The 225,974-nt window shown below is 56.1% G+C and carries 215 protein-coding genes, 2 tRNA genes and 4 pseudogenes (2 of these 221 cut by a window edge); 126 read left to right on the plus strand and 95 right to left on the minus strand.

Annotated elements, in window-relative coordinates; all coding sequences use genetic code 11:
- From DUD43_RS19215 to DUD43_RS07225, 21 genes and pseudogenes are all read right to left on the minus strand, one after another.
- A protein-coding gene (locus DUD43_RS19215; RefSeq protein WP_228125928.1) for a tyrosine-type recombinase/integrase crosses the window boundary here: on the minus strand, positions 1 to 373 show its start. It extends 599 nt beyond the left edge of the window; 373 of the gene's 972 nt are visible here — the first part of the coding sequence; it begins with the start codon at positions 371 to 373; its stop codon lies off the left edge, out of view.
- A 53-nt stretch (positions 374 to 426) separates the two neighbouring features.
- Positions 427 to 534 (minus strand): annotated as a pseudogene (locus DUD43_RS19405) (helix-turn-helix domain-containing protein); the annotation flags it as partial.
- Positions 535 to 607: 73 nt separating this feature from the next.
- The gene (locus DUD43_RS07135; RefSeq protein WP_153229719.1) at positions 608 to 805 is read right to left on the minus strand and encodes a hypothetical protein; all 198 of its coding nucleotides are present in this window, start codon (positions 803 to 805) and stop codon (positions 608 to 610) included.
- Positions 802 to 1,086, minus strand: coding sequence for a hypothetical protein (locus DUD43_RS07140; protein WP_153229720.1), 285 nt, complete (start codon positions 1,084 to 1,086; stop codon positions 802 to 804). The genes DUD43_RS07135 and DUD43_RS07140 overlap by 4 nt, the downstream gene beginning before the upstream one ends.
- Positions 1,079 to 1,807 carry a hypothetical protein gene (locus tag DUD43_RS07145; RefSeq protein WP_153229721.1) on the minus strand — a complete coding sequence of 243 codons (729 nt, stop codon included), beginning with the start codon at positions 1,805 to 1,807 and terminating at the stop codon, positions 1,079 to 1,081. The genes DUD43_RS07140 and DUD43_RS07145 overlap by 8 nt, the downstream gene beginning before the upstream one ends.
- Positions 1,804 to 1,983, minus strand: coding sequence for a hypothetical protein (locus tag DUD43_RS07150; protein WP_153229722.1), 180 nt, complete (start codon positions 1,981 to 1,983; stop codon positions 1,804 to 1,806). Before DUD43_RS07150 ends, DUD43_RS07145 begins: the two co-directional genes overlap by 4 nt.
- Positions 1,958 to 2,263 (minus strand): hypothetical protein, encoded by a 306-nt coding sequence (locus DUD43_RS07155; protein ID WP_153229723.1) that lies wholly within the window; start codon positions 2,261 to 2,263, stop codon positions 1,958 to 1,960. Before DUD43_RS07155 ends, DUD43_RS07150 begins: the two co-directional genes overlap by 26 nt.
- Positions 2,245 to 2,478, minus strand: a complete 234-nt coding sequence (locus DUD43_RS07160) for a hypothetical protein (protein ID WP_153229724.1) — start codon at positions 2,476 to 2,478, stop codon at positions 2,245 to 2,247. Before DUD43_RS07160 ends, DUD43_RS07155 begins: the two co-directional genes overlap by 19 nt.
- Positions 2,465 to 3,577 carry an RNA-directed DNA polymerase gene (locus DUD43_RS07165; protein WP_153229725.1) on the minus strand — a complete coding sequence of 371 codons (1,113 nt, stop codon included), beginning with the start codon at positions 3,575 to 3,577 and terminating at the stop codon, positions 2,465 to 2,467. The genes DUD43_RS07160 and DUD43_RS07165 overlap by 14 nt, the downstream gene beginning before the upstream one ends.
- Positions 3,578 to 3,736: 159 nt before the next feature.
- A complete protein-coding gene (locus DUD43_RS07170) occupies positions 3,737 to 4,198 on the minus strand; it encodes a four helix bundle protein (protein WP_153229726.1) in 462 nt (153 codons plus the stop codon).
- Between the two features lie 32 nt (positions 4,199 to 4,230).
- Positions 4,231 to 4,656: a DUF1566 domain-containing protein gene (locus tag DUD43_RS07175; protein WP_153229727.1), complete on the minus strand. Its 426-nt coding sequence runs from the start codon at positions 4,654 to 4,656 to the stop codon at positions 4,231 to 4,233.
- A gap of 36 nt (positions 4,657 to 4,692) precedes the next feature.
- Positions 4,693 to 5,250 carry a DUF1566 domain-containing protein gene (locus DUD43_RS07180; RefSeq protein ID WP_153229728.1) on the minus strand — a complete coding sequence of 186 codons (558 nt, stop codon included), beginning with the start codon at positions 5,248 to 5,250 and terminating at the stop codon, positions 4,693 to 4,695.
- A gap of 91 nt (positions 5,251 to 5,341) precedes the next feature.
- Entirely contained in the window at positions 5,342 to 5,863 is a 522-nt protein-coding gene (gene ssb, locus DUD43_RS07185; RefSeq protein WP_153229729.1) for a single-stranded DNA-binding protein, read from the minus strand.
- Positions 5,864 to 6,499, minus strand: coding sequence for a lambda exonuclease family protein (locus DUD43_RS07190; protein WP_153229730.1), 636 nt, complete (start codon positions 6,497 to 6,499; stop codon positions 5,864 to 5,866).
- On the minus strand, positions 6,499 to 7,236 hold the full coding sequence (locus DUD43_RS07195; RefSeq protein WP_153229731.1) for an ERF family protein: 738 nt from the start codon (positions 7,234 to 7,236) through the stop codon (positions 6,499 to 6,501). The genes DUD43_RS07190 and DUD43_RS07195 overlap by 1 nt, the downstream gene beginning before the upstream one ends.
- A gap of 11 nt (positions 7,237 to 7,247) precedes the next feature.
- Positions 7,248 to 8,315, minus strand: coding sequence for a hypothetical protein (locus DUD43_RS07200; protein ID WP_153229732.1), 1,068 nt, complete (start codon positions 8,313 to 8,315; stop codon positions 7,248 to 7,250).
- Between the two features lie 179 nt (positions 8,316 to 8,494).
- Positions 8,495 to 8,743 carry a hypothetical protein gene (locus DUD43_RS07205; protein WP_153229733.1) on the minus strand — a complete coding sequence of 83 codons (249 nt, stop codon included), beginning with the start codon at positions 8,741 to 8,743 and terminating at the stop codon, positions 8,495 to 8,497.
- Between the two features lie 106 nt (positions 8,744 to 8,849).
- On the minus strand, positions 8,850 to 9,209 hold the full coding sequence (locus tag DUD43_RS07210) for a hypothetical protein (protein WP_153229734.1): 360 nt from the start codon (positions 9,207 to 9,209) through the stop codon (positions 8,850 to 8,852).
- A gap of 345 nt (positions 9,210 to 9,554) precedes the next feature.
- On the minus strand, positions 9,555 to 10,025 hold the full coding sequence (locus tag DUD43_RS07215) for a DUF1566 domain-containing protein (RefSeq protein WP_153229736.1): 471 nt from the start codon (positions 10,023 to 10,025) through the stop codon (positions 9,555 to 9,557).
- 497 nt (positions 10,026 to 10,522) lie between these two features.
- Entirely contained in the window at positions 10,523 to 11,008 is a 486-nt protein-coding gene (locus DUD43_RS07220; RefSeq protein ID WP_153229737.1) for a hypothetical protein, read from the minus strand.
- Positions 11,009 to 11,020: 12 nt separating this feature from the next.
- Positions 11,021 to 11,719, minus strand: coding sequence for a S24 family peptidase (locus DUD43_RS07225; protein WP_194273457.1), 699 nt, complete (start codon positions 11,717 to 11,719; stop codon positions 11,021 to 11,023).
- 55 nt (positions 11,720 to 11,774) lie between these two features.
- Between DUD43_RS07225 and DUD43_RS07230 the strand changes: the two genes are divergently transcribed.
- Positions 11,775 to 12,044 carry a YdaS family helix-turn-helix protein gene (locus tag DUD43_RS07230; protein WP_228125929.1) on the plus strand — a complete coding sequence of 90 codons (270 nt, stop codon included), beginning with the start codon at positions 11,775 to 11,777 and terminating at the stop codon, positions 12,042 to 12,044.
- A gap of 192 nt (positions 12,045 to 12,236) precedes the next feature.
- Here DUD43_RS07230 and DUD43_RS07235 read toward each other — a convergent pair whose 3' ends face one another.
- Positions 12,237 to 12,509, minus strand: a complete 273-nt coding sequence (locus DUD43_RS07235; RefSeq protein WP_153229740.1) for a hypothetical protein — start codon at positions 12,507 to 12,509, stop codon at positions 12,237 to 12,239.
- A gap of 263 nt (positions 12,510 to 12,772) precedes the next feature.
- Between DUD43_RS07235 and DUD43_RS07240 the strand changes: the two genes are divergently transcribed.
- The 28 genes from DUD43_RS07240 (at position 12,773) to DUD43_RS07375 (ending at position 35,064) form a co-directional block, all read left to right on the plus strand.
- A complete protein-coding gene (locus tag DUD43_RS07240) occupies positions 12,773 to 13,084 on the plus strand; it encodes a CII family transcriptional regulator (protein WP_153229741.1) in 312 nt (103 codons plus the stop codon).
- A gap of 1 nt (position 13,085) precedes the next feature.
- On the plus strand, positions 13,086 to 13,517 hold the full coding sequence (locus tag DUD43_RS07245; RefSeq protein ID WP_153229742.1) for a hypothetical protein: 432 nt from the start codon (positions 13,086 to 13,088) through the stop codon (positions 13,515 to 13,517).
- The gene (locus tag DUD43_RS07250; protein WP_228125930.1) at positions 13,514 to 13,894 is read left to right on the plus strand and encodes a nuclease domain-containing protein; all 381 of its coding nucleotides are present in this window, start codon (positions 13,514 to 13,516) and stop codon (positions 13,892 to 13,894) included. Before DUD43_RS07245 ends, DUD43_RS07250 begins: the two co-directional genes overlap by 4 nt.
- Positions 13,891 to 14,613: a helix-turn-helix domain-containing protein gene (locus DUD43_RS07255; protein ID WP_153229743.1), complete on the plus strand. Its 723-nt coding sequence runs from the start codon at positions 13,891 to 13,893 to the stop codon at positions 14,611 to 14,613. The genes DUD43_RS07250 and DUD43_RS07255 overlap by 4 nt, the downstream gene beginning before the upstream one ends.
- The gene (locus DUD43_RS07260; RefSeq protein WP_153229744.1) at positions 14,597 to 15,307 is read left to right on the plus strand and encodes a replication protein P; all 711 of its coding nucleotides are present in this window, start codon (positions 14,597 to 14,599) and stop codon (positions 15,305 to 15,307) included. The genes DUD43_RS07255 and DUD43_RS07260 overlap by 17 nt, the downstream gene beginning before the upstream one ends.
- Positions 15,304 to 15,648: an endodeoxyribonuclease RusA gene (locus DUD43_RS07265; RefSeq protein ID WP_153229745.1), complete on the plus strand. Its 345-nt coding sequence runs from the start codon at positions 15,304 to 15,306 to the stop codon at positions 15,646 to 15,648. Before DUD43_RS07260 ends, DUD43_RS07265 begins: the two co-directional genes overlap by 4 nt.
- Positions 15,648 to 16,004, plus strand: coding sequence for a hypothetical protein (locus tag DUD43_RS07270; RefSeq protein ID WP_153229746.1), 357 nt, complete (start codon positions 15,648 to 15,650; stop codon positions 16,002 to 16,004). Before DUD43_RS07265 ends, DUD43_RS07270 begins: the two co-directional genes overlap by 1 nt.
- Positions 16,001 to 16,267 carry a hypothetical protein gene (locus tag DUD43_RS07275; RefSeq protein ID WP_153229747.1) on the plus strand — a complete coding sequence of 89 codons (267 nt, stop codon included), beginning with the start codon at positions 16,001 to 16,003 and terminating at the stop codon, positions 16,265 to 16,267. Before DUD43_RS07270 ends, DUD43_RS07275 begins: the two co-directional genes overlap by 4 nt.
- 86 nt (positions 16,268 to 16,353) lie before the next feature.
- Complete coding sequence (locus tag DUD43_RS07280; RefSeq protein WP_153229748.1) at positions 16,354 to 16,788, plus strand: terminase small subunit; 435 nt, start codon at positions 16,354 to 16,356, stop codon at positions 16,786 to 16,788.
- Positions 16,748 to 18,187 carry a terminase large subunit domain-containing protein gene (locus DUD43_RS07285; RefSeq protein ID WP_153229749.1) on the plus strand — a complete coding sequence of 480 codons (1,440 nt, stop codon included), beginning with the start codon at positions 16,748 to 16,750 and terminating at the stop codon, positions 18,185 to 18,187. The genes DUD43_RS07280 and DUD43_RS07285 overlap by 41 nt, the downstream gene beginning before the upstream one ends.
- Complete coding sequence (locus tag DUD43_RS07290) at positions 18,172 to 20,037, plus strand: hypothetical protein (protein ID WP_153229750.1); 1,866 nt, start codon at positions 18,172 to 18,174, stop codon at positions 20,035 to 20,037. Before DUD43_RS07285 ends, DUD43_RS07290 begins: the two co-directional genes overlap by 16 nt.
- 1 nt (position 20,038) lies before the next feature.
- A complete protein-coding gene (locus tag DUD43_RS07295) occupies positions 20,039 to 20,473 on the plus strand; it encodes a hypothetical protein (RefSeq protein WP_153229751.1) in 435 nt (144 codons plus the stop codon).
- A gap of 7 nt (positions 20,474 to 20,480) precedes the next feature.
- Positions 20,481 to 21,260: a hypothetical protein gene (locus DUD43_RS07300; protein WP_153229752.1), complete on the plus strand. Its 780-nt coding sequence runs from the start codon at positions 20,481 to 20,483 to the stop codon at positions 21,258 to 21,260.
- A 118-nt stretch (positions 21,261 to 21,378) separates the two neighbouring features.
- On the plus strand, positions 21,379 to 22,143 hold the full coding sequence (locus tag DUD43_RS07305; protein WP_153229753.1) for a hypothetical protein: 765 nt from the start codon (positions 21,379 to 21,381) through the stop codon (positions 22,141 to 22,143).
- Between the two features lie 14 nt (positions 22,144 to 22,157).
- Positions 22,158 to 23,243 (plus strand): DUF4043 family protein, encoded by a 1,086-nt coding sequence (locus DUD43_RS07310; RefSeq protein ID WP_153229754.1) that lies wholly within the window; start codon positions 22,158 to 22,160, stop codon positions 23,241 to 23,243.
- A gap of 44 nt (positions 23,244 to 23,287) precedes the next feature.
- A complete protein-coding gene (locus DUD43_RS07315) occupies positions 23,288 to 23,617 on the plus strand; it encodes a hypothetical protein (protein ID WP_153229755.1) in 330 nt (109 codons plus the stop codon).
- A 156-nt stretch (positions 23,618 to 23,773) separates the two neighbouring features.
- Entirely contained in the window at positions 23,774 to 24,103 is a 330-nt protein-coding gene (locus DUD43_RS07320) for a hypothetical protein (RefSeq protein ID WP_153229756.1), read from the plus strand.
- A 1-nt stretch (position 24,104) separates the two neighbouring features.
- Complete coding sequence (locus DUD43_RS07325) at positions 24,105 to 25,547, plus strand: packaged DNA stabilization protein (protein WP_153229757.1); 1,443 nt, start codon at positions 24,105 to 24,107, stop codon at positions 25,545 to 25,547.
- A complete protein-coding gene (locus DUD43_RS07330) occupies positions 25,544 to 26,179 on the plus strand; it encodes a hypothetical protein (RefSeq protein WP_153229758.1) in 636 nt (211 codons plus the stop codon). The genes DUD43_RS07325 and DUD43_RS07330 overlap by 4 nt, the downstream gene beginning before the upstream one ends.
- A gap of 2 nt (positions 26,180 to 26,181) precedes the next feature.
- A complete protein-coding gene (locus tag DUD43_RS07335) occupies positions 26,182 to 26,523 on the plus strand; it encodes a hypothetical protein (protein WP_153229759.1) in 342 nt (113 codons plus the stop codon).
- Positions 26,507 to 27,241, plus strand: coding sequence for a hypothetical protein (locus tag DUD43_RS07340; RefSeq protein ID WP_153229760.1), 735 nt, complete (start codon positions 26,507 to 26,509; stop codon positions 27,239 to 27,241). Before DUD43_RS07335 ends, DUD43_RS07340 begins: the two co-directional genes overlap by 17 nt.
- A gap of 1 nt (position 27,242) precedes the next feature.
- Positions 27,243 to 28,340, plus strand: coding sequence for a hypothetical protein (locus tag DUD43_RS07345; RefSeq protein WP_153229761.1), 1,098 nt, complete (start codon positions 27,243 to 27,245; stop codon positions 28,338 to 28,340).
- Positions 28,340 to 29,611, plus strand: coding sequence for a hypothetical protein (locus DUD43_RS07350; RefSeq protein ID WP_153229762.1), 1,272 nt, complete (start codon positions 28,340 to 28,342; stop codon positions 29,609 to 29,611). Before DUD43_RS07345 ends, DUD43_RS07350 begins: the two co-directional genes overlap by 1 nt.
- A 1-nt stretch (position 29,612) precedes the next feature.
- Positions 29,613 to 32,429, plus strand: a complete 2,817-nt coding sequence (locus tag DUD43_RS07355; RefSeq protein WP_153229763.1) for a phage tail tip lysozyme — start codon at positions 29,613 to 29,615, stop codon at positions 32,427 to 32,429.
- Between the two features lie 152 nt (positions 32,430 to 32,581).
- Positions 32,582 to 33,892, plus strand: coding sequence for a hypothetical protein (locus DUD43_RS07360; protein WP_153229764.1), 1,311 nt, complete (start codon positions 32,582 to 32,584; stop codon positions 33,890 to 33,892).
- A 44-nt stretch (positions 33,893 to 33,936) separates the two neighbouring features.
- Positions 33,937 to 34,161 carry a hypothetical protein gene (locus DUD43_RS07365; RefSeq protein WP_153229765.1) on the plus strand — a complete coding sequence of 75 codons (225 nt, stop codon included), beginning with the start codon at positions 33,937 to 33,939 and terminating at the stop codon, positions 34,159 to 34,161.
- Positions 34,145 to 34,603 (plus strand): lysozyme, encoded by a 459-nt coding sequence (locus DUD43_RS07370; protein WP_153229766.1) that lies wholly within the window; start codon positions 34,145 to 34,147, stop codon positions 34,601 to 34,603. The genes DUD43_RS07365 and DUD43_RS07370 overlap by 17 nt, the downstream gene beginning before the upstream one ends.
- Entirely contained in the window at positions 34,582 to 35,064 is a 483-nt protein-coding gene (locus DUD43_RS07375; RefSeq protein WP_153229767.1) for a DUF2514 family protein, read from the plus strand. The genes DUD43_RS07370 and DUD43_RS07375 overlap by 22 nt, the downstream gene beginning before the upstream one ends.
- Here DUD43_RS07375 and DUD43_RS07380 read toward each other — a convergent pair.
- Together DUD43_RS07380 and DUD43_RS07385 are read right to left on the minus strand one after the other, a co-directional pair.
- Positions 35,044 to 35,310: a hypothetical protein gene (locus DUD43_RS07380; protein WP_153229768.1), complete on the minus strand. Its 267-nt coding sequence runs from the start codon at positions 35,308 to 35,310 to the stop codon at positions 35,044 to 35,046. The genes DUD43_RS07375 and DUD43_RS07380 overlap by 21 nt on opposite strands.
- Positions 35,311 to 35,505: 195 nt before the next feature.
- Positions 35,506 to 35,584: transfer RNA gene (locus tag DUD43_RS07385), tRNA-Ile, on the minus strand.
- Positions 35,585 to 36,371: 787 nt separating this feature from the next.
- Between DUD43_RS07385 and DUD43_RS07390 the strand changes: the two genes are divergently transcribed.
- Positions 36,372 to 36,638: a hypothetical protein gene (locus DUD43_RS07390; RefSeq protein WP_153229769.1), complete on the plus strand. Its 267-nt coding sequence runs from the start codon at positions 36,372 to 36,374 to the stop codon at positions 36,636 to 36,638.
- A gap of 36 nt (positions 36,639 to 36,674) precedes the next feature.
- Here DUD43_RS07390 and DUD43_RS07395 read toward each other — a convergent pair whose 3' ends face one another.
- Both DUD43_RS07395 and DUD43_RS07400 read right to left on the minus strand, forming a co-directional pair.
- Positions 36,675 to 37,364, minus strand: coding sequence for a LexA family protein (locus DUD43_RS07395; protein ID WP_088453217.1), 690 nt, complete (start codon positions 37,362 to 37,364; stop codon positions 36,675 to 36,677).
- On the minus strand, positions 37,318 to 37,887 hold the full coding sequence (locus DUD43_RS07400) for a hypothetical protein (protein WP_153229770.1): 570 nt from the start codon (positions 37,885 to 37,887) through the stop codon (positions 37,318 to 37,320). Before DUD43_RS07400 ends, DUD43_RS07395 begins: the two co-directional genes overlap by 47 nt.
- A gap of 16 nt (positions 37,888 to 37,903) precedes the next feature.
- Between DUD43_RS07400 and DUD43_RS07405 the strand changes: the two genes are divergently transcribed.
- From DUD43_RS07405 to DUD43_RS07490, 18 genes are all read left to right on the plus strand, one after another.
- Positions 37,904 to 38,701 (plus strand): hypothetical protein, encoded by a 798-nt coding sequence (locus DUD43_RS07405; protein ID WP_153229771.1) that lies wholly within the window; start codon positions 37,904 to 37,906, stop codon positions 38,699 to 38,701.
- The gene (locus tag DUD43_RS07410) at positions 38,685 to 39,392 is read left to right on the plus strand and encodes a replication protein P (protein ID WP_153229772.1); all 708 of its coding nucleotides are present in this window, start codon (positions 38,685 to 38,687) and stop codon (positions 39,390 to 39,392) included. The genes DUD43_RS07405 and DUD43_RS07410 overlap by 17 nt, the downstream gene beginning before the upstream one ends.
- A gap of 7 nt (positions 39,393 to 39,399) precedes the next feature.
- On the plus strand, positions 39,400 to 39,723 hold the full coding sequence (locus DUD43_RS07415; RefSeq protein WP_153229773.1) for a DUF1064 domain-containing protein: 324 nt from the start codon (positions 39,400 to 39,402) through the stop codon (positions 39,721 to 39,723).
- Positions 39,724 to 39,736: 13 nt separating this feature from the next.
- Complete coding sequence (locus DUD43_RS07420) at positions 39,737 to 40,117, plus strand: hypothetical protein (protein WP_153229774.1); 381 nt, start codon at positions 39,737 to 39,739, stop codon at positions 40,115 to 40,117.
- Positions 40,114 to 40,362: a hypothetical protein gene (locus DUD43_RS07425; RefSeq protein ID WP_009459904.1), complete on the plus strand. Its 249-nt coding sequence runs from the start codon at positions 40,114 to 40,116 to the stop codon at positions 40,360 to 40,362. Before DUD43_RS07420 ends, DUD43_RS07425 begins: the two co-directional genes overlap by 4 nt.
- A 173-nt stretch (positions 40,363 to 40,535) precedes the next feature.
- Entirely contained in the window at positions 40,536 to 40,955 is a 420-nt protein-coding gene (locus DUD43_RS07430; protein WP_153229775.1) for a phage tail terminator-like protein, read from the plus strand.
- Between the two features lie 69 nt (positions 40,956 to 41,024).
- A complete protein-coding gene (locus DUD43_RS07435; protein WP_153229776.1) occupies positions 41,025 to 41,945 on the plus strand; it encodes a phage tail tube protein in 921 nt (306 codons plus the stop codon).
- A gap of 11 nt (positions 41,946 to 41,956) precedes the next feature.
- Positions 41,957 to 42,430, plus strand: coding sequence for a hypothetical protein (locus DUD43_RS07440; RefSeq protein ID WP_153229777.1), 474 nt, complete (start codon positions 41,957 to 41,959; stop codon positions 42,428 to 42,430).
- Between the two features lie 400 nt (positions 42,431 to 42,830).
- On the plus strand, positions 42,831 to 46,037 hold the full coding sequence (locus DUD43_RS07445; protein WP_153229778.1) for a phage tail tape measure protein: 3,207 nt from the start codon (positions 42,831 to 42,833) through the stop codon (positions 46,035 to 46,037).
- 99 nt (positions 46,038 to 46,136) lie between these two features.
- On the plus strand, positions 46,137 to 46,493 hold the full coding sequence (locus tag DUD43_RS07450; RefSeq protein WP_228125931.1) for a hypothetical protein: 357 nt from the start codon (positions 46,137 to 46,139) through the stop codon (positions 46,491 to 46,493).
- Complete coding sequence (locus DUD43_RS07455; protein WP_153229779.1) at positions 46,490 to 46,966, plus strand: DUF1833 family protein; 477 nt, start codon at positions 46,490 to 46,492, stop codon at positions 46,964 to 46,966. The genes DUD43_RS07450 and DUD43_RS07455 overlap by 4 nt, the downstream gene beginning before the upstream one ends.
- Complete coding sequence (locus DUD43_RS07460) at positions 46,963 to 47,379, plus strand: hypothetical protein (RefSeq protein ID WP_153229780.1); 417 nt, start codon at positions 46,963 to 46,965, stop codon at positions 47,377 to 47,379. Before DUD43_RS07455 ends, DUD43_RS07460 begins: the two co-directional genes overlap by 4 nt.
- The gene (locus DUD43_RS07465) at positions 47,366 to 54,322 is read left to right on the plus strand and encodes a hypothetical protein (RefSeq protein ID WP_153229781.1); all 6,957 of its coding nucleotides are present in this window, start codon (positions 47,366 to 47,368) and stop codon (positions 54,320 to 54,322) included. Before DUD43_RS07460 ends, DUD43_RS07465 begins: the two co-directional genes overlap by 14 nt.
- 350 nt (positions 54,323 to 54,672) lie before the next feature.
- On the plus strand, positions 54,673 to 54,864 hold the full coding sequence (locus tag DUD43_RS07470; RefSeq protein ID WP_153229782.1) for a hypothetical protein: 192 nt from the start codon (positions 54,673 to 54,675) through the stop codon (positions 54,862 to 54,864).
- Between the two features lie 27 nt (positions 54,865 to 54,891).
- Entirely contained in the window at positions 54,892 to 55,209 is a 318-nt protein-coding gene (locus DUD43_RS07475) for a hypothetical protein (protein WP_153229783.1), read from the plus strand.
- A 146-nt stretch (positions 55,210 to 55,355) separates the two neighbouring features.
- Positions 55,356 to 55,580 (plus strand): twin-arginine translocase TatA/TatE family subunit, encoded by a 225-nt coding sequence (locus DUD43_RS07480; RefSeq protein ID WP_153229784.1) that lies wholly within the window; start codon positions 55,356 to 55,358, stop codon positions 55,578 to 55,580.
- Positions 55,564 to 56,022 (plus strand): lysozyme, encoded by a 459-nt coding sequence (locus tag DUD43_RS07485; RefSeq protein ID WP_153229785.1) that lies wholly within the window; start codon positions 55,564 to 55,566, stop codon positions 56,020 to 56,022. The genes DUD43_RS07480 and DUD43_RS07485 overlap by 17 nt, the downstream gene beginning before the upstream one ends.
- Positions 56,001 to 56,474: a DUF2514 family protein gene (locus tag DUD43_RS07490; RefSeq protein WP_194273458.1), complete on the plus strand. Its 474-nt coding sequence runs from the start codon at positions 56,001 to 56,003 to the stop codon at positions 56,472 to 56,474. The genes DUD43_RS07485 and DUD43_RS07490 overlap by 22 nt, the downstream gene beginning before the upstream one ends.
- Positions 56,475 to 56,493: 19 nt before the next feature.
- Here DUD43_RS07490 and DUD43_RS07495 read toward each other — a convergent pair whose 3' ends face one another.
- Positions 56,494 to 56,820, minus strand: a complete 327-nt coding sequence (locus tag DUD43_RS07495; protein WP_153229787.1) for a hypothetical protein — start codon at positions 56,818 to 56,820, stop codon at positions 56,494 to 56,496.
- Between the two features lie 524 nt (positions 56,821 to 57,344).
- On the opposite strand from DUD43_RS07495, the gene DUD43_RS07500 reads away from it, so the two are divergent.
- Positions 57,345 to 57,710: a YgiW/YdeI family stress tolerance OB fold protein gene (locus DUD43_RS07500; protein ID WP_153229788.1), complete on the plus strand. Its 366-nt coding sequence runs from the start codon at positions 57,345 to 57,347 to the stop codon at positions 57,708 to 57,710.
- Between the two features lie 116 nt (positions 57,711 to 57,826).
- On the plus strand, positions 57,827 to 58,171 hold the full coding sequence (locus DUD43_RS07505) for a DMT family protein (RefSeq protein ID WP_094196341.1): 345 nt from the start codon (positions 57,827 to 57,829) through the stop codon (positions 58,169 to 58,171).
- Positions 58,172 to 58,615: 444 nt separating this feature from the next.
- Here the strand turns inward: DUD43_RS07505 and DUD43_RS07510 are convergent, their stop codons facing one another.
- Together DUD43_RS07510 and DUD43_RS07515 are read right to left on the minus strand one after the other, a co-directional pair.
- On the minus strand, positions 58,616 to 59,431 hold the full coding sequence (locus tag DUD43_RS07510; protein ID WP_153229789.1) for an META and DUF4377 domain-containing protein: 816 nt from the start codon (positions 59,429 to 59,431) through the stop codon (positions 58,616 to 58,618).
- Between the two features lie 106 nt (positions 59,432 to 59,537).
- The gene (locus DUD43_RS07515; protein WP_153229790.1) at positions 59,538 to 60,245 is read right to left on the minus strand and encodes a tellurite resistance TerB family protein; all 708 of its coding nucleotides are present in this window, start codon (positions 60,243 to 60,245) and stop codon (positions 59,538 to 59,540) included.
- Between the two features lie 210 nt (positions 60,246 to 60,455).
- On the opposite strand from DUD43_RS07515, the gene DUD43_RS07520 reads away from it, so the two are divergent.
- Positions 60,456 to 61,607: an ABC transporter substrate-binding protein gene (locus DUD43_RS07520; RefSeq protein ID WP_153229791.1), complete on the plus strand. Its 1,152-nt coding sequence runs from the start codon at positions 60,456 to 60,458 to the stop codon at positions 61,605 to 61,607.
- A gap of 87 nt (positions 61,608 to 61,694) precedes the next feature.
- Here the strand turns inward: DUD43_RS07520 and DUD43_RS07525 are convergent, their stop codons facing one another.
- The 4 genes from DUD43_RS07525 to DUD43_RS07540 all read right to left on the minus strand — a co-directional run bounded on the left by DUD43_RS07525 (position 61,695) and on the right by DUD43_RS07540 (position 64,944).
- Positions 61,695 to 61,961, minus strand: a complete 267-nt coding sequence (locus DUD43_RS07525; protein ID WP_228125932.1) for a DUF3892 domain-containing protein — start codon at positions 61,959 to 61,961, stop codon at positions 61,695 to 61,697.
- 87 nt (positions 61,962 to 62,048) lie between these two features.
- Entirely contained in the window at positions 62,049 to 62,735 is a 687-nt protein-coding gene (locus DUD43_RS07530; RefSeq protein WP_228125933.1) for a 3'-5' exonuclease, read from the minus strand.
- Between the two features lie 313 nt (positions 62,736 to 63,048).
- Positions 63,049 to 64,497, minus strand: a complete 1,449-nt coding sequence (locus DUD43_RS07535; protein ID WP_153229793.1) for a GGDEF domain-containing protein — start codon at positions 64,495 to 64,497, stop codon at positions 63,049 to 63,051.
- Positions 64,498 to 64,677: 180 nt separating this feature from the next.
- Positions 64,678 to 64,944, minus strand: a complete 267-nt coding sequence (locus tag DUD43_RS07540; RefSeq protein WP_153229795.1) for a hypothetical protein — start codon at positions 64,942 to 64,944, stop codon at positions 64,678 to 64,680.
- 547 nt (positions 64,945 to 65,491) lie between these two features.
- On the opposite strand from DUD43_RS07540, the gene DUD43_RS07545 reads away from it, so the two are divergent.
- Complete coding sequence (locus DUD43_RS07545) at positions 65,492 to 66,361, plus strand: MOSC domain-containing protein (protein WP_153229797.1); 870 nt, start codon at positions 65,492 to 65,494, stop codon at positions 66,359 to 66,361.
- An 18-nt stretch (positions 66,362 to 66,379) separates the two neighbouring features.
- Here DUD43_RS07545 and DUD43_RS07550 read toward each other — a convergent pair whose 3' ends face one another.
- A complete protein-coding gene (locus tag DUD43_RS07550) occupies positions 66,380 to 66,841 on the minus strand; it encodes an Lrp/AsnC family transcriptional regulator (protein ID WP_009455584.1) in 462 nt (153 codons plus the stop codon).
- A 146-nt stretch (positions 66,842 to 66,987) separates the two neighbouring features.
- Between DUD43_RS07550 and metC the strand changes: the two genes are divergently transcribed.
- On the plus strand, positions 66,988 to 68,211 hold the full coding sequence (gene metC / locus DUD43_RS07555; RefSeq protein WP_153229798.1) for a cystathionine beta-lyase: 1,224 nt from the start codon (positions 66,988 to 66,990) through the stop codon (positions 68,209 to 68,211).
- On the opposite strand, the gene DUD43_RS07560 is transcribed toward metC, so the two are convergent.
- The 4 genes from DUD43_RS07560 to DUD43_RS07575 form a co-directional block, all read right to left on the minus strand.
- Positions 68,191 to 68,664 (minus strand): hypothetical protein, encoded by a 474-nt coding sequence (locus DUD43_RS07560; protein ID WP_153229799.1) that lies wholly within the window; start codon positions 68,662 to 68,664, stop codon positions 68,191 to 68,193. The two genes, metC and DUD43_RS07560, sit on opposite strands and share 21 nt — an antisense overlap.
- 158 nt (positions 68,665 to 68,822) lie before the next feature.
- The gene (locus DUD43_RS07565; protein ID WP_153229800.1) at positions 68,823 to 69,236 is read right to left on the minus strand and encodes an NUDIX hydrolase; all 414 of its coding nucleotides are present in this window, start codon (positions 69,234 to 69,236) and stop codon (positions 68,823 to 68,825) included.
- Positions 69,237 to 69,283: 47 nt separating this feature from the next.
- Complete coding sequence (locus tag DUD43_RS07570; protein ID WP_153229801.1) at positions 69,284 to 69,673, minus strand: YbaN family protein; 390 nt, start codon at positions 69,671 to 69,673, stop codon at positions 69,284 to 69,286.
- 2 nt (positions 69,674 to 69,675) lie between these two features.
- Positions 69,676 to 70,266: a peroxidase-related enzyme gene (locus DUD43_RS07575; RefSeq protein WP_086061050.1), complete on the minus strand. Its 591-nt coding sequence runs from the start codon at positions 70,264 to 70,266 to the stop codon at positions 69,676 to 69,678.
- Positions 70,267 to 70,443: 177 nt separating this feature from the next.
- Between DUD43_RS07575 and argG the strand changes: the two genes are divergently transcribed.
- From argG to DUD43_RS07615, 8 genes are all read left to right on the plus strand, one after another.
- Positions 70,444 to 71,778 (plus strand): argininosuccinate synthase, encoded by a 1,335-nt coding sequence (gene argG / locus DUD43_RS07580; RefSeq protein ID WP_153229802.1) that lies wholly within the window; start codon positions 70,444 to 70,446, stop codon positions 71,776 to 71,778.
- Positions 71,779 to 72,021: 243 nt separating this feature from the next.
- On the plus strand, positions 72,022 to 72,774 hold the full coding sequence (locus DUD43_RS07585; protein ID WP_153229803.1) for a type 1 glutamine amidotransferase: 753 nt from the start codon (positions 72,022 to 72,024) through the stop codon (positions 72,772 to 72,774).
- Positions 72,775 to 72,850: 76 nt separating this feature from the next.
- A complete protein-coding gene (gene kdpF, locus DUD43_RS07590) occupies positions 72,851 to 72,946 on the plus strand; it encodes a K(+)-transporting ATPase subunit F (RefSeq protein WP_022983188.1) in 96 nt (31 codons plus the stop codon).
- Positions 72,947 to 73,083: 137 nt separating this feature from the next.
- Positions 73,084 to 74,787 carry a potassium-transporting ATPase subunit KdpA gene (kdpA, locus tag DUD43_RS07595; protein ID WP_194273460.1) on the plus strand — a complete coding sequence of 568 codons (1,704 nt, stop codon included), beginning with the start codon at positions 73,084 to 73,086 and terminating at the stop codon, positions 74,785 to 74,787.
- A 12-nt stretch (positions 74,788 to 74,799) separates the two neighbouring features.
- Positions 74,800 to 75,474 (plus strand): potassium-transporting ATPase subunit KdpC, encoded by a 675-nt coding sequence (gene kdpC, locus DUD43_RS07600; protein ID WP_153229804.1) that lies wholly within the window; start codon positions 74,800 to 74,802, stop codon positions 75,472 to 75,474.
- A 14-nt stretch (positions 75,475 to 75,488) separates the two neighbouring features.
- Complete coding sequence (gene kdpB, locus DUD43_RS07605; protein ID WP_194273461.1) at positions 75,489 to 77,573, plus strand: potassium-transporting ATPase subunit KdpB; 2,085 nt, start codon at positions 75,489 to 75,491, stop codon at positions 77,571 to 77,573.
- A 45-nt stretch (positions 77,574 to 77,618) separates the two neighbouring features.
- Positions 77,619 to 80,279: a sensor histidine kinase gene (locus DUD43_RS07610; protein WP_153229805.1), complete on the plus strand. Its 2,661-nt coding sequence runs from the start codon at positions 77,619 to 77,621 to the stop codon at positions 80,277 to 80,279.
- 5 nt (positions 80,280 to 80,284) lie between these two features.
- Positions 80,285 to 80,992 (plus strand): response regulator, encoded by a 708-nt coding sequence (locus DUD43_RS07615; RefSeq protein ID WP_153229806.1) that lies wholly within the window; start codon positions 80,285 to 80,287, stop codon positions 80,990 to 80,992.
- A gap of 150 nt (positions 80,993 to 81,142) precedes the next feature.
- Here DUD43_RS07615 and argF read toward each other — a convergent pair whose 3' ends face one another.
- On the minus strand, positions 81,143 to 82,084 hold the full coding sequence (gene argF, locus DUD43_RS07620; protein WP_021446751.1) for an ornithine carbamoyltransferase: 942 nt from the start codon (positions 82,082 to 82,084) through the stop codon (positions 81,143 to 81,145).
- 252 nt (positions 82,085 to 82,336) lie between these two features.
- On the opposite strand from argF, the gene DUD43_RS07625 reads away from it, so the two are divergent.
- Positions 82,337 to 82,651, plus strand: coding sequence for a DUF3579 domain-containing protein (locus DUD43_RS07625; RefSeq protein ID WP_009455652.1), 315 nt, complete (start codon positions 82,337 to 82,339; stop codon positions 82,649 to 82,651).
- Positions 82,652 to 82,707: 56 nt separating this feature from the next.
- On the opposite strand, the gene DUD43_RS07630 is transcribed toward DUD43_RS07625, so the two are convergent.
- The 10 genes from DUD43_RS07630 to DUD43_RS07675 all read right to left on the minus strand — a co-directional run bounded on the left by DUD43_RS07630 (position 82,708) and on the right by DUD43_RS07675 (position 90,322).
- The gene (locus tag DUD43_RS07630) at positions 82,708 to 83,649 is read right to left on the minus strand and encodes a 2-hydroxyacid dehydrogenase (protein WP_153229807.1); all 942 of its coding nucleotides are present in this window, start codon (positions 83,647 to 83,649) and stop codon (positions 82,708 to 82,710) included.
- A 157-nt stretch (positions 83,650 to 83,806) separates the two neighbouring features.
- Positions 83,807 to 84,070 carry a 30S ribosomal protein S20 gene (rpsT, locus tag DUD43_RS07635; protein WP_094196369.1) on the minus strand — a complete coding sequence of 88 codons (264 nt, stop codon included), beginning with the start codon at positions 84,068 to 84,070 and terminating at the stop codon, positions 83,807 to 83,809.
- Positions 84,071 to 84,126: 56 nt separating this feature from the next.
- The gene (gene murJ / locus DUD43_RS07640; RefSeq protein WP_153229808.1) at positions 84,127 to 85,680 is read right to left on the minus strand and encodes a murein biosynthesis integral membrane protein MurJ; all 1,554 of its coding nucleotides are present in this window, start codon (positions 85,678 to 85,680) and stop codon (positions 84,127 to 84,129) included.
- 18 nt (positions 85,681 to 85,698) lie between these two features.
- Complete coding sequence (locus tag DUD43_RS07645; protein WP_153229809.1) at positions 85,699 to 86,463, minus strand: 3-hydroxyacyl-CoA dehydrogenase; 765 nt, start codon at positions 86,461 to 86,463, stop codon at positions 85,699 to 85,701.
- 63 nt (positions 86,464 to 86,526) lie between these two features.
- The gene (adk, locus tag DUD43_RS07650) at positions 86,527 to 87,183 is read right to left on the minus strand and encodes an adenylate kinase (RefSeq protein ID WP_026482905.1); all 657 of its coding nucleotides are present in this window, start codon (positions 87,181 to 87,183) and stop codon (positions 86,527 to 86,529) included.
- 102 nt (positions 87,184 to 87,285) lie between these two features.
- Entirely contained in the window at positions 87,286 to 88,050 is a 765-nt protein-coding gene (gene kdsB, locus DUD43_RS07655; protein WP_153229810.1) for a 3-deoxy-manno-octulosonate cytidylyltransferase, read from the minus strand.
- A gap of 1 nt (position 88,051) precedes the next feature.
- The gene (locus tag DUD43_RS07660; RefSeq protein WP_042487903.1) at positions 88,052 to 88,237 is read right to left on the minus strand and encodes a Trm112 family protein; all 186 of its coding nucleotides are present in this window, start codon (positions 88,235 to 88,237) and stop codon (positions 88,052 to 88,054) included.
- The gene (lpxK, locus tag DUD43_RS07665) at positions 88,237 to 89,316 is read right to left on the minus strand and encodes a tetraacyldisaccharide 4'-kinase (protein ID WP_153229812.1); all 1,080 of its coding nucleotides are present in this window, start codon (positions 89,314 to 89,316) and stop codon (positions 88,237 to 88,239) included. Before lpxK ends, DUD43_RS07660 begins: the two co-directional genes overlap by 1 nt.
- Complete coding sequence (locus DUD43_RS07670) at positions 89,313 to 89,717, minus strand: ExbD/TolR family protein (protein WP_153229813.1); 405 nt, start codon at positions 89,715 to 89,717, stop codon at positions 89,313 to 89,315. The genes lpxK and DUD43_RS07670 overlap by 4 nt, the downstream gene beginning before the upstream one ends.
- On the minus strand, positions 89,717 to 90,322 hold the full coding sequence (locus DUD43_RS07675) for a MotA/TolQ/ExbB proton channel family protein (RefSeq protein WP_153229814.1): 606 nt from the start codon (positions 90,320 to 90,322) through the stop codon (positions 89,717 to 89,719). Before DUD43_RS07675 ends, DUD43_RS07670 begins: the two co-directional genes overlap by 1 nt.
- 425 nt (positions 90,323 to 90,747) lie before the next feature.
- Here DUD43_RS07675 and xseA point away from each other — a divergent pair, with 425 nt between their 5' ends.
- Both xseA and sodB read left to right on the plus strand, forming a co-directional pair.
- Complete coding sequence (gene xseA / locus DUD43_RS07680) at positions 90,748 to 92,094, plus strand: exodeoxyribonuclease VII large subunit (protein ID WP_153229815.1); 1,347 nt, start codon at positions 90,748 to 90,750, stop codon at positions 92,092 to 92,094.
- Positions 92,095 to 92,148: 54 nt separating this feature from the next.
- Positions 92,149 to 92,727: a superoxide dismutase [Fe] gene (gene sodB / locus DUD43_RS07685; RefSeq protein WP_153229816.1), complete on the plus strand. Its 579-nt coding sequence runs from the start codon at positions 92,149 to 92,151 to the stop codon at positions 92,725 to 92,727.
- A gap of 140 nt (positions 92,728 to 92,867) precedes the next feature.
- On the opposite strand, the gene bfr is transcribed toward sodB, so the two are convergent.
- Positions 92,868 to 93,332: a bacterioferritin gene (bfr, locus tag DUD43_RS07690; RefSeq protein WP_153229817.1), complete on the minus strand. Its 465-nt coding sequence runs from the start codon at positions 93,330 to 93,332 to the stop codon at positions 92,868 to 92,870.
- A 330-nt stretch (positions 93,333 to 93,662) separates the two neighbouring features.
- Between bfr and pcaF the strand changes: the two genes are divergently transcribed.
- On the plus strand, positions 93,663 to 94,868 hold the full coding sequence (pcaF, locus tag DUD43_RS07695) for a 3-oxoadipyl-CoA thiolase (RefSeq protein WP_042487885.1): 1,206 nt from the start codon (positions 93,663 to 93,665) through the stop codon (positions 94,866 to 94,868).
- Here pcaF and DUD43_RS07700 read toward each other — a convergent pair whose 3' ends face one another.
- Positions 94,869 to 95,339: a DUF192 domain-containing protein gene (locus DUD43_RS07700; RefSeq protein WP_153229818.1), complete on the minus strand. Its 471-nt coding sequence runs from the start codon at positions 95,337 to 95,339 to the stop codon at positions 94,869 to 94,871.
- 46 nt (positions 95,340 to 95,385) lie between these two features.
- Positions 95,386 to 95,631: a cold-shock protein gene (locus tag DUD43_RS07705; protein WP_003801483.1), complete on the minus strand. Its 246-nt coding sequence runs from the start codon at positions 95,629 to 95,631 to the stop codon at positions 95,386 to 95,388.
- A 165-nt stretch (positions 95,632 to 95,796) separates the two neighbouring features.
- On the opposite strand from DUD43_RS07705, the gene clpS reads away from it, so the two are divergent.
- From clpS to DUD43_RS07765, 12 genes are all read left to right on the plus strand, one after another.
- Positions 95,797 to 96,120, plus strand: a complete 324-nt coding sequence (gene clpS / locus DUD43_RS07710) for an ATP-dependent Clp protease adapter ClpS (RefSeq protein WP_026482895.1) — start codon at positions 95,797 to 95,799, stop codon at positions 96,118 to 96,120.
- 93 nt (positions 96,121 to 96,213) lie between these two features.
- Positions 96,214 to 98,535: an ATP-dependent Clp protease ATP-binding subunit ClpA gene (gene clpA / locus DUD43_RS07715; RefSeq protein WP_063693134.1), complete on the plus strand. Its 2,322-nt coding sequence runs from the start codon at positions 96,214 to 96,216 to the stop codon at positions 98,533 to 98,535.
- Positions 98,536 to 98,538: 3 nt separating this feature from the next.
- On the plus strand, positions 98,539 to 99,828 hold the full coding sequence (locus DUD43_RS07720; RefSeq protein ID WP_228125934.1) for a paraquat-inducible protein A: 1,290 nt from the start codon (positions 98,539 to 98,541) through the stop codon (positions 99,826 to 99,828).
- 10 nt (positions 99,829 to 99,838) lie between these two features.
- On the plus strand, positions 99,839 to 101,491 hold the full coding sequence (locus tag DUD43_RS07725) for an intermembrane transport protein PqiB (protein ID WP_153229819.1): 1,653 nt from the start codon (positions 99,839 to 99,841) through the stop codon (positions 101,489 to 101,491).
- Positions 101,488 to 102,099, plus strand: coding sequence for a PqiC family protein (locus DUD43_RS07730; RefSeq protein WP_153229820.1), 612 nt, complete (start codon positions 101,488 to 101,490; stop codon positions 102,097 to 102,099). Before DUD43_RS07725 ends, DUD43_RS07730 begins: the two co-directional genes overlap by 4 nt.
- A 111-nt stretch (positions 102,100 to 102,210) precedes the next feature.
- Complete coding sequence (gene putA, locus DUD43_RS07735) at positions 102,211 to 105,984, plus strand: trifunctional transcriptional regulator/proline dehydrogenase/L-glutamate gamma-semialdehyde dehydrogenase (protein WP_153229821.1); 3,774 nt, start codon at positions 102,211 to 102,213, stop codon at positions 105,982 to 105,984.
- A 129-nt stretch (positions 105,985 to 106,113) separates the two neighbouring features.
- On the plus strand, positions 106,114 to 107,271 hold the full coding sequence (locus tag DUD43_RS07740; protein ID WP_153229822.1) for a branched-chain amino acid ABC transporter substrate-binding protein: 1,158 nt from the start codon (positions 106,114 to 106,116) through the stop codon (positions 107,269 to 107,271).
- Positions 107,272 to 107,399: 128 nt separating this feature from the next.
- Positions 107,400 to 108,332, plus strand: a complete 933-nt coding sequence (locus tag DUD43_RS07745; protein ID WP_094196387.1) for a branched-chain amino acid ABC transporter permease — start codon at positions 107,400 to 107,402, stop codon at positions 108,330 to 108,332.
- Complete coding sequence (locus DUD43_RS07750) at positions 108,329 to 109,435, plus strand: ABC transporter permease subunit (RefSeq protein ID WP_021446748.1); 1,107 nt, start codon at positions 108,329 to 108,331, stop codon at positions 109,433 to 109,435. The genes DUD43_RS07745 and DUD43_RS07750 overlap by 4 nt, the downstream gene beginning before the upstream one ends.
- Positions 109,432 to 110,268: an ABC transporter ATP-binding protein gene (locus tag DUD43_RS07755; RefSeq protein ID WP_194273462.1), complete on the plus strand. Its 837-nt coding sequence runs from the start codon at positions 109,432 to 109,434 to the stop codon at positions 110,266 to 110,268. The genes DUD43_RS07750 and DUD43_RS07755 overlap by 4 nt, the downstream gene beginning before the upstream one ends.
- Positions 110,265 to 111,002, plus strand: a complete 738-nt coding sequence (locus DUD43_RS07760; RefSeq protein WP_153229824.1) for an ABC transporter ATP-binding protein — start codon at positions 110,265 to 110,267, stop codon at positions 111,000 to 111,002. Before DUD43_RS07755 ends, DUD43_RS07760 begins: the two co-directional genes overlap by 4 nt.
- 419 nt (positions 111,003 to 111,421) lie before the next feature.
- The gene (locus DUD43_RS07765; RefSeq protein ID WP_153229825.1) at positions 111,422 to 113,125 is read left to right on the plus strand and encodes an AAA family ATPase; all 1,704 of its coding nucleotides are present in this window, start codon (positions 111,422 to 111,424) and stop codon (positions 113,123 to 113,125) included.
- Positions 113,126 to 114,302: 1,177 nt separating this feature from the next.
- On the opposite strand, the gene avs2 is transcribed toward DUD43_RS07765, so the two are convergent.
- On the minus strand, positions 114,303 to 118,880 hold the full coding sequence (gene avs2 / locus DUD43_RS07770; protein WP_194273463.1) for an AVAST type 2 anti-phage system protein Avs2: 4,578 nt from the start codon (positions 118,878 to 118,880) through the stop codon (positions 114,303 to 114,305).
- 621 nt (positions 118,881 to 119,501) lie between these two features.
- Here avs2 and DUD43_RS07775 point away from each other — a divergent pair.
- Positions 119,502 to 120,245 carry an SDR family oxidoreductase gene (locus tag DUD43_RS07775; protein WP_153229827.1) on the plus strand — a complete coding sequence of 248 codons (744 nt, stop codon included), beginning with the start codon at positions 119,502 to 119,504 and terminating at the stop codon, positions 120,243 to 120,245.
- Between the two features lie 32 nt (positions 120,246 to 120,277).
- Positions 120,278 to 120,922 carry a DJ-1/PfpI family protein gene (locus DUD43_RS07780; RefSeq protein ID WP_153229828.1) on the plus strand — a complete coding sequence of 215 codons (645 nt, stop codon included), beginning with the start codon at positions 120,278 to 120,280 and terminating at the stop codon, positions 120,920 to 120,922.
- Between the two features lie 118 nt (positions 120,923 to 121,040).
- Here DUD43_RS07780 and rlmF read toward each other — a convergent pair whose 3' ends face one another.
- From rlmF to DUD43_RS07810, 6 genes are all read right to left on the minus strand, one after another.
- Positions 121,041 to 122,036: a 23S rRNA (adenine(1618)-N(6))-methyltransferase RlmF gene (gene rlmF, locus DUD43_RS07785; protein WP_153229829.1), complete on the minus strand. Its 996-nt coding sequence runs from the start codon at positions 122,034 to 122,036 to the stop codon at positions 121,041 to 121,043.
- A 136-nt stretch (positions 122,037 to 122,172) separates the two neighbouring features.
- Positions 122,173 to 122,634 (minus strand): dUTP diphosphatase, encoded by a 462-nt coding sequence (dut, locus tag DUD43_RS07790; protein WP_042487854.1) that lies wholly within the window; start codon positions 122,632 to 122,634, stop codon positions 122,173 to 122,175.
- 74 nt (positions 122,635 to 122,708) lie between these two features.
- Positions 122,709 to 123,893, minus strand: a complete 1,185-nt coding sequence (gene coaBC, locus DUD43_RS07795) for a bifunctional phosphopantothenoylcysteine decarboxylase/phosphopantothenate--cysteine ligase CoaBC (protein WP_153229830.1) — start codon at positions 123,891 to 123,893, stop codon at positions 122,709 to 122,711.
- Positions 123,894 to 123,913: 20 nt separating this feature from the next.
- Positions 123,914 to 124,447 carry a signal peptidase II gene (gene lspA / locus DUD43_RS07800; protein WP_153231574.1) on the minus strand — a complete coding sequence of 178 codons (534 nt, stop codon included), beginning with the start codon at positions 124,445 to 124,447 and terminating at the stop codon, positions 123,914 to 123,916.
- Positions 124,440 to 127,280 carry an isoleucine--tRNA ligase gene (gene ileS / locus DUD43_RS07805; protein ID WP_153229831.1) on the minus strand — a complete coding sequence of 947 codons (2,841 nt, stop codon included), beginning with the start codon at positions 127,278 to 127,280 and terminating at the stop codon, positions 124,440 to 124,442. Before ileS ends, lspA begins: the two co-directional genes overlap by 8 nt.
- Positions 127,270 to 128,235 carry a bifunctional riboflavin kinase/FAD synthetase gene (locus DUD43_RS07810; RefSeq protein WP_042487846.1) on the minus strand — a complete coding sequence of 322 codons (966 nt, stop codon included), beginning with the start codon at positions 128,233 to 128,235 and terminating at the stop codon, positions 127,270 to 127,272. Before DUD43_RS07810 ends, ileS begins: the two co-directional genes overlap by 11 nt.
- 49 nt (positions 128,236 to 128,284) lie before the next feature.
- Between DUD43_RS07810 and purN the strand changes: the two genes are divergently transcribed.
- The 6 genes from purN (at position 128,285) to DUD43_RS07840 (ending at position 135,978) form a co-directional block, all read left to right on the plus strand.
- Positions 128,285 to 128,941 carry a phosphoribosylglycinamide formyltransferase gene (gene purN / locus DUD43_RS07815; protein ID WP_042487843.1) on the plus strand — a complete coding sequence of 219 codons (657 nt, stop codon included), beginning with the start codon at positions 128,285 to 128,287 and terminating at the stop codon, positions 128,939 to 128,941.
- A 173-nt stretch (positions 128,942 to 129,114) separates the two neighbouring features.
- The gene (locus DUD43_RS07820) at positions 129,115 to 130,380 is read left to right on the plus strand and encodes an RsmB/NOP family class I SAM-dependent RNA methyltransferase (RefSeq protein WP_228125961.1); all 1,266 of its coding nucleotides are present in this window, start codon (positions 129,115 to 129,117) and stop codon (positions 130,378 to 130,380) included.
- A gap of 101 nt (positions 130,381 to 130,481) precedes the next feature.
- Positions 130,482 to 131,708 (plus strand): fatty acid desaturase, encoded by a 1,227-nt coding sequence (locus DUD43_RS07825; RefSeq protein WP_153229833.1) that lies wholly within the window; start codon positions 130,482 to 130,484, stop codon positions 131,706 to 131,708.
- A complete protein-coding gene (locus DUD43_RS07830; protein WP_153229834.1) occupies positions 131,705 to 133,999 on the plus strand; it encodes a UvrD-helicase domain-containing protein in 2,295 nt (764 codons plus the stop codon). The genes DUD43_RS07825 and DUD43_RS07830 overlap by 4 nt, the downstream gene beginning before the upstream one ends.
- A gap of 392 nt (positions 134,000 to 134,391) precedes the next feature.
- Entirely contained in the window at positions 134,392 to 135,612 is a 1,221-nt protein-coding gene (locus DUD43_RS07835; RefSeq protein WP_194273464.1) for a sulfite oxidase, read from the plus strand.
- A gap of 54 nt (positions 135,613 to 135,666) precedes the next feature.
- A complete protein-coding gene (locus DUD43_RS07840) occupies positions 135,667 to 135,978 on the plus strand; it encodes a c-type cytochrome (protein WP_153229835.1) in 312 nt (103 codons plus the stop codon).
- A gap of 32 nt (positions 135,979 to 136,010) precedes the next feature.
- Here DUD43_RS07840 and DUD43_RS07845 read toward each other — a convergent pair whose 3' ends face one another.
- From DUD43_RS07845 to DUD43_RS07855, 3 genes are all read right to left on the minus strand, one after another.
- Positions 136,011 to 137,957, minus strand: a complete 1,947-nt coding sequence (locus DUD43_RS07845; protein WP_228125935.1) for an alkaline phosphatase D family protein — start codon at positions 137,955 to 137,957, stop codon at positions 136,011 to 136,013.
- A 113-nt stretch (positions 137,958 to 138,070) separates the two neighbouring features.
- The gene (locus DUD43_RS07850) at positions 138,071 to 138,448 is read right to left on the minus strand and encodes a hypothetical protein (protein WP_153229836.1); all 378 of its coding nucleotides are present in this window, start codon (positions 138,446 to 138,448) and stop codon (positions 138,071 to 138,073) included.
- 23 nt (positions 138,449 to 138,471) lie between these two features.
- Entirely contained in the window at positions 138,472 to 139,119 is a 648-nt protein-coding gene (locus DUD43_RS07855) for a TetR/AcrR family transcriptional regulator C-terminal domain-containing protein (protein WP_153229837.1), read from the minus strand.
- Between the two features lie 98 nt (positions 139,120 to 139,217).
- Here DUD43_RS07855 and DUD43_RS07860 point away from each other — a divergent pair, with 98 nt between their 5' ends.
- The 3 genes from DUD43_RS07860 to DUD43_RS07870 are packed head-to-tail and all read left to right on the plus strand — an operon-like array spanning position 139,218 to position 142,314.
- Positions 139,218 to 140,360, plus strand: coding sequence for an HlyD family secretion protein (locus DUD43_RS07860; protein WP_153229838.1), 1,143 nt, complete (start codon positions 139,218 to 139,220; stop codon positions 140,358 to 140,360).
- 2 nt (positions 140,361 to 140,362) lie between these two features.
- Positions 140,363 to 141,889 (plus strand): MFS transporter, encoded by a 1,527-nt coding sequence (locus tag DUD43_RS07865; RefSeq protein ID WP_153229839.1) that lies wholly within the window; start codon positions 140,363 to 140,365, stop codon positions 141,887 to 141,889.
- A gap of 41 nt (positions 141,890 to 141,930) precedes the next feature.
- The gene (locus DUD43_RS07870; RefSeq protein ID WP_153229840.1) at positions 141,931 to 142,314 is read left to right on the plus strand and encodes a DUF4148 domain-containing protein; all 384 of its coding nucleotides are present in this window, start codon (positions 141,931 to 141,933) and stop codon (positions 142,312 to 142,314) included.
- Positions 142,315 to 142,428: 114 nt separating this feature from the next.
- Here the strand turns inward: DUD43_RS07870 and DUD43_RS07875 are convergent, their stop codons facing one another.
- Positions 142,429 to 143,643: an arabinose transporter gene (locus DUD43_RS07875; protein WP_153229841.1), complete on the minus strand. Its 1,215-nt coding sequence runs from the start codon at positions 143,641 to 143,643 to the stop codon at positions 142,429 to 142,431.
- An 85-nt stretch (positions 143,644 to 143,728) separates the two neighbouring features.
- Between DUD43_RS07875 and DUD43_RS07880 the strand changes: the two genes are divergently transcribed.
- A complete protein-coding gene (locus tag DUD43_RS07880; RefSeq protein ID WP_153229842.1) occupies positions 143,729 to 144,364 on the plus strand; it encodes a TetR/AcrR family transcriptional regulator in 636 nt (211 codons plus the stop codon).
- A 347-nt stretch (positions 144,365 to 144,711) separates the two neighbouring features.
- Here the strand turns inward: DUD43_RS07880 and DUD43_RS07885 are convergent, their stop codons facing one another.
- From DUD43_RS07885 to DUD43_RS19410, 5 genes are all read right to left on the minus strand, one after another.
- Positions 144,712 to 146,637 (minus strand): ABC-F family ATP-binding cassette domain-containing protein, encoded by a 1,926-nt coding sequence (locus DUD43_RS07885; protein WP_153229843.1) that lies wholly within the window; start codon positions 146,635 to 146,637, stop codon positions 144,712 to 144,714.
- Positions 146,634 to 147,557 (minus strand): 50S ribosomal protein L3 N(5)-glutamine methyltransferase, encoded by a 924-nt coding sequence (gene prmB / locus DUD43_RS07890; RefSeq protein WP_153229844.1) that lies wholly within the window; start codon positions 147,555 to 147,557, stop codon positions 146,634 to 146,636. Before prmB ends, DUD43_RS07885 begins: the two co-directional genes overlap by 4 nt.
- Positions 147,551 to 148,687 (minus strand): succinyl-diaminopimelate desuccinylase, encoded by a 1,137-nt coding sequence (gene dapE / locus DUD43_RS07895; protein ID WP_153229845.1) that lies wholly within the window; start codon positions 148,685 to 148,687, stop codon positions 147,551 to 147,553. The genes prmB and dapE overlap by 7 nt, the downstream gene beginning before the upstream one ends.
- 2 nt (positions 148,688 to 148,689) lie before the next feature.
- Positions 148,690 to 149,508, minus strand: a complete 819-nt coding sequence (dapD, locus tag DUD43_RS07900) for a 2,3,4,5-tetrahydropyridine-2,6-dicarboxylate N-succinyltransferase (RefSeq protein ID WP_153229846.1) — start codon at positions 149,506 to 149,508, stop codon at positions 148,690 to 148,692.
- 400 nt (positions 149,509 to 149,908) lie between these two features.
- A complete protein-coding gene (locus DUD43_RS19410; RefSeq protein WP_153229847.1) occupies positions 149,909 to 150,067 on the minus strand; it encodes a baseplate wedge protein 53 in 159 nt (52 codons plus the stop codon).
- 315 nt (positions 150,068 to 150,382) lie between these two features.
- Between DUD43_RS19410 and DUD43_RS07910 the strand changes: the two genes are divergently transcribed.
- Positions 150,383 to 151,288, plus strand: coding sequence for a hypothetical protein (locus tag DUD43_RS07910; RefSeq protein ID WP_153229848.1), 906 nt, complete (start codon positions 150,383 to 150,385; stop codon positions 151,286 to 151,288).
- A gap of 121 nt (positions 151,289 to 151,409) precedes the next feature.
- Here the strand turns inward: DUD43_RS07910 and DUD43_RS07915 are convergent, their stop codons facing one another.
- The gene (locus DUD43_RS07915; RefSeq protein ID WP_153229849.1) at positions 151,410 to 152,177 is read right to left on the minus strand and encodes an AraC family transcriptional regulator; all 768 of its coding nucleotides are present in this window, start codon (positions 152,175 to 152,177) and stop codon (positions 151,410 to 151,412) included.
- 106 nt (positions 152,178 to 152,283) lie between these two features.
- On the opposite strand from DUD43_RS07915, the gene DUD43_RS07920 reads away from it, so the two are divergent.
- From DUD43_RS07920 to DUD43_RS07930, 3 genes and pseudogenes are all read left to right on the plus strand, one after another.
- Positions 152,284 to 153,090: a sulfite exporter TauE/SafE family protein gene (locus DUD43_RS07920; RefSeq protein WP_153229850.1), complete on the plus strand. Its 807-nt coding sequence runs from the start codon at positions 152,284 to 152,286 to the stop codon at positions 153,088 to 153,090.
- 157 nt (positions 153,091 to 153,247) lie between these two features.
- Positions 153,248 to 155,032 (plus strand): annotated as a pseudogene (locus tag DUD43_RS19415) (SLC13 family permease); the annotation flags it as partial.
- Between the two features lie 40 nt (positions 155,033 to 155,072).
- Positions 155,073 to 155,540, plus strand: a complete 468-nt coding sequence (locus DUD43_RS07930; RefSeq protein WP_153229852.1) for a PaaI family thioesterase — start codon at positions 155,073 to 155,075, stop codon at positions 155,538 to 155,540.
- Here the strand turns inward: DUD43_RS07930 and DUD43_RS07935 are convergent, their stop codons facing one another.
- Complete coding sequence (locus DUD43_RS07935; protein ID WP_228125936.1) at positions 155,541 to 155,879, minus strand: DUF202 domain-containing protein; 339 nt, start codon at positions 155,877 to 155,879, stop codon at positions 155,541 to 155,543.
- 350 nt (positions 155,880 to 156,229) lie between these two features.
- On the opposite strand from DUD43_RS07935, the gene DUD43_RS07940 reads away from it, so the two are divergent.
- Positions 156,230 to 156,628: a DUF1090 domain-containing protein gene (locus DUD43_RS07940; protein WP_153229854.1), complete on the plus strand. Its 399-nt coding sequence runs from the start codon at positions 156,230 to 156,232 to the stop codon at positions 156,626 to 156,628.
- A gap of 187 nt (positions 156,629 to 156,815) precedes the next feature.
- Entirely contained in the window at positions 156,816 to 157,739 is a 924-nt protein-coding gene (locus DUD43_RS07945; protein ID WP_409049745.1) for a DNA/RNA non-specific endonuclease, read from the plus strand.
- A 34-nt stretch (positions 157,740 to 157,773) separates the two neighbouring features.
- On the opposite strand, the gene DUD43_RS07950 is transcribed toward DUD43_RS07945, so the two are convergent.
- The gene (locus DUD43_RS07950; RefSeq protein WP_153229856.1) at positions 157,774 to 158,199 is read right to left on the minus strand and encodes a hypothetical protein; all 426 of its coding nucleotides are present in this window, start codon (positions 158,197 to 158,199) and stop codon (positions 157,774 to 157,776) included.
- A gap of 131 nt (positions 158,200 to 158,330) precedes the next feature.
- On the opposite strand from DUD43_RS07950, the gene DUD43_RS07955 reads away from it, so the two are divergent.
- From DUD43_RS07955 to DUD43_RS07965, 3 genes are all read left to right on the plus strand, one after another.
- Positions 158,331 to 158,573, plus strand: a complete 243-nt coding sequence (locus DUD43_RS07955; RefSeq protein WP_009455761.1) for a hypothetical protein — start codon at positions 158,331 to 158,333, stop codon at positions 158,571 to 158,573.
- Between the two features lie 103 nt (positions 158,574 to 158,676).
- A complete protein-coding gene (locus DUD43_RS07960; RefSeq protein ID WP_409049746.1) occupies positions 158,677 to 159,585 on the plus strand; it encodes an arsenic resistance protein in 909 nt (302 codons plus the stop codon).
- 380 nt (positions 159,586 to 159,965) lie between these two features.
- Positions 159,966 to 160,502, plus strand: a complete 537-nt coding sequence (locus DUD43_RS07965; RefSeq protein WP_153229857.1) for an AmiS/UreI family transporter — start codon at positions 159,966 to 159,968, stop codon at positions 160,500 to 160,502.
- 1,499 nt (positions 160,503 to 162,001) lie between these two features.
- Here DUD43_RS07965 and DUD43_RS07970 read toward each other — a convergent pair.
- Together DUD43_RS07970 and DUD43_RS07975 are read right to left on the minus strand one after the other, a co-directional pair.
- A tRNA-Leu gene (locus DUD43_RS07970) sits at positions 162,002 to 162,086 on the minus strand.
- Between the two features lie 123 nt (positions 162,087 to 162,209).
- Positions 162,210 to 163,421 (minus strand): CaiB/BaiF CoA transferase family protein, encoded by a 1,212-nt coding sequence (locus DUD43_RS07975; RefSeq protein ID WP_153229858.1) that lies wholly within the window; start codon positions 163,419 to 163,421, stop codon positions 162,210 to 162,212.
- Between the two features lie 173 nt (positions 163,422 to 163,594).
- Here DUD43_RS07975 and tig point away from each other — a divergent pair, with 173 nt between their 5' ends.
- From tig to lon, 4 genes are all read left to right on the plus strand, one after another.
- Positions 163,595 to 164,905, plus strand: a complete 1,311-nt coding sequence (gene tig, locus DUD43_RS07980; protein WP_153229859.1) for a trigger factor — start codon at positions 163,595 to 163,597, stop codon at positions 164,903 to 164,905.
- The gene (gene clpP, locus DUD43_RS07985) at positions 164,905 to 165,558 is read left to right on the plus strand and encodes an ATP-dependent Clp endopeptidase proteolytic subunit ClpP (protein ID WP_021446711.1); all 654 of its coding nucleotides are present in this window, start codon (positions 164,905 to 164,907) and stop codon (positions 165,556 to 165,558) included. Before tig ends, clpP begins: the two co-directional genes overlap by 1 nt.
- Before the next feature lie 101 nt (positions 165,559 to 165,659).
- Positions 165,660 to 166,961, plus strand: coding sequence for an ATP-dependent Clp protease ATP-binding subunit ClpX (gene clpX, locus DUD43_RS07990; RefSeq protein ID WP_153229860.1), 1,302 nt, complete (start codon positions 165,660 to 165,662; stop codon positions 166,959 to 166,961).
- A gap of 275 nt (positions 166,962 to 167,236) precedes the next feature.
- Positions 167,237 to 169,702, plus strand: a complete 2,466-nt coding sequence (gene lon / locus DUD43_RS07995) for an endopeptidase La (protein ID WP_153229861.1) — start codon at positions 167,237 to 167,239, stop codon at positions 169,700 to 169,702.
- Positions 169,703 to 170,263: 561 nt separating this feature from the next.
- Here the strand turns inward: lon and lexA are convergent.
- The 3 genes from lexA to DUD43_RS08010 form a co-directional block, all read right to left on the minus strand.
- The gene (gene lexA, locus DUD43_RS08000; RefSeq protein WP_153229862.1) at positions 170,264 to 170,923 is read right to left on the minus strand and encodes a transcriptional repressor LexA; all 660 of its coding nucleotides are present in this window, start codon (positions 170,921 to 170,923) and stop codon (positions 170,264 to 170,266) included.
- A gap of 106 nt (positions 170,924 to 171,029) precedes the next feature.
- The gene (locus DUD43_RS08005) at positions 171,030 to 171,590 is read right to left on the minus strand and encodes a GNAT family N-acetyltransferase (protein ID WP_153229863.1); all 561 of its coding nucleotides are present in this window, start codon (positions 171,588 to 171,590) and stop codon (positions 171,030 to 171,032) included.
- Between the two features lie 71 nt (positions 171,591 to 171,661).
- A complete protein-coding gene (locus tag DUD43_RS08010) occupies positions 171,662 to 172,864 on the minus strand; it encodes an amino acid aminotransferase (RefSeq protein ID WP_153229864.1) in 1,203 nt (400 codons plus the stop codon).
- A gap of 84 nt (positions 172,865 to 172,948) precedes the next feature.
- Here DUD43_RS08010 and uvrB point away from each other — a divergent pair, with 84 nt between their 5' ends.
- The 9 genes from uvrB (at position 172,949) to DUD43_RS08055 (ending at position 181,846) form a co-directional block, all read left to right on the plus strand.
- On the plus strand, positions 172,949 to 174,970 hold the full coding sequence (gene uvrB, locus DUD43_RS08015; RefSeq protein ID WP_153229865.1) for an excinuclease ABC subunit UvrB: 2,022 nt from the start codon (positions 172,949 to 172,951) through the stop codon (positions 174,968 to 174,970).
- 527 nt (positions 174,971 to 175,497) lie between these two features.
- Complete coding sequence (locus tag DUD43_RS08020; RefSeq protein WP_194273506.1) at positions 175,498 to 175,989, plus strand: low molecular weight protein-tyrosine-phosphatase; 492 nt, start codon at positions 175,498 to 175,500, stop codon at positions 175,987 to 175,989.
- A 141-nt stretch (positions 175,990 to 176,130) separates the two neighbouring features.
- Positions 176,131 to 176,607 (plus strand): Fe-S cluster assembly transcriptional regulator IscR, encoded by a 477-nt coding sequence (iscR, locus tag DUD43_RS08025; protein WP_021446710.1) that lies wholly within the window; start codon positions 176,131 to 176,133, stop codon positions 176,605 to 176,607.
- Positions 176,608 to 176,640: 33 nt separating this feature from the next.
- Positions 176,641 to 177,834 (plus strand): IscS subfamily cysteine desulfurase, encoded by a 1,194-nt coding sequence (locus DUD43_RS08030; RefSeq protein WP_153229867.1) that lies wholly within the window; start codon positions 176,641 to 176,643, stop codon positions 177,832 to 177,834.
- Positions 177,831 to 178,214 carry an iron-sulfur cluster assembly scaffold protein gene (locus DUD43_RS08035; protein WP_153229868.1) on the plus strand — a complete coding sequence of 128 codons (384 nt, stop codon included), beginning with the start codon at positions 177,831 to 177,833 and terminating at the stop codon, positions 178,212 to 178,214. The genes DUD43_RS08030 and DUD43_RS08035 overlap by 4 nt, the downstream gene beginning before the upstream one ends.
- Before the next feature lie 53 nt (positions 178,215 to 178,267).
- Entirely contained in the window at positions 178,268 to 178,591 is a 324-nt protein-coding gene (locus tag DUD43_RS08040; RefSeq protein WP_003801383.1) for a HesB/IscA family protein, read from the plus strand.
- Between the two features lie 6 nt (positions 178,592 to 178,597).
- Positions 178,598 to 179,476 carry a methylglyoxal synthase gene (locus tag DUD43_RS08045; RefSeq protein WP_153229869.1) on the plus strand — a complete coding sequence of 293 codons (879 nt, stop codon included), beginning with the start codon at positions 178,598 to 178,600 and terminating at the stop codon, positions 179,474 to 179,476.
- A gap of 474 nt (positions 179,477 to 179,950) precedes the next feature.
- Positions 179,951 to 180,742, plus strand: a complete 792-nt coding sequence (benD, locus tag DUD43_RS08050) for a benzoate diol dehydrogenase BenD (RefSeq protein ID WP_153229870.1) — start codon at positions 179,951 to 179,953, stop codon at positions 180,740 to 180,742.
- A gap of 48 nt (positions 180,743 to 180,790) precedes the next feature.
- Positions 180,791 to 181,846, plus strand: coding sequence for a 2-keto-3-deoxygluconate permease (locus DUD43_RS08055; protein ID WP_153229871.1), 1,056 nt, complete (start codon positions 180,791 to 180,793; stop codon positions 181,844 to 181,846).
- A 116-nt stretch (positions 181,847 to 181,962) separates the two neighbouring features.
- On the opposite strand, the gene lysS is transcribed toward DUD43_RS08055, so the two are convergent.
- The 5 genes from lysS to infA all read right to left on the minus strand — a co-directional run bounded on the left by lysS (position 181,963) and on the right by infA (position 187,545).
- Positions 181,963 to 183,486, minus strand: a complete 1,524-nt coding sequence (lysS, locus tag DUD43_RS08060; protein WP_153229872.1) for a lysine--tRNA ligase — start codon at positions 183,484 to 183,486, stop codon at positions 181,963 to 181,965.
- An 11-nt stretch (positions 183,487 to 183,497) separates the two neighbouring features.
- Entirely contained in the window at positions 183,498 to 184,235 is a 738-nt protein-coding gene (locus tag DUD43_RS08065; RefSeq protein WP_153229873.1) for an SDR family NAD(P)-dependent oxidoreductase, read from the minus strand.
- 1 nt (position 184,236) lies between these two features.
- Positions 184,237 to 185,341, minus strand: a protein-coding gene (prfB, locus tag DUD43_RS08070; RefSeq protein ID WP_153229874.1) for a peptide chain release factor 2 whose coding sequence is annotated in 2 segments (ribosomal slippage) — positions 184,237 to 185,259 and positions 185,261 to 185,341 — 1,104 coding nt in all. Because the reading frame shifts where the segments join, the coding sequence is not laid out codon by codon here.
- 110 nt (positions 185,342 to 185,451) lie between these two features.
- The gene (locus tag DUD43_RS08075) at positions 185,452 to 187,161 is read right to left on the minus strand and encodes a methyl-accepting chemotaxis protein (protein ID WP_153229875.1); all 1,710 of its coding nucleotides are present in this window, start codon (positions 187,159 to 187,161) and stop codon (positions 185,452 to 185,454) included.
- Between the two features lie 111 nt (positions 187,162 to 187,272).
- Positions 187,273 to 187,545 (minus strand): translation initiation factor IF-1, encoded by a 273-nt coding sequence (gene infA / locus DUD43_RS08080; RefSeq protein ID WP_009458008.1) that lies wholly within the window; start codon positions 187,543 to 187,545, stop codon positions 187,273 to 187,275.
- A 694-nt stretch (positions 187,546 to 188,239) separates the two neighbouring features.
- On the opposite strand from infA, the gene DUD43_RS08085 reads away from it, so the two are divergent.
- Positions 188,240 to 189,151 (plus strand): DMT family transporter, encoded by a 912-nt coding sequence (locus tag DUD43_RS08085; RefSeq protein ID WP_063692471.1) that lies wholly within the window; start codon positions 188,240 to 188,242, stop codon positions 189,149 to 189,151.
- A 113-nt stretch (positions 189,152 to 189,264) separates the two neighbouring features.
- On the opposite strand, the gene DUD43_RS08090 is transcribed toward DUD43_RS08085, so the two are convergent.
- Complete coding sequence (locus DUD43_RS08090) at positions 189,265 to 190,200, minus strand: bile acid:sodium symporter family protein (protein ID WP_153229876.1); 936 nt, start codon at positions 190,198 to 190,200, stop codon at positions 189,265 to 189,267.
- Between the two features lie 348 nt (positions 190,201 to 190,548).
- Between DUD43_RS08090 and DUD43_RS08095 the strand changes: the two genes are divergently transcribed.
- Positions 190,549 to 191,472: a DMT family transporter gene (locus DUD43_RS08095; RefSeq protein ID WP_153229877.1), complete on the plus strand. Its 924-nt coding sequence runs from the start codon at positions 190,549 to 190,551 to the stop codon at positions 191,470 to 191,472.
- Here the strand turns inward: DUD43_RS08095 and DUD43_RS08100 are convergent, their stop codons facing one another.
- From DUD43_RS08100 to DUD43_RS08110, 3 genes are all read right to left on the minus strand, one after another.
- The gene (locus tag DUD43_RS08100; RefSeq protein ID WP_153229878.1) at positions 191,473 to 192,681 is read right to left on the minus strand and encodes an MFS transporter; all 1,209 of its coding nucleotides are present in this window, start codon (positions 192,679 to 192,681) and stop codon (positions 191,473 to 191,475) included.
- Between the two features lie 162 nt (positions 192,682 to 192,843).
- Complete coding sequence (gene recJ / locus DUD43_RS08105; RefSeq protein ID WP_153229879.1) at positions 192,844 to 194,553, minus strand: single-stranded-DNA-specific exonuclease RecJ; 1,710 nt, start codon at positions 194,551 to 194,553, stop codon at positions 192,844 to 192,846.
- Positions 194,535 to 195,482 (minus strand): hypothetical protein, encoded by a 948-nt coding sequence (locus DUD43_RS08110; protein ID WP_153229880.1) that lies wholly within the window; start codon positions 195,480 to 195,482, stop codon positions 194,535 to 194,537. The genes recJ and DUD43_RS08110 overlap by 19 nt, the downstream gene beginning before the upstream one ends.
- A 42-nt stretch (positions 195,483 to 195,524) precedes the next feature.
- On the opposite strand from DUD43_RS08110, the gene DUD43_RS08115 reads away from it, so the two are divergent.
- The 10 genes from DUD43_RS08115 (at position 195,525) to DUD43_RS08160 (ending at position 210,364) form a co-directional block, all read left to right on the plus strand.
- Positions 195,525 to 196,799, plus strand: coding sequence for a lipoprotein-releasing ABC transporter permease subunit (locus tag DUD43_RS08115; protein WP_153229881.1), 1,275 nt, complete (start codon positions 195,525 to 195,527; stop codon positions 196,797 to 196,799).
- Complete coding sequence (locus tag DUD43_RS08120; RefSeq protein ID WP_153229882.1) at positions 196,792 to 197,505, plus strand: ABC transporter ATP-binding protein; 714 nt, start codon at positions 196,792 to 196,794, stop codon at positions 197,503 to 197,505. Before DUD43_RS08115 ends, DUD43_RS08120 begins: the two co-directional genes overlap by 8 nt.
- Before the next feature lie 73 nt (positions 197,506 to 197,578).
- The gene (locus DUD43_RS08125) at positions 197,579 to 198,412 is read left to right on the plus strand and encodes a TatD family hydrolase (protein ID WP_153229883.1); all 834 of its coding nucleotides are present in this window, start codon (positions 197,579 to 197,581) and stop codon (positions 198,410 to 198,412) included.
- A gap of 405 nt (positions 198,413 to 198,817) precedes the next feature.
- The gene (locus DUD43_RS08130; protein ID WP_153229884.1) at positions 198,818 to 201,286 is read left to right on the plus strand and encodes a DNA internalization-related competence protein ComEC/Rec2; all 2,469 of its coding nucleotides are present in this window, start codon (positions 198,818 to 198,820) and stop codon (positions 201,284 to 201,286) included.
- A gap of 121 nt (positions 201,287 to 201,407) precedes the next feature.
- The gene (locus DUD43_RS08135; protein ID WP_153231578.1) at positions 201,408 to 202,304 is read left to right on the plus strand and encodes an alpha/beta fold hydrolase; all 897 of its coding nucleotides are present in this window, start codon (positions 201,408 to 201,410) and stop codon (positions 202,302 to 202,304) included.
- 6 nt (positions 202,305 to 202,310) lie between these two features.
- The gene (locus DUD43_RS08140) at positions 202,311 to 203,159 is read left to right on the plus strand and encodes a 3',5'-nucleoside bisphosphate phosphatase (protein ID WP_153229885.1); all 849 of its coding nucleotides are present in this window, start codon (positions 202,311 to 202,313) and stop codon (positions 203,157 to 203,159) included.
- Positions 203,160 to 203,176: 17 nt separating this feature from the next.
- Positions 203,177 to 203,770, plus strand: a complete 594-nt coding sequence (gene greB / locus DUD43_RS08145; RefSeq protein WP_153229886.1) for a transcription elongation factor GreB — start codon at positions 203,177 to 203,179, stop codon at positions 203,768 to 203,770.
- Positions 203,771 to 204,002: 232 nt separating this feature from the next.
- Entirely contained in the window at positions 204,003 to 208,064 is a 4,062-nt protein-coding gene (gene purL / locus DUD43_RS08150; RefSeq protein WP_153229887.1) for a phosphoribosylformylglycinamidine synthase, read from the plus strand.
- A 43-nt stretch (positions 208,065 to 208,107) separates the two neighbouring features.
- Positions 208,108 to 209,568 carry an IMP dehydrogenase gene (guaB, locus tag DUD43_RS08155; RefSeq protein ID WP_009457979.1) on the plus strand — a complete coding sequence of 487 codons (1,461 nt, stop codon included), beginning with the start codon at positions 208,108 to 208,110 and terminating at the stop codon, positions 209,566 to 209,568.
- A gap of 562 nt (positions 209,569 to 210,130) precedes the next feature.
- The gene (locus tag DUD43_RS08160; protein WP_153229888.1) at positions 210,131 to 210,364 is read left to right on the plus strand and encodes a hypothetical protein; all 234 of its coding nucleotides are present in this window, start codon (positions 210,131 to 210,133) and stop codon (positions 210,362 to 210,364) included.
- Positions 210,365 to 210,719: 355 nt separating this feature from the next.
- On the opposite strand, the gene DUD43_RS08165 is transcribed toward DUD43_RS08160, so the two are convergent.
- On the minus strand, positions 210,720 to 211,625 hold the full coding sequence (locus DUD43_RS08165; RefSeq protein WP_042479854.1) for a DMT family transporter: 906 nt from the start codon (positions 211,623 to 211,625) through the stop codon (positions 210,720 to 210,722).
- Positions 211,626 to 211,764: 139 nt separating this feature from the next.
- On the opposite strand from DUD43_RS08165, the gene DUD43_RS19420 reads away from it, so the two are divergent.
- Positions 211,765 to 212,058 carry an AraC family ligand binding domain-containing protein gene (locus DUD43_RS19420; protein ID WP_416202947.1) on the plus strand — a complete coding sequence of 98 codons (294 nt, stop codon included), beginning with the start codon at positions 211,765 to 211,767 and terminating at the stop codon, positions 212,056 to 212,058.
- On the plus strand, positions 211,968 to 212,516 hold the full coding sequence (locus tag DUD43_RS08170; protein ID WP_416202942.1) for an AraC family transcriptional regulator: 549 nt from the start codon (positions 211,968 to 211,970) through the stop codon (positions 212,514 to 212,516). Before DUD43_RS19420 ends, DUD43_RS08170 begins: the two co-directional genes overlap by 91 nt.
- On the opposite strand, the gene DUD43_RS08175 is transcribed toward DUD43_RS08170, so the two are convergent.
- Positions 212,513 to 213,403: an alpha/beta fold hydrolase gene (locus DUD43_RS08175; protein ID WP_153229889.1), complete on the minus strand. Its 891-nt coding sequence runs from the start codon at positions 213,401 to 213,403 to the stop codon at positions 212,513 to 212,515. The genes DUD43_RS08170 and DUD43_RS08175 overlap by 4 nt on opposite strands.
- 161 nt (positions 213,404 to 213,564) lie before the next feature.
- On the opposite strand from DUD43_RS08175, the gene guaA reads away from it, so the two are divergent.
- The gene (gene guaA / locus DUD43_RS08180; RefSeq protein ID WP_153229890.1) at positions 213,565 to 215,151 is read left to right on the plus strand and encodes a glutamine-hydrolyzing GMP synthase; all 1,587 of its coding nucleotides are present in this window, start codon (positions 213,565 to 213,567) and stop codon (positions 215,149 to 215,151) included.
- A gap of 234 nt (positions 215,152 to 215,385) precedes the next feature.
- Here the strand turns inward: guaA and DUD43_RS08185 are convergent, their stop codons facing one another.
- The 8 genes and pseudogenes from DUD43_RS08185 to DUD43_RS08220 form a co-directional block, all read right to left on the minus strand.
- A complete protein-coding gene (locus DUD43_RS08185; protein WP_228125937.1) occupies positions 215,386 to 217,371 on the minus strand; it encodes a DUF2075 domain-containing protein in 1,986 nt (661 codons plus the stop codon).
- Between the two features lie 33 nt (positions 217,372 to 217,404).
- Positions 217,405 to 217,981: pseudogene (locus tag DUD43_RS08190) on the minus strand (PIN domain-containing protein).
- A pseudogene (locus tag DUD43_RS19370) lies at positions 217,978 to 218,100 on the minus strand (DNA-binding protein); the annotation flags it as partial. The pseudogenes DUD43_RS08190 and DUD43_RS19370, both read right to left, overlap by 4 nt.
- Before the next feature lie 70 nt (positions 218,101 to 218,170).
- The gene (locus DUD43_RS08200; protein WP_265588072.1) at positions 218,171 to 222,961 is read right to left on the minus strand and encodes a DUF3320 domain-containing protein; all 4,791 of its coding nucleotides are present in this window, start codon (positions 222,959 to 222,961) and stop codon (positions 218,171 to 218,173) included.
- Between the two features lie 529 nt (positions 222,962 to 223,490).
- Positions 223,491 to 224,255 (minus strand): 4-hydroxy-2-oxoheptanedioate aldolase, encoded by a 765-nt coding sequence (gene hpaI / locus DUD43_RS08205; protein WP_153229891.1) that lies wholly within the window; start codon positions 224,253 to 224,255, stop codon positions 223,491 to 223,493.
- Between the two features lie 24 nt (positions 224,256 to 224,279).
- Positions 224,280 to 225,083 carry a 2-oxo-hept-4-ene-1,7-dioate hydratase gene (gene hpaH / locus DUD43_RS08210; protein WP_153229892.1) on the minus strand — a complete coding sequence of 268 codons (804 nt, stop codon included), beginning with the start codon at positions 225,081 to 225,083 and terminating at the stop codon, positions 224,280 to 224,282.
- Positions 225,067 to 225,777, minus strand: a complete 711-nt coding sequence (locus DUD43_RS08215; RefSeq protein WP_153229893.1) for a flavin reductase family protein — start codon at positions 225,775 to 225,777, stop codon at positions 225,067 to 225,069. The genes hpaH and DUD43_RS08215 overlap by 17 nt, the downstream gene beginning before the upstream one ends.
- Before the next feature lie 24 nt (positions 225,778 to 225,801).
- A protein-coding gene (locus tag DUD43_RS08220) for a VOC family protein (protein ID WP_045931546.1) crosses the window boundary here: on the minus strand, positions 225,802 to 225,974 show its 3' end. The gene runs 280 nt beyond the window's last position; the window shows 173 of its 453 coding nt (coding positions 281-453); the start codon falls outside the window, past its right edge — the gene reads right to left on this strand; the stop codon is at positions 225,802 to 225,804.

The following is a 225,974-nucleotide window of genomic DNA, read 5'->3' on the forward strand; positions in this document are numbered from 1 at the left end:
CCAGCTTAGAGCCGTCTGACTTTCTTGCTTTCACTGTGTATTCCTTGCAAGCGTCCGCTAATGCGGACATAGGCTTTTCTTGGTAGGCCCAGTACATCTGAGCCAGTTCGCCAATAATATTCTCCCCAGACTTCAGGGAAGGAACTCTTTCTTTTAGGTAGATCGCGACGGCTTCCTCGATGAGGTATTGGCGCTGCTCGACACTAGTTGCAATGGCGTAGAGACGGTCTGACTCTTTGCGGTCGTAGGTGTCAGCTTGGGTTCGCGTCCACGTTTTCGGAAGTAGCTTTCGAGCCCGGACCCTTCGGCCTTCAATTTGTCGGTCGAACTCAAAAACGTAGCAACCTCGTGCTTTATCTTTGTAAATCGACATTGCTGTAGATACTCCGTTAAATCATCATCTGAAAAAACAATCCTGCGCCCGATTCGATGGCAGGGGATAGGCCCTGCAGGCGCGGCAAGATCGTATACGGTGCGCGCCGAAACACCTAGGCGCTTTGCAGCCTCTGTCACGGATAGCATTGCATCTCCCATCAAAAACCCGGCCTAAGGCCGGGCAGGTTCCATTCTTTAGCTGTGACTGCGATCATGGCCGTGATTGTTTCGGTCACTTGGCTGGCTCCTTTGCGATCAGCTTCACGCGCACCTTACGGCTCTTGGGCTTTGGTTTCCGCGCAAACCAGAGAGCCAACAAGTAGACGATGGCGACCCCCATCGTGAACCCGAGCCCTGGAAGGAAGCCATCAAGGAACTTGTTGAGCATCACCAGCCACTGAAACTCGTAGCCGAATGCAGTGAGCGTCATGCCTGCTCCTTACGGTCTGCGATGCGATAGACCCCTTGGCGTTTCGGTATGCGGGCGATCAGTCCGGCTTTGGCTAATTTGAATAATTCCATGCTCACAGCCTGCCGTTTCTTGACCTGGCCAGTTGATCGGTAAATGTCGATCATGATTTGATCGATGCTTGCGATCTCTCGCTGTCGTATGCTGGCAATGACTGGGTTTTCTGTCTTGGCAATTGCTTTCTTGCTGAGCTGAGCCAACAGCTCTGGCGGAAGCCCTTCAATATCTTTTTTCTTAAGCATTACTATGCTCCTTACGGGCTGTGTCGATTGATGCGGTGCTTGGATGCTCTACCCATGCCCAGTGAGTCCATGAGTCAATAAACTCAGGGCTTGATGCGACAGGGCCGTCGATGGTGTTCGTGTCTTGGCAATATAGCCAGATCAAATCATCGCTTTCTGTCAGCGTTGTCGTGCATTGCCAAACATCTGCCTTGTCGGCGTCCTGCTGAGCGAGTGCGGCACGGGCAGCGTCGATGCGAGACCTGATCACCGACACCACTTCGGCGCTGGACAAACTCTGATCTAGCGCCCGTCCGACGAGATAGCCTGCGTCAGCATGGAGGCTATCGAGCGGTACGCGCACCGCATCCGGCAACTCCCCGGCATCAGCACCGCTTACAGGTTGCTGCGCGGCAGGCCCCTTTAGGTGCTTGCGCCAAATGGTCGCTGCCGCGTACAGATCGCTTTGCATTTGTGAGCCGGGCGATGCTGTATCCGCTAAACCGTCTAAGCGATCTGCCAAGTTCCCGCCGCTTGCATACTGCTGCGCCTGGGCGGCAACGGGGGCGGCGTCCAACATTGCCTTGTACGCCTGCACAGCTACATCGCCCCATGATCCACCAGCCTGAACAGCAGCCGAGCCACCCATTATTCTCATGGTCACGGTCGGCTCTATCGGAACCAGCCTCCAGCCTTGCGGCACCGCGCTTACGGGTGCGCTGTTTTGTGTATCTGTGCTCATCGCTTTTTCTCCTGCAATTGCGGGTAATTTGGGTTGGGGGCGGCTTTGGAAGTCACCGGGATGAATGCGCGTGTTCCGTATACCTGTGCTGCGCGTTCTTGGTTGATGACCAACTGGCTGATCGCCTGGACTGGGTTGTGACGCATATCGTCAGGCATGCTGTGGTTCTGGCGCATTGGCGGCCTCCTTGTCAGCCTTGGCTTTCTTTCCGCAGAAAGGGCAGTACGAGACGATGATGCTAAGGTCCTTGCCCTTCTCGCTGCGGTAGCCGGGGGTGTCCGACTTAACTCCGAATGGGATGCTGATATACGTCCCAGGATTGGCACCGTCCAGGACGTAGGTGATGTTGCGGCAGCGCACTGATTCAATTGGCGCCTTCACCTGCGGCTGGTGGAGCTCTTTGATCTTTGCTTCGATTTCTTCAATGCAATTGCAGTTCATGTTTTTGCTTCCCATCCGCTCTCACCCCAGACCACACAAGAGCGTTCCAGCTCATGGCACAGGGATGCATATCCGTTATTGAAATGACCGTGGGTAGAGGTTTTGTGCAGGAGCACGCGCACCTCTTGGTCATGGCGAAGGGTAAAAAATTGCCCCGGTTCGATGTGTCGAAGGCGGGGCAGGGGTTTGCTGCCTTTGTGGCGTGTGTGCAGTTCTTCACTGAGGGCCATGTGGCGCTCCTGATTTTCGATATGCTTTGGTTGCATCCCAGGCGATGGCATGGCCGCGCTTTCTGGCTGCGGCGCTTACTTTTGCTCTGTCTCTGTACCCGTTGCTGTGCCGCATGAGCCCCAGATAGCTGTTGATTGTTTCCAGCGACTTGTCAGTCGGTACGGTTTCTATGCGGTTTAGTGCGGTGCGAACAGAGCGACGGCGCACCTGACGACGCCAGGGCTTGATAACGTGGCCAGCGAAGTCCACGCCTCTGTTGATGGGTTGAAGGATTGTCTTGGTAGGGTTGAGTTGTAGGCCCAAGGTCGGCAAATACTCATTGATGCTTGCCAGGGCTTCATTCAGCCACTGAGGCGAGTCATGCAAAAGAACGAAGTCATCGACATAACGCACGTAGTGTTTGCATCGAATACGGTGTTTGACATGCTGATCCAGCCCATCAAGCAGCACGTTTGCAAAGAATTGGCTGCTCAAGTTGCCAATGGGTAACCCATGGTGCCGTGGTGCAGTCATCAGGTGCTTGTGTGGTGGAACGAGCTGCAGCAGCGCCTGCTCCCCGCGTATCTCCACGTTGTTGCGTGGGTCGTGAAATAAGATCAGCTTAGCCAGCATGCGCCACCAGCGTTCCGGTATGTGCTTGGCGAGCATCGGCCAGACCACTCGTTTGTCGATGCTCACGAAAAAGTTGGCCAAGTCACATTTCAGATAGAACCCCGGCTTACTCCAGTTCTGCGTCTGGCTCCTGATCTTGGTTTCCAACCGCTTGGCGGCGTACAGGGTGCCACGACCAGGGATGCAAGCACTGGAGTCGGCAATAAAGCGCCGGTAAAACCGTTCCGAGATCTGGTTATAGAGCAGGTGGTGCACAATCCGATCACGGAAATCAGCCGCCCACACCTCTCGCGGCTTGGGTCTTGTAATAACAAAGCAGATGGACCGGCCTGGGCTGTAATCCCCGGTCACCAGATCATCATGTAGCTCCAGCAAGTTGCGCTCCAGATCTCGCTCAAACATAAGGGCGCTTGCTGTGTTGCGTTTCAAGCGTCGGCAGGTGAAATACGCCTGCACCAGCAACTCGAACGAATAGCCAGTATCCATAGAAGCTCTCGGTTCAGTTTGCGGAAAGGGCGGACACGGAACTCGTTGTTTCGGTTGTTGTTGTTCACGTTTCCGTTCTCGAAATCGACCGCCCAGGTTCATTCGAGCTATTCACATCGGCCCAGCGAGACTTTGGCTCATTGAGCGGACTGCGCAGGATCACCCCGACTGCTGCCGTCGATATCCTTGTTGCGCCTGGCGGTGGGCTTGTGGCCCAGCGGCTCGACCAGATTGATTGGCGCGTTGTCCGGTCTGCCTTGGCAAACCGGCATCAAGCGCACGTTCCGAGTGTTTCTGCCATCCGGTAGCTTGCTTGCCGACGCTATCCGTGAGGGCTATGGCTTGGGCATACTGCCCGCGTGAAATAAGGCGCAGGTCCACTGACAACCGCAATGACAGATTCACCGCCTCAACTTCTTGTCGCATTTTGCGCAGAATGTCGGTCCGATCGTCTGAGGTGTTTGCCTCATAAACCCGCATGACCAGATCCATGCAGCGGCGGCGCAGTTCCGCGCCGAAATCCGCTTTGTAGTTCCTGGGCATGTTGGAGACCAACTGCGTGACGAGCTGACACAGTGAATAAGTGGCTTTGTATATTGCGGTGTCGGTGTGAAGTGCCATGCCTTTACTGCGGGCTGACGCCCGCTAAATAGTTAAATGGATGAAGCGACAATGCTGCGGAAAGGGCGGACACGGAACTCGCCGTACCGGAGGCTGCTGAACACGCTCCCGGTCTCGACACCGACCGCCCAGGGATAGTCATGGTGCTCAGAGCGGGACCAGTAAATGCTGTCCCAGCCCTCGCGCACAAACTGCTCTGGTGCATTGATGTAGGCCAGCATCAGATCCTCTTGCTCCGGCGCTCGCCAGTCGGTATGGCCGTTAATATCACCAACGTTTGCTACTGCCTTGTCCACGTTCTTGAACTCGACCTTTTCAATGTCAGATTCAATGCCCGCAGCAATGATGATGTGGTGGGCCGCGCCATCGATCAGGCGTTTGCCAATGTAAACGCCGCCTTGCTCGGGCCATCTTTGTCCGAGGTCCGGGGCGCGGGAAATGGTTTCATTGGTGCTCATTGGGTGGCTCCTGTGCCGAAGTAAAGGGGTAAAGCGTTAAATGGCGAATCTGCGGAAAGGGCGGACACGGAACTCGCGGTATCGGAAGTCGCGGTACACGAGCCCGAGCTCGAAATCGACCGCCCAGGGATAAGAACCACGCAGGCTGCTGGTCCAGTACCAGCTCGATTTCTCGAACAGGTCTGGCACGTTTGCCAGGGCAATCATCATTTCGCGCCGGGATGGCAGATAGAAATCACAATGGCCGTCAGCTTCGTAGTCGCTGGCCAGCTTGGCGGCAGGGTATTTGTCGCGCAGGGTGTTGGTATTGCTCAAGCCGTCCCAGTCGGACAGATCAAGGCTGCCATCTGGGCCCCAGGCTGCGGTCCCGACGTCCTTGGGTTGCGGGATGATCAGGCCGTACAGCACGCCGTCACCGCCTTGGATGTCACCAGCGTAGATACCTCCCTGACCGGCGAGGTATTCACCGATCTTGTGGCGACCTGGGGCGGGTGCAGTTGTTTGTTTCAGGCTGCCGATCAATTTCTCAGCAACTGTATGGGTAGGTAGCGCGAGCATGGCTCCGCCACCCAAATCGAATTGGACTGTGTTCATTGCTTGGGATTCCTTGTCGGGAGATTGCCCCGAAGGGCTGTTGGTAGGCGGCACGGCACTGAATCAAATCAGCGCTCTAGGCCGTGTCGCCTCAATTAAAAGGTATGTCGTCGTCCATATCGGCAAGGTTGTCCGACATAGGAGCGTTATTACGTGGAGCCTGTTGTTGCTGCTGTTGCTGAGGCGCTGGGCGCTGAGCACGTTGTGGAGCTGGTGCACCACCACCGCGGCCACCGTATTCGCCACCACCCATGCTGCCGCCGCCCATATCACCACCGTCACGGCCACCCAGCATTTGCATTTGCTCGGCAATGATCTCGGTCGTGAAACGCTCCTGACCATCCTGGCCCGTCCATTTACGGGTACGCAGGCGACCTTCTACGTAGACGGGACGGCCTTTGCGCAGGTACTCACTCGCGATTTCAGCCAGACGGTTGTAGAACACGACTCGATGCCATTCCACTTCCTCGCGGCGCTCGCCCGAGGTACGGTCTTTCCACTGCGAAGTCGTGGCAATGGAAATATTGCAGATGGCCGAACCTTCCGCGCTGTAGCGTACTTCTGGGTCGCGGCCGAGGTTGCCCACCAAAATGACTTTGTTGACTGAGGCCATTTATGCGGCCTCCAGCAGGGCGTCCCGCAGTTCGTGCTGATACTTGGTGACTGTCCGCTCAAACTCCATCAGATCGGATTCAAGTAAGTCGATCTGGTTGTCGTCGCGCTCGATGCGAATGATCTTCATGCGGCCTAGGTCATGAACCCACAAGACCAGATCCACCCATTTACGGCCGAGCAACCACATTGCACCATTGCATTGGTCTACGTAGGCGGCAATATCGCCGTTCACAAACGCGGTGAACAGAGTGTCGCTGCTGACCATCGTCTTGATCTCAATGATTCCGTCCTGGCCAACTAGACCGTCCACGCTAACCCCAAACAGGCGGTCAGGCGTCGTGATGAAACCGGCCTCGTCAACAATGTGCCCGGTCTTGCGCTCATAGACAGCACGGGCGTAGGGTTCTTGCTCTGTGCCAAGGCGCATAGCGCCGTTCACAAAGACCTGCATAGGTTCGCCGCCTTCACGCTCTCGGGCCACATCCATGGCGTAGTCCAAGCACTTCTTAGAAGGGGCTCCGCTTTTCAGGCGGTCGCGGCAGTCTTTGAAACGGCTGCCAGTTATGACGCCCTTGCGGGCCTGGAGCCATTCCGGGGTGCCCTGTTCGGCGGTGTGAATGATTAAGCCTTCCATTATTGAGCCTCCGTGAGCATCTTTTTCTTGTCCGATACGGCCTTTTTGAAGGCGTTGTAATCAGCAAGGTTGTTGGTTGCGTAAATGACGTTGCCGCCTTCCTGCCAGATGGTTTCCAACCGCTCCAGCGTTTCGGCTTTGGCCACTTCGCTGATCCAAGATTCTTTCAGTGCAGGATCCGCCGGCGCTCGGCCATCGGTGTCGTCGTCCTGCTCGGACAAGCCGGTAATGGCCTTCAAGGTGTAGCGTTCCAAGTAGGTTTTGGTACTGGCGCGGGACTGAATGGCGTTGCGGCCTGGGCCAGTATCTGGCGGCCCGCCCATGCTTACACTTTCTTGGTGGCCGCCAACGTGCCGCAGGTAGCAGGTGACCTCCATCCAGTCTTTGTCATCCTTGGTCAGCTTCCAACTGGACGAAAGCCCGTGCTTGGATAGGGCAGGGGTGACTGCATTTACAACGTCATGCAGTTCGGCGTACTTCTGATTCTTAAGCGGGCCATCGGAACGGGCCTTGCCCTTGATGATTGTGACTGACTCGGCCTTGAATGCAGCGAACGCCTCGTCATAAGCTTTCTTGGCCTGTGTTGCGTTGTAGCGATCCTGCAGGTCCATCATTTGTCCGATTTGCTCAGGGCTCATTCCAGACTGTAGGGCGGCGATTGCCATGGCCATCGGTGACCCGGCTGGGGCGGGGGCTGCGGTAGCAGCCTGTGGGGCTTCAATGATTTCTGTGCTCATGATGTCCTCAATTAATACTGGATTCGGATAGCCGGGATCAGGCCCTTGGCGATCAGAATGACGGCTTGCTTGGCGCACTCGTCGGGCATGCCGTTTTCGATGAAGGCAGCCAGGGCGGCATTGTTGATGCTGGCCTTGTGTGCGATATCGGCCTCGCGTTTCTGCTGTGCAGCTTCTACTGCCGCCTTTTCGTCGGCCTGGCGCTTGATTTCCCCCTGGCGGGCGGCTTCGGCGGCATCCTTGGCGCGTTGCTCTGCGGCCAGCTTTTCAGCTTCGGCTCGGGCCTCAGCTTGTTTCTGGCGTTCGATGGCTTCGGCCCGTTCCCGCTCAGCCTGTTCTGCGGCCGCCCTGGCATCGGCTTCACGTTTTGCGGCGGCATCCCGTTCAGCCTGGGCTTTGGCTTCCGCGTCGGCTCGGGCCTTCTCAGTCGCTTGCCGGGCAATCTCGGCTTCGCGGTCTTTTTGCTCCTGCTCGGCCTGCTTGCGGCGTAACTCGGCCAGTTCCGCCTGTTCGGCTTCGTACTTCTGGCGTTCAGCCAGGGCTGAGTTCAGGATTTCCAGAGCCTTGGCTTTGACCCGGTGGGCCTCGGCTTCAAACTCTTCCCAAGCCTCGTCCATCACCACAGACTCAACCACTGCGATGCGCTGGCGCAGGGATTCAACATCAAGCCCACCGACTTCTCGGGCTTGATCAGCCATACCGTCCAGGTCGGCACGGTGTAGCGCTACCCGGCTGGCCTCTGCTTCTTCCCATTCCGTCAGCGGCTTGCGTACCTCGTCGGCCAGTGCGTCCAGCGTTTCCCGCATGCGCTTGCGTTCAGCGTCGATCAGCTTGGGGATTTCCTTTAGCCGGTCCACCTGCTCTTTGCCCAGGCCGTCCAAGGCGGTTTTGATCTTGCGCACCTTGAACGCTCGGCTTGCAATCGCGTCACGACCTTTCTTTGTTTTCAAGTCCGATTCGTGCCCAGTCACTTCCTGGCGGATGCGCTCAATGTACGGGTCCAGGCCGTTCGCTGTTTGGTAGATTTGCAGTGCTGTTTCTACTGGGGGGAGTTCCGTCAACTCTAAAACTTCGTTCATGTCATGCTCCAATCGCTCGGGCCGCCAGAGTCGGGCCGAAAAAAAGCAGTCCGCAGACTGCTATGGCAATGAGTAGGGTGAGGGGCCAGCCCCACGGAGGTGTGCTGCTATTTGGTGCGTAGCATCCCCGTCCGTCGAAAGGGTTACGGCGACGAGTGCGGGGGAAGCCGGGGTTTTGGCTATGAGGCATCAGGCTCTCCTTGGCTTCGTGCGCGTAACATGGCGTCGGCCATCCGATACGACCATTGAGCAACATCGTTAATCGGCGTGTCATTGGGATTCGGGTTTGCCTGCCAGCCCTGCATTGCCTTGGCCGCGAAGTAATCACGCAAGGTCATGCCGTCGCAAGGAGCCATTCCTTGCCAAGGCTCCCCTGGGTTAAGAGGAACAGGAAACGCTGGTCCACCATCTTTAATTGGCTCTGTCATGGCTGTCTCCAGATACTGATTACTTCTGAAATTAGGTAAGCAAAGCCCATGCAGCCAAAAACGATGGCGAGCACTGTGACTATGCCGAGAATGAAAGCAGCCAGGTCTAGCACGGCAGCGCCTCCAGTTCCTGCGTGGTCATGGCGTCATGACTGGCGTCGGCCCAGCTTTGAATGAGTGCTAGAAGATGCGCGTTCAGGCCGTCCCGATATACGGGGTCATGATTCAGAACACTCTTCACAAATGGCCCGATTGCATCGGATTTCTCATAAGCGATCATTTGGTCGTTCAGCACTTCCAGCAGATCGGCCCGTGATTTCAGGTTTGCTGGTGTGGGAAAGCCCCACGACATCAGCACTGAGGTGGTGTCGCCTTTGAGGCAGTTGCGGATCTGCTCCGCGATATAGGCGCGGCGGCGCTCCGCCAGCTCGTACGCGTCTATCTCACGCATAGCAAAAGCGTTCATGTTTAGCTCCGGGGATTGCGCCGAAACCCGGCGCTTGAAAATAGGAAGAGGGTTAGCTTGTGGCCACCACCTTCACGTCCGGTGCGCACCGGAGCGGTATTGGTGGAGTTCCAGAGTTCTATGCCCTCTGATAGCAGCCCTTGATCGGATAAAGCACCGTTGCTCGGACTTCACACGTATGGAGGGGTTGGGGTTTGCTGCCGTCGCTAACACGACAGCCAAGGACCGCTATCAGAAGGGATTGATGGTCCGGCATACCCTGCCGGATGGGGCCTGAGCCTGATTGCTCCAAAACCAGCTTTGCAGGCATTGAACTCTCCGGCTTCGCCGGAAAATACTGAATTGCTAAATGGACAATCTGCGGAAAGGGCGGACACGGAACTCGAGGAGACGGTTGCTGATGCTCACGCCACCGTGCTCGAAATCGACCGCCCAGGGGTAGCTGCCTCGCTCGGTGCTGGTCCAGTGATATTCCTGATCAAACAGGGCTTTGGCATGCACTAAAGCAACCATCGCCTCGTCTTTGGTCGGCAGGCGCCAGTCAAGAAAGCCACCGCCTTTGTAGCGGGATGCCTCCACCTTGGCCGTTTCCCATTCATGGCTGCCCAGGGATTCTTTGGCTGCAATCAGGTGCACCAGTTGTCCATCTTCAACCATGGGGCCAACGTAAATACCGCCTTGCAGCTCGGAGCCGATGGCGGCAGGTAGGCCTGCAGGCGCTGCAACCGGCTCTTCGTTTGCCAGCAAAGCCAGCAGCTTAAGCAGCGGTACAGCCAAGGTCTGGCCGGGGATCTGAATGTTCACGCTCTGTGTCATGCCTGTTCCTTTTCCTGTTTGTCATGCTTGCCCGGGAAATCGCTGGGCCAGCGCATTGGTTTGTCCTGCTGTTGCATGTCTATCTCCTATTTATCCGTCAGCACCCTGAGTCAAGATGCTGGTGGATAACCGCTGCGCTCCTGGCTACTCCCAGCCAAGCTGGCTCCAGGTAGCGCAACGTACTAAATCCCCACGTCACGGGTTGTCCGTCTCACTCTTTATCAGGGGGTGTGGGGATGCGCCCTGGGCCTAGCCGTGCACGTTCGCACCATTGGCCTGTTTATCGCTTTGCTGATTTTTAAAGAGCCTCCGCCTTAGCGGGCGCAGCCTTTGCTGCTGGCGCTCTCTCTAACTGCCTTGGTTGGGCTTTGGCCTAAACCGGCTGTTTGGTGAAGCGTTAGATGAATTACACCAAATGGTGAATTGATTGTCAACACCAAATGGTGAAATTGCGGGCAAAAAGAAACCCGCCGTAGCGGGTGTTGGTTTTATGTGGGCTATTCCCTTGAGTCTTTCCCTCTAGGGATGCTCAAAAAACCTCGGACGATCCATCCTACGATTGTTGATAGGGCATATATCGAAATCAAGAAAATCCCTATTATCTGTAGATTTTCTTTTCTAGCATCCCAAACGCCCTTCGATCTCAACTTCTCAATATCACTGCGCAGATGACCCATGAGGCGAGGGTCGGTTAAGGCCGCGACCCTTAAGTCTCTATTATTCGGCCCCAGAAGAACACCCACAAAACACCCTGTCAAAAATACGCCCTCCACTGGACTTTCACGTCCATAGACTGACTCGGAGACGCTATAAATAGGGCATTTCTCTACCAGTGCGGGCTTATATCCGCTCTCAAATTTAATGAATGCCGCGGATGAAACACCTGGGTAGATAGTGAACCAAGCACCAATAGCCGCAACCATCGCCATCGTAATAGTCACAATGCGACGCGCACCCTCAAATACATTGAATTTCGCTTTCATTATTACGGCCTTTTAACCCTCTCCAAATACCTTGAATTGCATAGGCAATGCTCTCAATACGCGCCCAACAATCCTGGTTTCATATGGTCTTTCTGACCAGACCCAGGGCGGGTATCTGTCATTATCAGACGTGACTATTATCTCTTTTCCTGGCCGAGATAAGCGTTTGCAAACCAGATCATGATCATGGACAAGTAGGTAGATCCCTTCTGATGTGTATTCATTGATAGATGTGTCTACAAACAACAGGTCATCTGGAAGGATAGTCGGTGTCATGGAGTCCTTGGTGGCCATGATGATCTTCACTGACTTGTTTTTGTTTGTTGTGCCAAGAAGCCTTTGGGCCACGCCAAGCGGCATAGCAATCGTCGAAAGAACGTCTGGCACATCTTCGTTTCTTATTCCTGGGCCACAAGCAGCCTTGATGTCCAGCCTTTCGAAAATGGCATCATCGCCATTGGTCGAGGGTGCGTTCGATACCCGTGCCATCGGCATATCTTTTAACGGTATGTCCAACCAGCCCGCATCCAAAGTCTCATCCCACTCTTTCTCCATTGCGCGGGCCACCTTTTCACCAAACGATTTACGACCAGCAATCATGTCGCTGATCTGAGTTGGTGATCTTTTTGTGCGCGCTGCAACAGTAGATGAGCCGAACTCTGCTGCTAGAGCGGCTAAGTTTTTCCTGCGGATTTCAACAGTGCTGTCCATCTCGTGATTACAGCACGCAGGCACCAATTGGTGAATTCCCCATTTGGTGTTGTTTATGTTCACCGAATGGTGTATTCTCGAATCCATGGAAAAGCTCAAAACATACCTCATGAATTTGCCGGTCATTGAACGCGAAGCTCTTGCGCTTCGCTGTGAGACTACTTGGCCGTTCTTGCGAAACATCGCATATGGGTACCGCAAAGCGGGTGAAAAGCTCAGCGCCATCTTGGAACTGGAGACTTGCGGCGCCGTAACCCGCCGCGACCTACGCCCAGACGACTGGCACCGAATCTGGCCCGAGCTGGCTGAGAAGGAGCATGTATGACCGATGAACAGCGACTAGCTGATATAGCAGCGCGGCAGCGGGCTGCATACGACCAGACACGCAAAGACATGGACCCATATCGAGATATGGGGACTAAAGCTCTTAGCCGACTCGGTGAACTGCTGCAGGAGGCTTGGCTTGAATCCCAGCGAACCGGGATCCCTTTGAAGACGGGCTTTGACCGTGAATGGGTTATTGCAGCCCTGATTCGGGCTTCGTCTTTGCGTCTATTGGAATTTGATACGTCCAAGGGGCTCCGGGTGCCGATGGCTGACGGACATGTTCTGTATCTAGCACTAGGGTACGAAGCCCCTGACCGTGAGTCGGGTGCTGAATTGTCTCCAGCATCAGCAGATAGCGGCCCTTCGACATGAGCAGGTCGTATATGCGTGGCGGTGTTCGTTCTCCATCCACGCGAATAGGCACCAGGATTTTCCCGATTGGCTTGTTTTCGTCTTCGCCCATGAAAGGCTCCTTTCTCAAGAAGTTGGTTTGTGAGATCTCCAATCATACGAGAAAGGAGCCGGGCTTCACTCAGTGCGTGACGCATGGCGACTCTGAGGCCTCAAACGCTCGGTTGTCCTGCTCATCACACAGACGCGCAAACAGTTGCATGACTGTCTGTTGCGTTGGTTCTTCAAAAGTACGCCGTGCGATGTCTTCGGCGGTAGTCAAGATTTTTTCAGTTTCGGTCATTTGGATGGCCTCGTTTTAATTGGATGTACTCGATGAACACAGAAACAGTATCGGGCGAGCGGCGCGAAAGCACACGCAAGAACGGTGCACGGATTCAAGCACTGATCATGAGCCGACTTGCAGAGGTAACGCAGGCCCGTGCATCGGCTTGCATTGGCGTGGACCCAAGCACGGTTAGCCGTTGGGTCAAGGACGACCTGGACTCAATCTGTCTTCTGTTGGCTGCTTTAGGTTTTCAGGTTTCTCGGACCACATCGATGGTGGTTGACCGCGACGAACTCAAGTTTATGAAGCGCGTTGTGGCCAAGTACTTCATTGCTGAGCTTGAGCGAGAAGAGGACTGATATGCAGATCGTAAATAGTGATGAGTCCTTGCAGCGCTTTTTTGGCGACGTGCGCAGTCAGTACCAGGCGCATCGCTACCTGCGAATTTCAATCAAGACCGGCAAGGCCCGTACACAGCCCCAGAACGACATTACTCATGTCTGGTATGGGCAGATAGCGCGTGAGCTGCCTGAGGATGATTCACTGGGCTGGCGCTGCTACTGCAAGCTGCATCACGGCGTACCGATTCTGCGGGCCGAAGACGCCGAGTTTCAAGGCATGTATGACTCGATCATCAAAGGCCGGAGCTACGAAGAGAAGCTGCTGATGATGAAGTATTTACCAGTGACATCGCTCATGAATCGAAAGCAACTGAGCGCATATGCCGAGGCTGTGCAGGCTGATTTCCGAGAGCGTGGTGTGTTTCTGGTGTTTCCGGAGGCTGGCAAATGAAGATGGCATGGAACAGCACGCTCAAAGCTCCCACAAAACCGATGGCCCGTAGCGCCTGGAAGAAATCCGCACCAAAGAAGCGCGTATGGCACGACAAGTCCTATCTGGATATGTGCCGTGGGCAGCCTTGCTACCTGCTGGTGCCAGGCGTGTGCTGGGGCGCTGGCGGTATCGACTCAGTAGTGCCTTGTCATTCCAACCAGGCCAAACACGGCAAAGGGATGGGCATCAAGGCAAACGACAAATTCACGGTGCCGGGCTGCATGCCCTGTCACCAATACATTGATCAATCTGGCGCGCCTAAAGCAGAGAAGTTTGCTCTTTGGGATTCCGCTTACGCCAGCTGGGCGCCTATTCGAGATGGAGTGAAGGCATGAGCACGATCATCATGTCCGAGTGCTGGCCATTGCAGGGTATGACACCTGCTCAGAAGGCCGTGCTTATATCCCTGGCAGACAACGCAAACGACCAGGGCGTGTGCTGGCCATCTGTTGAGAGCATCGCCGCGCGCACCTGCTTATCTGAGCGCTCTGTACAGAATGCCATCAAGTGGTTGATTGATGCTGGTGCATTGCAAGCCCAGCAGCGCCAAGGCCGTTCCACTGTGTACACCGTCACCCCCGCAGCATTTGCACCCCCGCAGGAAATGCGGGGCGCAAATAAAGACGAAACCCCCGCAAATAACGACAGAACCCCCGCAGCATTTGCACCCACCCCCGCAGCAGCTGCACCCAGAACCGTAAAGGAACCATCAAGGAACCGTAAGGAACCGCAAAAGAAGATAAGCGTGGAGGTGCCCGGCTGGCTGGATGCTGATGCATGGTCGATGTGGGATGAGTTCCGAAAACAGAAATCCGGTAAGGCCTGGACGGATGCTGCCAAACGCCTTTCTCTGCGGACCCTGGAGAAGCTGCACGCTGATGGCCACGACCCAGCGGCTGCTATCGAGCAGAGCATTGAACGCGGCTGGACTGGAATTTTTCCTGTGAAGGACTCAGTGCAGGCCGGGCATAGCAGCGGCGGATTCGACCCGCTGGCCTACGTGAACCGCAATCGAAAACGCCCAGGAGGAAACGACGATGTTATCGACGTGTGAAGCGCCAAACCAATGGCTGATGGCCCACGCCAAGCTGGAGGGTATCAGCCTGATGGATCACCTGTACAACCGCTTGAACGGCATTTACCCGAACAAGTTCCGCTCGAACTTCAAGGATATTCAGGCCATCCAAGACTGGAAAGAAGCCTGGGCAGAAGCGTTTGACGAAGAGGGCATTGCCCCGCAGGACGTAGCCTTGGGCATCAAGAATTGCCGCCGCATGTTCGACTGGCCGCCGAGCCTGCCAGAGTTTTTGCGTGCATGCCGGCCGCATTTGGAAGCGGATGTGGCGTTCTTTGAAGCGGTACGCGGTATGCAGGCCCGAGCAAAGGGAGAAGTAGGCGCATGGTCACACCCGGCGATCTTTCACGCTGCTATTGCGGTCGGGCAGTACGACATGATGAACCAGGCTTACCAGCAACTGGAGAACCGCTGGAACAAAGCACTGGCCAGCCAGCTTGCGTTGGGCGTTTGGGCTGACATACCAGCTCCGGCTCTTGCCTTGCCGTCGCCTGTGGACACAAAAGAAGTGCGCGCTGAGGGGCAGAAGAAAGTGCGGGAGCTGGCACACCAAGCATTCAACCAGAAGGGCAAGGATCAGAAAGGCTGGGCGCGGAAGATTCTGGACAACCAGAAAGGCCGATCCCCGACTGTTCTGGCCATGGCCCGCGCTGCGTTGTCGGAGGCTGCATGATCGAGATCCGGTTGCCATGGCCAAACAAAGGCCTAAGCCCAAATGCACGCCTGCACCACATGGCGCTGGCAAAGCTGAAAGCCGCATACCGGCAGCAATGTCGCCTGTTGGCCAGCCAGCATAAACAGCCGGTGCCGGATAGCCCGGCCTTGGTGCTGGAGTTCATGCCGCCAGATAAGCGTAGGAGGGACCGGGACAATCTGCTGGCATCGATGAAGTCGGGTATTGACGGCGTTTGTGATGCCCTGGGGGTGGATGACAGTGCGTTTGACCCGTTGGTAGTGAGCATGAAAGAGCCTGTGCTTGGTGGCGCTGTGATTCTGAGGATCCAGGAGGTCTGATGAGGCAATACGACGCTGATTCGATTTTGTGGAACTGGGCGCGGTGGTGTGGTCAGGGGCCTACTGTGGGGAACATGGCCCCGCACTACGCCGACGACGATAACGCCGAGAGGGTGGATGTGCGCCAGGCTGAGCAGGTGGACCAACTACACAAGACCCTGCCGCAGCCTGAGCAGATGATCGTTATTGCCGAGTACCCGCAGCGTAATGGCAGGTTTGAGGGGATGCATGCACAGCAGCGCAGAGAAGCAGCCCAGCGATGGATCAAGAGCGTTACAGGTGTATGGGTCAGGGAAGTGGAATACAGGCTGTACCTGGGCCTGTTCAGGGATTTGGTGTGGAGGGAGTTGGGATGAAGTATGCGAACGAGGTCATTTCTCTTATGGGGGCGCATCCCGGTCGCCAGTTTCGGATGGCTCAGATTGTCCGGCACGTCACAAAAGCCCAGGCGGTGCCACCCGCTACCCGACAAGCTATCAGGGTAGGAGTGCGTCGGGTACTTGAAAGCCTGATAGAAAATGGTCAGGTGATTCAGATCAAGGAATCTGAAACATCGTCTCTGTATTTCTGGCACGTAAAACTGATACATGGAGTTGGTGCAAACTGCTACGCCAACTGATACATTGGAGGTGGCCTTTTTGCGCCCGTAGGATTTGAAACTGACCCGCCATCGAAAGATCGGCGGGTTTTTTATTGGATACACACATGGCCCTGACTCCAAAGCAGGAGGCCTTTGCCCTTGCTTATGTAGAGACGGGCAACGCCTCCGAAGCCTACCGGCGCTCATACAACGCCGAAAAGATGAAGCCCGAAGTCATCGCTGTAAAGGCAAGCGAGCTGCTTGCTCACGGTAAGGTATCGGTAAGGGTAAAAGAATTACAAGCTGCCCACGCAAAGCGCCATCAACTTACGGTTGATGACCTGCTAAAGGAGCTAGAAGAAGCTCGCGTCACCGCTCTAACAGCCGAGACCGCACAGTCTTCCGCTGCAGTAGCTGCAACGATGGGCAAAGCCAAGCTGCTGGGCCTGGACAAACAGGTCATAGAGCACACGGGCAAGGACGGCGGGCCTATTCGATTCTCAGCAACGGATTTCTCAGATGACCAGCTCGCAGCTATCGCCGCAGGAGGCCGCCGCTGAGCTGTTGCGACGCCGTAGAGGTCGAGAAGGCCTTATCGCGTTCACTGAGTACACATTCCCAGGCTACCGTCCAGCACCTCACCATCATCTGATTGCAGAGGCGCTTGAGCGGGTTGAGCGGGGAGAGTGCAAGCGATTGATGATTTGCATGCCGCCACGGCATGGTAAGTCGGAGCTGGCGTCTCGTCGTTTTCCCTCCTATTTCATTGGTCGGAACCCAGCCAAGCAGATTATTGCTGCCAGCTACAACGGTGATCTGGCTGGCGACTTTGGGCGGGAAGTGCGAAATATCGTTGCTGAGCCAGAGTTCAATGCTCTGTTCCAGGTGCAATTGGCATCTGACTCGAAAGCGGCGAATCGTTGGCACACAAGCGGTGGCGGTATGTATGTCGCTGCTGGTGTTGGAACAGCTATTACTGGGCGCGGCGCTCATATCCTGCTGATTGATGACCCGTTCAAGGACAGGGAAGAGGCAGATAGCGAGAGACGCAGGCAGCGCGTGTGGGATTGGTATACCAGCACAGCCTATACCCGGCTCATGCCTGGCGGTGCCATTGTCCTGATTAACACTCGCTGGCATGAGGACGACCTGTCCGGTCGGTTGCTGGCTCAGCAGGAGCACGGTGGCGACCAGTGGGAGGTGCTAAGCCTCCCAGCAATTGACGAGCGTGGACATGCGTTGTGGGAAGCGGACTATCCGCTTACTCGCCTGCTGGAGATTAAGGCGGTTCTGCCCGAGCGTGATTGGAATGCCCTGTATCAGCAGAACCCGACTCCAGATGATGGCACTTACTTCCGGCGCGACTGGTTTAAGACCTGGGATCGGCTGCCAGCGGCCCTAAACCTGTACGGCACCAGCGACTACGCAGTAACGGCAGACGGTGGTGACTGGACGGTGCATCGGGTCTGGGGTGTAGACGAACGAGGCGACATATACCGGGTAGCAGGTTGGAGAGGCCAGACAGCCTCCGACGAGTGGATAGAGCGAAAGATTGATCTGATGCTCAAGTACCGGCCGCTGGCATGGTTTGGTGAAGCCGGTGTTATCCAGAAGTCGATTGAGCCAATGCTCACTAGGCGGATGAGGGAGCGCAATTGCTACTCACGGCTTGAGTGGCTGCCCAGCATAAGCGATAAGCCAACCAGAGCACGCGGCATTCAGGCCCGTCTATCTATGGGCGGAGTCTGGTTCGAGCCAAATGCAGAAATAGACGAATTCTTAAAGTTCCCCGGCGGCGCACACGATGACGAAGTGGACGTTGCGGGGATGATTGGGCGCGCCCTTGATGAGGCGCATCCTGCCGTAGTGCCAGTACGCCGCTCCAGTTCCCGCCAGGATAGCTGGGACGATGCTTTTAACGACTCTGATAGCGACGAAGAATCATGGAAAGTGAAGTGATTGCCGACAACGAACACTCGCAGCTTGTGGCGTGGTTCGAGGAGGCCGAATCCGCCACTGATGCCGCACGCCGCTTCTCGGAGCGCGATCGCGAGTATTACGACAATCAGCAGTGGACGAAGGCTGAGCTTGAAACACTGCGCAAGCGCGGCCAACCGGCCCTGACGATCAACTACATCCAGCGCAAGGTGGATTTCCTGCGTGGTCTTGAGCGTCGAATGCGTTCAGACCCAAAGGCTTTCCCGCGCACCCCTCAAGAAGAGCAACTGGCTGATGCTGCTACGGACGCGTTGCGCTTCGTCGCAGATCAGAACAATTTTGACGAGGTACGCAGTCGGGTATACGAGAATTTGCTTATCGAAGGATACGGTGGCGCAGACGTTGTTGTGGTTGAGCGACCAGACGGTCAGATCGATGTAGCAATCACCTATGTGCCATGGGATCGGATCATTTATGACCCCCATAGCCGTGAGCCAGACTTCTCTGACGCTCGCTATGTAGGCATCGTTATCTGGATGGACAGAAGCGAGGCGCTGGCAAGGTGGCCTGATGCACAAGAGATTATTGAGGCGACCCTACAAGCCGCCTCAAGCTCCGACACTTTCGATGATCGACCCAAGAATGCGATGTGGTCAGACAATCGACGCACTCGTATTCGCGTGGTCCAGATGCAGTATGTGGATTCTGAGGGTGTCAACACAATCTGCACGTTTACACGTGGTGGCATGCTGGATGAGCCGCAGGAATCGCCTTACCTAGATGAGTATGGGATGCCTGCCAGAACGCTCATTCTGCGCAGCTCTTACATAGACCGGGAGAACAACCGATACGGCCATGTGCGCAGCATGATCAGCATGCAGGACGAGATCAATAAGCGACGCAGCAAGGCACTTCATCTTGTGTCTGTGCGTCAGACGTACGGCAATCGTCGTGCAATCGCTGATAAAGACCAGGCGCGCCGTGAGCTGGCCAAGCCGGACGGTCACATTGAAATCAATGAGGCTGCCGAGTTTGGTAAAGACTTTGGGATATTGCCTACCGGCGATATGGCCGCTGCACAAATGCAACTCCTGCAGCACGTGACTGGAGAAATGCAGGCGGCAGGGCCAAACGCGGCGATGGCGGGGAAAGACCCTCGTCAACAGTCAGGCAGGGCCATCCAAGCCCAGCAACAGGGCGGCAGCATCGAAATGGAGCCATCCACCGATGACCTTCGGCAGTGGACGCGCTCAGTGTTTGAAGCTGTTTGGATGCGGGTTCGTCAGTTCTGGACTGAAGAGCGCTGGATTCGCGTCACCGATGATGAGCGAAACCTGAAATGGGTGGGCCTCAACAAGAAAGTAACCCTTGGAGATAAGCTGCAGGAAATGCCGCCAGAGCAGGCCCAGCAAGCGGCCGCTCAGATGGGTGTGCAGCCAGGTGACCCGCGCTTGCAGGAAGTTGTTGAGATCGATAACGAGATCAGTGGCCTTCATGTAGATATTGTCATTGAGGAAGGGCCAGATGTTGCCACGATTCAATCTGAGCAGTTTCAGGTGTTGGCTGACTTGGCCCAGTCCGGAATGCCGATCCCGCCAGAGGTCATTATTCAGGCAAGCAGCTTGCGGAATAAAGATCAGTTGCTTGAGAAAATCGAACAGGCACAGCAGGCCCAGGCAGAAGCGGCGCAGCAACAAGCGCAGTTCGCCCAGGCCAAGGCAGAGGCAGATATTCGGAAAACTCAGGCTGATGCATCGAAATCCGAGGCAGACGCCGCAAGAAGCGGCGCAGATGCACAGCGGACTACTGTAGAAACACAACTGACGGTAGCGCAGGTAGCGACACCACAAAATATATTGATGGGGGTTTGAGATGGCGGATGAATCTATTGCGCTGCCGTTCCCAGGCGGGCGGCTGAAGCTGGTTGATCTTGGGGATGGGACGTATGGGCTTGCCATTGGCAGCCCTGGCGGTGGGGCCACAGGCGGCCTGACAAACACTGAGCTGCGAGCTGCGCCGCTGGAAGTTCACCCAGGGTTCGCTACTGGCGGAAATATTTCGGTCAGCACGGCAGCGAATGGCACGGACTTTGTAGTGTTTACTGCCCGTGCTTGTGCCCAGTTAACGGTTATTAATGACAGCGATGTCGTATTTGAGGTGCGCCAAGGTGGTGCTGGTGTGGCTTGCCCAGTGCTGTCCCAGTCGAGCTTTACCTTCTTTGGTATATCCAACGCTAATCAGTTGTCAGTACGTCGCAAAGACACTGGCACTGACCCGCTTAACGTGTACGCACGCTGGGAGAGTTGACATGCGGATGACGCCACGAGTAGCTGGCGCATTTGGGCGTGTGGGCTTTCGGGCGACAAGTCCCCGCATAGCGTGGCGCAAGGATGTACCAGGAGAAGATGATTTCCTTTTTCATGGGCACATAGGCGAACAGACCTACAAGTTCAAAGCGAAATACGCCGGGTTTCTGGCGATTGGATTCTTTGGGCGTGACCGTGGGGTTTCTGGGCACTCCTGGAAGATGGAGGCAACCTATAACGGGCGGCCAATGAGAGTAATGGCCCCGACGTATGTTGGTTCCGACCGGGGGATTCCCGGCTTTGCATACGTGCTGGATGCCGTTGCTGGAGAGGAAGTAGAGGTTGCGTTCTCGGTGGTAAGCGGAGAAATGCATACCGGTGCGCTGAAGGTCATGAACCCGCTTAAGTATGTGCCAGTTGATCGTGAGCCTGCCTCTTCGTGGTCGGGCAACGGCGGATCTGGTGGCGGCATGTCAGTCAGCCCGCAAAACGAGGGTGTCGAGCAGGTCCTTATTGTTGGTGGCTACGGTGGAATCCGGACGCCGATCACATTCTCCAACAGTCAGTACAACCCCCGAGACAAAGACGCTGAATGGATTGCCACCCGCGTGGAGTTTGTGGTGGATAGCACGGTGGTCGCGGGGTCAAAGACATCCGTGGCGTTCGCTTACTTCCAGACTCAGGCGACGCCTTGCAACATCACGCAGAACTGCAACAACTTCTCCATGGAGCCCGGCTACGGTCTGGCGATGTTTCGCGCTAAGGACATGGGGCTGACGCCTCCATAGAAGAATTCCACTGATTAATAGTCGGCCACGCACTGCGTGGCTTTTTTTATGTGCCGCCGCCGGGCTTTCGGGCGTGATTTGCCGCCGCCGGGCAGATATCGGGCGTTTGGAGAGCAATGTGAGCAACTTGGAAGACGTTTTGAGTGACAACGCCGATGACCTCTTGAACGAGCAGGCTGCACAGGCTGATCAGGATCAACTGAATAGCTCTGCTGCTGCCGCTGATGACCAGGGAGATCATACGGAACAGTCAACGGGCGAAAAAGCGGCTGGTACGGAAGAGACGCCGGATGAGTCGAAAAAAAAGGATGTGCCGCCGACATCTGAAACTGAACACCACGTTCCCCGCAAAGCTTTAGAGGATGAGCGCCGAAAGCGTCAGCAGTTGGAGCAGGAGTTACTGCAGGCTCGTCAGGCTCGACCCGAACAAGCACGCCAGCAACACGAGCAGCAAGAGCAATTGCCGCCAGAAGTCATCATGCAGCAGCAACTCTTTAATGAGCGGCTGAATATGTCGGAAATGGTTCTCCGGCAGCAGCATGATGACGTTGATGCCGTGATTGAGCGGTTCCAGCAAGAAGTTCAGAAAAATCCAGCCTTGGGCATGCAGCTCCAGTCCCAGGCCCACCCTTATCAGTGGGCTTATGACTATGCCAAACGCGCCATGGTGATGGATGAAATCGGAAGCGACCCAGAGGCTTATAAAACACGCCTTCGAGAGCAACTGATGGCAGAGCTCCAACAGCAGCCGGCTGCAGACAGCGCCACAACTCAGGCTGAGAAGCCAAATATCCCGAAATCCCTGGCTAACGCCCGATCCTCCGCAGCGCGTTCAGCGCCAGCATGGACAGGGCCTACGCCGCTTGACGATATTGTTAAATAATCAAGAGGTAAATCATGGCTGAAACAATCGCAACCCCAGGCTTAACGCCTCAACAGTGGGATGACAAGTTCTTCCGCGAATATGTGCGCTCCAACCGTTTCAAGCGGTACATGGGCACCAGCGAAAACTCCATCATTCAACTCAAAGAAGACCTGACCCGCAAAAAAGGCGATAAGGTCACCTTCGCTAACGTCCGCAAGCTGCGCGGCCCAGGTGTAACTGGCCGCTCCATGCTGGAAGGCAACGAAGAAGAGCTGGATAGCCGCTCCATGGCAGTGCAGGTTGATACTGTGCGTAACGCTGTGGTGGTGACTGACCACGATGAGCAGCTTTCTGCGATTGGCCTGCGTGATGCTGGCCGCTCCGCTCTGAAAGACTGGGCTCTGGACAAGATGCGCAACGACATTATCGACGCCCTGCGATCGATTAATGGCGTGTCTTACGGCACCGCTACTGAGGCGCAGAAGGACGCATGGCTGACGGATAATGCCGACCGCGTTCTGTTTGGCAATGCCCGCAGCAACAACGCCGCCAATGATCACTCTGCCGCCCTGGCATTGATCAGCAACACCACTGGCAAGCTGACTGCCGCCACTGTCTCGCTGGCAAAGCGCATGGCCCAGACTGCTGATCCGGCTATTCGCCCGGTCCGCCTGAACGAAGATGAAGAGTGGTTCGTCATGTTCGCTCATCCTCTGGCCTTCCGCGACCTGTCACAAGACCCTGTCATGCAACAGGCAAACCGTGATGCTCGGCCACGCGCTGTGATGGATAACCCCATCTTTACCGGCGGCTCTTTGGTTTGGGATGGCGTCATCATCCGTGAAATCCCGGAAATCCCAAGCATTGCTGGTGTTGGTGATTCTGGCATTGACGTTGCCACGTCCTTCCTGTGCGGCGCACAAGCAGTCGGCCTGGCATGGGCCAGCCGCCTGAAGTCTACGACCAACGTGCGTGACTACGGCTTCCGTAAAGGTGTCGGCGTGCAAGAAATGCGCGGTATCGAAAAGCTGCTGTTTGGTAAAGGCAATGGTGATCTCGATGACCTGGTCCAGCATGGTGTCGTGACTGTTTACACGGCCGGGGTTGCCGACCTGTAAGCGGTTGGGGCGGCCTCCTTGGTCGCCCCTTTCTTGGAGTAGTCATGAAGATCACTTTCATAGGCGACCCGCGCTCACCAGGGGATCGCGACACCATCGAAATCTTTGGTTTGGTACTGAAGCTTAACGAGCCTCAAGAGGTGTCTGCCGATGTTGCCAATCGGTTGCGTGGACATAGCCATTTCTCTGTAGAGGCTGAAGATGAAACTGGAAGACTTAGCGGTCAGAGTGCTGGAGAAGCTGGGAGTTCTGGCAGCGGGGGAGACGGCGGAAGCGGCAGACCTGAAGAAAGCCCAGGAAAAACTGGTGGCAGCGCACGCCGCGGTCGTAGCCAGAAGCCTAAATCGGTGGACGACGCACAATCTGCCAGTTGAGGTTCACGAACCCTATGTCTCCCTGGCTGCTGTGCTTGTGGCGCCCGACTATGGGCGCACGCCAGGCGGTGATTGGTGGATTTGGGGAATGTCTGAGATTGCTACCGCAGCATCGACACGCATATCTCAAGGGGCTATTCCAGCGGAGTACTTTTGATGCAAATCGATATTGTCCTTGGCGATTTGGCGCGCCGTGACGCTCAAGTGGTCGCTGGTGATGACATTAAGGTCGGACTTACCGCTTACTCCCCGGCGTCTCCAGACTCAATCCCGCTTGAGGGAACGCTAAAGCTGATTCTATTCAAGGGCGCATACGACGCGGCCAGCGTTGACGGTGTTGGCGACCACCCTGCAATTTTTACGATCCCAGGCTCAACAACGCGGAATAAAGTGGGTCGCTGGCATTGGCGGATTGAGCAGACGATAGGCGCATCGAGGGCGACACTGGTAATGGGCGTTCTTGTAATTGTGAACCCAGGACATTGATATGGCAGCGCAGCGCATTCGCATCCCATTCGTCGGCCCAGCCTACCTAACCCGCAGCCCCAATCAATCCGCCCAGCGTCTGATTAACTGGTACGTAGAGGCAACGGAGCAGGGCGGCAAGACTGAGTACGCGTTGTATCCGACGCCAGGCCTGCGCCTCGGTGTGAAGATCGGCACGGGACCGGTGCGCGGCGCTGTCGAAGTGAACGGCGGCCATGTGTACGTTGTGTCCGGCTCTGAAGTGTTTCGGGTTTCTCCTGGCTTCACCACAGCAAAGGCTGGAAGCATCGGCACAAGCCGCGGCCAAGTCGGAATGGCCTACAACGGCGACCAAGTGATCATCGTTGACGGTCAGCGAGGCTACATCGTGGATGTGGCCAAGAACGAGCTGAAACCCATCACGGATGTGGATTTCCCGAGCACGGTGACTTGGGCCCAGTACCTGGACCGCTATTTCGTGGTTGGCGGTGACGGCTCGGGCCGGTTTTATATCTCTGATATTGCTGATGGCAAGAACTGGGTAGGGACAGAATACGCCACCGCAGAGGGTGATCCTGATCCACTGATCGCAGGTATCGTGAATCACCGCGAGTTGATCCTGATGGGCACGAACTCATTTGAGATCTGGGTAAACACCGGCAACACCACATTCCCGATTGAGCGCACCGGCAACGCCTTTGGCGAGACAGGATGCGCCGCTGTGGCAACACTCTGCAAGATGAAGGGTGAGCTGTTGTGGCTAGGCAAGGATCGCTCAGGTGACGGCGTGGTGTGGCGCATGGACGGGTACAGCCCGGTCCGCGTCTCAACGCACGCGCTTGAGTGGGAGATTCGCCAGTACGGCCGCATCGATGACGCTGTGGCCTACACCTATCAGATGGGCGGTAGTGCCTGGTATGTCCTGCACTTCCCGTCTGCTGATCGCACTTGGGTCTACAACATCAACGGCAACTACTGGCATGAGTGGTTGGCTTTTGATGCTGCTACAGGTCTGTTCCACCGCCACCGCTCCAACTGCCACTTCATGCTCGGCCGCGATCATGTGGTCGGTGATTGGGAGACTGGAGAGCTGTTTGTTCTGGATGCCACTATCTACACAGACAACGGCAAGACAATCCGGCGCGTTCGGTCAACCTACGCCGAAGATGCAGACCTGAAGCGGGTCTTCTTCTCGTCGTTGCAGATTGACCTGCAAGCCGGAGTCGGGCTGGTAGCTGGGCAGGGCAGTGAGCCGCGGATGATGCTGCGCTGGTCGAATGATGGCGGGCACACCTGGAGCAACACGCGGGTGGCCACCATGGGCAGACTGGGCCAGTACGGTGCACGCTGTATCTGGAACCGGTTGGGTAATGGCCGGGCCAGAGTATGGGAAATATCCGTCACTGACCCGGTGAATGCTGTGGTGCTGGGCGCAGTAATGATGGGGGAGGCTGGCGAATCATGACTTCACCCTTAGCCTTGTTCCCCCAACGTATTGCTATCGGCAAAGTGAATGTCGGCGGGCGTGATGTCCCTGTCCATATTTCGCCTGAGTTCTTCCGTGCTTTGCAGGATGTTCTACGGCGGGTAGGTGGTCCTTCATCTGAGATTGGGTCTCTAAACCAGTTTTTTGATGAGGTCTCACCATCGGGCGCTATTGGTCTTGACGATATCGCTTCTGGTGCTCTGATGTTTGGTCAGTCTGTCAGCCAGCCTGTTGGCGGCCAGGATGTCGTTGGAGCTGGTGAGGCTGTTATGGGGTTCCCCATGGCGGAAGACTACCAGTTTGAGAGGGCAGGCCCTGTGGTGCAGCCAGCTCAATACCAAAGCTCCGATCAGGCACCGGTCATGGCGCAGCCTGTCGCAGACCAATCAGCGCTTCCATTCCAGGCCCTGTCAGTAACGTCCAGCCCGATGCAGATACAAGCAGACCGGCGCTGTGCAATCCAGATTACTGGCGCTACCACCGCCATGACTCTATCTCGTGCTGGCGTCGATCTGGTCATAACCGGTGCGCCGCTAATCGAACTCAATTTAGGCGATACGCTGACCGTCGAATACACGACAGCACCCGCCATCACACTGATTCCGAGGTAACTATGCAACGCTTGCCCAAACGTTTGGTCGAGGGCGCTGCCCTGGCAGTCACGCCTACTGCACTGTACGAAACCCCAGGCGGCACGTACACAACCATCAGCGCCCTGACAGTAACCAACACCAGCGCGGCTGTGGCCACGGTAACGGTGTTCTTGGTGATCCAAGGAGCGTCGCCCGGTGCCGGTAACGCGGTGCTGTGGAAACGTGCGCTGGCCCCAGGCGAGTCCCGCGTAGTAGGCGAGGCCATCGGCCAGACTCTGCATGCTGGCGGCACTATCCAGGCGGAGGCCTCGGTGGCTGCATCTATCACTTTGGTGGCGTCTGGCTATGAAACCATTGCTTGAGCGTACGTTTGATGCCGCTGCCGTTGCGCGCGTAATGAACGACCCAAGCGTGCGGCCATACATTGGCCCAGGCCCCGATTTAATAGACCCGGCCCCGTTTTTAGCCGATCAGCGTAACGTGGCGCTATTTGGTGAGCATGGTGGACATTTGTACACCTGGTATGCGCCTGGAATCTATGAGGTTCATACCCAGTTTCTGCCAGGTGGCCGCAATCAACATGCGTTGGACGCCTCTCAGTTCTCAGTGTTCGAGATGTTCACAAAGACGGACTGCATGGAGGTCGTGACACGTATTCAGGCAAAGAACAAAGCAGCGATACGACTGGCTGAGGCTTGTGGGTTCCAGTTCTTGTTTGAGCAGGAAGACAGACCGGGCTGGGGCCATATGAAGTATTACCGGCTCGATTACCACCGATGGGTCCAGACATCCCCAAGACTCCCCGAGATCGGCCAGTGGTTTCATGAACGCCTGGAACAACAGCGCGGCAGCCCACCAGGCCATGAGGATGATCCAGCGCATGACCGGTATGTGGGCGCGACAACATCCATGATTCTGTGCGGAAACGTGGTCAAGGGCCTACACACATACAACCGATGGGCCAAGTTGGCTGGTTACTGCCAGCTCAGGGTGGTATCTGAGTCCCCGTTGCAGATTCATGTCGGGGACGGGCTGATTCAAATTGAAGATGGCACATTCATTGTGCCGGTAGGAGATTGATATGGCTGGTGGAGCAATCGGAGCAATCGGCGGGATTATTGGCGGAGCAATGGGGGCAGATGCTGCTTCGGATGCCGCAAGTGCTCAGCAAAGGGCTGCTGATCGTGCAACTGAAGAGCAGCGCCGACAGTATGACCAGACTCGTGAGGATATGGCCCCTTGGCGAGAAACTGGTGGGGCAGCGCTCAATCAGCTTGCCTACCTAATGGGTATTGGTGGGTTTGGCGGCGGCGCTGGAGGTGGATCTTCGTCAAAAGCACTCACAGAGGCGCAGATTCGTGAGGAGCTTTTGCCTCAGTTCACCAGCCAGGGAAGTGGCCAGGGGGCATCGAACCCATTGTCTCGGTTTGCCGAAAAGATGGGCTATCCAGCCAATAATGGCGGATATGTGATGGTCTATAACGGCTCTGGGAATGATGGTGACATAGGCAGGAAAGTTCCTTTTAATCAGCAGCAGTCGAATGTTGATGAGGCGGGACTGAACGCTGCAGTACAAAAGCGATTGCAGGAGCAGCAGGCCCAGCAGCAGGCCGCCGAAGCAGCAGCCCGCAAGGCGGCTGAGTCTGACCCGGCGTTTGGCAGCTTGCTGCGCCGGTTCACGATGGATGATTACCTGGAAGACCCAGGCTATCAGTTCCGCCTGCAGCAGGGCGAACAAGCCATCAACCGGGCAGCAGCGGCAGCAGGCCGGTATGACTCGGGCCGGGCACTGAAAGACCTGGGCGAATTTAACTCCGGCATGGCGTCTCAAGAGTTTGGGAATGCATACAACCGCTGGAACAATGACCAGACGAACATCTTTAACCGCCTGTCTGGCGTTGCGGGTACAGGGCAGCAGGCAACAAATCAGTTGGCTCATTACGGCGCAAACATGACAAACAACATTGCAGGAAACATTGTTGGTGCCGGTAACGCTGCTGCCGCAGGTCAAATGGGCGCAGCGAACGCTTGGTCTGGTGCCTTGGGGAATACTACCAATGCCTTGTCCCAATACTTCAGCGGCAGAGGGCCCAATCTAGGCATCAGCGCTGGCAGTCAATTCAATATGAATGGCCTGTCCAGTGGCAGTTTTAACCCATCATTCTCTGCGAGACTGTAATGGCAACTATCGATTCTCGTATTCCCTTGGCGTTTCAGTCGCCGCAGATTAATTCCCCAGCTCAGAACAAACTGGCGGCACTGGCTGTGCGTGGCGCAGAAATGGATCTGGACATGAAAGGGCAGGCGCTGCAACAGCGTAACGCTCTGATGGAACTGTCCCAACGCCCTGATTTCTACAACAGTTCAGGCGGGATTAATCCGGCCATGATGCCCGAAATTGGCCGCGTGGCTCCAGATCAGGCGCTGGGCTACTCCAAGGCAATTCAAGGCCAGCAAAAAGCTCTGTCCGACGCGCAGATGGCCCAGCTAAACCAGGCCAAGACACAACTGGAGCTGGTTGGCCGCTTGGTTGGCGGCGTTACTGATGAAACCAGCTTCCAGGCAGCACGCCAACAGGCGCAGGCTTATGGCATCCCACTTGATGGCGTTCCAGCTCAGTACGACCCGAGGTGGGTGCAGCAGACTCGCCAGCAGACCCTGACCGCGCAACAGCAGATCGACAACTTCTATAAAGAACAGGGCCTGAATATGCAGCAGCAGCGCCTGCAACACGATATTAATCAGTCGGGCACAACGACACTGCAGAAAAACCTAGCGGCTGCAGGCTTGAGCCCGGGCACGCCAGAGTATCAGCAGGCCGTGCTGGATGGTTCCCGAGGCACTACTGTCAATGTGGGCGCTGGAGACAAAGCCTGGGACACGGAAAGCGCAAAGCTCTTCGCAAAGCGATATGACGACATCAGCTCAGGTGCGGTGAATGCTCAGCAAATGATGGGGATGTATGACCTTGCTGAGCAGGCGCTTAATAGCGGAGTTCGCACCGGCCTAGGAGCAGACGCTGAAATAACCTTGCGTCAGTTGGGTGCGGCGATGGGCATGAATACCGAGCCAGAGAAACTGGCTGGTGGTGAGTTGGTCCGTGCCGTGCAGAACAGAATGGCTCTACTCATGCGCTCGCCGGATGGCGGTATGGGCATGCCAGGAGCGCTGTCTGATCGCGATATCCGCTTCCTTAAAGACTCTCAGATTGGTATCGACCGAAGCCCAGAGGGTAACCGCGCAATGCTTCAGGCCTTCAGGGCGATGGAGAAGCGGAAAATAGAGATGGCACAGCTTGCGGATCAGTACATTCAAGAGAATGGCCGCTTGGATGCCGGTTTCAATCGTACTTTGCGTGAATTTGCGGAAGCAAATCCCATCTTTGATCCTGGCCAGCCATTGACTGGCGGTACCAGAGATTCTCAGTTAGACGACATTTTGGGGCTTTGATATGGCTTGGGAAAAACTTGCGCCATTGGCGATCAGCCGCCTTTCAAGTGATTTGAATTTGTCGCCAGAGCAAGCTGCGGGCATTGTTGGTCAGCTTGGTTATGAATCTGACGGACTGCAGGCCATCAATGAGCGTAAGCCCGTTGTTCCCGGCAGCCGCGGAGGGTTCGGATGGGCGCAGTGGACAGGCCCGAGGCGAAAGCAGTTTGAAGCTTGGGCTCAGGAAAACAAAACTGACGTCACCGACCCCGAGGCAAATTATCAGTTCTTGATACACGAGCTGACCAATACGCCAGAGTCGAAGGTACTTGATGGTTTACGGAAAACTCAAGATGCCCAGGCTGCTGGTCGCATTTTTACTGATCAGTTTTTACGCCCAGGCGCGCCAGCATACGATCAGCGGCAGTCATGGACTGAGAGGGCTTTGAGCATGATCATTCCATCAGCGCAGGCGGGAACACTGCCGCCTGGTTTGCAGGGTTCCAGTGCGCAGAAGACAGTCAATACTGGTGCGGCACCGTTGAGTGAGCGGATCGAGAAAGCGCGTGCAGCTGGGTTTAATGACGAAGAAATCTTGCAGCGCATTCAAGCCAATTCTGGCATGCAACAACGGATTCAAAAAGCCCGAGAGGCTGGATTCTCGGATGAAGAGATTTTCGGTCGTATGGGTTTGCAGATTACTCAGTCGCAACAGGCGCCGCAGCAACCAGAACCGTCTTTTGCAGAGCGTGCCGGTTCCGCCATCATGGATATCCCGCGTCAAGTCGGCTTGACTGCTCGGTATGGGCTTGAAGGGCTTGGCCAAGCTGCTGGAGTCGTTACTGAGCCTCTTCGCCAGGGTCTTAATGTAGGTCTCCGAGCAGTTGGCCTGCCTGAAGCCGCAAGTACAGCCCAAGTCGCGTCCTCTGCGGCCGATGCCCTTGGTCTGCCAGAGCCACAGGATGCGAACGAGCGAGTGGTCGGTGACGTTACGCGGCTTATGGCCGGGGCTGGTGGTGTTGCGGGAACCGCTCATGCCCTTAGCGGAGGTGCGGCGGGACTTACTCAGGCTGCAATGGCGCGAGCGGGGGATACAGCATCTAAATTCGTTGGTACTCAGGCAGCGCGAGGCGCAATCGGATCTGGTCGGGCATTAGCCAGTTCGCTCGCAGCCAGCCCAGGGCAACAAATTGCCTCTGCGGCTGGAGCGGGCGCAGCTGGTGGCTCAGTACGGGAAGCGGGCGGTTCGCCTTTGGCGCAGGCGGGCGCTGCTCTCGCTGGCGGCCTGGCCGCGCCGATGCTCGCCTCTGGAGTGCAATCTGCTGTGCATAGTGTCCAGAATCGGTTTTCGGATGTTGACCAGCGTATCCGCCAAACTCTCGCCCAAGCTGGCACGAACTTTGACGAACTTCCGGCCCGTGTTCAGCAACAACTACGCGATGAGGCGTCGCAGGCATTGCGCTCCGGTGGTGAACTGAATCCAGCGGCAATGCAGCGTCTTGCAGATTTTCGACGTGTTGAGGGGGCAACTCCGACTCGCGGCATGCTATCTCAGGATGCTGGCCAGATCACACGAGAGCAAAACCTCGCCAAGATTCAGGCCAACTCTACCGCAGTAGGTGGGCGCAACCTGTCTCAGATCCAAAACGAGAATAACGCGGCTTTAGTGCGCGCTTTGGACCAGGCTGGTGCTGCTGGTGCAGATGACGCCATGACTGCAGGGCAGCGGGCTATCGAATCGCTGCAGCGTCGTCTTGGCGGACAGCAGGCGCGGGTCAATGATCTATATGGGTTGGCGCGTGACAGCGCAGGCCGCAGCTTCCCGTTGGATGGCAGGGCTTTTGCTGATCGAGCAATCCAGGCCCTGGATGACAATCTTGCCGGAGGATTTTTGCCTGCTGAGATTCGGACACAAATCAACCGCATCAGCGCTGGTGAGGTGCCATTTACAGTGGATTATGCGGAGCAACTGAAGTCGATTATGGCAACGACCCAGCGCAATAGCTCAGATGGAAACATCCGCCGGGCGCTTGGATTGGTGCGAGAGGCGTTGGACGATGCACCCGTTATTCCGCTCGGCCAACAGACGGCTGCTGCTGGAGCCCGGGCGGTGAAACCAGGGAATCTTCCGGCGACTCAAGGGGTAGAGCTGGGAGAGCAGGCTGTGGGAGCTTTTAACCAGGCACGGTCCGCAAACCGCTCTATGATGCGGCAAATTGAGCGGACTCCCGCTCTACGCGACTTATACGATGGGAAGATAGCACCGGATAATTTTCTGCAGAAGTACGTCATCAGCCCCTCTGTGCCAGCACGCAATGTTAACCGCCTGTCGCGCTTGCTGGCTGCAGATCCAACTGCTCGTGATTCAGTCCGTGGCGCTCTTGTCAGTCACCTGAAAGACAAGGCGTTGTCGGGTATGCCCGACGATATTGGGGCGGCAAAGTTCAGCGCTGCCAATTACACAAGGGAGCTGCAGAAGATTGGGCGCAATAAGCTGGCTGCATTCTTCGATCCGCAAGAGGTGAACCAGCTAGAAGCCATATCCCGAGTCGGAAGGTTGATGTCAAACCAGCCCGTTGGGAGTGCTGTCAACAACAGTAACACTGCCGCTACGCTGGTCGGACGCACTTTGGATGCGCTTGGTACGGCGGGGAGGGGGTTGCGAATATTGGGTATTGGCGATCAGATCGGAGCTATCCAAGGAGGGCTACGCCAAAGAGCAGCGCAGCGAGTTTCTCCTGCACTGTTGGACACCATTACTGTTCGCCCGAACCGCCTTCTGCAAATGACTACTACAGGGTCACTTCTTGCCGCGCCAGGAGTTCCAGGCAGCGAGTAGGATCATCGCGCCAATCCATCCCAACAAAATAGGGTCATGCCCCCATAGTAAGTTTTCTTTCATATTTTCCAAGCCCTTTTTTGGGCATCAAGTTTAGTAAATCAAATCCCCACAGATCTCTGTCTAGTGGGGATTTTTCATGGAGTAAAGCCATGTCAGTCTCTTACAGCATGCCCCGGTTTCAGGCCATTGATATGTTCGGCCGTCCAATGGTTGGGGCGAGACTATACATATATCAGAACAAAACAACGACCCCTTCTCAAACATGGAAAGATAAGAGCCAAGCAACCAGCAATACGAATCCGATTGTTTTGGATGCGCGTGGTGAGGCCGTTATCTGGCTGGCGTCGGATCGGGCCTATACGTTTGTCCTGAGAGATATTTTTGGAGTGCTTGTATGGTCTCAAGATGACGTTGGCTCCGGTAGCGCAGGGATGGTGGATTTTGATCAGAGCGCCAAATATCCGCCTGGCAGTATTGGGGAAAAACTCCAGCAGAGCGTATCCACTGGCAATCAACGAGGTGGGTTCGCAGTAGCTGGAGTAATTCGCCGAGATGCATCAGTGTCGCCAGATTGGACGACAATTAGCGACGCTTCTCATAAACCAATCAACTGGGTCGGCCCAAGTGGCAGCGGAGTTGATCAACGAGTTGAATTCAAGTCTGGGCCTGTTGCGTCTTTTATTGTTTGCCCAGACGAAACGTTTGCCAAAGACGGTGTGACCGCTGGGATCAGCGGCGGAAGTGGAGCAGCGCTTATATCAATGGGCGCTCCCTGCACATTTGAAGCTGATGTAGAGAGCATCACTATCAGTCGCTACAACGCTCGGTATTTTTCTGCCGTCAGGTTCACGGTCAGCAGAAATGCGAACACAGGGCTGATTACATTAACTCATCCAGCCACTTTCTCCCATCAGCGCCCAATAGTGCAATACCAACCCAAGAATAGCACTGGGGAGTTGCTTATTCCGCATCATGTCAGTAGTTCCGGCATTGGCGGAGGAACAACCACCTTATTTCTGATCGGTGAGGCTGCTGGTGCAGTTATTTACACTGGCTCTCAGTGGGTGCTTGCAGCTTCGGCATGGGAATCTGCTGATGTGTCATTTGAGTACGAGGAATCGACAGGGACGTTAAAAGTAAATCACCCAAGGGTACTTTTGTCTGGCGGAGTAAGTCCAAGGGTGCAGGTTTCTTTGGGGGGGGCGCAAACTGGGGCATATTTCCTAACCGCATTCGATACATCCGAGACAAGCTTCAAAGTTCGGTTCAGGAATCACAACAACGCCATCCCAACTCTAAATGCAAACATGGGGTTCTACTTCTCCAGGGGTATGACAGCACCGCGCAAGAATCCGGCCGGATCGATCATGGTAGACATTGGACGCGTTCATGTCGCTATGAATCAGGTGAGTGCTCCGAGTGGCAACCTTTGGTGCCTAGGCATCAACAATCTCTCTTAGGTCATCAGAATTAGGAGGCTGTTATGCCCCAAAGGACTTCACGAATGTTTGATAACGATGCTGCCCACTTGCCTATAAGCACGGGATCGGCTCTGGTCATCTACGGATGGACAGCCCAGGAAATCATTCTCTTTATGTGGGGGGCTTACGTGTTCATGCTGATCGTCGCAAAGCTTCCCGAATTTACACGGTCGTCAATTCAGATCTTCATGTTCTTGAGCAAGCGCTGGGAGCGATTAAAGGAGTGGAAGCGTGGATCTAAAAACTAAGGCTGGTGCTGGGATAGTTGCGGCCGCGATTGGTCTGGTTGCTGCCTGGGAGGGTCGGTCTTTAATTGCGTACGTGGACCCGGTGGGCATCCCGACTATCTGCGACGGCTATACCCATGGCGTGAAGCTGAGCGATGTGGCTACGCCAGAACGATGCGACGCTCTGACAGAGCAGGAGGTGCGCAAGGCCCTGGCAGTGGTAGACCGCTCTGTGCCACAGCCCTTGCCCGACGGCGTCCGTGTAGCGCTGGCCAGCTTCGTCTACAACGTGGGGCCTGGTGCTTACGGCAGCTCGACCCTGTTGCGCAAGCTGCGGTCTGGGGATTTGGCCGGGGCCTGCAATCAGCTACCCCGCTGGGTGTATGCCGGGGGCAAGAAGCTGCGCGGTCTTGAACGGCGGCGCGAAGCAGAGAGGCAAATATGTCTATCCGATCTGCAGTAACAGGGGCTGCTGTTCTTGCAGCCCTTTTTATTGGTCTGCAGATGTACGGCTCAGCCCAGCACAAGAAGGGCTACGACAAAGCCCAGGCCGAATACATGATTGCTGCCGCGCATGCAGAGGGCAGGGCGCGGCAGATCGAGCAACAGAAACAAAAGGAGGTTGAAGATGTTCGTGCCGAATACCAGAAGCGGGTCGATGCGGCGGCTGGTGCTGCTGTTTCTGCCCGTGCTGATCTTGACGGGCTGCGCGGCAAGCTCACGGCCGCCAATGATCGTGCCGCCGCCCAAGCTGCCAGAGCCGGACGCGCTCTGGATGAAAACTCCAGAATTGCCGTCGAGCTGCGCAACGTGGTCGGAATGTGCGCAGCACGATATACGGAGCTGGCAGGAGTCGCTGACCGCTACCGGGGCGATCTGATCGCGTTGCAGGGGTATGCTCATTCAGTTGTCGGCAGCCCGTAGTTGCTCTACTGTGCGCTGCCTCTTGCGCCACTCCTTGACAGCCCTGTGCTGACGCACGGCAATCGCAAGGTCTCCATACTTCCTTTCCTTGCGCTCGTTGTGCCAGGACGTGCCCTCAATCAGCACAAGGAACTCGTCAGTCTCGCGTAGAATGCAGCGCATGTACGAGATCTCGCGTAGCAGCAGGTTGATCTCAGGGTCTTTGCCGCGCCGGGCAAGTATGTCTTTGAGCTGTTCGGCGCTCATGCCTGGTTTCTTTTGCCTGAACATGATTTCACTGTATGAAAAAACAGTAATTTAGCACCGGCAACGTCAAAATGTGTTTCAGGCTGTGGGCGCAAAAAAGCCCGCTCTATGGCGGGCTAAATGCGAGGGCGTCAAATTTTCCCCCACTGAAATTTTGCGCGAGATTCTAAAATGACATGAAACCCGCATGAATTCTGGTGCCCCCCCCGTGAGTCGAACACGGCACCAACGGATTATGAGTCCGCTGCTCTAACCAAGCATGAGCTAGAGGGGCAACAAGTCCGCAATTATTACATAAAGTCTGTCTTTGTGCCTAGCGAAGCCAAGGCCAGAGCAAGAGATTCAAGCATCTGGAAGGCCAACTGTATTTGTTCGCGATTGGTAGCACCTCGTTGTTTATCCTTGGAGCACAATAGGTGCGTCTAAAACCCAGAGAATAATGATGAAAAAACTTATTTTGATGCTGGCCATGACGGCCGTTCTGTCGGCCTGTGCCGTCCATACTCCCAGGGGTTCGGTCATTGTGGATCCAGACGGGCACGGCGGGTATGGACAGCGCCATTGTCCCCCCGGACAAGCTAAAAAGGGCAACTGCTAAGCAAGCACCTCAGGCAACATTCTTATTTGCGTTGATAGCGTTTGCTACCTGTGCTGGTTTCGCAATAACGTCCTCCGCGTGGGCCCGTGCAATAGGTGCCACTGGAGCAGGAGCAAGCGCTACCAGAGCGCAGCGCTTGGGGAGCAGGCTGCGAACTTCGTCCCGCTGTGCCGGTGTACGCGGGGCAAGATCGCTTGCTGCCACTGGCAGAACCGTCACGACAGACAAAGACCTCTCCCTCGCAATGTGAAATCCCGCCTTTCTTGCCTGAGCATGGGGTATTTCTTGCTTGGGTACTGAGAGGGAGCAATGCCAGGATCAGGCATAGGAACAAGCATTTCATTTTGATCTCACGAGCCAGGGGTAAGCTTGATTCCCCGATGGTCTTGCCATAAAAAGAGCATTGAAAAATAATAGTTTTTGGATGCCCTGCTATAGCAGAAATTTTATTTTGGATAGTGTCATGCGAATCTTAATGCTTGTCCCCACCTTATTGCTAGCCGCCTGCCAAAATACGGCACCCACCGAGAAAGTCGGCAGTGAAGCATGGCTGGAAAAGGTGGATCGCCAGTTGGCCGTTTCCGATGGGCAAGGGCATGGCCCCGACTACGGATCGCAGGAATGGTGCAACGTGGTCCACATCCGTTTGTACGGTCAGGAGCCAGCACAAGCGGTGCCGTGCGATCAGGCCTGGATGGAGAAAGTCGATCAGGAAATGAAAAAGCCTTAAGCCGCGCCATGTCTGGCAGACTGCGCTGTCAGCCTGTTACGAACGCCGATAGTATTTCCGGTGTTCCACCATGGTGCCGATGATCTCAATGGCATGCTGGTCGCTGCGAATGGAAGGGTAGTCCTCGTTCAGAGGCACCAGCTCAAAGATTTCCTGCCCACCTTCATCAATGCACAAGAGACGGTATTTCTTGAAGGTGGCTTCTTCTTCGCTGTTCTTGGCGACTACATAATCACCGGGGCGGGGCGTGAGCTCGCAATCCACAATAATCCGGTCGCCTTCCTTGAAGTCCGGCAACATGGAGTCGCCCTTGATCTGCAAGGCAAAGGAGCGCTCGGACAGGCACAGGTCCGTCAGCAGATACTCCACTTCTTCAAAGGTGAAGTTCTGACCGGGGTCCCGAAACACGCCGGCCTGCACATAGTTCAGCAGGGGGATGCGCCGCTCGCCCATCATGGCGTCCTGCACGTTGGAATCAAAACCGTGCTTGGCTCCAAAACCATAGCCTTGCTGATCCAGGCTATGCGCTTCCAGACCCACTTCTTTTTCTATCGCTCGCGCCACTCGTTCGCCAATGCTGCGCCCACCGTTGTAGGTGGATGACAGGTACTGGGCCAGCTGTGCCCGTGTGCGCCCAATAGAGCGCGCAAAGTCAGCCGCGTTGCCGTGCGCGCGGTCTTCAATCAGGCGTTGCAGGTTTCTGCGGCGAATCGAGTAAATATCCATACCCGACATTAAAACAAGAAAAAACTAAACATTGGTTTAGATATTTCTTTTCTTTACGTTTAGAACTATCTATACTCAATGCATGAACGCTAAACACATCATCGAGGAAATGGGCGGTCGCCGAGCCGTATTGCGTATCACGGGCTTGAGCAAAGGCCGCATATCTCAATGGGAGAAGGCTGGTGTCATACCGCGCGTCTGGCAACTGGTCTTCCATCACATGAACCCGGTGGTGCCCGCCCCAGCACCCAAAGAAAGCTCTAGAAATATCTAAGCATTTAAGGCGGGTTTGGCTTGCAAGCCACACCTGACAGATCGGCTGCGTCATGGGGTGACGCAGTTCTTGTGCCCTTGGGGCATTGCCTATCAATCGGATGTTCCTGGCCTGTTTGGGCCAGGGGTCCTGCTGCGCGCTGCATTTTTGCAAACACATCAGCGGCGTGCGGTTTTTCAGGCGGGGGTGCCATGAAAACACGTATTCAACACCATCGACAAGCGCTTGCTGGCTGCCGGTGGCCCACACAAGCAGGAGCGTGCCTATGAGCAATATGCCGTGGTTTCGTGCCTACACCGAGATGGTGGATGACGAGAAATTGCGTCTGCTGGCCTTTGAGGACAGATGGCACTACGTGGCCTTGTTGTGCCTGAAGGGGCAGGGCGTGCTCGACAGTGGGGACACGCTGATGCTGCGCAAGGTAGCCGTCAAGCTGGGTCTGGATCTGCGCACCCTGGACGATGTGGTGCGCCGTTTAAGCGAAGTGGGCCTGATCGACCAGGACAGTTTGCAGCCTTTGGCGTGGGACAAGCGCCAGATGAAATCCGACAGCAGCGCTGAGCGGGTGGCGCGTTTTCGGGCCAGAAAAAAGCAGGAACAAGACGGTAACGAGGACAGTAACGCGTCCGTAACGTTACCGAAACGGCCAGGTAACGCGCTAGATAAAGAGACAGATAAAGAAGGAGATACAGATAAAGAAAGAGATAAAGAAAAAGCAAACGCGCGCCGCAAGGCGACTGCGCTGGAGTTTTCTGCCTGGCCTGCCGAACCCAGTGCAGAAGTGGTGGCGGATTATCTGCGCCATCGTCGCGAGATCAAGGCGCCCTTGACGCAAACCGCCCTGAACCGCCTGGGCACCGAAGCCCATCGTGCCTTGGAGATGGGCTACAGCGTGGATGACTTTCTGGCCGAGTGCATGTTGCGTGGCTGGCGCGGGGGCAAGGCCAGTTGGCTGGAAGGCCGCAATGAGTCCCGTGCAGGGCAGGCATCCGGCTTTGACCCCCTGGCCTATGTGAACCGTCATCGGCAACGCGAGGAGATAGACGATGTCATCGATATCTGATTTTTCCAACCCCTGGCTGCTGCGTCATACCAAGCTGGAAGGCATCAGCCTGATGGACCATTTGTACAACCGGCTCAATGGCATTTATCCCAACAAGTTCCGCTCCAACTTCCGAGACAAGCAAGCCATTGAGGACTGGAAGCAGGCTTGGGCCGAGGCCTTTGATGAAGAGGGCGTCTCGCCCACCGATGTGGCTCTGGGCATCAAGAATTGCCGCCGCATGTTTGATTGGCCACCCAGCTTGCCGGAGTTCTTGCGTGCGTGTCGCCCTCAGCTGGAACCGGAAACGGCCTTCTTTCAGGCTGTGCGTGGCATGCAGGCACGAGTGCGGGGAGAAATGGGCGAGTGGTCGCACCCGGCGATCTATCACGCGGCAATCAGTATCGGGCAGTTTGATTTGCTGAATCAGGCTTACACGCAACTGGAGCAGCGCTGGCACAAAGTTCTGGCTGATCAACTGGCCAAAGGCCAATGGCCAGAAATCCCGCCGCTCCGATTGGCACTGGCTTCGCCGCAAGACAGAGAGCAAGGGCGCCGGGAAGGGCAGCAGCGCGTGCGAGATCTGGCCCAGGTGATTGCAGGCAACAACAACAAGGACCCGCGAGTCTGGGCGAACCGGATCTTGGCACGTCCTGAAGAGCGTTCCCTGGCGGTGCTGAAGATGGCTAAAGCGGCCTTGGGCAAGGAGTAAATGAGCTATGGATCTGACAACACCGCTTCATCAAGAAGTGCCCAGGGCTACTACCGGAACACCTGCCCACCGCTACAAGGAACTGCAGGTTTTGCAGCAGCGCGGCCAGATCAGGCAGTTGGTACAGCAGCCATCCTGGAGCCTGGTACCACGGTTTTTCAGCCACCGGGTACCTGCCTGCAGGATTTGCTACATCGCGGACTTTGCCTACACGGACAACAGCAGCGGCCATCGCATTGTGGAGGCAGGCCGCGATACAGAAAGCCTGTTCCAAGGCATCAAGCGTGTCTTGCTGACCTGGATGCACGGCATCATCGTCCATCGGGCTTGAAGGAGGAATACACATGACAATCAAAGCAGAAAGCAAACAGGGCCTGAGTGGCGACGACTTGCTCTGGAACTGGGCACGCTGGTGCTGGTCCGGACAGACCGTGGGCAATATGGAGCGCTACGTTCCCTGGCAAGAGGACTTTCGGCCCATACACCAGGACCACGCACTGGCGGTGGATGCCTTGTACCAACGCCTGCCGCACTATCAAGCCATGGTCATCCAGGCCGAGTACCCGCGCAAGAATGCCCAGTACGGTCATCTGACCGCCAGCGAGCGCCAGGTCACAGCCCGTTTGTGGATCAAGAAGGTTACGGGTGCGGTCCTTCGTGATGAGGACTACCGCCGCCATTTGATGGATTTCAGAATCACGGTTGAAAAGGAGATTTTGCGGTGAAGTATGCAGCCGAAGTCATAGACCTGTTAGCGGCCTATCCGGGACGAGAGTTCCGCATGATCCAGATTGTGCGGCACGTCAGCAAAGGCATGGAGCTGTCCACCGCACAACGCAACGCCATGCGCGAAGGCGTCAAGCGCGTGCTGGTGCAACTGCAGGATTCAGGCCAGGTGGACAAGATCAAGGAGGGTGAAACCTCTGCCTTTTACGCCTGGCGTTGCAGTCTGCAACATGGTCCGCTATGAATCTGCAAGCGCAATTGCAATAATGGGCGTGCAAAGTTGCGTCCAATGCAAACGAAACAACCCCGAGCAAGAAATTGCTGCGGGGTTTTTTATTGCCTAGTCGCAGCGCCTACGCACAGTCGTCGATTTGCCATCGAGAAGATGGCCAGGACCGTTCAGGAGAACTACACAAGATGAACTTTGAACAGATCAGTAAAGCCATTATTGATCGAATGGTGGCATTGACCGGGATTGCTCAGGAGCGCATCGAGTACCCCAATGCCCACGCGGCCTTTACCCCGCCGGATACGGGTGTCTGGTGCCGTCTGCTGATCAAGAATACCGATTCGGAAATGTCGGGCATGGGGACAAAACCCTACACCCGCAAATCCGGCGAGATTCTGATCGAGTGCTTTGATCGTTTGGGTCAGGGCCGTCAGGAGCTGGATCGCCTGAGCGATGCCCTGGATGAACACTTTTCCTTCTGGTCTGAAGGAGCTTTGGAGTGCCTGGGCTTGAGCCAGGTCGATGTGGCAGCCGATGACCCCAAAAAACGGCCCCAACGCGAAGAGTTCTACCAGATCAACCTGACCGTCCCGTTCCGGGCCGGTTGATTTTTTACCTGTTTTTTTGTGCCGACCTCGTGTCGGTTTTTTTTTGCCTGCATACAGGAGAGATGCATCATGAGTTCTGGCGCTAAAGTTACTAGCTACCTGGTTAAAGAAACCGTTCCCGGTGTTACCCCCGGTTCGGGCTGGCAGACGCTGCGCGTCACCGGCAACACACTGACTCCAACTCTGAACAAAGAGGAGTCTGAAGAAATCACCGATTCGCGCATTGGTCAGGGTTCGATCGTGACCAGCATTGATATTGGTGGCGACATCACGGGCGAACTGTCCTACGGCACCTTTGACGAGCTGCTGGCCGCCGCCTTCTACGGTGAATGGAAAGAGAACAAGCTGAGCGTGGGCGAGACCCGCAGCACCTTCAGCGTGGCCAAAGCCTATCGCGACGTAGATGTCTACGCACTGTTCAAGGGTGCGCATGTCAGCACCTTTGCACTGGAAGTGCCCGAGGAGGGCAAAGCCACCGTGACCTTCACGATGTCTTGCCTGGATTACGAAGATAAGGAAACGCCTTTCGCAACCAATCCGGCCGAGCCAGGCCAAAGCCCTTTCATGTCCTCGATCAGCGTGGGCGATGTGAAGGCCAATGGCGTGTCCCTGGCTGGCCAGGCTTGCGTATCGGGCCTGACCCTGAACATCGACAACCAACTGCAGACTCAACGCTGCTTTGGTGCCGAGCGTTTGGGCCCCGGCGCCCTGATTGAGACTGCAGCAGCCATCACCGGTACGGTGACCCTGGCTTGGTCTCAGAAGGCTTGGGAGCTGTGGAAGAACCAGTTCAAACGCACCCCGATCGCCATTTCCTTCCCGATCACCGACACCCTGGGCAACAAGTACGAGATCGATCTGCCTGCCATTGAGGTAGATGGTGACCTGCCTAACGGTGCCAAGGGCGACATTCTGAAAGTGGAACTGAACTTCACCGTGGCCAAGCAAACTCCCGTGCTGACTCGCAGTCCTGCTGCGACTACGCCTTAAGGAGCGATGGCATGGCTTTGAAGATTAATCGCCTGGAATCGGTTCTGAGTCAGGAGCGGTGGGAGGATTATGACGAGGACGTGTCTTTCAAGATTGCTGCGCTTGATACTGAGGCTTATCAAATAGCCCTGGAGCGAGCACGACGCTTGATTGCTCGGGAAGATGCAGGGCATTCGCTAGCGGCCATTCGTGTCTCAAGTAACGATATCCGCGAGCATGATGTCCAGTGCCAGCTGTTGAGCACGTATATCGTCAAGGACTGGAAGGGTGAAGTCCTTGATGAAGCGGGCAACGTCATTCCTTATTCGCCGGAGAATGCGACCAAGTTGCTGTCAGAGAACACAGACCTCTTTGTCTGGGTGATTGCGACAGCGGCCCATGTTGCTGCCAATGCGAAGAAGGAGGCCCAGGAAACCGTGGAAAAGTCCTCGCCCGGTTCCAGTGGGAAAAAGAGTGGGCCGGGCAAAATGAAAAGCGCAAGCTGATTCATTCGACTCTCGGTGCTCAGATCCCGGATGAACCTCCCAGTGATCCCATTACGGATCATGTCATCCGTGTTTATTGTGCTGCAGACCGTTGTCGGAGTGTCGTTGTTGGAATGGGCGGGGCGGTGCCATTGCCCCTCTCTACCGAGAACATAAGTGCCGTGGTCCAGGCATATGGAACCCCACTATCCCGGCAAGAGCTGGATATGGCTGTGTTTGAGCTTGATCGCTTGGAACGCAGTTGATTGCCAGGTGGTGGGAGCAGGAGGGGGCCAGCCGGGTTTGCATGTCTACCTGGCTGGCCCAATGTGTTTGATTGGGTTCAGGTCCTGAGATTTGAATCAGCGTCTATGTGCGGTTTTCCCTGCTTCGGCAGGTTTTTTTTATCTGGAGAAATTGAATGGCGCAAGAGTCTCGATTGACTATTACGCTCGATACTCGGTCGGCGGAGCAAGGGGCCAAAGATCTGACGCTTGCCCTGAATGCAATGGAGGGGGCTGGCATTCGTGTTGCGGCCATGTCGGATCGAGTCAATGGCAGTATGGCAGGCGTCAGCAATGCGACCCTCTCGAGTGCAGCCTCTGCGGCTGTGATGGACCGAGTGTTGAAGTCTGCCTTAAGTGGATTTTCGGCCATGGGTTTGATTGAGATGGCCGAGCAGTGGGATAGCTATGCTGAACGTATGGCGGTTGCGACGCAGTCTTTAGGCGAGTATGACCAGGCCCAGGCTCGAGTGGCGCAGGTCGCTCAGGCGACCTTCCGTCCTATTGATGAAACACGTGAAGCGTTCATCGCACTTTCTCCGGCTTTGCGGGAGATCGGCCTTGGCTTTGATCAAAGCATGGATGCGGTAGGGGCCTTTTCGGGGCTGTTGGCGACGAATGGGGCTAGTGCAGAGAGCGGTGCCGTCGCCATGGAGGCGTTTGCCAATTCGTTTCGAAGCGGCGCGGTTAACGCCAGTGACTGGGCGCAGATTACCGGTACTGTTGATTCCTTGATTTCCCATATGGCCGACAGCACAGGGAAAACGACGGCAGAGATTGATCAGTTGGGCAAGAGTGGCCAGATGTCAGTCCAGATGCTGGCTCAAGGTTTGGCATCTTCGTATATTCCTGCCTTGCAGCAAGTGGAGCTGATGCCCAGAACAGTCAGTGGCGCGCTGACGAACTTGAACTCGGCATTTGGCGAGTATGTAGGCAATACGAATAATTCCTTGCAGGCAACGACATTGCTGGCATCGGGAATCAACTTTATTTCCCAGAATTTTGAGTCGTTTGCCGATGTGCTGGGGACTGTGGCCCTGGGTGCACTGGGGGTCTATACGTCGCGGACGATTGGTGCTGTTGCGGCCTCTGTGAGTGCCACGGTGGCGAGCCATACCAAGGCTGCTGCTACGCTTGCTGCCGCCAGAGCGGAAGCGCAGGCTGCTGCGGCGGCTTTGGCAAGTGCACGAGCAAGTTTAGGTTTGACAACGACTCTTGCGCAGTTAACTACAGCAAAAAACGCGGCAGAGGCGGCCAGCAGGCGTCTTGCTGTAGCGCAAGCGGCAACGGCGGGAGTCGGTAGGACTTTGTTAGGTGTGCTGGGTGGCCCTGTTGGCTTGCTGGCTACGATTGGCCTGACTGCAGCGTCTTTTTTTACGATGGATGGAGCTTCAGATCGTGCAAAGATTGCGACGGATGCTCTTACTGGCTCCGCGCAGGACGCGTCTACAGCATTTGGCAACCTGGGTGTTCTGTCCAGGCAAGCCGCGCTTGATAGTCTGGCGGTGCTTCTAGACACGCAGATGGGTGAAGCCAGCAAGGCTATGGCTGATTTTGTCGACAAGTTGGATCCGACGACAAAAAAGGGGGGAGCTGCCGTTGCGCGGATGCGAGCGGAGATGCGAAATGAGCTGACTTTCCTGGTGGGTAATGTTTCTTCGGCCGGTGGTGATCTTGAGCAGGCCATTGATGGCTTGATCGGGAAGTGGACTGAGCAAGGAGTGATTACCGAGTCTCAAGCTGGCCGATATCGTACGCTTGCCATCGCTATGGTGAAGTCTCGAGATGAGGCTACCCAAACAGGACAGCGATGGGAGGCTTTGTCCGAGCTGGGCAGGCAGTTGGGCCTGGCTGCGCACGGTGCTGCTGGTGGTGTGCAGACACTAAACAACGCACTAGGTTTCTCGGAGAATGCAAGCAAGCAACTTGAGCAAATCCAGAGTCGGATCAAGTCATTACAGGATGGTGGTGATCCGGTAAAAATGACGACTCGCTGGATCAGCGAGCATAAGGGCACTAGTGAGAGCGAGCGGATTGCACTCATGTCCGCTGCATATGCAGAAAAAACCTTGTTAGAGGCGCGGCAGTCAACGGGTATTGCGACGAAAGGAGCTGTTTCCTCTGCAGATACTCTTCTACAATCTTTGCGTGATCAGGTCGCTGTGCTGGGGATGACTGACGCCCAGTTGCAACGCTATCGGCTTCAGATGGCTGGTGCTTCGAAGGGCCAGATGGATGAGGTGGAAGCTTTGCAGGCCACAAAAAAGGCCTACGAAGATACGGAGCGAGCAAACAAGCTCTACCAGAAGGCGATGTTGGAGCAAAAAAGCATTGCAGAAGAAAACACCATTTTTCAGACTCAGAAAAACCAAGAAAATGTAGGTTTGGGAATTGGTGAGCGCAGACGCAAGCAATTGGCCGAAGAGTATCAAATCATGGCGGACTTTGAGCGCCGCAGACGCGCGCTGGAGGCCGGCCAGGAGGACGAATCCACACGCCTGGATGAACCGCTTTATCTGCAATCTATTGAGAGTTTGCGATCGGCAGAAGAGGAAAAGCTGGCTATCGTGCGCCGATCTGTGCAGGAGCGTTCGCTTCTTGAGCAGGACTGGGGATTGGCGATGCAGGAGGCGATGATTAATTATGCCGATAATACGGCTAATGTTTATCAGGCCGTTTCTGGTTTAGTCGGGAATATATTTAAGGGCATGGAAGATGCGCTGTTCCAGTTTGCCATGAAAGGCAAGATGGATTTTGCGAGTCTTGCCGATAGCATTATTGCGGACATGATTCGAATTGCGATTCAGCAGTCTGTGACAGCACCCTTGGCCGGCATGATTGGGAACTTGTTTGGTGGTGTGAGCGGGGTGTCTACTGCCAGCGCGATACAGCAAGGCGGTGGTGACGGTATTGGTGCTCTGATTAGTTTGAATGGTTGGGCTTCTGGCGGTTACACCGGAGACGGTGGACGCTATGAACCAGCTGGTATCGTCCACAGGGGCGAGGGCGTTCTGAATCAAGACGATATGCGTAGTTTGGGTGGGCGTTCCGGGTTTGACCGGCTACGTCGCTCCTTACGTGGATATGCCAATGGCGGGACGGTAGGCTATCCAGCTTTGCCATCAGCAACGGCGACCGGCTCCATGCCAGGTCAGGATTTGCAGGTGGTCGTTAATAACTACGGTGGAAACAGAGTTGAAGCCAAGGAAGAGATGAGCACAGGCGCTGATGGCCAGATGCTCCGGCGTGTGGTTATCAGTATTTTGGATGAGCAACTGGGAAGCCCAAGCACTAGCACAGGGCGAGTGTTGCAGAGAGGCTGGGGATTAAGAGCACGATCATAAGGGAAAGAAAAGCAGAGTGCGGCCCTTATTGTATTGCTGCGTTTCACAAACATCAGGCCCGTTGGATATTGATCCAACGGGCTTTTTTTATTTCAGTCTATGAACAAATTACCTGATTACGTCTCGATCCTGATCGATGGTTTTGGTGAGCGTTTTGACCCTGCCGTCAAGCGAACCGAAATGGATCGTGGTCCTGTGAAACAAGAAATATTGAATTCGCAGGTGTTAGTGGAAGTAGAAGCCACTCTTTTTTTTCGTAGCCGAGAGGATACCGTCAAATTTGATAGTTGGTATTTCGACACTATCCGCCGGATTGGCTGGTTTGATATGTATGACCACCGATATCGCATGACGCGTTCGATGAGGTTCAAAGGTGGGGATATTGGCACCTTGACGCCGTTGGCGGGCGGGTTTCAGTATGCCCAGCGCCAGGTGACGTTGGAGTACATGCGATGAGTATCAACAAGGAGTTTCGTCGTAATCGACAAAGGATTACCGACCCGGATGGGGTGGTATTGCTGGTAGAGATTACGCATTCGTCTTTTTCTGCACCGTTCCGGCTGGCCAACGATACCAAGGCTTGGATCAGTCGTGGTGTGACATACGTGGGTTATCCGTTTCGCTTTACCCTGCCTGATTCGGGCGAGGGGGAAAGTCCGAAGATGGTGCTGGAGATGGATAACACGGGCGGTGATATCTTGCGCGAGTTGGAATCCATTAGAGAGCCTGGTGAAGAGGTGTGGTGCAGCATCATCATGATTGACCGCTCTATGCCGGATATTCACACCATGAAACTGAGTTTGCCTATCTCTGTCGTGGCGGTTGATAGCTCCAGCATCATGGCAAAGCCTTCGATGGATTCAATTCTGAATCGCTCTGCAGTCACGCTGCGTTATGACAAGCGTACAGCGCCCGGAATTTTCCAATGATTAAAGCGCTTGATAGGTTTGTCGGGCGGCCACATTGTGCCGATCACTACGATTGTGCTGATTTGGCGGTGGAGGTGGCGCGGGAAATATTTGCCCGCCAGCTTGCATTGCCTACTGCCAGGCCTCGTCCGCAAGGGCAGCGTGGTCAGGCTGTGGCGATCCGGGCCATGGCTGATGAATTGGCCTTTGAGGTTGTCGAACCGGTCGATGGTGATTTGGTGCTGATGCAAAGTGCAGGGCAAGAGCTGCCTGGACATATTGGGACTTACTTTTTTGTGAATCACCAAGCGCATGTACTGCATACATCAGTGGCCTTGGGGTATGCGAGCTTGCATAAATTGAGAGCCTTGCCGGCATTCAATTTGCGGGTGGTCGGATTTTATAGATGGAAGGATCAGGATGAGCAAAATTGATGCAGGGCGGTTAGTCGTTACGCCGCACCCACTGACCCTGGAGGGGCAGACAAATACTCCGGCAGATCTGAAGGCAGGCGAAAGCCTGCTTTCTTTTTTGGAGCGCCATGTTCCGAATCTGCATGCCTGCAAATATGCTGTGTCCATCAATGGGTGCCCCATTGCGCCCGAGTTATGGGCACAGGAAAAGCCCACGCATGGCGCAGTCATTTCGGTGCGTTCCGTTGTGGAAAAGCAGGCCTTGCAACTGGTGGCGATCGCTGCTTTAGCCTATTTCACGATGGGGGCCGGGGCGGCTTGGATTGGTACGACATTTAGTGTTGGTAGCACAGTTGCATCTGTAATTGGCGGAGCCATGTTCCTGGGTGGCTCCATGCTGATCAATAAGGTGCTAGCGCCCCCTATACCCAAAATTGGCAATACGGATTTTGGTCGTGAGCCGGTATTTAATATTGCACCCGGCAACAACTCGGCACGTCAGTATGAGGCTTTGCCGATATTGCTTGGCGCAATGCAGTACGCTCCTGATTACGCAAGTCTCCCCTACACCTGGTATGAGGGGAATGAACAAATGCTTGGCGCGATTTTTAATGCAGGTTTGAATATAGATCGCTTTGAAAGTGGTTTGCTCAATGGCGATACAGAGTTAAGCGCCTATCAAAATGTCAATGTCTGGACACGTGGTTTTGAGGGTATGCCTGAGCAGCACATTCCTTTATTTTCCAATCCGGACGTCAGTGATGGAGGGGAGCTTGAAGGGGCGGGAGAGTGGGTAACGCGTACAACCTCTACAGACACTGTGTTGATTCAATGTGATTTTGATATCCAATTGTTTGGTCAAGGAGAGGATGGTGTAGAGGGGCGCGATCTGCTTCTGGAGGGACGCTATCGTCCCGTTGGGGACAGTGAGTGGAGGCGTATTTCGTCGGTCCATCTACATAACCGGACCATAAAGCCTCTGCGTCGCACAGAGACGATTACGGTTGAGGCCGGGCAGTATGAAGTGGCATGGCGAAATGCGTCTGGTGGCAGTAGCGATGGTGGAGAAACTACACGCAATGTAGTTTGGACACAGCTGAAAAGTATTCGGCCTGATAACGGTGATTACTTGGGGCAGTCTCGTATTGGCATACAGATTAAAGCCACTGGCCAGTTAAATGGCAGTTTGAAAGAGATCAAAGGTCGTTTTGTTGCCCGTGCTATGCCGGTCTGGGATGGGAATGCCTGGGCACAAGCAACGACACCTGAAAATGGATTGTCCAATCCGGGAGCCCAGATTTTGTTGCTGGCGCGGGGTATCTACGTTGATGATCCGTTTTATGGGCGCAAGTTGATAGCGGGTCTGGGACTGCCTGATGACCAGATTGATCTTGAGGGCCTGAAAGCATTCATGTTGCATTGTGCGAGTAATAATCTGCGTCATGATGCGGTGATTAACGATGATCGTAGCAATTTGGATCTGCTCAACCAGATTGCGCGTTGCGGTTTGGGCACCTTTGGGTTTTTTAATGGCAAGTGGGGGGTGGTGTGGGCTTGGGATAAGCAGCCGCTGGATGGTGTGGTCAATATGGCCACCATCAAAAAGTCTACTTTCCAAGTCAATTATGAGTTGGCCAGTGCTGCTGACGGCATTATTTATACGTACTTGAATCGGGATACATGGCAGCAAGACTCGATCTATGTCTATGCCCCTGGTAAAACGACGATGTTAAATCCGGCCAGGTTGACTGGTGAGGGTATTACTACCGCTGAGCATGCAGCTGTTATGGCGCGTTATCACTTGGGGCAGTCGCTGTATCAGTTCAAGGATATTCAGTACGAAACTGACCTGGAGCATCTTGACTACCAGCGGATGTCTGTTCTGGCGCTGAGCCATGATATGACTCAGTGGGGGTTTGGGGGGCGACTGGTTGGAGCAACCAAGGATGAACAAGGTGTTGTCGTGCTGCAGCTGGATTCTCCTGTGCCGGATGAGTCGGTCCATGGAGTGGGTACTGCCGAGCCCTTTATTGGTCTGCGTATACCTGGCGAGTCTATTTATCGTGTTTTTCGGGCTGTACGCCCAAGTGCTGGCTCCTTGACGCTGCAACTTCAAGATGCATGGCCTGCGGACGCACTGTTTCCTGGAGATGATGTCGATAATCCGGCGCATGACACGCTGTGGTTCTACGACTTCAAGCCTACGCCGGGGGCGCGTGTACGTGTGGCCGGCATGCAAATGCAAGCAGGGTTGGGTGGTGCACAAGTTGCAGTCGTGCCAGAGTCTGACGAGTTTTGGGACTATGTTCTTAATGGGACGTATGAGCCCGCAGGCAGTGATAGCGAGCTCTCTCGTGATGAAACTCCAGTAGTGCGAAATCTTCGTATTACTGAGCAGCAGATGGTGCAGGGAAATACGCACTTCACAGAGTTAACGATTACCTTTGATGTGAGTGGTGAGCTGGCATCAGCAGAGGTATGGGCTGGACCAGAGGGGCATGAGTTGGTTCATGTCGCTGATACCTCTACGCGTCAAGCTACGTTTCGTATTGATATGGCTGGCAATTGGATGGTGCAGGTGCGTCCTATGGGCCATACTCGTGCCGGTCCCGCCGCGAGCATTTTTTATTTAACGCAACATACAGATCTACCTCCCTGGAATTATGACTCGCTGCTAATCACTGAAATCTCCGGTGGTCTGCGCCGGTATGTATTTGACTATTTGGAGAATGATCCGCCATTTGATTTGGCCGGTGCCGAGCTTCGTTACTTGGCTGGAAAACATGCTGCGCCCAATTGGGATGCAATGACGCCATTGGGCAGTGGCTTTCATACCGCAACTTTTGAAAGTGTGTTGCCGCAGGAGGGAGTGTGGACTTTTGCTCTACGTGCGCGTAACACCTCTGGCCAGTTGTCTACGACGGCCTTGGTGCGTAGTCTGAGTTTGGGCAAGAACTTCGATCAGGTGCAGACCAAAGATAAAACGCCTCCGCCTGCAGTGACGGGTTTGTCCGCGGCTGCAGGTTTGGGGACGGTGATTGCCAGCTGGAATCCAGCGGCTTATGAAACCGGGCATGGCCATGCGCGCACCCTGATTTATGCCGCAAAAGGTGCTGCTGCTGCCGTATCGACAGCAAAGTTGGTTGCCGAGTCTCACCATGGTCCCGTTTCGTTCACGGCAGGGCTAGGCGAGACCTGGCGGGTATGGGCCAAGCATGAGAGTGTGGATGGAGTGCTCTCAAGCAAGTTTGCCGGGCCTGTCAATGTCACGCTGGGCAAGATCGGCGATGTGGATCTGGCTGAAGATCTGGATCTGGCCAAACGCCTGGCTGATGGTTCAGTTACGGCAGAAAAACTGGCGGACGGTGCCTTGACGGAGTCCAAATTTGCGCAAGGTGTAGAGCCGGTAAAAATTATTCCTGACATAGGCGTCTTACCCACGGTCAAGTCGACGTCCAGTGTGCTTTGGAAAGGTTCTCTGTATGTATGGAGCACTACGTCCAAGAAATATGAAAAGGCCGTGGCCGAGGTTGCACCAGAGTCCCTGGGGCCGGACAAGTTTCAACCAGGAACGGAGCCAGTAACGACGGTCCCTGATGCGGGCCAACTGCCCGTCGTTAAAGTCACGACGACCGTTTCTTGGAAGGGTGCTCTTTATACGTGGAATACGGCGGCCAAGAAGTATGAAAAGGCCGTGGCTGATGTTGCGTCGCAGTCGATTGGGCCGGACAAGTTTTTGCCTGGTACTGAACCGGTAACGGTTGTCCCTGACAACAAGCCATTACCGACCCTTCAGTCGACTTCCAATATCTCCTGGAAAGGAAAGCTGTATCGCTGGGACGGGACCAAGTACGTATCGAGTGTTGATACCGGAGACCTTGTCGGCAAGATCACAGATCAGCAGATTGATGATATCAGTGCGGCCAAACTGACCGGGAAGATTACAGGCACGCAGGTTGCAAATAACGAGATCAAGACGCCACACCTGGCTGCTGGATCGGTTGTTGCAGAGAAAATTGCGGCCGGTGCCGTGGTCGCTTCTAAGCTATTTGTAGGGGCAAATGGCAATCTGATTCCCAATGGGGCGGGGGAAATGGGTCTTGAGCAAGCCAAGCTTGGCTGGCCGGCCCGATTTGTGGTGGATGAAGACAATGCTCCTGTTGGCTTCCCCTGGTCCTATCGTTCTCCTGCAGGAGAAACCGGCACACGGGACTCCACGTTTGGTTCTATCCCTGTAGAGCCTGGTGCCGAGTATCAGATTACCCTCTGGGCAATGGCTGATCGCGAGAACAGTCGTGTCTATATAGAGGGGAGAAATCAGGCGGGCGAGCACGCGTTTACGAGGTCCAAGGGGGATGGCGCAGGGGTAACAGGCGTATATGTTCTTTCAAATCAAATACTGCCTACAAGCTGGACGCGGTTTTCGACGACTGTAACTATTAGCGATGGCACTACACATTTGCATCGCTTTCGCTACTACATTAACCACGCGAACGGGACAGAGAGAGGGGCGGCGCAGTTATTTGCCGGGCTGACGATGACTAAACGGGCAACGGGTGAGTTGATCGTTGACGGCGTTGTCACGGCGGATAAAGTGGCTGCAAATGCCATTTCTTCAGAGAAAATCGCTGCTAATGCTGTAACGACGGCCAAGATTGCAGCATCTGCAGTGACTGCAGATCAGATCGCGGCCAACACGATTATGGCGGAAAAGTTGGTGGTGTCATCGCCGACGAATCTGTTGCCGGATACGTATGGGTGGACCGATCGAGCCAATGGAGTCTCATGGCGGCGGGCAGGTTTTTCATCTAATTACAGCTCTGGCTCAGTCTGGTTACAACACAAGAAACGGGCAACGCTCGATACTTTGTTTGAAATTCGAGCGGGCACTCGGTATCTGTTCAATGTGGAGATGGATTGCCAGACGGAGGGGGCAAAGCAAGTATTTGAGCTGGTTCAGGAGGATGGAGAGTCCTTCTCACCGCGCCGTTTTTTAGGCTCGTTTACGACCTCCCCAGGTGCGTATCGGCCCTATTCAAACTCCATCGAGTTTTCAAGCTCAGAACGGGTGCGGCTCAAGGTATTTGCCAACGATAACCAGAGTGCATCGACCGGTGGCTATGTTTGGCTGAAAAACCCCAGCTTGCGACCAATGGCTCAGGGTGAGTTGATCGTAGACGGTGCGATCACTGCTGAAAAAGTGGCGGCCAACGCGATTACGGCTAAGCACTTGGCGGCGAATTCCGTGACTGCAGTCAAGGTGGCGGCAGGAGCTATCGCGGCTGAGCATTTGGCGGCTGGTGCAATTACAGTCGGAAAAATCCAGGATGGTGCGGTCACGGGGGATAAGCTTGCCACTACGACGATCACGGGAGACAAGATCGCTACGGGAGCTATTACGGCAGATAAGGTGGCAACGAATGCCGTGACTTCCGACAAAATTGCAGCGAACGCGATTACTTCCGCAAAGATCTCGGCGGGAGCTGTTGGCGCTGAGCAGGTTGCGGCAAATGTGATTACGGCCAAACACCTGGTCGTGGCTGACAGGTCGAATCTGCATCCTGATCCTACCGTTTCGCTTGGTGACGAAAGTGCACTTTGGTCCATTCCTTCTTGGGTGGCTGCCATTCCTGCCGGAACCTCCACTGTTGGATGGGGATTTAGTGGAGGCGTGTTACGAGCGACCGCAGCAAATCCTGGCACGGTCTGGAATGGGCCCTATTTGCGTGTCGGGAATATTGAGTTGCAGGGAGGGCAGGACTATGTTTTGTCGTTCCGGCATCGACGTTTTAATGCTGGTACTTCAGCTTTTAGAACAGTGGTGTATTTTTATGACGCCAAGGGGGAGCAGATTACGGGCTCAACAGCAACGCTTAATCACACGACGAACTCCTCAGCTCCACAGGATGTCACCTTGTCTGTTACTACGCCGGCGAAAGCGGCGACGATGCAGATTTATTATCAACAGAATCCGGATAGCAGTACCTCCGGCTTTATCATTGGGGATTTTTCAGTCCGGCGGGCAGCATCTGCTGAGCTGATTGTTGACGGTGCCATTACTGCTGACAAATTGGCTGCCGGGTCTGTTGTGGCTGGGAAGTTGGCAGCTAATAGCGTGGCTGCCAGCAATGTTGCAGCAGGTGTGATTACGGCAGATAAGTTGGCTGTAGATTCGGTGACGGCGGCGAAGATAGCAGTAGGTAGCGTGGATGCCAGCAAACTTTTAGCCAGTTCAGTCACTACTGAAAAGTTGGCAGTAAATAGTGTGACAGCAGCAAAGATAGCGACTAACGCTGTCACTGCTGACAAGATTCAGGCTGGGACGATTACTGCAGAGTCGGGCGTAATTGCCAATGGGGGCATTACAAATGCCCATTTGGGTACTGCTGTGGTTACAACAGCCAAAATTGCTGAAGGTGCAATCTCGCGGGCAAAGATACAAAATGCGGCTATTGGGGAGGCTCAGATTGAGGATGCAGTCATTGTCAATGCCAAGATTCGTGATAGTGCTATTACACGAGCCAAAATTGGTCATGCTGAAGTTGATACGTTAAGGATTGCAGGGAATTCAGTCACTATACATGCGTCGGTTTCTGCCCCCCTTTATCAGCCTGGGGCTCTTGCAATCGAACGTCCTGTCAGCTTGCAGTTCTATCTTCCTTATTCTTCTGATTTCACACTAATAGCAAATATAGAGCCTTGGACGGTGTCTGGCACATCGGGTACTAGAGATGCACGTAGCAACATCTGGTATGACACTGGCGGCTATGTTCTTGGGTCAGTCTATTGCGTTCGAGATATCCAGGGGGTTCTCTCTACGGGAGGTTCTACAACCATTAAGGGCTGGCTGCCTGAAGGTAATCATTCGATAACGATTAGGCAGGCTCCTAGTTTTAGTTCGATCAGTTCGTTAGGGTCCGTGTTTCCAGCGGTTTCGATGATTATGTTAATGGCCATGAGGTAGTTAAATGAGAAATGTATCGTTATTTCAAGATGGGCGTTTACATGCTGTTGTATCTGGTTCAGCAGAGTTTGTAGTGAGACCTACTTTGCGAAGATGGCCTTGCGATTGGGTCGAAGGAATCTTTGATGAGTCCTGGTTATTAGAAGAAGGAGTGCCTCGTAAGCGGCAGCCGTACCCTGCTTTATTGGATGGGTTGGTGTTGCAGGGAGTCTGTCCAAATAGTGTAGTCATGATTGAGGGGGAGCAGTATGAGTGTCCAGAGGGCGGGGATATCGATCTGTCTTTTCAGTTCCCTGGTACATATGAGGTCACGGTCTCGTGTTGGCCGTATTTAGATGGGAGTTATACCGTTGAAAATCCACCACCAGCCAAATAACCACGCTGAACGCCGACGACAGGAATATCCGGTGATCGGGGATCAGCTTGATGCCGTGTACAAGCTAGCTCGCCATATGCAGGAACAAGGCCAGAAGCTGCCACCGGATGTCGAACAGTGGGTGGCTCAGTGCCGAGCCGTTAAAGAAAAGTATCCAGCCGCTTGAGAAGCGGCTTTTTTTATGGAGTTTGATATGTCATTGGCCATTTTTACGAAAAACATAATGACGGAAGGCGGGCCTGCCAAAGCTCATTCTATTGGCCGTATTTCTACTGAACGCGGCACTGCGGGTTGGACTGTGCAGGTCGATCATCATGCGACTCAAGAGCTGGCAGAGCGACAGGCGGGAGTGGTTTGGCAGACGTACTACGTGATGCCATTTGATACCGCTCTGGGTGCTCAACCTCAGCTATCTGCGGTTGCCTGGCTGATTGCAAATGAGCCGGCATTTTCTGGTGGGGAAGTAGTGGTCAGTGCTGATCCGATAGAAACCGCTGAAGAGCAACAGTAAATCGTAATTTGATCGTAGTGAGGCTGCCTGATGTGCAGTTTCTTGAATGTCGTTGCCCCGGCCCGCTTGAGCGGGTTTTTTTATGTCTGCTGCATCCATGAAAGGGATGCAGCAGACAGGGCAGATTTGATTAAGGAGAAGGGCCTGTGCTGAATAACGACGCCGCTCATTTACCCATAAGCACTGGCTCGGCCCTGCTTATTTATGGTTGGACCATGCAGGATTTTGTGCTGACACTCTGGGCGGCTTATGTAGTGATTTTGATTGTGACCAAGTTGCCCGAGTTCATTCGGGCGGCGGCGCGGATTGTGGGTGGGATGCAGCGTGCCTGGCGCCAGCTCAAGGAGTGGAAGCATGGATCTGAAGACTAAGCTGGGCGCAGGGGTGGTCTCGGCGGCTATTGCTGTGGTTGCTGCCTGGGAAGGTCGCTCTTTGATTGCCTATGTGGACCCCGTGGGCATCCCGACTATCTGCGATGGCTACACGCAGGGGGTCAAGCTGGGTGATGTGGCAAGTCCGGAGCGTTGCGACGCCTTGATGGAGCAGGAGGTGCGTCGTGCTTTAGCTGTGGTGGATCGCTCTGTGAGCTATCCCTTGCCGGATGAGGTACGGGTCGCTTTGAGCAGCTTTGTTTACAACGTGGGGGCTGGGGCTTATGGCAATTCGACTTTGCTGCGCAAGCTACGGGCTCAGGATATAGCAGGTGCATGCCGGGAGCTGGATCGTTGGGTCTATGCAGGTGGTCGCAAGCTGCGGGGGCTGGAGCGGCGGCGTCAGGCCGAGAGGCTGTTATGTCTATCAAGTCTGCATTAGCAGGGGCTGCTGTTCTGGCAGCCTTTTTTTTATGGGGGGCGCTGTATGGCCAGGAGCAGTATCGCAAGGGCTATGAGCTGGCCCAGGCAGAGACCAGGGCCGCGCAGTTGCAGGCCGAGGTCCGTGCACGCCTGATGGAGCAACGATTACAAAAGGAGGTGGAGGATGTTCGAGTCACTTATCAAGCGCAGCTGGATGCGGCCCTGCGTGCTGCTGTGGCTGCTCGCGCCGATCTTGACGGCTTGCGCAGCAAGCTCGCCGTCGCCAATGATCGTGTCGTCGCTCAGGCTGCCCGAGCCGGACATGCGCTGGATGCAAACGCCCGAATTGCCAGCGAGCTGCGCAACGTGGTCGGCCTGTGCGCAGAACGATATACAGAGTTGGCAGCAGCGGCTGACGGATACCGGAGCGCTTTAGGTGGTTTGCAGGGGTATGTATTTAACCTGCGGTAATCCCTGCTGTATTTGGTAGTTATCGGTTAGAGCGAAAGTATTGCCAAGTTATGGCTCCAGCACCTATTCCGATCAGAGCCCCGATAAAAGCTGCCTTAAGGCGACTTAGCAGTGCATCTTCGTTGAGCATGTCGAGTGTGGGCACTCTTTGCATAGGGTCGTATCTAAACCAAGGCCACCAGTAATAAATCAATACAGCCAGAAAAATGACGGCAATGACGCCCAAAACGCGCCCGTCCCAGAGGAGCATATCTTTCAATCCACTGACGATCAGTGTGGTAAAGAATAGCCAGAGAAAGGCATAAAAACCCACAGTTAGCATAAGCGCCCAAGAACTAAAAATCATATTTTGTCCTATGTCAAAATAAATGAATATAGCTCTTTTTGATCAAAGGTGCAGCCGTTTGTGGGAAGGGGCTCAAAGAGTGTTCGATTGCGTTTGGCTTTATGCCTTCAACTGTTAACGGTTGTAGAAAAGGTAAAGTTCTCGTGCTGACTGCAGCCTAATTTTAGGCAATGTGCACTCGTCAAAAACCTTCAAATATTTCTTGCGATTGTGCGGTGTGACGACAGTGATGTGGCGGATCATTTGCCATTTCACGCTGTCTTTACCGCCTTCCAGGGCACCACGACGGTCACGCTCAAACAGGGTGCGCCGAAAGTATCGTACTCTGGCAGGTTTGACACGGCAGGTGATGTAGGAGTTGGGGGGCAAGGCTTAGTTCGCTGCAGCGGCAGGGGTGGTGAAAGCACAAGTCCTATCGTGTCGCGCTTGATAAGCAGGCAAGCCCAACACTGCCATTTTGATAAGGACGCTGATGATATCTGCTGTTATGGTTAAGTTTCAAGCCATAAACAATAGGAGTCATTATGTCTACTTACGTTAAATTGCGCTCGGCTGTGGCGCTGGCTTTGTTATCAGGGGTACTGTCGTTTCCTGCCCATGCGCAGTACACGGGCCCATCGGAGATTGGTCAGACGACGGTTGCGGAGATCCTGAAAAATCCTGTGGATGATCAGGACGTGCGGGTACAAGGTCATCTGCTACGTCAAACGGCCCACGACAAGTTTCTGTTTTCTGATGGTAGCGGGGAGATCGTGGCGGAGATCAAGGCCAAGCATTTCGCCGGTCAGACTTTGGATGAGAAAACCAAGGTGGAGCTGATTGGCGAGGTTGATACCAGTTCCAAGCGGCCTCCCGAGATTGAGGTGGGTTTTTTGAAAGTTGTGGACTGATTTTCTGCTTGGGACTCCGTCTTTCTGCCGCCTGATTATCCCCATATCCGCTGATTGAATGTGACGCTACACTGGCCGGGTCGCGGTGCAGGCCGCTTTTTATCCTTGTGTCCAGAATGGCTAAGATCCTTCCCATCTTGATGTTGGTCGTCTCCAATGTGTTCATGACCATTGCCTGGTATGGGCACCTGAAGTATCCCAATAGTCCTTTGCTGAAAGTCGTTCTGATCAGCTGGGGTATTGCCTTGGTGGAGTACTGCCTGGCGGTGCCGGCCAATCGTTTGGGGCATACCGTCTACAGTGCTGCTCAGCTAAAGACCATGCAGGAAGTGATTACCTTGCTGGTGTTTGTGGTGTTCTCGGTGCTGTATCTGAAAGAGAGCTTTACGCTCAATCACCTGGTCGGCTTCACGCTGATTGGTGCCGGGGCATTTTTTATTTTTTATGGGCCGTTGAAATAAGGGCAAATTTCATTACGGTCCTTTGGGCTCGGCCTTTGTGGTTTACGGCAGGAAGAACAGAGCTCGGTGTGGCGCATAATGCGATACGCCGGGCTATTTTTTTGTCCTGAGAGTATATGTGCAGGGACAAAAAAAAGCCTCGCATGTCGCAAGGCCTGAAGCCGGATAAATAGGGAGGTGAAAAAATGTTATCCGGTATTTCCATACTACGGATGGGCAGGCCTGCTGACTAGGTTCAAAGCATAGCAGTGAGTAACTATTTGTGGCTCCGAAGCTGCTGTTTCCTATGGGGTTTTGCCTATCTGAAACAGGGCGGCTTGCTACCTGAATCGGATAAAAAATACCCCTGAAATAAATAAGCCCCAAGGCCGGAAAGAACTCCAGCCTTGGGGCATTTGATCAGCCGTCAGTGTAGATCGTGCTCAGACGATCTTGCTTCCAGGCTTACTTGCTGACTTGCTCGGACTCTACGACCATATCCAGAACATCGGCCTTGGACGATGCGTCTGCGGGCACGTTCTTCAGCTCGTAGCGGTTGATACGTAGCACGTTACGAACGCCAGGAGTGTGGGTGTAGCCTTCGATATCGCCGTAGTAGTACATCCACTCGCCAGTGTGGGTTTTGATGCCGGAGTCGTTGTACTGGATTTCACGTACTTTCAGACACTGGTAATTCGGCATCAAGGGGTGCGAACATGCTTCGCGTTGTGGGCCCACTTCCAGGAAAACACGGGTCGGCTCGCTGCCGTAACGGGTCGTTGCAGTAGGCTCACCTTTCAGGCGCCATTTGGTGCCGTCTTTAAAGCCCAGGGTCAGGACAGGCGCGGGATTATCCGGTGCGGAGTCGGCCTTGGCCATGCTCCAGTCGGTTGCCGTGGACAACAATTTGCCGACGGCCTGCTCGTTGCGCATCAGCTCGGGGTCCGAGCACATCTTCATGGTGCTGACCGGCGAGGTGAAGGTGATTTTGGAACCGCTGATGGTGTAGCCGCTACCCAGGACATTACACAGATTGTCGATCGACATCATCTTGTCGGTGAAATTCAAGGTGACTTGCTCGCCGCCTGCGCCAGGAATGGCAGGGGCTGGCTGGCCGTCTTTGCCAGTCGTGGCAAACAGACGCCAGTGATAAGCCTGCAGAGAGGTTTCTTTGTCCATTTGGCGCTCGGAAGTCGCGGTGTTGCTGTTGTTTGGAGCCGCGCAAGCGGCCAGACCCATTAAGGCCAGTGAACCAATCGTCAACTTGAGGGTGTTTTTCATGGGTGGTTTCCTTGATGAGTCGTGGGCTGCATGGGGGTGTCAGCCCGGGGTTGAAGAATAAAGCAGTCGGAGTGGGGGCGTTCGGCTGGAACGGCCCAGCTCCCGATCAAGCTTGGGGTAAAGCTCGTACCTGATTATCCAGACTTTCGCGCAAGGAGTTTGGCAAGGATAGTAAACGGGCCAGCTCGTCCAGATAGGCGCGTTCCATATAGCTTTGCTCGTCAATGACGATGGCGCTGGTCAGGTAAATTTCGGCCGACATCTCGGGCGTTTGCGCCAATTGGGCAATCGCTTGCGGGTCGATCGGTTTGAGCAGTTCTTGCGACAACCAGAGTCGGGCTTGTTCGGGGGCGGCCATCTTGCTGATTTCCGCGTCGATCAGTTCGCGCTCGGCGTCGCCAATGTGGCCGTCTGCCTTGGCAGCGGAGACCAGGGCAGCCAGGATGATCATGGCATGGGTGTCGGCCGGGCCGTTAGTGGCCAGCGGCAGCGGGGCGGCAGGTACCGCTTGCACGGGGGACGGGGCCGCTTGCTGGCCTGCGTTTTGTTCTTGCCAGTTCTGGTAGACCTTGACGGCCAGGGCGCCCAGAGCAGCGGCTCCGCCGTACGCGGCCATGGAGCCGCCCATTTTGCGGAATTTCTTGTTGCCCAGCAGGACGCCCAGAACGCCGCCTACAAGCGCGCCGCCACCAAAACCACCGGCTTGTTCACTGATCTTTTTACCCAGGTCGGAGGAGTTCAATTGACCCTGACCTTGTTTTAGTGCGCTTTGGCCGCTTTGCAGAATTTGTTGCAGCATTTGCTGAAGTGACATGGATTCGCTCTATGAAAGGTAAATGGTAGCTTCGTTATAAACTACTTTATTGGGTGCGCCCGCGTACAATTGTAAGCAGACCTGCCGGAGAAAATCGTCCAATAAGACGTGTGCGGCACGGGGAATTTGGTATCTTATGTCCAGATCAATCCATATAAGCGCGGGTGCGCTGATATCAAGGGGGGAAGGGCTTAACTGGCTCTGCACATTATGAAATTGACTCGAACTGCTTTCGCTTTGTCCGTTGTTCTGGCCGCTCTGGCCACACCGGCTCAATCACAGGTCAAGATTGGCGTGATCGCCTCGGCCACGGGACCGACTGCGGTGGTCGGTTTGCCGCAGCGCAATACCGTGCCGCTGCTGCCTACCAAGGTTGGAGATCTGACGGTTGAGTACGTCTCCCTGGATGACGCCAGCGACCCGAACCAAACGGTGACGCTGTTCAAGAAAATGATTTCCGAGGACAAGATCGACGCCTTGATCGGGCCTACCGGCTCGCCCAATGCCATGGGTCTGATCCAGTTTGCAGCGGACTCGGGTACGCCCGTACTGGCTCCGGTAGGCGCAGCGTCTGTGGTGCTGCCCATGACCGAGCAAAAGAAATGGGTTTTTAAAACAACCCAGAACGACGACATTATTGCTCAGGCCCTGGTCAAGCATATGGTCGATACTGGCGTGAAAACAGCCGGTTTCCTGGGCTTTAACGATGCCTATGGCGAGAGCTGGTTGACCGTGTTCAAGGAACTGGCTGCTGCGAATAATATCAAGATTGTGGCCACAGAACGTTATGTGCGCTCGGATACCTCGGTAACGGGTCAGGCCTTGAAGATTTACGCTGCCAAACCGGATGTGGTTCTGGTAGCCGGGACTGGCGCTGCCGCGGTGCTGCCGCAAGTGACACTGGTTAAGCAAGGTTACAAAGGGCAAATTTATCAAACGCACGGTGCTGCGCTACCTGCTTTCTTGAGCCTGGGGGGCGAGCAGGTTGAAGGCACCATTCTGGCAGCCAGCCTGATGCTGGTCTTGCCTGAAATTGCCGACACCAACCCGTCCAAGCCGATCGCGCAGGACTACATCCAGCGCTATACCGAGCGTTATGGTCAGGCTCCCGCTACGTTTGGCGCCAACGTGTATGACGCAGGCCTCTTGCTGGAAAAGGCAATTCCTGAAGCGGCTGCCAAGGCCAAGCCAGGTACGCCGGAGTTCCGTTCGGCTCTGCGTGATGCTCTGGAGCAAACCCGTGATCTGGTGGCGACCCAAGGTGTGTACACCATGTCGCCCGAAGACCATAGCGGCTTTGACGAGCGTGGTCGCGAGCTGATTACGGTGCGTAACGGCCAATGGCACTTGCTCAAGCCTTAAGCCGGTTTTAGGGCAGGCATGAAAAAACGCGGCTTAAAGCCGCGTTTTCTGTTTTCCCTGAGGGAAGTGGAGGAAGGACCGGGCAGCTTATCCGGCCTGGCTGGGAAGGCTGAGCAAAATGTGAGGCTCTTCAACTTCAAGCTCAGTTTTCAGGTACTTGGCACCAAAACGGCTGAGCGCCACGATCAGTTTGGCGGGAATGCCATCCAGAAGAATGTAGTAGTCCTCCTGGCCCTGCTCAATTTGCTGGACAACATCCGGTTGGGAACGCTGCCAGCCTGTGCCTCCAAGATGGGTAATTCGTTCGTAAGGGTCCCGACGCATATCTTTCGTGACGTATGCAACCTCGATCATTTGCCACCTCATGAAGTTCTTGTTGGGACCTTCATCATTGGGCATATGGTGGCTGACAGCCATTAGGGATTTTACGAACCTTGAGGTTTAGACCTTCAAAGCCTTGACCAGATAGGGATCCAGGTCCGGCTGACGCAGCAGCCAGTTCTTGTAATCCTGTGGTACATCGGCAATGGCCATGCCCTTGTGTTTGCCAAAATGCAAAATGGTGGGAATCCGGGCACGCTCGGAAAGCTGCCACAACTGTTCCCAGGTATTGATGTTTTGCGTCAGGCCCAGCAAGTACTGCAGGAGCGCCAGGCAATTGCGTACATCGGCCAGGGCACTGTGCGCATTGCGCAGGCGCTCGCGGGCATTGGCACGATCAATGTGATAGATCAGGGCGGACTGGCTGTAGCTGTCCAGGCCTGGAATCAGGTGACGGGACAAGGCCAGGGTACAGATACGCTTGATATTGGGCGAACCGGCCACGCCCCAGTCATAGTCCACATTGTGGCCAATGATGTATTGGGTGTCGGCAGGCAGCTTGAATTCGGTATGCGACGGGCAGTCTTGCAGCTCTTCGTCGTAAATGTGGTGCGTGGCCAGGGCGCCCAGTGTATTGGCTTCATCGGGCCGGTAGCGTTGCTCGAACTCTTCATTGACCAGCAAGAAGACAGGGTCGCTTAAACGCAGCCAAGCTGCCTCGATGACTTGAGGCTGGGCAGTGCCGGTGGTTTCAGTATCAAACAGCAGGGCAGACATACGGGAATCGCTAACAGACAAAGCTGTCATGGTAGTGCATGTGCCCCGCTTTGCCTATACAGGTTTCAGGCGGAAGCCTTCGGGAACGCCCCAGCGATTGGTGCGTAGCAGCCAGTGAGTCTGGCAGCTCAGGCAGCGGTACTGGGTTTCGTGGGATCCGTCGGGAGAGGGGGGATGTTGTCCCAGTAAACGCAAATCGGCATGCGCTTGGCTAGTACTTAATCCCTGTGGCAAGGTTAAACACGCTTGGCACAAGGGCGAGCCGTAAACTGACGCCATATCACCGCTCCCTGATGTTTTGTTTCGTATTGACACATCAGTATCGGTTTGCTTACGGATAGCGTCAAGTCCCCGTCTTGGGCTCGGGGAAATGATAGGAAAAACTCTGATCCCGACCGGCGCGTTTTGCCTCGTACAAAGCCGTGTCGGCCTGACGAAGCAGGGCATGCAGATCCAGCGTGGAGGCTTCCAGCGTTGCGATACCCAGGCTGGCCGTCATGGTCAGTTGCTGTTCGTTATCCAGAGAGAAGGGCAGTAGGGCAATGCTTTTGCGCACACGCTCGGCCACGGCATGGGCTTGAGTGGCGCTGCAATCCGGTAGCAGGATGCCAAATTCTTCACCACCCAATCGACCGCACAAGTCGGTATCGCGTAACGCCAGGGAAATGCGCTGGGTGATGGCGCTCAGGGCCAGGTCGCCCACATGGTGGCCGTGGGTGTCGTTAATGGGTTTGAAGTGGTCTATGTCCAGAACAATGACACTGACAGGAACTTGTTTCAGGCGACATTGGGTCAGCACGGCCTGGCTTTGCTGATAAAACGCCTGCTTGTTGAGCAAACCTGTCAGGGCGTCGTGGTGGGCGAGTCGCTGAAGCTTTTCAACCGCCAGATTACGGGCTGACATCAGGCTGGCACTGGTAATAGAGGCCAGCGCAATGGAGGCAATGCCGATACGCAGCGACAGCAGATCCAGCGAGGTATGTAACTGGCTGGGCAGGAAGTAGACCGGCTGGCTCAGGGCGAACAAGGTCCACAGCACATAGAACAGGGTCAACAAGGTGGTGGAAAAGAGCGAGTAGCTCAGGGCGCACCACAACAAAGGCAGGACGGGAAAGGCCAGGGAGCCGGGGCCGTCAATCAGCAAGCTCAACAAGCTGGTCAGCAATAAGGACAGGGCGGGTGCCAGCTGGGCCAGACTCATCAAATGTGGCTCGTTCCAGTACTCCATGAAGCGGCGTATGGGACGGTCGGGGGCGGTCAGGATGACGGGCAGGATAGCGGTATAGGAAATCATGCCGGTCAGCATCCAGGACAGGATTGCCAGCGACAGGGTCTGCGAGGTATGCAGAGACAGGGCAATACCGCCCAGCAAGGCGGACAGCACACAGGCCAGTCCGTAGTAGGCGGCCAAGGTCAGCATGGCCTGGGGGCGGCGCAAGGACAGATCCAGCAGCGGATTGCGGGTGATCAGCCAGTAAGCCAGACCGACGCCACTGACATTGGCCAAAGTTAGCAAGAGGGCAATCGGCAGGGGATTGCGAGCAATCAGTTCGGCACACAGATAGGCCAGGACAACAATGACCCAGTTAAGGAACTGGCTGGCCCAGTCGGGGCGTCGAATGAACAGGCCCAGCAACACGGCCTCGGCAGGCCAGAAGATGGTCAGGGCGTCGTAATGACGCAGCTTGGTACCCAGCAGGGTCAGAATCAAGACCAGGCTGAACAGGAAAAAACGGGAGAGATAGGAATAGCGCCGCGGCGGGCGCAAGCAGGAAGCCTGCTTTGATTTCATATCCGTTGCCATAGGAGCACACGCTCGTCGTGGACGCTTTACAGCGTCGGATAAGTTTCAAGCCGCCACTATTTTAGGATGAAAGCAGGAATGTTTCTTGCAAATTGTAATTATGTGTTTTTGAATGAAATTAATACGGGGATTGGCCTGGATGCCCCGTATTAATTAGCTGGCAAAGCCTTAGTTCAAGGCGGGCAAAGGGTGGCGTGGAGCCACGTGATGCACGTCCTGCAGGCGGAAACGGAAACGCACGTTGGCGTCCTGGTTCTGCGCGTCTGCGGTATAGGTAGTGCAGCCGTGTACAGGCGAGCTGAAAATCACGGTACCCGCCATGCGAGGGCCGTTCTTGGGTTGCAAGTAAACAGTATCGCCAATGCGAATGTCGGTTTTGTTCAAGGCAATATGCTCAGGGCGCGAGATCAAACCGGTTGGATAGATATTTTTCATAATTTTTTTCCTTATCGTGTGGCGTCATTACATCGTTTTTTTATTGAGATTTGATGACACCATGATGGACCGGACTCCACACGGAGGCCAGGCCATTGCTATTTCAATGTAGAGCCGCGCTGGCTGAACAAACGTCAGGCAGAAGTGCTCTGTGGCAGCATGGACAGCGCCTTATTCGTTTGCCAAGCAAATGGACGGAGCGAGTCCGCTACGATGCAAAAAATAAGTCTGGATGTGGCTGTCGTCGCCGTGGTGAATGAATACCCGCATGTTTGGGGACATGCCAGAAGGTCAAAGGGACCTGTTTTTACGTGGGTACATTCAAAAAAATGTTGATCGCACTTTCTTAATGTAATGGATGTGTTGGTGCAATCAATCAACTATTAACTCATAGCTTTGCGAGCTTGTCAAGCATCTGTGCGGAATAATTTTCCAGGGTCGATGTTTCTGATCCACTTCTTTGCAATCAGTCGCCAAAGCAGGGGCGGGCAGGCGGTCAGGCTGTTTTAGAATAAGTCCCTTATCTTGCCTTTTGCTGTTGCGACTCATGATTACCATCACTGGCCTGTTTACCCATCCCATCAAATCCTGTGCCGCCCAGGCTCATCCGCAGGGCGTGGAGGTCAGCGTTGCGGGCCTGGCCTTTGACCGGGAGTGGGTCGTTGTTGATCAGCAGGGCGTGTTCATGACGCAGCGTCGCTGGCCGCGCATGGCCCTTATTCAGCCATGTGTGCAGGACGGGCAGATTACCGTGCAAGCGCCCGGCATGGATGCCTTGTCCTGGTCGCTGGATGCCCCGATAGGAGATAACGTCGCCGTATCCGTGCGTATCTGGAGTTCAGATACCTTGGGGCGGGATGAAGGCGATCAGGTCGCGCAGTGGTTTAGCGACTTTTTGCAAACCCCTTGCCGGGTGTTGCGTAACCATAGCCGCGCCAGGCGTTATGTGCTGACCGAGCGTGTGCGCCCTTGGGAAGAAAAGTCCCAGGGCTGGCGTCAGATTGGCGACCAGATCAACGGTTTTGGTTTTGCGGATGCGCTGCCTTTTCTGTTCACCAATGAAGCGTCCCTGGAAGAGCTGAACCGTCTGGTGCAACAGTCGGGCGAGCAGGCTGTACCCATGGATCGTTTCCGCGCCAATGTGGTTTTTGAAGGTCTGCCCGCGTATGAAGAGGACTATGTGCTGGGCGTCAGCAGTGAAGGCTTGAGTTTTGCCTTCATCCGCCCCTGTACCCGTTGCCCTATGCCTAACGTGAATCAGCTAACGGCTGATGTGGGCACCCAGCCCGGTCTGGCCCTGGCGCAAAGCCGTCAGTTCCCGCAAGGCACCTTGTTTGGCATGCAGGCCATGCTGGTTGAGTCCAAACCCCAGATGCTGAGCATCGGCCAGACGCTGGATGTGGAATACAGCTTTTAAGCCTTCAACAAGGCTGAATCAGGCGTAGTCCAGGGGCAGACGGGTCGTGAACTTGATCTGCTCCATGGCGAAACTGGAGCTGACATCGGTCAGCTCTATTTCCGAGATCAGGCGCTGGTAGACACGGTCAAAGCTTTTGATGTCGGGCACAACCACGCGCAGCAAGTAGTCGGTATCGCCGCTCATGCGATAGAACTCCACAATTTGCGGAATCGCCTCTACCACGGCTGAAAACTGGCTGTACCACTGCTTGTTGTGTTGATTGGTCTTGATGGCTACAAACACCGTCACACCGACATTGAGCTTTTCCGAACTAAGCAACGCCACCCGTTTTTCGATATAGCCTTCTTGTTCCAGGCGCTGTATGCGTCGCCAGCAGGGCGTGCTGGACAAACCCACCCGATCGGCAATTTCCTGGATGGCCAAGGTGGCATCGTTTTGGAGGATCTCCAGAATGTGCTTGTCGAATTTATCCAGCATAAAAATAATTTCCCAATAATATTGGTGATTGTAGATTTTTATTCTCTGAATTCTGCCTGCTGTAGCGTGAAAACGCAATAATTGCCCTTGGGCCCTTGCGTAGACTGTTTCCATTCATCTCTAGCGATCACGATCAGGAAAACAGCATGCAGGACTGCGATTACCAAAATACCCGTTTGACGCATTTGGGCCGGGACACCAGCGTGTCCGCCGGCTTTGTGAATGTGCCCGTTTGTCGCGGCTCCACGATCCTGGCCGACAATCTGGAACAATGGGCGCAGCGCAAGGAGCCTGATAATCCCTATGCCTCGTATGGCCGCTTCACCAACCCCACCTTGCAAACCTTGACGCAAGCCGTGGCCGAGCTGGAGGGCGGGTTTCAGGCCAGCCTGTTTCCGTCCGGATTGGCAGCGTGTACCCATGTCTTGTTGGGGATGTTGGAGGTTGGGGATCATTTGCTGATACCGGATTCGGTCTATGGGCCGGTGCGGGCGTTTGCCCAGCAGGTGCTGGCCAGCCGCATGGGTATTCAGGTGCAGTTTTACGAGCCGTCTTTGGGTGAGGGCATAGCCAGCCTGATTCGTCCCAATACCAAGGTGGTCTATGTAGAGTCACCCGGCTCGGCCACTTTCGAGATTCAGGATATTCCTGCGATTGCCCGTTGCGCGCATGCGGTGGGGGCGTATGTGCTCCTGGACAATACCTGGGCTACGCCCTTGTTTTTCCAGCCCTTTGAGCATGGGGTGGACGTATCCATTCAGGCCGCTACCAAGTATTTGACGGGGCATTCCGATGCCTTGCTGGGGATTGCCACGGCTAATGAACGTGCCTGGCCCTTGCTGCGTCGTGCTGCGCATGATTTTGGTCAGACAGCCGGTCCTGATGATGCCTTTCTGGCGCTGCGAGGTATGCGTACTTTAGGCGTGCGTTTGCGTCAGCACCAGGCCAGTGCCTTGCAGATTGCCCGTTTTCTGGAGAATCACCCGCAGGTGCAACAGGTGTTGCATCCGGCCTTGGAGTCGCATTCCGGTCACGCGATCTGGAAGCGGGATTTCACCGGCTCTACCGGCTTGTTCGGCGTGGTGCTGGAACCATTGAGTGAAGCGCAGTTATCCTGCTTTTTCAAAAGCTTGCGCCTGTTTGGTATCGGTCTGTCCTGGGGTGGGTTCGAGAGCCTGGCTTTGCCCATGGATATGCCCAAGCGCAATGGGCGAGCCTTGTTCGGGGAAGGGCAGTTGTTGCGTCTGCATGTGGGTCTGGAAGAGCCCCAGCATTTACAACAAGATCTGGCGCAGGCTTTGGACGCGACTTATGCGCTTAACACGTCCAGAAATCCAAGTGGGCTGCGCTTAGTTGCCCAGCAGGCTTAACTGCTGGTTTTCCTGCCTGGCGATCAGGCGACGCGTCTGTTCTTCACTGATGTCCAGGCTGGGATCATCCAAAGAAGGTTGAGCGGGGCTGGAGATGCTTTCTGCAATCCGGTTCCAGCGCAGTCCCAGTTTGCTGGGTTTGGCCGGGCGACGACGGCTGCGCGGGGCTGTTTCCTGCTGGTCGGGCGAGTACTGGGTCAGATCAAACTGGCCCGTGACGATGCCAACTTGCTTGAGCAGAACCATAGCCTGCAAGGGGCTTTTGAAACTGCGCGGATCCTTGCTGCGGGCGGTAACCAGCACGGCCTGACCAGCACGCGTGGCCACTTGTACAAAAAAATGATTGCCTTGTCCTTTTATGGACACACCTAAAATCCCCCCGGCTTGCGTGGCAGCACGCAGTTGCTGCAGGGTAAAGGTGACGATTGCGCCTTGACAGGGCAAAGAGGACATAAATTAGCGCTCAATAAAGAAAGCCCGCCATCGCGGGCTAGTCGGGCAAATAGCTGCGTCCCCGCAAGAGGGGACTCAAGGGCGACATTATGCCAAAAAATAGGCGGTTCGTGGTTTGGACGGCATAAGACTGAAGGAAGTCTTGTGCGGGCTGAACCTCAGGCGGAGGCCTGGGCGCACAGGCGCGGCAGAATGTGATCGGCCAGTAAGGGGGCCAGCGTCAGTGAGCGGATTTCCTGTGGGCTGACCCAGCGTGCCTCTTCCAGTTCGGCGGCGGCCTGAATGTCGCGATCGACCGTCAAGGTGAACACATGGGCATGAACCATGTGGCCAGGCTCATTGGCGGCCGGACTTTCAAAATACGCTTCGTAGTGCGCATGGGCCGTTTCTTCCGCTTTCAGGCCCAGCTCTTCGTCCAGCTCGCGTTGCAGGGCTTGCAGCGGCGTTTCGCCTGCCTCCAGCTTGCCACCTGCTTGCATGTAATAGGCGCTGCCACGTTTGCGGACCAGGAGAATCTGGCCTTCAGAGTTGGTGATGTAGGCGGCAGCCAGCAGGATGACAGGATTGGACATGGGTTTTTCAAGCTAAAAGGGGTCAAGCCAGGATCGGTTCTAGCAGGCTATTTTTGCACAGGCTCGGAAGGGGTGTCATCCAGGGTTTTGGCGCGCAGCAAATAACGGGTGGCGAAAATGCCTGGAATCAAGAGCCCCAGTCGATACCAGCCCAAATGACTGGTCAGCCAGGCCGAGGCGGCCAGCGACAACCACAACATAATCAGCGCCCGGCGTTTGGCCTGGCGGGTCAAGCCCTGGCCGTTCTCCCAGTTACGCAGGTACGGACCCAGATGACGCTGATCCAGCAGCCATTGATGAAAGCGGGGGGAGCTACGGGAGAAACACCACGCGGCCAGCAGCACAAAAGGTGTGGTGGGCAGCAAGGGCAAAACGGCGCCGGCAATGGCCAGCGCCACACAAATCCACCCGGCAAACAACAGGGCGTAACGCATCATGCTTAGCGGGGAACGCGTCCCAGCATGTAGAACTCGTCATTGCAGCGCATGGACATGAAGTTGGCCATGCGGTTGCTCAGACCAAAAAAGGCGCTGATGCCGGCAATGTCCCAGGCGTCCTCGTCGCTGAAGCCGTGCTCGTGCAGGGCCTGGAAGTCCGCGTCTTCAATTTCCTGGGCGTTTTGCGAGACTTTCATGGCAAAGGTCAGCATGGCTTTTTGACGCGCTGGAATATCGGCCTTGCGCCAGTTCACGGCCACCTGGTCCGCCACCAGCGGATTCTTGGCGCGGATGCGCAAGATCGCACCGTGGGCGATCACGCAGTAATGACATTGGTTGGCGGCGGAGGTGGCCACCACAATCATTTCCCGGTCTGCATGGCTCAAACCACTGGGTTTTTCCATCAGCGCGTCGTGATAGGCAAAAAAGGCGCGGAATTCGTCAGGACGGTGTGCCAGAGCCAGAAACACATTCGGAATAAAACCGGATTTTTCCTGCACGGCTTCAATACGACTGCGAATATCCTCGGGCATTTCGGCCAGGGTAGGGACGGGATAACGGCTGATAGCGGGTTGAGCTTGTGTCTCGGGCATGGCTTGTCTCCAGGTAAAAATGGATGTTCTAGTTCATCGGGTAATTAAATCCAGCTACGCAAAGGTGTCCAGGGTCGGTCAAGACGATATAATGACATATTGATCCTGCCGCGGGCACGGCTCTGCTATAGAGTCTTACGGGCGGAACTGTACTTGCACACCACTACTGACGCGATAATGACAACCATCCTTGAATCTCTTCCAGTCGGCCAGAAGGTCGGCATTGCCTTTTCCGGTGGCCTGGACACCAGCGCTGCACTTTTGTGGATGCGCAACAAAGGCGCGATCCCTTACGCATACACTGCGAACCTGGGTCAGCCTGACGAACCCGATTACGATGCGATCCCCCGCAAGGCCAAGGAATACGGTGCCACGCTGGCCCGTCTGGTGGACTGCCGTCAGCAACTGGTGGCTGAAGGGATTGCCGCTTTGCAGTGCAACGCCTTTCACATCACTACCGGCGGTGTCACCTACTTCAACACCACGCCTATTGGCCGCGCTGTAACCGGCACCATGCTGGTTGCTGCCATGAAAGAAGACGACGTCCATATCTGGGGCGACGGCAGCACCTACAAGGGCAACGACATCGAGCGTTTCTACCGCTACGGTTTGTTGACCAACCCCGAACTGAAGATCTACAAGCCTTGGCTGGACCAGACTTTCATTGACGAGCTGGGCGGCCGTGCCGAGATGTCCGAGTACATGCAGGAAAACGGTTTCGACTACAAGATGTCGGCCGAAAAAGCCTACTCGACTGACTCCAACATGCTGGGTGCCACGCACGAAGCCAAGGATCTGGAATACCTGAACGCCGGTATCAATATCGTCAAACCCATCATGGGCGTCGCCTTCTGGCGTGATGATGTAGCTGTGGCCGCTGAACAAGTGCGTGTGCGCTTTGACGAAGGTCAGCCTGTTGCCCTGAACGGCGTGGAATTCTCTGACCCTGTGGAACTGATGCTGGAAGCCAACCGCATCGGTGGCCGTCACGGTCTGGGCATGAGCGATCAGATCGAAAACCGCATCATCGAAGCCAAGAGCCGTGGCATTTACGAAGCTCCCGGCATGGCCTTGCTGCACATCGCTTACGAGCGTCTGGTCACCGGCATTCACAACGAAGACACCATCGAACAGTACCGTATTAACGGTCTGCGTTTGGGACGTCTGTTGTACCAAGGCCGTTGGTTCGACCCACAAGCCATCATGCTGCGTGAAACCGCCCAGCGTTGGGTGGCTCGTGCTGTAACGGGTGAAGTGACGCTGGAACTGCGTCGCGGTAACGACTACTCCATCCTGGATACCGTTTCGCCTAACCTGACCTACAAGGCCGAGCGCCTGAGCATGGAAAAAGTGGACAGCATGTTCTCGCCACGCGACCGTATCGGTCAGCTGACCATGCGCAATCTGGACATCGTGGACACACGCGACAAGCTGTTTACATACACCCAGACTGGCCTGCTGGCTCCTGCCGCTGGTTCGGCTGTGCCTCAGCTGAAAGACAGCAAGAAGTAATGTTTGTGCCGTGATGGGCGTGTCTCCGGACAGGAGGCAGGCACATCCCCAGCGCCAGACCGGAACACCCCCATGCCTCTTAAAGCAGGCAAGGGGGTGTTTTTTTGTGGTTGCTTTGTATGGCTCTTGCGAATTTGATGCCACTTATATGAGCCGGGTCTGAAACAGATCCTGGTCTTGAGGTGGCGGATTCTACAGTGGGTTCTCCTGAACAACAGGCCTGCGCGGTCAGGCTTTCATGTCATGAAACCCATTCTTGTTTTGCAGCACGAGGCCACGCAAGGGCCGGGGGTGTTGCTGGATCATCTGGATAGCAACGGCCTTCCTTATCGACTTCTGATGTCGCCCTTGGAGGGCTGGACACCTGCTTCGGCACGAGATTACAGCGGAATCATCGTCCTGGGCAGCGACCACAGTGTTAACGATGATCTGCCCTGGATAGCGCGTGAACATGCGCTTTTGCAGGATGCGGTCCAGCGCTATATTCCCGTGCTGGGCCATTGCTTCGGAGCGCAGCTTCTGGCCCGTTCTCTGGGCGCGAAAGTGCAGCGCAACCCTTATCCGAATATAGGCTGGGGCCAGGTCTGGAGCAGCCCTTACGCCCAGCGTGTTATGGGCTTGCCTAGACGGGCGGTGCTGTTCAACTGGCATTACGACACCTTTCAGATTCCCTCGGGGGCCAGCCGGACTTTATACGGCCCTCATTGCCTGAATAAAGGTTTCTGCCTGGGCCCGCATTGGGCTTTTCAAGGCCATCTGGAAGTAACCGCCGATAGCATCCGACAGTGGTGCGACTACGGCCACCAAGAGCTGAAGCAGGTATACGGTCCGGCGGCCCAGGATGCGGAGCATATCTTGTCGGGCCTGGATCAGCATCTAAGCACCTTGCACCTGATTGCCAGACAGACCTATCAACGCTGGACAGACCAGTTGCTGGAACGTGCTGGTGCCGTCCGAGCCCAAATCCATATGCCATCTTTATACGCGGGCCAATAAACACTGCTCTGAATTTATGCCGCCACTCCTAGACTTTCTCTGTCTGCTGCAAGTCAGCATTGATCGGGAGTTCGGGATGAGTGCGTCCTTTTTCACAGTTCTGGCAGGAGGGATTTCTCTGGGGCTGTTTATCTATTTGTTCTATGCCTTGCTCAAGGCCGAAAAATTCTAAGTTCAGGCCGGCAAGTGTTCATTGTTTGGAACAGGTGTGCATATGAGTGATTTTCTATTTTTAGCGGTGCTGTTCGCATTCTTTGCGATGGCGACCGGATTTGTTTTCGGTCTTGAGAAACTGTAAGAGGGGCAGTCATGCTGGACGATCTGATGCAGTTTCTAATTATTCTGGCCGTCTCCACGGTCTTGCTGGTGGTGGTGGGCAAATGGATTGCCCATTTTTTCAGCAGCCCGAATCACAGCCTGATCGAGCGTGGTACGTATCGGCTGCTGGGCGTGAATCCTGAGGAGAAAATGTCCTGGAAGCGGTATGGTCTGGCGCTCTTGTTGAGCAATGCTGCCATGTTGCTTCTGGGATATGTTCTTTTGCGGGTGCAGGGCTGGATTCCTGGGGACAGCTTGCAGCGTGCTGCGCAAACCCCCGACCTGGCTTTCAATACGGCCGTGTCCTTTACAACCAATACCAATTGGCAGGCGTATTCGGGCGAATCCAGCCTGTCCAACTTCTCCCAAATGGCGGCCATCACTTTTTTGATGATGATCAGTGCCACAACGGGGTTGGCGGCGGCAGGTGGTTTCATCCGTGGTTTAAGCCGTAAAAGCTCGGCTGATATTGGTAATTACTGGGTGGACTTCACCCGCTCCTTGTACAGGTTGCTCTTGCCGTGTAGCTTCTTGCTGGCCTTGCTGTATATCTGGCAGGGCATGCCGCAGACACTGACTTCTGATGTCGTGGTCAATACGCTGGAAGGGCTCAAGCAGCAGATTATTCTGGGGCCAGTGGCCAGCTTTGAAAGCATCAAGCACGTGGGGACTAACGGGGGCGGTTTCTTTGGCATGAACGCGGCCCATCCATTTGAAAACCCTACGCCGCTGACCAATACCGTACACATGCTCAGCATGTTGCTGGTGCCCTCGGCCTTGACCTACGCCTTTGGCTCCATGCTGGCTCGTCGTCGCCAGGGCTGGGCCTTTTTTGCGGCCTTTCTGGTGATGTTCATCGGCTTTCTGTCCCTGATTTACAGCGCCGAGCAGGCCGGCAACCCCTTGCTGACTTCCCTGGGTGTGGACCAGACCCAAAGCAGCACAATGGGCGGTGGCAATATGGAAGGCAAGGAGCTGCGTTTCGGGGTGGCGCAAAGTAGTCTGTTTGCCACCGTGACCACGGCCGCAACTACTGGCTCGGTCGATGCCATGCACTCTTCGCTGACCCCTTTGGGCGGCCTGGTGCCGATTGCCCAAATGATGCTGAACAACGTTTTTGGCGGGATAGGCGTGGGCTTTATTAGCCTGGTCAGTTACGCCATTCTGACGGTGTTTCTGGTGGGCATGATGATAGGGCGCAGCCCGGAGTTTCTGGGCAAGAAGATCGAGGCGCGGGAGATGAAGTACGTGATGCTGGCCATGCTGGCGCACGCCTTCAGTATTCTGGGCTTTACGGCCTTGGCCAGTGTGCTGCCATCCACCATGGACAGCCTGTCCAATATGGGGCCGCATGGTTTCAGCGAAGTCTTGTACGCCTACACCTCGGGCACGGCCAATAACGGTTCAGCCTTTGCAGGCTTCAATGCGAACACGCCTTTCTTCAATACCACGATAGGGCTGGCCATGCTGGTCGGGCGTTACCTGACCTTGTTGCCGCTGCTGGCTCTGGCTGGTGTGCTGGCGGCCAAGAAAGCAGTTCCTGCTGGACCAGGCACCTTGTCGACGGCCACTCCCTTGTTTACTGGCTTGTTGATCTTTGTGGTCCTGGTGGTGGGCGGGCTGACTTTCCTGCCTGCACTGGCACTGGGCCCGATTGTGGAGCACCTGTTGATGCTCGATGGTATTACTTTTTGAGGATTGACTGTCATGTCTACCTATCAATTTATGGTTTCGACAGCGGCTGCACCGACGATGAAAAGCTTGTTGCGTCCCGTGCTGCTGTCTGCCGTGTTTTTCATGCTGTTGACTGGCATTGCCTACCCTTTGGCCACGACCTTGATTGGCAGCACCTTGTTCCCGGAACAGGCAAACGGCAGCCTGATTCACCGTGATGGCCAGGTCGTAGGTTCGCGCCAGATTGGTCAGAACTTCAGTCAGCCCGGGTATTTTCATGGGCGTCCCAGCGCAACGTTGGGCGCGGACCCTGCTGACCCCTCCAACAGTATTGCGCAGCCTTATAACGCCGCTGCTAGCGGGGCCAGCAATCAGGGGGTACTAAGCAAGAATCTGCTGGAGGCCGTGGCCGAACGCAGCAAGGCCTATCGCCAGATGAACGGTTTGGCCAAGGATGCTCCCGTGCCGGTGGATGCCGTGACGGCGTCGGCATCGGGTCTGGACCCGCATATCTCGGTAGCCAATGCCCGTTTGCAGGCCGCGCGTATTGCCAAGGTACGTGGCATGTCGCTGGCCCAGGTTCAGGTCCTGATCGATCGCTATACCAGTGCCCGTCAATTAGGCGTGCTGGGTGAGCCGCGCGTGCAGGTCTTGGAACTTAATCTTGCGCTGGACATGGCCAAGCCTGCCCAGCCCGCAGTGCGTTAGGAACAGGTGTCATTATGTCTATTACTGATCTGAAAGCCCCGCAAGAGGCCGAGCGTTCAACGGCATTTCAGGCCGTGCCCTGGGGCACGGTGTGCAAGGAAGCTTTCAAGAAGTTGTCTCCACGGGTGCAATTTAAAAACCCGGTGATGTGTGTGGTGTATCTGGGCAGTATCGTCACCAGCTTGCTGGGCGTGCAGGCCTTGATGGGGCAGGGCGAGGCCCCCACCGGCTTTATCTGGTCCATTGCCGCCTGGCTGTGGTTTACGGTCCTGTTTGCCAATGCGGCTGAAGCTGTAGCAGAAGGGCGCGGCAAGGCGCAGGCCGATGCGCTGCGCTCTACCCGCAAGCGGGTCATGGCCAAGGTTCTGAAAGACCCCGCACGTGACAGCCGCTCTTGGCCTGTCCCCAGCGATGAACTGGTGCCCGGTGCTTATGTGCTGGTTGAAGCGGGCCAGATTATTCCGGCTGACGGCGAGGTGCTGCAGGGAGCCGCCTCGGTAGACGAATCTGCCATTACGGGTGAATCGGCGCCGGTTATTCGGGAATCGGGGGGCGACTTTTGTTCGGTTACGGGTGGGACGCGTGTCCTGTCGGACTGGATTGTGATGCAGGTCACCGCCAAGCCGGGGGAGGCTTTTCTGGATCGCATGATTGCGATGGTAGAAGGTGCCAAACGCGGCAAGACGCCTAACGAGATTGCCTTGAATATCCTGCTGGTCGCCTTGACGCTGATCTTCCTGCTGGTCTGCGTTACCTTGCTGCCTTTCTCGAGCTTTGCGACGGCGCTGACTGGTCAAGGCTCGCCCGTCACGATTACTGCCCTGATCGCCTTGTTGGTATGCCTGATTCCAACCACTATCGGCGCCTTGCTGTCGGCGGTAGGGGTAGCCGGAATGAGTCGCATGATGAAGGCCAATGTGCTGGCCAGCTCGGGTCGAGCTATCGAGGCGGCTGGGGATGTGGACGTCTTGCTGCTGGACAAGACCGGCACGATTACGCTGGGTAATCGGGAGGCCTCAGCCTTCTTGCCCGCGCCGCAGGTATCGGAACAGGCCTTGGCAGACGCAGCCCAATTGGCGTCGCTGGCGGACGAGACCCCCGAAGGGCGTTCCATTGTGGTGCTGGCCAAGCAACTCTTCAATTTGCGTGGCCGTGAATTGCAAGGTGCCCAGACTATTGCCTTCAGCGCCCACACACGTATGAGCGGAATTGATATCGAGGGTCGTCAGATCCGTAAAGGGGCGGCCAACACCATGCGCTCGCATATTGAATCCCAGGGCGGCGTGTTTCCTCGCGAGTTGGACACCTTGGTTAATGAAGTTTCCCGACGGGGCAGCACACCGCTGGTCGTCACCGAAGGCAATAAGGTGCTGGGCGTGGTGGAGCTCAAGGATATTGTCAAAGGCGGCATCAAGGAGCGTTTTGCCGAGCTGCGTGCCATGGGCATCAAGACGGTCATGATTACCGGGGACAACAAGCTGACCGCCGCTGCCATTGCAGCGGAAGCCGGGGTGGATGACTATCTGGCTGAAGCCACGCCTGAGGACAAACTGCAATTGATTCGGCGCTATCAGGACGAAGGCCGCCTGGTTGCCATGACCGGGGACGGTACGAACGACGCTCCTGCTCTGGCGCAGGCCGATGTGGCCGTGGCCATGAACAGCGGTACCCAGGCAGCCAAAGAGGCCGGCAATATGGTGGATCTGGACAGCAACCCCACCAAGCTTTTGCGCGTGGTGGAAGTGGGCAAGCAGATGATCATGACGCGTGGTGCCCTGACTACCTTCAGCATCGCGAATGATCTGGCCAAGTACTTTGCGATTATTCCGGCGGCTTTTGTGGTCACCTATCCCGCTCTGGGCGCATTGAACGTGATGCAGCTGCATAGTCCGGCTACCGCGATCTTGTCGGCGGTCATTTTCAATGCCCTGATCATCATCGCTCTGATTCCTCTGGCCTTGCGGGGGGTGAAATATCGGGCTGAACCGGCCAGCCGTCTGCTGAAACGCAATTTGCTGATCTACGGTTTGGGCGGGCTGATCGCGCCTTTTATAGGCATCAAACTGATTGATTTGTTGCTGACGCCCTTGTTTGGATAAGAGCGTAAGATCAATAGCAATTTTCTGGATGGAGTGCACAAATCCATGTCACTTGAGGATAGGCCGGACCCGGATGAGCTGTTGCAGGTGATCGGTGACGACCCGCATCAGCCTCGCCGTGGGCAGCTCAAGATTTTCTTCGGTGCTTGTGCGGGCGTAGGGAAAACCTACGCCATGCTCAAGGAGGCGCATCAGCGTCAGTCCGAGGGCGTGTCCGTGGCCATCGGGATTGTAGAAACTCATGGCCGTCAGGAAACCCAGGCCTTGATCCAGGGGCTGCCCGTGCTAGCCCGCAAGGAGTATCAGCGACAGGGCCGGGTGGTGACGGAGTTTGATCTGGATGCCGCCCTGGCTTCGGGCTATCAGCTGTTGCTGGTGGACGAGCTGGCGCACTCCAATATCGAGGGTAGTAGACACGCCAAGCGTTGGCAGGATGTGGAGGAGCTGCTGGATGCGGGTATTGATGTGTATACCGCGCTGAATGTGCAGCATCTGGACAGTCTGAATGAGGTGGTGGGTGGCATTGTCGGGGTGCGGGTTCGGGAGACCGTGCCGGACCGGATTTTTGATCGTGCGGCAGATGTGTTGCTGGTGGATTTGCCCCCAGATGATTTGTTGTCCCGCCTGAACGCGGGCAAGGTCTATTTGGCCGACTCGGTGGCCCATGCCCGTCAGAACTTCTTTCGTCGCGGCAATCTGATTGCCTTGCGCGAGCTGGCCTTGCGTCGGGTGGCGGATCGGGTGAATGCTGACGTGCATGTGTACCGCATCTCCCATGCCATACGGACGGTCTGGCCGACACGCGAGCTGTTGATGGTATGCGTCAGTGCCGATAGCGCCCAGGAAGCCCTGATTCGGGAGGGCGCGCGCTTGGCCCAGCAATTGCAGACGCCCTGGATTGTGCTGCATGTGGATACGCCACAGGAAAGCGGGCAGATCAAGGCGCAGGAAGCACTGGTACGTTTGGCGGCCAGTGCCCAACATGCCGGGGCCGAGTTTGCCAATATTGCCGGGCAGGATGTCGCGCATACGATTCTGGCCTATGCCCGTCAGCGCAATGCCACCAAGCTGATTCTGGGTAACTCCTCAGCGCGATCTATCTGGCCCTGGCGCAGCAGCCTGTCCGAGCGCCTGGCACGCAGCAATCCTGAAATCGGCTTGTTGCTGGTGCGCATGGATACGGTGCAGCGGCCCATACGGCCTTTGGAGCTGGAACAGCCCATGGCGCAGGGCAAGGCCTTGTCGATTGCGTCCATTATTTGCGTTGTGACGACCTTGCTGGCCGAGAAGCTCTTGCCCTTTTTCGAGCTCTCCAATGTGATCATGCTGTTCCTGATTACCGTGGTCTTTATCGCCCTGCGTTTGGGGCGTTTGGCAGGTGTGTGGGCTTCCTTGCTGTCAGTGGCTTTCTTCGACTTCTTCTTTGTCGAGCCACGCTATTCCTTCTCGGTGACGGATACCCAATATGTATTTACCTTCGGCGTCATGCTGGGGGTGGCGCTGATCATTGGTCAGCTGGCTGCCAAATTGCAGGCTGAAGCCAGGGCTGCACGGGATGGTGAACGACGCGCGGCGGCGCTGACCCGAGTCAGTCGGGACTTGGCTGGGGCTCTGGCCTTGGAACAAGTCCTGGCGGTCTGCCGCGATACGCTGGAACCCTTGTTCGAGATGCAGGTGGTGCTGGTGGTGCCGGATCAGCAAAATCAATTGGTGGCGACCCGCCATACCGGCTTTGTAGAGCTATCGGTAGCGCAATGGGTGTTTGATCACATGGAAGCTGCCGGTAACGGCACTGAGACTCTGAGTGGTGCCAGTGCCTTGTATCTGCCCTTGAAAGGCCCCATGGCGCCACGTGGGGTTCTGGTGGTGCAGTCTGGGGGCGCTGCCTCTTTACGCACACCTGACGGGCGGCGTTTGCTGGATGCCTGTTGCTTCACCTTGGCCCAGGCTCTGGAACGGATTCATTATGTGGAAATCGCCCAGGATACGGTGTTGCGCATGGAGGGGGAGAAAATGCGCAATACCTTGCTGTCCGCCGTCTCGCACGATTTACGTACACCTTTGACCGTGATTCGAGGTCTGGCGGAAACGCTGGAGCAGCCCAAAGGTTTGAGCGAAACCGAGCGCACGGATATTGCCCGTTCCATTCGCATTGAGTCGGACGAACTGCGCCGTCAGGTCTCCAACCTGCTGGACCTGGCGCGTATGCAAAGCGAAGGCGTAAAGCTGCATAAGGAATGGCATGCTCTGGGCGAGATTGTGGGGATTGCCGTTGCCCGCTGTGCTGCCGCTTTGCAGCCCCGCAAGGTGGTGACCGAGTTTGCAGCGGATCTGCCTTTGGTCGAGGTGGATGGTGTCTTGCTGGAGCGGGTGGTGACGAATCTGCTGGATAATGCCGCCAAATACACCCCTGCCACCAGCACCATTTCCTTGCGTGGCCTGTGTTCTGGCCAGTCCATGTATTTATTGATCAGTGATGATGGCCCCGGTTTGCCACCCGGCGATCCCGAGCGCTTGTTTGATACCTTTACGCGGGGGCAGAAAGAGTCCTCTGTTGCAGGCGTGGGCTTGGGTCTGGGTCTATGCCGCACGATTATTGCCGCACATGGTGGTACGATCAGCGCCAAGCCGCGTATGCCCCATGGGGTGATCTTCGAGATTCGCCTGCCCTGGAAAGCGGCTCCCCGTATGGATGGTGACGAGTGACGGACATGAACAAAGCCCAGATACTGATCGTGGAGGACGAATCCAATATTCGTCGTTTCGTGCGGATTGCCTTGGAGCAGGAAGGCATGTCCGTGATCGAGGCCAGCACGCTGGCGCAGGCGCGTATGGATGCGGCAACCCGTCGTCCCGATTTGATGATTGTGGATTTGGGCTTGCCCGATGGTGATGGCAAGGACTTGATCCGCGATCTGCGCAGCTGGGTGTATTCGCCCATTCTGGTGCTGTCGGCGCGTGAACGAGAGGAAGAAAAAGTAGCGGCCTTAAATGCCGGGGCAGACGATTATCTGGTCAAGCCCTTTGGTGTGCCGGAACTGCTGGCGCGGATACGAGCCTTGCTGCGACGCTCCCAACTGGTCCCGAATGTTCAGGCGGCGTCTTCGCGGGTTCGCTTTGGGGGCGTGCAGGTGAATCTGGCCTCCCATGAGGTCACGCGGGACGGGGAGGCCGTGCATTTGACGCCTATCGAGTTCCGTTTGCTGACGGCCTTGATTCGGGGGCATGGCAAGGTGCTGACCCATCAACACTTGCTGCATGAAACCTGGGGAGCGGCGTATTCCGACCGGCCGCACTACTTGCGGGTGTACATGATGCAGTTGCGTCAAAAGCTGGAAGAAGATGCAGCACAACCCAAATATCTGCTCACAGAACTACAGGTTGGCTATCGCTTGGCGGGTCTGGAGGTCGAAGAATAGGTGGGAAGTTTAGTCTTCCTGTATTCAGGTGGTCTTCAAGCACTTATTGGCTGATCGTCCAAAGGCTTGCCTGTGCCGCCGCGGTATAAAAAAAGGGATGCCAAGCATCCCTTTTTCATTAATGGGCTGTCTGCCCCTGGGTAAAAGCGCTTAGGCTTCCAAACGACCCAGAATCAGGAACTCCATCAATGCTTTCTGTACGTGCAAGCGGTTTTCGGCTTCGTCCCAGACCACGCTTTGTGGGCCGTCGATGACTTCGCCGGTCACTTCCTCACCACGGTGAGCGGGCAGGCAGTGCATGAAGATGGCTTCAGGGTCGGCCACATCCATCATTTCCTGATCCACACACCAGTCGGCAAAGGCTTTGCGACGTTCTTCGTTTTCGTCTTCGTAACCCATGCTGGTCCACACGTCGGTGGTGACCAGGTGCGCGCCCTTGCAGGCTTCCAATGGGTCGTCGAATTCGCGCAGAATGCTGGAATCCGGGTTGCCAGTGCGATCCGACTCCAGGTGGTAACCATTAGGCGCCGACACATGCAGGGTGAAACCCAGAATTTCTGCTGCTTGCAGCCAGGTGTAAGCCATATTGTTGGCGTCACCAATCCAGGCCACGGTCTTGCCCTTGATATCGCCACGGTGTTCGATAAAGGTGAAGATGTCGGCCAGAATCTGGCAAGGGTGAAATTCGTTGGTCAGGCCATTGATGACCGGCACACGCGAGTGGGAGGCAAAGCGCTCCAGACGGGTTTGCTCGAAAGTACGAATCATGACGATATCGACCATGCGCGAAACCACGCGGGCGGTATCTTCAATAGGTTCGGAGCGGCCCAGCTGCGAGTCGGTGGTGGTCAGGTGAATGACCGAACCGCCCAGCTGATACATACCGGCTTCAAACGAAACACGGGTACGGGTGCTGGCTTTTTCAAAAACCATCGCCAGGGTGCGGTCGTGCAATGTGTGGTGCGGCTGATAGCGTTTGAACTTGTCTTTGATCAGGCGTGCGCGTTCCAGCACATATAAAATTTCGTCGTGAGAAAAGTCGCGAAATTGCAGAAAGTGCCGAAGCGGTCCTGCTTGCACGATGGCATCCATAAAAAAATCCTGCGGATAAAGAAAGCCATCTTAACCTGTCCGGCTATTTAGAGCAAAGCCGGCCTGTGGCGGGGAAGGGGAAACCGTTTGGTTTTGGAATAAAGCGAGAGGGCAAAGTAATGATTAGCAATAAATTGTCAAGCGGCTAATTTATTGAATCCCAGGCTTTGCGTGGCCGCGATCGGATACAATGCGTGGCGAGAAAGGAAAAGGTGCAGCATACCTGAACTGCACGATTAGCGATTAATTGTTATGACAGAGCCAGTGAAGCAACTTGTAATCCATGGTGTGACCCGGCAGGATCAGCGCTTTCGTCCCAGTGATTGGGCAGAACGCTTGGCCGGTGTAATGTCCCAGTTTCGTCCAGCCGGGGCGATGGGTGGTCATCTGACTTATTCGCCCTACGTGGTGCCGCGATTGATTGACGGTGTGCGATGTGTGGTGGTGGATGCGCGCCTGCGAGAGCTTGAACCTTTGGCCTGGAAATTCGTCTGTGGCTTTGCTGATGATAATAATTTAAAAACCAGCGGCATTGATCCCGACAATATGGACCCTGTCGATTCCTGATTCAGACAGCGCATCCAGGAAGTCGCCACCGATAAAACGGTAGGCGACTTGTTTTTTTACACGGCAAGCGGTGTCAGCACTTTGCCGGTTTTTTGATACTGCAATACATTGTCCAGCGTCAGCGAGAGCATGGCTTCGCGTGTCTCGTGCGTGGCGCTGGCGGTGTGCGGCGCCAGTACCACCTGGTTCAGATCGCGCAAGGCCTGGGGAACCTGGGGTTCGTTCTCGAACACATCCAGCCCGGCAGCGCCCAGTCGTCCTTCCTGCAGGGCGGCAATCAGCGCGCTTTCATCGACCACACTGCCGCGGGCGATATTGACCAGAATTCCTTTGGAGCCCAGGGCGTTCAGTACGTCGATATTGATCAGCCCGCGTGTCTCGTCGCCACCAACGGCCGCAATCACCATGATGTCTGCCCAGTGGGCCAGTTCGATCAGGGAAGGTTCGTAGTGCCAGGGCACGTCGTGACGTGGGCGGCGGTTGTGGTAGCGCAGTTCCATATCAAAGCCACTGGCGCGACGGGCAATGGTCTGGCCAATGCGGCCCAGGCCCACAATACCCAGCTTCTTGCCGCTGACCCGTGTTCCCAGTCCGAAACCATTGGGTCTGTCCCACAGGCCGGCACGCACATAGCGATCGGATTCCGTCAAGCGGCGGGCCGCATCCAGCATCAGGGCCCAGGCCATATCAGCCACGCAATCGTTCAGTACATCCGGAGTGGTACTGACCTGGATGCCGCGCTGTTTGGCGGCCTGTACGTCGATGGAGTCGTAGCCTACCCCTACGCTGCAAATCGCTTTCAAAGCGGGCAGGCGGTCCATCAAGGAGGCGGGGGTAGCGGTGACAGCGCTAGTCAGGAGTACCTGTACGCGTTCGATCTGCTGGGCAGAGAGCTGGTTCAGGTCTTGGAGGGCAATGCGCTCGAAATGACGGTCGATTTCGTCAAAAGAAGGGTGCTGGGCCAAAGATGCCAGTTGCAGCACGATGGGACGTGTCATGGGGACTCGCTAATGAAAAAGCAAATCCATAACTTAGCATGATTGGCCTGCATGTTCAGGCAATGGTTTTGTGGCTAATAAAAAAGGGGTGCTAAGCACCCCCTTTCTAACTGGTTTTTAGGCCAGAGCCGATTAAACCATTAAAAATCTTCAGCAATCAGGCCAGGGCCTTGATAGCAGCAGACAGGCGGCTCTTGTGGCGGGCAGCCTTGTTCTTGTGAATGATGTTCTTGTCGGCAACGCGATCAATGATGCTGGTCGCTTTGCGGAAAACTTCGTTAGCAGCAGTTTTGTCACCGGCGTCGATGGCCTGGCGAACGCGCTTGATAGCGGTACGCAGCATGGAACGGATGCTGGCGTTGTGTTTGTTGCGAGCCACTGCTTGGCGGGCGCGCTTGCGTGCTTGTGCGGTATTAGCCATTTTTAATAAAGCCTAAGTTTTAAAGTTTAATCGGCAAAGACAATTATTCTAGGATACTAAGCCCGCTTTGTAAAGTAAGAGGGGCGAATGCCTACGATAAACAACATGCCGAAATAAGAAATGCCGCTGGCAAGCAACACGCCGCCCAAATACAGCACACGCAGCAGGGGCGTGGCTCCCAAGCTGATCCAGTCGATATAACGGTCAGCCAGCAGGAGGACGGCGGCCAGAGCGACCAGGGCGGGAATAATCTTCAGGAAAAAACGTAACCAGTCATGATTGGGCTGATAAATGCCGCGTTTGCGTAGCATGACCAGCAAGGTCAGTGCATTGACGGTGGCACCCAGACCAATCGACAGGGCCAGTCCGGCATGGGCAAAGGTGGGCACCAGCACCAGGTTGAAGAGCTGGGTAATGATCAGGACGGCAATGGCAATGCGGACGGGGGTACGAATATCCTGGCGGGCGTAAAAGCCGGGGGCCAGAATCTTGATGGCCAGCAGGCCAACCAGACCAACCGAATACGCACCCACAGCCAGTTTGGTCTGGGCAACGTCAGCGGCGGCAAAGGCACCGTAGTGGAACAGCGTGGCGACCAGGCCGTCGGACAGTAAAGCCATGCCCAGGGCAGCAGGCAGGCCCAGCAACAGGACCAGACGCAGGCCCCAGTCCAGCAAGCCGCTGTAGTTCTTGTCGTCCTTGCCCGCATGGGCTGCTGACAGCTTGGGCAGCAGGACCGTGCCTAGCGCCACACCCAGCAAGGCGGTGGGAAACTCCATCAGGCGGTCAGCAAAGGACAGCCAGGTCACGCTGCCGGACTGCAGCCAGGTGGCGATATTGGTATTGATCAGCAGGGAAATCTGCGCGACAGAAACACCCAGAATGGCGGGCAGCATCTGTTTAAGAATGCGCTGCACGATGGGATCGCGGCGCGCTTCCCCCAGTCGTAGCGAGAATCGTGGCAACAGGCCCAGGCGGGCCAGTGCAACCCATTGCACCAGCAATTGGGCCAGACCACCCACCATCACCCCAACGGCCAGGGCGTAAATCGGCGTTTCCATGTGCTGAGCCAGAAACAGGCTGGCGCCAATCATGGACAGATTCAGCAGGATGGGGGTGAAGGCCGGAACCGCAAAGCGGCTCCAGGTATTGAGTACCGCAGAAGCAAAAGCGACCAGCGACATGCAGATGATGTAGGGGAACATCATCCGCGTCATGGTGATCGCGGCTCCAAACTCGGTTTGTCGCTCCGGAGCGGTCAGGCCGCTGGCCATGGCGCTGACCACCCAGGGGGCCGCCAGAATACCGATGGCGGTGACCAGCATGACGGCAAAGGTCAGCAGCAGGGCAACGCGGTCCAGCAATTGCTGAACCTTGTCCTGTTCGTGTTCCTTGCGTACCTGCCCCAGGATGGGCACAAAGGCTTGCGAAAACGCCCCTTCTGCAAACAGGCGTCGCAGCAGGTTGGGAATGCGAAATGCCACCCAGAAAGCGTCGGTGAGCGGGCCCGCCCCAAAGGCGCGGGCAATCAGAATATCGCGTGCCAGTCCGGTGATGCGAGACAGCAGCGTCAGGCCACTAATTGTGGCCGCCGAGCGAAACAAACCCATTGGAGCCGATACAGAAAGTTATTTTGGTGCCATACGAATGGCGCCATCCAGACGGATGGTTTCGCCATTGAGCATTTCATTATTGATGATGCTCTGCACCAGTTGGGAGAAATCTTCAGGGCGACCCAGGCGTGATGGGAAAGGAATGCTGGCTGCCAGGGAGTCCTGAACTTCCTGGGGCATGGCAAACATCATGGGGGTGCCGAAGATGCCGGGAGCAATGGTCATGACACGGATGCCGGTCTGGGCCAGGTCGCGGGCCAGGGGCAGGGTCAAACCCACCACACCAGCTTTGGAGGCGCCGTAAGCGGCTTGGCCGATCTGGCCGTCATAGGCAGCGACCGAAGCGGTATTGATCAGCACGCCACGCTCGCCCGAAGCTTCGGGGGTGTTGCTGCTCATGGCAGCGGCGGCCAGACGACACATATTGAAGGTGCCGACCAGGTTGATCATGACGGTTTTCTGGAACAGATCCAGCGTGTGCGGGCCATTACGTCCCACGGTGCGCGAGGCAGGAGCCACGCCAGCACAGTTGATCAGTCCGAACAGGGGGCGGGCGCTGTCCTGGCAAGCCAGATTCACGACGGCCTGGGCATCTTGCTCGGAAGTGACATCACAGCGCTGATAGTGTTGGCCCAGCTCTTTGGCCAGAGCCTCACCGGCCTCGTCCTGAATATCGGCGATCACCACGCGGGCGCCGTTTGCAACCAGCATACGTACGGTGCCAGCGCCCAGACCCGATGCGCCGCCCGTGACAATAAAAGTCTTGTTATTGATTTGCATGAGCTTGTCTCCCTTGAATAATAAACAACCGGCCCTTTTGGGGCCGGCTGAATCTTGACTTACTTAGCTTGCCAGTGCGTCCACAATGCGCTGGCGGATCTCATCGACGCTACCCACGCCGGAAATCTTGCGATAAGCCGGAGCTTGCGGGTCGCCAGTGGCTGACCATTGCGAGTAGTAATCGACCAGAGGGCGGGTCTGCTCGCGATAGACAGACAAGCGGTGGCGGACGGTTTCCTCGCGGTCATCGTCGCGCTGGAGCAAGGGTTCGCCCGTTACGTCGTCCACACCGGGGGTTTTGGGTGGATTGAAGGTGACGTGGTAGCTACGACCGCTGGCTGCGTGGATACGGCGGCCGCTCATGCGTTCGATGATGCTTTCTTCCGGTACGTCGATTTCGATCACGAAGTCCAGTTTGACCTGGGCATCCTTCAAGGCATCGGCCTGGGGAATCGTGCGTGGGAAACCGTCGAACAGGTAGCCGGGCTCACAGTCTGCTTCTTTCAGACGGTCGCGAACCAGGCCGATGATGATGTCATCGGAGACCAGGCCGCCGGCGTCCATGATTTTTTTGGCTTCTACACCCAGCGGGGATTGGGCTTTGACAGCGGCACGCAACATATCGCCCGTGGAAATTTGTGGAATACCAAATTTCTCGGTAATGAAAGCAGCTTGAGTGCCTTTGCCGGCACCAGGGGGCCCGAGCAGTATGAGTCGCATGAATTCCTCCAGGAAATGCGTCGATCCGATTCTCGCTTCAGTATGATGCGTTGCAGCATATTTAGCGCATTTTTTATTCGGATAGAGCAGAAAAAAGATCTTTTATAACCGATTTGCGAAGTGAGCGCGTACTCTTTCCAGGTCTTGTTCGGTGTCTACCCCCGCTGCAGGAATCTCCTGGAGGCGGTGAACCATAATCTGGAAGCCGTTTTCCATGGCTCGCAGTTGCTCCAGAGATTCGAAGTGCTCCAGCGGCCCGCGCGGTAGCTGGGCGTACTGCTGCAGGAAGCGATTTCGGTAGGCATAAAGACCAATATGGTGCAATGCGGGAAGCCCGTCGGCCAGTACCCGGTCGCCACTGGCCAGCGCGTCGCGGGCCCAGGGCATGGGGGCGCGGGAAAAGTACAGCGCGCGGCCTTGCAGGTCGCACACCACTTTGACGGCATTGGGATTGAAGAGCGTCTCGGCGTTCTTGATGGGTGCGGCCAGCGTGGCAATATCGGCCTGTTCACTGCGGGCCAGCAGTTCGGCGGCCGCATTGATGTGCTCGGGCTGAATCAGCGGCTCGTCCCCTTGCACATTGACCACGATCTCGTCCTCGGACAGCTCCAGCAGGCGGGCGGCCTGGGCCAGACGGTCGGTGCCGGTCGGGTGTTCGGCGTCGGTCAGCAGGGCATTGAAACCATGCGCCTGCACGGCTTGCAGCACCTGCGGCGAGTCCGTCGCTACCCAAACCTGACGCGCTCCGCTCAGTGCTGCTTGCTGGGCACAGCGCACGATCATGGGTTGGCCAGCAATGTCAGCCAGCGGTTTGTTGGGCAGACGGGTGGAACCCAGGCGCGCGGGGATAATGACGGAAAAAGTCATATCAGTTGCTGGCGGGTTCCTGCGCATCCAGTTGACGCGCTTCGTTGATCAGCATGGTGGGGATGCCATCCACAACAGGGAAGGCCAGCTTGTCAGCTTTGCAAACCAGCTCCTGCTGTTCGCGGTCGTGGCGCAGGGGGCCTTTGCACAAGGGGCAGACCAGCACTTCGAGTAGGCGAGTTTCCATTATTGAACTCCGGGTAAAGAGGGTGGGGTTAAGCGCCGCTTGCGCAACAGGCTGTCCAGTTCAGCAATCCAGTCCGGGCGTGAAAACACAGGCTGGACATCCACAACCCACAGGCGTGGATCGTTCAGGTGCTGGCATTTTACGGCGTCTTTACGGGTAATGAGTACCAGCCCTTCATGCAGGGCCTGAAAGTCCTGGGCTTGCAAGGCGGCATGGTCGGGCAGGGGGAAAGTCTGGTTCAGATGCAGACCACAAGCGCGCAGCATCGTGAAAAAACGGGCAGGCTGGCCAATGGCGGCCAGCGCTTGCAGTTCCTGCTGGCCGTATTCCTGATACCAGTCCGACCAGCTCAGACGGCGGCCTGAACTGAGGTGTTCCAGCTGATAAGGGCTCAGGCTCATGCTCAGGGCGCGGCCGGGCTCAGCGGGTTGAGGGGTAGACGGCGGCGTCTGGTCAGCCACGATCTGGCTGATCAGCCAGTCCACGCTACGCAGACGTTCGGGGCCTTCACGCAAAGGGCCGGCTGGCAGCAGCAGGCCGTTCCCCACACCGCGAGCATCCTGAACCACGACTTCCATATCGCGTTGCAAGGCCAGATGCTGCAGGCCGTCATCCGAAATGATCAGGTCAACTGCCGGAAAATCCTTGAGCAAAGCCTGGGCAGCCAGGGCGCGACGAGGGTGAACAGCGATGGGGGCCTGAGTTTGGGCGGCAATCAGAGCGGGTTCATCGCCAAACTGTTCGGCGGCTAATTGACCTTGACCTACACGCGGGCTGGGGCCGATCTCCACGCCATAACCTCGGCTGACAATACCGGGCGTCCATCCCAAAGCGCGCAATTGCTCGGTCAGAGCCAGGACAACGGGAGTCTTGCCTGCGCCACCGACGATGATATTGCCCACCACAATCACTGGCACCGGGCTGCGGTAGGACGCGCGGGGATCTTGTTCGTAGCGTTGCTGCTTGCGTTGTACGAAGATCGCCGCCAGCGCTGAAAGAGGGCGCATCACAAGACTGAACCAGCCTTTTTTCTGCCACTGCTGGTGCAGCCAATGAGTCAGGCGGACGCGCACGCTCATGGGGCCTGGGTCGCAAAATGAATGCGATGGATACCAACCTGACGGGCGGCTTCCATGGCCTGGACCACTGCAAAGTGGGGCGCCTGGGCATCGGCCAGAATCAGCAGGCTGCTGTTGTCGTCGGTCTTTTCGGTGGACAGGGCTTGGCTAAGGGGGGAACCACTGCTGGCATCCAGCCACATGCCGTTCAGGGCATAACGCCCGTCCTGGCTGATAGCCAGTAGCAATTCTGTGGTCTGGGCGGCCTGGGCCTGAGCCTGGGGCAAGGAAACATCCAGCTGGCGATAGCGCACGAAGGTGCTGCTGGCAGCCAGAAAAATCAGCACCACCAGCAAGACATCAATCAAGGGCACCAGATTCAGTTCCAGCGTGTCCTGGTCTTGGGCTCGGCGAAAGCGCATCAGGCAGTCCTTTGCGCCAACAGGCGATCCAGCGCACCGGCTTCGGTTTCCAGGCAGTGCAGCAGGTAGTCGGCACGGCTGCGAAAGTAGCGGTGAAAGATCATGGCCGGGACGGCAATCAAAATCCCCAGGGCGGTGTTGTACAGGGCAACGGAAATGCCACGGGCAATCAGGCTGGGGTCACCACCGGCGGGGTCGTAGGCGGCAAAAATGTCGATCATGCCAATAACCGTACCAAACAGGCCCAGCAAAGGGGCGATCACGGCAATGGTGCCCAATGCCGGAATGTACTTGTTCAATTGGTAGCTGATGTCCTTGCCTTCTGCCTCGACCGCGGACTCACGCAAGGCGGGAGTTTGGTGGCGGTTTTTCAGTACGGTGGCTAATACTCGACCCAGAGGGGAGTTGTCGTACAGGCGGGGCAGGGAGTCGTCCTGGATGCGGTTCTGGGCTGTCAGCTCGCTGATCTGGCGTGCCAGTCCAGTCGGTAGAATTCGTTTGCTGCGCAGGGCCAGAAGACGCTCCAGGATCAAACCCAGGGCAAGAATGGAGCAGGCCAGCAGGAACCAGACAGGCCAGCCAGCGGCATGGATCAAAGTAAGCACGGGTCGATTATCCGGTCACGAAATAAATCAGCGCTTATTGTAGAGCCCCTGTCCAGATTGCGGGAATGTTCCGGCGCGGGCGCGGTACACTTTACGGTCTTTTCCCACAAAGCACGGCCAAACCCCTGATGTATTTGAAGTAATAGGTGTAGTGCTAAAACTATCCACAAAAACTGTGGATAATTCTGTGTATAAAACATCCCATAGTGGCTCGGGTGGTGGTTTAGAGGTTCTCTGGCTAATTTTCGACCATCTTGGTGTTTTTATAAATAGTGTTTAATTTCAATGGTTTATCCGTTTTCAGTAAAGTGCTGCATCAGGTGTTCAACGGAAGCCATTGTCTTGGCGTCTATTTGACAAAAGCATGACAGTTGTGGATACGGAGCGGTGGAAAACTAGCCCGGGGCGAGTCAAAAACAAAGAATATGATGCATTATCAAGAATCTAGAGCACCTGCGGTATGGACCGTGGCACAGTTGAACCGCCGTGTCAGCCAATTGCTGGACGAGCACATGCCTGTGGTTTGGGTCAGCGGTGAAGTGTCCAACTTTACTCAGGCGGCTTCCGGGCATTGGTACTTTTCCATCAAGGACGACAAGGCGGCCGTTCGTGCCGTGATGTTCCGCGGGCGTGCTCAGGCCGTGGGCTTTGTGCCGCGTGCGGGCGAGCGTTTCGAATTTCGCTGCTCGGTGACCTTGTATGAGGCACGTGGGGACTTCCAGGTTCAGGTTGAAGGTATGCGCCGCGCCGGGCTGGGTGACTTGCACGAAGCGTTTTTGCGACTGAAGGGCCAGCTGCAAAGCGAAGGTTTGTTCGAGCCGGAACGCAAACGCCCCATCGCTACCTTGCCGCGCAGCATAGGCATCATCACCTCCCTGGCGGCCGCTGCCTTGCGAGACGTACTGACTGCGATGGAGCGTCGTGCTCCGCATGTGCGCATCATTATTTACCCTGCTCCGGTTCAAGGGGCAGAAGCGCCGCCGCGATTGCGGCAGGCACTGGAAACGGCGATTGAGCGGGCCGAGGTCGATACGCTCTTGCTGGTACGCGGGGGCGGTAGTCTGGAAGATCTCTGGGCTTTTAATGATGAGGGTCTGGCGCGTCTGATTGCTTCCAGTCCTATCCCTATTATTAGTGGGGTGGGGCACGAGACCGATTTCACCATTGCCGATTTTGTGGCTGACTTGCGCGCACCCACGCCAACCGCTGCGGCCGAACTGGCCTGTCTGGGGCGTGATCAGTTGCTGGAGCAGGTGTTTGCGCGCATGGGCGCTTTGAGTCACGGCGTGCAGCGCCATCTGGATCGGGCCTCCCTGCGCCTGGACCGGGCGGTGGCCAAATTGGTTTCTCCGCATCAACGCCTGGCCCAGCAGCAGCAACGTCTGGATCATCTGACTCAAAGGCTGCAACGTGTGGCTCGCAGCGTCCCCGATACCGCCGCTTTGCGCCTGACTACATTAAGAGCGCGCCTGGAGCGCAGCATTCCCCAGCTGACGTCAAGACAGCAAAATCTGAATATGCTTTTCCAGCGGCTGGAAAAAGGCCTGGATCATGCGCTGGTTTTGCGCCGCCAACGTCTGGCTGCGGCCCAGCAAACGCTGCAAGCCTTGTCCCCGCGCCTTATCATCAATCGTGGATATGCCATAGTCAGGGATAGCGAGGGGAAAGTTGTAAAAAATGCGTTAGACTTAAAGATTGGTGAACGACTCGATGTCGAGTTGAGTCGCGGTCATGTGTCGGTGGATGTGGTGCGCACGCACGATCTGCTCTAGGCTGCGTCGTCCTTGTTGGATACCAAACACGGTTTTTTTTTAGAAGGAATTGAAATGGCATTCACTCTTCCAGCTCTTCCATACGAACTCAACGCACTTGAGCCACATATCTCCAAAGAAACCCTGGAGTTTCACTACGGCAAGCACCATCAAGCTTACGTTACCAACCTGAACAACCTGGTTGCTGGCACCGAGCTCGAAAACGCTTCTCTGGAAGATGTGGTCAAGAAATCCTCCGGTGGCGTGTTCAACAACGCTGCTCAGGTTTGGAACCACACTTTCTACTGGAACAGCCTGTCCCCTAACGGCGGCGGCGCTCCTACCGGCAAAGTGGCTGATGCCATCAACGCCAAATGGGGCAGCTTTGACGCCTTCAAGGAAGCCTTCACCAAGTCTGCCGTTGGCAACTTCGGTTCGGGCTGGACCTGGTTGGTCAAAAAGGCCGACGGTTCCCTGGATATCGTCAACACCAGCAACGCTGGCACGACCCTGACTTCCGATGACGTCGCCCTGATCACCTGTGATGTGTGGGAACACGCCTACTACATCGACTACCGCAACGCCCGTCCCAAGTACCTGGAAATTTTCTGGAACCTGGTGAACTGGGACTTTGCCGCCAAGAACCTGGGTTAATCGCTCAAGTTGAGGGTAGCGCTCATTGGAGAGCTACCCGGCAATAAAAAACCGCCATGCAATGAATGCTGGCGGTTTTTTTGTGTTTGCAGCGCGGGAGCTTGTCGGGCTTGCGCTGCAATGTGTCTTGCCTGAAGACCTTATATCTGTGATTGCTGGTAGTTTTCCAGGCCCACTTTCTCGATCAGACCCAATTGTTTTTCCAGCCAGTAGGTGTGGTCTTCTTCCGTGTCGCGCAGCTGAGCCAGAATAATGTCGCGGGTGACAAAGTCGCTGGCGGATTCGGCCAGTTCCATGCCTTTTTGCAAGGCAGCGCGTACCTCATATTCCAGCTCCAGGTCCTTGCGCAACATGCCGACCACGTCCTTGCCGGGCTCAAACGCATTGGGGCGCATATCGGGAATGCCGTCGAGCATCAGGATACGGCGTATCAGGGCGTCAGCGTGCTGGGTTTCTTCTTCCATTTCGTGGCTCATGCGCTCGTAAAGCTGCGTGAAACCCAGATGCTCGTAAAAGCGGGAATGGATAAAGTACTGGTCGCGCGCTGCGAGTTCGCCACGCAGCAACTGATTCAGATAGTCGAGGACTTCGGGATTGCCTTGCATGATGATGAGCCTGTAAGGGATGTCAACGTTGGCAGTATGCCATGGGGGCGCTTGGCGTGGGGCTTGCCTCCGATAAGCCAGGGTGGATGCAGGCGGGTTTGGGGTACTACTATTAGCTGTGGTTTGTTTTTCTTTATTTGCTCTTGGTATCTGCATTTAATGAGCAATAGATTGCTTTGGGCATGAAACATGAAAGCGACCGCGTAGCGGACAGCCCTTGGTGTGGGTAAATGAGCTTCTGTGCTCAAGCGCTACTATCAAAACAGTAGATTTCGAGCGCTCTCCATAGCGCTCTCGCGTGATTTTATTCAAGTTATCAGGGTGAATTTCATGAGTCAGGACGCCTTTATTTGTGACGCAATTCGTACGCCTTTCGGACGTTATGGCGGTTCGCTGTCCGCTGTGAGGGCGGATGATCTGGGTGCGGTGCCTATCGCCGCGCTGATGAAGCGCAATCCCCAAATCGATTGGAGCAAGCTGGATGACGTTATGTACGGCTGTGCCAACCAGGCGGGTGAAGACAACCGTAACGTGGCACGCATGTCCGCGCTGCTAGCCGGTTTGCCCGTGGACGTGCCCGGCGTAACCTTGAACCGCCTGTGCGGTTCGGGCCTGGACGCGATTGGTTCGGCCGCTCGCGCGATTCGCGCTGGCGATGCCTCCTTCATCCTGGCTGGTGGTGTGGAAAGCATGAGCCGCGCTCCCTTCGTGATGGGCAAGGCTGAAACGGCTTTCTCCCGCAGCGCAGGCATTTACGACACCACGATTGGCTGGCGCTTCATCAACAAGGCCATGAAAGAGCAGTACGGTGTAGATTCCATGCCCGAAACCGCTGAAAACGTGGCTCAGCAGTTCAATGTGTCCCGTGAAGACCAGGACGTGTTTGCCCTGAACAGCCAACTGCGTGCTGCTGCTGCCCAGGAAGCGGGCATTCTGGCTGAAGAAATCACCCCCGTGATTATTCCCCAGCGCAAGGGCGATCCCATCGTGGTGGACAAGGACGAGCACCCACGTGCCACGACTCTGGAATCCCTGACACGTCTGAAGCCTGTTGTGCGTGCCGATGGCACCGTGACGGCCGGTAATGCCTCCGGTGTAAACGATGGTGCTTGCGCGCTGCTGGTCGCCAACAAGGCAACTGTGGAAGCCCAAGGCCTGACTCCACGCGCTCGTGTAGTGGCCATGGCCTTTGCCGGTGTAGAACCACGCATCATGGGGATTGGCCCGGCACCTGCCAGCCAGAAAGTCCTGGCTTTGGCCGGTCTGACGCTGGATCAAATGGACGTGATCGAGCTGAACGAAGCTTTCGCCGCTCAAGGTTTGGCGGTGACTCGTATGCTGGGTCTGGCTGATAATGATCCGCGCGTGAACCCGAACGGGGGCGCGATTGCTCTGGGTCACCCTCTGGGTGCCAGCGGTGCGCGTCTGGCGATTGCGGCCATCAACCAATTGCATCGCACAGGCGGACGCTACGCCCTGTGCACCATGTGTATTGGTGTCGGCCAGGGCGTGGCCTTGATTCTCGAGCGCGTCTAACTAAGGTTGCAGGGCAGGCAGGCCGGTGATTTTCTCACCGGCCTTTTTGTCTGCTTGCTTGAACCAGCCTTGTTCCATCTCCAGGGCATAGCGCACAGGTCGCACCGGGCAGTGGGATTGAAGATCAAAAGGTTGCATGGCCTCGATATTGGTAATCGTGCCTTCATCGGTAATAAAGGCGATATCCAGCGGCAAGGGCGTATTCTTCATCCAGAAGCAAGGCATTCCGGTTTGCTCGAATACGAATAACATGCCGTGATCGGGGGCCAGGCTTTCTCGATGCATCAAGCCCAGAGCACGAGTCTCGTCGCGATCGGCCACTTCGGCCTGGATTTGTTTGGAACCCAGGGTCAGTGTCAGGGTGGGAAGAGTCTCATCAGCCTGTACCGGGGCGCTGATACAAAGCGCTGCCAGAAGACAGGCAAAAAAAACAGGGCGCGCAGGCCCCGTAGTCGTAGTGCGATACTGCATGTGTGTTGCGAACCTGCTTTTGTTAGAATCGAGAGCGCAAGAGATCTTAAGGCGAAGTAATATTAAGTGCCTGTTTGCCTTTCGGGCCTTGGGCGACTTCATACAGAACTTTCTGGCCTTCTTTCAAAGTCTTGAACCCGTTCATCTGAATGGATGAAAAATGAGCGAAGAGATCTTCGCCGCCGTTATCGGGTGTAATAAACCCAAAGCCTTTGGCGTCATTGAACCACTTAACGGTCCCGGATAGTTTTTGATTGTCTCCAGTGCCTGCGGTGGTGGTAGTTTCCGACATGCTTGCTGCCTCTCAACTTAGTGTATGGTTGATACTTTTTTCGGCCCCTCCCTGGGCCTGTGATCGCGGCACCCCACTTTTTATTGTGAAGTTGACACGATCAGTCGGATGATGCTGAATTTTGTTCCCCCCAGTCAACCTATGGAAAGCACCTAGTTCTGTATTATGGCCATTGAGATCGATAAGCAAGGCGCCACAACGGTAGAGCGCCAATCCGCGCGGCTTGCCCCACCACCCATGTACCAGGTCATCTTGCTCAATGATGACTACACACCGATGGAATTTGTGGTGAATATACTGGAGCGGGTGTTTGCCAAAACGCCCGAGCAGGCCGAACAGCTTATGCTTAAAGTACATTACGAGGGTCGGGCTGTCTGTGGTGTGTATCCCCGCGACATCGCGGCCACCAAGGTGGAAATTGTGCGACAACTGGCGCAGTCGCGTCAGCACCCTTTACAGTGCGTGATGGAGCCGGTGCCTGATGCTTGACCATTTAATGGTTTACCGTATTGTTCAGATCAGGCAAATTAGTCATAGAATAGCCTTAACCCCTAGTTTTACTCTTGCCGTGTAGGAGGAAGCATGATCTCCGAAGAACTTGAAGTCAGTCTACACATGGCCTTTGTCGAGGCTCGTGCCGCGCGCCATGAATTCATCACGGTAGAGCATCTGCTGTTGTCCCTGCTCGATAACGCCTCCACCCTGGAGGTGTTGAAAGCATGTGCTGCCGATATTGATGCACTGCGCCAGAATCTGCGTAAATTCATTAACGAAAATACGCCCACTTTCCCCGGTGAAGGCGAGGTTGATACCCAACCCACGCTGGGCTTTCAGCGTGTGATTCAGCGTGCCATCATGCACGTATCGTCCAGTAACTCCGGCAAAAATGTGGTTTCCGGCGCGAATGTGCTGGTGGCCATGTACGGGGAAAAAGACTCGCATGCGGTGTATTACCTGCAGCAACAAGGTGTCTCGCGCCTGGATGTCGTCAATTTCCTCTCGCACGGTATCACCAAGGCCAATCCGGAACCCGCTGCTCCCGAGCCTCCCAAGGCGGCTGCAGCGGCGGAAGCCGATACCCGCTCGGACGCCCAGAAATCCCCACTGGATTTGTACGCCACCGACCTGAATACCGAAGCCAGTCTGGGTCGTATTGATCCCTTGATTGGCCGTGAAAAGGAAGTGGAGCGCGTCATCCAGGTTCTGTGCCGCCGCCGCAAGAACAACCCCTTGCTGGTGGGTGAGGCAGGCGTGGGTAAAACCGCGATTGCCGAAGGCCTGGCCCTGCGCATTCAGCGTGGCGACGTGCCGGACATTCTTGGCGAAGCGCGCGTGTACGCGCTGGATATGGGTGCCTTGCTGGCTGGTACCAAGTATCGGGGCGACTTCGAGCAACGCCTGAAAGCGGTGCTCAAGCAGCTCAAGGAAACCGCCCAGTCCATTTTGTTTATCGACGAAATCCACACGCTGATCGGAGCCGGCTCGGCTTCGGGCGGTACGCTGGATGCGTCCAATCTGCTCAAACCTGCGCTGTCCTCCGGCCAGCTCAAGTGTCTGGGTGCAACCACCTACTCGGAATACCGCGGAATTTTCGAAAAAGACCACGCCTTGTCGCGTCGCTTCCAGAAAATTGATGTGGCCGAGCCTACGGTGGAGCAGACCATCCAGATTCTGCGTGGTTTGAAGTCCAATTTTGAAGAGCACCACGGCGTGCGCTACTCGGCAGCTGCCCTGACGGCGGCGGCGGAGTTGTCCGCCCGTTACATCAACGACCGGTTCTTGCCCGATAAGGCCATCGACGTGATCGACGAGGCCGGTGCGGCGCAGCGTCTGCTGCCACGCTCCAAGCAGAAAAAGGTCATCGGCAAGGCCGACATCCAGGCAACGGTATCGCGTATTGCGCGCATTCCTCCCCAGACAGTCTCCAGCGACGATCGCAATAAGTTGGCAACCTTGGCACGCGATCTGAAATCGGTGGTGTTTGGTCAGGATGTGGCAATTGACGCCCTGGCAGCGGCCATCAAGATGGCGCGCTCCGGTCTGGGTCTGCCCGACAAGCCTATCGGTTCCTTCCTGTTCTCCGGCCCGACCGGCGTGGGTAAAACCGAAGTGGCGCGTCAACTGGCCTTTGTGCTGGGTGTAGAGCTGCTGCGCTTTGATATGTCCGAGTACATGGAGCGTCATACCGTGTCGCGCCTGATCGGTGCGCCTCCCGGTTATGTGGGCTTTGACCAAGGTGGTTTGCTGACCGAAGCCGTTACCAAACAGCCGCACTGCGTGCTGCTGCTGGACGAGATCGAGAAAGCGCACCCGGACGTCTACAACATCCTGCTGCAGGTGATGGATCACGGCACGCTGACGGATAACAATGGCCGCAAGGCAGATTTCCGCAACGTTATCCTGATCATGACCACCAACGCCGGTGCCGAAGCGCTGAACAAGACCAGCATTGGCTTTACCCAGCCCCAGCGCTCGGGTGATGAAATGCAGGACATCAAGCGTCACTTCTCGCCAGAGTTCCGCAACCGTCTGGATGCGATTATTGGCTTCAAGCCTTTGTCGCGCGACATTATCCTGCGCGTGGTGGACAAGTTCCTGATGCAGCTGGAAAACCAGTTGCACGAGAAGCGCGTCGAAGTGTCCTTCTCGGACGCCTTGCGCGAGCATCTGGCTGCCAAGGGCTTCGATCCCGCCATGGGTGCCCGCCCAATGCACAGGCTTATTCAGGACACGATACGCCGTGCCCTGGCCGACGAACTGCTGTTTGGCCGTCTGGTCGATGGTGGTCAGGTCGAGGTCGATCTGGACGAGAACGGCGAGGTGGTACTGGAATATCCTTCTTCAGGACCTGATGAGCCCGGTAGCAAGGCTTCTTCGCGTCCCGAGCCGGAACTAGTCGACTAAGCCGTGAGGGCATCGCGCCCCTTAATCGTCTGTACGCATTGTGACACCGTACACGAGCGAGTCCCCGTTCAAGGAGCGGGGCTCGCTCGTTGTGTACGTTGCGATACCGAACTTTACCGCCACAGCCGCTTTTCGCCCCGCGAATGGCAAGCGCTGGTTCTGGCGGTTTTCATTCTTTTTCTGATCGCCAACCTGTTTCCCGTCGTCCATCTGAGCATGGCGGGTAAAACGGTTTCTCCCACCTTTCCCAAAGCCTTGTTGCTGATCTGGCAGCAGGGGTATTGGGGCCTGTCCGTGATGGCGGGCCTGGTGGGTTTCTGGCTGCCGCTGTTTCAACTGATCTTCCAGTTCTGGGCCTTGGGTCTGATTGCCCGAGAAAAGCCCTTGCCTGGCGATTTCGGCATTGGCCTGCGTGCCCTGAGTCATCTGGAGCATTGGTCCATGACGGCCGTGCTGTTCCTGGGCCTGATTGTGGCTATCGTGAAGTTTGCCGGCATCGGACATTTGACGATGGCTCCGGGCCTGTACGCCTTTTTCGCACTGACGTTCCTGCTGACCGGCCTGAGCCGCATTACCGCAGGGCGTTTGTGGCGATGGGCGGAGGATCGCGATCTGGTGCCCGTTTCTACCAAACAAGTTCTGAAAGAGCATCCCGCCTGGAGTGCCTGCACCCACTGCGGCTTCGTGCAGTCCAGCCAGAATCAGGATTGTGATCGTTGTGGCGCAACCGTCCATAAACGTAAACCCAATAGCCGTACGCGGGTCGCCGCACTGGTGCTGACCGCTTGTGTCTTTTATATTCCTGCCAATGTCCTGCCTGTCATGGAGTTGCGCAGCATCGTCGGTAGCAGTGCCCACACGATTCTGGGCGGGGTAATTCAGCTCTGGCAGCTGGGCTCCTGGGATCTGGCTTTGATCGTGTTTATCGCCAGTATTGTCGTTCCCATCACCAAGCTCCTGGCTTTGGTGATCTTGCTGGTGGGGCGTCGCTGGCGGGGCAACGGCGTACAGCGTCAACGCAATCGCATTTACGATATGGTCGAGCTGATCGGGCAATGGTCCATGCTGGACGTATTCGTTGTGGTCCTGATGGCTGCGCTGGCCAACTTCCCCGGGCTGTCGCAGATCATTCCTGGGGCAGGGGCCTTGAGCTTTGGCATGGTGGTGGTCTTGACCATGCTGGCCGCGCTTAGTTACGACCCTCGCCAGGGCTGGGACCAGGACACTCACGAAGAACAAACAATAGAACCGCAAACTACGCCGTCTCCGCCTGCATCACAGGCGACTTCCTGAAGGAAACAAGGTGCACGATCCCACAACTAATCAGCCTGACGGTCAGACCGAGCCGGCGCAGCCTAGACTGATTCCCGCCAAGCGATCCCGATTCTCCTGGATCTGGATTCTGCCTATCGCCGCTGCCTTGGTGGGGGCGTCTCTGGTGCTGCGGAACTGGATGTTGACCGGGCCACGCATCACGATCAGCTTTGATTCCGCCGAGGGTTTGGCCGTAGACCAAACCAAGCTGCGTTATCGCGAAGTGGATGTGGGCACGATTTCCGACATTCAGGTCACCCCGGACCGCAAAGGGGTCTTGGTAACGGCACAGCTGGAGCGCGATGGCTCCGAGTTCATCACACAAAAAGACACGCGCTTTTGGGTAGTACGGCCGCGTTTGGGTCTAAGTGGCGTCTCCGGGCTGGGCACCTTGTTGTCGGGTGTCTATATCGGTGTGGACGCGCCTTTTGAAGTGAGCAAGAAAGGCGAGCAACTGGATTTTGTAGGCCTGGAAAGCCCGCCCGAAGTGACCAGTGGCCGTGCCGGTAAACGCTACGTGCTGACTGCGCCCGAATTGGGCTCGCTGGATCTGGGCTCACCCTTGTACTACAAGGGCATACAGGTTGGGCAGGTCAGCAGCTATGAGCTGAACGAAGAGGGTGATGGGGTGCGCGTGCAGGTGTTTGTGGACGCTCCTAACGACAAGTTCGTGACACAAGGTTCGCGCTTCTGGAACGTCAGCGGCGTCAATATGTCTCTGGATTCCTCTGGCTTCAATGTGCGTACGCACTCCTTGGTGTCTGCCTTGGCAGGGGGGCTGGCCTTTGATCAGATGGAAGGCGAGCCTACGGATGTTGCTGAGGCCGATGCGCAGTATGAACTGTTCACCACAAAAGAGCGCGCCATGGCTGAGCCGGATGGCCCAGCGGTTGAATTGCGCTTCCATTTCCATCAATCCGTGCGTGGCCTGGTGCCTGGCTCCAAGGTGGAGTTCCGGGGTCTGGAACTGGGTCAGGTTTACGACGTGGATCTGGAGTTCGACTTTGAGCGCAAACGCTTCTTTGCTTTGGTGAAGGCGCGTATCTACCCGCAACGCTTTGGTCGCTTGTACGAGCGGGTTGTGGAAACCCGACCCGATGAAAAAGACCCGATGAGTGCCTTGTTCAAACCTATGGTTGAGCGTGGTCTGCGTGGTCAGTTGCGTCCTGCCAGCCTGATTACTGGTCAGCAATACATTGCCCTGGAGTTCTTCGACAAGGCGCCTGAAGCCGAGTTCGATGAGACTGTCAAACCTTTGGTGGTGCCCGTGATTGCCGGTGATTTTGACCGCTTGCAAGAGCAGGTCAGCGATATCGTCACCAAGATTGCCGCTATCCCGTTCGATCAGATTGGCAAGAATCTGCAAAGCGGGCTGACGGAGCTGGGTCAGGTGCTCAAGCAGCTGGACAAGACCACGGTGCCGCAACTTAATGGTGCTCTCAAGTCCATGGATGCGGCTGTCCAGAAACTGGGCGCCATGCTGGATTCGGATTCTTCTTTCAATACCTCTGTGGATCAAACTCTGAGTGAACTGAAACGCTCACTGCGATCCCTGCGTGATTTAAGCGATACCTTGCAAAGCCAGCCCTCGGCGGTCTTGCGAGGTCGTTCCCCTGACGTGCTGCCGGAGCCTGCGCCATGATGTCTCGTTTTCTGATTCCCGTGGCGTTCGCCGGTTTGCTGACGGCGTGCGCTTCGACCACGCCTACGTACTACACCTTGCAAGCCTCCAATGTGTCGCCGGCGGCAGTCCCAGCCGCACAAGTCTGGAAGGGATTTCAGTTGCGACGCATGGACGTGCCTGCGCAGCTGGATCGTCGTTCCTTTGTGTTGACGCAGACTGCGGACGGGCAGGTTAACCTGCTCAACGATAGTCAGTGGGCGTCTCCTTTACCCGATGAAATGTCCCTGGCTTTGGTGTCCGGTTTGCAGAATCGTCTGGGCGTCCCCCAACTGGCTAGTGCTGCTCCGAAAACACCGCTCTGGCAGATTGATGTGCTGGTGCAGCGCTTTGAGTCTGTCTATGGCGAGCGCGCCACTCTGGAACTGAGTTGGACCTTGACGCCTGTTGGCTTTGAGGGGAAAACCCAGCAATGCCGCTGGCTGGACTCCGAGCCAGCCTCCTCGGTGCCAGAGCTGGTGCAGGCGCATCGTCAATTGCAGCAACGCTGGGCGGATGCGCTGGCTGCGCAAATTCAGGGTAAACCAGTTCCGGTTAACCTCAGCAAGGCCATGCTCTGCGCTAGTTAACCTGAAAAGTTAACTTTCCTCTGTGCGGGTTAACCTGAATACGAATTTAGGTTAACCGTCAGTATTATTTCGGCTTATCGCAGTCAACAAAGCGTAACCGGGATAAGAAGCATGGCGAGCACAACCTTAGGGATTAAAGTCGATATAGAACTGCGCGAGCGTCTGCGGCGTGCGGCTGATCAGTTGCAGTGCACCCCGCATTGGCTGCATAAGCAGGCTTTGCTGTCCTATATCGAAGGCATAGAGCGTGGTGTGCTGCCTAGCGAATTGGCCTTGCTGAGCGGGGGCGATTCCGAAGCCGCCGAGGAAGGCGTGCTGATGCCTGCCATCCCGTTTTACGGCTTTGCTCAAGATGTGCAACCGCAAAGCGTGTTGCGTGCAGCCATTACCGCTGCTTACCGCCGTCCAGAAACCGACTGTCTGCCCTTGCTGCTGAGCGCGGCGCGTTCTTCGCAAAGTGCGCGTGCTCAGGAGCTCGCTGCTCGTCTGGTCAAAGCTCTGCGCGCCAAGCGCCGTGGCGGTGGTGTAGAAGGTCTGATCCAGGAATTCTCCTTGTCCAGCCAGGAAGGCGTGGCCCTGATGTGTCTGGCCGAAGCCTTGCTGCGTATCCCAGACCGCGCGACACGCGATGCCTTGATTCGCGACAAGATCAGCCACGGCGACTGGCGTGCACACATGGGCGAGTCTCCCTCGCTGTTTGTGAATGCCGCCACCTGGGGCCTGATGCTGACAGGTCGTTTGGTCAGCGTGAATAGCGAAAAGAATTTGTCCTCCGCCTTGACCCGCATGATCGGCAAGGGCGGTGAACCCCTGATCCGCAAAGGCGTGGACGTCGCCATGCGCATGATGGGCGAGCAGTTCGTGACCGGGCAAACCATTGCCTCGGCACTGGCCAATAGCCGCAAGTTTGAAGAGCAGGGCTTCCGTTATTCCTACGACATGCTGGGTGAGGCTGCGACGACAGCGGAAGACGCTCAGCGTTACTACCAGGCTTATGAGCAGGCCATTCACGCGATTGGTCGTGCTAGCCAGGGCCGCGGAATTTACGAAGGTCCCGGCATTTCCATCAAGCTGTCCGCATTGCACCCGCGCTACAGCCGCTCCCAGCGCGATCGCGTCATGCGTGAGTTGTTCCCGCGCTTGTTGTCCTTGGCGCAACTGGCTCACCACTACGATGTGGGCCTGAACATTGATGCCGAAGAAGCGGACCGTCTGGAAGTGTCCTTGGACTTGCTGGACAAGCTGTGTTTTGACCCGTCTTTGGCAGGTTGGAACGGCATTGGTTTTGTGGTGCAGGCGTATCAAAAGCGCGCACCCTTTGTGATCGATTACCTGATTGATCTGGCTCGCCGCAGCGGACACCGCTTGATGCTGCGTCTGGTGAAAGGCGCGTACTGGGATTCGGAAATCAAACGTGCCCAGGTGGATGGTCTGGAAGATTACCCCGTCTACACCCGCAAGGTACACACAGACGTGTCTTACCTGGCTTGCGCTCGCAAGCTCTTGCAGGCACCTGAAGCCGTATACCCGCAGTTTGCAACACATAATGCGCAAACCCTGGCCGCCATTTACGTGATGGCCGGTCAGAATTACTACACCGGCCAATATGAATTCCAGTGCCTGCACGGCATGGGCGAGGACCTGTACGACGAAGTTGTCGGCCCGATCAAAGACGGCAAGCTGAATCGTCCTTGTCGTATCTACGCACCCGTCGGTTCCCACGAAACTTTGCTGGCTTACCTGGTGCGTCGTCTGCTGGAAAACGGTGCGAACACCTCCTTCGTGAATCAGATTGGTGATGCCGATGTGAACATGGAGCAGTTGATTGCCGACCCCGTGGCCCAGGCCTTGAGTCTGCAACCCTTGGGTCGCCCACACGACAAGATTCCTCTGCCGCGCCAGTTGTACTGGGATGCCGAGCAGCGCATGAACTCGGCTGGCCTGGATTTAAGCAACGAGCATCGCCTGGGTTCCTTGGCCGCTACCTTGATGCAAACCGCTGCTTTGCCACGTCAGGCCCAGCCTATCCTGGGTCAGGGCAATCCGGTCTGGGATGAGTCCAAGGCAACGATTGTGCGTAATCCGGCCAATCATCAGGATGTAGTGGGGCAGGTCATGTATGCCACCGCGCAGGATGTAGAGCAGGCTCTGGAAGCAGCCAGCCACTATGCGCCGATCTGGCAGGCCACGCCGGTAGAAGAGCGCGCCGCCGCCTTGCAGCAGGCTGCTCAACTGCTGGAAGACAATATGCAGGATTTGATGGGTCTGCTGGTGCGTGAGGCCGGCAAGTCCTATGCGAATGCGATTGCAGAAGTGCGTGAAGCCGTGGACTTCCTGCGCTATTACGCCGGGCAAGTTCTGCGCGACTTTGATAATGATGAGTACCGTCCTGTGGGTGTGGTGCTGTGCATCAGCCCCTGGAACTTCCCCTTGGCTATTTTCCTGGGTCAGGTATCGGCCGCTTTGGCAGCGGGTAACGTTGTTCTGGCCAAACCTGCTGAACAAACCTGCCTGATCGCGGCGGCCGCTGTCGAGCTGTTGCACAAGGCCGGGATTGCTCCCGGTGCCTTGCAGCTTCTGCCTGGTGATGGCCCATCCGTGGGTGCACCTTTGGCTGCCAGCGAGAAGGTCAATGCCGTCATGTTTACCGGCTCGACCGCTGTTGCCATGGGCTTGAACCGTCAATTGGCCACGCGTCTGACGGCAGACGGTCAGGCAGTCCCGCTGATTGCAGAAACCGGTGGCCTGAACGCCATGGTGGTCGATAGCTCGGCCTTGCCTGAACAGGTTGTGTTCGATGTCCTGAACTCGGCTTTTGATTCGGCCGGTCAGCGTTGTTCCGCCTTGCGCCTGCTGTGCATTCAGGAAGACGTGGCCGAGCGTGTGCTGAACATGCTTAACGGTGCCATGCAGGAACTGAGCGTGGGCAATCCCGATCTGCTCAGTACCGATGTGGGTCCGGTAATTGACGAAGAAGCCCGTGCCGGTATTGAAGAGCACATCAGTGCCATGCGCGAGGCCGGTTTCCGCATCACTCAAAGTGAACAAAGCCGCAGCCTGACAGGGACGTTTGTCTTGCCGACCATTATCGAGATCGAGCAAGTCAAGGATCTGGAGCGCGAAATTTTCGGCCCCGTTCTGCACGTGATGCGCTTCAAGCGCAGCGAGCTGGACAGCCTGATCAATCAGATCAACGAACGCGGTTACGGCCTGACCTTTGGCGTTCACACCCGTCTGGATGAAACCGTGGAACGTGTTGTTTCGCGCATTCACGCCGGTAACGTCTATGTGAACCGCAATATGGTGGGCGCAGTGGTAGGCGTACAGCCTTTCGGTGGTGAAGGTTTGTCGGGTACCGGCCCCAAAGCAGGTGGCCCCCTGTACCTGCGCCGACTGCTTAGCCGTTGCCCGCAAAATCTGCCCTTGCAAGGCTGGCAGGAGCAGGGCGCGGTCTTGCCCGGCCCGACGGGCGAATCCAATATTTATCAGCTGCACCCACGGGGGCGCGTTCTGTGCATGCCCGTCAGCGTGCACGGCTGGCAAGCTCAGCGCGAGGCCTGCGCACGCAGTGGCAACCAGGCCATCTTGCTGGATCGCTTGGGTCTGGGCGGCTGGCAGGATGCGCCTGCCGAGCAAATTGCCATGTCCGATTTGGGTGAGGCAGATTATGATGCTGTTTTGTTTGAAGGCGACAGCGACGAACTCCGGCAAGTGCTGGGCCAAGTGGCTGAACGCCGTGGCCCCATTGTTGGGGTTCAGGGGCTGTTGACACAGGAATTGGAGGGGGGCGCGGCTTACGTGGTCGAGCGTTTGCTGCGCGAAGTCTCGGTCAGTACCAATACAGCGGCAGCTGGGGGCAATGCCAGTCTGATGATGGTTGGTTGATCTCAGCGGGCACCCATTTCTATGCACACGTTTGGTCGCACATTTCACCTGGAGCGGCGGCCCTGCGTCCATTCTCACGGCAAGGGCCGGCTTGTAGTGCGGCTATATTAAAAAACGAAGGAGAACAATATGCAGTCCATCACGACCTTTAAATTGGCCTTGGTTTCGACAGCGGTTTTCGGTGCATTGGCAGCTAGCCCTGCTTTTGCCGCTGACAAGGTGATCAAGCTGGGCTTTTCGGCCCCCTTGACCGGCCCGCAGGCTCACTACGGTGAAGACATGCGCAATGGTCTGGTGCTGGCTCTGGAAGAGGCCAATGCCCAGAAAATTGAAATTGATGGCGCAACCGCCCGTTTTGAACTGGTGGCCAAGGATGACCAGGCTGACCCGCGTACGGCGGTTCAGGTGGCTCAGCAAATTGTGGACGACGGTGTTGATGGCGTATTGGGCCACTTCAACTCGGGCACCACCATTCCTGCTTCGCGTGTGTACAACGACGCGGGTATCCCCCAGATCGCCATGGCAACCTCGCCTGAGTACACCCAGCAAGGTTACGACAACACCTTCCGCATGATGACCAGCGACACCCAGCAAGGTGCGGCTGTGGGTCAGTTCATCGTCAAGGATCTGGCTGCCAAGAAAGTAGCCCTGATCGACGACCGCACCGCTTATGGCCAAGGTCTGACTGACCAGGTTGCCCGTGCGGTAGAAAAAGCAGGTGGTCAGATCGTGGCCCGTGAATACACCACGGACAAAGCCAACGACTTCACCTCCATTCTGACCAACATCAAGTCCAAGGCACCTGATGCTATCTTCTTTGGTGGCCTGGATGCGCAGTCCGGCCCGATGAAACGTCAGATGCAGACGCTGGACATCAAGGCCCCGCTGGTTTCGGGTGAAATGACGCGTAGTGACACCTTCCTGCGTCTGGCTGGTGCAGCCGCTGACGGTACCTACGCCTCCTTGGCTGGTGTTCCTCTGTCCACCATGGCTGCTGGTGAAAAATTTGCCAAGGACTACCAGGCCCGCTTCAAGGCTGAGCCCGGTGTTTACGCTCCATACGCCTACGACGGCGCTTGGAACATGATCACCGCCATGAAGGAAGCCGGTTCCTCCAAGGCTGAAGACTACCTGCCCAAGCTGGCTAGCCTGAAACGCAACGGCGCTACCAGCAGCAATATTGCCTACGACCAGAACGGCGACCTGAAAGAAATTGCCGTCACCATCTACGAAGTTAAAGATGGCAAGTGGACGATGGTGAAAACCATGGTCAGCCAGGCTAACTAAGCACGCTTGATCCTGCAGTTTGAGCCCTTCGGGGCTCATCTTTACCGTGGCCTGTGTTTGGCAGGCCCACGCTCCCTGTTCTATCGCCATGCGCCAGGGCAGGGGGCAATGACCACGAGTCCCAATCTATGGAAATCCTGATACAACAACTAATAAATGGCCTGACCGTGGGCAGTGTCTACGCCCTGGTGGCGCTAGGCTACACCATGGTGTATGGAATTATTGGCCTGATTAATTTTGCGCATGGTGATGTAGTCATGGTTGGGGCGATGCTGGCCACGACAGTGGTGTTATCGCTGGTAGGCGCGGACCCGGCAGGGTTGTCCGCCTGGCTGATGGTGGGGCTGGCCCTGTTGGCCGCTATTCCCGTCTGCATGGGCATAGGCTGGACTGCCGAGCGTTATGCGTATCGTCCCTTGCGTCGGGCTCCTCGTCTGGCCGCACTGATCACCGCTATCGGTGTGTCCTTTATTGTGCAGAACCTGGCCATGATGATCTGGGGGCGCAATTACCTGAGCTTCCCGCACATTATTGAACCCATGGTGTTCCAGCTGGGCGAAGCGCGCATCAGCTTGCTGCAAATTCTGATTATTGTCGGTGCTGCCGCGATCATGTCCGGCCTGATGGTGCTGGTGCACCGCACCCGTCTGGGCACCGCCATGCGCGCCACTGCCCAGAACCGGGAAGTGGCCGGCTTGATGGGGGTGAACATCAATACCGTGATTTCCGCCGCCTTTGTAATCGGCTCGGCCCTGGCCGCCGTCGCAGGCGTAATGATCGTGACCTACTACGGTGTCGCTCAATACACGATGGGCTTCATGCTGGGCCTGAAAGCATTTACCGCCGCTGTTCTGGGTGGCATTGGTAATTTGGGTGGTGCCATGCTGGGTGGCTTGCTGTTGGGCTTGATCGAAGCTCTGGGCGCAGGCTATATCGGTGACCTGACCAATGGGGTCTTTGGCAGTAACTATCAGGATGTGTTCTCTTTTATCGTGCTGATCTTGGTGCTGATTTTCCGTCCCTCGGGCCTGTTGGGTGAACGTGTGGGAGATCGCGCATGAGTCTGAATCAAACCCTAAGTGGCGCTGGCTCCAAACAGCGTCCCGCAACGCCCGCCAAAGTCTGGGTCGGTGCGCTTCTGATTGGTGTGGTGCTGGCCATTCTGCCTTTTGTTCTGGGCATGGCCGGTCAAAGCTGGATTCGCACCCTGAACTTCGCTTTGTTGTATGTGATGCTGGCCCTGGGCCTGAACATCGTGGTGGGTTTTGCCGGTCTGCTGGATCTGGGCTATATCGCTTTCTATGCGGTAGGCGCCTATGTCTGGGCCATGCTGGCATCGCCGCATTTTGGTCTGCACCTGCCGTTCTGGATGGTGCTGCCTGCCGGTATTGCCCTGGCTGCCGTATTCGGTGTGCTGCTGGGTTTTCCGGTCCTGCGCTTGCGAGGCGACTATCTGGCGATTGTGACGCTGGGCTTCGGTGAAATTATCCGCATCTTCATGAACAACCTGGATGCGCCGGTCAACATCACCAATGGCCCGCAAGGGATCAACCGGGTCGATACCTTCAAGATTGGCGACTTCATCTTCGGCAAGGCGGAAACCCTGTTTGGCATACGAATTACGGGACCAGAGAAATACTATTACCTGCTCCTGCTGATCACGCTGTTGATTGTGTTCATCTGCGTACGCCTGCAGCACTCCCGTATTGGCCGTGCCTGGGAAGCCATTCGTGAAGACGAAATTGCAGCCAAGGCCATGGGTATCAATACCCGTAACGTCAAACTACTGGCCTTTGCCATGGGTGCGACCTTTGGTGGCGTGGCAGGGGGCCTGTTTGCTTCCATGCAAGGCTTCGTCAGCCCGGAGAGCTTCAGCCTGACCGAGTCCATTTCCGTGTTGTGCATGGTGGTGCTAGGTGGCATGGGCCATATCCCCGGCGTGATCGTCGGTGCCTTGCTGCTATCCGTATTCCCCGAGCTATTGCGCTCCGTCGTCGTCCCCCTGCAGCAAAGCGTGTTCGGCGACGTGATTCTGGACCCGGATGGCATTCGTATGCTCTTGTTCGGCTTTGCCCTGGTCCTGGTCATGATCTACCGCCCCGAAGGCCTGTGGCCCTCTGCAGTGCGCCGTCGTGAACGCAAAATGAAGCAGGTGCAAGCATGAGTCTGAGCATGAACCAACAAGTAAAAGACGGCGAAGTGCTGTTGCAGGCAGAAGGCTTGTCCAAACGCTTCGGCGGTTTGCAGGCCTTGTCCGAAGTCAGCTTCAGCATTCGCAAGGGCGATATCTACGGTCTGATCGGCCCGAACGGCGCGGGTAAAACCACGCTGTTCAACGTGATGACGGGCTTGTACATTCCCGAGTCGGGCCGCTGCACCTTTGCAGGCCGCAACCTGACTGATTGCAAACCCCATCAAATCGCTGAATCCGGTTTCGCGCGTACCTTCCAGAACATCCGCTTGTTCGGCAGCCTGTCTGCCCTGGAAAACGTCATGATCGGCCGCCACGTCCGCACCCGTGCAGGCGTGTTGGGGGCGGTGCTGCGTAACCGTGCCACCCGTCAGGAAGAAGAGCAGATCGAGGCCCGTGCCTACGAACTGCTCGAGTACGTAGGCATCGCTCAACACGCGAACGAGATTGCCCGGTCCTTGTCCTACGGCGACCAACGCCGCCTGGAAATCGCCCGTGCACTGGCAACCGATCCCATGCTGCTGGCCTTGGACGAACCTGCCGCCGGCATGAACCCGTCCGAGACCGTAGTGCTGCGCCAGCTGATAGAAAAAATCCGTGGTGACGGCATTACCGTCCTGCTGATCGAACACGATATGAAGTTGGTGATGGGCCTGTGCGACCGCGTTCTGGTGCTGGAGTACGGAAAGGTGCTGGCCGAAGGCAAACCGGTCGAAGTCCAACATAACCCACGAGTGATTGAAGCCTATCTGGGCGCAGGTGCGGCTAAAGAGCTGGGCATTACCGTTGAAGAGGAAAAGGCATGAGCACAGAACCGTTGATGCTGGATATTCGGGGTCTGGATGTGGCTTATGGCGGCATCCGGGCGGTACGCGGCCTGGACTTGCGAGTGGGCAAGGGTGAACTGGTTTGCCTGATCGGTGCGAACGGCGCTGGTAAAAGCACGACGCTGAGGGCAATCACAAGCCTGGTGCCTGCCGCTGCGGGACAGATCGAACACCAAGGTGAAAGCATTGTCGGCCTGCCATCGCATCAACTGGTGAGACGTGGCGTGGTCATGGTACCGGAAGGGCGGGGGATTTTTCCGCAGCTGACGATCGAAGAAAACCTGGCCATGGGGGCGTATACCCGCAAGGACCACCATGAAGTACGTCAGGATATTGAGCGTATCTATACCCTGTTCCCGCGTCTGGCCGAGCGTAAGAAACAATCGGCAGGGACCTTGTCGGGCGGGGAGCAGCAGATGGTGGCAATGGGACGGGCGATGATTTCCCGGCCTTCATTGCTGCTGCTGGATGAGCCTTCAATGGGCCTGGCTCCCATCATGGTCGAACGGATTTTTGAGCTGATCCAGACGATTGCTAAGGAAGGCGTGACGATTTTGCTGATTGAGCAGAATGCGCGCTTGGCGCTAGAGCTGGGAGATCGGGGATATGTGATGGAGTCGGGGCGGATTATCCTGGAAGGCCCGGCTGCGCAGTTGCTGCATGATCCGAAGGTGAGGGCGGCGTATCTGGGGGAAGAGGATTTTGCCGTGTAGGTAAGATTTAGGTTTGGAGAAAAAGCCAATCAGCTTTAGGGTGATTGGCTTTTTGCCTCCTGTGCTAGGCCTTATAAGTAGCACAGATTAACGTATAAGTGTCTGCTTTCGATCCTGAGCAGTCATTCAAACCTTTAATGCCAATGTCCGCTGCGCAGCGCATTGCTGTCGTTAGCTAAGCGTCGAGGCGGTCTCGTCCGGGTGTATTAGCAGTCATCGGTGAACGCCGGCTTTCTGCCGCTCCGCTGCACCGATCTAACCTCTCGAGCACGTCGCGAGCATATCCGGCATACTGAGCCTTGCGACAATCACCTTTAGAGTCAGACATCAGCGCTTCCGGGGAGCCTCAAGAATCGCGCCGGCCAATGGACGGACCTCAGTGGTACTAGTGAAATTTTCGCTACACAACTGTGCTGTCGATGTCAACTATTGCCACTACCTTCAACTATCAAATGCCAGACAAACAACCAGTTACTGCACGGTTAATTCGCCACAAGAGACTTGCTGAGGCATTCACCGACGACATCCTTGTCTCGCCTACTCAGACTAAGTGGAACGATTTTGGCTTCTCCATCCGTGCGGACGTGGGGCTCTGCCGGGAAGACGGGGAGCGGGAATGGGTGATGGCGTTTTTGGCGTTCAAGGGCGAAAAGAATCTCGAGCTCTTTGTGAAACGATGCTTGGATGGCCGCGACGGCGATGGGCTCCGGCTGTCGGAGTTTGATACGCCATTTGCGTCGCTGTTGACCGAATCGAAGTCGTATAGCTTGCTGGGGCGGAGTGTTGGTGCTGAAGCTGCGCGTCGCATGCTCTTGGCCATTCACGACATTTCGTTGCTGACTGCTGGGGATGAAGATGTCCCAGGTTGGCCCGGATTCTTTGTCGAAGAACCATTTACACATGCAATGACGCGCGCGAGCGAGGGGCACTTTGCATTTAGGCAAGGTGCGTTCGCGCTTGCAGGCAAAGTGACGGAGGATGTCGATGCCCGTCAGCATCTCGCTGTTTCCTTGACGCGATACGGACCAAAGCTCAGCTTTGACATGGACTTCGGAGGTGGCATTAGCTCTCTGCGGGGGCGGATGGCGGTCATCATCGGGAAGAATGGCTGCGGCAAGACCAACTCGTTGGCGCGATTGGCGGCAGGTCTGTCCACGGACAAGCGTCAGGGCGTGTCGTTTAGAGAGCGGCCGAATGTCAATCAGGTTCTTGCATTTGCCCACTCCAGCGCGGTTCGTCACTTCAAGCAGCGTCGCGACAAGCCGGGTGCAGCAAGCGTCCGGGCCTTTTCACTAGACCCGTCCGCAGCGGTTAGTACTTGCTCTAAAGATCGCCACACAAGGCTGCTTGTCGACATTGCGCGCTCAGTTGACGGTGACTTTGCGCCGCTTGATGACCTTAAGGCAATCGTCGGTGCTGAATTCAATGGGTTAACTCTTTTGATTCCTCTTCGAGCCGACTTAGAAGAGCAGGTACCGGATCAGGTCGACTACAACGGAGCTCCGTATGTTTCTCTCCAGCATTGGATGCGTGGTGGGGAAGGACGGGTTCTTACTGCTGCAGGAGCGGTTGACCATTCGCGCAACCTCGTGTTCCAGGACGAGAAGGGCGGCGTACGAGAACTTAGCCTGGGGCAGGCGGCCTTTCTCAACTTTGCCCTGACCTCTTTGGCAAACGCAGGCCCTGGATCGGCTTTGCTCATTGATGAGCCGGAGAATTTCCTGCACCCGAATCTCATCTCTCGTTTCATGCGGCTGTTACACAGGGTCGTCGAGGGCACAAAGTCGATTGCAATCATTGCGACGCACTCTCCGTTTGTCGTCAGAGAGGTCCAAAGCGCAAACGTCCATGTGATTCGCCAGGGTAGCGGAGGCGAACTGGAAGTCGTACATCCCCGACTTCAGACTCTCGGAGCCAATGTCGCGTCAATAGCCAACGAGGTCTTCGGCGACGACCTCTCAGAGCATCTCTACGAGCTGCTTCTAACGGAGGCAAGCGTCACTGAGATGCCCTTCGAACAGGTGATTGAGCGATTCGCCGGCGAGCTAAGCACCGAAGCATTGATGTACCTCAGAAACAAGAGGCAGCAAGCTCAACCTGGCCAGCGGGGGCAGAGCGAGTGAGAAGCATCCCGCAACCAGCGATTGACGACTTCGCCGCTCTTGATGCCCTCAAGAAGTCGTGGGCTGCTGCTGCGAAAGCGATTCGAGGAAGTCATCTAGACATTCAGAGTCAATTTCTGGCCTACATAGCTGCCGGCGGCGACCCGTGGCGAGTCTTGGCTGCACCTGCTCTCGCTCCACTTCGACCTCACTTTGAAGACTTGTACGACAGTCCTCCGAAGGCCATCTCCTATATCAAGCCGCTGCGCAATCAAGGCCTAACCGGCGCCTGTCCGATGTGTGGGCGCGACAACCTGGGTACGCTGGACCATTACCTCCCGCAGTCGACCCATCCCGAGTTCTGCTTTCTTTCCAAGAACTTGGTCCCGGCCTGCAGTCGTTGCAACACGGCGAGAGGGAATGCAGTCCAAGGCGGCGCGGCGGGACAGCGTGCTCTGCATCCGTATTTCGATGCCTTTGCGTCTAGGCGAGTGATGTCGATACGCCTAGTTCCAGATTGGAGGGCCCCGGAAATTACACCGGTTCCTTTCAACGTAAATCAGCAAGTTGCGGACATTGTTCAGTGGCAAATCGATAATGTTGTGATCCCGAGTGGATTCGTTGACTATGCCGCTCCAATATGGGGAGCTCTGGTTAACGAATCGAAGAAGTTGCTTGGGCACGTCTCTACCGTGGCGGCTGTTAGTGCAAGACTGCAGCAGCTTGAAGACGACGACACAGCACTGAGCAAGTCGGAGAACAGCTGGAGGTCGTGCATCTTTCATGGCATTCGAATGGATGCCGGGGCAGTGGACTTTCTTGTCAACACACTAGAGGCAGCATTGGCGCCATAGGTGAGCAACACCACGACAGTCGATAGCATTGCAATCCTTGCCGTTGAACTCTCGGTTTTCGGCAACGTCGTGAACACGCTAAATGTCGGCAAGAGAGGGGCAGTAAAGGAATTCGCTCCGGCTAGGCGACCGGCATCAATCTGTCTGCACCTGCCGTTGAAGTGAGCTAAGCGGCTGACCGCTTTTGGCCGGAAACAGCCTATCATGAATTGCTGCTTTGGACCTAAAACAGAAATTGATATTGCCGACCTAATCGATTAGAGAGCTACCCGCTCACCGGGTATCACAGCTCCTAACATATCCGTATAGAAAATCGAAGATCCACCTCGAACAACGACGGCAGCTCATGAAGCTGCATCGTACGATTCAATTTCGTCAAATGAATAGTTACCTGACACATTCACACCATCCCAGACGAAGAGCCCATGAAATGATCTACGTGCATTAATGTGATAATCAGGAGAACCTTCAGCATCAGTCTTCTCGCCTTGTATCACCCAACACACAACCAGGTCATGTGCCTGCAATACATCTTGCAAGCAGTCCTTTCTAACCAGAAGTGCTGACGGCCCCGCCACGTTAGCAGACGGATCGAACGCAACAATGCTGTCTTCCATGTCAAGGTAGGTCGCCAATATGCCACTCCATCGAGCATTCATAAGCATAAGCATCCTATCTGTAGGCACACGCAGCGAAATGGTTTCAGAGGTTATCGAACAATCGAGCGATCCTCTTTCACGTACATAGCCTTGGGTGACGGCAATTGCATCAATCACATCCGAATCGACTCCACCTGCCCACCCCTGGTGTGAATAGTACGGATCATCAAAGAACCTCGAGGCTTCCGACCAACCAATCTCGCCAAGAAAAATCTCACGCAACCCGCCCTCGAGGCTACCAAGAGCAGCAATCTTACAAGCCATGCCTTTTGCTCTGAGCTTGCTCACATCCGCGCGCCTCACCAAAGCACCGTCGGCATGGAGCCAAACCTCTCGCCGACCATCCTTGAATGAATCTTCTAAGGCAGGCTTTGGCATAAGCCATTCCATATGCGTGTGTAAGTTGATCCATTCGATTTGGGACGGTTCATCACGACTGAACAGCAAACTCTCCGGCATCGGAATATCGCTGGTAACTTGTGCCCATGACTTAGCTGCACTACCGTTTCCCCAATCAACTATCCCACGCGACGCCCAGAAGGCGTGCGGCACTGACATGTCATCCTCATGCTTAGGCTTCGCGGCTATGACGTTAGATGGATCGATGTCTCGTACACGATCCTGCCAGCTACCCTGGTAGACACCACCAATCCTATCGGACCTAGGCCCTGCAATGTATTGATAATGGTCAGCCATGAACGCAAGCATCTCCTGATAAGCAATCCATTGGTATTTTTTTCCTATACGCTCAGGCTTGTTGGCATCACGGCCGCTGGTAAACAGGTTCTCATCAAACTGCCCGAAGCGCTTCGATGTCCACCCTAGTTGAAAGACGCGCCCAACTACATAACGTTGCACCAGCTTCAGATCAAACTTTGGGGGCTGCCGTCTTCGTTCGGTATCGGTAATCTCGTCCATCAGTGGCAAAAGAGCTGCTCGTTGTCTTTTGCTCACGTTATCAAGCAGACTGGCCCGAATCTTGTCGAGCATCTGTTCGGCACTGCTCGGTGGCCGAGTGGCCACACAATCAGTGTCACTTGTGCCCGCCCGTCGATTTGCCCAGCTAAGGCTGTATCTCTCCAGGTTGACAGCCTGCGCGGCCTCCTCGAAACGCTCCCATGCATGACGCTCGATATCGCCTAGCGTGGACACGATTTTCTGAATCCGCCGCTCAAGCGGTATCCACTGAGGCTCGTCCAGCCGAAGTGACAGCCAGTTCGTTGACCAAGAGTTGGTCCCTATGACATATCGACCGAAATCATCGTCCATGACAGAACGACGTATTCGGTGATGCGCCCAAGAGAACTTCTTCGACTCATCTTCAGACCACGTTGGAGCGATTATGTCGACCTCACTCTTGGAAGGAATGGCCGGCCAATCGCTGGCATAGGGTGGATCCACGTTTGGCCATATCGCAGTGGTGGGCTCATTACACAGGTATGCAGCCCTCTTTATGATTCCTTGGGCATATTCTCGAAACAGCAGATGCGGCCGAGGCCGACCGGTGGCAAATACCTTCGCGTACGTACAATTGGCTACAGCGCTCATGCCAACGGCATCCACGGATCTCATTGCTGCGCCATATGCTGCGGCCAGCACACGCTCAGCAATGTAGGCATCATCCAGATCACAGAACCGCTCGATTAACCGCTCGATAACTTGCGGCCGCCAAGTAAGAACTCGGACCAGTGCCTTGGTTGCATGGTCACGAAGAAACCGGTTTGACGAAGGCAACAGCCACGCGATGATGCACGCAGTTAGATCTGCAGCCTCATCCGTCATATCGAGGTGCGGCCACAGGCGATTTGCCCACTGAATAAGCCGATCAACCGCGCTTTGCTGCCCCCAAAGGCCATGCAGACCGATGGTCCACCACGCATCTCGCTCAGCCATACAGCTCTCGCGAAGCAGTGTGTCCGTAAACCAGGCATTCAGTGGATGAGCAGGGATAGTTGCCAACGTCACAAGAGCATCGATAACGTCATCAGCATTAGACCCCTTCAGCTCGAGAAGCTTAGCTATAGTTTGTGGTGTAACAGCAGAGGGATCTCTCCACACGATGCTGTTCAAAAAGACTTTTGCAGTGAAATGCTCTTCGATGAGATCCGGCACCAACACTATCAGTTCTTGACCAGTGCGCTCTGCCACCAGAATGTGAAGTGCCTCATGAAAGCCGGGACGACGCCAAGTTGTGCGCAGCGAATCAAGATCCAGTGGGCCGCCTAGTTTGAAGGTACCTGATGGCTCTTTGGCATCCAAATGGTGATCAAGGAGAATCTCGACACATAGATAGTCTGACAACCGCTCATAAGCAATTTGAACAACAGACACGAGACCTTCCTCTGCATCTGACCACGCTCTCTCTTCGATTAACAGCCCCTCACCAAAGAGCTTGGCCATTAGCGAGCGCGAATAGTCTCGACCAGGTAAATGTGTATTGACAAGCTGGTCGGCAACCTCATAGCTCACCCATGGCTGGTGGTTTTCGACCATACGCTCAGCCAGATCCTTCAATGCGCGCGTGACAAGCTTGTTGTGAGGGGGGTAGTCAAGCTCTCTGGCTACCTTCTTGTTCACGCTAGCAACGTACTGGTCGAACGCTTTGACCACGCCGTGAAAACCTCGCGGCAGGCGACTCTGCCCTGAAGCCTGCAGCCCTAGACACAAAGTCTTGAGATACAAAGGATTGCTGAACTCAGGCGCCAGAAGCGGGGTAGAGGGCAGATCAATTCCGTAGTATTCAAAAAACGCTCGCGTGGAGTCAAATTCGACGCTCTCGAATCCGTAATGCTCAACCTTAACCGCGCTGGGCAAACCTCCTTCAGGCAGCAGATCCTCTGCATAGGAACTACGCACCGAAAGAACTGTGCTGATCCATGGTGACGCTTTCAAGCGATCAAGAAAGGACGCAAGGTGGGCAGGCCAGAGTTGCCGTCCAGCTCCTTCGTTGATCGCATCGACGACGAAAAGCACCTTACTGTGGGCACGCTGCGCGACAATTTCAAGCGCCTTAACAAAGTCTTTGGCATTCCAGTTGCCCAAGTCCAGTTGCTGCAAAGCTTGAACCCAGGGGTCGCTGGTATCCAAAAATCGTTGGCCCATAAGAACCACCGTGGGCAGCCCTCTGTCGTGCCGACGTTTAGCAATGTCGCACAGCAGATGCGTCTTACCGCTACCCGCATCACCAGTGAGAAGAACCAGACTGCTAGCTGCTACCTCACTGAACTCGTCAACATGCGAGAGAGCCCCCCTTAGGTCTGAGTACAACTCGCGAAGCGTATAGGAGTGGTCATATGTATCCTGGTGCGTCGTGGTGCTTGCACCGACATCCTTCTGGGCGGTTTTCGCAGCCTCACGCTGGCGCTGGTACTCTAATAACAGGTCTTTAGCACATCGCACAGAGTGTCGCAGCGAGTCTTTAAGATTACCCAGTGGATCTGACCGAAGAGGATCTTCCGATAAGGTTCGGAACTCGTTGAGCGCACGCTCACAAGCTGCGTGTGCAGCCAGGATTTTGTTTGCTAAAGTTGGATCCGGATCTTTACCCAGGCTGAACGGACGTCTTCGCAGTTGATCCTTGATTGGTCGAGCCTTGGCCTGAATGCCATTGAAAAAATCGCGCGTACGGCCTACCGCTTCGAACGGATTTTCGATATACAGCTTGATGTTCAGCTCTGGTGTGTATCGAGGTCCTGCCGCTTTATGTGCCTCCGACAATCGAGCTTGAAACCAATCGTCATCAAGGTACCGCGTCCCGAAGAAGAAATGGACAAGGCCGTCGTGCTGAGGCATCGCAAGTTCTGTAAGCAATTCATGGCTACCGTGCCAAATGAACTCGACGGACATGCCCTGGCGAGCGGCCCACCCAGACCACTTTGAGACGTGCTCGTCCCATTGTTGTCGTGCAGATTTTGTGCTCCCGACTCGCCCGTCTGCCAGATCCAGGGACACGCATACGAAATATCGAGTCAATCTAGGATGACCAGCCAGCGCGGCCTTGACCGACTTGTCTAGCTGCGTCCACTGGGAACTCTTCAGGGTATCAAAATACTTTGATTGCCATGCCCACTCTGTACCGTCCGAGTGCACAACATGTGCTTCCACGCCAGCGTCAGGGCGACCTTTACGGATGAATTTAGAACCAGATGGACAAGATGTACGGGCTAACTGGGTGCAGAGTTCCTCGAAGGCATCTTGCTTTGACCCGTTGAGAGCGCGGATTGATGTCCAATCTAAGTCGAGAGCTGCGCTTGAATGCTTCATGATTTTGTAATAAGCGTGGTAGCCACCTGTCTGGCAACACAAGCCAGTATTACTCAATCACAGCCGCTGTGTCCAACGTATATATGGGACGGGAGCGCATCTGCGCGTCGAAACAGCAGGGCCGCCTATACATGTCCTGATTTGTTAGGATCTTAACCAACCCAAAACCGGCCTATAACGAACGACCGGTTCTGGCCGAAAGCAGACCGCATAGTAACTGACAAAAAGTAACGCGTCTCTACGTTTGATAAATAGCGAACGGCTCCGTTCGTTAAATATTTTTATCTAGTAGGTAATTAAGTGACGTGAGAATTTTAAAGGTCTTTAAAGCGCAGAATGCCGATGAAGGTAAAGCATTAGTATGCTTAGGTGATGTTTTGTTTTTTTTGTGTAGAAAAGTTCTGCCAGCCCGTGATTGGGTAGATATATGTGCTGCAAATAGTAATTAGCGGTTTTGGGTGGGCTCTGGGTGGCTGTAAATCTTTACCATAGCAACTCTGGATATCACCGACAGGTTGCGATGTGGATATAGCTAGCTTCAGCTATCCAAAAAGACAATGGGTCGAGCATGCCCCCCATGCGAATGACTCCGTTGTAAAGGCCCGCCAAGGAGAACAAAGAATGGATTTAGGAATTCTCGGACGACGTGCGTTGATCTGTGGAGCATCGAGTGGTTTAGGTTTGGCGTGTGCCCAGACCCTTGCCGCTGAAGGCGTTCAGGTCACCCTAGTATCTCGTAGCGAACACAAGCTACAAGAAGCCGCCAAGCAGATTGAAGCCTCTACAGGTGTTGCAGCTAAATGGATTACCGCCGATCTTTCTCAAACAGCCGACAGACAAGCCGTAGCTGCCGCGTGCTCGGACATCGACATTCTGGTGACCAACGCGGGCGGGCCTCCGTCTATGCCTTTTGCTCAGTTGGATACCACTCACTGGCAAGCCGCTTTGGAGCAAAATTTCCTGGCAGCGGTGGAGCTAATTCAGGCTGTGTTGCCAGGCATGGTGAGCCGCCGCTTTGGCCGCATCGTCAATATCACCTCGGTGTCCGTCCGTTCACCTGTGACCAACCTGGAGTTGTCCACTGCTGCTCGTATGGCCTTGACTGGCTTCGTTGCCAGTGTGTCTCGCGAAGTAGCCCAGCATAACGTCGCTATCAACAACCTGTTGCCCGGCACCATCATGACGGACCGCTTGCAGGAGCTGGGGCCTGTGGCTGAAAAAATGATTGCATCTGTACCAGCAGGGCGAGCTGGAACGCCGAGCGAATTTGGTGCTGCATGTGCTTTCTTGTGCAGCGAGGCCGCAGGTTTTATCGTAGGTCAGAATTTGGCTATTGATGGTGGTTTGGTACGAGCTACGATCTGAGTTATTAAGTTTCAACTATGAAGGGGCACGCTATGAGCGGTAAGACAGCATCGGCTACATCTACCAGCACAGCAGGGAATACAGCAAAAAAACAAATCGGCATTGTGCTGTTTGATCAGTTTGAGACTCTCGATGTATTCGGGCCGGTGGAAATGTGGGGTGGGATGCCGGATTACGAGACGGTCATGGTGTCTCAGCAGGGTGGGCTGGTTCGTTCGTCTCAAGGGATAGAAACTCAGACTTTCTATAGTTTCGAGACGGCTCCGCAATTCGATATTCTGATGGTTCCCGGCGGTATGGGAACGCGCAGTGAAATTAATAACCCCGCCATGCTGGCCTTCATTCAGAAGCAGGACAAGGCAACGCAGTGGACGGTGTCGGTGTGTACGGGGGCGGCTTTATTGGCCAAGGCGGGTGTTCTGAAGCAGCGCCGGGCTACGTCTAATAAGCTGGCGTTTGATTTTGCGGTGGCTCAGGATGGAGATGTGCTTTGGCAAAAGCAGGCCCGCTGGGTGTTCGATGGCAAGTACGTCACATCCTCGGGTGTGTCGGCGGGGACGGATATGGCGTTGGCACTGGTCGAGAAGCTCTATAACCGTGAGCAAGCTGAAAGCATTGCGCATTGGACCGAGTATGTCTGGAACAGTGATCCGACAATTGATCCGTTTGCGCGCTAAGGCCGGTGTTTTCTGGGCGTAGTTGTTGGGTGAAAGGTTCAGGAGTCGGGGGCTTGGAGTGGGTAGCTGATTGCAGCTGATGCCATCAGCGTATCGAGCCTCCCGACTTGATACGAGCCTATTTCCAGCGTTCGTTGCGCCAAACCTCTTGTGCCGCAGCGTCCAGAAAAGTCCAGGCCACGAAACGGCTCTGCTTTTGTCCTTGCGTCATTTCTACGGTTTTGACTTTAACTGCCTTGGCCTTTTTTAAGGCATTCAACACGCCGGGTACATTCGATGCTTTGGACACCAAGGTGCTGAACCAAAACACTTGCCCGCCTACCGTTGCGCTTTCTTCTATCATGCGGCGGATGAAAAGTGCCTCGCCGCCTTCGCACCATAGCTCCGTATTCTGTCCACCAAAGTTCAGCACAGGAGCACTGTGCTTGGGTGCAGCCTTGCCCAAGCCACGCCATTTACGTTGACTGCCGCTTTCAGCCTCTTCCTGCGACGAATGGAAGGGTGGGTTGCACAGCGTCAGGTCAAAGTAGTCGTTTGCGCCCAGCAGGCCCTTGAAGATATGTCTGGGCGACTTCTGCTGGCGTAACTTGATTGCCGCTGGCAAGCCAGGATTCCCATGAATAATGCTTCGTGCAGAAGTCAGTGCATCGGCGTCTATGTCCGATCCTAGAAACTGCCACCCATATTCGGTATTACCAATCAATGGGTAAATCGCATTTGCGCCTACGCCAATATCAAGGACACGTACAGCCTCACCACGGGGAATGGCTCCCTTATTGCTGTTGGCCAGCAAATCAGCCAGATAGTGCACGTAATCGGCCCGGCCCGGAATGGGAGGGCAGAGGTAATTGGCCGGAATATCCCAATGCGCTATGCCGTAAAAGCTCTTCAGCAGGGCGCGATTCAGAGTTTTGACAGCATTCGGATCTGCGAAATTGATGCTTTGATCGCCGTACGGATTCAAGAAAACGAAAGCGGCCAGTTCGGGCGTCTCTTTGATGAGAGCGTCAAAGTCGTAACGGCCCTGATGGCGGTTACGCGGGTGGAGTTGAGCCGCCGTTTTGTTTGAAGTGGGTAATTCAGCGTTGGAATTACCTTTTTTGGGAGAGGGCATTGAAATCCGAAATTGGCCTGGGTGAGTCTGAATCGGGGTGCTGCTACGTTTTTAAAGCAAAGTGTCAGGACTAAGGAAGGAACGATGCTTGCTGTACTACGTCGCTCTGCATCGCATCCTTCCCTAGTTTTAATGCTTAGTTCTTGCCCGTGCTACCAAAGCCACCTGTACCGCGCTCGGTCTCGGTAGAGAACTCGTTCACAAATTGCAGTGCTACTTGCACCACTGGCTGGAACATCAACTGGGCGATACGCTCGCCGGGCTGGATCACGTAGTCCTGATCGCTGTCATTAGCCAGAATCACGCCGATCTCGCCGTGGTAGTCGGCATCAATGACGCCAATGCCTTGGGCAACACGCACGCCGTGCTTCAGGGACAGGCCCGAGCGCGAGGCGACGATGGCCACCAGGCCAGGGTCCATCATATTGATGGCCAGGCCAGTTTTAACCAGCGTACGGCCGCCTGCGGGCAGGGTGACGGCTTCGCTCAGGCAGGCACGCAGGTCCATGGCGGCCGAGCCGTCCGTGGCGTAGCTGGGGGCTTCAATTGTTGTGCCCAACAAGTCATTGACGATGCGAGCTTCAATACGGCGGTGCATAGACGGTATCCTGAAAAAAAGAGAGGCAGCGCACCTGCTTTAGCGCTGCCCGTCATCATAAAAGAGAAAAGGGTTTAAAGCCGCTGGGCGATGTCTTGTACCAGTTGGCGCGCCGCCAGCAGTTTATCCTGGGCTGGCCAGTGCATATGACCTTGCTCGTCAAACAGCACCAGCTCGGTGTCGTCGGCGTTCATGGCGCGCTGGGCCAGGTTGGCAACCAGCAAAGGCACATTCTTACGCTGGCGCTTGGCCTGGGCGTGCTCGATCAGGTTGTCGGTTTCAGCGGCAAAGCCTACGCAGAAAGGGCCGTTCTTCAGGGCAGCAACCTCAGCCAGAATGTCCGGGTTGGGGCTGAATTGCAGGTCTGGCGTGGCTTGTTCGGAGGTCTTTTTGATCTTGATGTCGCTGGCATTGCTGACGTACCAGTCTGCTACCGCTGCAACGCTGATGAAGATATCGGCATCATTCACTTGGGACATGACAGTGGCATGCATTTGGCGGGCCGTTTCCACATTGATGCGGCGCACCTGGTAGGGCGCTTCCAATGCTACCGGGCCGGATACCAGCGTGACTTGCGCGCCAGCTTCCTGAGCCGCACGGGCAATGGCGTAGCCCATCTTGCCGGAGGAGCGGTTGCTGATAACGCGGATCGGGTCGATAGGTTCGCTGGTTGGGCCAGCGGTGATCAGGACTCGTTTACCGGCCAGCAGCTTGGGCTGGAAGAAGGCGGTCAGTTCAGCCAGCAGTTGGGCTGGTTCCAGCATGCGACCGTCGCCGGTTTCACCACAGGCCTGGTCGCCGCTGCCGGGGCCCAGAATATGTACGCCGTCGCGACGCAGTTGTTCGACATTGCGCTGGGTGGCCGGGTGCAGCCACATTTCCCGATTCATGGCCGGGGCGATCAGTAGGGGGCAGTGTCCACGGGCCACGCATAAGGTGCTGAGCAAATCATCGGCCAGACCGTTGGCCAGCTTGGCCATGAAGTTGGTGCTGGCGGGGGCGATCAGGATGGCGTCGGCATCCCGGCTAAGCTGGATGTGGGCCATATTGTTGGGAACACGCGCATCCCACAGGTCGGTGTAGACAGTACGGCCCGACAAGGCCTGAAAGGTAACCGGGCTGATGAAGCGTGTGGCCGATTCGGTCATGACCACATCAATCCGGGCACCCAGGTCCTGGCTGCGACGCAAGAGTTCGGCGGTTTTATAGGCAGCGATGCCGCCGGTGATGCCAAACACCAGTTTTTTATTGCTAAGCATAGGACATGATCCTTACAGACTCAGGCGCGCTGTCGTTTGTTGCGGCGCATGCGCAGGAATTCGTCCAGCACCAACAGGGCAGCGCCGCAGCTGATGGCGACGTCGGCAATATTGAAGGCCGGAAAGTAGGATTGATTCCAGTAGAACAGCAGAAAATCTACCACGTGTCCGTGCATCAGGCGATCCACCACGTTGCCGACGGCTCCACCCAGAATCAGGCTTAGCGACAGGCAAAACAAGGGCTGCTTGGCCGAGCGGCGCAGCATGGTCACGATAAAGACGGTGGCGACAACGGCAATGCCTACAAAGAACCAGCGCTGCCAACCCTGACCACCGGCCAGAAAGCTGAATGCCGCGCCGGGGTTGTAGAGCAGGGTGAAATCAAAAAAGGGCAGGATATTCCAACGTTCCTGATAGAACAGGTTGGTGTCGAAATACTGTTTGGTCCATTGGTCCAGGCCGACAATAAAGGCGGCCAGACCAATCCAGGCCCAGAACTGCCGCGAGGGCAGTCGGGCCTGGCCGGGAGAAGGGGCCATGTCCTTATCAGGCATGGTGACGTACTTCGCCTTCGCCAAACAGATTGTCCTCGCAACGACCACACAGGGTGGGGTGCTCGGCGCTCTGGCCTACGTCTGGGCGGTGGTGCCAGCAACGCTCGCACTTGGCCTGTTCGGTAGGAGTAACGTCGATGCGCAAATCGCCTTCGCCTGCATGCACATCGGCACGCGAGACGATCAGCATGAAGCGCAGATCTTCGCCCAGGGATTGCAGGAATTCCAGATCCTGACCGTTGGCGTAGATGTCGATCTCGGCAGCCAGGGACGAACCGATGGCGCCGGTACTACGTACATCTTCAATGCGGCGCATCACGTCGGCACGGATGGCGCGCAGGCGTTGCCACTTGGTGCTCAGTGCAGACTGTTCGCCTTGCTCGGGCAGGACATGGAACAGTTCGGTGAAGATGGTGCCGCTAGGAACCGTACCACCGTGCATGTCGCGCCAGGCTTCTTCTGCCGTGAAGGACAGGATGGGAGCCATCAGCTTGAGCAGGGTTTGCGTCAGGTGGTACAGCGCCGTTTGAGCCGAGCGACGTGGCTGGCCATCTTTAGCGGTGGTGTACAGGCGGTCTTTCAGAATATCCAGGTAGAACGCGCCCAGGTCTTCGGAGCAGAAGGTCTGCAAGCGAGCCACGATGGGGTGGAACTCGTAGCGCTTGTAGTTCTCCAGCAATTCGGCCTGCATATCGGCTGTCATTTGCAGGGCGTAGCGGTCGATCTCGGTCAGTTGATCAACAGGCACAGCATGTTGGGTGACGTCGAAGTCGGCCAGGTTGCCCAGCAGGAACTTCAGGGTATTGCGGATACGGCGGTAGCCTTCCACAACACGCTTCAGAATTTCGTCGGAGATGGACAGCTCGCCCGAGTAGTCGGTAGAGGCGGCCCACAGGCGCATGATCTCGGCACCCATCTTGTCGGCAATTTCTTGCGGCTTGATGATATTGCCCAGCGATTTGCTCATCTTACGGCCATTGCCGTCCACCACGAAGCCGTGGGTCAGCAGGGCTTTGTAGGGCGCGCGGCCATACAGCATGCAGCCAGTCAGCAAGGACGAATGGAACCAGCCACGGTGTTGGTCCGAGCCTTCCAGGTACAGGTCGGCAGGCCATTGCAGCTTGTCAGCGTGCGAGCCGTGGGTAGTGTGATCCTTGCCGCCCAGCACGGTGGCGTGCGTGGTGCCCGAGTCAAACCACACGTCCAGCGTGTCACGGTTTTTCTCGTACAGATCGGCTTCGTCACCCAGCAGGTCGCGTGGGTCCAGGTTTTGCCAGGCCTCGATACCGCTTTTTTCGATGCGCTCGGCCACTTGCTCCATCAGCTCGGGCGTGCGCGGATGCAGTTCGCCGGTTTCCTTGTGCACAAAGAAAGCCATGGGCACACCCCATTGACGCTGACGCGACAAGGTCCAGTCTGGACGGTTAGCGATCATGGCGTGCAGGCGGGCACGACCCCAGGAGGGGTAGAACTCGGTGTTATCAATGGCTTCCAGAGCCATTTCACGCAAGGTACGGCCGCTGCTGTTTTCCTTGTCCATACCGGCAAACCATTGGCTGGTAGCACGGTAGATGATGGGCGTCTTGTGACGCCAGCAGTGCATGTAGCTGTGCGGGTGCTGTTCGGTTTTCAGCAAAGTACCGGCGTTCTGCAAGGCTTCCACGATTTGCGGATTGGCCTTCCAGATCATCTGGCCGCCAAACAGGGGCAGATTCTCGGCGTAATGCCCATTGCCCATCACGGGCGTGAGCATGTCGTCGTCCTTCATGCCGTGGGCTTTGCAGGAGATAAAGTCTTCAATACCGTAGGCCGGGGCCGAGTGCACTACGCCCGTACCGCTGTCCAGGGTAACGTAGTCGCCCAGGTACACAGGGGAGCGGCGTTGGTAGCCTGCATCCACGTGCGCCAGAGGGTGGTTGAATTCGATCAGGTTCAGGGCTTCGCCGGTGGTGGTGGCCACGACCTGGCCGTTCAGGCCCCATTGTTCCAGGCAGGATTTCACCAGCTCTTCAGCCATGATCAGCATGGAGCCGGTGGCGCGTGGGCTGTCCAGCTTGACCAGGGCGTAGCTGATTTCAGGGTGTACGTTCAGTGCCTGGTTGGCAGGAATGGTCCAGGGAGTAGTGGTCCAGATGACGATGGCGCCATCGTCCACGCTGTCCACGCCAAAGGCGGCAGCCAGCTTGTCTTTTTGCGCGAAGGGGAAGGCGACGTGCACGGACGGGTCGGTGCGATCCGCGTATTCAACCTCGGCTTCTGCCAGGGCGGAACCACAGTCAAAACACCAGTTCACGGGTTTCAGGCCACGGAACACGAAACCTTTTTGCATGATCTTGGACAGCACGCGCAGCTCGTCGGCTTCGTTGCTGAAGTTCATGGTCAGGTAAGGCAGGTCCCAGTCGGCCAGCACGCCCAGACGCTTGAAGTCCTTGCGCTGGCTGTCGATCTGTTCCAGAGCGTAGGCGCGTGCCTTGGCCTGAACTTCAGCCACAGGCAGGTTCTTGCCGTATTTCTTTTCGATCTGGACTTCAATAGGCATGCCGTGGCAGTCCCAGCCGGGCACGTACTGCGCGTCAAATCCAGCCATATTGCGGCTTTTGACGATGATGTCTTTCAGAACCTTGTTGACCGCGTGACCAATGTGAATGTCGCCGTTCGCATAGGGAGGGCCGTCGTGCAAAATAAATTTGGGACGACCGGCACTGGCTTGCCGAATTGCTGCATAGACTTTGTTTTCTTCCCACTGGCTAATCCAGCCCGGCTCACGTTTGGCGAGGTCACCACGCATGGGAAAGGGAGTGTCGGGCAAATTGAGAGAGTTTTTATAGTCCATTTGAAGCAAAGTAGTCGCGAGCGCGTTGTGCATCGTTGTCGATGGCAGCGATCATTGTGATGAGGTCGGGGAATTTTTCCTCGTCCCTGACAAATTCCAGAAATTCTATACGGGCAAGTTTACCGTAAGCATCCAGGCGTTGGTCCAGTAAATGCACCTCTAACAGCAGCCGTCCCTGGTCTATGACGGTTGGGCGTACCCCCAAGGAGGCAATGCCGGGCAGAGCCTGTCCGGTCAGTCCGTGAACCCGGACCACGTACACGCCGGAGCGGGCGGCACAGTGTTCGGGAACACGCACGTTCAAGGTCGGGTAGCCAATGTCCCGGCCCAGCTTCTGGCCATGAATGACATGACCACTAATATGAAAGGGTTTGCCCAGCAAGGCACGGGCACGGTCCAGCTGGCCTACGGCCAGGGCGGTGCGCACTTCCGAGCTGGAAATGCGGCGGCCATCGGCATCGGCCACATCGTGCAGGGTCTCGACGCTGAAGCCGTGGCGCTTGCCTGCTTCACGCAACATTTCAATGTCGCCGGCGCGTTTGTGGCCGTAGCGGAAATCCTCGCCCACCAGCAACCAGCCAGTGTTCAGACCCTGGACCAGAATCTCGTCAATAAAGGTGGCCGCCGACATATCGGCCATGGCCTGATTGAAGCGGGCCAGATAAATTTGTTCAATACCGCATTGGTGCAGGGCTTCGACCTTGTCGCGCAGGCCGCTGATCTGCGTGGGGATCAGTTCGGGCCGTTGGCCGCGCTGCGCAAAAAAGGCGCGCGGGTGGGGCGTAAAGGTCATCACACAGGAGCTCAGGTCCTGCTGGCGCGCCACTTCATTGACGCGATGCAAGATGGCCTGATGGCCCAGATGGACCCCGTCAAAATTGCCAATGGTGACAGCGCTGCGGGCCGTGCTGTTGCGCCGCGGCAGAGAGCGATAGAGTTTTAGATCAGATTTCACAAGCGAGAGTTTACAATTTTGGATTCGTTATTTCTCGGGAAACAGGATTTTGACCGATTCCACCCTACCTTGTCGCCTTGTTGTGCTTATTTCAGGCCGGGGCTCCAACTTGCAGGCCATAGGCGAACTGATCAAGACAGCGGGCTTAAATGGCCGTATCGAGGCGGTCATCTCTAACAAGGGCGATGCGCCCGGACTGGAATGGGCGCAGCGTCAAGGGCTGCCTACCGAGACGGTTTCGCATCGCGAATTTGCAACACGTGAAGCCTTTGACCAGGCTTTGGCACGCGTGATCGACCGCTACCAGCCAGATTATGTTCTACTTGCGGGATTCATGCGCATCCTGAGCACAGGTTTTGTTCAGCACTATGCAGGCAAGCTCATCAATATACACCCATCCTTGCTTCCTAGCTTTCCCGGTTTGAATACACATCAACAGGCACTTGACGCGGGCGTGCAGTTTCACGGCTGCTCGGTGCACTTTGTGACCCCTGTGCTCGATGATGGTCCCATCATTGCTCAAACTATCGTGCCCGTCCTGCACGACGATGATGCCCAAACCCTGGCAGAGCGCGTTCTGGCAACTGAACACCACGTCTATACCGAGGCCGTACGCTGGCTGATCGAGGGACGGGTGCGTTTGCAGGCTGATGGCCGTGTCGAGGTTGCCGGACTTGCGCATCGCGGCTTTTATTTTCCCGCCTGATTGAGCGGGCTATTTGGAATTTTTGAATATTCATGTCTGATCACCAACAATCCCGCGGCCGCTCGGACCGCAAGCGCCCGTCCTCGTCTGCCCAACGTAACGAGTCCGGAGCGCGTGGTCGCCCTTATGCAGCACGCCGCGACAAACCCTCGGGCCCACCCGAGCCGGGAGCGATGGCACAGCGCCGTCTGGAACAGGTTTCCAGCGCCCTGGGTGAAGTTTTGCAGTGGAAGCATCCCGCCGACCTGGCTTTGACACGCTGGGCGCGTACACGCCCCAAAATGGGCTCGCGTGACCGTGCCGAGATCCGCGAGGCCGTGTTTGATGTGCTGCGCCACCTGCGTCAGTACCGTAACTGGGCGGAAAGCGGCGTAGGCCCATCCACCCGTCGTCTGGCCATTCTGGGCCTGTCTACCGCCATCGGTCAGGAATCCCTGTCTTTGGGTCTGACGGAAGAAGAGCGCCAGTGGCTGGGCCATATCCGTGCCCTGAATGTGGACGGTCTGCCGGTTGGCGTGCGCCTGAGCCTGCCCGAGTGGCTGGAAGAGCGGCTGAAAGAGATCCCCGATTCCTACAAGCTGATGGCTGCCATGAACGAGCAGGCCTTGCTGGATCTGCGCGTCAACCCCATGAAAGCCGAGCGCGACACGGTATTGCGTCAGCTGCAAAACGGCCCCATGGCTCGCTTCAAACCGGTTGCCATGCCGTTTTCGCCTTGGGGTATCCGTATTGAAGGCCGCCCATCTGTCGCAGTATGGCCACAGTATGAGAAAGGCGAGCTGGAAATTCAGGAAGAGGGCAGCCAGTTGCTGACCGCCTTGCTGGAGCCTCGTCGTGGCGAGATGGTTATCGATTACTGCGCCGGTGCCGGTGGCAAATCCCTGCTGCTGGGCGCCTTGATGCGCTCCACAGGCCGTTTGTACGCCTTTGATGTGTCGGCAACCCGCTTGAACAAGGCCAAACCGCGCTTTGCTCGTGCTGGTCTGTCCAATGTGGTGCCTGTCGTGATTCAGGAAGAGGGCGACCAGCGTGTTCGCCGCCTGCATGGCAAGGCACAGCGCGTATTGGTAGACGCCCCTTGCAGTGGCTTGGGAACTTTGCGTCGAAATCCTGATCTTAAGTGGCGTCAACACCCACAAGCTCTGGAGCAGTACACTCAGATGCAGGCCGACATTCTGGAACAAGCTGCTGCTTGTGTCGCACCAGGAGGTCGTTTGGTTTATGCAACATGTAGTTTCTTGCCTGAAGAAAACGAGCAGCAAGTGCAGGCGTTCTTGGACAAACATCCCGAGTTCAAGCTGCTGGATGCCCGGGAAATCTTGAAGGACAAATGTCCGGCCCTCGCGCTAGAGGGGCCTTATTTGAATCTGCGCACGGACCGTCACCAAACCGACTGTTTCTTTGGTGCGGCACTTGAACGAATCACGGAAAGTGCTTGATTTAAAGCAAGTTCGTCCTTAAATAGTGTTATTGTTAACCGGTTAGGTGGGCTACACTTTTCCGGTTTCCCTTAACACAAAGATCAGGTCTAAAAGGGTCTATGCAATCGTTTCTTTCTTTTCTTGCTGACGGATGGCTGCAACTGTCTTGGTGGCAGCTTACTCTAGTCATTCTGGCGGTGACTCATGTCACTATTGTGTCAGTTACCGTATTTCTCCACCGTAGTCAGGCGCACCGCGGGCTAGACCTGCACCCAGCGCTTATGCATTTCTTCCGTTTCTGGCTCTGGATGACCACCGGTATGGTCACAAAAGAATGGGTTGCGATTCACCGCAAGCACCACGCCAAATGCGAACGTGAAGGCGATCCCCATTCCCCTGTGGTCTTTGGTCTGGGCCAGGTATTCTTCCGTGGTGCTGAGCTGTACCGCCAGGAAGCCACCAACCCTGAAACTTTGAAGCGTTTTGGTCACGGCACCCCCGATGACTGGCTCGAGCGCAACCTGTACAGCAAATACAGCATGTTGGGTATTACCATCATGTTGGGTATTGATCTGTTCCTGTTCGGTCTGCTGGGTCTGACTGTCTGGGCTATCCAGATGGCCTGGATTCCTTTCTGGGCAGCCGGTGTGGTGAACGGTCTGGGTCACGCTATCGGTTACCGCAACTTTGCCAGCCCAGATACCAGCACCAACGTGTTCCCTTGGGGCATCATCATTGGTGGTGAAGAGCTGCACAACAACCACCACGCTTACGGTACGTCGGCCAAGTTCTCCAGCAAATGGTACGAATTTGACTTGGGCTGGTGCTACATCTCGGTGTTCAAGGCACTGGGTCTGGCCAAGGTCAAGAAGGTCGCTCCCAAGCTGCGTCTGGAACCTAGCGTGGCGTCGAATGCCCCGTTGGAAGGCATCAGCCTGGCAACCTTGCAAGGTGTGATTACTCACCGCTACGAAATTCTGGCCCGCTATGCGGACATCATCAAAACCACGGCCTCGGAAGAAATTGCTCGTCTGAAGCCACAAGTGAACAAAGACAATCCGAATTGCTCCTGGTCCCTGCTGGAAAGCTGCAACGACTGGATCGGTCGCGGCGACGACGTTCTGGCTCCCGAGCAGCGCGCTGAACTGGAAACCGTAGCGGCTGGCGATTCCCGCCTGTCCATTCTGGTTCGCATGCAGCGTGAACTGGCCGGTATCTGGGAAAGCTCCAGCGCTTCCAGCGAGCAGTTGCTGTCCGATCTGCGCACATGGTGCCAGCGCGCTCAGCAAAGTGGTATTGAAAGTCTTGAGCAGTTCGCCTTGCGTCTGCGCCGCTACGCGGCATGATGGATCGCTTAAACCCGGAACAGCGAGCCGCCGTTACTTTACCCTCTGGCCATGCCCTGGTGCTGGCCGGAGCCGGTAGCGGAAAAACCAGTGTACTGACCTCCCGAATGGCCTGGTTAATTCAGACCGGGCAGGTCAGCCCTCACGGACTGGCCGCTGTTACCTTCACCAATAAAGCCGCGCGCGAAATGCTGACGCGGCTTACTTCTTTATTGCCTATCGATACTCGCGGAATGTGGGTCGGGACCTTTCACGGCCTGTGCAATCGCCTGCTGCGCATGCATTACCGTGACGCCGGTCTGGTACAGACTTTCCAGATCCTGGATACGGCAGATCAGTTGGCCTCCATCAAGCGCATGGTCAAGGCCAACAATGTGGATGACGAGAAATTTCCGCCCAAGGAAATTCAGAAGTTCATCAACGCCTGTAAAGAAGATGGCCAACGTCCTGGCGACCTGGAAGCCCACGACCCTCACCGCCGACGCCTGATCGAGCTCTATCAGCTTTATCAAGAGCAGTGCGAACGTGAAGGTGTGGTGGACTTTGGCGAGCTGCTGCTGCGTGCCTACGAGCTGCTGTCCCGCAATGCCCCGATCCGTGAGCATTATCAGCGCCGTTTCAAACACATTCTGGTCGACGAGTTTCAGGACACCAACGTGCTGCAGTATCGCTGGTTGCGTCTTTTGGCCGGTGATCAGGCTTGCATGTTTGCGGTGGGCGACGATGACCAGTCCATCTACGCTTTCCGTGGCGCGAACGTCGGCAATATGGCCGACTTCGAGCGCGACTATGCCCGTGGCAATGTGATACGTCTGGAGCAGAACTACCGTTCCTGCGGCCATATTCTGGATTCGGCCAACGCGCTGATCGAGAACAATAGCGGCCGCCTGGGCAAGAACCTGTGGACCGATAGCGGTGAAGGCGAGCTGGTACGCATCAGCGAACTGGCCTCGGATGCTCTGGAAGCACAGTGGATTGTGGATGAAGTCCGCGCCCTGATTGCTGAAGGCAAACCGCGTCGTGAAATTGCCATTCTGTACCGTAGCAACGCCCAGTCCCGAGTGATCGAGCACAGGCTGTTTTCCCAAGGCTTGCCCTACAAAGTGTATGGCGGCCACCGCTTCTTCGAGCGTCAGGAAATCAAGCACGTACTGGCTTACTTGCGCCTGATGGACAACGCAGATGATGACACCGCTTTCCTGCGCGTCGTGAACTTCCCGACTCGTGGTATCGGTGCCCGCTCTGTCGAGCAACTGGCTGATCTGGCGCGTGAACGTGGTACCAGCTTGTTGCGTGCGATTCCCTACCTGCAAGGGCGTGCGGCGGCCAGCTTGATGCGCTTTTCGAACCTGATTCAGGATATGGCCAGCCAGGCGCAGATCCTGTCTTTGCCCGAACTGATCGAGCATGTTGTCCACGACAGTACCTTGCTGGCCCATTACCAGGCCGACCGCGAAGGTGCTGAGCGGCTGGAAAACTTGCAGGAGTTGGTCAACGCGGCCACGGTTTTTGTAGGTGAAGAAGGCTTTGCAGAACTGCCCGCAGGTCGAGTCCCTGAAGCTGTGGCGGGCGAGTCCGAGCAGGCCATGCAGAACCCGGATCAACCGGCTGCCTCCGTGCTGGCTCCCATGTCGCCTTTGGGCTCCTTCCTGACTCATGCCTCTCTGGAGGCAGGGGACAATCAGGCCCAGGCAGGCCAGGACGCCATTCAGCTGATGACGATCCATGCCGCCAAAGGTCTGGAGTTTGATGCGGTCTTCATTACCGGCTTGGAAGAGGGCTTGTTCCCGCATGAGAACAGCTTGTTCGATCCCGGTGGGATCGAGGAAGAGCGTCGTTTGATGTACGTGGCGATTACGCGGGCGCGTCAGCGTCTGTACATCACCCTGGCGCAAAGCCGCATGCTGCACGGCCAGACGCGTTACGCCATGCGTTCGCGCTTTCTGGAAGAGCTGCCGGAGCAACACATCAAATGGTTGTCGGCTCGCTATACCAGCTCGCCCATGCAGTCAGAGGCCAGTTCGGGCGCATTCCGTCGTGGTCAAAGCTGGGAGTCCAAGGACAAGAGCTATTCGGCCCAGCCTTACGGCGGTCGCAGTCACACCAGCGTGCTGGAAGTGAATGGCCAGACTTTCCGTGTGGGGCAGGGGGTGCATCACAACCGCTTTGGTGAAGGCACCATCATTAATCTGACGGGTCAGGGTGACGATGCCCAGGCCTTGATTCAGTTCCGTGAAGTCGGCAGCAAGACTCTGGCTTTGGCGATTGCCAAGCTGGATCCTGTTAGCTAAAAAGCGAAGCAAATACTGAGTCAGACCATCGCAGTTTGAAGGCCCCCGGAAATTCCGGGGGCTTTTTTTATGGCCCGCAGCATGTCATGAAAATTTCAAACAGACGTTGTTTTTTTGGCGTTTCAGATTTCAAACCGTTCATCTTCATTAACTATCCTGCCCGGCGCTAACACCGCCCAGGAAAAGTTTTACGCCTTATTTCACGTTTTGGACAAAAGCCGCGCTTGCAAGGAAACCCTTGTTTCAAGCGCCTTTCCCGCTTTCATATTCCTTCTTTAATCCTCTATATGAGCGTTATATATAAGGGTTATAGATTCTAGTTATAAAGCTAGTGCCCCCATAAAATCGAAGCCTAAATTAATTACAGATAACAAACACACATGGAGGCGATCATGGAACCCAGCAATCTCTCACGCCGGCGCATGCTTTTGTCGACGGGCGGGGTGATGGCCCTGGCCGGTACTGCAAGCCTGACACCCTTGTCAGCGGCACTGGCTCAGGAAAAGGCAAAAACGCAGACCAAAGCCCTGCCAGCCTATGCATCCTGGAAACATGCCGACAGCTTGATCGTGCACAGTGCCAACACCATTGAAACCAAACGCAGCGCTTTTGGCTCCGGCTTGATTACACCGCTGGACCGTTTGTTCGTGCGCAATAACGTGGCTCCTCCGTCCGAGCAGATCGTGGCCGATCCGGACGCCTGGGTGCTGTCGATCAAGGGCGTAAAGAACCCGAAAGATATGACGGTTGCCGAGCTGAAACGCCTGGGACTGGTGGCTGTGCCCATGGTGTTGCAGTGCTCTGGTAATGGTCGTGCCTACTTCCCTGAGAAACCCAGCGGCACCAAGTGGACCGTGGGTGCAGCAGGCTGTGTGGTGTTTACGGGCGTGCCTATCAAGGCTGTTCTGGAAGCTACGGGCGGCATGGAAGCCGGTGCCAAGTACATGACTGGTACAGGTGGCGAGGAGATCCCGGAAGGTCTGGATCCCAACACCATCATGGTGGAGCGTTCCCTGCCTCTGGAAGCCATTGATGATGCGATTCTGGCCTGGGAAATCAACGGTCAGCCCATCCCCTTGGCTCACGGCGGTCCTTTGCGCTTGATCGTGCCCGGTTACACCGGCGTGAACAACGTCAAGTACATCAAGCAACTGGCCTTCAGCAAGGATCAGTCGGCAGCCAGCATTCAGCAAAACAGCTACCGCATGACGCCTATGGGCGAAAAGACCAATGTGAATCAGGAATCGGTATGGGAAATGCCGGTGAAATCCTGGATCACCAGCCCGAATGGAGAGCCTGGCGAAGACGTGAAGGCCGGTCTGGTACAGGTTCAAGGCCTGGCCTTTGGTGGCATGTCCTCGGCCAAGCAGGTGGAAGTGTCCGTGGACGGCGGCAAGAATTGGGTCAAGGCCAACTTCGTGGGGCCGGATCTGGGCAAGTACGCCTGGCGTCAATTCGTGGTGGGGATGGAACTGAAACCCGGTCAATACGAAATCGCCAGCCGTGCGACCAGTGAAGCCGGTACGGTTCAGCCTGAAGAGCGCGTGGCCAATAGCCACGGTTATCTGAACAATAGCTGGCGCGACCACATGCTGCCGGTCACCGTTGTTTAAGCATTGAATGTTGTAAGCCGCCCCGATACGTCGGGGCGGGTTTGGAAGGAAATCATGAAGAAATACTTAGCTGTTGTTGCTGCCTGTTTGTTCGCTGTTGCCGGTCAGGCCCAGGCCGATGATCAGGGCAAGGTTCTGTTTACCGGGGGCGCCAAGCCCATCGCCTGTGCGGTCTGTCATACCTTGGCTGATGCCGGTTCTGCCGGTGCCATCGGCCCCGATCTGGATGAGTTGCAGCCCTCCAAAGAGCAAATTCTGAAGGTGATGAAAGAAGGGATGGGTGCCATGCCTTCTTTTGCCCAAACCTTGAGTGACGAAGAGCGTGATGCTATCGCCACGTATGTCAGCTCTGTAGCGGGTCAGTAAGTTCTGCCTGTTGTAGCCAGACGCTAGCCGCCTTACCCTTTCTGTTCCTGATCCGGAGGCAGAAATTCGGTAGGCGGCTTTTTGTTGGCATTGTGATGCAGGATGCGGGTGGGGCGGCCTGCTTCATCCAGCCAGATCTGGCCGATTCCGGAGCCATTCCAGACCCGTTCACCGTGTTTGCGCTGATCCGGCAGACGCGGGCTGATGCTCAGGTCGCGGCGTTGCGTAAACCAGTTCAGCGGCGAGCGCGGGGAGTAGAGCCAGCGGTTCAGGCGATCCAGCCAGTTCAGCAGACCTTCCGGAAATTCGTTCTTGATGCCGCTGCTGGTGACCTGCCAGATATGTGGAATGTGCCCGCTATGGCGGACCTGTACATCGTAGACAAAGGAATAGTGCACATCGCCGGACAGAATCACGTAGTTACCGGGCGTGCGGGAATGCCTGAAGATGTTCAGCATGGTGTTGGCGGCACCCCGGTGGGCCATCCAGTTCTCGGCGTCCACCGTCAGAGCAAAGCCTGCGTAGGTGCAGATGCTTTGAATCACTTCGATCAGCTTGACGCCAAACATGGGCGTGGGCGACACAATGATGGCGGCGCGTTCATCCAGCAGTTCGTGCTGAAGCTCGGTCAAGGATTCCCAATCCATCAACCCGGAAGGGCGGTTTGGCAAACGACGCTTATGCCAGCGGCGTGTACGTGTATCCAGCACGATCAGGGTGGGTTGGGTGCGCAGCACATAGTCCCATTGGCGAAACTCCAGCAGCTCCTTGATCAGTGCATCCTGGGTTTCATGTTCAAGACGCTGATGCTCATCCGGCTTGCTGGTCCAGCTGGTGACCGTATCCAGCACCGATTCAAACACCTCGGGCCGGTTCCCCCAGCCCTGACACAACATATAGGCGATCAAGGCATTGCCCACGATCTGTCGTGAAAAAGGATGGCCGTATGCGGTGCTTTCCCATTTGGCAGACAGATTCCAGTCATCGGTGATGTCGTGGTCGTCAAAAATCATCAAGGTTTGCACGTGGGCCAAAAGGCGTGCTGCTTGGGGCAGATCCTGACGGAAACCATCCAACGCTATGGTCTCACTTTGCCAGCGTTGCTGGTGTTGAGGTTCCAGTTTGGGAGGCGCAGGCTCCGGGATGATTTGCCACGGGGTGGGGGACCAGACCAGCAAGTACATGGCCATGACTTCGGCCAGTGTCACCAGATGGTTATGCGCGTTGGCAGTGGTGAAAATCGGCTTTTCCACACCACCAAAAAAGCGCTCGCGCAGATCCTCGTTGGATTTGAAGGCGGGCAGCAGATCCGCGCGTCGATAGTAGCTGGCGGGGTGTTGGTAAAGAGATTCGCTATTCGAGACGACAGCGCCTTCCAGATATTCCCCATACAAGCCCAGCCGCTCAATCAAGGCATGAATGGCCCCCAGCATGGGGCCAGCCACATCGTCGGCGTAGACCTGATCTCCGGACAGCATTAGTAAGGCAGGCCGGGCATTGGCGTGCGTAATGTGTTCGCTCAATACCGCATCAGCCTGAGCCAGGCCATCGCGCGCGGCGTGATGGGGCTTGCGACAGGAACCAAACATCAGATTGTCGGCGCGACTGGCCAGCACAAAGCTGGGTCGTGTCTGACCCTGGTGCAGCAGATGAGGGGCCCAGTCAGCGATCCCTTGCTCTGGCCCACCATCGGTTGAGGTGAGTAAATCGTAGTGAACAAGCGTGTCCTGGGGCAGGGCGGTCGTCAGCTGTATATCCAGAAAATGGATAAAGGCATGCTTGCCCAACTGAATGATGCGGCAGTGTTCGCTACTTAGTGGAATACGTTGGGGCGCGGCACCCTCTGCTTCCAGGAGCAGGTCCAGGGTCAAGGCCGAGCTGGCGACTAGCCATAAGACCAGGCGCTGGGAATCGAGGCGACGCAAAATAGGGCCTGCCAGTACAGGCGGCAGCGTGGACGGAAGTGGGGAGAGACTCAAACGGGTGACAGCCAAAATCAGAAAAGATAATGGACAGTGCAGAGCCTATAAAGTTGCAGCTTCTGATGTTTCAGCGTGTGCAGGTGCTGTACGGGCAGAGGAACCCACGCCGCTTAGCTGTTCTCCACTTCCGGGCTTGCAGCCAGAAAAGAAGCGACTTGCGCGTCCAGATCGTCCTCATGCACCACACGTACCGGAAAGCCGAGTTTTTCGCTCAAGGGAGCGACAAAGGCATTCAGGGAAAAGGCCATCAAGGCATTGCCGACGATCACCAGACTGCCAGCACAGGAAATGCGTAAACGGCTGCGGTTGTCCTTGAGCCATTGCGAGAACTCCTCCTTGTCTGCACCTTCCTCTGCACTGGGCAGCTCGCGGGTCAGCAAGACAAAGCGTTGTCCTTGATCCAGCAAAGCTTCCAGTTCTTCTTTCCAGTTGGATGGAGAGCTGTTTGAGACCCAGATACGGGGAAAATCCTGTGTAGCAACGTGCATGTGCGGGTCCTGAGAGTGTCTGTTTATGATTTGTTTTGAATGTGCTGCTTTGTACCATCAATTAACAGGTTCAGGCCAGTGATAAAACGGCCTGTAAAGTCATCGGAAAAAATCGCCTCACGTGCTTGCCAGTTGCTGGGGTATTTTTCTTGGACCAATTCTAAAAAAGCCTGTTTGCGCAAAGGCAGATCCAATGTGCTGCCAGGCCCCAAGGCCTGTTCTTCCATAACAAAACCCAGAATGTAGTAGATCAGGCTAAAGCTGGCCTCGGCAGCAAATTGGCTGTCGGCGCCTGCCTGCATGAAAGCGGATAAAAAGGCTTCGCTGGTGCGCAGTACATTGTCGGTGACGACGTAGGTGCCCGCAAAGACGCGGGCTCCGTCGCGTCTTTGCAAGAGGGCTTGCCGGAACTCCAGGGCCAAGTGCCGAACTTGCTCATCCCAGGCTTGGTCAGTTGGGTAATGTCGCGCCACGTTTTCTACCAGGGCGTCAGCCATGCCATCAATCAAGGCTTGCTTGGCATTGAAATGCCAATACAGCGAGGGGGCCTGAATATTCAGGGCCTGGGCCAGCTTGCGCAACGTCAGTCCTTCCAAACCCTCCTGGTCCAGCAGGTCCAGCGCTGTCTGGATGATGTGTTCGCGTTGAATACGGGGCGCTTTCGTTGCCATGTTCTCTCCGATATTTGCAACCTAACGATGTTAGTGTATCATTCGCTCATAGACTAACGGTGTTAGGTTGTGATTTTTGATTGGGTAGAAATACGGTAATGAGCACATCAACAACTTCGACGGGACGCAAAGCACTGAGCTTGCGGCTGGCTCCTTGGCTGGGGTGTTTGGCCATTGTTGGGCTGCTCGTGTTGGCGACCACGCAGTGGAACGAGTGGACCAGTAGCCGGCGCATACAGAGCACTCAGAATGCTTACGTGAAATCCGACTTTGCGGTGCTCAGTGCCAAGGTTTCGGGCTACGTGAAAGCCTTGCCCTTCGGGGATTATGAGCAGGTCAAGGCGGGAGATCTGATTGCGCAGATTGATCCGGCGGATTACGAATTGGCCGTGGCGGCTGCACAGGCAGATCAGTTCAAGGCGCAGGCTAATCTGGAAAATCTGGATAGTGAAATTGCACAGCAGCAGGCGCGTATTAAAGAGGCGCAGGCCAAGCTGCGCTCCGTGCAGGTGCGTGTGCGGCAATACCGCAATAATCCTTCACGTCAGGCAAGGCTGGTCAAGGAAGGCGCCTTGTCACGTCAGGGTTATGAAAACGCCCAGGCTGATTTGGACGAAGCCATCAGCCAAAGTGAAGCTGCGGCGGCGCAAGTGGAGCTGGCGAAAAACTCCCTGAAGGTGCTGCAGGGGCAGCGTGCGGTCCGTACCGCTGATTTGAAATCGGTTGAAGCTGCCTTGGAGTCTGCTCGTCGCAATTTAGGCTATACGCGGATTGTGGCCCCTTTTGACGGGGTCTTGAACAAGCGTCATGTGCAAGTTGGCAGCTTGTTGAACCAAGGCACGCAGATTGTTTCCATCGTCCCCTTGGAGCAGGCCTACGTCATTGCGAACTACAAGGAAACGCAGCTTGCCCGCGTGCAGCCGGGGCAGCCGGTGGAGTTGTTCGTGGATGGCTTGCCTGGGGGGAATTGGCGGGGGCGTGTGGTCGAGATTGCACCCATGAGCGGGGCTGAATCCTCCTTGTTGCCGGCCGATAATGCCTCCGGGAATTTCACCAAAGTGGTGCAGCGCATACCTGTGCGTATCGAGCTGGAGCCGGGTCAGGCACAGTTGGAGCGCCTGCGTCCCGGCATGTCGGCCCAAGCCAGGATCGATACGGCGGGTTCTCCTGTTGCTGCTTATGACATGCCCGGCTTGAAACCGATTCGCCAGTTGGCTGTCGTTCCGGCGCAGGAGGGCTGATCATGCGCCTCTCCCAACTGGTAGCCAATACGCAAACTGCACGTCCCGTTTTGACGGTGATTGCGATTTTTCTGGGTGCGGTCCTGACTACCGTGCAAGGGCGGCTGTTTTCTGCTGCCTTACCGGATTTGCGTGGTCAGTTTGGCTTGGATGTGCTGGAAGCTGCCTGGTTGGGGACCGCCTTGAATGCGGCGCAATTGATTTCCATGCCAATTGCACCATGGCTGGCGACCGTCATCGGGCCGACTCGGGTTTTGCTGGCTCCAAGTCTGCTGTTGGGTTTGGTCGCCTTGTTGATTCCTTTCTTTGCTCATCATTATCCCGTTCTGCTAAGTCTGCATGCCTTGGCGGGACTGTGTCTGGGAATTTACCTGCCTTTGACGATGTCCCTGGCTTTGCGCAGCGTTCACCCTCGGTTGTGGCTGGCTGTCATGGCGGCGTACAGCTTGCGTGTGTCAACTGGCATGGATGCAGGATATGGCACATCCGGTTTCCTGCTGGAAGAAATCAGTTGGCATTGGGTTTACTGGCCCACTGCTTTTGTGGGGCCATTGATTGCATTGCTGGCCTGGAAGGCCATGCCATTGGCTCCAGTAGACCGGCCGCAACTGCAAAACGCGGACTGGGGTGGTATGGCCCTGTTTTGCACCGGCCTGGTCCTGGCTTTTGTGGGGATAGAGTCGGCTGAACGCTTGGGCTGGAGCGACTCTGGTCTGGTTGTTTCAGCCTTGTCTGGGGGCGCGCTGCTTGTCGTGGCTGCAATAGGGCGTGGCATGCGCAGGCAAAACTCCTTTGCCAGTCTGATGGCCCTGGGCAATCGCAATATTCGTATCTGTCTGATGATTGCTTGCCTGTTCGGTGTACTGATGACGCCAACGTCCTTGCTGATTCCCAGCTTTCTGACGCAGATGGGCGACTTGAAGCCGCTGCAAGCAGGCGCCGCCACCTGGATAGCGTTTTGGGCTTATCTGGCCTCGACCCCCTTGGCAATTTATCTGGGTCGCCGTCTTGAGCCACGCCTGATGATGATTATCGGTTTAAGCATTCTCGCGTTCACGGCCTGCTTGGGGACTCATATCAGCCACGACTGGCGGGTAGAACAGTTTGTCTCGATGCTGATTTTGCAGTCTGTGGGCGAGAGCAGCATGTTGATTGGTTTGATTGCTGCCTTTGTGACCAATCTGAATCCCCAACATGGAGTGGCATTGGGCGTGTATGTCCCCATCGCGCGTGTCTTTACGCCTGTCGCCGCAGCCACGCTGGTTTCCACTTGGCTGCGCATGGCCGGCGATATCAGCCGCAGCAGCCTCAGCAGTCATCTTGTAGAGGGTGACCCCTTGGTCATGGAGCGAGCCTCTGCAGGTTTGGCCGGTCTGGCTCGCATTCTGGCTCGTGAATCACAGGTGGCAGCACAGATCAGCGCCTACAACCTGGTGTTTTGGTGCAGTTTGCTGGCCTTGTGTCTGGCTGTGCTGCTGCGTTCTTCGCCACCCAATCCCATCGCGCCCCCCTTTGCCCGGTCTGTATAGGTCCAGGCAGCAAGGCGTTTTTTTAATCAAGGAGATTCATCATGAAATTAGGTTTATGGACATTAGCTTGCACGGCATTGATGGCCTCAGCATCCGCTTGGGCCGCTGACGGTTCTGCCTCCGTACAGGGGCAGGTCTACAGCAAGAGTCGCGCTCAGGTTGTGCAGGAATTGGAGCTGGCACGCGAACAAGGGCTGATCAGCGTAGCGGCGCATGGCTATCCCCACGTGCCGCGCGGCCCTGTTAAAACTCGTGCTCAGGTTGTTCAGGAGTTGCAAGAAGCGCAACAAGCCGGTTTGCTGGACTTCGCAGACGATGAGTATCCCGTCTTGCCTGCCGATGGTACTCATAAGACGCGCCAGCAAGTTGTGCAGGAGCTGGAACAAGCCAAAAAGCAGGGCCGTCTTTTGTATGTAGCCCCATAAGGCTGTACCTAGCTGCCGTTGAGGACGGTGTCTAGCTTGTAAAAAGGGACTGAGCCTGCCTTTACGCAGCCTCAGTCCCTCTTGTTATGACGAAATTGCTTCGGGGGATGAGCTTCAAGCCTTGGCCAGAGGGCTACGCATCAAACGCAAGGCCACCAGTACCGACAAGCTGACTACCACGGCACTGACCAGATAAATCGCTTCCAGCCCCCAGGTTCCTGCCACTGCCCCCAAGGCGGGCCCGGTGATGCCTAAAGAGATGTCCAGAAAGGCAACATAGGCACCCATGGCGACACCTCGGCTCTCGGGTGGGGCGCGGCGCACGGCTTCCACACCAAAACCAGGAAAGGCCAGGGAGTAGCCCCATCCGGTCAAGGCGGCACCCAGGTAGGCAATGGCAGGGTTGTGGGCTCCCCAGATCAGCAAGAGGCCAACAGCTTCCACCAGCACGCATAACAATGCGACGCGTGCTCCGCCCAGCTTGTCGGGTAGATGACCAAAGAACATGCGCGCAGCAATGAAGGCGACGCCAAAGGCAGTGAAGGCCAGCGAAGCATTGCCCCAGTTGCGATCGGCAAAGAGCAGGGCAATAAAGGCGGTCAGACTACCAAAACCGACACTGCACAGCAGCAAGCCCATACCAGCGCCCCAGACCAGACCCAGGACTTTGTAAAAAGGGGTGCGACGCAGCGCGGTGGGGGCGGTGGCACGGACCTTGAGCAGCATCACTAGGGAAATCAATGGCAACAGAGTGACGGCGACGGAGATACCGTTAAAGCCGTAATCCTGGTTGACGGCAACCCCCAACGGAGCACCAATGGCATAGGCGCCGTACATGGCCACACCGACCCAGGCCATGACTTTGCCTGCATTTTGAGGGCCAACCAGACCAATGCCCCAGCTCAAGGCACCCGTCACAATCAGGCTTTCACCGCAGCCCAGCAAGATACGGCCAATCACCAGTACCCAGACCGACAGGGTAGGTGTGCTGACAAAGCTTAAAGAAGCCAGATAGGCCAGACCGGACAAGCACATCACCATCAGTCCCAGCATGACGGCGTGTTTGGAGCCTTGCGTATCAGCCAGATTCCCGGCCCAGGCTCGTGACAGCAAAGCGGCTGCAAATTGAACACCCACAACCAGGCCCACGACCAGCGTGCTCCTATCCAGCACATCGTGTACGTGCAAGGGCAGCACGGGAAGCGGCAGACCGATGCTCAGGAAACTGACGAACACGGCCAGCGTAATAGGCAGCAGCGTTAGAAAAACATTGGCGGCAGGTGGTGACTGCGCCTTCGAGGTGGCTTGCGCCGAATTGGGTACAGACATGAAACACTCCAAACATGAGTAATTGCTCGATATTTGAGATAATATGAATAATTGCTCACATCGAAAACTCGCATTCGGAGTCCCTATGCCAACGCTCCCTCAAGCCCGTCGTATCCCGCGTCAAAGCCGTTCCCGTGCTTTGGTGGAGGCGATTTTGGAGGCAACGGCTCGCGTTTTATCCGAGCGTGGCTATGCCGGTACCAATACCAACGTGGTCGCGGAAGTGGCTGGAGTCAGCGTGGGCTCGGTGTATCAGTACTTCCCGAACAAGGATTCCCTGATTGCCGCCTTGCACGAGCGCCATGCCTTGCAAATGAATCAGGCCATGGAAAGCAGTCTGGCCGATACGCAGTCCCTGGGTTTGCGGGGGCGCTTGAGTGATCTGGTCAAAGCCTGGTTGGCCGCGCATCGGGTGGACCCGGAATTGCATCGGGTATTGGAAAAGGATTTTCCTTTCTTTGATGCGCCAGCCAGCGAGAGCCAGGCGGACCAGAGTATTCGTGACCGCATTCGTCAGTTGCTGGAAGAGCATCGCAGTGAGGTCGCTCCGCAGGATCTGGATTTAGCCACCTGGGTGGTGATGCAAAGTCTGGAGTCCCTGATTCATGGCGCGATCATTCCGCCCGGTGTGCCGTATCCACCGGAGCAGGTGGAAGAAGCCATTGTGGATTTGCTGTGTGGGTATTTGGGTTGTGCGAGCCCTGGGAAAGCGGGGAAGTGAGCGGAGTTGGCGAGCCGGTTTTCGAGTGAGTTTTGGCTCACATGAGTTTGTTGTTGTTGTTGTTGTTGTTGTTGTTGTTGTTGTTGTTTGCTGGCCGGACTCACCTTGGCTAAACGTATGCGCTGAATGGCATACAGCAAAACGAAGAACGAGATGACATAGCCAAGTTTACGAGTGTATAGATCGTCTGCTCATAGTCCTGGCTCAGATACCCAGGAGTCAGCAAACTCGTAAGGCTTCGATGTGCGTTTTACAGACCATCAAGAGCTTCCAACAAAAAGGCGCCAATCTTTGCAGATATGGCGCCTTCTTTTTAGGAGTTCACGAACAGAATGGAGTCGATTGGTCTAGACCTGCCGCCCAATTTCTTCCATCGCTTCCTGAATTTCCAGCCATTCTTCTTCCAGCGTTTGATGTGTCTTGGTGAGTTCACCATGTTCAGTCATCAAAGCGGGACGTTGGTCCTTGTAGCTGTCCGAATAAAAGTCCGGGTCCTGCATCAAGGTATCCAGCTCCTGCAAACGCAGCTGAGCTTTCTCCATGGCCGACTCCACTTTCTTCAAGCGGCTTTCCAGTGGCTTGCGTTGCTGAGCCTGACGTTGGCGCAGCTCGGCTTCCTGACGCCGTTGTGTCTTGCGGTCTGTGCCTTCGCCACCCGTATCCGCACGTGCTTCCTGACGAGCTTCCGAGCGCGATTGCGCACTGCGGGCCAGTAGCCAGTCGCGGTAGTCTTCCAGGTCGCCATCAAACTCCTGAACCTGGCCATCGGCCACGATCCAGAAAGAATCAACGGTAGAACGCAGCAAATGGCGATCGTGCGATACCAGCAGCACGCTGCCACCGTAATCAGCCAGGGCTGCCGCCAGGGCTTCACGGGTATCCACGTCCAAGTGGTTGGTTGGCTCGTCCAGCAGGAGCAGGTTGGGTTTTTGCCAGACAATCAGGGACAGGGCCAAACGTGCCTTTTCACCCCCGGAGAAGGGGGCTGTCAGGCTGGTGACCATATCACCGCTAAAACCGAAAGAGCCCAGGTAATTGCGCAGTTCCTGCTCGCGCACATCCGGAGCCAGACGCGCCAGATGTTGCAGGGGAGTAGAGTCCGGGTCAATGGAGTCCAGCTGGTGCTGAGCAAAGTAGCCGATCACCAGACCTTTGGATTCCAGGCGTTCGCCCTTGATGGGTTCCAGCTTGCCAGCCAGGGTTTTGACCAGCGTGGATTTACCCGCACCGTTCATCCCCAAAATACCCACACGGGCACCGCCGCGCACCATCAGGCGGACCTGGCTCAAAATCGCCTTGTCCTGACCGGGGTAACCCAGATCGGCCTGATCCAATGTCAGCAAGGGATCGGGTGTGTACTCGGGCGAGGGCAGGCGAATGGAAACGCTTGAGTCGTCGCGCAAGAGCGTTACGGTCTGCATGCGGGCCAGAGCCTTGACGCGGCTTTGTGCCTGCTTGGCTTTGGTGGCCTGGGCCTTGAAGCGGTCAATAAAGCTTTGCAGCCTTGCGGCTTCACGGGTTTGACGCTCGTAGGCGATCTGACTTTGTTGTACACGCTCGGCACGCTGCACCAGAAAGTCGTTATAGCCGCCTTTGTAGCGAACCAGCTTGCCTTGATCCACGTGCAGAATCGAACGGGCCACGGCATCCAGAAACTCGGTGTCGTGCGAAATCAGCAACACGGTGCCGGGGTAGGACGTCAGCCAGCGCTCCAGCCAGAGCATGGCGTCCAAGTCCAGGTGGTTGGTGGGTTCGTCCAGCAAGAGCAGGTCAGAAGGAGCCATCAGGGCGCGGGCCAGGGACAGGCGCATTTGCCAGCCACCGGAGAACTCGCGCACGGGCAGCATCCACTGGTTGGGGCGGAAACCCAGACCGGCCAGCAATTGCTCGGCACGCGAGGGGGCGGACCAGGCATCGGCTTCGATCAGGGCGTTTTCCAGCTCGGCAATGGTCTGGCCATCGCTATCGGGCGTGTTGGCGCGTTTTTCCTGCAAGGCACGCAAACGCTCGTCGCCGTCGATAACAAATTCGCGGGCAGGGCGGTCACGGTCCGGAATGGTTTGGCGCACACTGGCCACTTCCCAGACTTCGGGGATGCTCAGGTCACCCCCGTCCAGATCCAGCTCGCCTTGCAGCAAGGCAAACAGCGAGGATTTACCCGCGCCGTTTTTGCCCACAATGCCCAGGCGCTCGCCCGGATTGACGATGAAATCAGTATTGTCCAGCAGGACTTTGACGCCGCGACGCAGCGTAATTCCAGTTGCGCGTATCACAGAGCCAGTTGCTCCCGGCTTAACAAGAGAATCTGGTCTTCAGCGGTTTCAGTGCTTAGCCAGATAGGCTCCAGCTCCGGGAAAGCGGCGATGAAATTGTCGTACTCATTGCCGATTTCCAGTACCAGCACGCCTTCGGGCGACAGGAAGTTGGGGGCCGCTTCCAGAATGCGACGCACCAGGTCCATACCGTCATCACCACCAGCCAGGGCCAGTTGGGGCTCGTGCTGGTATTCCTTGGGCAGGTTCTGCATGGACTGCTCATTCACATAGGGCGGGTTGCAAATGATCAGGTCGTAGGCGGTTTGCGGCAATTGATCCAGCAGATCGCTCTTGTACAGGCTCATGCGATCGTTCAGCTCAAAGGCATCGATGTTCGACTGGGCCACTTCCAGTGCGGCGTCCGACAGATCCACGGCATCAACTTGGGCTTGCGGGAAAGCCAGCGCCGTCAAAATAGCCAGGCAGCCCGAGCCGGTGCACAAATCCAGGGCGTTGTAGATGGCGTCCGGGTCGGCAATCCAGGGTTGCAGCTGCTCGGCCAGCAATTCAGCAATGGGAGAGCGCGGCACAATGGTGTCGGCGGTGACACGGAAGCGATGGCCTTGCAGCCAGGCTTCGCCGGTCAGGTAGGCGGCGGGCACGCGCTCGTTGCAGCGGCGTGCGACCAGGGCCAGATAGGCGGCGCGCTCGGACTCCAGCACGGTGGCGTCCAGATACGGGTCCAGCGTGTCCAGGGGCAGATGCAGGGTGTGCAGCAGCAGATACGCAGCCTCGTCCCAGGCATTGTCACTGCCGTGACCAAAGGCCAACTGACAGCGGTTGAACTGGCTGACGGACCAGCGCAACAAGTCGCGCACGGTGCGCAGTTCCTGCTGGGCTTCCAGCAGGGAGGAATTATCGATGCAAGGGCTTAACAAAGCAGGGATTCCAATGTACGGCGATAAATGTTTTTAAGGGGCTCAAGATCAGCAACGGCAACGTGTTCGTTGATTTGATGGATGCTGGCGTTGAGCGGGCCAAATTCGACCACTTGAGGGCAGATTTTAGCGATAAAGCGACCATCCGAGGTGCCGCCTGTCGTGGACAGATCGGTTTCCACGCCGGTTTCGGTTTCAATGGCCTTGGCAAGGGCCTGGCTCAGCGGGCCGGCCTCGGTCAGGAAGGGCTCGCCACCCACCGTCCACTCCAGTTGGAAGTCCACGCCATGGCGGCGCAAAATGGACTCCACTTCGGCTTGCAGACCGGCAGGTGTTTGCTCGGTGGAGAAACGGAAGTTGAAATGCACATCCAGCTGACCGGGGATCACATTACTCGCGCCGGTACCGGCATGGATATTGGAGATCTGAAAGCTGGTAGGCGGAAAGTCGATATTGCCAGCGTCCCACATGCGGTCTGTCAGTTCGTGCAGCGCCGGAGCGAACACATGCAGCGGGTTGATGGCCAATTGCGGGTACGCTACATGACCTTGGCGACCCTTCACGATCAGGTGACCGGACAAGGAGCCGCGCCGGCCATTTTTAATGGTGTCACCCAATTGGCGCGAGCAGGTGGGCTCGCCCACGATGCAGTAGTCCAGTTGTTCGCCACGTTCTTTCAGGACTCGGCAAACATGCACGGTGCCGTCGGTGGCCGGGCCTTCCTCATCCGAAGTCAGCAGCAGGGCAATCGAGCCTTTGTGCTCTGGATGGGCCTGGGTAAATTCCTCGACCGCGTGGATGAAGGCCGCAATCGAGGCTTTCATATCCGCAGCGCCACGGCCATATAGTTGTCCGTCGCGCACGGTGGGTTCAAACGGGGGCGAGTCCCAGGCCGCTTCCGGCCCGGTAGGCACCACATCCGTGTGACCGGCAAAAACAAACAAGGGCGCCTGGGTGCCACGGCGGGCCCACAGGTTGGACACCGGGCCGCTGGGCAGATGTTCCAGGCTAAAGCCCGCTTGCTCCAGCCTTGCGCCCAGCCATTGCTGGCAGTGGGCGTCCTCGGGGGTGACCGAGGGGCGGGCAATCAGGGCTTTCAGGGTGTCTAGTACAGAAAAGTCAGTGCTCATGTTCAGGCGCGAAGTAAATCATTAATACTGGTCTTGGCGCGGGTACGGGCATCCACACGCTTGACGATGATGGCGCAGGCCAGGCTGTACAGCCCATCGGCCGAAGGCAGGGAGCCAGGGACCACTACCGAACCGGCAGGGACACGGCCTTGATAAATCTTGCCCGTTTCGCGCTCGTAAATTTTGGTGCTTTGCGACAGGAATACGCCCATGGCCAGCACCGAGTTCTCTTCCACGATGACCCCTTCCACCACTTCGGAACGAGCACCGATAAAACAGTTGTCCTCAATGATAGTGGGGTTGGCTTGCAGAGGCTCCAATACCCCGCCGATACCGACGCCGCCCGACAGGTGAACATGCTTGCCGATCTGGGCGCAGGAGCCGACGGTAGCCCAGGTATCAACCATGGTGCCTTCACCGACATACGCGCCGATGTTCACAAAAGAGGGCATCAGCACGACATCGGGAGCCACGTAAGCGCCTTGGCGCACCACGGCACCGGGAACGGCGCGAAAGCCTGCCTGGGCAAAGGCGGCCTGGTCATGCTGCTCGAATTTCAGCGGCACCTTGTCATAGAAGGGAGCGGGTTCGCTGGCCATGACGCGGTTCTCCTTGATTCTGAAGGACAGGAGAATCGCTTTCTTGACCCAGTCGTTGACCTGCCACTGTCCGTCGATCTTTTCCGCCACACGCAGGGAACCGTAATCCAGCTTTTCGATCACGGTATGGATGGCCGTGCGCAGTTCAATGCTGTGTTCCTGGGGGGAGAGGGAAGCTCGTTGTTCCCACGCCGATTCGATCAGACTTTGGAGGTCGCTCATAGGCTAGGCTCTGTGAATGCAGGCCGTCTTTGGCAGTATCGGGATACAGAAGGCGCATGATGCGCGGTTTACCACCGCAGCGGCCGAGCTTGAATGGAGGCAACAGGATAACCGAGTCTGCCCCTTCCATGCACGGTTTTATGGCTTTCTTTGTCGCTTTTGAGGGCAGATGCGTGTGGGATGCAGGCTGTCAGCAAGGGCAGGATGGTGGCGTGCTGGCCGGATGGATTCCATGTGCAGGCGTGAATGTCTGGGTCTGAAATAGCTGTTTTGGAATTTCCCTGTTTACTTCATTTCTGAAGTTCTTTTTCTGCTTTCTTGTTTTTCGATAATTATTTTCTGTTTACCTTCGTTTTTCTTATCGCAGCTATTTTGTTTATTTATTGTTGCTGCTATTCAATTAAATCATTCGCGTAATCAAGTATTTCAAGATAATAAAAAATAAGCACGGATTGCCATACAGACTCTGTGCGAAATGCTTGGGTGGAACCTGCCCTTGGAATGTGTGTTGCCTGATGGTATAGCCTGCTTCTTTCCGGTTTGCCTCTGTGGAGTGCATGTAAAACGGCTTTTAACCCCTTTATATATGGGGTTATTTCTCTGTCTGCATTGAGGGCAATATGGCTTGCTGTCATGCGTTCTGATTCAGTTTCGCTTTTTACATTTTATAAAATTTATCGATTTTTTATCTGCCTAGAATAATTGCGAAGTGTTTGTTTTTTGCTGCATTCATTTCTTGTTTCTTCAATCAAACGGAGGGCTTATGCGATCGATCCTTTTATGGCTCTTGGGTGTTCCTATCCCTATCATCATTTTGCTGGCTCTTTTCTGGCACTAAGTTGCCTGCGATCACAATCTGAAATAAGGAATCATCATGGCTACAACGCAATTTGGTTCGGATGCAGGTTTGGGAACGCCGGCCTTGGCGGAGTCCTCACACTCCGCAGTGTCTTGGGGCGCGGTCATCGGGGGCGCGGTCATTGCTGCTGCCTTGACGGTGACCTTGCTGGTAGGCGGGACAGGTCTGGGTTTCATGGCGATCTCTCCGTGGGGCAATGACGGGGCCTCGGGCACCACAATGGCCATTGGCACGATTGTCTGGCTCTTTGTCACGCAGATCATTGCCTACGGTATTGCGGGTTACGTCACCGGACGTCTGCGTACCAACTGGACGGGGGTTCATGGGGACGAAGTTCATTTCCGCGATACGGCGCATGGCTTTCTGGTTTGGGCCGTTAGTGCAGTGGTCAGCGTCTTCTTGCTGGGCTCAGGCGTAGCCTCGCTGGTGTCGGGTACGGCACAGGCAGGAGCGAATCTGGCCGGGGCAGGAGTGGGGGCGGCATCGGCCGTGGTTGGCCAGGCAGGCAAGGATCAGGCGCAAGGCCCTGGCTTGAGCTATTTCACCGATACCCTGCTGCGTCCGGCAGATCCTGCCAATGCGCCTGCCCAGACTGCCAATCCGGAACGTGAAGTCAGCCGGATTCTGGCTCGCAGCCTGAAGGAAGGCGAGGTGTCTCAGCAGGATCAGGATTACTTGCTGCGTCTGGTGGCCAACCGTACCGGCTTGACGCCCGAGCAGGCCAAGGAGCGCCTGGACTCCGTGCAAAAGCAAGCCAAGGAAACGGCCGACAAGCTGGAGCAGCAAGCACGTGAGGCGGCAGATACCGCTCGCAAGGCAGCCGCGGCTTTCGCACTGTGGGCATTTGCATCCTTGCTGGTGGGTGCCTTCGTGGCCAGTCTGGCCGCAACGATTGGTGGACGGGCGCGTATCACGCGTTAAGCCCCAGTCCTGACGGTAAGCCGCTTATAAGTTGAGGCGGGCAGTGCCAGGCCCCCGGATTTCAGAGCTCCGGGGGCCTTTTTGTTTCTGCTTTCATCAAGCTGTTGTCTTGTCAGTCGCTCTAGGGAACACGAATGAAGTTGCTGGGTGCTTGCCCCAAGCGGCGACGGAACATGGTGGAAAAGGCGCTGGAGCTGTCATAACCCAGATCCAGCGCAATCTGCGTGACGGATTGACCCGCAGACAGCTTGGCCAGGGCTGCCAGCAGGCAGGCTTGTTGTCGCCATTCACTAAAGCTCATGCCGGTTTGTTGGCGGAACAGGCGTGTAAAACTGCGCAGGCTTTTATTGACTTGCTCGGCCCATTGTTCCGGTGTGCTTTGGATATTGGGCTGACTTAAAAAGTCTTTGCACAGCTTGGCGAGCGATGGGTCTTGAGGGATGGGGGCAAAGAGCGGCATGGTTTGCGCCAGACCAACTTCATGCAGAAGCAGTTGAGCCAAAGCGCCGTCGCGCCCATCTACCTCGTACAGGGCGGGCAAGGCCAGGGAGGCCAGTAGCAAGTGATGCAGCAAGGGTGTAATGACCAGCACTTCGCAATGTGTGCTGCTGCGGGGGGCCGCTTCCGGCTCTATATATAAGCTGCGTGTGCTGGCACTTTGCATGCGTACGCGATGGCGCTTGCCAGCCGGAATCCACACGCCGCTATACGGCGGAATCACCCAGGCGCCATCGTCGGTTTCTACTTCCATCAGCCCCGTCATGGCATAGAGCATTTGCGCCCGTCGGTGTACGTGAAAATCCAGCAGCGTGCCCGGTGCGTAATCCGTGCCAATCGCCAGCAAGGGGCGAGGGGTGGCATCCACGCTATCCAGTCGTACATTGTGCATAAGCAAGCCCTTGGCCGAAACGAAAGTATTGTTGACCAGTTTTAGCATGCCAGCCAAAGCGGGGCGACTTATTCTTGGACTTTGTCATCTCTTTTGATTTGCGGCTATGTATTTTCTATTGCTGTTTTTTGGTTTGCTGGCCGGGGTGACCACCGTGCTGTTTGGCTTCGGTGGCGGTTTTGTGGTGGTCCCCGTGCTGTATTCGGTGCTGATCGGCATGTATGGCGTGGACAGTCAGATGGGGCAGGCCGCCATGCATATTGCGGTGGCTACTTCTACCTGCGTCATGATTTTTGGTGCAGGCCTGTCTACCTGGCGACATCACAAGGCAGGTACGGTGCCTTGGGGGCAGGTGCGTCCTTTGCTCTTGTTCATCGCCTTGGGGGCGATTCCCGGTGCGATAGCAGCCATGGCCTTGAATGGGTCCTGGGTGCGCTGGGTTTTTGTGGTGTATCTTGGGCTGACGATTTTAGATAGCCTGTTTCGTTCCGGTTTCACCCAGGAAGCCAGCAATGCCATGCGTCCTTTAAGCAAGGCCAGCAGTGCCGGAGCCGGGGTGGTTATTGGTGCAATAGCGGCCTTTCTGGGTGTGGGTGGGAGCGTGATTACCGTCCCCTTGATGCGCCGACGCGGTGCCAGTATGACCGCTGCCACGGCAGCGGCGAACCCCTTGTCCTTGCCAATGGCGGTGGTGGGTAGCCTGACCTACGCCATGCTGGCCTGGAATGCGGATTCCTTGGGGCCATGGCATGCGGGTTATATCGACTTGAAAGCATGTCTGGTGCTGGTGATCGGCTCCTGGTTGGGGATTCGTTTTACCTCGCGCTGGATCGGCAAGATCCCGGACAGCATTCATGCCAAAGCCTATATCGCCTTGCTGGGGCTGGTGTTCCTGGTGATGCTGCTGGTCTAAGCCTTGCAAGGGTAGCCCTGTGTCCAGGGCGCTTCAAAGTTTGAAGGTTTTACTTTTCCTGTTTTGAGAACTTGTGTTTTTTTGTTTAGTACAGCGAAATGCAGCGCTTGGTGCGCTGCATTTTTACCTATACTGAACAGCACAGCAAAAACAGGAGTGGGGCAGCATGACAACAGAGATTGCAGTGGTCTTGGGTCTGGCTTTAGTCGCGATTGTCTTGTTTGCTACAGAAAAACTCCGAATAGATGCCATTGCCTTGCTGGTGCTCAGCACCCTGGCGGTTCTGGGTTTGGTGACTCCGGAGCAGGCTGTGGGTGGTTTCAGCAATCCAGCCACGGTCACCGTCGCCGCTATGTTTGTGCTGGCAGCCGGGCTGCAAAATAGCGGCGCGCTGTCGGGGATTGGGGACTTGCTGGGCAAGGCCCGCTCCCCGTTTCAGTTTCTGCTGGTCCTGTTTCTGGTCCTGGCGGTGATTGCCCCCTTCGTCAATAACACGGCGGTGGTGGCGGTATTCATTCCCATCGTCATGGCCGCCAGCGCACGGATAGGCATGTCGGCCTCCAAAGCGCTGATCCCCTTGTCCTATGTCTCGCAAATGGCCGGGGTCTGTACCTTGGTTGGGACTTCTACCAACCTGCTGGTCAATGCCATTGCCCGCGATCTGGGCCACCCCGGTTTCACCATGTTCGAGTTCACTGCACTAGGCGTGATTTGCATGGTTGTGGGTTGTATTTACTTGCTGACCATAGGGCGCTGGTTATTGCCTGATGCTCGTGGCGGCGAACTGGTCGAACAATATGAGCTGGGCAAATACATTACCGAGTTGCGGGTGATGCCCGATTCCTCCTTGATCGGCCAATCCGTGGGCGATGCCAAGCTGGGCGAGCAGTATGGTGTGTTCGTGCTGGAGTTACTGCGTGGCAATACCAAAGTGTGGGGCCCGCGAGAGCAGAAGATTGAACAGGATGACGTGCTGTTGGCGCGTGGCGATTGGACCAAGCTGGACGAGCTGCGCAAAGAAGCTGGTCTGGAAGTAGACCCGCAGTTCAAGCTGGAACAGCAGTCTTTTGAGCAGGTGGATCAGGTCTTGACCGAGGTGATGATTGCACCTCGTTCGCGTATCAGTGGCCGTACCTTGGGGAGTTTGGGGGCGGGCTGGCACAAGAACGCTACCGTTCTGGGGCTTCATCGCCGTGGTCAGGTCTTGCGTGAGCAACTGCGCGCCGTGCGTTTGCAAGTGGGCGATATCTTGTTGATGTTGACCCCGGCAGCAGAGGCATCGGATTTGCGGGCAGACAGCAATATCATCGTGCTGTCCGAACGTGAGGCTGAAAAGGCAATGGGCTGGCGCGCACCGTTTGCATTGATCACCATGGCCCTGGTGATTCTGCTGCCTGCCTTGGGCTGGGTACCTATCAGTATCACTTCCCTGTTCGGGGCCGTGGCCATGACGCTGGCCGGTTGTCTGAAGGCGGACGATGTTTACGACGCCATAGACTGGCGCATCATCATTTTGATGGCGGGCTTGCTGCCCTTGGGGATGGCCATGAGCGAGACGGGTGCCGCCCAGTTCCTGGTCGAAAACACGGTTGGTCTGGTGAAGTCTTTTGGGCCCTTGACCGTGTTGGCCGTGGTCTACCTGATGGCTCTGACGCTGACGGAGTTCATGAGCAATGCCGCCGCTGCTGTCTTGCTGACGCCGATAGGGATGTCCACCGCGACAATGATGGGCGTGGACCCCACTCCCTTTCTGATTGCTGTGACCTTCGCAGCCTCCACCAGCTTTGCCACGCCTGTGGGCTATCAGACCAACACCATGGTTTATGGCGCGGGTGGCTATCGCTTTGTGGATTTTCTGAAAGTGGGTTTGCCCTTGAATTTGATTTTCTGGGTTTTGGGCGTGATGTTGATCCCCGTTTTCTGGCCTTTCCATCCGGCTTGAAGCTGCTGTTTATACGAAAAGAATAAAGGAGACTCCAGCCATGACATCATCAGCCCCGCAAACCAAGGCGGTACTGGATCCACAAGTGGCTCAGGCTGTGCAAGACAGCTTTTCCCGCCAGCAGGCGATGAGCCTGATTCGCGCCACCATGCCTGTGGTTGAGGCAGGTTTGGTCGAGATCCATCTACCGCATTGGGAGGGCGTGCAGCAACAGCATGGTTTCGTACATGGCGGCGTGGTGGGCATGATTGCCGATTCAGCAGGCGGCTATGCCGCCATGAGCTGTACGCCTCTGGGAGCCAGTGTTCTGAGTGTGGAATACAAGTTGAACTTTCTGGCTCCGGCCAAGGGGCAGGCTTTACTGGCCCGTGGCTCGGTCGTGCGTCATGGACGTAGCCTGATCGTGACGCAGGCCGAGGTTTTTGCGGTGGAAGAGGGCAAGCAAACCCTTTGTGCCCTGATGCAGCAAACCATTATGGTGATGCAGGGACGAGAGGAAAAGTCCTGATTACAGGCTTAAGTCGCCCGAGGAGCCAGGCTGCTCCTTAGGACTTTTCCAGCGATAGCTCAGCAGCAGCACCCACAGGGTAGCCATGCACAGCCCATACAACATGGCCCCATAGGAAACTGAAATATCAATGCCGCAGACCCGCGAGAAGCGGTCAGCGGTATCGCAGATATTCTTGATCGCCAGTACAAACAGGACGGTGTTGACGGCCATGGCCAGACAAGCGGACACGGCTCTTTCCGCCCAGATCAAACTGGCAACGGCCAGAATCGACAAAGGCATCAAGGAGTTGAGCACGCTGGTGTGCCAGGCTGAATACGCTTGGGAAGAGTTGAGCAAACTTTCGTTGACGTGCGCAAAGGGAAAGAGCCACAACACAATCAAAGCAGCGCACAGGAAAAAGATCAGTTTCCTGGTGGTGATGTTGAACACGATTAAAAGTAAAAGTTTGCTTTATGAGGATTTTGAGTGTAACTGAACTGTTTTATGCTTAAAGACAAGTTGTGTAAATTTCTCGGCACAATTTGCGACAATTTTGTTACTTGAATATGACATAAACAGAAGAATTTTCGAATTTAATCACGTTTTCGTGACAAATCGACGAAGTCTATTCCAATCGTCCACCTGAGGTAAATCAGAATCGAGCTTGTATGATGGCTATCCGGATGAACACTGCAGGAGTAACAACAATGAAACGTTCTGTATGGTGCTTGAGTGCGGTATTAAGTGCGATGGCCTTGCCCGCCTGGGCCGATAACCCGGCTTGCCAGTATCGGTCCGCTGAAATTCAGAACCAGATCAACTACGCCCGCCAGCACGGCAATGTCCATCGAGAGCGTGGCCTGGAGCGCGCTTTGGCCAATGTGCAGATGCATTGCCGGGACGCGGATTTGCTGCGTGATGCACAGGAAGATATCCGCGAGCAGGAAGAGGACATCCAGGAACGTATGGATGAAATTGCCGAGAAACGGGCCCAAGGGCGACAAGACAAGGTGCAGAAGCTGGAGAAAAAACTGGAACGAGATCGCGCCAAATTGGAGCAGTTGCAAGATGAATTGAAAGAATTGCAGGCGCTGGGTGCTCAGTAAAAAGCGTGGATTCAAATCCTGAATCTTTTCCTGCTCTGCTGATCTATAGGGTCAAAAAGAGCCGGAGTCAGAAGGAAATACGTGCTCCCTTTGGGGGCACGTCCTTTTGAATTTGAAAGGACTGCTTATAATCACAGGTGCAGTCGGCGCAATGATGTAAGCCGACCAAGCATAAAACAAGAGTGGTATGAGCAGAAAGAGCACAGGTCGTAGCGTTAAAAAAACCAGTAGTAGAAAGAAGACAGGGCCGGCAAGCCCGTCCCGATTTTTGAAGTCCGTTCTTGCCGCCGCCCTGACCAGTTTCGGGATTGCGACGGCCTGGCTTCATCCCCAGGGGTTGAACTGGCAAAGTCTTGAACCGTTTCTGGTATCCCTGGGTTGGCCCAGGGCGATGCAGCAGGACAGTGTGCCTGTCCCGGCCTCGGTTGATGGCTATGTTCAAACCTCCTTTGCGCAGTGTCCCCAGTTTTTTCCTGGCTCGCGGCCTGTCGTGCCCATGGCTTACACGCAAAGAGAATTGTGCTTCAGCTCTTTTGCGATTCTGCATAGCGGCCAAACCAAAACCCCGGTGTTTGTCGTCCAACGTCTGAATCGTCAGCAGATTCAGTCCGCCAAGGGCTTGAAGCGCACGGATCGTTTTTATGCCGAAGGTCGTTTGCCGCAGGCGGAACGAGCTGAGTTGAATGACTACAGAGGCTCGGGATTTTCGCGTGGGCATATGGCTCCGGCAGGGGATATGGCCTCGGAGCAAAGCATGGCCCAGAGTTTTTCTCTGGCCAATATGGTGCCGCAAAATCAGGTGCACAACGCCGGCCCCTGGAACAAGATCGAAGCCGATACCCGTAAATATGTGGCCCGTGCTGCAGGCAATGTGTATGTGTTTACCGGGCCTGTGTACGAGCGCAATGCCGCGACGATAGGCTCCAGCCAGGTGGCCGTTCCCAGCCATTTGTTCAAGTTGGTGTACGACGCGACCACAGGACGATCTTGGGTACATTGGCAGGCTAACCAGGCTTCGACCCGCGTTGGGCCTCCCATCAGCTACGAGGAGTTTGTAAGACGGACAGGCTTGCACTTGTTGCCTGACAGCAGTCTGAAAAGTTCGGGTTGACGCAGGCACCTTGGCGTTTTGGCACTAGTCCGTTTTATTTATTGAGTATGGCGTGGACTTGATCTTCAGAAAAATACACGCTGTCCCCGACCTCAAAAACGTGGTAACTGATGTTCTGTTCGCTGATGACACCCCGGAAATACGCCTTGGGAGTGGCTGGCAGTTGGGTGATACGAACACTGATGTAGCGCTCGCTGGTGTAAGAAACCAGCTGTACATGCATGCCCGGCTTCAAATCCAGGGCGCCTGGGAAACGGTCCAGGTCGTCATGGCTGACTACAACTCGGAATGCAGTGGGCCTGTGAATGACATAGGCTTCCTTCAGCCGGAGATGTAGAGTCAGGATCTGTTGTGCTTGTGCGCTGATTGGCGCGCCCGAATATCGGACTTCCTGCTCCAGTTCGGAATTGGGCGTCAGATTCAAGATTTGGGCCAACAGCAAAAATTGTTCTTGAGTCATAAATTGCAAATTATCCGGAAAGGGAATCGACGGGCTTTGGAGGCTCAGGGTACAGTGTTCCTATTGTCCGCGATCGGTTCTGATTTCGATTCGCGGTAATTGCAATAAAGATTTTTTGTAGGGAAAACACAATGATGGTTCGACGTCTGATTCAAAGTTGCGCGGTGCTCGGTCTGGCCGCTTTGATGGCAGCTTGTTCCTCCGCGAAGCCCGGTGGTGGCCCCGTGTCAAAACTCTTTAATGAATGCACCTGGGACCGTGAGTCCTGCATGCACGAGGGCCGTTACGAAGCCGGTGAAAGCGAGTACGCCGAGCGTGAGGCGCGGGATTTGAATCGTCAGTCTGCCGCACGTTTGCGTCGTAGCGGTCTGTAAATAGCTTTCTCACGGCAGTGCCGGAGTTGTTCAGCCAAGCGAGGTGCTGACCGTGATTCGTGATGTGTTGGAAAGCCGGCAAATCGCCATTTATTTTGTGGCGATGTTGCTGGCCGCATTGATGGCCAGTCTCTGGGTGATGCCAGCCAGTCTGGTTGACTGGATCAATCCGGCGCTGGCTTTCATGTTGTATGTCACCTTTTTGCAGGTGCCTATCGCTCAATTGGGCAAAGCGCTGACTCAACTGCGCTTTCTGGCCGTTTTGCTCCTGGCCAACTTTGTCCTGATTCCTCTTTTAGTCTTTGCGCTGATGCCCTTGCTGCCAGATCACACCATGCTACGCCTGGGTGTGCTGCTGGTCTTGCTGGCTCCTTGCATTGATTACGTGGTTACTTTCGCCCAGTTAGGTCGTGCCGATGCTCGCGCACTTCTGGCCGCCACGCCGGTGCTGCTGGTCGTGCAAATGCTGCTCCTGCCTCTGTTTTTGAAACTGGCGCTGGGAGAGCAGTTCGGTTTGTATATCAAGGCCGGGCCATTTCTGGACGCCTTCTTTTACCTGATTCTGATTCCGCTCTTGCTGGCGGGGGCGACCCAATACCTTGCTGGTAAAAGTCGCACTTGGTCGCAGATCCAGACGCGTCTGGGCTTGGCTCCCGTTCCTGCTACTGCCTTGGTGTTGTTCATCGTAGTGGCGGCCGTTCTGCGGCAGTTGGAACCGGCACTGGATGTCTTGTGGCGAGTGTTGCCGGTGTATGTGCTGTTTGCCATCCTGGCACCTGTGATCGGCTGGACACTGGCGCGGCAAACGCGTCTGGCCGTCCCCTTGCGACGTGCTGTGGCTTTCAGCAGCGCGACGCGCAATTCTTTGGTTGTGCTGCCTTTGGCCCTGGCGATTCCAGGTGCCTTGCCGTTGTTGCCAGCCATCATTTTGACGCAGACCTTGGTGGAGCTGCTGGCGCAGTTGGTCTATGTGCGTGTGCTGGCTCGCTGCGGGCAAAACGAACAGGCTTGAGCGGGATCCTTGAGCAGGCTCGCTGTTTATTGGCTTATGGGTTTTAGGCCTCCTTTTTAACAGCCTTCCTCTAAACCTGTTTCTCTTCTCAAGTGGTTGATTAAAAACGATTTTTATTGGCTTAGCGTTGATTCTTTTCCCAAGATGGAGAGGGACGATCTTTCCGCCTGACACCCGCGCAAACCGCCTGTTCTTCAACATGAATTCCCACTAGAAAACCGCCGCAAAATTGCGCGGTTTTTTCTTATACAGCTTATAAAAAAAATCACATGGCGATTGGGTAGCCAAGCTCTATGATCTGCTCCGCCTCAGTGCTGAGTGCAACATCATGTTGCGGGCATGTTCTGTGTCCGCCTTCTATTACTTGGGAAATCTTCAAAATGCTAGTTGCCGCTTTTCTGGCGTTTGCAGGCCTGTGCCTGTTCGTTAATGGTGTTCGTCTCTACTACTCTGAAGGCCATCACGCTGGCAGACTGGTGGACGCCAAAGATGCTGCCATCGTGAATTTGTTCACTGCCGTGCTGGGATTCATCTGCATGTCCCACATCCTGAACCCCGCCAACAGCACCGTGTACTCGCCCTTGTCCGCCATTTACCTGGGCCTGTTCGCCCTGACCTATTTCTGGGTGGGGGTGAACGCCTTTACCGGCAGCGACGGCCGTGCGCTGGGCTGGTATTCCTTGGTGGTGGCATGTATCGCCGTTCCTGCCGCAATTACGAATTTGAGTGTTGCCGAGCGGATTTTTGATTACTGGCAAGTCCTGAGCTGGCTGTCCTGGGCCGTGCTGTGGTTCATGTTCTTCTTGCTGCTGGTCCTGAACAAACCCATAGCCCGCCTGACCGGATTGGTATCCGCCGTGCAGGGCGTGCTGACGGCTTTGCTGCCTGCCTTGTTGTATTTCTGGGGTGTGATTTAAGGTCGGATAATGACTGCTTAAAACAAAAAGGCCTGGTATTCGTATCGGGCTTTTTTGTATGTGTACCAATCGGATGTTCTATCCTAATCCTGATGCTTCACTGCTTCTACTTAATTGTCTATAGAGGGTGGCATGTTTTTCTGGTTATGAAGCTTTTCTGCTTCCAAAAAACTATATCTGGTTTTAATTAGATGTCTTGAGTATTATCTTTCAATTATTGCTCTGCCGAGAAGAATGAAAAGGCTGGTTTTGGCAGTGGCAGTGGTAGCAGTATTAGCTGGCTACGTCTCAAGCGTGCATCTATCCTTCGCCCAGGCTGGGTCTCCGGAGTGACTCGAAAAAGCGGATATGGCTATGGGGAGAATAACCAAGACGTTGGGTGTATGTATTCCGACAGGCGTAGCAAGAAGGTGAATACTTAAAGCTCACTCTATTTTTTATTTTATGAAAAGAACTTTTTTTTTTAGTTCTGGTCATACTTGCTTGTGCTGGCGGATTGCTGAAATTTTCTTGTCCTTGCCGTATTTTTTTATGGTTATTGATCTAGATGGGTAGTGTCGTACTGCATCAGGGTTAATACTAGAGGGCTGGTTAATTTTTATCATTGCTATAGTATTTAGTGCAATTCAGCATGGCCGTGCATATTTTTGACTTTTACATTCAGGAGGTTTGGACGTGAATGGTAATCCTTCTCCCAATCCAGCCCCCAAGCCTGACCCGGAACCTAAGCCTATGCGTTGGCCTAGCGACTTTCCGGGTAAGCATGACAGGCAGGATTAGTCGGGACTTGATGAATAAAGCCGCTCCATGTGGGCGGCTTTTTTTGTTTCTGGAGCATTGTGTTCAGATAGCCGCAGCAAGCTGCCTTTGCAGACTTGTTTCGGTGCAGGGGAGGGCGTGGGGCGCCTACGCATATTGTCAGCTTCCTCGGCTTTGAAGCCCCATGGTTGCGCGCTTGCTTTTGTAAGCCCTGAGTGGCCTGCTCATCAGGTGACTTATGTCAAAAGACATTGTCTGCATCGTGCAACTAGGAATAAATGTTATTTCTTGTTAAATGTTACTAAACTATATAATCGCCAAGGAATGATAGTCATTCTTGTTTTCACACAGAGGAAAGATGGGTATGCAAAACAATCCAAAGCCAAGCCCAAATCCGGATCCCAGGCCGACCCCTGATCCGGCGCCTGCTCCCAGCCCGCAACCTATGCGCTGGCCCAGTGATTTCCCGGGGAAACATGATCGACAAACGTAATTTTTGAGTGGGAATATGCAGAGGGAAGTGCCAGATGGAGAGCTTTCCTGGCGAGGCTGAAGTTTGTGTTTCTTGCGCCCACGCGAATGCCGTGTCAATTAAATGACGCTAGTTTTATTAAGGGAGCAACTGAGGCCTACAACAACAGGGCCTGGAAACAGGCTATTAAAAGCCAGTAGGGGAGTAGAAAAACTGAACCGTTGATTTGTTTAAAATTGATTTTTCTAAATCAACGGTTTTCGTTTGATGGTGCGAACGGAGAGACTCGAACTCTCACACCTCTCGGCGCCAGAACCTAAATCTGGTGCGTCTACCAATTCCGCCACGTTCGCAACACGAAAGAAGTAGATTCTAGCGTGGATTTTCACCCTAGGCAAGTAGTCAGCCCTATGGGGCAGCAAATTGATTAGGGGCCATCCTGATGTGGCCCCTACGCATTTTCATACTGCTTTGTTTTATTGGCGTTTCGGGTTTTTGGCGATCAATCCGCGTACCTGCCAATCGGCCTGTTGCTCGGCGCTGATCCCCAGATCATTCAGAATTTCTTCTGTGTCCTGGCCCAGATGTGGAGCAGGGCGGTAGATGCCGCCGGGGGTGTCGCTTAGCTTGGGAACAATTCCCGGAACTTTAAGTGGTGTGCCATCGGGCAGACGGTTGTCCAGCAGCATGTCGCGGGCCTGGTAGTGCGGGTCGGCAGCTATATCAGCAATATCGTAGACACGGCCAGCAGGAACGCCAGCCTGGTCCAGAATTTCCAGCACCTTGTCCAGCTCCAGAGCGCTGGCCCAGTGGCCGATGGCGGCATCGATCACGCCTGCATTTCGGGCGCGGCCATCGTTGTGGGCGTAGTCGGGGTTGTCAGCCATATCAGCTCGGCCAATCGCACTCATCAAGCGCTTGAAAATGCTGTCGCCATTACCCGCAATCAGGGCATATTTCCCGTCCTTGCAGACATACGCATTGCTAGGCGTGATACCGGGCAGACTGCTGCCGGCAGGCTCTCGTATGGCGCCAAAGGCGGAGTATTCCGGTAGCAGGCTTTCCATCATGTTGAAGACGGATTCGTACAGAGCCACGTCAATATATTGTCCTGCGCCCTGGTTTTGCTCGCGCTGGCGCAGGGCCATCATGATGCCGATCACGCCATGCAAGGCGGCCAGCGAGTCGCCAATGGACACGCCAACGCGCACTGGCGGGCGTCCGGCTTCACCGCTCAGATGGCGCAAGCCGCCCATGGCTTCACCAATGACGCCAAAGCCGGGTTTGTCCTTGTAGGGGCCGGTCTGGCCGTAGCCGGACACGCGCAGCATGATCAGGCCCGGGTTGATGGCTTTCAGGTCTTCCCAGCCCAACCCCCATTCTTCCAGGGCGCCGGGGCGGAAGTTTTCGATCAGGATGTCACACTCTTTAACCAGTGCGCGCACCACGTCCTGGCACTCGGCCTGTCGCAGATCCAAAGCCAGAGACTTTTTGTTACGGGATTGCACCTCCCACCATACCGAGTTACCGTCATGCAGCAAACGCCATTTACGCAAGGGGTCGCCGCCTTTAGGGGATTCGATCTTGATAACGTCCGCGCCAAATTCGCCCAGGATCTTGGCGGCAAAGGGGCCGGCGATCAATTGGCCCAGCTCCAGGACCCGGATGCCGCCTAAAGGGGTATTCATGTGCATGTCAGTCTTGCGTAGGGAAGGTAAAGTAAGGGATCATAGTCCGGCACGGCTGTATTGTCTTGACAGGAAATTATGATTCAAAATACGTTTGTTTGGATTTACCGTGCCAGTTTCCGGTAAAATGCCGGATTACTCTTATCAATTACTCAATTTAATATAGGTCTTCAATGCAGCCCGAGGTTGAAATTCTGTCCGGCTTGGAGCGCCGAGTCGATGTGGTCGTTTCGGTGGCCGACGTAGAAAAACAAGTCCAGGCCCAGCTCAAGCGTGTGGCTCGTACGGCCAAGGTACAGGGCTTCCGTCCCGGTAAAGCGCCTTTGTCCGTTGTCGAGCGCAGCCACGGCCCTGGTATCCGTTACGACGCCATCAACGAAGAAATTGGCAAAGCCCTGGACAAAGTGATCCAGGACTCCAATCTGCGCGTTGCTGGTACTCCGAATCTGGAAGCCAAAGAAGGCGAGCCTGCTGAAGGCACCATGGCCTTTACCGCTACCTTCGAAATTTACCCAGAAGTGGCCCTGCCCGATCTGTCCAAGCTGGAAATCAAGCGTGCCAACACGCCTGTGACCGACGAAGACATCCAGCGCACTGTAGACGTGCTGCGCAAGCAACGCGCCAACTACGAATCCAGCGCTGACCGTGAAGCCCAGGAAGATGACCGCATCACTCTGGACTTTGTGGGCACCATCGACGGCGTCGCCTTTGAAGGCGGTAGCGCTGAAGGTTTCCAATACCTGCAAGGTCGTGGCCGCATGCTGCCCGAGTTTGAAACTGCCGTTGCCGGCATGAAAGCAGGCGAAACCAAAACATTCCCCCTGGAATTCCCTGCCGACTACACCGGCAAGGAAGTGGCTGGCAAAACCGCCGAATTCAAGATCACCGTGACAGACGTGGCCCAGCCAGTTCTGCCCGAAATGGATGCTGAATTTGCCAAGTCCCTGGGTCAGGCTGAAGGTGATGTGGCTGCTTTGCTGGCTGACATCCGTGCCAACATCGAGCGCGAAATCAAGGCTCGTGTGCACGCTCGCAACAAATCCGCCGTGATGGACGCTTTGCTGTCTGCCAGCGAATTTGACGTGCCCAAGGCTCTGGTGGACAACGACGTGCAAGGTCGCATCGCTTCGGCTCGCGCTGAACTGAAAGACCGTGGCGTGCCTGACGCAGACAAGATGCCTATCCCTGCCGAAGCTTTCCAGGAAGAATCCACCCGCCGCGTGCGTCTGGGTCTGCTGGTCTCCGAGCTGGTCAAGGCTGCTGAACTGCAAGCCAAGCCCGAGCAGGTTCGTGCCCGCATCGAAGAATTTGCCCAGAACTACGAACAGCCCGCCCAAGTGGTGGCCTACTACTTGTCCGATCGCCAGCGTCGCGCCGAGATTGAGGCAGTTGTACTCGAAGACAACGTTGTCGAGCACGTACTGTCCCAGGCCAAGGTGTCCGACGAGGAGGTGGCGTTCGACCAAATCATGGGAACCAACTAATGTCGTCAACTTTTGTCGACTTCTACGCCTCAATGCATGGGGGGCAATCCGTTGCTCCTACGGGTTTGGGCTACGTGCCTATCGTGATCGAGCAGTCCGGTCGTGGAGAGCGGTCTTACGACATCTACTCCCGCCTGCTGCGCGAGCGCATCATCTTTCTGGTGGGCCCGGTTCATGACAACTCGGCCAATCTGATTGTGGCCCAGCTGCTGTTTCTGGAGTCGGAAAATCCTGAAAAGGATATTTCGCTCTACATCAACTCGCCCGGTGGTTCGGTCTATGCAGGCCTGGCCATCTACGACACGATGCAGTTCGTCAAGCCGGAAGTCTCGACATTGTGTACCGGCATGGCTGCCAGCATGGGCGCTTTCTTGCTGTCTTCGGGCGTCAAGGGCAAGCGCCTTGCCTTGCCTAACTCGCGCATCATGATTCACCAGCCTTCGGGCGGTGCGCGAGGCCAGGCTTCCGATATCCAGATTCAGGCCAAGGAAATCCTGAGCCTGCGTGAACGCTTGAACAAGATCCTGGCCGAGAACTGCGGTCAGCCTGTCGAGCGTATCGAGCTGGATACCGAGCGTGACAACTTCATGGCAGCTGAAGACGCTGTGGCCTATGGCCTGATCGACAAGGTGATGAACACTCGTGACGAGTAATCATCTGTCCCGCACAGGGATCGATCTGACGCAGTAATATGGCTGTTCGGGGGCGGGACTTGTTCCCGTCCTTTTACCATCCTGAAGTGAAATTTAAATTTATGTCCGAAAAGAAATCGGCCGACGAGAAAGTTCTGCATTGCTCGTTTTGCAATAAAAGCCAGCATGAGGTCAAGAAACTGATCGCTGGACCTTCGTCCGTGTTCATCTGCGACGAATGTATTGATCTGTGTACCGATATCATTCGTGACGAAGCTGCGGGCGCCACTCCTGATGGTGAACGTAAAGAATTGCCCACCCCCCAGGAAATCAAAGAGTTTCTGGACGGATATGTTATTGGCCAGGAAATGCCCAAGCGCACCTTGGCCGTAGCGGTGTACAACCACTACAAGCGAATTCGTAGCGGCAAGGCAGGCCGTGACGATGTGGAACTGTCCAAAAGTAATATCTTGCTGATCGGGCCTACGGGTTCGGGCAAAACGCTGCTGGCCCAAACACTGGCCCGCATGCTGGATGTACCTTTTGTGATGGCGGACGCCACTACACTGACCGAAGCCGGTTACGTGGGTGAGGACGTCGAGAACATCGTTCAAAAACTGCTGCAAAACTGCGATTACGATGTGGAAAAAGCGCAGCGCGCCATTATCTACATCGACGAAATCGACAAGATTTCCCGCAAGTCCGACAACCCTTCCATTACCCGCGACGTGTCGGGCGAGGGCGTGCAACAGGCACTGCTCAAGCTGATCGAAGGTACTGTTGCCTCTGTGCCCCCACAAGGTGGTCGTAAACACCCCAATCAGGACTTTGTGCAGGTGGATACCACCAATGTGCTGTTCATCGTGGGTGGCGCTTTTGATGGCCTGGAAAAGGTCATCCGCGACCGTACTGAAAAATCCGGTATTGGTTTTTCCGCGTCGGTTAAAGCCAAGTCCGAACGTGGTGTGGGGGAGTTGTTCGCTGAAGCTGAACCCGAGGATCTGATCAAATTCGGTTTGATCCCCGAGCTGGTTGGCCGTTTGCCTGTGGTCGCCACTCTGGAAGAGCTGCGCGAAGACGCACTGGTCCGCATTTTGACCGAGCCGCGCAATGCCTTGGTCAAGCAGTTTCAGAAGCTGCTGAGCATGGAAGGCGTAGAGCTGGAAGTTCAGCCCGAAGCCCTGCGTGCCGTAGCCCAGCGCGCCATCAAGCGTCGTACTGGCGCTCGCGGTCTGCGTAGTATTGTCGAGCAAGCCTTGCTGGATACCATGTACGAGCTGCCCTCGCGCAAGGACGTCAGTAAAGTTGTGTTGACCGAGGACGCTATCGTTGGAAAGAGTAAACCCGAATTGATTTTGGGTCGCCCTTTGTCCGATAGTGAAGCCAGTGACACTGAGTCGCCCTTGAAGAACGCAGTAGCTTAGAGATATCTCCTTGTTTGTGCTCTGTCTGGCCTTGGCCGGAAGAGCGCAGGCAAGACAGGGCGACAGGCGAAGGCAAAGAGAAAGGAGTGGGTATCCATGATCACCACTAAGCATAGAAGCTTGTCTCTCTTTAACTCGGCAAAGTTCTGTTTTAATGTTCGTTCGGCCTACTTGAAATATCAAAATTCGCCACAATCTGAGCTACAACAGGTTAAACCGTGAAAGGGAAGCCCAGGCTTCCCTTTTGCGTCTAAGGACATTTATAGGAAATGACTATGTCTGCGAGCCAGATTCTTTCTACGGAACCTATTGAGCTGCCGCTGCTTCCTTTGCGCGATGTAGTGGTGTTCCCTCACATGGTGATTCCGCTTTTTGTTGGTCGGCCTCGCTCGATTAAAGCCCTTGAGTTGGCTATGGAGTCCGGCAACAACATTATGCTGGTGGCGCAAAAGTCCGCAGGCAAGGATGATCCTGCCCCTGAGGATCTCTACGAAATTGCGTGTGCGGCCAGTATTTTGCAGATGCTCAAACTGCCGGACGGCACCGTTAAAGTGCTGGTCGAAGGTTTGCAGCGTGCGCGGATTACGCAAGTTCAGGACGCCGAAACCCACTTCATGGCCTCGGTGGTCGAAGTGCCCGGCGACGCGGGTGATGCGGCTGAAACCGAAGCCCTGCGCCGTGCTGTGCTGGGTCAGTTCGAGCAGTACGTCAAACTGAATAAAAAGATCCCTCAGGAAATTCTGACTTCCCTGACCGGGATTGATGATGCTGGCCGTCTGGCCGATACCATTGCGGCCCACTTGCCCCTGAAGCTGGAGCAAAAACAGGGCATGCTGGAAACGCCCAAGGCTCTGGAGCGTCTGGAAAGCCTGCTGTCGCAACTGGAAGGCGAAATTGACATCTTGCAGGTCGAGAAGCGTATTCGCGGCCGTGTCAAAAAGCAGATGGAAAAGAGCCAGCGCGACTACTATCTGAACGAGCAGGTCAAGGCGATTCAGAAAGAGTTGGGCGAAGGTGAAGACGGTGCCGATGTTGAAGAACTGGAAAAACGCATCGAGCAGGCCCAGCTGAGCAAGGAAGCGCTCAAGAAAGCTGAATCCGAAATGAAGAAGCTCAAGCTGATGTCTCCGATGTCGGCCGAAGCAACCGTGGTGCGCAACTACATCGAAACGCTGGTTGGCCTGCCTTGGCGCAAAAAGAGCCGTATCAACAACTCCTTGAGCAATGCCGAGGAAGTGTTGGATGCGGATCACTTTGGTCTGGAAAAGGTCAAAGAGCGCATTGTCGAGTACCTGGCTGTGCAGCAACGTGTCGACAAGCTGAAGGCTCCAATCCTGTGTTTGGTTGGCCCTCCAGGTGTGGGTAAAACCTCGCTGGGTCAGTCCATTGCCAAGGCAACGAACCGCAAGTTCATCCGCATGGCTTTGGGTGGCGTGCGTGACGAGGCCGAGATTCGCGGTCACCGTCGTACCTACATTGGCTCCATGCCCGGCAAGGTTGTTCAGAACATGAGCAAGGTGGGTGTACGTAACCCGCTGTTCCTGCTGGACGAGATCGACAAGATGGGCGCGGATTTCCGTGGCGATCCATCCTCGGCACTGCTGGAGGTTCTGGACCCCGAACAAAACCACACCTTCCAGGATCACTACCTGGAAGTGGACTACGACTTGTCCGACGTGATGTTCGTGGCAACCAGCAATACCTTGAACATTCCACCGGCCCTGCTGGACCGTATGGAAGTGATTCGTCTGTCCGGCTACACGGAAGACGAGAAGGTACGCATTGCTTTCGATTACCTTTTGCCCAAGCTGATGAAGAACAACGGCGTGCGCGATGGTGAACTGGAAGTGACAGAAGACGCGGTACGCGACATCGTGCGTTACTACACACGTGAAGCGGGTGTGCGTTCGCTGGAACGTGAAATCAGCAAGATCTGCCGCAAGGTGGTTCGCAAGCTGTTGGTAGCCAATCCACAAGCCGGTACGCGTGCAGCTCGCAACAAGACACTGACCCAGGAAACTCTGGTCGTGAATGCGGCGAATCTGAACGATTACCTAGGCGTACGTCGTTTCTCCTTCGGCCTGGCCGAAAAAGAGAACAAGGTTGGCCTGGTTACCGGTCTGGCCTGGACTGAGGTAGGCGGTGAGCTGCTGACCATCGAAGTGGCCGATATGCCCGGTAAAGGCAATGTGCTGCGTACGGGTTCGATTGGTGACGTGATGAAAGAGTCGGTCGAAGCTGCTCGCACAGTTGTACGTTCGCGTGCCCAGAAGTGGGGCATTGCCAATAGCGTGTTTGAAAAGCGTGACCTGCACGTGCACTTTCCTGAAGGCGCTACGCCCAAGGATGGTCCATCGGCCGGTATCGCCATCACGACCGCTATCGTATCCAGCCTGACGGGTATTCCGGTTCGTGCCGACGTGGCCATGACGGGTGAAATCACCTTGCGCGGCGAAGTTCTGCCTATCGGTGGCTTGAAAGAGAAGTTGTTGGCAGCGCAACGCGGTGGTATCAAAACCGTGATGATTCCAGAGGAAAACGTCAAAGACCTGGCCGATATTCCAGATAACGTGAAAAACACGCTGGAGATCATTCCGGTGCGTTGGATTGATCGCGTATTGGAAGTGGCCCTGCAAGACGCTGTAACGCCTCTGAGCGACGAAGAAGTAGCGCGCCTGGCTGCTGAGGCCTTGGCAGCAACGCGTGCCGCTGGTACGGGTTCTGAGTCCTTCAAGCACTAAGCATCTAGCAGTAGTAGTCAAGAAGTGAAGCAGGCCACCTTGAGTTCAAGGTGGCCTGTTTGCATTTGGGGTGGACTGATAATCTGGTGGCAGGCAGGCAGGCAGGCAGGCAGGCAGGCAGGCAGGCAGGCAGGCAGGCAGACAGTCATATCGACTGCAATGAGAGAGCCAGTTTTTACCGGGTAGAAGGTGCCCGTAGTGTCGGGTGGCGAGCTTAAGCCTGTTCAGCTTTTGCCATATAGGGACGGGCACAGGCCATAAACTACGACCACGCTCCAGTTGAGACCGTCACCATAGACCTGGTGGCAATCATAATCATCGTGACTGTGACTGTGACTGTGACTGTGACTGTGACTGTGACTGTGACTGTGACTGTGACTGTGGCTGTGGTTGATATTGCTGTTGCTGCTGCTGCTGCTGCTGCTGCTGCTGCCGTGAGTTTGCAGGGGACCGTGTCCTTCGAGCAATAAAAAACCCCATACACCAAGCGGTATATGGGATTTTTCTTTATCAGGTGTACCCAGCCTATAAAACAGGCCTGGTAGCCCAGAGAGGCAAGACTTAATGCAGCGGACTGGTACGAATCAGACCAACAGCAATGCCTTCCAAAGACAGGGAATCCGGATCGGTGACGACGATGGGCTCAAAGTCCGGGTTCTCGGGCAACAGGACCACCTGATTGCTGGAGCGCGACAGGCGCTTGACGGTGACATCGTCGCCAATGCGGACCACTACGATCTGCCCGTTACGCGCTTCGCTGGCTTTCTTGACGGCCAGCAGGTCGCCATCAAAAATGCCCGCGTCTTTCATGCTCAGGCCGCGTACGCGCAGCAGGTAATCAGGCGTTTGGGTGAACAGGGTAGGGGCGACGCCAATTTCGCGCTCGATATGCTCGGTGGCCAGAATAGGGCTACCGGCAGCCACGCGACCAATAATGGGCAGCAAGAGGGCATCAGCCAGATTGGCCAGTGCGCTGCTGCTGGGCGCTGCGCTTTCGCGGGTATCCGTGCCAAGCAGGCGTATGCCGCGCGAGGCACCGGCAGTCAGCTCGATAGCGCCTTTACGGGCCAGAGCTTTCAAATGATCTTCGGCCGCATTGGCGGATTTGAAACCCAGCACCTGAGCAATCTCTGCTCGAGTGGGAGGGAAACCCGTCCGTTCGATTTCGGAACGGATGATGTCCAGCACTTGTTGTTGGCGTGCAGTGAGCTTGGCGGTCATAGTATTGTCTGCTGAATATATATACAGTAAAGATTGTGCGTTACAGTTGGCGTTTTGGCAAGCGGCGCGGACCTTAAAGGTTTAATTTTTGACCCTTTGGGGCTGCTCAGGCGGACTGGGGCCAATCCTTGCGCTCCAGCGTGTACAGCACATGGGGGACGAGTCTGTGGCCTGCCGGGACGCCAGGGTGCTCAAATGTGCCGGGCTGTTCTGTCATGCCCAGACGCTGCATGACGGTCTGTGAAGGCAGGTTCAGCTGGGCGGTGTAGGCCACAATTTGCTCCAGGCCCAGTTCCTCAAAGCCAAAGTCCATGCAGGCTCCTGCCGCTTCGGTGGCGTAACCTTTGCCCCAGTATTCGGGTAGCAGGCGCCAAAGAACTTCCACGCAAGGCTGAAAGTACAGCTCGGCGGTCGGGCGGTTCAGGCCCACCATGCCGATGAAGGCTCCGTTTTCCTTCAGCTCTACTGCCCAGGGACCCCAGCCATGTTCCTCGATCAGGCTTTGGCTACGGTGAGCGATGGTATCGCTTTGCTCGCGGTCCAGGGTGGCTGGATAAAAGCGCAGCGCGTGGGGATCGCTATTCAAGCGGAAGAAGGGCTCCAGGTCTGTGGCCTTCCAGGGGCGCAGGATCAGGCGTTCGGTGTTCAGGGAAATGGCGTCTGTCATGGTGGTACTCCAGGGCTGGAACGACAACGCCCTTCCGAAGAAGGGCGTTGGGGGCTGTAGTCAGGGACAGCTTACTTCAGGACTTGAGCGATGGCCTTGGCCACGACGTCAATGTTCTGGCTGTTCAGTGCAGCCACGCAGATACGGCCGCTGCTGACAGCGTAAATGCCGTGTTCCTGGCGCAGGCGTTCCACTTGCTCGGCAGTCAGGCCGGAGTAGGAGAACATACCGCGCTGTTCCAGTACGAAGTCAAAGTTCTGGGTAGCGCCGTGCTCTTTCAGCTTGGCAACCAGTTGGGCGCGCATTTCGCGGATGCGATCGCGCATGCCAGCCAGTTCAGTCGCCCAGGTCTGGAACAGTTCAGGCGAGTTCAGCACGGTGGCCACAACCTTGCCGCCGTGTGTAGGCGGGTTGGAGTAGTTGGTGCGAATGACGCGCTTGACTTGGCTCAGCACGCGGGAAGTTTCGTCCTTGCTGGAAGTAACCAGTGTTAGGGCGCCAACGCGCTCGCCGTACAGCGAGAAGGACTTGGAGAACGAGGAGCTGATGAACATGGACAGACCCAGCTTGGCAAACAGGCGCACCACGCTGGCGTCTTCTTCCAGACCGGCACCAAAGCCTTGGTAAGCGATGTCCAGGAAAGGAACCAGTTGGCGCTCTTTGATCAGCTCAGCGATCTGGGTCCATTGTTCAATGCTGGGGTCCACGCCGGTAGGGTTGTGGCAGCAAGCGTGCAGAACCACGATGGACTGGGCAGGCATAGTGCGCAGCGATGCGATCATGCCGTCAAAGTTCAGGCCATGTGTCGCGGCATCGTAGTAAGCGTAGGTGTTGACCTTGAAGCCAGCGCGCTCGAACAGAGCACGGTGGTTTTCCCAGCTAGGATCGCTGATGTAAACCTCGGACTGGGGCAGCAGTTGCTGCAGGAAGTCAGCACCGATTTTCAGTGCGCCGGTGCCGCCCAGGGATTGCACGGTCAAGGCACGGCCTTCGGCAATGATGGGGGAGTCGGCACCCAGCAACAGGGTTTGAGCACCCAGATTGTAGGTATTGATACCTTCGATAGGCAGGTAGCTGCGAGCGGCAGCTTTACTCATCATGGCTTCTTCAGCCTTTTGAACAGCCTGCAAAATCGGGATACGCCCTTGATCGTCGTAGTAAACACCGACCCCCAGATTAACTTTGCCGCTGCGTTCGTCGGCATTGTATTGTTCGTTCAAACCCAAAATGGGGTCGCGTGGAGCCAGTTCGACGGTTTCGAAGAGCGATGTCATGATGATATGGGGGCGTTAGTGCAGAAAGGTAGAAAAACAAAGCATTAATGTGATAATACGGGCTTACCCTAAAGTGTGTCTAGCATGAAATTTGAGCCTGCCTTTCAAGAATTTCCGGGGAGTTCCTTCAAACTTTTCCAACCTTATTTGCCTGCCGGCGACCAGCCCGCGGCGATTGAGCAGTTGGTCGAGGGGATTGATGACGGCTTGATGTACCAGACCCTTTTGGGGGTAACGGGGTCGGGCAAGACCTATACGATGGCGAACATTATTGCTCGCACAGGGCGTCCGGCCATTGTTCTGGCGCCCAATAAAACCCTGGCGGCGCAGCTGTATGCCGAGATGCGCGAGTTCTTTCCACGCAACGCCGTGGAGTACTTCGTGTCTTACTACGATTACTACCAGCCCGAGGCCTATGTGCCGTCGCGCGATCTGTTTATTGAAAAGGATTCGTCCATCAATGAACACATCGAGCAGATGCGTTTGTCGGCCACCAAAAGCCTGCTGGAGCGGCCTGACACCATTATTGTGGGCACCGTGTCCTGCATCTACGGTATCGGTAACCCCGGTGATTACCATGCCATGGTGCTGACCTTGCGCAAGGGGGATCGTATCGCCCGGCAGGAGCTGCTGGCGCGTCTGGTCGCCATGCAGTACGAGCGCAATGACCTGGATTTTCAGCGCGGGATATTCCGTGCTCGTGGTGAGGTGGTTGATATCTTCCCGGCAGAAAACGCGGAGCTGGCCTTGCGGGTCAGCCTGTTTGATGACGAGATTGAAGAGCTGGAGTTGTTCGATCCGCTGACGGGCAAGGTCGTGCAAAAGCTGAACCGCTTTACCGTGTTTCCCAGCTCGCACTATGTGACGCCACGCGAAACCGTGCTGCGGGCGATTGAAACCATCAAGCTGGAACTGCGCGAACGTTTGGAGTTTCTGACGCGGGAAGGGCATTTGGTTGAAGCCCAACGCCTGGAGCAGCGCACCCGCTTTGATCTGGAGATGTTGCAGGAGCTGGGCTTTTGCAAAGGCATCGAGAACTACTCCCGCCACTTGTCAGGTGCTGCGCCCGGCGATCCGCCGCCGACGCTGATCGACTACCTGCCGCGTAACTCCCTGATGTTTATTGATGAAAGCCACGTCACTATCGGGCAGTTGGGGGCCATGTATCGTGGTGACCGCTCACGTAAAGAGACTCTGGTGCAGTTCGGTTTCCGTTTGCCGTCGGCCATGGATAACCGCCCGCTGAAGCTGGAAGAGTTCGAACGTCGCATGCCACAAACCGTGTTCGTATCAGCCACACCGGCCGCCTACGAACAAGAGCATGCTGACAATGTGGTTGAGCAGGTGGTGAGGCCTACCGGCCTGGTGGACCCGGAAATCGAAGTTCGTCCTGCCACCACGCAGGTCGATGATTTGCTGGGTGAAATCAAGCTACGTACTGCGCAGGAGGACCGCGTGCTGGTGACCACGTTGACCAAGCGCATGTCCGAAGACCTGACCGAATACTTGTCAGAAAACGGCATCCGTGTGCGCTACTTGCACTCGGACATTGATACGGTGGAACGGGCCGAGATCATCCGGGATCTACGTCTGGGCGTCTTCGACGTTCTGGTCGGGATCAACTTGCTGCGCGAGGGTCTGGACCTTCCCGAAGTGTCTCTGGTGGCGATTCTGGATGCGGACAAGGAAGGCTTCCTGCGTTCCGAGCGTAGCCTGATTCAAACCATAGGCCGGGCAGCACGTAACCTGAACGGTAAAGCCATTCTGTATGCCGACAGAATGACGGACTCCATGCATCGCGCCATTGAAGAAACCGAGCGCCGTCGCGCCAAGCAGATGGCCTTTAACGAAGAGCATGGCATTACGCCGCGTGGCGTGAACAAGGCTGTCCGTGAGTTGATTGACGGCGTTGTTGCTTCGGATCCAACCGCCAGCTTGCGCGAGGATGTGCCGGAAGAGTTGATTCGCGACGAGAAGGCCGCGGCACGCGAGATCAAGCGTCTGGAAAAAGAGATGATGGATCACGCCCGCAACCTGGAGTTCGAGCAAGCTGCTGCCGCGCGCGACAAGCTGCAAAGGCTCAAGGCTAAACTGCTGATGGCTTGATGGCTTGATGGCCTGGGCCTGGGCCTGGGCTTAGGCTTGGCGGCTTCTGACTTCTGACTTCTGACTTCTGGCGTTGGGGTTGGCGTAGACGTAGGGGAAGGGCCCAGGCGACCTCTTTGGAGCCTGCTTTGGGTTTAAGTAGCGACCCTCGCCAGAACCGGATTACATGTACGGTCCTACTCACGTTTGACGCCCCGCCAGCAAAAGCGGGGCAGTTTCATCTTTGATGACGCCTGTTGTGTAATTACAACTAAGCCTGGACGAAAGTACAGAAAAAACACGGTTCCGCTACCGGCTTTCATCACTCAGGTGTATTGCTTGATTTATCTCATCCCGAGAAAGCAGCGTATCCGCTAAGCAAAGGGTGCTGCGCCTTTGGTTTATTCCAGACTTCAAGCAGCTGCGTACTGTTCTTATTTGCAGCCCCCAAACGATACGGATTTGCGGCTTTCAAGGCCGTTTCCAGGGCCTGTTTTAGCCCCTGTTCCGTCTTGCCTTATTTGGGGTTTTCCCGCAGACTTTGACGCATTATGAGTAAGGTTCTGTTTGTCTGTACAGGGAATATTTGCCGCTCCCCCAGCGCCGAAGGTGTCTTGCGCCAACTGGTCGACCAAGCCAGTTTGTCGGAGGCTATTTTGGTGGATTCAGCCGCCACGCATGGCTTTCATGTTGGCGAGCATCCTGACACACGCGCACAGATAGCCGCTCGTAAACGCGGTTATGACATCTCTACCTATCAGGCCAGACAGGTCCAGCGCGAGGACTTTCGCAACTTCGACCTTATCTTGAGCATGGACTGGGAAAACCACTCTGCCTTGCAGCAAATGTGTCCTCCCATTTACCGTCACAAGCTTATGCTGCTGATGCGCTTTGCCACTGACTATGAAGCGGCTACCGTGCCTGATCCTTATTATGGTGGCCAGGATGGCTTTAATAAGGTCATGGACTATATCGAGGATGCCTGCCAGGGCGTGTTCGAGCTGGTTCGCAAGCGTGTCCCCAATTACCGTGCTGCCTGAGTGGCTAAATAACACTTCAGTATAAGTGTAAAAACACACGCTCAAGCACGGTAGTTTCCCCTGTATTTGCTATACTGGACCAAATTGGTCGGATTTGCCTTTGGCAGTCCGGCCGCTTTCGCCTTTGGCAAGGAAACTATCATGCGTTTGACGACAAAAGGGCGTTTCGCCGTAACCGCGATGATCGATCTTGCGCTGCGCCAGCAAAGTGGACCGGTGACGCTCGCAGGCATCAGCCAGCGACAGGGTATCTCGCTCTCGTATCTTGAACAGTTGTTTGGCAAGTTGCGCCGCCATGAACTGGTCGATAGTGTGCGTGGTCCGGGTGGTGGCTATACGCTTGCGCGTCTGGCCCGCCATATCACCGTTGCTGACATTGTGTTTGCGGTCGATGAGCCCGTTGATGCCACCCAGTGCGGTGGCAAGGGTAATTGCAAGCAGGGCACAAACGGGCAGAAAGGCGAGTGCATGACTCACGAGCTTTGGGCGACGCTTAGTCGTAAAATGGTCGATTATCTGGACTCTGTCTCGCTACAGGACTTGGTTGATCAGCAGCGTCTGCGTCAGCTCAAGTTGGCCGCTCAGGAAGCCGGTCAGCCAGAAGAATGTACTTTGTAGTGGGCAAGATCCGCTACTGACCCGGAGTTTTGTATGAGTCGCGCTCAGCGTATCTATATGGATTATGCCGCCACCACGCCGGTAGACCCGCGTGTGGCCGACAGCATGATTCCCTGGTTGACGGAACGATTTGGCAATCCGGCCTCCAGCAGCCATCCCTATGGATGGGATGCGGAAGAGGCGGTGGATCAGGCGCGCCGTCAGGTTGCCTCGCTGGTAGGGGCGGAGCCGCGTGAAATCGTCTGGACCTCCGGTGCTACCGAAGCCATCAATCTGGCTTTAAAAGGCGCCGCGCAGTTTTATCAGTCCAAGGGCCGCCATATTATTACCGTCCGTACGGAACACAAGGCCGTGCTGGATACCTGTCTGGCCTTGCAGGACGAAGGGTTTGAAATCACCTTTCTGGATGTCCTGCCCAGTGGTCTGATTGATCCTCAGGCCTTTGAACAAGCCATTCGTCCCGACACCATTCTGGCCTCGGTCATGCTGGTGAATAACGAAATTGGCGTGATTCAGGATGTGCAGGCCCTGGGCGCAATTTGTCGTGAGCACAAGGTGTTGTTTCATGTGGACGCCGCCCAGGCTACCGGCAAGGTGGCGATCAATCTGCAGGAATGGCCGGTGGATTTGATGTCCATGTCTGCCCACAAGACCTATGGTCCCAAAGGGATTGGTGCCTTGTATATCCGTCGTAAACCGGCGGTGCGTCTGAAAGCGCAGATTCATGGTGGTGGCCACGAACGCGGGTTTCGGTCCGGCACCTTGGCTACACACCAGATCGTGGGCATGGGCCGTGCGTTTGAGCTGGCTGACCAGGAAATGGATCAGGACAATCAGCGCATCACCGCGCTACGAGATCGTCTGTGGGCCGGTTTGCAGTCCATCCCTGATTTGTTCCTGAATGGCACTTTGGATCAGCGCGTGCCGCACAATCTGAACATCAGCGTGGATCACATCGAGGGCGAAGCCCTGATGATGGCTTTGACGGATCTGGCCGTGTCCAGCGGTTCGGCTTGTACCTCGGCCAGCCTGGAACCGTCTTATGTATTGACGGCCCTGGGTCGTAGCGATCAGTTGGCACACAGCTCCTTGCGCTTGAGCCTGGGCCGTTTCACGACCGAGCAGGACATTGATGACACGATTGCGGCCATCCGTCGTGTGGTTGAACAATTGCGGGCTATTTCCCCCTTGTGGAGCGAGCCTGCTTCGGAGCAGTTCGCGCAATGATATATAGTGACGCTGTCATGGAGCATTTCCTGCACCCGCGTCATGTGGGTGTCATGAACAGCAGTGATGCTGATGTCGGCACGGGTGAAGCAGGAAGTCACGAAACCGGAGCCTTGATTCGCATCCAGCTCAAGGTATCGGAGCAGGGCCAGATTCAGGATAGCTGTTTCAAGGCTTTTGGCTGTGGCTGTACCATCGCTGCCGCCTCATTTGCGACGCAGTGGCTGCAGGATCGCAGCCTGGAGCAGGCGGCCCAGTTCTCGTCCGCGGATGTGCAGCAAGCGCTGGAATTGCCACCGGTCAAAGTGCATTGTGCTTTGTTGGCCCAGGAGGCGGTTCAGGCCGCTATTGCCTCGGTACAGAACAAAGGCGCGTTTTAGTTGTCCAAGCCTGAAGGCTGAATCTTCTTCAGGTTTATAGAAAGGAAAAGATTATGTCTATTTCTCTTACTCAGCCCGCCGCAGAACATATCCAGCGTCATTTGAAAAAGCGCGGGGGCGGTTTGGGGCTACGTTTAGGTGTACGTCTGACCGGTTGCTCGGGTCTGGCCTACAAGCTGGATTTTGTTGATGAGCCGGTTGAAGGCGATCAACTGTTTGAAGAGCACGGCGTTAAACTGTTTGTTGATCCCAAGAGCCTGCCCTTTATTGATGGCACGCGTCTGGATTATGGCCGCGATGGCCTCAATGAAGGTTTCAAGTTCATCAATCCAAACGAGAAAGCCTCCTGCGGGTGTGGCGAATCGTTTACCGTGTAGGAACTCATGTCATTACGTTTCGGTTTGGCGGCCAATCAATTGCACCATGATTCGGCAGATGCGGCTTTGTTTCAGTGGTTGCGGCGCTCAGCCAGCGGTATTCGCGAATTGGAAATTGAGCTCTATACGGTAGGCCGTACCTGTAACGCAATCGAGCGTTCGGGCCTGCTGGAAGGTTATGGCGGCTTGGTCCGCTATCCGTATGGCCGTGATGGTGGCTTGATGAAGCTGGTGGCTCGGGTAACGCAAAACCCGGATGGCACACCGCCTTTTGATGGCGCCATTTACCTGATTGATCCGGTAGATCCTTCCTCCATTTTCCCGGAAGCACTGGCACTCAAGCGCCAATGCATCACGCATGGTCGCCCCTTCATTTCTACCTTGATGGGCGCGATTGAATGGATTGAAGTGGAGCGCGTCAGCCGTGGCCTGTGGCCCGATTCCAGCTGCAAGCGTATTTTTGACTTCCCTAACCAGACCTTGGCCATGATTGCGCACGATGCGCTCAAGGACAAGATGATTGAATTTGCTGACAAGCATTTTGATCTGTTGTCGCGCTTCAGTCAGCGTGTGGGAACAGGTACGACCAGCCGCTTGTTGAACGAGCTGGCCTGGTCCAAAGGCTGGCCCAAGGACACGCCCTGGATTCAGTCCTATCTAAGCGGTCCGTTGGGCGGCGATGCGCAAATTGCCGAACTGGTACTGGAAAACCGTTGCCAGCGCGTTATCTTCTTCGAAGACCCGCATGTGGCGCGTCAGCACGAGGCTGACATCCAGTTGCTGGAACGTGCCGTGCGTGTGGTGGCTGACAAGGCATCGTGTTTCTCTTCGCCTGAAGTGGCCCATAAGTGGGCGCAGGCAGTGATGCGTTTGCCGGTGGATTGATATTGTCTCAGAGTTGGACACAAGCAGGTAGATAAGCCGAGTTCATCTGTTTTGCTTCCCTAAGAAAACCGCTGCTGCTGCAGCGGTTTTTTTGTGCTTATGGTTTCTTGAACACCCAAGATTCTGGTGCTCATTGTGTTGTTGAACTCTATGTTTTTTTAGGTAGGTTTTCTGGTACCTGGCTGGCTTTGTGTAGCCCTTTTTGAGGGAGGTAACGGAGTTAAACGCTAGGGCTACTGGGGTAAACGATAGTCTACACATTTCATGAAATGATAATCCTTTGTTATTTTTGATAATTCTAATGCACCATACCTTTTAGGTATAAAACAATACGAGAATAGCATTGGAGCTTGGCGGGGCCTTACGTTTTAATTTCACCTGCGCTCAGTATGGCCTTGTCGCTTGCCGTCAATCCAGTCGAGCACAAAAATTCTAAATCTAAAAAAACTATCATCGACTCACAGGAAACCCAAAATGAATGGTCGATTCAAAGGGAAGGTGGCGATCGTCACCGGTAGCGCCCAGGGAATTGGCGCTGTATTAGCCCAAAAATTTGCACAGGAAGGGGGAACGGTTGTACTTGCTGATCGCTCTCCTTTAGTCCACGAAGTCGCTGGAAATATTGAGGAATCCGGTGGTACGGCATCCGCTATTGAGGTGGATCTGGAGACCTACAGTGGCGCCGAAGAAATGACGCTTCATGCCATCAAGACCTACGGTCAGATTGACATTTTGTTCAATAACGTGGGTGGCACGATCTGGACTAGACCGTTTGAAAAGTACGAACCCTCGCACATTGAAGATGAGGTCAGACGGTCTCTTTTTCCAACCTTGTGGTGCAGCCGCGCCGTTCTGCCGTTCATGGTGGAGCGAGCCAAAGGTGTGATTGTCAATGTTTCGTCCATCGCAACCAAAAGTATTTACCGAGTCCCTTATGCGGCTGCAAAGGGTGGCGTTAACGCCTTGACGGCATCGCTGGCCATGGAAGTGGCTCAGAAGGGGGTGCGCGTGGTTGCCGTGGCTGTAGGTGGAACAGAGGCCCCTGCAAGACGTATTCCTCGTAATCCGCTTGGTAATCCGTTTGAGCTCCCCGAGGAGGATAAGGTCTGGTATCAAGAAATTATCGATCAAACCAGGGAGAGCACCTATCTGGGGCGATACGGGACGATAGATGAAATGGTCGCGCCGCTGCTGTTTTTTGCTTCTGATGAGGCGTCTTACATTACCGGATCAGTCTTGCCTGCAGGAGGTGGGGATCAAGGGTGATGTGCTCCGGATTCTCGTACTAATTAGATGTCTCATAAATCAGAACAAATGAACAATTACACTCCATTCGATCGGTTTTTGCTCAAGGTTGGAAAAATACCCGGAGCCTTGATGATTGTGCCGCTCTTTCTAGGGGTGGTGGTGAACACACTCATTCCAGAAGCACTCTTGATTGGCAGCTTTACCACCGCTCTCTTTAAGAATGGGCTGGCCGTCCTGATCGGGCTGTTCTTTCTTTCGGTGGGTTCTCAGATCACGTTCAAGGCGGCACTTCCGTCCGTCGAGAAAGGTCTGGTCCTGCTGCTTGCCAAGTTTGGGATCGCTGCCTTGTTTGGCCTGTCAGTCGCGTTTTTCTTTGAAGAAGGCGTGTTCCTGGGGATGCTCCCTCTGGCCATTATTGCGGCGATGTCGAACTCAAACGGTTCGTTGTACGTGGCGCTGACCAGTCAGTTTGGCAACAGAACTGATAAAGGTGCAATCTCGATTCTTTCCATCAATGATGGTCCGTTTCTGACCCTGGTGGCTCTTGGGGTTGCGGGCTTGGCGGCGTTCCCATTGATGGCGCTGTTCTCTGCTGTATTTCCAATGATTTTTGGGTTTATTCTGGGGAACATCAGTTCCTTGGCTCGCAAGTTCCTTGAGGCTGGCGAAAAACTCATTATCCCGTTTGCTGCGTTTGCCATTGGTGCCAGCATTAATTTACAGGTGCTGGTTGGTGAAGGGTCGATTGGCGTCATCCTTGGTCTGGTCACCGTTATATTTTCTGGTGGGGCGGCTATTGCATCCCTGTACGTGTGGCATGTTGTGCGACGCCATCCTGGGCCGACCAGAAACTTGGTGAGTGCTGCCTCCGAAGCCAGTGTGGCAGGAAACGCAATTGCAACCCCAGCCGTGGTGGCGGCGCTGGACCCTAGTTATGTTGCCGTTCAGGATGCGGCAACGGCGCAGATTGCCGCTGCCGTTGTGGTGACAGCGTTTGCGCTTCCTTTCTTCGTAGCCTGGTTTGCCAATTGGCAAAAGCGTCGCGGTGTGACACCCGAGAACGAGGAGGCTTTTTACGAGTCTGGTGGTAGTAAGGCTGTGGCGGATAAGCAGGCAGCTTAATAAAAAAGGAGCCTGGTAGGCTCCTTTTTATATTGGCAAACCTTGCGTACTGCGGAAGGCTTTGCTGGCTGAAAAAGGACGCTCAAGAGCGTCCTTTTTCGCATCCGCAATGACGGTTAGTCCTCGCGACGCAAGTGCGGGAACAGGATCACGTCACGGATAGCAGGGCTATCGGTCAGCAACATGACCAGTCGGTCGATACCGATACCGCAGCCGCCTGTAGGAGGCATGCCGTATTCCAGTGCGCGGATGTAGTCGGCGTCGTAGAACATGGCTTCTTCGTCGCCAGCATCCTTGGCCTGAACCTGAGCCTGGAAGCGGGCGGCCTGGTCTTCGGGGTCGTTCAACTCCGAGAAACCATTGGCAATTTCGCGGCCAGTGATGAACAGCTCAAAGCGCTCGGTAATGCCTTCCTGGGTGTCCGAGGCGCGTGCCAGCGGCGACACTTCCACGGGGTAGTCCACGATGAAAGTAGGGTGCCAGAGCTTGGATTCGGCTGTTTCTTCAAACAGAGCCAGTTGCAAGGCGCCCAGACCGGCATCACGCAGTGGAGGCGAGTTCACGTCCACTTTCAGGCGAGCCAGTTCGGTACGCAGGAACTGGATGTCTTCCAGTTGCTCGATCTGGTAGGAAGGCGCGTACTTCATGATGGCGCCGGTAATGGTCAGGCGATCAAAAGGCAGGCTCAGATCCAGTTCGCGTTCCTGGTATTGCAGGGTAGCGGTACCACGGGCGCTGATCGCGGCTTCGCGTATCAGGTTTTCGGTGAAGTCCATCAGCCACTGGTAATCCGTGTAGGCTGCGTAGAACTCCATCATGGTGAATTCGGGGTTGTGGCGTGGGCTGACGCCTTCGTTACGGAAGTTGCGGTTGATTTCGAACACGCGCTCGAAACCGCCCACGATCAAACGCTTCAGGTACAGCTCGGGAGCGATACGCAGGTACATTTCCATGTCCAGCGCATTGTGGTGCGTCACGAAGGGTTTGGCCGATGCGCCACCCGGAATGGGGTGCAGCATGGGGGTTTCCACTTCCAGGAAATCGGCCTGGGCCATGTGCTGGCGCAGGCTGCTCATGACCTTGCTGCGGGCCAGGAAGGTTTGACGGGTGTCTTCACCCATGATCAGGTCTACGTAGCGCTGACGGTACTTCAATTCCTGGTCAGCCAGACCGTGGAATTTATCCGGCAGGGGGCGCAGGGACTTGGCCAGAATGCGCACGCTGGAGGCGTGTACGGACAGCTCGCCCTTATTGGTTTTGAAGACTGTGCCTTCCACGGCCAGGATGTCACCGATATCCCAGCCCTTGAATTCCGCGTAGTTCTCTTCGCCCAGTGCGGCTTTGTCCAGGTAGATCTGGATACGGCCGGAGGCATCTTGCAGCGTGGCAAAACTGGCTTTACCCATGACACGCTTGAGCATCATGCGGCCAGCCACTTTCACGACCTTATTGGTCGCGGCCAGGGCATCCTTGTCCTGCTCGCCGTACTGGCTGTGCAGATCGGCGGCGTGGGCGTCGGGGCGGAAATCGTTGGGGTAGGCGATGCCGTTTTCGCGCAGGCGGTCCAGTTTGGAACGACGCTCGGCGATCAGGCGGTTTTCGTCTACGACGGGTGCGGAAGTGTCTAGCGGTTCAGTCATTGTGTCAGTACTTATTCGTAGTGGCGGATGTCATCCAGGACGTGCTGGCCAAAAGCCGGGCTGTTCAGGTGGTGCAAAATTCGCTCGGCCGTATCGTCCGGGCTGCTTAGCTGACCTTGCTGATGCAGGTCGATAAAGCGGCTCAGGTTCGGGAACTGGTCGCGGGACTGGCTACGGATATGGCCTTGCATATCGGTATCGACCACGCCAGGGGCCAGCGAGCAAACGGCCAGCTCGGGGTTTTCCAGCTTGAGGGTTTGTGTATAGAAATCCAGTGCTGCCTTGCTGCAGCCATACACGGCCCAGCCCGAGACGGGCTTGCGGCCAGCACCCGAGGAGATATTGAGCACCTGGCGCTGGGCATCCTTGGGGGCGCCTTGTAAAAAGGCGGCGGTCAGGCTCATGACACTGGCGACATTCAATTGCAGCGCCTGTGTAATGGCCTGGGCATCGAGCAGGTGGCTGGCCTGCCCAACGGGATCAACCGTGCCCGCATTATTAATGAGGACGTAGCGTTGAGCCTGTGTCTGGCTGATCAAGGCTTGCAGGGCCCTGGCAGCTTCTTGTGCGCCTTCCACGCTGGCCAGATCCACTTGCAGATGCTGATGAGCCCCTTGGGGCGCATCCAGTTGCAGTTCGCTGCGGGCCAGAGTGATCAACTGATGGCCAGCGGCCAGTGCCTGACGCGCCAGGGACAAGCCCAGACCGCGAGAGGCACCGCTTAGAACAGTCAGCGTGGAAGTGTGCATTTTAAATACCTTGTTTCAGGCTGGCTTGAATAAAGGCATCCAGGTCGCCATCCAGAATTTTCTGGGTATTGGAGCTTTCGTAGTTGGTACGCAAGTCCTTGATGCGGCTTTGGTCCAGCACGTAGGAACGGATCTGGTGGCCCCAACCCACATCGCTCTTGGAGTCTTCCAGTTTCTGCTGCTCGGCCATGCGGTTACGCATTTCCAGCTCGTACAGGCGGGACTTCAGCATCTGCATGGCTTCAGCACGGTTACGGTGCTGCGAGCGGTCGTTCTGACACTGCACCACAATGCCGCTGGGTTCGTGCGTAATACGAACGGCCGAGTCGGTTTTGTTAATGTGCTGACCACCGGCACCACTGGCGCGGTAGGTGTCGATACGCAAGTCGGCCGGATTGATTTCCACTTCAAAGGAATCGTCGATTTCCGGGTAGACGAACACGCTGGTGAACGAGGTGTGGCGGCCATTGGATGAGTCGAAAGGGCTTTTGCGAACCAGACGATGCACGCCGGTTTCAGTGCGCAAAAAGCCGTAGGCGTAATCGCCTTCAATCTTGATGGTGGCCGATTTGATACCGGCAACGTCACCGTCAGACTGTTCCAGGATTTCAGCCTTGAAGCCCTTGTGTTCGGCATAGCGCACATACATGCGCAGCAGCATGGAGGCCCAGTCCTGAGCTTCGGTACCACCCGCACCAGCCTGAATATCCATAAAGCAATTCAGCGGGTCGGCAGGGTTGGAGAACATGCGGCGGAATTCCAGCTCTTCAATACGGCTGGCCATGGCGGCACAATCTTCTTCGATGGCGGCGATGGTGTCATCGTCATCGTCCATCGCGGCAAGCTCAAACAGGTCCTGCGAATCCTTCAAGCCCGTGTGCAAGGCGTCCAGCACATGCACCACATTCTCCAGACTTTTCTTTTCGCGGCCCAGATCCTGAGCGTGTTGAGGGTTGTCCCAGACGTTGGGGTCCTCCAGTTCGGCATTGACTACGTGCAAACGATGAGCTTTGTCATCGTAGTCAAAGATACCTCCGTAAGGCATTTTCCCGCTCCGAATAATCGGCAAGGCGGGCTTCCAGTTGATTAAGTCGTTCCGATTCCATGATTCAGCGGCTTTCCTATATTTGAGGGCCATCCGCGCCAGCCAGCAAGGCGGCGCGCGGCAAACTTCCGATTTTACCCTTATCGGAGGTCTATGGCACGTATTGGCCGCTCAGGAACCGGACATTGTGCACGTGGCGGTGCGATAGGTGGACGCAGATCGGTAAGAAGGCCGCTTCGAGACGGCGGGCAGGGCGGGAACATCGGCTTCGGAAGGCTCGCTATCCAGGCTGAAATGCGCCACGACCTGGGCCAGCAAGGTGGTTTGCTCCAACTGCTCCTGAGCCGTGTGGGCGCTGTGTTCAAGCAAGAGGCGGTTGGACTGGCCTTGTTGGTCCAGACGCGTCATGACCTGGTTCACGTATTCGATGTGTGTTGCCTGCTTCTGGGAGGCCTGGGCAATATCGGCCACAATGCTGCGCATTTCATTGACCTTGTGTTGTGTGCTGGCCATGACCTGCGCCATGCCGCGTGCGGCGGCCGAGCTTTGCTCGGTTTGTTCGACGGAGCTGGAAATCAGGGTTGAAATCTGTTGCAGGGCGTCGGTGGAGCGTAAGGCCAGGTTACGCACTTCGGCGGCAACAACTGCAAAGCCATGACCATGGACGCCGGCGCGGGCGGCTTCCACGGCGGCATTCAGAGCCAGGATATTGGTCTGGAAGGCAATGCTGCGGATCAGCTTGGTGATCTCGCTCATTTTGTTGGAACTGTCGGCAATCGCGTTGATGGTATCGAGCAGGCTGTGCAGGGCCTGATTGCCTTGAGCCACCTGGCTGGAGGCGTCTTGCGCCAGATGATCGGCGGTTTGCGCTTGCTCCGCATTCTGGCGCACGGTATCGGCCACTTGGTTCATGGCCTTGACGGTCTGATTCAGCTCGGTGGACTGATCCAGAATTTGTTCGCTCAGGTTTTGACTGCCCAAGACAATCGCGTGTGATCCGTCGCGTATCAGGCCGGTTTGTTCGCGGATTTGATGCACCACGGTTTGTACGCCCTGGCCGATACCATTGAGTGCGGTCAGCAAAGTCCCGAACTCATCATGGCGGCGCACGCTGAGCTGGGCATTGAGCTTGCCCTGGGCCAGTTCCTTGGCCAGATTCGCCCCTTGATCCAATGGCTGCTTGATGGAGCGATACAAGAGGCGCAGGGCAATGGTGCTGGCCATAAAGAACAGGGCTAGCGCTGCCAGAGCCAGGCTGAATGCACGATCGCTGCTGCGGCCAGCCAGATCCAGAGAGCTGTCCAGGCGTTCGCTGAACTGATGCTCGAACTGATCCAGCGTGTTCGTGATTTGGGTGGAGGCTTGAATGTATTGCTGGCTGAACACCAGCACTTTGGCCATCAGGGCATTGGGCAGGGCAATGCGGATAGCGCCGGTGCCATCTTCAAACTGGCCGCTGGCGGTTTGAATGGCTTCGGACTGAACCTGGCTCAGTGCCAGAGTCTGCTCATAGGCAGAGCGCAGCAGATCCTGCTCAGCTGGCTCCAGTTCCAGATCCCTGAAACGGTCTAGCATCGCCAGAGTGACGCCGTCCTGATCCGGCTGGGCACCGGTAAACACCGCCAGGAGGTGGCGGAAGTTTTCCTGAAATTCGATTTGTTCGCTGGAGACAAACGCGATGGCCTGACGGCTGAGCAATTCGCTGATGCGTTTGAAGTCTTTGCTAAGCGCCGTCGTTTGATGGCGCTGGGCTTCCAGATGCTTGCGTTGTTCGATGCTGCTGCTCAAATGTTGCAGGGCAATCAGCATCAGGACTAGAAACAGGCTCAGAATTGCAAAATAGGCGATGAAGCCGGTTTTGAGCGTCAGTAATTTTTTCAAGGCGACTCCCACAAAATGTGGGGTGCGCCCGAGCGCTGATGGCTCTTGTCGCACCCCTGTCAGGCGCGCCTATCTTTGCATCTAATTGTGACAGGGGTGTGGCGATATGTCTTAACGGCGGTGGGGGGTGCGACGAGGGGCAGAGGTCGGCGCGCCAATACGCTTGGGCAGGTGGCGGAAAATAATGCGACCCTTGCTCAGGTCGTAGGGCGACATTTCCAGGGTGACGCTGTCGCCAGCCAGAATACGGATGTGGTGCTTGCGCATCTTGCCGCCGGTGTAGGCGATAACCGCGTGACCGTTGTCCAGGGTGACACGAAAGCGCGAGTCAGGCAGGATTTCGGTGACGGAACCTTGCATTTCAAGTAGCTCTTCTTTGGCCATAAATCGGGACTCCTTTAAAAATAATAATTCCCGTCTGGCCCTGCTGGGCGGGACGGGGACGGGCTTAGTAACAAGGCAGACCGACAAACCGGACAAGCGGTGTCTGGAGTCCAGCGTTGCACTAGGCCCATAAAAATCGGGATGAATCTGTGTCTGTCAGGAGTGTTCGGTTCCGGACAGGGTCGGGTTGATCAAATTGAAAACACGCCCGCCGTTCATGGGGGGATCCAGCCGGGGCAGACAAGGTCTGCCTACCTGAAAAACGGGCAAAAACACGAATACTTGCCAGGAACGTAGACCTGCATAACGGCGCGCGGGGCAGGCCCTTGCGGTTAAGAGTGCTGGTTGTGGTGCCAAGTAATGCACTTGGGGCGCTTGAGCGGGTCAAGCTTTATTCCCAAAAGTGGGGGTGTTTCAAGGTCGATTTACCCTGGATAGCTGCATCTGATGTTGCTAAAGCCAGACGAGCGTGGATGGGATGGGCCAATAAAATTCAATCAGCGCCATGACGTGACAATTGTATGATTATAAATAATATTTATGGATTGGTCAAAGATTGACCAGTTCACATCGTCACAAGCAGGCAGGTAAAGGCGTAGAGGGCAGGGCATGCTTGCCTATATACTAGGCCAATCGTAACGGCGCAAAGTTGACCTGAGGAGGGATCACATGCGCCGTTGCCGTTTTTTAGGACATGCTTGTGAGCACTCAGAAACTGACCCCCGGCACGACTGCTTTACTGGTTTTACCCACGATTTTGTGGGCAAGTAACGCCATTGTGGGGCGCCTGATTCATGATCAGGTTCCGCCCATTACCCTGAACTTTTTCCGTTGGCTGGTGGCGTTCACCATCTTGCTCTTTGTGGGGCGGCAGGTGCTGCGACGCGGCAGTAATTTGTGGACCAACTGGAAACGCTACTCGATTCTGGGTTTGCTGGGCATAGGGATCTATAACGCTTTGCAATACCTGGCACTGCAAAGCTCTTCCCCCATCAACGTGACGCTGGTCAATGCCAGCTTGCCGTTCTGGATGCTGGTCATTGGCCGTTTGTTCTTCAAATCCACCGTTAATGGACGTCAGCTGGTGGGAGGCTTGATGTCCTTGCTGGGTGTGGTGCTGGTGTTGACGCGTGCGGATTGGCACGAGCTGATCGCTTTCCGTTTTGTGCCGGGTGACGTCTATATGGTGATCGCCACCATTGCCTGGGCAATTTATAGCTGGATGCTCAGTACGCGCCGCCATGAGGGCGTCATTGCGGAAACCTGGGCCACCGTGGTGATGGCGCAGGTGTTCTTTGGCTTGATCTGGTCCGGCGCCTTCGCAGCCATGGAGTGGAAGTTCACCGATTGGCATATCGACTGGTCCTGGGGCTTGTTGCTGGCGATTCTGTATGTTGGGACAGGCCCGGCACTGATTGCCTTGCGGTGCTGGGGCGTGGCTGTCCAACGGGTGGGTGCGGCGACGGCCGGATTCTTCGTGAATCTGATGCCCGTATTTGCGGCTTTGATGTCCGTTTTTATTCTGGGCGATACTCCCAAGCTCTACCACGGCGCGGCTTTCCTGCTGATTGTGGGCGGGATTTATGTGTCCTCGCGTAAGAGTTGAGGCTTGAGAATACTTGGTATCAGACCCTGCTCCAGATACAAAAAGGGACGCCCGGTAGAGCGTCCCTTTTTATTTTTTGGACTCGGGTTCAAGTCCCTGGGCGTGGCAAATGTTTATTGCTTGCCATCGCCCATGCGACGGAAAATCGTCGCGACCAAAGGACCGGAAATATTGTGCCAGACGCTGAAAATCGCGCTGGGTACGGCGGCCAGTGGCGAGAAGTGAGCGCTGGCCAGAGCTACGCCCAGACCGGAGTTTTGCATGCCCACTTCAATCGCCAGCGTTTTGCGCTGTGCCAAAGGCATGCCGCTCAAACGTGCCAGCACATAGCCCAGGATGTAGCCCAGGGTGTTATGCACGACCACGACCGAGAACACCAGCAAGCCGCTGGTCGCAATTTTGGCCTGGTTACCGGCCACCACAGCGGCCACGATAGCCACAATGGCCACGACAGACACCAGGGGCAGGGCCGCCACACCGGCTTTGACTTTTTCGCCCATCAGGGACTGCACAATAATTCCCAGGGCAATCGGCAGAATCACCACCTGAACAATGGACCAGAACATGGCCGAGGCGCTGACTTCCAGCCATTGGCTGGCCAGGAAGTAAATCAGGGCGGGGGTGACGACGGGGGCCAGCAAGGTGGTCACCGAGGTAATGGCAACCGACAGGGCCAGGTCACCACGGGCCAGAAAGGTCATCACGTTGGACGAGGTGCCACCGGGGCAGCAGCCCACCAGAATCACGCCAATAGCCAGCTCGGGGGGCAGGGAGAAGGCGTAGGTCAGGAACCAGGCCAGACCGGGCATGATGATGAATTGTCCCAGCACACCAATGGCCACACGGCCAGGGCGTACAAACACTTCGGCAAAGTCCTGGCGCGACAAAGTCAGCCCCATACCGAACATGATGATGCCCAGAAGTGGAACAATATAGGCGCCTAACCAGCGATAGTGGTCGGGGAAGTAATAGGCCAGAACGGCAAACAGTAGAACCCAGATGGCAAAGGTATTGCCAACAAAACGGCTCAGGCGGGCGATAGCCTGCATGATGAAATATCCTTCAAGGAGCACGGCTGGCCGGTAGGCCGGCACGGTGCGGATTAGTCTGTTACGGGGAGCAGCATGGGTCGGGCCGGATTGTCACGGCCGTCCGTCGCAGACCTGCTTAAGGGCTGGCGACACGACTTTCCGATGGGGTGGGATAAAGCGCTGGCAACACGGGGCCGTACAGGCAGATCTGGGTAAGGTCAGGGGTACAGGCAGTGGTGAGCGAAACGGACAACATGGCAGGCCATGTTTTTATCCTGGAAGGCCGAGCTCGGGCGTATTGTAGACCCTGGCCGCCATGGTATTTTGATTAGCTGCCTTGCAAATGTGTGTATTAGGAGAGGGTGGGTGAATAGAGCGGGATCACGTTTGGCGGCATACGCCTGTTTGGCCTTGTCCATGTCCTTGGTGGGCAGTTATATCGCCTTGACGCGGCCTTTGGTCGCGGCGCTACCGGTGTTCTTGCTGGCCTGGCTGCGCTTTGGCATTGGCGGGATTGCCATGCTGCGCTGGCTGCGCAAACCCGCGACGGAACCCGCACTGGACCTGCGTACCCGTGGCCTGATTTTTCTGGAATCCTTCCTGGGTAATTTCATGTTCACCCTGTGCATGGTGACAGGCATCAGCATGACCAGCGCTGTTTCTGCAGGCGTTATTTTGTCCGCCATTCCCGGCATGGTGGCCTTGTTCAGCTGGTACTTTCTGAAAGAAAGCATAGGCCCACGCACGTGGGCGTCTTTGGCCTTGGGCATGGGGGGGATTGCCTTGCTGGCCTTGGTGCAGGCTGATGATCACGGTGTGGATCAATTGGACCCAGGGAAGATGTGGCTGGGCAATGCATTGATCTTTTGTGCGGTCTTGTGCGAATCGGCCTACGCCGTCATAGGCAAGCGCCTGACCGCCGTGCTTAGCCCCAAGCGCATCAGCGCGATTATCAATCTGTGTAGCTTGGCCCTGATTACACCACTAGGTTTGTACGCTGCCTGGGATTTCGACTTCACAGCCCCGGCAGGCTGGATCTGGCCTTTGCTGGTGTTTTACTCCTTGGCCGCCAGTGTCTGGACGGTCTGGCTGTGGATGACGGGCGTGCGCTCCGTGCCCGCCTCGCAAGCGGCCGTCTTTATGGTCTTGATGCCTTTAGGCACGGCGGCGGTGGGTGTGCTGGTGCTGGGCGAGAGCTTCACCACCGTGCATGTCTACGCCTTCATCCTGGCTTTGGCGGGTTTGGTGTTGGCTACCTTGCCAACACCATCCGGTGCAAAGAAGGGCTGATTAGTCCGAGCGTTCAAGTACCCGCATGCGGCGTGCCAAGGCAAATCCGGCCATCAGAACCAGCGGAATTCCAGCCAGCCATGGGAGTCTGGGAGAGACTCCGTAGACCAGTGTTCCGATTGCGGGGCCAACCGTGTCCTTCAGGTCATTGGTCACCGAGGCTGCGGCCATATAGGTCGCACGCTGATGAGTCGGGGCCAGAACGCCGACTGTGGCGGGTACCAAAGGCCCCAGGATCATCTGGTTGATCGCCAGCAAGGTGACGCCAATAATCAGACCTGTCAGATTCCCTATGAAAAGAATGGCTGCGAAAGCGGCTGCTAGGGCCGAGGTGCTCCACCAGACCAGGACCTCACTGCGTATGCGGGACAGTTTTTGTGCCGTAGAGATTTGCAAAACGGCGACCACCGCGGCGCTGTAGGTGAACAACCACCCGATCTGCGACACACTCAAAATGCCGGTGTCTTTGGAGAACAGGGGGAGCACGGCGGGCATCCAGCCCGAGCAAATCTCGATGCAGAACAGGCAAAGCAGCAAGAGGGCCAGGCGACTATCGCGAAATGCAGGCAGTATTCCGGCCAGACCAGGTTCGGCCTCTTCTTGGTCCTGCGGCAGCTCTGGACGCGTTTCCGGTACTTTGAAAATGGCCAGCAATGCTCCGGCCAGGAGCAAACTGGCAGCCGCAAAAAACACCCATCCCAAACGGTGTGAGGCGATGAGAGCGCCCGTCATCGGGCCTAACACTCGTCCGACACTGGAGGCGCTGCGGGCCAGCGAAAATGCCTGTCGGAGGTGCTGTGGCGGCATGACATCAGCGATCAGCGTGGAGACAGTGGGATGAAGGACACACTCGCAAATGCCAATAAAGAGCAGGGCGGCGGCAATAGCGACGACTCCGCTGCAAAAAGGCAGAATCAAAAAGCCCAGGCCTACACCGGACAAGGAGTAGATCAGAACTCGACGGCGTCCATAGCGGTCGGCAGCACCGCCCAGTATGGGCGTTGCCAGCAGTTCACCTGCTGAATAGCAGGCAAGCAGTGGGCCTACAAAACTGACTGGAATTTGTGCGGATTGTTCGGCCCAGATAGCCAGAAACGGCAGGATCACACCGTCCGCGAATCCGAAGCAAAAGCAGATCAGAATAGCGCTGCGGGCGGCGGGAGGCAGAAAGAAGGGGGAGCGGGGAATATCGGAAGCGTTTGGAGACATAAATCAACTTTGCGCAGTGATATTGCCCTTTGATAGGGCAATATCAAGTGACGCGTTGATTGACGTAAACGCTTACGAAACAGGCAGAACGCCCAGGTTTTTAGGCGAGTGTAATGTTTGACATGATGATGGTCAATCGCCTCTTTTGCTGTGGGTTGCGTCTTAATCCTGCCCCTGTGCAAACTCAATAATGAACTGCACGCTGACGTTCCCATTCCACTCGTTCTGATCCAGGCGATAGGCGGCTTCGATATTTTCTGGCAGCAAGGTATCGCGGTTGAACCAGATTGCGTCGAAGTATTCGCCGTTGCGTTCCAGGCTCAACTTCAAATGCTTGTTCTTGAGCAGACGTTGTTGGCGCACGAAGAAATTGTCGCGGAAAACAGGGGCTGGGAAGCCTGCGCCCCAGACCTGTTTTTGCAGCAGCCCGGCCACCGTAATATTGATGTGCTCGGGCTCCAGCGAACCGTCGGTTTCGATGATGGGATCAAACTGATAGCGGCCTGTCAGTTCCTGCACAGCTTCCTCGAAGGCCTGTACGAACACGTCGTAATTGTCTTCTTCGATCGTCAGGCCGGCCGCCATGGCGTGGCCACCAAACTTCAGAATCAGACCGGGATAGCGTTTGGACACCAGGTCCAGCGCATCGCGCAGGTGTACGTCGGGGATGGAGCGGCCCGAACCTTTGATCTCGCCTTCGTCACCTTGGGCAAACGCCAGGGTGGGGCGCCAGTATTTTTCTTTCAGACGCGAGGCGACCAGGCCGACCACGCCCTGGTGCCATTCCGGGTGGAATACGCACACCGTGGCGCTGGTATCCGGCTCGGCCAACTCGGCCGCGCGTAGCGCCTCTTCACGCATGGACTGCTCAATCGAGCGGCGATCCTGGTTCATGTCTTCCAGTTCGCGGGCCAGATTCGCGGCTTCGTCCTCGTCGTCCGTGATCAGGCAGCGTATGCCCAAAGCCATATCGGCCAGTCGACCAGCGGCGTTGATGCGTGGGCCCAAGGCAAAACCCAGATCAAAGGCACTGGCCTGACGGGGATCGCGACCAGCAACCTGGAACAGGGCGCGCAGCCCGGCCTGCATCTGGCCCTTGCGCATGCGCTCCAGCCCTTGGGTAACGATCAGGCGGTTATTGGCATCCAGGCTGACCACGTCGGCCACGGTACCCAGGGCGACCAGATCGGCCAGCTCGTTCAGGCGTGGGCCTGCATTGGCTTCGTACACCCCGCGCTGGCGCAGCTCGGCACGCAAAGCCAGCATCAGGTAAAAAATAACGCCTACACCGGCCAGGTTCTTGGAGGGGAATTCACAGCCGGGCTGGTTGGGGTTCACAATGGCCAGAGCATCAGGCAACTCATCACCAGGCAAGTGGTGGTCTGTGACCAGAACCTTCATGCCCGCCATATGGGCGGCTTCTACGCCATCAATACTGGCAATGCCGTTATCCACGGTAATCAGCAGATCCGGCTTGCCCGACGGGTGTTGCTCAGCCAGTTCGACCACGGCAGGCGACAGGCCGTAGCCCGTTTCAAAACGGTTCGGAACCAGAAAGTCCACCACTGCGCCCATGCTGCGCAGTGCGCGCAGACCGACGGCACAGGCGGTAGCGCCATCACAGTCGTAGTCGGCAATGATCAGCATGCGATCCCGGCGGGCAATGGCATCGGCCAGCAAAACGGCGGCTTCACGTGCCTGGGTCAGCATATTGGGCGGAATCATGTTGCGCCAGGCCGGATCGATCTGGGCGGCGTCAGTTACACCCCGAGAGGCCAGCAAACGGGCCATTAAGTCGTGAATCCCGGCCTGTTTCAGGGCGTGGCTGGCGGCTTCTTGAGCGGGACGGTTTTTCAGGATAGGGGTGACCACCACTGACTCCAGTTAGAGGTTTGTTTGAACAGGGACAGGGGCCAGATACGGCGCGAGGCGGGACCGACGTGAGCGTAGCGGTCCAGGCCGGTCAGCACCAGTTCTGGCATGGGCCCTGCGGCCAGGGGGGCGAGCACGGTACGATCCAGCTCGGCCAATTGTTGCAGCCAAAGCCCCCAGTCTTGTCGTATCAGGCTGTCTTGCAAATCATCAATAATGCGCAGTTCGGCAGGCTCGGGGCCTAATTGCTGACTGGAAGCCCCGCCAAACAGCCATAAGCTGTTCACATTGGGCAGGCCCGCCTGTTCGCGCTCCTGATTGTCCGGCAGCGCAAAGGCCAGCATTTGAAATTCATTGATCAGGCGACGCCAGGGGCGGGTTTGCACATCCTGCGTCCACCAATTATTCAAATTGCTTTGGCTGACCAGTTCTGTGGAGGCTGCTTGCACCGTAAAATCAGCCGGTGGAGTAACACGCCACAAGGCCGGGCTGATGTACTCGAACTGAAAGCCGGTGTCGTCCAGATAAGGGCGAACGGCGTCCAGCAAGGCACGGCTGTAGGACTCGGACAAGGCCAGTTGTTCAGCCGGTATCAACATGGCGCCTTCGCGAGAGGGGGCGATGTGAACCAGCTCTGCCAGCCAGACCGCCTGGTCCGGTGCCACCGAGTGGATTTGTTTCAACTGGCGTAGCCGCAAAGGGGCCAGACCTGCGCTAAGATGCTGGGCTTGGTGCGCCGTAAAGCCATGGGCGTGCAAAAGCCAGGATTGTGCTGGCGTGCACAGGTCCTCGGACGGGTCACGTACCGACAGCGTGCCTTTGCCCTGAGTCAGTAACTGAACCAGAGAAGGGGCCGTCTGGGGCAAGTGTTTAATGAGTTCGCGCGCGATGGCCGGTTCCGGCAGCGCACCGTTGATTACGATCTGCATGACAGCGATTGTAGTGTTTTCTTTGAGGCGATAGCAGCTCGCATGGGATACGAATTTTGGATTGGGGCGCGGTATGCCGGCCTGGCCAAGGGCCGCAAACGGCGTGGGGGACGAAAAGACCGTTTCGTCTCCTTTATTGCGGGCAGCTCGATGGCGGGGATTGCCCTGGGGGTAGCCGCGCTGATTGTCGTGCTGTCTGTCATGAACGGTTTTCAGACCCAGGTGCGTGACCGCATGCTGTCGGTCTTGCCGCATATTGAGCTGATTGTGCGCAATGCAGACCATCAGCAAGTCTTGAATGAATGGAAAACACTGGCTCAAAAGGCGCAGACCAATCCGGCGGTGGTGGGCTCGGCTCCCTATGTGGCCGGGCAGGGCATGCTGGTGCGCAGCAATCAATTGATGGGTGTGCAGGTACGCGGCATTGAGCCTGATCAGGAAACCAAGGTGTCCGAACTGGCCCAGCAAATGGTCATGGGTCGACTGGAAAACCTGCGCCCTGGCACCTTCGGTATCGTGCTGGGCGAGCAGTTGGCGAATCAATTGCGCGTCAGCACTGGCGACACGATCATGCTGATGGCTCCGCAAGGCTCGATCTCGCCCGCTGGCTTTTCGCCGCGCATGCGCCAGTTCACGGTAACCGGCGTGTTTTCCTCCGGCTATTACGAATACGATGCCAGCCTGGCTTTTGTAAACGTGGACGATGCGTCCAAGATTTTCCGTGACAGCGGTAATAGTGGGGTTCGACTGCGTATTAAAGATATGCAGCAGGCTCCCATGGTGGCCCAGGAATTGGCCAACAAAATGCCGCGTAACGTGCTGGTGTCGGACTGGACGGCCAATAACCGCACCTGGTTTGCCGCTGTGCAAACAGAAAAACGCATGATGTTCCTGATCCTGGCGCTGATTGTGGCCGTGGCCGCTTTCAACTTGCTGTCCTCCCTGGTGATGGCGGTAAAAGACAAGCAGTCGGACATTGCGATCTTGCGTACGATTGGTGCCACCCCCAGTGAGATTGCCCGTATTTTCCTGGTGCAAGGCGCTTTGATCGGCGTCGTGGGTACCTTGCTGGGCGTCGGTTTGGGCACCCTGATTGCCTACAATATCGACGTGATCGTGCCCTTTATTGAGAATCTGATGGGCCGTAAATTCCTGCCTCAGCAGATTTACTTCATCAGCGAACTGCCTTCCAATCCGCAGGTCTACGACATTGTGCTGATCGCCATTGTTTCGCTGGTTCTGTCCTTCCTGGCCACGCTGTACCCAAGCTGGCGTGCTTCCAAGCTTCAACCTGCACAGGTGCTGCGTCATGACTGATCTTATCGCTCCAACCGTGCTGCGCGCGCGCGATGTCAGCGTCCACTACGAGGAAGGCGGCAACAGCATTCAAGTGCTTTCCGGGGTGAATCTGGAAGTGTGTCGTGGCGAGATGGTAGCCATTATTGGTGCTTCCGGCTCGGGGAAAAGTACCTTGCTGCATGCTTTGGGCCTGCTGGACAAGCCTAATACTGGCAGCATCGAGGTCAATGGCACCCAGACGGAAAGCCTGAATGAAAGCGAGCGCAGTCAGCTGCGCAACAAGGTGCTGGGCTTTGTGTACCAGTTCCACCATTTGTTGCCCGAGTTTGATGCGCTGGACAATGTGGCCATGCCCTTGATCGTGCGTCGCATGAAGCGTGCAGAGGCGCGTGAGCAGGCTCAGCAGGTTCTGGAACAAGTGGGTTTGTCGCAGCGAGTGCATCACTATCCGGGCCAGTTGTCCGGGGGCGAGCGTCAGCGGGTGGCCTTGGCACGTGCTTTGGTTACGCGACCTGCCTGCGTACTGGCAGACGAGCCTACGGGTAATCTGGACCGTTACACCGCTGAAGGCATGTTTGAATTGCTGGGCCGGGTTAATGAAGAGTTCGGTACGGCGTTTGTTATTGTGACTCATGACCAGGCATTGGCCTCCTTGGCCCATCGTCAGCTGGTTATGGACAAGGGCTATCTGACCCAGGAAATCAGGACCGAGCGCCGGTCCTAAAAACAAGCAGGGGCGCGGTCCGCTATACCGCGCCCTTTCTTTTTGTGGACGGGTGCTTGTGGGGAGTCTCGCTATGCTAATCGATACGCACTGTCATCTGGATGCTCCCGAATTTGCTCAAGACCGAGAGCAGGTCATTGAGCGCGCCCGCGCGGCGGGTGTACGTTCGATTGTGGTGCCGTCCGTCGGTGTGTTCGACTTTCAAGCAGCCCGCGAGAGCGCCATGGCAGCACCTGGCGGTGCGTATGCGCTGGGTATTCACCCCGTGTTTACGCCCAAAGCGGGGGCCGCAGATCTGGAAGCCCTGGAGCAGGAAATTCAACTGCGCCTGGATGATCCGCGCTTTGTCGCCCTGGGTGAAATCGGTTTGGATTACTTTGTGCCGGAGCTGAAAACCGAAGAAGCCAGCCGTCATCAGGAATGGCTGTATGAAGCCCAATTGGCCATGGCGCAACGCTATGATTTGCCTGTGCTGCTGCATGTGCGTCGCTCTCAGGATCGGGTATTGAAATATCTGCGGCAGTTTCCGGGAGTCGGCGGAATCGCCCATGCTTTTAACGGTAGCGAGCAGCAGGCGCAGATGTTTGTGCGTCAGGGCTGTGCGCTGGGTTTTGGCGGGGCCATGACCTTTGGCCGAGCCAAGCAGATTCGCAGGCTGGCGCAGGAGATGAGCCTGGCCGATATTGTGCTGGAGACCGATGCACCGGATTTGGCGCCCTCCTGGCTGGTAGAGCCGGGAACACCGCTGGCCTCGGTTCGCAATGAACCGGCTGAAGTGAAGGGAGTCGCGGAGAGTCTTGCGGAGCTGCGGGGGATGGAAGTGGCTGATGTCATTAGCCAGACCGGTGCCACGGCGCGACGAGTCTTGCCAAGGTTGGATGCGTTTTTGTCTGGCCAGGGGTATTAGCTAGGGTTCAGATTTTTTGAGCTTGTCGGGACTGCTTTTTTGTAGTTTGAGGTGTTTGGGGCTGACTCCGTGCTTGCTCGTCCACCTGTTCCATCTTCTGTAATTTCGCTATACCGCGTCTTGTCTCTTCCTTAGTCTCATTATTTCCCGACTCTATCGTTGTTTTTATTTAGGGCACGCTGCTCGCGCCAACTCTGTGACTACGACTGCAGCGCAACTACCTTTTTCTTCCCTTTGCTGTTTTTTTCTGGGCTTTTGCACCTGGTCTATCTGTCAGGTAAGAGGAGTTTTTTGCCTATTGGTATAAGCCGATGTGAGCAAAGCGTCCTTTTGCTAATTCTTTGAATCAGCCCTGAACTCTACGCTATAGATTTGCGTGGAGGTCGCGATGGCAGGGCAGAGCCCATGATAGGGCGTGCATGTTTAGCCGCTTTTGTGGCTGCAGCAACATTCACCCATTTCCTGAAGCCTTCTTATCTGGCTCTGCCTGTTTGGCCGTGGCTGGGTGCTGCTTTTTTAAGCATCTTGCTAGCCCAGCGTTTTTCTTTTGCCTATGTCCTGGTCTTTGCCAGCTTGGGAGCGGGCTACAGCGTTTGGCATATACAGGACCGGCTTGCTCAGTCCGTCCCAGCAACTGACATCAATAAAGTCAGCCGGGTAGAACTGGAAATCCAGTCCTTGGTACAAGCCGGGCCGAACTACAGACAGTTTCAGGCAAGAGTCTTGAGCTCCCAGCCGCCTGGCTTGCCCGAGCAGATTCTGGTTCGCTGGAATGCAGCTCAAGGTCATCGCTCCTTGTATCGTGAGCCGTCTGTGCAAAGCTTCCCCGAGCTGATGCCCGGTCAGCGCTGGCGTATGTCCTTATTAGTGCGCCCGCCTCAAGGGGCTCGTAATCCGCATGGTTTTGATGCAGAGCGCCATGCCATCATCCAAGGCTGGCGGGCTGTAGGCAGTGTGCGGGGGCAGCCGCAACAAGTGGACTTCAATCCGGCGCAGTTCTGGTCCACATGGACGGAGCGCCTGCGCCATCATTTGCGCAGTGTCTTGATGCCCTACGTACAAGAACGACGCTGGGGCGGGGTGATGCTGGCTTTGTCCTTGGGCGATCAGGCCAGTATCACCGCAGCGGATTGGCTGATTTTCAATCGCAGTGGACTGACACACTTGGTGTCCATCAGCGGAACGCACGTTACGTTTCTGGCCGTGTTGTTGGCTGCCTTGGTGTCCTGGTGCTGGCGACGTATCCGCTGGGGGCGCTGGGTATTGGCCGAGCAGATTCCCGCCCAGGTCGCCGCGACCTGGGTAGGTATTGCCGGGGCGGGCGCTTACTGCGTGATTGCAGGTTGGGGCGTTCCTGCTCAGCGTACTTTTTTGATGTTGCTGGTGCTGGGTATCTGCCGTATTCGGGGTTTGCATTTGGGAGCCAGCCGGACTTTACTGATTGCCGCTCTGTGTGTGGTTTTGCATGATCCATGGGCGGGGCTGACGACCGGCTTTTATCTTTCTTTCGCTGCTGTCTCGGTCCTGTTCGCCTTTGGCTCATTGATGGGGCAGGTGCCGCAGTCGGGGACTTGGTGGCAGCGCTGGAGGCGCCGGGTCTGGTTTGCGACTCAGTTGCAGGTGCTGATTACCTTGGCCTTATTGCCCGCATTGGCTCCCTTGTTCCATGAAATATCCTTGGCCTCCTTGCCCGCGAATGCGTACGCCATCACCTTGATCGGTTCGGTTGTGACACCTCTGGTGTTGCTCTTGCTGATTTTGGCGGCATTGGAGGCTCCGTCGGTCTGGTGCGAGTCTGTCGCTTATCTTGCTCATGCTGTATTGGACTTCACCATGCAGCCTACAGTCTGGTTGGCAGAGCGTAGTCTTGCCAGCGTGCCCGTGCCTGCTCAGCACTGGGCCTGGACAGTGTTGGCTTTATTGGGCGTCTTGTTACTGCTCTTGCCCAAAGGTTTTGTGTCCCGTTTGAGTGGCCTGTCTCTGCTGGTGCCTGCCTTGGCTTTACGACCCTCTTTATTGCAGGAAGGGGATTGGGACTTGTTTGTCCTGGATATAGGTCAAGGTAGTGCGGTGGTGCTGCGTACTCGCAGTCAGGCGCTGGTATTTGATGTGGGAAACCGCTACGGGCCTGACTCTGATGAGGGCAAGCGCAGCATTGCCCCCTGGTTGAAAGCCAAGGGAATAGGGCGGATCGATACTTTAGTGCTGTCTCATGCCGATATGGACCATGTGGGTGGGACGCGCAGCGTATTGCAGGCGGTGCCGGTTAGCCGCTCCTATAGCAGCTTTGATCTGGATGCTCATTTGAATCGGGAGGAACGTTTACTAGGCGTACCCGCTGGCTCCACTGTGCGCCCGGAACAGGCCCTGCGTTGCGAGCAGGATGTGAGCTGGGAGATGGACGGTGTACGTTTCCGGTTCTGGTGGCCCCCAGCGGACGAGGCCAGCTTCAAGGCCGCCTATGGCAACGAGGAAGATAAAAACGCCATCAGCTGTGTGCTGGAGATTCAAGGAGCCCGACACAGCGCCTTGCTCTTGGGCGATGCGGGTGTGGCGCAGGAGCAAGCCATTGTGGCGGCAGGTTTGGGCCCTATCGATGTGGTGGTGGTCGGGCATCACGGTTCCCGGACCTCTTCGGGGGCGCATTTTGTGAAACACGTGCAAGCTGGGCTGGCGATTGCTCAACTGGGATGGTGGAACCGCTTTGGTCATCCATATGCGCAGGTGCAAACTCGTTGGGAGCGCTCCGGCGCTTTGTTTCTGCGTACCGATCAATGGGGCGCTCTGACCGTGGAGTCGCGTCCTTCGGCCTTGTATTACTTTGGCGAGCGGGACCGCCACGCCCGTTACTGGCAGTCCCCGGCATCACCCTGAGGGCAGGACAGAAACGGCACAGTAAAGCCCTCGGGCTGGGCTACAATAGTCCTTTATCTGTCAAATTCTGGTCTGAGCGTTCATGACAACTGATCTTCAGGAGCCGCGCCTTAATTGGGTTATGTGTGCCAGTGCCTCCGGCACGCACCGCATGGCGTACTGGGAGTGGGGCGATCCAAGTAACGACCAGGTCTTGATGTGCGTGCATGGTTTGACGCGTACAGGTCGGGATTTTGATCGATTGGCCCAGCGCCTGTCCAAACGCTACCGTGTGGTCGCCCCTGATATTGTTGGACGTGGCCGCTCTGATTGGCTGATTGATCCGGCCGCTTACGCCATCCCTCAATATGTTGCCGACATGCTGGTGCTGATTGCCCGTTTGCAGCCAGCACGGCTGGATTGGGTGGGTACCTCCATGGGCGGTTTGATTGCCTTGGGCTTGCAAGGTGCCCAAGCCATGTCCGCCTTGCTACGCCCGGCTCGCCCCGGCCCAGGTCTGGGTGCCGAACCCTTGCAACTGCCTTTGGGCCGTGTGGTTCTGAATGATGTAGGCCCTGCGCTGGATATGACAGGTCTGCAACGCATCAGCGAATACGTCGGTCAGTCCGTGCTGTTTGATACCTTCGAGCAGGCGGTGGAGTATGTGCGTTCCGTCTCGGCTTCCTTCGGGGAGCATTCTGCCCAAGAGTGGGCCGATATGTCCCGCCACGTATTTGTGGAGCACGAAGGCAAATGGCGTCGCCATTATGATTTGCGCCTGTCGCAAGCCTTTGCTCAGCAGGCGGATGTGGATTTGCAAGCGGCACAGGCTTTGTTGTGGGGAGCCTATGAAGGCTTGCCGGACAAGGTTCTGATCGTGCGCGGCCAGGAGTCCGACCTTCTGAAACCGGAAGCGGCCCAGGAAATGTTGCAACGCAATCCCAACTCGCAGCTGGTGACCATTCCCAATGTGGGGCATGCGCCCATGCTGCGTAATGCCGAGCAAATCGACCACATCGACTACTTTCTTGCTGGATAGCCCCTTATGAGTGTTCAGGCCTGCTTGCCCGTTGATTTGCATTGCCATTCCATTTATTCAGATGGTGTGCTTAGCCCCGCGGAACTCGCCGCGCGTGCGCATGCTAACGGTGTGAAACTGTGGGCCCTGACAGATCATGACGAAATTGGTGGCCTGAAACTGGCCCGGCAATATGCCGAGGATCTGGGCATGTGCTTTGTGGACGGGGTAGAAATCTCCGTTACCTGGGCGAACAAGACCATCCATATTGTGGGCCTGGGCGTGGACCCGGATCATCCTGCCTTGCAACAGGCGCTGCATGATGTGCGTGCTGGTCGCGAGCAGCGCGCCCGTCAAATGGGTGAACGCTTGGAAAATCTGGGCTTTCCCAATGCTTATGAAGGCGCAGTCCCGTTTGCGGCCAACCCGGAACTGATTAGCCGCACTCACTTCGCACGGTTTCTGGTCCAGCAAGGCTATTGCGCCGATATGAATGAGGCCTTTCGCCGCTATCTGGCGGATGGCAAGCCTGCCGCCGTGGAAACTGTCTGGGCCAGCCTGGAAGAGGCGGTGGGCTGGATACGTGAATCCGGCGGCAAGGCGATTATTGCCCACCCCGGACGTTACGAATTGGATGGCACCCGCAGCCATGCCTTGTACACCCAGTTTTTGGAACTGGGCGGCGTAGGTATTGAAGTGCTGACGGGCAGTCACACTCCGCAGGAATACAGCGTGTATACCCAGGTGGCACGCAGCTATGGTTTTGAAGTGTCCTGTGGTTCGGATTTTCATGGTCCCAGCGAAGGGCGTGTTGATTTGGGCGGTCTGCCGCCTTTGCCCTCGGGATTGAAACCCGTTTGGCAGGAGTGGCTCTAGCAGGAGCCTTGAAAACTATGAATAAAGCCTTTGTGAAAGAGTCCGATCAGGACGACGATGACGATCTGGATTCCCCAGCCAGTGCGTTGCCCAGTGGCACCAAGAATTACATGACGGTCCTGGGTTATCGCCGTTTGCGTGGCGAGCTGACCCATTTAATGAACAAGGAACGTCCCGAGGTCGTGCAGATCGTCTCGTGGGCCGCCTCCAATGGTGACCGCTCCGAGAACGGCGATTATCTGTACGGTAAAAAGCGCCTGCGGGAAATTGACCGCCGTATCCGCTTTCTGACCAGGCGTCTGGAAATTGCCGAAGTGGTCGATCCCGGTTTGCAGCCCAACCCCGATCAGGTGTTTTTTGGTGCAACTGTTGTTTATAGCGACAGCCAGGGCGAAGAATTCACCATCACCATCGTGGGTGTGGACGAGGCCGAACCCTTGCAAGGCCGCATCAGCTGGATTTCGCCGGTAGCCCGTGCCCTGATCAAGGCGCGTGAAGGCGACACCGTGGTGTTGCGTACCCCAGCCGGCAAGGAAGAGCTGGATATTCTGGAAGTGTCCTATCCCGAGCCTGCGCCAGCCCCTGATCTGGATGGAGACAGCCCGATTTGAACGCCGTACCGGGTCCGTATTGGAGATTACGGGGCGCCAATCGCTCCGGCCCCTCAAGACGTCTTGTCGAGCTTGCCGGGTTTGCTGTGTCTCCAGCCCTGCTTGCGGCCCCTTTGTTTGAACTGAATTTTCCCTTTTTGTGCACGCCATTTACCGATGTGACCTCTTGTGTCGCTTCCGGTTAAAATGGCGTGTTTTCTATTTCTCCCACCTTTTTTGCCCCTCCCGTATCGTGAGCCAAATCCTGTACTTCCCCGGTTCGTCCGTGCTCTCCGCATTTCGTCGTGAGCGTTTGCTAGAGCGTGTCGAGCAGCGTCAACTGCCTGTTGCCGACATTCTTGCCTTGCACGAATACTATGTCTGGACTGAAGAGTCCGGCCTGGATGCCAGTGCGCGTCAGCACCTCAGCGATCTGCTGGACGATGGTCTGCCTGCGCTGGACCCTCAGCCGCCCAAAGGCGCCTTGGTTCTGCGAGTCATCCCTCGTTTGGGTACCGTGTCGCCCTGGGCTAGTAAAGCGACTGACATCGCCCATAACTGTGGTTTGCAAGCGGTACGCCGTATCGAGCGTGGCGTGCGCTACATCATTACCCCCAAGCGTGGCTTGCTGGGTGCCAAGGAACTGGATCAGGCTCAGCTGGAGCAACTGGCTGCCTTGCTGCACGACCGGATGACCGAAACCGTGGTCGGTCTGGAGTTTGACGGTCAGGAGCTGTTCACTCAACTGGAAGGCAAGCCTATCCAGACCGTGGATGTTCTGGGCGGTGGCGTGGCAACCTTGAAGCAGGCCAACGAGGAAATGGGCCTGGCGCTGTCCGAGGATGAAATTGAATACCTGATGGAGGCGTTCACACGTCTGGGTCGTAACCCGCACGATGTGGAGCTGATGATGTTCGCGCAAGCCAATAGCGAACACTGCCGTCACAAGATTTTTAACGCACAGTGGGTAATTGACGGCCAAAACCAGGGCAAGACCTTGTTTGGCATGATTCGCGAAACCCACGCGGCTCAACCAGAAAATACCGTGGTGGCCTATGCGGATAACGCGGCCATCATGACGGGCGGCCCAGCCACTCTGTTCCACGCTGGTATCAACGATCAGGCCAACGAGCCTGTGTATCAGCGCCACGAAGCGCTGGTTCACACCTTGATGAAAGTGGAAACCCACAATCACCCCACTGCGATTGCGCCATTCCCCGGCGCATCGACAGGTGCCGGTGGCGAGATTCGTGACGAGGGCGCAACAGGCCGTGGTTCCAAGCCCAAAGCGGGTTTGACCGGCTTTACCGTGTCCAATCTGTGCTTCCCTGAACAAATGGAGCCTTGGGAAAAAGACTCCCACGGTATTCCTGACCGTATCGCCAGCCCGCTGGACATCATGATTGAAGGCCCGATTGGTGGTGCCGCCTTCAATAACGAATTTGGTCGTCCCAACCTGCTGGGTTACTTCCGTACCTTTGAACAAACGGCTGGCGATCAGCGTTGGGGCTACCACAAGCCCATCATGATTGCCGGTGGTCTGGGCTCGATTGATGATCGCCTGACTCACAAAGATCCTCTGCCAGTGGGCGCCTTGCTGATTCAGCTGGGTGGTCCCGGTATGCGTATTGGTATGGGTGGTGGTGCCGCTTCCAGTATGGGTGTGGGTGCCAACCGTGCCGAACTGGATTTTGACTCCGTGCAGCGTGGTAACCCGGAAATGGAACGCCGTGCCCAGGAAGTGATCGACCGCTGCTGGCAGCAGGGCGAGAACAACCCCATTATTGCCATCCACGACGTGGGGGCGGGTGGTCTGTCCAACGCGTTCCCGGAACTGGTGAACGATGCCGAGCGTGGCGCGATTTTTGAACTGACTCGCGTTCCTCTGGAAGAGTCCGGTCTGTCGCCTGCTGAAATCTGGTCCAACGAATCCCAGGAGCGTTACGTCCTGGCCATTCTGCCCAAGGACTTGCCGCGTTTCGAGCGTATTGCTCAGCGCGAACGTTGCCCCTTTGCCGTCGTGGGTGTGGCTACCGAAGAGCGTCAATTGCGCGTGACTTTCGGTGAAGGTCTGCCCGGTGTGGACGAAGTGCACAACCCCAAGAGCATCGAGGAGCGTCCTGTTGACGTGCCTATGGATGTGATTCTGGGTAAAGCCCCACGCATGGAACGCGACGTCAAGCGTCTGGACGGCGTGGCCGAACAGCTGGACCTGACCGTTATTCCTTTGACCGAAGCCATGCACCGGGTGCTGCGTCACCCCACCGTGGCCAACAAGACTTTCCTGATCAGCATTGGTGACCGTAGCGTGGGTGGCCTGTGCAGTCGCGATCAGATGGTTGGCCCATGGCAAGTGCCTGTGGCCGACTGCGCCGTGACCCTGGCTGACTTTGAAGGCGTGCGTGGTGAAGCCATGTCCATGGGCGAGCGTAGCCCCAGCGCCATGATTGACGCTGCAGCCTCCGGCCGCATGGCTGTGGCTGAAGCCCTGACCAACCTGGTCGCCAGCGATGTACGTGACCTGAAAGACGTCAAACTGTCCGCCAACTGGATGGCCGCTTGCGGCGTAGATGGCCAGGACGCCGCCTTGTTCGACACTGTTCAGGCTGTCAGCCAGTGGTGCCAGAGCCTGGGTCTGTCCATTCCTGTGGGCAAGGACTCCCTGTCCATGCGCACCAGCTGGGAGCAGGACGGTGAATCCCGTCAGGTGATTTCACCTGTTTCCCTGGTTGTGACCGCTTTTGCTCAAGTGGCTGATGTGCGTCGCACACTGACCCCTCAGCTGCAAACCAATGTGGGCGATACCGCTCTGGTCCTGATCGATCTGGGGCAAGGCAAGCAGCGCATGGGTGCGTCCGTATTGGCTCATGCTTTCAATCAGGTTGGCCAGTCCGTACCCGATATGCAGGACGCCGAAGCCATGCTGGCTTTTGTGAAGGTGATTCGCCAATTGGCTGACCAGGATCTGATCCTGGCCTACCACGACCGTTCCGACGGTGGTCTGGCCGCGACCGTGGCCGAAATGGCCTTTGCCGGTCACACGGGCGTGTCCGTGAATCTGGATATGTTGACCATTGATCCGCATGCAGCGGATTGGGGCGACTTCAAGATTCGCGCCGAACAAGTGTCTGTGCAACGTGACGAAATCACCTTGCGTGCCTTGTTCAATGAAGAGGCCGGTGCTGTTATCCAGGTGCCGTTGGCTCAGCGTGACCAGGTCATGCAAACCCTGCGTGAAGCAGGCTTGTCGGCCCACTCTCACGTGATTGGTAGCCTGAACAAGACCGATCAGGTCGAGTTCTACCGCGATGGTGCTTGCATTTATCAAGCCCCACGTGTGGAACTGGCACAACAGTGGAGTGAAGTTAGCCGCCGCATCATGGAGCGTCGCGATAACCCCGCTTGCGCACAGGCTGAATTCGACCGCTGGGAAGATGTACAAGACCCCGGTATCACGCCGCGCGTCATGTTCAACCCGCAGGAAGACATTGCTGCTCCTTTCATCGCTACCGGTAAGCGCCCACGCGTTGCCATCTTGCGCGAACAGGGTTGCAACAGTCAGGTCGAAATGGCCTGGGCTTTTGATACCGCTGGTTTCGAGGCAGTCGACGTACACATGACCGACTTGCTGTCGGGCCGCGCATCGCTGGAAGGCATGCAGGGCATGGTGGCCGTGGGTGGTTTCAGCTACGGCGACGTTCTGGGCGCGGGTGAAGGCTGGGCCAAGACCATTCGTTTCAACAATCAGTTGTCCGATCAGTTTGCTGCCTTCTTCGGCCGCAGCGACACCTTCGGTCTGGGTATTTGTAATGGTTGCCAGATGATGGCGGCCCTGGCTCCCATGATTCCGGGTGCGGAATTCTGGCCACGCTTTACCCGTAACCAGTCGGAAAAATACGAGGCTCGTTTCTCCAGTGTGGAAATCGCCGCTTCGCCATCCTTGTTCTTCAAGGGCATGGAAGGGACACGCTTGCCAGTAGCCGTGGCTCACGGTGAAGGCTTTGCCAACTTCCAGCGTCAGGGCGATGCATCCAAGGTAGCCGCTGCGGTTCATTTTGTGGATCACCGCGGTCAGCGCACCGAACAATACCCGCTGAACCCCAACGGCAGCCCTTACGGTTTGACCGGTGTCACCACGGCAGATGGCCGCTTCACCATCATGATGCCTCACCCGGAACGTGTGACGCGCAACGTCATGATGTCCTGGACGCCAGAGCAGTGGGGCGCCGCCGATCAGGGGGCTGATCAGATGGCAAATGGTGGATTTACTCCCTGGATGCGGATGTTTCGCAACGCTCGGGTCTGGATTGCGTAATTGCTTACGCGTATAATCGATTTTTGGACGGAGTTATAAAAGCATGCGTCTCATCAAGAAAGCACTGACCTTCGACGATGTGTTGTTGGTTCCCGCTTACTCCGAGGTTCTGCCTCGCGATACATCCTTGCTCACCCGCTTTACGCGGGACATCACCCTGAATATCCCGCTGGTTTCGGCTGCCATGGACACGGTAACCGAAGCGCGCCTGGCTATTGCCATGGCACAGGAAGGCGGTATCGGGATCATCCACAAGAACCTGACGGCGGATGCTCAAGCACGTGAAGTTGCACGTGTGAAGCGTCACGAGTTCGGTATCGTGATCGATCCGGTTACTGTGACGCCCACCATGAAGGTGCGCGATGCCATCAACCTGCAGCGTCAACACGGTATTTCCGGTCTGCCTGTGGTTGAAGCCGGCAAGTTGGTGGGTATTGTTACCAACCGCGATCTGCGCTTTGAAGACCGCCTGGATCTGCCTTTGCGTGATGTCATGACGCCTCAAGAGCGTCTGATCACCATGCACGAAGGCGCCACGCTGGACGAAGCTCAGGCCCTGATGCACCGCCACCGCCTGGAGCGCGTGCTGATCGTTAACGATCAGTTCCAGCTGCGTGGTCTGGCAACGGTTAAGGATATTGTCAAAAACACCGAGCACCCTCTGGCCAGCAAAGACAGCCACGGTCAGCTGCGCGTCGGCGCTGCAGTTGGTGTGGGTGACGGTACTGAAGAACGTGTCGAGAAACTGGCTGCAGCCGGTGTGGACGTGGTGGTGGTGGACACTGCCCACGGTCATTCCCGTGGCGTTATCGAACGCGTTCGCTGGGTAAAGAAGAATTTCCCTCGCATTCAGGTTATTGGCGGCAACATTGCTACCGCTGATGCCGCTCGCGCTCTGGTCGAGGCCGGTGCAGATTGCGTCAAGGTCGGTATTGGCCCTGGCTCCATTTGTACGACTCGTATCGTGGCCGGTGTGGGTGTTCCTCAAATCACCGCGATTGCTGACGTTGCCAAGGCATTGGAAGGTACGGGCGTACCTCTGATCGCTGACGGCGGTATCCGCTTCTCCGGCGACGTGTCCAAGGCTTTGGCCGCTGGCGCTTCCGCTTGCATGATGGGCGGTATGTTTGCTGGTACTGAAGAGTCTCCTGGTGAAGTTGTGCTGTTCCAGGGCCGTTCGTACAAGTCCTACCGCGGTATGGGTAGCTTGGGCGCCATGGTCGATGGTTCGGCTGACCGTTACTTCCAGGATCCTTCGAACAACGCTGACAAGCTGGTTCCAGAAGGTATTGAAGGCCGCGTGCCTTACAAGGGCAGTGTTATTGCCATTATTTACCAATTGGTTGGCGGCATCCGTGCCTCCATGGGCTACTGCGGTTGCAAATCCATCGAGGAATTGCACGCCAAGGCCGAGTTCGTGGAAATTACGGCTGCGGGTGTACGTGAGTCCCACGTGCATGATGTGCAGATCACCAAGGAAGCGCCTAACTACCGCGCTGACTGATCTTAGCCAGTCTCTTGCATGCCAGAAACCGCCAGCCTTTGGGTTGGCGGTTTTTTTTTGTGTATCGCCTTTGTGTTGTGGGGTAGGGGTTGGTCTCAGGATAGACGCCTCTTGCGGCCTGGGCGGGGGCGCGGGGCGGACCGCTTGCCGGTGCTGCGCACCGGTGCCCTTGGCGGTGTCGGGATACGGGCGCACTCTGAACTCACCCGGTGATTGGTCCCCCGGACCAATCACAAGCGTCGGGTTCAAACAGCAGAGTGCTTGCATCCCGTATCCCGACACCGCCCGCGGCAAGCAGTCTGACTCGCCCCGCGCCCCCGCCCAGGCCGCAAGAGGCTCAGCTCGAGAAATACTTAGCCCCGCTTGTTTTTTTGCGCTTAGGGTTTTTGTGGGTGTGTTGGTGTGTTGGTGTGTGGAAGGATCGTGGGTGGGAAATCGTAGCTTGATGGGAGTAAGACTTGTAATAAGGAAGAGGAGGAGAGAGGTCTATTGATGAGAAGAGGGAGGCTAGGGAAAGCAATCTTCCTTATGGCTAAAAATAGGTATTAAAAATTTTTATTTGTTGGCAGTTTGGTCAAGGCTCTGCACAATCACTGCCGTCACCGTCACCGTCACCGTCACCGTCACCGTCACCGTCACCGTCACCGTCACCGTCACCGTCACCGTCACCGTCACCGTCACCGTCACCGTCACCGTCACCATCAAGACCAAAGCAAAGCAACAGCAACAGCAACAGCAACAGCAACAGCAACAGCAACAGCAACAGCAACAGCAACAGCAACAGCAACAGCAGTAACTACCGCTATCTCAGCCTTTGTTCTTCCTATCTTGGCTGGTGTTGTGTAGTCCTTATTCCATTCAGGGAGCGACTCTTTATGAAGTGGGAGATATGGGAGTGCAGAGCGCTCTAATAAATAAAAAAGCGCCCCGTTTATGACGGGACGCCTTGCTTTGGATACTGCGGGATGCGCTTACCCTAAGATTGCTATTCAGCTATTCAGCTATTCAGCTATTCAGCTATTCAGCTATTCAGCTATTCAGCTATTCAGCTATTCAGTTCATTAGTTCGTTACTCGTTAACTCACAAGCTCGTGGTCGATAGCTGGCAAATCAGTTCATAGCAGGCGTGGAATATAAAACTCCCGTGCTTCTTATTTAGCAGGAGCTGCCTTGGTTTTGAACAGCCATTGTTGAGGCGGCCATTGAGCCAGAATCACCCCTGCCAGAGTCAGCAATCCACCGCTCACATGATGCGCGCCCAGTTGCTCACCCAGCAATGGGATGGCCAGCATGGCGGTCATGAAGGGCAGGATGTTCAGGAACAGGCTGCATCGGGCCGGGCCCAAGCGTGTGATGCCCTGGATCCAGCAGTAGGGCAACAAGACGGAGGCCAGGATGCCTGCGTACAGGATCAGGGGGACTGTTTGCTCATTCAGCTGGGTTTGTTCAGCTGGCAGCCAGAAGAATACGGGCAGCAGGGTAATCAAGGCTCCCCAAGCTTGCAGGTAGGTCGATTGCCAGGCTGGCACAGTGATATGCCATTTCTTCAAAAAGACGCTGTAAAAGGCGTAGCTCAATGCCGCTGTCAGCATCAGCAAGTCGCCAGAGCGGACTCCTTGGCTTAGCAGTTGCAGGGGATGGCCGCCGCTAATCAACCAGACTGTTCCAAACAAGGCCAGCAGGGCACCGGGCAGCATGCCGCGAGGGCCAGAGCCTGGCAGCAGCAGACGTGTGGTCAACAGGGTCAGTAGGGGTGTCAGTGCGGTAATCACGGCCATATTGGTGGCGCTGGTACTCGCCGCTGCCCAGTAAGACAGGCACTGATAAAACGCCATGCTCAGAAATCCCAGAAACAGCAGTTTGGGCAGTTGAGGCCGGATCGAGTGCCAGTGTCGCCAGACAGGGCGAGCGGCAAACAGGCTCATGATGGCCAGCGCCAGCACGACTCGATAAAAACTCATGGCAGGTGCGGCGATCAGGCCGTGCGCCATTTTGGAAACAATTACATTGCCGGACCACAACAGCATGGTCACCAGCGGATAGGCATAGTTGCGCATTGGAAGCATCCATCAATAAGGAAGACGTATGCTCGCTGTAGACCGGCTTGCCTGTCTTTCGCTAAACTGACTTGAATTAGCGCAAATGGGACAGCTTGTGGTTGATCCTCTTATTCATATCCCTGTCGAGCTGGCCAAGATGCCCATTAGTGGTTTGGCGGCAGACTATCCGGACGGCCATCTTATTCAAGAGCACCAGCATGTACGGGCGCAGTTTTTGTACGCTGTGCAAGGGGTGATGGTGATCGACGCCCAGGAAGGGCGCTGGGTGGTGCCGCCCAGCCGAGGCGTTTGGCTACAACCGGGGCGACCTCATACGTACGCATGCGTGGGCAGGTCAAAATGCGCACGATCTTTGTGGATGAGGATGCTGCTCCAGGCTTGCCAGCGCGTAACTGCGTGCTGGATGTCAGCCCTTTGCTACGAGAGCTGATTCTGGAGGCTAGCCGAATTCCCTTGGTGTACGCGCAAGACAGTCGCGACGGCCGCTTGATGCGCTTATTGCTGAATGAATTGCGCGAGCTGCCTGTATTGCCGTTTCATCTCCCCTGGCCCGAAGAGCCGCGCTTGCTACTAGTGTGTCGGCACCTGGAGGCTAGCCCCGATGACGATAGGGATGCAGATGCCTGGGCCCAGCAACTGGCCATGAGCGTCAAAACTTTCCACCGCCTGTTTCGTCGCCATACCGGCATCAGCTTTGGGCAATGGCGTCAATTCGCACGCTTGCTAGGGTCTCTGGAAGGTTTGGCCGCCGGTGAGCCGGTAGTGCAAGTGGCTTTGCAACACGGTTACGCTAGCCAAAGCGCATATGCCGCCGTGTTCCGGCGGCATTTCGGGGTTACTCCCAGAGAGTTTTATCGCTCTAAAGACAGCGTGGACGAAGCGGATTAATCCGCCAGCTCCAGCAGCAGTCGGGCCAGCATGTCGGGGTGTGTCATCAAAGCGCAGTGCCCGCTTTCCAACTCACGGAATTCCCAGTCTTTTTGCTGACGGGCCCATTCGCGCGAGGTATCGACCCCTCTGAACGTGGGCTGTGTGCAGGAAATATAGGAGCAGGGACGGCCATTGCCAATGACGGGGTTCTGTAAACGAAGGGAAGAGCGGTAGACGCTAAGCGGCTGTGGCGTCAGGCGGTTCCCGACAAAGTGCAGATCTTCCGTGGCATGCAGGCCCAAGGCGCTTAGTGGAGGAGGGGGGACGGCAGGAACGGCGCTTTTCCCGGCAGAGGCCACCATGCTGTCGACAATCTTTTCCGGTAGCGTGTCGAAAGTGCTGGTGCCGCTGGGCAGGATAAAGGCGTCCAGGTAAATCAGTTGCTGAATGCAGCGCGGCATGACATCGGCTACGCCGCTAATAACCAGTCCACCAAAGCTGTGGCCCACCAGAACCACGTTGGAGAGTTCCTCCCAACGTATCAAATTAGCGACATCGTCCACAAAGGTATTCAGGGTGATGTCCGGGCTGAGCAAGTGGCTGCGTTCGCCCAGGCCTGTCAGTGTGGGGGTATAGACTTTATGCCCTTTGGCCTGTAGCCGGGCCGCCAGGCGGGACCAGCACCAGCCACCGTGCCAGGCACCGTGAACCAGCACAAAGGTCAGGCTGTCGGAGACTTCGTCGGTATCTTCTTGGCATTCATAGGCAAAGCTGTGCGAGCGATCACCGGAAGGGCCGGAAGCAGGGATGTAGCTGCCGCCGCCTTGCTGTTGCGCGGCCTGTGCAGGTCGGGATTCATGGTGTTCATTAAGCTCGCTCGGACGAGGGGTACGACTCGAAGACATGCTGAAACTCCCAAAATGGCTGCATGTACTGTAGCTGCCTTGCCGCATGAATGCCAGTGATGCGGGACAATTTCGGCCTGGAGTATTTCAGCCACTCCCTAAGCGGCGCTACACAGCGTAAAATAGATCCTTTACCGCTTTATTATTGGCTCGATACTTTCATGCACCAGCGAATTCTGATTCTTGATTACGGCTCCCAGGTCACCCAGCTTATTGCGCGTCGCGTACGCGAAGCCGGTGCGTACTGTGAAATTCACCCCGGTGATGTCAGCGATGAATTCATCCGTTCCCAAGAAGGCCTGAAAGGGATCATTCTGTCGGGCAGCCACGCGTCGGTCTACGCCGAAGACGCTCTGCAAGTTCCCGCCGCTGCTTTTGAAGCCGGCGTACCCGTTCTGGGCATTTGCTACGGCATGCAAGCCATGGCCCGCCAACTGGGCGGTGTGACCGAAGGCTCCGACAAGCGCGAGTTTGGTTACGCTGAAGTGCGCGCCCACGGCCACACCAAGCTGCTGGACGGTATCCAGGATTTCGCCACGGCAGAAGGCCACGGCATGCTCAAAGTCTGGATGAGCCACGGCGACAAAGTTACCGCGCTGCCTCCCGGCTTCAAGCTGATGGCTTCCACGCCCACATGCCCCATTGCCGGTATGGCCGATGAAGATCGCGGCTTCTACGCGGTTCAGTTCCACCCTGAAGTTACTCACACTGTCCAAGGCGGCGCCTTGTTCGAACGCTTTGTGCGCGACATCTGCGGTTGCGTGGGTGATTGGAACATGCCTGACTACGTGGAAGAGGCTATCTCCAATATCCGCGAACAAGTCGGTGACGAAGAAGTTATTCTGGCCTTGTCCGGTGGTGTGGATTCCTCGGTTGCTGCCGCTCTGATCCACCAGGCTATCGGTGACAAGCTGACCTGCGTATTCGTGGACCACGGCCTGCTGCGTCTGAACGAAGCCCAGCAAGTCATGAGCACCTTCGCTGACAATATGGGTTTGAAGATCATCCATATCGACGCATCCGACCGCTTCCTGGGCAAACTGGCCGGTGTTACCGATCCAGAAGCCAAGCGCAAGATCATCGGCCGTGAATTCGTGGAAATCTTCCAGGAAGAAGCCGCCAAGCTCAGCAACGCCCGCTGGTTGGCTCAAGGCACAATCTACCCGGACGTAATTGAATCCGCCGCCGCCAAATCCGGCAAAGCCACTGGCATCAAATCCCACCACAACGTGGGCGGCCTGCCAGACACGCTGAACCTGAAACTGCTGGAACCCCTGCGCGAACTGTTCAAGGACGAAGTGCGCAAACTGGGCGTAGCCCTGGGCTTGCCGCCAGCAATGGTCTACCGTCACCCCTTCCCAGGCCCAGGCTTGGGTGTCCGTATCCTGGGTGAAATCAAGCGTGAATACGCAGACCTGCTGCGCCAAGCTGATGCCATCTTTATCGAAGAGCTGCGTAACACGGTCGACGAAGAAACTGGCAAGAACTGGTACGACCTGACTTCCCAGGCCTTCACCGTCTTCCTGCCTGTGAAGAGCGTGGGCGTGATGGGCGATGCACGTACCTATGAGTACGTTGTTGCTATGCGAGCAGTGCAGACCACCGACTTCATGACGGCTGACTGGGCGGAACTGCCATACTCGTTGTTGAAGCGTACCTCTGGCCGCATCATTAACGAAGTGCGTGGCATCAACCGTGTGACGTATGACGTAAGCAGCAAGCCGCCAGCGACGATTGAGTGGGAGTGAGGGCTATTTTCTAATTTATTGATTTAATTCAATAAAATTGAATGCCATTGATGATGTTGCTTACATCGTCAATGGCATTTTTCATGGTGTTTGGATGGGAGCGCCATTGAAAAAATACCGATACCATGACCAAGTGAATAATGCCGGCATGGTATTGGAAGAGCTCCCACACATCGGTTACCTTTGGGAGTTGCCGAATGCCAGGCGCCGGAGAGACCTAAACGGTGGCTGTAGTTAACTTGCAGCAAGTCTCAACCGCGGCGCGAGATCCGAATTTATTCTCTCCAAATCCTCGAACCCACAATCTTTCAGGAAGGCATAGGTGGCCTGGTAAATCGTGGGCGTTCGTGTCGCATCCTCACTAGAGCCTTCGGGCACGAAAACCACCATGCCCTGTCTGCCGCGGGTCAACAGCACGCGATAGGCATTGGCCACATATGTCTTGCGTGCTTCGTTATTTACAGCTTGCCATCGCGTGCCCTTGAATTGTAGGGCGAGCCATTGATCTCCCGCACGTCGGTAATTGGCGTCCCAGCACAGACAAGTCCAATCCAATTCCAGGCCCTGAATGTCGAACTCTGTGGCGACATCTTCAAGCGCATCAGACGATCGCACGTCATCGTCCGGAGCCAAGAACCATTTGGCAGGCTCTATCTTGGCTTTCACAAACACTCCATACGGCTTGAGACGGGCTGCATTGGATGAGGCCAGCAAGCCGGTCCGTTCAGCGCCACGACGTTTGGAACGAAGCCACTGCCTCGCGTGTTCAAGGTCCCGTGTGATGTAGAGAGGAAAATTAGTTAGCGTGTTTTTGACTTCTCGTGCGGCAGTTGCATCGCCATCGATCACATAACCAACAAAATCAGATAAGCGCTCGGCGCGAAAGGATCGTAGCGAAGTGGCCAAATGCAGCGCGGGTGCGGTAACGCCTTCAGTGAGCCGGCATGAATGAACGAGACTGTTGGGAGTGTGTGCTTGCCAATGTGGAAAGCTCCGCTCCAGTGCGCGGAGCCATTCTTCAATACCAGCTTCACCGGTGTTGATTTCTTGACCATTACCCACGAGGCAGATGATCGCGCACCAGTCTTGGTGCCGATCCATCACCGAAAGCAGGAATTCCGGTTCAGACATGGAAAAACCAAGCTGGCCCTTCTTCTGCTGCATGAACTTTGATGTCTGTTCAGCATTCCAAGCGCGCTGAGCCTCGTCAAACACAGCGACCTTCTCTACCGGGGCATCTTGAGAGATGAGTGCATCGTCGCGAAAGTGGTGGATGTTTTGGATGAAGGCGGCGGCACGGCGATCCTCTTGCACCTTGGTCGTGCTGGTACCGGTTTCACGTGCCCTTGCTACGGCATCCACGGCTAACGCCTCGCGCAAGACATCCACCAAGGGGCCATTTCCCGAAAGGAAAACGGCATGCTCATCGCTATGGGCGCGTTGGCGTGCTGTGGCGAGATTGAGGCCTGCTAGTGTCTTACCGGAGCCTGGGACGCCAGTGATGAAACAGATAATTTTGCGTTTGTTTCGCTTCGCTGCTTCGATCGCATTAGCCACATAATCGGCGGTGTTTGTAAGATTTTTGGCCCCAGCCTCGGAACGAGAAATTTCTTCAACGGCATGTCCCTGATACAGTGCTTGGGCAGCCTCTACGATGGTTGGCGTCGGGCGATACCGCCCAGCTTCCCAAGCCGCAACATCAATCGGGGAGTTATTCCAGGTGCGAGACAGATGGTGTATGGCTTGCAGAAGGCCTGCGGCATTTACGCCTATTGGTCGTGCAAGGCCATCGTCATCCCATTGCACGTGCAGATCATCATTAAGCGGCGCATGGGTGGCGACCAAAATTGGTACGATCGGCAGGCTATGGCTGGTTTCGTGGAAATGCTTGAGATCTAGGCCATAACCATAGACTTGGTTCAGGCTAGAGCGATCAAATTGGCTCGCGCCGAGTTTGTACTCGATCATAAACACGATGCCATTGGTCAGCAAGATCAGGTCAGCCCGACGCCCCATACGAGGGATTAGAAACTCCATGAAGGCATGGGCATCGGGTAATTCTCGCGCTAGTGCGCGTAGGTGTTGGATCTGGTAATTCCACGCGGCGCGCTGCGCGGGCTCCAGTGCGAAGGGCAAATGTGAAGCCAGGCGACCGAAGAGTTCGGCATTGCTGAGAGTGGCTACATCGTGGGCACGCAAGGAGAGGTAAGCGCGGTTCATCGACTATCCCTGACGGAGTGAGGATTTTTCAAGTTAGAGAGTGGCACGATAAGTCGCCAAAGCTTTGTTTGTCTGAACTAATCCCTGCCGAAACAAGATTATCCAGATAACGATCAACGTCAATAGGCGGGTTCTTGAGTTGTGCCCGCTGGCGCTGCGCCGCGGATACTACCGCTGCGGCGTCAAGATCGAAGAGATTCTCTACAAACTCGTCGGGATGTTGAGATTCCACTCCGTAGGAAGCGAGTACATTTGCCGGAAAATCTTTCTGGTTGAAGGTTACGATCACACTGGCGTTGCAGCGGATGGCCGCGGCCAGAATATGGCGGTCGTCGGGATCGGGCAGAGTCAGCCCAGCGATGAGATCTTCATACTCATCCACCAAGCCATCGGGGGTTGCGCGATCCATCAAGTCTGAAGTGCGGTCTACCTGAGAACGTGTCAGATCGGGCCTGTTGAGCAGTAGATTGCGTTTCCGCTCCTCATGCATGTCGCGACTCCAGCGGGCACGGAATCGCCCTGACAGCCCTAGCCACATTAGAAAGTCACGAAGTGGCGCAGGATAGAGAACGCAGGCATCGAATATGGCGGTGAAGGGCGAGTGCCTCATTCGTACCCCATGCCTGATTCCTGTGCCTGACATCTGAGTTCGGCCATAGCTTCTTCGCTAGCGCGGTCGCGTGCCTCTTTGTATTGCATCCGGTCCGCGAAGCGCACTCGGCGGTATTCTCTTCGCTTGGTGGAACGGCTGCATTGGACGGATATACTACGCCGTGCTTTACGCTCAGTCCTCAAGTCTTCAAGTGGCGTCTGTTTTATCCATGGCTGCTACGCGTCCGTCTTCCGCCTTTCTTAGCGCCTCAGAGGATAGTAGAACACTCAGTTGGGTTTCAATCTGCGCGGTGATGTTTGCTGTAGCCCGGCCGAAGCCAAGCGCCTTGGTGACTTCCGCAACGAGATCAGTAGTGTTAATGGAGAAGGCCACTTCAACGGTCTTAAGCAGCGCTGTGCGGACTTCCTCTGGTGCGATCAGTTCGATCTTGCGTTCAGCCGGAGGCAGGAGTGATCGGCTTCGCACGGGGATGGATTCATTGCCGTTGCACTGGCCTGGACGAAGCACAAATCCGTTGTGCTGCACCCATCCATATTTACGCGCAGTCGTGTCCACGGCGTCTTTCACCCGTGCTGCCACGCGCGCGCCTGCACGACTTACGCCATAGGCGGTCATCAGCCTGCGGGTCACCACGTCGACGTGAACAGGGGCTTCGATGTCTACAGTCTGCTTCACTAGGTCGCGGAGCACATGCAATGGTGCTGATACGATGTCGCTGCCGTGTTGCGAGGGAAGGGCCGTGGTGGTGTAGGGAATAATATGGTCAGGGCCGCTAGGCTGATCCTCATCGTCCCGTGTCAGAGTCGCCAGCGCAGTATGCTCGCGCGTGGCGTTGTCTGGCACGAGCTCAGGCTGCGTGGCCGCTCGCTCTTCCAGAGCCAGACGTGCGGCCTCGATTGCTTCGATCACACGATCCGTCTCATGCGCGGCATTCCGGAACCAGTCTGTGCTCCAGATCCGATGGAATCGCCAGCCCAGTCCTTCGAGCACACCCTGGCGTAGACGGTCGCGGTCGCGAGCGGACTTCGCGCTGTGGTATGCTGCGCCGTCGCACTCGATGGCCAGTACATAGCGCCCGGGCATCTCTGGGTCTCTCACGGCAAGATCGATAAAGTAACCGGCTGTGCCAACCTGGGGCTCTACGCTGTAGCCCCGGTCTTGCAGTGCGCGTAGCACTTGGTTCTCAAAGGGAGAGTCGGTGGCTTTGCCGGTTTCGACGCTCACTGTGAGTTCGCGTGTCTCGGCATAGGTGAGTAGGTTCTTGAGCGCCCGCACGCCGTGTTTGGCATTGGCGTCCAGCTCGAGCTCGTCTCCGCGGAAGTTGCTGAATACGGTCATAGCCATCTTCGCCCGCGTGATCAGCACGTTCAGGCGACGGTGTCCGCCATCGCGGTTCAGGGGGCCAAATTCTTTGGCGATGCGACCCGATTCGTTGCGTCCGTAGCCAATGCTGATGAACATGGCATCGCGCTCGTCACCTTGAATGTTCTCTAGGTTCTTCACGAAGAAAGGTTCGCTGGGGTGGGAGGTGAAGAAGGGCTCCGTCTCCGGATGCGACTTGCGCAGGCGCTCCAGCTCTTCTTCGATTCGGTCGCGCTGCGCCACACTGAAGGCGGCTACTCCGAGTGACAGGTGAGGTGTGGTGCGAGCATGGTGTAGCACGGCTTCTGCCACGGCCTGTGCTTCTCCCGGATTGCTGCGCGTCTTGCCGCGGTCGTACAGGGCGTCTGGCAGATGCCGTAACGAAATGCCCGTGGCATGTGGCGTCTGCCCAGCCGCTGGGAACACGACTAGTTTACTGTCGTAAAACTCGACGTTGGACACCGCGATGAGCGACTCATGGCGGCTGCGGTAGTGCCACCGGAGGTAGCGCTCGTTACAACCTTTGGCCTTAAAAAGGCTGAGAATACTCTCCATGTCGGCCGTCTCGGTCTCGTCCTCTTGATCTAGGTCGCGACTGAAGAAGTCCGTTGGTGGCATCTGGCGGGTGTCGCCCACAACAATCACCTGCTTGCCACGTAGGATCGCACCCAGAGCATCCACCGCCTTCACTTGCGAGGCTTCGTCAAAGATCACCACGTCAAAGTCCACTTTTGCTGGCGGCAAAAAGTTCGCGATGGACATGGGGCTCATCATAAACACTGGCTTGACCTGCTGGATGGCCCGGCCGGCTCGGTCAATCAGTTGGCGGATCGGGAGATGCTTGCGCTTCTTGTTGATCTCGGTCCGTAACACGGCCATCTCGCCGGGCTGATTGATGTGAGGCTTGCGCTGCCAGATGGCGGTAGCGAGGCGCGTTTGCGCATGATCGATGGAGGCAAGATCTAGGCTGCGGAATCGCTGGATGCGGTGCTCATGCTCCAGCCGGTCGAAGCGGGCAAGAATGGGCAGGTCTTTGTAGGCGCGCTGTACTAAGCTGTCATACCAAGTGATATCGAGCAGGGGGACCAGGGTGTCTGACTGATCGCTGTCACGGGCAGCCGCCAGCATTATCTGCAGGCCAGCAGCGTTGAATTCCTCGGCTAGGGCATTGAAGCGCGCCATCTGATGCAGGTGCGGCAGTTGCTTGCGCCACTGTTGGAGTTGCTCAGCAAGCTGCTGCAGTGGATACTCGCCCCAGTTCGATGCAGGCAGCGCGAGTGCTTGTGTGGCAGCTTCGACAGCCGACGTGAGTGTCCTGACGTTTGCTTGAGTGGCTACGGCCATGTCGCCAAGCCCGCTTGCATCCTGATGCCCGGACAGGAAGTCCATAATCCCCTGTGGCATGTCACCCTTGCCGACTTCGTCATGTAGGGCAATCACCCACTGTGAAATGCGGTCGAGGACAGCCCAGTCTGAGCGGTCGGCTTGCCATTGTGCGCCAAAAAGGGCTTGCCCCAAGCTGGCATGTGCCTCGTAAGTCTGACGATGACGTTGATAGGCCAGGACGCTGTCGGCAATTGCCACCAGTTGCGCTGGCTCGTCAGGGAGCCCGCCTCTCGCCAGTCCTTGAAGTGTGCGCTTGGCTGTGCGCCACTCGCCGGATATGCCGCGCCACCACTTGGAGCCCATGCGAGCCAAGCTCTGCCGTGTTGTTAGGAGGTCTTGTTCCCAGGCTGCTTCGATCAGCACCCCATCCCATTGTGCTCGCTCGGTGCTCATGCCTGCGCCGGCCTCTGTCAGTGCCTTGAGGGTGTCGCGTCGAGCTTGCCAGTCGCCGGTAGAGAGTTGGACCCCGGTGAGCTTGGGCGCTTCGGCTGCACGCTTAGCTGCGCGGCACACTACATCAACGTCGTGAAGACTGGCGGGGGCTGTCAACTGAAGTCGTTCCGAGAGCGCATTAGCCGATGCTAGTAAGGCGTCCAGCGCCGTAACACCGCGGGTCAATGCCTCGCTGGCACGATTCTCTTCGACGGGCGTGAATACGGTGTGTTGGCTCCCCCACAGTGCGCTTGCTGTGGGCCGACCTAGGATGCTAAGGGTTCGCGCCATGCTGTCGACTAGCTCCCCAGCGTCCGAATGGTCCTGTTCAGTCCAATCAGCTATCGCGGGTACTGGCAAGGGAGGCAGATCCGGGTACTGGCGCTTGAGTGCAAGGAGGCGACCCAGGACAGTCGAGAAGGGCATCTGGGTTTGACCCACTGTGGTTGCGACAGCCTCGCAGTAGGCATTCAGCTCGTCCTGCACGCGTCGTAATTGCTGGAGATCGCGCTCGCCACTCTCTACGACCGGTCGGCCTTGCTCTAGTGATCGTCGAAGTTCCTGCAGGACCGCCGTCTTGGTGGCTCTATGGCTGTGTAGTTCCAGTACAGCATCGCCCAGATGACATTCATCCAGGCGACGCTTCACGACTTCCAGGGCTGCCATCTTTTCGGCCACGAACAACACAGTCTTGTTCTGCCCGATCAGCTCGGCGATTAGATTGGTGATGGTCTGCGATTTGCCTGTACCAGGGGGGCCCTGGATGATGAGGTTGCTTCCTGCTCGCACCTCCAGGATGGCTTGTGTCTGGCTGCTGTCTGCGTCCTTGACAAAGTGGACTTCGCCAGGGGCGATGACGTTATCGATGTGCACGTCATCGTCATAGGCGGTCGGATCGCCACCGAACCCCTCGCCGATCAGGCGCTGTAGCACTGGATGCTCGCTCGGCTGCATGTCTTGCGGCCATGTGTCTGGGTCAAGGTCCTTGTACATTAGGAACTTACCGAACGAGAAAAAGCCCAGCACTACGTCGTCGCTCTTTACGCGCCAGTGCGGTTGCCGCGCCACGGCTTTCTCGACGTCTGCCAGGTACTGCATCCAGCTCGCAGCATCACCGTCGTCGTCAGTCTCTGGTACGGGTAACGTGATACCGAAATCCGTGCGCAATTTGGCTGCCAGGGACATGTTCACTTGAACGTCGTCGCCGGTAGGCTCCAGATGGAACAGCTCCAGTGCCGATCTCCGCACTAGTGTGCATGGCACGAGGATCAGAGGTGCGCGCCTAGCCTCTTCGGACGATTCGTTTTCGTACCAGTGGAGAAAGCCAATAGCCAGAAATAGCAGATTCGCTCCTTGCTCTTCGACAAAGGCCTGGGCGTCTGCGCGCACTTTTAGGAGTTGGAGGGAGAGAGCGTCCTCTGATGAGGCCACGACCAGTTCGTTGGGCCGCATTTTGTTGGAGGTTTCAGGCGCCTGAATATTCTCCGGGACGGCGACCGCAGCGTTGAGCGGCGCCTCTGCACCACTTGTAAAAGAAGTCTCGGCGGACCTGGTTTTTAGAGTGTTGGCAGGAGGTTCGGTTGGCGCTAGGGCTTTGGAAGGATGGTTGTGTGCACCATCGGGAGTCGTGACAGGGCCCTTCGCGGCGACGCGAGGAGCCCCGATGGCACGAAAGCTTAGGGGTTTCTGTGCGTTGATCAGGACCTGCAGAAGTGTTTCTGCCTTGGCCTGCTGTACCGCGATGTTCCGAGCGTTCTTCCTAAAGTTGATTAGGTTGTTGCGTAGTCCGATGTCCAAGAGTTCCTGCCGACTCTGCAGGAGTTTATCGTGTACGAGGGTAGGCAGAGTGTCGTTGGACGGCATGGGCAACAGGAAACGAAGAGCGACAAGAACCGGAGGGCGCGTTGACGGTCCGGAAGAGGATAGGTTGTAAATACTACAATACGTAACGCAAGACAAGTGGTTAAATGTCTTATTTATACGAATCATGGCTAGCGATTGTTGGATTCTCACATCACGGAGCAGCTCTGTATAGCAACGTGACTAGTCGAATTTCTGTGCATCGAACTACGTACTAGCCGCAAATATTGCGAGCCTCACCGATAACGAGTTGGCCCGGTGACTTTTCCTGAATTACGTTGATACTTCTTTCTATCAATAGAAAGTAAGGTGGGACAAGGAGTCTGACGTAGCTAACGCGGCTACAGCCTGGTTAAGTGAGCATGGCTTTGCGTGCACCTCGCCCCGGTTCCTTGATCCGTCCAATCAACGATAGTCCGATTCACGTCTCTCACCTTCTTTGACCTAGGTGCCCGAAGGAGGGTATTTACGCAATATCTCGAAACGCCTCCCGCAAAGCCCGTGCACCATTCGACAACACTCCGACATCAGACCCCACTGCGACAAACACGGCCCCCAGTTGCAAGTAAGTGCGAGCCATAGCCAAGTCACCGCTGAGAATACCCGCCGCTTTACCGGCTTTACGAATCTCGCCGATGGCGGTGGCTATTGCCTGTTGCACTTGAGGGTGTCCAGGATTACCCAAATGGCCCATTGACGCTGCCAGGTCAGCCGGGCCGAGGAACACGCCATCGACGCCGCTGACCCGTGCAATCTCAGGCAGGGCCAACAGTCCCGCCATGCTTTCAACCTGCACCAGCGTACAAATCTGAGTGTCAGCATGGGCCAGGTAATCGGGTATTTGTTGCCAGCGTGAGGCTCGCGCCAAGGCTGCTCCGACCCCGCGCACCCCAACTGGTGGGTAGCGTGTTGCGGCAACGATGCGTTTGGCCTGTTCGGCGCTTTCTACCATCGGAATGAGCAGGGTTTGGACCCCCAGATCAAGTAAGCGTTTGATCTCTACGGTGTCATCACTAGCGGCGCGGACAACCGCGTGTGCCGATGTGCCCGCCAGGGCTTGCAGTTGCGCCAGGGTTGAGGGCACGGTGTTGGGGGCGTGTTCGTTGTCGATAACCAGCCAGTCGTATCCGGTACCGGCGAGTAATTCGGCGGTGTAAGCGTTGGCCAGGCCCATCCATAGGCCAATTACCGGATCGTTCTTGCCAAGCGCTTGTTTGAAGGTGTTATGCATAGCTAAATCTTGGTGAGTAAAGGATCAGACGAAGTGGCAGCCGACGCTGCCCAGTGGTCCGAAGTCCGCATGAAAGGTGTCGCCGCTGTTGGCGTGCACTGGACGCGTGAAAGAGCCTGAAAGCACGATGTGTCCCGGTTCGAGGCCACTGTCGAATGCAGCCAGGCGATGACATAGCCATGCAACACCATTGGCAGGGTGGTTAAGGACACCCGCTGACAGGCCCGTCTCCTCGATGACGCCATTACGCATCAACAGTGCACCCACCCAACGTAAGTCCAGATCATCCACACGCACTGGACGCCCACCGAGGATCACTCCGGCATTCGCCGCATTGTCAGCTATGGTGTCGACCACTCGACGTGGCCGCTTGGTTTCTCGGTCCAGCTGTTCGGAGCGCGCATCAATGATTTCCAGTGCAGGCATCACGTAGCGGGTGGCGTCCAGCACATCTAACAGTGTTACCTGCTCGCCAGCCAAGCGGCGGTTAAGGATGAAGGCTAGTTCCACTTCTACCCTGGGAAGGATTAACTGATCGCGTTGGATTTCACTACCATCGCCCCAGAGCATGTCATCAAGCAGCACGCCGTAGTCTGGCTCATCAATCTGTGAAGCCATTTGCATCGCCCGCGAAGTCAGGCCGATTTTGTGGCCGATGATTCGCTGACCACGGGCAAGCTTCATCTGTACCCAGGCATGCTGGATGGCATAAGCATCGGTGATGCTCATCTCGGGATAGCTCAGCGAAATCTGACGTATCTGCTCGCGAGAGCGCTCGGCCTTATCCAGGTATTCGGCGCTTTGGCGCACTTCAATTGCATTCAACATCTTGGCCTCCGGGGTTTGTCGGGGCTGGGGCTTGCCAGTTCAACAGCTGCTGCGCCTGTCCCTGATTCTTCAGGGCCTGCCATTGCTGGGGAGAGGGCGTGGAAAGCTGGAAATCGGCTGATACTTTGCAGTACCAGCCCGGACTGTGAAGACGTCCGATCAAAGCCATTGGCAATGGGTCGATGAACATTTTGCTGACGTCGGTAACGGCCTCGTCGCATAGGTGTACGCCGACGATGTCTGCGAGTACAAAGGTGCGTATACCGTCAATATCAATCAGCTGGCGCACCTTGCACTCCATCGAGCATGGGCTCGATCCGATTCTTGGCACGGCCACCTGCTGGCTTGGGATCATTTCAAGTCCCGCCTCTTGGGCTTCATTCAAGGTGGCATCAAAGTCTATAGAGGTGATGGTCATGCGCCCGGCCATGTTTTCCGAGACCAGATTGACTACAAATTCGCCTTGGTCGACGATGTTGCGTGCTGTGTCCTTGGGTTCACCTGCGCGCGAACCGATGCAAAGACACAGCAACGGGGGATCCCCGGACATCACATTGAAAAACGAAAATGGTGCGACGTTGACCGCACCCGAAGCACTGCACGAACTTACCCATGCAATAGGCCGGGGAATTACCGTGGAGTGCACCAGCTTGCTACGTTGCGAGCTGCTTAAAGCCTTCATATCGAAATACATGTCTCACTCCTGCTAGCTATACATTTAGCGATTGGCGCTTGGGCCCGGCTGCTGCTCATCGACGGCGACACCCGCGCGACGAGCCGTGGCCTGGTGCAGCTCGATCAGGTTTCCTGCAGGATCACGCAGGAACAACTGTTTCAGATTGGGAGAGGCGACATTGTCCAAGGTGAAGTACTCGATGCCTTGCTCCACCA

Origin of the sequence: Alcaligenes faecalis, from assembly GCF_009497775.1 — a bacterium.
Lineage (GTDB): Bacteria > Pseudomonadota > Gammaproteobacteria > Burkholderiales > Burkholderiaceae_B > Alcaligenes > Alcaligenes faecalis_D.

Excerpts from the sequence above, each read along its gene's own strand:
- DUD43_RS07135 (WP_153229719.1), bottom strand. The coding sequence starts at position 805 with ATGACGCTCACTGCATTCGGCTACGAGTTTCAGTGGCTGGTGATGCTC.
- DUD43_RS07140 (WP_153229720.1), bottom strand. The coding sequence starts at position 1,086 with ATGCTTAAGAAAAAAGATATTGAAGGGCTTCCGCCAGAGCTGTTGGCT.
- DUD43_RS07145 (WP_153229721.1), bottom strand. The coding sequence starts at position 1,807 with ATGAGCACAGATACACAAAACAGCGCACCCGTAAGCGCGGTGCCGCAA.
- DUD43_RS07150 (WP_153229722.1), bottom strand. The coding sequence starts at position 1,983 with ATGCGCCAGAACCACAGCATGCCTGACGATATGCGTCACAACCCAGTC.
- DUD43_RS07155 (WP_153229723.1), bottom strand. The coding sequence starts at position 2,263 with ATGGGAAGCAAAAACATGAACTGCAATTGCATTGAAGAAATCGAAGCA.
- DUD43_RS07160 (WP_153229724.1), bottom strand. The coding sequence starts at position 2,478 with ATGGCCCTCAGTGAAGAACTGCACACACGCCACAAAGGCAGCAAACCC.
- DUD43_RS07165 (WP_153229725.1), bottom strand. The coding sequence starts at position 3,577 with ATGGATACTGGCTATTCGTTCGAGTTGCTGGTGCAGGCGTATTTCACC.
- DUD43_RS07170 (WP_153229726.1), bottom strand. The coding sequence starts at position 4,198 with ATGGCACTTCACACCGACACCGCAATATACAAAGCCACTTATTCACTG.
- DUD43_RS07175 (WP_153229727.1), bottom strand. The coding sequence starts at position 4,656 with ATGAGCACCAATGAAACCATTTCCCGCGCCCCGGACCTCGGACAAAGA.
- DUD43_RS07180 (WP_153229728.1), bottom strand. The coding sequence starts at position 5,250 with ATGAACACAGTCCAATTCGATTTGGGTGGCGGAGCCATGCTCGCGCTA.
- ssb (WP_153229729.1), bottom strand. The coding sequence starts at position 5,863 with ATGGCCTCAGTCAACAAAGTCATTTTGGTGGGCAACCTCGGCCGCGAC.
- DUD43_RS07190 (WP_153229730.1), bottom strand. The coding sequence starts at position 6,499 with ATGGAAGGCTTAATCATTCACACCGCCGAACAGGGCACCCCGGAATGG.
- DUD43_RS07195 (WP_153229731.1), bottom strand. The coding sequence starts at position 7,236 with ATGAGCACAGAAATCATTGAAGCCCCACAGGCTGCTACCGCAGCCCCC.
- DUD43_RS07200 (WP_153229732.1), bottom strand. The coding sequence starts at position 8,315 with ATGAACGAAGTTTTAGAGTTGACGGAACTCCCCCCAGTAGAAACAGCA.
- DUD43_RS07205 (WP_153229733.1), bottom strand. The coding sequence starts at position 8,743 with ATGACAGAGCCAATTAAAGATGGTGGACCAGCGTTTCCTGTTCCTCTT.
- DUD43_RS07210 (WP_153229734.1), bottom strand. The coding sequence starts at position 9,209 with ATGAACGCTTTTGCTATGCGTGAGATAGACGCGTACGAGCTGGCGGAG.
- DUD43_RS07215 (WP_153229736.1), bottom strand. The coding sequence starts at position 10,025 with ATGACACAGAGCGTGAACATTCAGATCCCCGGCCAGACCTTGGCTGTA.
- DUD43_RS07220 (WP_153229737.1), bottom strand. The coding sequence starts at position 11,008 with ATGAAAGCGAAATTCAATGTATTTGAGGGTGCGCGTCGCATTGTGACT.
- DUD43_RS07225 (WP_194273457.1), bottom strand. The coding sequence starts at position 11,719 with ATGGACAGCACTGTTGAAATCCGCAGGAAAAACTTAGCCGCTCTAGCA.
- DUD43_RS07230 (WP_228125929.1), top strand. The coding sequence starts at position 11,775 with ATGTTCACCGAATGGTGTATTCTCGAATCCATGGAAAAGCTCAAAACA.
- DUD43_RS07235 (WP_153229740.1), bottom strand. The coding sequence starts at position 12,509 with ATGGGCGAAGACGAAAACAAGCCAATCGGGAAAATCCTGGTGCCTATT.
- DUD43_RS07240 (WP_153229741.1), top strand. The coding sequence starts at position 12,773 with ATGAACACAGAAACAGTATCGGGCGAGCGGCGCGAAAGCACACGCAAG.
- DUD43_RS07245 (WP_153229742.1), top strand. The coding sequence starts at position 13,086 with ATGCAGATCGTAAATAGTGATGAGTCCTTGCAGCGCTTTTTTGGCGAC.
- DUD43_RS07250 (WP_228125930.1), top strand. The coding sequence starts at position 13,514 with ATGAAGATGGCATGGAACAGCACGCTCAAAGCTCCCACAAAACCGATG.
- DUD43_RS07255 (WP_153229743.1), top strand. The coding sequence starts at position 13,891 with ATGAGCACGATCATCATGTCCGAGTGCTGGCCATTGCAGGGTATGACA.
- DUD43_RS07260 (WP_153229744.1), top strand. The coding sequence starts at position 14,597 with ATGTTATCGACGTGTGAAGCGCCAAACCAATGGCTGATGGCCCACGCC.
- DUD43_RS07265 (WP_153229745.1), top strand. The coding sequence starts at position 15,304 with ATGATCGAGATCCGGTTGCCATGGCCAAACAAAGGCCTAAGCCCAAAT.
- DUD43_RS07270 (WP_153229746.1), top strand. The coding sequence starts at position 15,648 with ATGAGGCAATACGACGCTGATTCGATTTTGTGGAACTGGGCGCGGTGG.
- DUD43_RS07275 (WP_153229747.1), top strand. The coding sequence starts at position 16,001 with ATGAAGTATGCGAACGAGGTCATTTCTCTTATGGGGGCGCATCCCGGT.
- DUD43_RS07280 (WP_153229748.1), top strand. The coding sequence starts at position 16,354 with ATGGCCCTGACTCCAAAGCAGGAGGCCTTTGCCCTTGCTTATGTAGAG.
- DUD43_RS07285 (WP_153229749.1), top strand. The coding sequence starts at position 16,748 with ATGACCAGCTCGCAGCTATCGCCGCAGGAGGCCGCCGCTGAGCTGTTG.
- DUD43_RS07290 (WP_153229750.1), top strand. The coding sequence starts at position 18,172 with ATGGAAAGTGAAGTGATTGCCGACAACGAACACTCGCAGCTTGTGGCG.
- DUD43_RS07295 (WP_153229751.1), top strand. The coding sequence starts at position 20,039 with ATGGCGGATGAATCTATTGCGCTGCCGTTCCCAGGCGGGCGGCTGAAG.
- DUD43_RS07300 (WP_153229752.1), top strand. The coding sequence starts at position 20,481 with ATGACGCCACGAGTAGCTGGCGCATTTGGGCGTGTGGGCTTTCGGGCG.
- DUD43_RS07310 (WP_153229754.1), top strand. The coding sequence starts at position 22,158 with ATGGCTGAAACAATCGCAACCCCAGGCTTAACGCCTCAACAGTGGGAT.
- DUD43_RS07315 (WP_153229755.1), top strand. The coding sequence starts at position 23,288 with ATGAAGATCACTTTCATAGGCGACCCGCGCTCACCAGGGGATCGCGAC.
- DUD43_RS07320 (WP_153229756.1), top strand. The coding sequence starts at position 23,774 with ATGCAAATCGATATTGTCCTTGGCGATTTGGCGCGCCGTGACGCTCAA.
- DUD43_RS07325 (WP_153229757.1), top strand. The coding sequence starts at position 24,105 with ATGGCAGCGCAGCGCATTCGCATCCCATTCGTCGGCCCAGCCTACCTA.
- DUD43_RS07330 (WP_153229758.1), top strand. The coding sequence starts at position 25,544 with ATGACTTCACCCTTAGCCTTGTTCCCCCAACGTATTGCTATCGGCAAA.
- DUD43_RS07335 (WP_153229759.1), top strand. The coding sequence starts at position 26,182 with ATGCAACGCTTGCCCAAACGTTTGGTCGAGGGCGCTGCCCTGGCAGTC.
- DUD43_RS07340 (WP_153229760.1), top strand. The coding sequence starts at position 26,507 with ATGAAACCATTGCTTGAGCGTACGTTTGATGCCGCTGCCGTTGCGCGC.
- DUD43_RS07345 (WP_153229761.1), top strand. The coding sequence starts at position 27,243 with ATGGCTGGTGGAGCAATCGGAGCAATCGGCGGGATTATTGGCGGAGCA.
- DUD43_RS07350 (WP_153229762.1), top strand. The coding sequence starts at position 28,340 with ATGGCAACTATCGATTCTCGTATTCCCTTGGCGTTTCAGTCGCCGCAG.
- DUD43_RS07355 (WP_153229763.1), top strand. The coding sequence starts at position 29,613 with ATGGCTTGGGAAAAACTTGCGCCATTGGCGATCAGCCGCCTTTCAAGT.
- DUD43_RS07360 (WP_153229764.1), top strand. The coding sequence starts at position 32,582 with ATGTCAGTCTCTTACAGCATGCCCCGGTTTCAGGCCATTGATATGTTC.
- DUD43_RS07365 (WP_153229765.1), top strand. The coding sequence starts at position 33,937 with ATGTTTGATAACGATGCTGCCCACTTGCCTATAAGCACGGGATCGGCT.
- DUD43_RS07375 (WP_153229767.1), top strand. The coding sequence starts at position 34,582 with ATGTCTATCCGATCTGCAGTAACAGGGGCTGCTGTTCTTGCAGCCCTT.
- DUD43_RS07380 (WP_153229768.1), bottom strand. The coding sequence starts at position 35,310 with ATGAGCGCCGAACAGCTCAAAGACATACTTGCCCGGCGCGGCAAAGAC.
- DUD43_RS07390 (WP_153229769.1), top strand. The coding sequence starts at position 36,372 with ATGCGAATCTTAATGCTTGTCCCCACCTTATTGCTAGCCGCCTGCCAA.
- DUD43_RS07395 (WP_088453217.1), bottom strand. The coding sequence starts at position 37,364 with ATGGATATTTACTCGATTCGCCGCAGAAACCTGCAACGCCTGATTGAA.
- DUD43_RS07405 (WP_153229771.1), top strand. The coding sequence starts at position 37,904 with ATGAGCAATATGCCGTGGTTTCGTGCCTACACCGAGATGGTGGATGAC.
- DUD43_RS07410 (WP_153229772.1), top strand. The coding sequence starts at position 38,685 with ATGTCATCGATATCTGATTTTTCCAACCCCTGGCTGCTGCGTCATACC.
- DUD43_RS07415 (WP_153229773.1), top strand. The coding sequence starts at position 39,400 with ATGGATCTGACAACACCGCTTCATCAAGAAGTGCCCAGGGCTACTACC.
- DUD43_RS07420 (WP_153229774.1), top strand. The coding sequence starts at position 39,737 with ATGACAATCAAAGCAGAAAGCAAACAGGGCCTGAGTGGCGACGACTTG.
- DUD43_RS07430 (WP_153229775.1), top strand. The coding sequence starts at position 40,536 with ATGAACTTTGAACAGATCAGTAAAGCCATTATTGATCGAATGGTGGCA.
- DUD43_RS07435 (WP_153229776.1), top strand. The coding sequence starts at position 41,025 with ATGAGTTCTGGCGCTAAAGTTACTAGCTACCTGGTTAAAGAAACCGTT.
- DUD43_RS07440 (WP_153229777.1), top strand. The coding sequence starts at position 41,957 with ATGGCTTTGAAGATTAATCGCCTGGAATCGGTTCTGAGTCAGGAGCGG.
- DUD43_RS07445 (WP_153229778.1), top strand. The coding sequence starts at position 42,831 with ATGGCGCAAGAGTCTCGATTGACTATTACGCTCGATACTCGGTCGGCG.
- DUD43_RS07450 (WP_228125931.1), top strand. The coding sequence starts at position 46,137 with ATGAACAAATTACCTGATTACGTCTCGATCCTGATCGATGGTTTTGGT.
- DUD43_RS07455 (WP_153229779.1), top strand. The coding sequence starts at position 46,490 with ATGAGTATCAACAAGGAGTTTCGTCGTAATCGACAAAGGATTACCGAC.
- DUD43_RS07460 (WP_153229780.1), top strand. The coding sequence starts at position 46,963 with ATGATTAAAGCGCTTGATAGGTTTGTCGGGCGGCCACATTGTGCCGAT.
- DUD43_RS07465 (WP_153229781.1), top strand. The coding sequence starts at position 47,366 with ATGAGCAAAATTGATGCAGGGCGGTTAGTCGTTACGCCGCACCCACTG.
- DUD43_RS07475 (WP_153229783.1), top strand. The coding sequence starts at position 54,892 with ATGTCATTGGCCATTTTTACGAAAAACATAATGACGGAAGGCGGGCCT.
- DUD43_RS07485 (WP_153229785.1), top strand. The coding sequence starts at position 55,564 with ATGGATCTGAAGACTAAGCTGGGCGCAGGGGTGGTCTCGGCGGCTATT.
- DUD43_RS07490 (WP_194273458.1), top strand. The coding sequence starts at position 56,001 with ATGTCTATCAAGTCTGCATTAGCAGGGGCTGCTGTTCTGGCAGCCTTT.
- DUD43_RS07495 (WP_153229787.1), bottom strand. The coding sequence starts at position 56,820 with ATGATTTTTAGTTCTTGGGCGCTTATGCTAACTGTGGGTTTTTATGCC.
- DUD43_RS07500 (WP_153229788.1), top strand. The coding sequence starts at position 57,345 with ATGTCTACTTACGTTAAATTGCGCTCGGCTGTGGCGCTGGCTTTGTTA.
- DUD43_RS07505 (WP_094196341.1), top strand. The coding sequence starts at position 57,827 with ATGGCTAAGATCCTTCCCATCTTGATGTTGGTCGTCTCCAATGTGTTC.
- DUD43_RS07510 (WP_153229789.1), bottom strand. The coding sequence starts at position 59,431 with ATGAAAAACACCCTCAAGTTGACGATTGGTTCACTGGCCTTAATGGGT.
- DUD43_RS07515 (WP_153229790.1), bottom strand. The coding sequence starts at position 60,245 with ATGTCACTTCAGCAAATGCTGCAACAAATTCTGCAAAGCGGCCAAAGC.
- DUD43_RS07520 (WP_153229791.1), top strand. The coding sequence starts at position 60,456 with ATGAAATTGACTCGAACTGCTTTCGCTTTGTCCGTTGTTCTGGCCGCT.
- DUD43_RS07525 (WP_228125932.1), bottom strand. The coding sequence starts at position 61,961 with ATGATCGAGGTTGCATACGTCACGAAAGATATGCGTCGGGACCCTTAC.
- DUD43_RS07530 (WP_228125933.1), bottom strand. The coding sequence starts at position 62,735 with ATGACAGCTTTGTCTGTTAGCGATTCCCGTATGTCTGCCCTGCTGTTT.
- DUD43_RS07535 (WP_153229793.1), bottom strand. The coding sequence starts at position 64,497 with ATGAAATCAAAGCAGGCTTCCTGCTTGCGCCCGCCGCGGCGCTATTCC.
- DUD43_RS07540 (WP_153229795.1), bottom strand. The coding sequence starts at position 64,944 with ATGAAAAATATCTATCCAACCGGTTTGATCTCGCGCCCTGAGCATATT.
- DUD43_RS07545 (WP_153229797.1), top strand. The coding sequence starts at position 65,492 with ATGATTACCATCACTGGCCTGTTTACCCATCCCATCAAATCCTGTGCC.
- DUD43_RS07550 (WP_009455584.1), bottom strand. The coding sequence starts at position 66,841 with ATGCTGGATAAATTCGACAAGCACATTCTGGAGATCCTCCAAAACGAT.
- metC (WP_153229798.1), top strand. The coding sequence starts at position 66,988 with ATGCAGGACTGCGATTACCAAAATACCCGTTTGACGCATTTGGGCCGG.
- DUD43_RS07560 (WP_153229799.1), bottom strand. The coding sequence starts at position 68,664 with ATGTCCTCTTTGCCCTGTCAAGGCGCAATCGTCACCTTTACCCTGCAG.
- DUD43_RS07565 (WP_153229800.1), bottom strand. The coding sequence starts at position 69,236 with ATGTCCAATCCTGTCATCCTGCTGGCTGCCGCCTACATCACCAACTCT.
- DUD43_RS07570 (WP_153229801.1), bottom strand. The coding sequence starts at position 69,673 with ATGATGCGTTACGCCCTGTTGTTTGCCGGGTGGATTTGTGTGGCGCTG.
- DUD43_RS07575 (WP_086061050.1), bottom strand. The coding sequence starts at position 70,266 with ATGCCCGAGACACAAGCTCAACCCGCTATCAGCCGTTATCCCGTCCCT.
- argG (WP_153229802.1), top strand. The coding sequence starts at position 70,444 with ATGACAACCATCCTTGAATCTCTTCCAGTCGGCCAGAAGGTCGGCATT.
- DUD43_RS07585 (WP_153229803.1), top strand. The coding sequence starts at position 72,022 with ATGAAACCCATTCTTGTTTTGCAGCACGAGGCCACGCAAGGGCCGGGG.
- kdpF (WP_022983188.1), top strand. The coding sequence starts at position 72,851 with ATGAGTGCGTCCTTTTTCACAGTTCTGGCAGGAGGGATTTCTCTGGGG.
- kdpA (WP_194273460.1), top strand. The coding sequence starts at position 73,084 with ATGCTGGACGATCTGATGCAGTTTCTAATTATTCTGGCCGTCTCCACG.
- kdpC (WP_153229804.1), top strand. The coding sequence starts at position 74,800 with ATGTCTACCTATCAATTTATGGTTTCGACAGCGGCTGCACCGACGATG.
- kdpB (WP_194273461.1), top strand. The coding sequence starts at position 75,489 with ATGTCTATTACTGATCTGAAAGCCCCGCAAGAGGCCGAGCGTTCAACG.
- DUD43_RS07610 (WP_153229805.1), top strand. The coding sequence starts at position 77,619 with ATGTCACTTGAGGATAGGCCGGACCCGGATGAGCTGTTGCAGGTGATC.
- DUD43_RS07615 (WP_153229806.1), top strand. The coding sequence starts at position 80,285 with ATGAACAAAGCCCAGATACTGATCGTGGAGGACGAATCCAATATTCGT.
- argF (WP_021446751.1), bottom strand. The coding sequence starts at position 82,084 with ATGGATGCCATCGTGCAAGCAGGACCGCTTCGGCACTTTCTGCAATTT.
- DUD43_RS07625 (WP_009455652.1), top strand. The coding sequence starts at position 82,337 with ATGACAGAGCCAGTGAAGCAACTTGTAATCCATGGTGTGACCCGGCAG.
- DUD43_RS07630 (WP_153229807.1), bottom strand. The coding sequence starts at position 83,649 with ATGACACGTCCCATCGTGCTGCAACTGGCATCTTTGGCCCAGCACCCT.
- rpsT (WP_094196369.1), bottom strand. The coding sequence starts at position 84,070 with ATGGCTAATACCGCACAAGCACGCAAGCGCGCCCGCCAAGCAGTGGCT.
- murJ (WP_153229808.1), bottom strand. The coding sequence starts at position 85,680 with ATGGGTTTGTTTCGCTCGGCGGCCACAATTAGTGGCCTGACGCTGCTG.
- DUD43_RS07645 (WP_153229809.1), bottom strand. The coding sequence starts at position 86,463 with ATGCAAATCAATAACAAGACTTTTATTGTCACGGGCGGCGCATCGGGT.
- adk (WP_026482905.1), bottom strand. The coding sequence starts at position 87,183 with ATGCGACTCATACTGCTCGGGCCCCCTGGTGCCGGCAAAGGCACTCAA.
- kdsB (WP_153229810.1), bottom strand. The coding sequence starts at position 88,050 with ATGACTTTTTCCGTCATTATCCCCGCGCGCCTGGGTTCCACCCGTCTG.
- DUD43_RS07660 (WP_042487903.1), bottom strand. The coding sequence starts at position 88,237 with ATGGAAACTCGCCTACTCGAAGTGCTGGTCTGCCCCTTGTGCAAAGGC.
- lpxK (WP_153229812.1), bottom strand. The coding sequence starts at position 89,316 with ATGAGCGTGCGCGTCCGCCTGACTCATTGGCTGCACCAGCAGTGGCAG.
- DUD43_RS07670 (WP_153229813.1), bottom strand. The coding sequence starts at position 89,717 with ATGCGCTTTCGCCGAGCCCAAGACCAGGACACGCTGGAACTGAATCTG.
- xseA (WP_153229815.1), top strand. The coding sequence starts at position 90,748 with ATGATGCATTATCAAGAATCTAGAGCACCTGCGGTATGGACCGTGGCA.
- sodB (WP_153229816.1), top strand. The coding sequence starts at position 92,149 with ATGGCATTCACTCTTCCAGCTCTTCCATACGAACTCAACGCACTTGAG.
- bfr (WP_153229817.1), bottom strand. The coding sequence starts at position 93,332 with ATGCAAGGCAATCCCGAAGTCCTCGACTATCTGAATCAGTTGCTGCGT.
- pcaF (WP_042487885.1), top strand. The coding sequence starts at position 93,663 with ATGAGTCAGGACGCCTTTATTTGTGACGCAATTCGTACGCCTTTCGGA.
- DUD43_RS07700 (WP_153229818.1), bottom strand. The coding sequence starts at position 95,339 with ATGCAGTATCGCACTACGACTACGGGGCCTGCGCGCCCTGTTTTTTTT.
- DUD43_RS07705 (WP_003801483.1), bottom strand. The coding sequence starts at position 95,631 with ATGTCGGAAACTACCACCACCGCAGGCACTGGAGACAATCAAAAACTA.
- clpS (WP_026482895.1), top strand. The coding sequence starts at position 95,797 with ATGGCCATTGAGATCGATAAGCAAGGCGCCACAACGGTAGAGCGCCAA.
- clpA (WP_063693134.1), top strand. The coding sequence starts at position 96,214 with ATGATCTCCGAAGAACTTGAAGTCAGTCTACACATGGCCTTTGTCGAG.
- DUD43_RS07730 (WP_153229820.1), top strand. The coding sequence starts at position 101,488 with ATGATGTCTCGTTTTCTGATTCCCGTGGCGTTCGCCGGTTTGCTGACG.
- putA (WP_153229821.1), top strand. The coding sequence starts at position 102,211 with ATGGCGAGCACAACCTTAGGGATTAAAGTCGATATAGAACTGCGCGAG.
- DUD43_RS07740 (WP_153229822.1), top strand. The coding sequence starts at position 106,114 with ATGCAGTCCATCACGACCTTTAAATTGGCCTTGGTTTCGACAGCGGTT.
- DUD43_RS07745 (WP_094196387.1), top strand. The coding sequence starts at position 107,400 with ATGGAAATCCTGATACAACAACTAATAAATGGCCTGACCGTGGGCAGT.
- DUD43_RS07750 (WP_021446748.1), top strand. The coding sequence starts at position 108,329 with ATGAGTCTGAATCAAACCCTAAGTGGCGCTGGCTCCAAACAGCGTCCC.
- DUD43_RS07755 (WP_194273462.1), top strand. The coding sequence starts at position 109,432 with ATGAGTCTGAGCATGAACCAACAAGTAAAAGACGGCGAAGTGCTGTTG.
- DUD43_RS07760 (WP_153229824.1), top strand. The coding sequence starts at position 110,265 with ATGAGCACAGAACCGTTGATGCTGGATATTCGGGGTCTGGATGTGGCT.
- DUD43_RS07765 (WP_153229825.1), top strand. The coding sequence starts at position 111,422 with ATGTCAACTATTGCCACTACCTTCAACTATCAAATGCCAGACAAACAA.
- avs2 (WP_194273463.1), bottom strand. The coding sequence starts at position 118,880 with ATGAAGCATTCAAGCGCAGCTCTCGACTTAGATTGGACATCAATCCGC.
- DUD43_RS07775 (WP_153229827.1), top strand. The coding sequence starts at position 119,502 with ATGGATTTAGGAATTCTCGGACGACGTGCGTTGATCTGTGGAGCATCG.
- DUD43_RS07780 (WP_153229828.1), top strand. The coding sequence starts at position 120,278 with ATGAGCGGTAAGACAGCATCGGCTACATCTACCAGCACAGCAGGGAAT.
- rlmF (WP_153229829.1), bottom strand. The coding sequence starts at position 122,036 with ATGCCCTCTCCCAAAAAAGGTAATTCCAACGCTGAATTACCCACTTCA.
- dut (WP_042487854.1), bottom strand. The coding sequence starts at position 122,634 with ATGCACCGCCGTATTGAAGCTCGCATCGTCAATGACTTGTTGGGCACA.
- coaBC (WP_153229830.1), bottom strand. The coding sequence starts at position 123,893 with ATGCTTAGCAATAAAAAACTGGTGTTTGGCATCACCGGCGGCATCGCT.
- lspA (WP_153231574.1), bottom strand. The coding sequence starts at position 124,447 with ATGCCTGATAAGGACATGGCCCCTTCTCCCGGCCAGGCCCGACTGCCC.
- ileS (WP_153229831.1), bottom strand. The coding sequence starts at position 127,280 with ATGGACTATAAAAACTCTCTCAATTTGCCCGACACTCCCTTTCCCATG.
- DUD43_RS07820 (WP_228125961.1), top strand. The coding sequence starts at position 129,115 with ATGGCACAGCGCCGTCTGGAACAGGTTTCCAGCGCCCTGGGTGAAGTT.
- DUD43_RS07825 (WP_153229833.1), top strand. The coding sequence starts at position 130,482 with ATGCAATCGTTTCTTTCTTTTCTTGCTGACGGATGGCTGCAACTGTCT.
- DUD43_RS07830 (WP_153229834.1), top strand. The coding sequence starts at position 131,705 with ATGATGGATCGCTTAAACCCGGAACAGCGAGCCGCCGTTACTTTACCC.
- DUD43_RS07835 (WP_194273464.1), top strand. The coding sequence starts at position 134,392 with ATGGAACCCAGCAATCTCTCACGCCGGCGCATGCTTTTGTCGACGGGC.
- DUD43_RS07840 (WP_153229835.1), top strand. The coding sequence starts at position 135,667 with ATGAAGAAATACTTAGCTGTTGTTGCTGCCTGTTTGTTCGCTGTTGCC.
- DUD43_RS07850 (WP_153229836.1), bottom strand. The coding sequence starts at position 138,448 with ATGCACGTTGCTACACAGGATTTTCCCCGTATCTGGGTCTCAAACAGC.
- DUD43_RS07855 (WP_153229837.1), bottom strand. The coding sequence starts at position 139,119 with ATGGCAACGAAAGCGCCCCGTATTCAACGCGAACACATCATCCAGACA.
- DUD43_RS07860 (WP_153229838.1), top strand. The coding sequence starts at position 139,218 with ATGAGCACATCAACAACTTCGACGGGACGCAAAGCACTGAGCTTGCGG.
- DUD43_RS07865 (WP_153229839.1), top strand. The coding sequence starts at position 140,363 with ATGCGCCTCTCCCAACTGGTAGCCAATACGCAAACTGCACGTCCCGTT.
- DUD43_RS07870 (WP_153229840.1), top strand. The coding sequence starts at position 141,931 with ATGAAATTAGGTTTATGGACATTAGCTTGCACGGCATTGATGGCCTCA.
- DUD43_RS07875 (WP_153229841.1), bottom strand. The coding sequence starts at position 143,643 with ATGTCTGTACCCAATTCGGCGCAAGCCACCTCGAAGGCGCAGTCACCA.
- DUD43_RS07880 (WP_153229842.1), top strand. The coding sequence starts at position 143,729 with ATGCCAACGCTCCCTCAAGCCCGTCGTATCCCGCGTCAAAGCCGTTCC.
- dapE (WP_153229845.1), bottom strand. The coding sequence starts at position 148,687 with ATGAGCACTGACTTTTCTGTACTAGACACCCTGAAAGCCCTGATTGCC.
- dapD (WP_153229846.1), bottom strand. The coding sequence starts at position 149,508 with ATGAGCGACCTCCAAAGTCTGATCGAATCGGCGTGGGAACAACGAGCT.
- DUD43_RS19410 (WP_153229847.1), bottom strand. The coding sequence starts at position 150,067 with ATGCACTCCACAGAGGCAAACCGGAAAGAAGCAGGCTATACCATCAGG.
- DUD43_RS07910 (WP_153229848.1), top strand. The coding sequence starts at position 150,383 with ATGGCTACAACGCAATTTGGTTCGGATGCAGGTTTGGGAACGCCGGCC.
- DUD43_RS07915 (WP_153229849.1), bottom strand. The coding sequence starts at position 152,177 with ATGCACAATGTACGACTGGATAGCGTGGATGCCACCCCTCGCCCCTTG.
- DUD43_RS07920 (WP_153229850.1), top strand. The coding sequence starts at position 152,284 with ATGTATTTTCTATTGCTGTTTTTTGGTTTGCTGGCCGGGGTGACCACC.
- DUD43_RS07930 (WP_153229852.1), top strand. The coding sequence starts at position 155,073 with ATGACATCATCAGCCCCGCAAACCAAGGCGGTACTGGATCCACAAGTG.
- DUD43_RS07940 (WP_153229854.1), top strand. The coding sequence starts at position 156,230 with ATGAAACGTTCTGTATGGTGCTTGAGTGCGGTATTAAGTGCGATGGCC.
- DUD43_RS07945 (WP_409049745.1), top strand. The coding sequence starts at position 156,816 with ATGAGCAGAAAGAGCACAGGTCGTAGCGTTAAAAAAACCAGTAGTAGA.
- DUD43_RS07950 (WP_153229856.1), bottom strand. The coding sequence starts at position 158,199 with ATGACTCAAGAACAATTTTTGCTGTTGGCCCAAATCTTGAATCTGACG.
- DUD43_RS07955 (WP_009455761.1), top strand. The coding sequence starts at position 158,331 with ATGATGGTTCGACGTCTGATTCAAAGTTGCGCGGTGCTCGGTCTGGCC.
- DUD43_RS07960 (WP_409049746.1), top strand. The coding sequence starts at position 158,677 with ATGTTGCTGGCCGCATTGATGGCCAGTCTCTGGGTGATGCCAGCCAGT.
- DUD43_RS07965 (WP_153229857.1), top strand. The coding sequence starts at position 159,966 with ATGCTAGTTGCCGCTTTTCTGGCGTTTGCAGGCCTGTGCCTGTTCGTT.
- DUD43_RS07975 (WP_153229858.1), bottom strand. The coding sequence starts at position 163,421 with ATGAATACCCCTTTAGGCGGCATCCGGGTCCTGGAGCTGGGCCAATTG.
- tig (WP_153229859.1), top strand. The coding sequence starts at position 163,595 with ATGCAGCCCGAGGTTGAAATTCTGTCCGGCTTGGAGCGCCGAGTCGAT.
- clpP (WP_021446711.1), top strand. The coding sequence starts at position 164,905 with ATGTCGTCAACTTTTGTCGACTTCTACGCCTCAATGCATGGGGGGCAA.
- clpX (WP_153229860.1), top strand. The coding sequence starts at position 165,660 with ATGTCCGAAAAGAAATCGGCCGACGAGAAAGTTCTGCATTGCTCGTTT.
- lon (WP_153229861.1), top strand. The coding sequence starts at position 167,237 with ATGTCTGCGAGCCAGATTCTTTCTACGGAACCTATTGAGCTGCCGCTG.
- lexA (WP_153229862.1), bottom strand. The coding sequence starts at position 170,923 with ATGACCGCCAAGCTCACTGCACGCCAACAACAAGTGCTGGACATCATC.
- DUD43_RS08005 (WP_153229863.1), bottom strand. The coding sequence starts at position 171,590 with ATGACAGACGCCATTTCCCTGAACACCGAACGCCTGATCCTGCGCCCC.
- DUD43_RS08010 (WP_153229864.1), bottom strand. The coding sequence starts at position 172,864 with ATGACATCGCTCTTCGAAACCGTCGAACTGGCTCCACGCGACCCCATT.
- uvrB (WP_153229865.1), top strand. The coding sequence starts at position 172,949 with ATGAAATTTGAGCCTGCCTTTCAAGAATTTCCGGGGAGTTCCTTCAAA.
- iscR (WP_021446710.1), top strand. The coding sequence starts at position 176,131 with ATGCGTTTGACGACAAAAGGGCGTTTCGCCGTAACCGCGATGATCGAT.
- DUD43_RS08030 (WP_153229867.1), top strand. The coding sequence starts at position 176,641 with ATGAGTCGCGCTCAGCGTATCTATATGGATTATGCCGCCACCACGCCG.
- DUD43_RS08035 (WP_153229868.1), top strand. The coding sequence starts at position 177,831 with ATGATATATAGTGACGCTGTCATGGAGCATTTCCTGCACCCGCGTCAT.
- DUD43_RS08040 (WP_003801383.1), top strand. The coding sequence starts at position 178,268 with ATGTCTATTTCTCTTACTCAGCCCGCCGCAGAACATATCCAGCGTCAT.
- DUD43_RS08045 (WP_153229869.1), top strand. The coding sequence starts at position 178,598 with ATGTCATTACGTTTCGGTTTGGCGGCCAATCAATTGCACCATGATTCG.
- benD (WP_153229870.1), top strand. The coding sequence starts at position 179,951 with ATGAATGGTCGATTCAAAGGGAAGGTGGCGATCGTCACCGGTAGCGCC.
- DUD43_RS08055 (WP_153229871.1), top strand. The coding sequence starts at position 180,791 with ATGAACAATTACACTCCATTCGATCGGTTTTTGCTCAAGGTTGGAAAA.
- lysS (WP_153229872.1), bottom strand. The coding sequence starts at position 183,486 with ATGACTGAACCGCTAGACACTTCCGCACCCGTCGTAGACGAAAACCGC.
- DUD43_RS08065 (WP_153229873.1), bottom strand. The coding sequence starts at position 184,235 with ATGCACACTTCCACGCTGACTGTTCTAAGCGGTGCCTCTCGCGGTCTG.
- infA (WP_009458008.1), bottom strand. The coding sequence starts at position 187,545 with ATGGCCAAAGAAGAGCTACTTGAAATGCAAGGTTCCGTCACCGAAATC.
- DUD43_RS08085 (WP_063692471.1), top strand. The coding sequence starts at position 188,240 with ATGCTTGTGAGCACTCAGAAACTGACCCCCGGCACGACTGCTTTACTG.
- DUD43_RS08090 (WP_153229876.1), bottom strand. The coding sequence starts at position 190,200 with ATGCAGGCTATCGCCCGCCTGAGCCGTTTTGTTGGCAATACCTTTGCC.
- DUD43_RS08100 (WP_153229878.1), bottom strand. The coding sequence starts at position 192,681 with ATGTCTCCAAACGCTTCCGATATTCCCCGCTCCCCCTTCTTTCTGCCT.
- DUD43_RS08110 (WP_153229880.1), bottom strand. The coding sequence starts at position 195,482 with ATGCAGATCGTAATCAACGGTGCGCTGCCGGAACCGGCCATCGCGCGC.
- DUD43_RS08115 (WP_153229881.1), top strand. The coding sequence starts at position 195,525 with ATGGGATACGAATTTTGGATTGGGGCGCGGTATGCCGGCCTGGCCAAG.
- DUD43_RS08120 (WP_153229882.1), top strand. The coding sequence starts at position 196,792 with ATGACTGATCTTATCGCTCCAACCGTGCTGCGCGCGCGCGATGTCAGC.
- DUD43_RS08125 (WP_153229883.1), top strand. The coding sequence starts at position 197,579 with ATGCTAATCGATACGCACTGTCATCTGGATGCTCCCGAATTTGCTCAA.
- DUD43_RS08130 (WP_153229884.1), top strand. The coding sequence starts at position 198,818 with ATGATAGGGCGTGCATGTTTAGCCGCTTTTGTGGCTGCAGCAACATTC.
- DUD43_RS08135 (WP_153231578.1), top strand. The coding sequence starts at position 201,408 with ATGTGTGCCAGTGCCTCCGGCACGCACCGCATGGCGTACTGGGAGTGG.
- DUD43_RS08140 (WP_153229885.1), top strand. The coding sequence starts at position 202,311 with ATGAGTGTTCAGGCCTGCTTGCCCGTTGATTTGCATTGCCATTCCATT.
- greB (WP_153229886.1), top strand. The coding sequence starts at position 203,177 with ATGAATAAAGCCTTTGTGAAAGAGTCCGATCAGGACGACGATGACGAT.
- guaB (WP_009457979.1), top strand. The coding sequence starts at position 208,108 with ATGCGTCTCATCAAGAAAGCACTGACCTTCGACGATGTGTTGTTGGTT.
- DUD43_RS08165 (WP_042479854.1), bottom strand. The coding sequence starts at position 211,625 with ATGCGCAACTATGCCTATCCGCTGGTGACCATGCTGTTGTGGTCCGGC.
- DUD43_RS19420 (WP_416202947.1), top strand. The coding sequence starts at position 211,765 with ATGCCCATTAGTGGTTTGGCGGCAGACTATCCGGACGGCCATCTTATT.
- DUD43_RS08170 (WP_416202942.1), top strand. The coding sequence starts at position 211,968 with ATGCGCACGATCTTTGTGGATGAGGATGCTGCTCCAGGCTTGCCAGCG.
- DUD43_RS08175 (WP_153229889.1), bottom strand. The coding sequence starts at position 213,403 with ATGTCTTCGAGTCGTACCCCTCGTCCGAGCGAGCTTAATGAACACCAT.
- guaA (WP_153229890.1), top strand. The coding sequence starts at position 213,565 with ATGCACCAGCGAATTCTGATTCTTGATTACGGCTCCCAGGTCACCCAG.
- DUD43_RS08185 (WP_228125937.1), bottom strand. The coding sequence starts at position 217,371 with ATGAACCGCGCTTACCTCTCCTTGCGTGCCCACGATGTAGCCACTCTC.
- hpaI (WP_153229891.1), bottom strand. The coding sequence starts at position 224,255 with ATGCATAACACCTTCAAACAAGCGCTTGGCAAGAACGATCCGGTAATT.
- hpaH (WP_153229892.1), bottom strand. The coding sequence starts at position 225,083 with ATGTTGAATGCAATTGAAGTGCGCCAAAGCGCCGAATACCTGGATAAG.
- DUD43_RS08215 (WP_153229893.1), bottom strand. The coding sequence starts at position 225,777 with ATGTATTTCGATATGAAGGCTTTAAGCAGCTCGCAACGTAGCAAGCTG.